At 61.0% G+C, this 230686-nt stretch carries 196 protein-coding genes, 1 tRNA gene and 11 pseudogenes (1 of these 208 cut by a window edge); 112 read left to right on the plus strand and 96 right to left on the minus strand.

The annotated features are described in order from the left end of the window. Window positions 1-199: 199 nt before the first annotated feature. From pilV to AC3WRR_RS03695, 16 genes are all read right to left on the minus strand, one after another. Window positions 200-1447: a shufflon system plasmid conjugative transfer pilus tip adhesin PilV gene (gene pilV / locus AC3WRR_RS03620; RefSeq protein WP_058698189.1), complete on the minus strand. Its 1248-nt coding sequence runs from the start codon at window positions 1445-1447 to the stop codon at window positions 200-202. 7 nt (window positions 1448-1454) lie between these two features. Next, complete coding sequence (locus AC3WRR_RS03625; protein ID WP_058698190.1) at window positions 1455-1934, minus strand: hypothetical protein; 480 nt, start codon at window positions 1932-1934, stop codon at window positions 1455-1457. A 169-nt stretch (window positions 1935-2103) separates the two neighbouring features. After that, window positions 2104-2277, minus strand: a complete 174-nt coding sequence (locus AC3WRR_RS03630) for a hypothetical protein (RefSeq protein WP_234788237.1) — start codon at window positions 2275-2277, stop codon at window positions 2104-2106. Window positions 2278-2483: 206 nt separating this feature from the next. Further along, on the minus strand, window positions 2484-2984 hold the full coding sequence (locus AC3WRR_RS03635) for a prepilin type IV pili (protein WP_058698191.1): 501 nt from the start codon (window positions 2982-2984) through the stop codon (window positions 2484-2486). Window positions 2985-3020: 36 nt separating this feature from the next. Continuing rightward, entirely contained in the window at window positions 3021-4061 is a 1041-nt protein-coding gene (locus AC3WRR_RS03640) for a type II secretion system F family protein (protein ID WP_058698192.1), read from the minus strand. Then, window positions 4058-5860, minus strand: coding sequence for a GspE/PulE family protein (locus AC3WRR_RS03645; RefSeq protein ID WP_058698193.1), 1803 nt, complete (start codon window positions 5858-5860; stop codon window positions 4058-4060). The genes AC3WRR_RS03640 and AC3WRR_RS03645 overlap by 4 nt, the downstream gene beginning before the upstream one ends. Then, window positions 5857-7119, minus strand: a complete 1263-nt coding sequence (gene pilO2 / locus AC3WRR_RS03650) for a type 4b pilus protein PilO2 (RefSeq protein WP_058698194.1) — start codon at window positions 7117-7119, stop codon at window positions 5857-5859. The genes AC3WRR_RS03645 and pilO2 overlap by 4 nt, the downstream gene beginning before the upstream one ends. A gap of 3 nt (window positions 7120-7122) precedes the next feature. Next, on the minus strand, window positions 7123-7791 hold the full coding sequence (gene pilP, locus AC3WRR_RS03655; RefSeq protein WP_081050309.1) for a type IV pilus biogenesis protein PilP: 669 nt from the start codon (window positions 7789-7791) through the stop codon (window positions 7123-7125). A gap of 15 nt (window positions 7792-7806) precedes the next feature. Further along, the gene (locus tag AC3WRR_RS03660) at window positions 7807-9468 is read right to left on the minus strand and encodes a type II secretion system protein GspD (protein WP_058698195.1); all 1662 of its coding nucleotides are present in this window, start codon (window positions 9466-9468) and stop codon (window positions 7807-7809) included. Beyond that, window positions 9465-10007 carry a toxin co-regulated pilus biosynthesis Q family protein gene (locus AC3WRR_RS03665; RefSeq protein WP_058698196.1) on the minus strand — a complete coding sequence of 181 codons (543 nt, stop codon included), beginning with the start codon at window positions 10005-10007 and terminating at the stop codon, window positions 9465-9467. Before AC3WRR_RS03665 ends, AC3WRR_RS03660 begins: the two co-directional genes overlap by 4 nt. 28 nt (window positions 10008-10035) lie before the next feature. Then, window positions 10036-10470, minus strand: a complete 435-nt coding sequence (locus AC3WRR_RS03670) for a lytic transglycosylase domain-containing protein (RefSeq protein ID WP_058698197.1) — start codon at window positions 10468-10470, stop codon at window positions 10036-10038. Then, entirely contained in the window at window positions 10470-11735 is a 1266-nt protein-coding gene (locus AC3WRR_RS03675) for a TrbG/VirB9 family P-type conjugative transfer protein (RefSeq protein ID WP_058698198.1), read from the minus strand. The genes AC3WRR_RS03670 and AC3WRR_RS03675 overlap by 1 nt, the downstream gene beginning before the upstream one ends. Next, complete coding sequence (locus tag AC3WRR_RS03680) at window positions 11732-12514, minus strand: lysozyme family protein (protein WP_058698199.1); 783 nt, start codon at window positions 12512-12514, stop codon at window positions 11732-11734. The genes AC3WRR_RS03675 and AC3WRR_RS03680 overlap by 4 nt, the downstream gene beginning before the upstream one ends. Before the next feature lie 4 nt (window positions 12515-12518). Then, complete coding sequence (locus AC3WRR_RS03685) at window positions 12519-13748, minus strand: TraB/TrbI/VirB10 family type IV secretion system protein (protein WP_058698200.1); 1230 nt, start codon at window positions 13746-13748, stop codon at window positions 12519-12521. Further along, on the minus strand, window positions 13748-14647 hold the full coding sequence (locus AC3WRR_RS03690; RefSeq protein ID WP_058698201.1) for a TrbG/VirB9 family P-type conjugative transfer protein: 900 nt from the start codon (window positions 14645-14647) through the stop codon (window positions 13748-13750). The genes AC3WRR_RS03685 and AC3WRR_RS03690 overlap by 1 nt, the downstream gene beginning before the upstream one ends. Before the next feature lie 16 nt (window positions 14648-14663). Then, the gene (locus tag AC3WRR_RS03695; protein ID WP_058698202.1) at window positions 14664-15371 is read right to left on the minus strand and encodes a VirB8/TrbF family protein; all 708 of its coding nucleotides are present in this window, start codon (window positions 15369-15371) and stop codon (window positions 14664-14666) included. A gap of 442 nt (window positions 15372-15813) precedes the next feature. Between AC3WRR_RS03695 and AC3WRR_RS03700 the strand changes: the two genes are divergently transcribed. The 13 genes from AC3WRR_RS03700 (at window position 15814) to AC3WRR_RS03760 (ending at window position 29208) form a co-directional block, all read left to right on the plus strand. Continuing rightward, window positions 15814-16866 carry a TadA family conjugal transfer-associated ATPase gene (locus AC3WRR_RS03700; protein WP_058698203.1) on the plus strand — a complete coding sequence of 351 codons (1053 nt, stop codon included), beginning with the start codon at window positions 15814-15816 and terminating at the stop codon, window positions 16864-16866. 17 nt (window positions 16867-16883) lie between these two features. Then, window positions 16884-17231 (plus strand): TrbC/VirB2 family protein, encoded by a 348-nt coding sequence (locus tag AC3WRR_RS03705; RefSeq protein WP_058698204.1) that lies wholly within the window; start codon window positions 16884-16886, stop codon window positions 17229-17231. 1 nt (window position 17232) lies between these two features. Beyond that, a complete protein-coding gene (locus AC3WRR_RS03710) occupies window positions 17233-17562 on the plus strand; it encodes a VirB3 family type IV secretion system protein (protein WP_058698205.1) in 330 nt (109 codons plus the stop codon). After that, window positions 17556-20009: a VirB4 family type IV secretion system protein gene (locus AC3WRR_RS03715; protein ID WP_058698206.1), complete on the plus strand. Its 2454-nt coding sequence runs from the start codon at window positions 17556-17558 to the stop codon at window positions 20007-20009. The genes AC3WRR_RS03710 and AC3WRR_RS03715 overlap by 7 nt, the downstream gene beginning before the upstream one ends. Before the next feature lie 11 nt (window positions 20010-20020). Beyond that, the gene (locus tag AC3WRR_RS03720; RefSeq protein WP_070940838.1) at window positions 20021-20758 is read left to right on the plus strand and encodes a TrbJ/VirB5 family protein; all 738 of its coding nucleotides are present in this window, start codon (window positions 20021-20023) and stop codon (window positions 20756-20758) included. After that, complete coding sequence (locus tag AC3WRR_RS03725) at window positions 20755-21804, plus strand: type IV secretion system protein (protein WP_058698208.1); 1050 nt, start codon at window positions 20755-20757, stop codon at window positions 21802-21804. The genes AC3WRR_RS03720 and AC3WRR_RS03725 overlap by 4 nt, the downstream gene beginning before the upstream one ends. Further along, complete coding sequence (locus AC3WRR_RS03730; RefSeq protein WP_058698256.1) at window positions 21804-23063, plus strand: TraI domain-containing protein; 1260 nt, start codon at window positions 21804-21806, stop codon at window positions 23061-23063. Before AC3WRR_RS03725 ends, AC3WRR_RS03730 begins: the two co-directional genes overlap by 1 nt. Next, window positions 23063-24919: a conjugative transfer system coupling protein TraD gene (traD, locus tag AC3WRR_RS03735; RefSeq protein ID WP_058698209.1), complete on the plus strand. Its 1857-nt coding sequence runs from the start codon at window positions 23063-23065 to the stop codon at window positions 24917-24919. Before AC3WRR_RS03730 ends, traD begins: the two co-directional genes overlap by 1 nt. 7 nt (window positions 24920-24926) lie before the next feature. Next, entirely contained in the window at window positions 24927-25433 is a 507-nt protein-coding gene (locus AC3WRR_RS03740) for a hypothetical protein (RefSeq protein ID WP_058698210.1), read from the plus strand. Further along, on the plus strand, window positions 25408-25701 hold the full coding sequence (locus tag AC3WRR_RS03745) for a hypothetical protein (protein WP_233528063.1): 294 nt from the start codon (window positions 25408-25410) through the stop codon (window positions 25699-25701). The genes AC3WRR_RS03740 and AC3WRR_RS03745 overlap by 26 nt, the downstream gene beginning before the upstream one ends. Before the next feature lie 3 nt (window positions 25702-25704). Then, window positions 25705-26322 carry an IncC plasmid conjugative DNA transfer DtrJ family protein gene (locus tag AC3WRR_RS03750; RefSeq protein ID WP_058698211.1) on the plus strand — a complete coding sequence of 206 codons (618 nt, stop codon included), beginning with the start codon at window positions 25705-25707 and terminating at the stop codon, window positions 26320-26322. Window positions 26323-26379: 57 nt separating this feature from the next. Beyond that, a complete protein-coding gene (locus AC3WRR_RS03755; RefSeq protein WP_058698212.1) occupies window positions 26380-27225 on the plus strand; it encodes a hypothetical protein in 846 nt (281 codons plus the stop codon). Window positions 27226-27480: 255 nt separating this feature from the next. Continuing rightward, window positions 27481-29208: an ATP-dependent helicase gene (locus AC3WRR_RS03760; protein WP_058698213.1), complete on the plus strand. Its 1728-nt coding sequence runs from the start codon at window positions 27481-27483 to the stop codon at window positions 29206-29208. Window positions 29209-30747: 1539 nt separating this feature from the next. Here the strand turns inward: AC3WRR_RS03760 and AC3WRR_RS03765 are convergent. Then, window positions 30748-30835, minus strand: a tRNA-Ile gene (locus AC3WRR_RS03765). Window positions 30836-31008: 173 nt separating this feature from the next. Beyond that, the gene (locus tag AC3WRR_RS03770; protein ID WP_058698215.1) at window positions 31009-32526 is read right to left on the minus strand and encodes a replication initiation protein; all 1518 of its coding nucleotides are present in this window, start codon (window positions 32524-32526) and stop codon (window positions 31009-31011) included. A 1231-nt stretch (window positions 32527-33757) separates the two neighbouring features. Between AC3WRR_RS03770 and AC3WRR_RS03775 the strand changes: the two genes are divergently transcribed. After that, window positions 33758-34963, plus strand: coding sequence for a ParA family protein (locus AC3WRR_RS03775; protein WP_171514465.1), 1206 nt, complete (start codon window positions 33758-33760; stop codon window positions 34961-34963). Beyond that, window positions 34960-35928 (plus strand): ParB/RepB/Spo0J family partition protein, encoded by a 969-nt coding sequence (locus tag AC3WRR_RS03780; protein ID WP_058698216.1) that lies wholly within the window; start codon window positions 34960-34962, stop codon window positions 35926-35928. Before AC3WRR_RS03775 ends, AC3WRR_RS03780 begins: the two co-directional genes overlap by 4 nt. A 1717-nt stretch (window positions 35929-37645) precedes the next feature. On the opposite strand, the gene AC3WRR_RS03785 is transcribed toward AC3WRR_RS03780, so the two are convergent. From AC3WRR_RS03785 to AC3WRR_RS03795, 3 genes are all read right to left on the minus strand, one after another. Next, a complete protein-coding gene (locus AC3WRR_RS03785) occupies window positions 37646-37999 on the minus strand; it encodes a tyrosine-type recombinase/integrase (protein ID WP_116318651.1) in 354 nt (117 codons plus the stop codon). Window positions 38000-38537: 538 nt separating this feature from the next. Then, the gene (locus AC3WRR_RS03790; RefSeq protein WP_058698217.1) at window positions 38538-38786 is read right to left on the minus strand and encodes a site-specific integrase; all 249 of its coding nucleotides are present in this window, start codon (window positions 38784-38786) and stop codon (window positions 38538-38540) included. A 553-nt stretch (window positions 38787-39339) separates the two neighbouring features. Continuing rightward, on the minus strand, window positions 39340-40893 hold the full coding sequence (locus AC3WRR_RS03795; protein WP_058698218.1) for a phage integrase family protein: 1554 nt from the start codon (window positions 40891-40893) through the stop codon (window positions 39340-39342). Window positions 40894-41325: 432 nt separating this feature from the next. Here AC3WRR_RS03795 and AC3WRR_RS03800 point away from each other — a divergent pair, with 432 nt between their 5' ends. From AC3WRR_RS03800 to AC3WRR_RS03815, 4 genes and pseudogenes are all read left to right on the plus strand, one after another. Then, window positions 41326-41580: an AbrB/MazE/SpoVT family DNA-binding domain-containing protein gene (locus AC3WRR_RS03800; protein WP_058698259.1), complete on the plus strand. Its 255-nt coding sequence runs from the start codon at window positions 41326-41328 to the stop codon at window positions 41578-41580. After that, a complete protein-coding gene (locus AC3WRR_RS03805; RefSeq protein ID WP_058698219.1) occupies window positions 41580-41942 on the plus strand; it encodes a type II toxin-antitoxin system PemK/MazF family toxin in 363 nt (120 codons plus the stop codon). Before AC3WRR_RS03800 ends, AC3WRR_RS03805 begins: the two co-directional genes overlap by 1 nt. 243 nt (window positions 41943-42185) lie before the next feature. Next, a pseudogene (locus tag AC3WRR_RS03810) lies at window positions 42186-42251 on the plus strand (zinc-ribbon domain-containing protein); the annotation flags it as partial. A 23-nt stretch (window positions 42252-42274) separates the two neighbouring features. Continuing rightward, on the plus strand, window positions 42275-42874 hold the full coding sequence (locus AC3WRR_RS03815) for a TniB family NTP-binding protein (RefSeq protein WP_081050312.1): 600 nt from the start codon (window positions 42275-42277) through the stop codon (window positions 42872-42874). A 417-nt stretch (window positions 42875-43291) separates the two neighbouring features. On the opposite strand, the gene AC3WRR_RS03820 is transcribed toward AC3WRR_RS03815, so the two are convergent. Further along, a complete protein-coding gene (locus AC3WRR_RS03820) occupies window positions 43292-44437 on the minus strand; it encodes a sterol desaturase/SRPBCC family protein (protein WP_058698221.1) in 1146 nt (381 codons plus the stop codon). 165 nt (window positions 44438-44602) lie between these two features. On the opposite strand from AC3WRR_RS03820, the gene bsrA reads away from it, so the two are divergent. After that, the gene (gene bsrA / locus AC3WRR_RS03825; RefSeq protein ID WP_058698222.1) at window positions 44603-45517 is read left to right on the plus strand and encodes a LysR family transcriptional regulator BsrA; all 915 of its coding nucleotides are present in this window, start codon (window positions 44603-44605) and stop codon (window positions 45515-45517) included. A gap of 586 nt (window positions 45518-46103) precedes the next feature. On the opposite strand, the gene AC3WRR_RS03830 is transcribed toward bsrA, so the two are convergent. The 3 genes from AC3WRR_RS03830 to AC3WRR_RS03840 all read right to left on the minus strand — a co-directional run bounded on the left by AC3WRR_RS03830 (window position 46104) and on the right by AC3WRR_RS03840 (window position 48987). After that, complete coding sequence (locus AC3WRR_RS03830; protein ID WP_058698223.1) at window positions 46104-47123, minus strand: LacI family DNA-binding transcriptional regulator; 1020 nt, start codon at window positions 47121-47123, stop codon at window positions 46104-46106. Window positions 47124-47247: 124 nt separating this feature from the next. Beyond that, on the minus strand, window positions 47248-47880 hold the full coding sequence (locus tag AC3WRR_RS03835) for a tripartite tricarboxylate transporter substrate-binding protein (RefSeq protein ID WP_233528039.1): 633 nt from the start codon (window positions 47878-47880) through the stop codon (window positions 47248-47250). Between the two features lie 121 nt (window positions 47881-48001). Further along, a protein-coding gene (locus AC3WRR_RS03840) for an IS5 family transposase (RefSeq protein WP_412459421.1) occupies window positions 48002-48987 on the minus strand; the annotation gives its coding sequence in 2 pieces (ribosomal slippage) (window positions 48002-48390 and window positions 48390-48987; 987 coding nt in all). Between the two features lie 215 nt (window positions 48988-49202). On the opposite strand from AC3WRR_RS03840, the pseudogene AC3WRR_RS03845 reads away from it, so the two are divergent. Next, window positions 49203-50213: pseudogene (locus tag AC3WRR_RS03845) on the plus strand (IS110 family RNA-guided transposase). A 582-nt stretch (window positions 50214-50795) separates the two neighbouring features. Here the strand turns inward: AC3WRR_RS03845 and AC3WRR_RS03850 are convergent. Next, window positions 50796-51134 carry a DUF5615 family PIN-like protein gene (locus AC3WRR_RS03850; protein WP_377747427.1) on the minus strand — a complete coding sequence of 113 codons (339 nt, stop codon included), beginning with the start codon at window positions 51132-51134 and terminating at the stop codon, window positions 50796-50798. A 259-nt stretch (window positions 51135-51393) separates the two neighbouring features. After that, window positions 51394-52041, minus strand: coding sequence for an IclR family transcriptional regulator (locus tag AC3WRR_RS03855; protein ID WP_043355366.1), 648 nt, complete (start codon window positions 52039-52041; stop codon window positions 51394-51396). A gap of 94 nt (window positions 52042-52135) precedes the next feature. Between AC3WRR_RS03855 and AC3WRR_RS03860 the strand changes: the two genes are divergently transcribed. The 9 genes from AC3WRR_RS03860 (at window position 52136) to AC3WRR_RS03900 (ending at window position 61254) form a co-directional block, all read left to right on the plus strand. Continuing rightward, on the plus strand, window positions 52136-53119 hold the full coding sequence (locus AC3WRR_RS03860) for a Bug family tripartite tricarboxylate transporter substrate binding protein (RefSeq protein WP_058698224.1): 984 nt from the start codon (window positions 52136-52138) through the stop codon (window positions 53117-53119). 24 nt (window positions 53120-53143) lie between these two features. After that, the gene (locus tag AC3WRR_RS03865) at window positions 53144-54013 is read left to right on the plus strand and encodes a VOC family protein (protein ID WP_052495072.1); all 870 of its coding nucleotides are present in this window, start codon (window positions 53144-53146) and stop codon (window positions 54011-54013) included. After that, the gene (locus AC3WRR_RS03870; RefSeq protein WP_043355360.1) at window positions 54013-55428 is read left to right on the plus strand and encodes an aldehyde dehydrogenase family protein; all 1416 of its coding nucleotides are present in this window, start codon (window positions 54013-54015) and stop codon (window positions 55426-55428) included. Before AC3WRR_RS03865 ends, AC3WRR_RS03870 begins: the two co-directional genes overlap by 1 nt. A gap of 13 nt (window positions 55429-55441) precedes the next feature. Then, entirely contained in the window at window positions 55442-56710 is a 1269-nt protein-coding gene (locus AC3WRR_RS03875; RefSeq protein ID WP_058698225.1) for a CaiB/BaiF CoA transferase family protein, read from the plus strand. Beyond that, window positions 56707-57447 (plus strand): enoyl-CoA hydratase/isomerase family protein, encoded by a 741-nt coding sequence (locus AC3WRR_RS03880; RefSeq protein WP_043355358.1) that lies wholly within the window; start codon window positions 56707-56709, stop codon window positions 57445-57447. Before AC3WRR_RS03875 ends, AC3WRR_RS03880 begins: the two co-directional genes overlap by 4 nt. A 7-nt stretch (window positions 57448-57454) precedes the next feature. After that, a complete protein-coding gene (locus AC3WRR_RS03885; protein WP_058698226.1) occupies window positions 57455-58192 on the plus strand; it encodes an enoyl-CoA hydratase/isomerase family protein in 738 nt (245 codons plus the stop codon). Window positions 58193-58221: 29 nt separating this feature from the next. Continuing rightward, the gene (locus tag AC3WRR_RS03890) at window positions 58222-59403 is read left to right on the plus strand and encodes an acyl-CoA dehydrogenase family protein (protein WP_058698227.1); all 1182 of its coding nucleotides are present in this window, start codon (window positions 58222-58224) and stop codon (window positions 59401-59403) included. Between the two features lie 11 nt (window positions 59404-59414). Continuing rightward, window positions 59415-60530, plus strand: coding sequence for an acyl-CoA dehydrogenase family protein (locus AC3WRR_RS03895; RefSeq protein ID WP_058698228.1), 1116 nt, complete (start codon window positions 59415-59417; stop codon window positions 60528-60530). A 121-nt stretch (window positions 60531-60651) separates the two neighbouring features. Beyond that, the gene (locus tag AC3WRR_RS03900) at window positions 60652-61254 is read left to right on the plus strand and encodes a helix-turn-helix transcriptional regulator (protein WP_143010733.1); all 603 of its coding nucleotides are present in this window, start codon (window positions 60652-60654) and stop codon (window positions 61252-61254) included. Window positions 61255-61263: 9 nt separating this feature from the next. On the opposite strand, the gene AC3WRR_RS03905 is transcribed toward AC3WRR_RS03900, so the two are convergent. Then, window positions 61264-61464 carry an FAD-dependent oxidoreductase gene (locus AC3WRR_RS03905; protein ID WP_369597129.1) on the minus strand — a complete coding sequence of 67 codons (201 nt, stop codon included), beginning with the start codon at window positions 61462-61464 and terminating at the stop codon, window positions 61264-61266. Between the two features lie 62 nt (window positions 61465-61526). Here AC3WRR_RS03905 and AC3WRR_RS03910 point away from each other — a divergent pair, with 62 nt between their 5' ends. After that, the gene (locus AC3WRR_RS03910) at window positions 61527-62627 is read left to right on the plus strand and encodes an IS5 family transposase (RefSeq protein ID WP_058698229.1); all 1101 of its coding nucleotides are present in this window, start codon (window positions 61527-61529) and stop codon (window positions 62625-62627) included. Between the two features lie 135 nt (window positions 62628-62762). On the opposite strand, the gene AC3WRR_RS03915 is transcribed toward AC3WRR_RS03910, so the two are convergent. The 3 genes and pseudogenes from AC3WRR_RS03915 to aceE form a co-directional block, all read right to left on the minus strand. Then, complete coding sequence (locus tag AC3WRR_RS03915; protein ID WP_199414552.1) at window positions 62763-62984, minus strand: ferredoxin; 222 nt, start codon at window positions 62982-62984, stop codon at window positions 62763-62765. Between the two features lie 20 nt (window positions 62985-63004). Continuing rightward, complete coding sequence (locus AC3WRR_RS03920) at window positions 63005-64321, minus strand: cytochrome P450 (protein WP_081050313.1); 1317 nt, start codon at window positions 64319-64321, stop codon at window positions 63005-63007. 108 nt (window positions 64322-64429) lie between these two features. Further along, window positions 64430-64792, minus strand: a pseudogene (aceE, locus tag AC3WRR_RS03925) (pyruvate dehydrogenase (acetyl-transferring), homodimeric type); the annotation flags it as partial. Window positions 64793-64943: 151 nt separating this feature from the next. Between aceE and AC3WRR_RS03930 the strand changes: the two are divergent. Further along, window positions 64944-65387, plus strand: coding sequence for a MarR family winged helix-turn-helix transcriptional regulator (locus tag AC3WRR_RS03930; RefSeq protein WP_043355349.1), 444 nt, complete (start codon window positions 64944-64946; stop codon window positions 65385-65387). 357 nt (window positions 65388-65744) lie between these two features. On the opposite strand, the gene AC3WRR_RS03935 is transcribed toward AC3WRR_RS03930, so the two are convergent. From AC3WRR_RS03935 to AC3WRR_RS03950, 4 genes are all read right to left on the minus strand, one after another. Further along, on the minus strand, window positions 65745-66764 hold the full coding sequence (locus AC3WRR_RS03935; protein WP_058698231.1) for a LacI family DNA-binding transcriptional regulator: 1020 nt from the start codon (window positions 66762-66764) through the stop codon (window positions 65745-65747). A 129-nt stretch (window positions 66765-66893) separates the two neighbouring features. Beyond that, entirely contained in the window at window positions 66894-67880 is a 987-nt protein-coding gene (locus AC3WRR_RS03940; RefSeq protein WP_043355346.1) for a Bug family tripartite tricarboxylate transporter substrate binding protein, read from the minus strand. 58 nt (window positions 67881-67938) lie between these two features. Further along, window positions 67939-69162 (minus strand): CaiB/BaiF CoA transferase family protein, encoded by a 1224-nt coding sequence (locus AC3WRR_RS03945; RefSeq protein ID WP_058698232.1) that lies wholly within the window; start codon window positions 69160-69162, stop codon window positions 67939-67941. A gap of 34 nt (window positions 69163-69196) precedes the next feature. Continuing rightward, the gene (locus AC3WRR_RS03950) at window positions 69197-70801 is read right to left on the minus strand and encodes an FAD-binding oxidoreductase (RefSeq protein ID WP_043355342.1); all 1605 of its coding nucleotides are present in this window, start codon (window positions 70799-70801) and stop codon (window positions 69197-69199) included. Between the two features lie 472 nt (window positions 70802-71273). Here AC3WRR_RS03950 and AC3WRR_RS03955 point away from each other — a divergent pair, with 472 nt between their 5' ends. From AC3WRR_RS03955 to AC3WRR_RS03980, 6 genes are all read left to right on the plus strand, one after another. Then, complete coding sequence (locus AC3WRR_RS03955) at window positions 71274-72155, plus strand: LysR substrate-binding domain-containing protein (protein WP_058698233.1); 882 nt, start codon at window positions 71274-71276, stop codon at window positions 72153-72155. Window positions 72156-72487: 332 nt separating this feature from the next. Further along, window positions 72488-73999, plus strand: a complete 1512-nt coding sequence (locus AC3WRR_RS03960) for an FAD-linked oxidase C-terminal domain-containing protein (protein ID WP_043355338.1) — start codon at window positions 72488-72490, stop codon at window positions 73997-73999. A gap of 1 nt (window position 74000) precedes the next feature. Further along, window positions 74001-75074, plus strand: a complete 1074-nt coding sequence (gene glcE, locus AC3WRR_RS03965) for a glycolate oxidase subunit GlcE (protein WP_058698234.1) — start codon at window positions 74001-74003, stop codon at window positions 75072-75074. Window positions 75075-75084: 10 nt separating this feature from the next. Beyond that, the gene (gene glcF, locus AC3WRR_RS03970) at window positions 75085-76344 is read left to right on the plus strand and encodes a glycolate oxidase subunit GlcF (protein WP_043358198.1); all 1260 of its coding nucleotides are present in this window, start codon (window positions 75085-75087) and stop codon (window positions 76342-76344) included. A 127-nt stretch (window positions 76345-76471) separates the two neighbouring features. Continuing rightward, window positions 76472-76996, plus strand: coding sequence for a gamma carbonic anhydrase family protein (locus tag AC3WRR_RS03975; RefSeq protein WP_058698235.1), 525 nt, complete (start codon window positions 76472-76474; stop codon window positions 76994-76996). 387 nt (window positions 76997-77383) lie between these two features. Continuing rightward, on the plus strand, window positions 77384-77749 hold the full coding sequence (locus tag AC3WRR_RS03980; RefSeq protein WP_224040759.1) for a MarR family transcriptional regulator: 366 nt from the start codon (window positions 77384-77386) through the stop codon (window positions 77747-77749). A 257-nt stretch (window positions 77750-78006) separates the two neighbouring features. On the opposite strand, the gene AC3WRR_RS03985 is transcribed toward AC3WRR_RS03980, so the two are convergent. The 5 genes from AC3WRR_RS03985 to AC3WRR_RS04005 all read right to left on the minus strand — a co-directional run bounded on the left by AC3WRR_RS03985 (window position 78007) and on the right by AC3WRR_RS04005 (window position 83203). Then, window positions 78007-79434 (minus strand): NAD-dependent succinate-semialdehyde dehydrogenase, encoded by a 1428-nt coding sequence (locus AC3WRR_RS03985; protein ID WP_058698237.1) that lies wholly within the window; start codon window positions 79432-79434, stop codon window positions 78007-78009. Between the two features lie 62 nt (window positions 79435-79496). Next, on the minus strand, window positions 79497-80465 hold the full coding sequence (locus AC3WRR_RS03990; RefSeq protein ID WP_043355327.1) for a Bug family tripartite tricarboxylate transporter substrate binding protein: 969 nt from the start codon (window positions 80463-80465) through the stop codon (window positions 79497-79499). A gap of 31 nt (window positions 80466-80496) precedes the next feature. Next, entirely contained in the window at window positions 80497-81693 is a 1197-nt protein-coding gene (locus tag AC3WRR_RS03995) for an NAD(P)/FAD-dependent oxidoreductase (protein ID WP_058698238.1), read from the minus strand. Beyond that, window positions 81693-81890 (minus strand): ferredoxin, encoded by a 198-nt coding sequence (locus AC3WRR_RS04000; protein ID WP_043355325.1) that lies wholly within the window; start codon window positions 81888-81890, stop codon window positions 81693-81695. Before AC3WRR_RS04000 ends, AC3WRR_RS03995 begins: the two co-directional genes overlap by 1 nt. 23 nt (window positions 81891-81913) lie before the next feature. Next, window positions 81914-83203 (minus strand): cytochrome P450, encoded by a 1290-nt coding sequence (locus AC3WRR_RS04005; protein ID WP_196765234.1) that lies wholly within the window; start codon window positions 83201-83203, stop codon window positions 81914-81916. 1035 nt (window positions 83204-84238) lie between these two features. On the opposite strand from AC3WRR_RS04005, the gene AC3WRR_RS04010 reads away from it, so the two are divergent. From AC3WRR_RS04010 to AC3WRR_RS04020, 3 genes are all read left to right on the plus strand, one after another. After that, a complete protein-coding gene (locus AC3WRR_RS04010) occupies window positions 84239-85615 on the plus strand; it encodes an MFS transporter (protein WP_070940839.1) in 1377 nt (458 codons plus the stop codon). Next, on the plus strand, window positions 85608-87233 hold the full coding sequence (locus AC3WRR_RS04015; RefSeq protein ID WP_199414553.1) for a GMC family oxidoreductase: 1626 nt from the start codon (window positions 85608-85610) through the stop codon (window positions 87231-87233). The genes AC3WRR_RS04010 and AC3WRR_RS04015 overlap by 8 nt, the downstream gene beginning before the upstream one ends. A gap of 327 nt (window positions 87234-87560) precedes the next feature. Further along, window positions 87561-87899, plus strand: a complete 339-nt coding sequence (locus AC3WRR_RS04020; protein WP_052495067.1) for an EthD domain-containing protein — start codon at window positions 87561-87563, stop codon at window positions 87897-87899. 230 nt (window positions 87900-88129) lie between these two features. Here the strand turns inward: AC3WRR_RS04020 and AC3WRR_RS04025 are convergent, their stop codons facing one another. Continuing rightward, window positions 88130-89128, minus strand: a complete 999-nt coding sequence (locus tag AC3WRR_RS04025) for an AraC family transcriptional regulator (protein WP_116318641.1) — start codon at window positions 89126-89128, stop codon at window positions 88130-88132. Window positions 89129-89252: 124 nt separating this feature from the next. Between AC3WRR_RS04025 and AC3WRR_RS04030 the strand changes: the two genes are divergently transcribed. Together AC3WRR_RS04030 and AC3WRR_RS04035 are read left to right on the plus strand one after the other, a co-directional pair. After that, window positions 89253-90209, plus strand: coding sequence for a sterol desaturase family protein (locus tag AC3WRR_RS04030; RefSeq protein WP_334223343.1), 957 nt, complete (start codon window positions 89253-89255; stop codon window positions 90207-90209). A 10-nt stretch (window positions 90210-90219) separates the two neighbouring features. Beyond that, entirely contained in the window at window positions 90220-90627 is a 408-nt protein-coding gene (locus AC3WRR_RS04035) for a DUF4345 domain-containing protein (RefSeq protein WP_058698241.1), read from the plus strand. Between the two features lie 502 nt (window positions 90628-91129). Here the strand turns inward: AC3WRR_RS04035 and tnpC are convergent. The 6 genes and pseudogenes from tnpC to AC3WRR_RS04065 all read right to left on the minus strand — a co-directional run. After that, window positions 91130-92728 (minus strand): IS66 family transposase, encoded by a 1599-nt coding sequence (tnpC, locus tag AC3WRR_RS04040; protein WP_058698262.1) that lies wholly within the window; start codon window positions 92726-92728, stop codon window positions 91130-91132. 70 nt (window positions 92729-92798) lie between these two features. Further along, window positions 92799-93137 carry an IS66 family insertion sequence element accessory protein TnpB gene (gene tnpB / locus AC3WRR_RS04045; protein ID WP_058698242.1) on the minus strand — a complete coding sequence of 113 codons (339 nt, stop codon included), beginning with the start codon at window positions 93135-93137 and terminating at the stop codon, window positions 92799-92801. A 140-nt stretch (window positions 93138-93277) separates the two neighbouring features. Then, entirely contained in the window at window positions 93278-93538 is a 261-nt protein-coding gene (gene tnpA, locus AC3WRR_RS04050; RefSeq protein ID WP_233528040.1) for an IS66-like element accessory protein TnpA, read from the minus strand. A gap of 207 nt (window positions 93539-93745) precedes the next feature. Next, window positions 93746-93944: pseudogene (locus tag AC3WRR_RS04055) on the minus strand (tyrosine-type recombinase/integrase); the annotation flags it as partial. Between the two features lie 27 nt (window positions 93945-93971). After that, window positions 93972-94772: an SDR family oxidoreductase gene (locus tag AC3WRR_RS04060; RefSeq protein ID WP_058698243.1), complete on the minus strand. Its 801-nt coding sequence runs from the start codon at window positions 94770-94772 to the stop codon at window positions 93972-93974. Between the two features lie 166 nt (window positions 94773-94938). Further along, window positions 94939-96012 (minus strand): annotated as a pseudogene (locus tag AC3WRR_RS04065) (tyrosine-type recombinase/integrase); the annotation flags it as partial. Between the two features lie 384 nt (window positions 96013-96396). On the opposite strand from AC3WRR_RS04065, the gene AC3WRR_RS04070 reads away from it, so the two are divergent. Both AC3WRR_RS04070 and AC3WRR_RS04075 read left to right on the plus strand, forming a co-directional pair. Next, window positions 96397-97023, plus strand: a complete 627-nt coding sequence (locus tag AC3WRR_RS04070; protein ID WP_058698244.1) for a hypothetical protein — start codon at window positions 96397-96399, stop codon at window positions 97021-97023. Next, window positions 96990-98099 carry a helix-turn-helix domain-containing protein gene (locus AC3WRR_RS04075; protein ID WP_327077467.1) on the plus strand — a complete coding sequence of 370 codons (1110 nt, stop codon included), beginning with the start codon at window positions 96990-96992 and terminating at the stop codon, window positions 98097-98099. Before AC3WRR_RS04070 ends, AC3WRR_RS04075 begins: the two co-directional genes overlap by 34 nt. Here the strand turns inward: AC3WRR_RS04075 and AC3WRR_RS04080 are convergent. The 4 genes from AC3WRR_RS04080 to AC3WRR_RS04095 are packed head-to-tail and all read right to left on the minus strand — an operon-like array spanning window position 98035 to window position 103599. After that, window positions 98035-98397: a hypothetical protein gene (locus AC3WRR_RS04080; RefSeq protein ID WP_058698246.1), complete on the minus strand. Its 363-nt coding sequence runs from the start codon at window positions 98395-98397 to the stop codon at window positions 98035-98037. The genes AC3WRR_RS04075 and AC3WRR_RS04080 overlap by 65 nt on opposite strands. Further along, the gene (locus AC3WRR_RS04085) at window positions 98394-100277 is read right to left on the minus strand and encodes an integrase (RefSeq protein ID WP_116318642.1); all 1884 of its coding nucleotides are present in this window, start codon (window positions 100275-100277) and stop codon (window positions 98394-98396) included. Before AC3WRR_RS04085 ends, AC3WRR_RS04080 begins: the two co-directional genes overlap by 4 nt. After that, entirely contained in the window at window positions 100274-102127 is a 1854-nt protein-coding gene (locus AC3WRR_RS04090) for a hypothetical protein (RefSeq protein ID WP_058697491.1), read from the minus strand. Before AC3WRR_RS04090 ends, AC3WRR_RS04085 begins: the two co-directional genes overlap by 4 nt. Before the next feature lie 23 nt (window positions 102128-102150). Beyond that, window positions 102151-103599 carry a site-specific integrase gene (locus tag AC3WRR_RS04095; RefSeq protein ID WP_058697492.1) on the minus strand — a complete coding sequence of 483 codons (1449 nt, stop codon included), beginning with the start codon at window positions 103597-103599 and terminating at the stop codon, window positions 102151-102153. 82 nt (window positions 103600-103681) lie between these two features. On the opposite strand from AC3WRR_RS04095, the pseudogene AC3WRR_RS04100 reads away from it, so the two are divergent. Then, window positions 103682-104695, plus strand: a pseudogene (locus tag AC3WRR_RS04100) (integrase core domain-containing protein); the annotation flags it as partial. A gap of 154 nt (window positions 104696-104849) precedes the next feature. Next, window positions 104850-105833, plus strand: coding sequence for an AAA family ATPase (locus AC3WRR_RS04105; RefSeq protein ID WP_058697493.1), 984 nt, complete (start codon window positions 104850-104852; stop codon window positions 105831-105833). Window positions 105834-106705: 872 nt separating this feature from the next. On the opposite strand, the pseudogene AC3WRR_RS04110 reads toward AC3WRR_RS04105, so the two are convergent. Further along, a pseudogene (locus AC3WRR_RS04110) lies at window positions 106706-107350 on the minus strand (LysR family transcriptional regulator); the annotation flags it as partial. A 94-nt stretch (window positions 107351-107444) separates the two neighbouring features. Here AC3WRR_RS04110 and AC3WRR_RS04115 point away from each other — a divergent pair. From AC3WRR_RS04115 to AC3WRR_RS04130, 4 genes are all read left to right on the plus strand, one after another. Then, window positions 107445-108605 carry an acyl-CoA dehydrogenase family protein gene (locus AC3WRR_RS04115; protein WP_058697494.1) on the plus strand — a complete coding sequence of 387 codons (1161 nt, stop codon included), beginning with the start codon at window positions 107445-107447 and terminating at the stop codon, window positions 108603-108605. A gap of 8 nt (window positions 108606-108613) precedes the next feature. Further along, on the plus strand, window positions 108614-110662 hold the full coding sequence (locus AC3WRR_RS04120) for a 3-hydroxyacyl-CoA dehydrogenase NAD-binding domain-containing protein (RefSeq protein ID WP_058697667.1): 2049 nt from the start codon (window positions 108614-108616) through the stop codon (window positions 110660-110662). 13 nt (window positions 110663-110675) lie between these two features. Next, the gene (gene pcaF, locus AC3WRR_RS04125) at window positions 110676-111884 is read left to right on the plus strand and encodes a 3-oxoadipyl-CoA thiolase (RefSeq protein ID WP_058697495.1); all 1209 of its coding nucleotides are present in this window, start codon (window positions 110676-110678) and stop codon (window positions 111882-111884) included. 99 nt (window positions 111885-111983) lie between these two features. Further along, complete coding sequence (locus AC3WRR_RS04130; protein WP_058697496.1) at window positions 111984-113666, plus strand: electron transfer flavoprotein-ubiquinone oxidoreductase; 1683 nt, start codon at window positions 111984-111986, stop codon at window positions 113664-113666. A gap of 88 nt (window positions 113667-113754) precedes the next feature. On the opposite strand, the pseudogene AC3WRR_RS04135 reads toward AC3WRR_RS04130, so the two are convergent. After that, window positions 113755-114569, minus strand: a pseudogene (locus AC3WRR_RS04135) (electron transfer flavoprotein subunit alpha/FixB family protein); the annotation flags it as partial. 386 nt (window positions 114570-114955) lie between these two features. Here AC3WRR_RS04135 and AC3WRR_RS04140 point away from each other — a divergent pair. Further along, window positions 114956-115459 carry a MarR family winged helix-turn-helix transcriptional regulator gene (locus AC3WRR_RS04140; RefSeq protein WP_058697497.1) on the plus strand — a complete coding sequence of 168 codons (504 nt, stop codon included), beginning with the start codon at window positions 114956-114958 and terminating at the stop codon, window positions 115457-115459. 65 nt (window positions 115460-115524) lie between these two features. Here AC3WRR_RS04140 and AC3WRR_RS04145 read toward each other — a convergent pair whose 3' ends face one another. Together AC3WRR_RS04145 and AC3WRR_RS04150 are read right to left on the minus strand one after the other, a co-directional pair. Beyond that, the gene (locus AC3WRR_RS04145) at window positions 115525-116028 is read right to left on the minus strand and encodes an Lrp/AsnC family transcriptional regulator (RefSeq protein WP_058697498.1); all 504 of its coding nucleotides are present in this window, start codon (window positions 116026-116028) and stop codon (window positions 115525-115527) included. A gap of 66 nt (window positions 116029-116094) precedes the next feature. Beyond that, window positions 116095-116394, minus strand: coding sequence for a DUF1330 domain-containing protein (locus tag AC3WRR_RS04150; RefSeq protein ID WP_058697499.1), 300 nt, complete (start codon window positions 116392-116394; stop codon window positions 116095-116097). A gap of 263 nt (window positions 116395-116657) precedes the next feature. On the opposite strand from AC3WRR_RS04150, the gene AC3WRR_RS04155 reads away from it, so the two are divergent. From AC3WRR_RS04155 to AC3WRR_RS04195, 9 genes are all read left to right on the plus strand, one after another. Beyond that, window positions 116658-117398 carry an SDR family oxidoreductase gene (locus AC3WRR_RS04155; protein WP_158577652.1) on the plus strand — a complete coding sequence of 247 codons (741 nt, stop codon included), beginning with the start codon at window positions 116658-116660 and terminating at the stop codon, window positions 117396-117398. Between the two features lie 25 nt (window positions 117399-117423). Then, a complete protein-coding gene (locus AC3WRR_RS04160; protein ID WP_058697501.1) occupies window positions 117424-120993 on the plus strand; it encodes an indolepyruvate ferredoxin oxidoreductase family protein in 3570 nt (1189 codons plus the stop codon). A gap of 149 nt (window positions 120994-121142) precedes the next feature. Beyond that, window positions 121143-122261, plus strand: a complete 1119-nt coding sequence (locus AC3WRR_RS04165; RefSeq protein WP_058697502.1) for a branched-chain amino acid ABC transporter substrate-binding protein — start codon at window positions 121143-121145, stop codon at window positions 122259-122261. 88 nt (window positions 122262-122349) lie between these two features. Continuing rightward, window positions 122350-123468 (plus strand): branched-chain amino acid ABC transporter substrate-binding protein, encoded by a 1119-nt coding sequence (locus AC3WRR_RS04170; protein ID WP_058697503.1) that lies wholly within the window; start codon window positions 122350-122352, stop codon window positions 123466-123468. 85 nt (window positions 123469-123553) lie between these two features. Then, complete coding sequence (livH, locus tag AC3WRR_RS04175; RefSeq protein WP_058697504.1) at window positions 123554-124480, plus strand: high-affinity branched-chain amino acid ABC transporter permease LivH; 927 nt, start codon at window positions 123554-123556, stop codon at window positions 124478-124480. Between the two features lie 7 nt (window positions 124481-124487). Beyond that, window positions 124488-125747 (plus strand): high-affinity branched-chain amino acid ABC transporter permease LivM, encoded by a 1260-nt coding sequence (locus tag AC3WRR_RS04180; RefSeq protein ID WP_058697505.1) that lies wholly within the window; start codon window positions 124488-124490, stop codon window positions 125745-125747. After that, a complete protein-coding gene (gene livG / locus AC3WRR_RS04185; protein ID WP_058697506.1) occupies window positions 125744-126523 on the plus strand; it encodes a high-affinity branched-chain amino acid ABC transporter ATP-binding protein LivG in 780 nt (259 codons plus the stop codon). Before AC3WRR_RS04180 ends, livG begins: the two co-directional genes overlap by 4 nt. After that, complete coding sequence (locus AC3WRR_RS04190) at window positions 126523-127224, plus strand: ABC transporter ATP-binding protein (RefSeq protein WP_058697507.1); 702 nt, start codon at window positions 126523-126525, stop codon at window positions 127222-127224. Before livG ends, AC3WRR_RS04190 begins: the two co-directional genes overlap by 1 nt. Before the next feature lie 172 nt (window positions 127225-127396). Further along, window positions 127397-128494: a branched-chain amino acid aminotransferase gene (locus tag AC3WRR_RS04195; protein ID WP_058697508.1), complete on the plus strand. Its 1098-nt coding sequence runs from the start codon at window positions 127397-127399 to the stop codon at window positions 128492-128494. Between the two features lie 59 nt (window positions 128495-128553). Here AC3WRR_RS04195 and AC3WRR_RS04200 read toward each other — a convergent pair whose 3' ends face one another. From AC3WRR_RS04200 to AC3WRR_RS04210, 3 genes are all read right to left on the minus strand, one after another. Beyond that, a complete protein-coding gene (locus AC3WRR_RS04200; protein ID WP_058697509.1) occupies window positions 128554-129477 on the minus strand; it encodes a LysR family transcriptional regulator in 924 nt (307 codons plus the stop codon). A 207-nt stretch (window positions 129478-129684) separates the two neighbouring features. Continuing rightward, window positions 129685-130095, minus strand: a complete 411-nt coding sequence (locus tag AC3WRR_RS04205) for an HIT family protein (RefSeq protein WP_058697510.1) — start codon at window positions 130093-130095, stop codon at window positions 129685-129687. Between the two features lie 78 nt (window positions 130096-130173). Further along, on the minus strand, window positions 130174-131166 hold the full coding sequence (locus AC3WRR_RS04210) for an NADPH:quinone oxidoreductase family protein (protein WP_058697511.1): 993 nt from the start codon (window positions 131164-131166) through the stop codon (window positions 130174-130176). Between the two features lie 345 nt (window positions 131167-131511). On the opposite strand from AC3WRR_RS04210, the gene AC3WRR_RS04215 reads away from it, so the two are divergent. The 11 genes from AC3WRR_RS04215 to pntB all read left to right on the plus strand — a co-directional run bounded on the left by AC3WRR_RS04215 (window position 131512) and on the right by pntB (window position 146544). After that, window positions 131512-132852, plus strand: a complete 1341-nt coding sequence (locus AC3WRR_RS04215; protein ID WP_058697512.1) for an MFS transporter — start codon at window positions 131512-131514, stop codon at window positions 132850-132852. Window positions 132853-133191: 339 nt separating this feature from the next. Then, entirely contained in the window at window positions 133192-135222 is a 2031-nt protein-coding gene (locus AC3WRR_RS04220) for an NADPH-dependent 2,4-dienoyl-CoA reductase (protein WP_058697513.1), read from the plus strand. 28 nt (window positions 135223-135250) lie between these two features. Next, window positions 135251-136900 (plus strand): AMP-binding protein, encoded by a 1650-nt coding sequence (locus AC3WRR_RS04225; protein ID WP_058697514.1) that lies wholly within the window; start codon window positions 135251-135253, stop codon window positions 136898-136900. 27 nt (window positions 136901-136927) lie between these two features. Continuing rightward, entirely contained in the window at window positions 136928-137695 is a 768-nt protein-coding gene (locus AC3WRR_RS04230; protein WP_058697515.1) for a glucose 1-dehydrogenase, read from the plus strand. Window positions 137696-137713: 18 nt separating this feature from the next. Next, a complete protein-coding gene (badI, locus tag AC3WRR_RS04235) occupies window positions 137714-138514 on the plus strand; it encodes a 2-ketocyclohexanecarboxyl-CoA hydrolase (protein ID WP_058697516.1) in 801 nt (266 codons plus the stop codon). Further along, window positions 138511-139284 carry an enoyl-CoA hydratase/isomerase family protein gene (locus AC3WRR_RS04240; RefSeq protein WP_058697517.1) on the plus strand — a complete coding sequence of 258 codons (774 nt, stop codon included), beginning with the start codon at window positions 138511-138513 and terminating at the stop codon, window positions 139282-139284. Before badI ends, AC3WRR_RS04240 begins: the two co-directional genes overlap by 4 nt. Window positions 139285-139364: 80 nt before the next feature. Then, complete coding sequence (locus AC3WRR_RS04245) at window positions 139365-140240, plus strand: DMT family transporter (RefSeq protein ID WP_058697518.1); 876 nt, start codon at window positions 139365-139367, stop codon at window positions 140238-140240. A gap of 29 nt (window positions 140241-140269) precedes the next feature. Beyond that, a complete protein-coding gene (locus tag AC3WRR_RS04250) occupies window positions 140270-141064 on the plus strand; it encodes an enoyl-CoA hydratase-related protein (protein ID WP_058697519.1) in 795 nt (264 codons plus the stop codon). Between the two features lie 147 nt (window positions 141065-141211). Continuing rightward, window positions 141212-143005: an acyl-CoA dehydrogenase gene (locus AC3WRR_RS04255; protein WP_058697520.1), complete on the plus strand. Its 1794-nt coding sequence runs from the start codon at window positions 141212-141214 to the stop codon at window positions 143003-143005. Between the two features lie 434 nt (window positions 143006-143439). Beyond that, a complete protein-coding gene (locus tag AC3WRR_RS04260; RefSeq protein ID WP_058697521.1) occupies window positions 143440-145062 on the plus strand; it encodes a Re/Si-specific NAD(P)(+) transhydrogenase subunit alpha in 1623 nt (540 codons plus the stop codon). Window positions 145063-145086: 24 nt separating this feature from the next. Beyond that, window positions 145087-146544: a Re/Si-specific NAD(P)(+) transhydrogenase subunit beta gene (gene pntB, locus AC3WRR_RS04265; protein ID WP_058697522.1), complete on the plus strand. Its 1458-nt coding sequence runs from the start codon at window positions 145087-145089 to the stop codon at window positions 146542-146544. A 118-nt stretch (window positions 146545-146662) separates the two neighbouring features. Here the strand turns inward: pntB and AC3WRR_RS04270 are convergent, their stop codons facing one another. Further along, complete coding sequence (locus AC3WRR_RS04270; RefSeq protein WP_058697523.1) at window positions 146663-147562, minus strand: helix-turn-helix domain-containing protein; 900 nt, start codon at window positions 147560-147562, stop codon at window positions 146663-146665. 687 nt (window positions 147563-148249) lie between these two features. Here AC3WRR_RS04270 and AC3WRR_RS04275 point away from each other — a divergent pair. From AC3WRR_RS04275 to AC3WRR_RS04285, 3 genes are all read left to right on the plus strand, one after another. Beyond that, window positions 148250-149488, plus strand: a complete 1239-nt coding sequence (locus tag AC3WRR_RS04275) for an aminotransferase-like domain-containing protein (protein ID WP_058697524.1) — start codon at window positions 148250-148252, stop codon at window positions 149486-149488. A gap of 236 nt (window positions 149489-149724) precedes the next feature. Beyond that, window positions 149725-150843 (plus strand): branched-chain amino acid ABC transporter substrate-binding protein, encoded by a 1119-nt coding sequence (locus tag AC3WRR_RS04280; protein WP_058697525.1) that lies wholly within the window; start codon window positions 149725-149727, stop codon window positions 150841-150843. Between the two features lie 388 nt (window positions 150844-151231). Further along, a complete protein-coding gene (locus AC3WRR_RS04285; RefSeq protein WP_143010699.1) occupies window positions 151232-152893 on the plus strand; it encodes a thiamine pyrophosphate-binding protein in 1662 nt (553 codons plus the stop codon). A gap of 297 nt (window positions 152894-153190) precedes the next feature. Here AC3WRR_RS04285 and AC3WRR_RS04290 read toward each other — a convergent pair whose 3' ends face one another. Next, window positions 153191-153610, minus strand: a complete 420-nt coding sequence (locus tag AC3WRR_RS04290; RefSeq protein WP_412459398.1) for a tripartite tricarboxylate transporter substrate-binding protein — start codon at window positions 153608-153610, stop codon at window positions 153191-153193. Here AC3WRR_RS04290 and AC3WRR_RS04295 point away from each other — a divergent pair. From AC3WRR_RS04295 to AC3WRR_RS04320, 6 genes and pseudogenes are all read left to right on the plus strand, one after another. After that, window positions 153604-153784 (plus strand): annotated as a pseudogene (locus AC3WRR_RS04295) (electron transfer flavoprotein-ubiquinone oxidoreductase); the annotation flags it as partial. The gene AC3WRR_RS04290 and the pseudogene AC3WRR_RS04295 overlap by 7 nt on opposite strands. Window positions 153785-154072: 288 nt before the next feature. Further along, window positions 154073-155272: an ABC transporter substrate-binding protein gene (locus tag AC3WRR_RS04300; RefSeq protein ID WP_058697528.1), complete on the plus strand. Its 1200-nt coding sequence runs from the start codon at window positions 154073-154075 to the stop codon at window positions 155270-155272. Between the two features lie 136 nt (window positions 155273-155408). After that, the gene (locus AC3WRR_RS04305; RefSeq protein ID WP_058697529.1) at window positions 155409-156179 is read left to right on the plus strand and encodes an ABC transporter ATP-binding protein; all 771 of its coding nucleotides are present in this window, start codon (window positions 155409-155411) and stop codon (window positions 156177-156179) included. A gap of 13 nt (window positions 156180-156192) precedes the next feature. Next, on the plus strand, window positions 156193-156918 hold the full coding sequence (locus tag AC3WRR_RS04310) for an ABC transporter ATP-binding protein (RefSeq protein ID WP_058697530.1): 726 nt from the start codon (window positions 156193-156195) through the stop codon (window positions 156916-156918). 14 nt (window positions 156919-156932) lie between these two features. Continuing rightward, the gene (locus AC3WRR_RS04315) at window positions 156933-157820 is read left to right on the plus strand and encodes a branched-chain amino acid ABC transporter permease (RefSeq protein ID WP_058697531.1); all 888 of its coding nucleotides are present in this window, start codon (window positions 156933-156935) and stop codon (window positions 157818-157820) included. After that, window positions 157820-158854, plus strand: coding sequence for a branched-chain amino acid ABC transporter permease (locus AC3WRR_RS04320; protein WP_081050223.1), 1035 nt, complete (start codon window positions 157820-157822; stop codon window positions 158852-158854). Before AC3WRR_RS04315 ends, AC3WRR_RS04320 begins: the two co-directional genes overlap by 1 nt. Window positions 158855-158936: 82 nt before the next feature. On the opposite strand, the gene AC3WRR_RS04325 is transcribed toward AC3WRR_RS04320, so the two are convergent. The 12 genes from AC3WRR_RS04325 to AC3WRR_RS04380 form a co-directional block, all read right to left on the minus strand. After that, window positions 158937-159569 (minus strand): hypothetical protein, encoded by a 633-nt coding sequence (locus AC3WRR_RS04325; RefSeq protein ID WP_143010700.1) that lies wholly within the window; start codon window positions 159567-159569, stop codon window positions 158937-158939. Next, the gene (locus AC3WRR_RS04330; protein WP_058697533.1) at window positions 159566-161110 is read right to left on the minus strand and encodes a 3-hydroxyacyl-CoA dehydrogenase; all 1545 of its coding nucleotides are present in this window, start codon (window positions 161108-161110) and stop codon (window positions 159566-159568) included. Before AC3WRR_RS04330 ends, AC3WRR_RS04325 begins: the two co-directional genes overlap by 4 nt. A gap of 111 nt (window positions 161111-161221) precedes the next feature. Beyond that, window positions 161222-162211: an NADPH:quinone oxidoreductase family protein gene (locus AC3WRR_RS04335; protein ID WP_058697534.1), complete on the minus strand. Its 990-nt coding sequence runs from the start codon at window positions 162209-162211 to the stop codon at window positions 161222-161224. 12 nt (window positions 162212-162223) lie between these two features. Continuing rightward, window positions 162224-163345: a CaiB/BaiF CoA transferase family protein gene (locus AC3WRR_RS04340; RefSeq protein WP_234788179.1), complete on the minus strand. Its 1122-nt coding sequence runs from the start codon at window positions 163343-163345 to the stop codon at window positions 162224-162226. After that, the gene (locus AC3WRR_RS04345; protein ID WP_058697535.1) at window positions 163342-164007 is read right to left on the minus strand and encodes a 3-hydroxyacyl-CoA dehydrogenase family protein; all 666 of its coding nucleotides are present in this window, start codon (window positions 164005-164007) and stop codon (window positions 163342-163344) included. Before AC3WRR_RS04345 ends, AC3WRR_RS04340 begins: the two co-directional genes overlap by 4 nt. A gap of 1 nt (window position 164008) precedes the next feature. Then, window positions 164009-164884, minus strand: coding sequence for a 3-hydroxyacyl-CoA dehydrogenase family protein (locus tag AC3WRR_RS04350; protein WP_081050224.1), 876 nt, complete (start codon window positions 164882-164884; stop codon window positions 164009-164011). Between the two features lie 9 nt (window positions 164885-164893). Continuing rightward, window positions 164894-166060 (minus strand): acyl-CoA dehydrogenase family protein, encoded by a 1167-nt coding sequence (locus AC3WRR_RS04355; RefSeq protein ID WP_058697536.1) that lies wholly within the window; start codon window positions 166058-166060, stop codon window positions 164894-164896. Window positions 166061-166262: 202 nt separating this feature from the next. Continuing rightward, window positions 166263-167018 (minus strand): SDR family NAD(P)-dependent oxidoreductase, encoded by a 756-nt coding sequence (locus AC3WRR_RS04360; protein ID WP_058697537.1) that lies wholly within the window; start codon window positions 167016-167018, stop codon window positions 166263-166265. Continuing rightward, window positions 167011-167781, minus strand: coding sequence for an enoyl-CoA hydratase/isomerase family protein (locus AC3WRR_RS04365; RefSeq protein WP_058697538.1), 771 nt, complete (start codon window positions 167779-167781; stop codon window positions 167011-167013). Before AC3WRR_RS04365 ends, AC3WRR_RS04360 begins: the two co-directional genes overlap by 8 nt. 2 nt (window positions 167782-167783) lie before the next feature. Then, window positions 167784-169466, minus strand: coding sequence for a class I adenylate-forming enzyme family protein (locus tag AC3WRR_RS04370; RefSeq protein WP_058697671.1), 1683 nt, complete (start codon window positions 169464-169466; stop codon window positions 167784-167786). 16 nt (window positions 169467-169482) lie between these two features. Next, window positions 169483-170262 (minus strand): enoyl-CoA hydratase-related protein, encoded by a 780-nt coding sequence (locus AC3WRR_RS04375; protein ID WP_058697539.1) that lies wholly within the window; start codon window positions 170260-170262, stop codon window positions 169483-169485. 12 nt (window positions 170263-170274) lie between these two features. Continuing rightward, window positions 170275-171504, minus strand: a complete 1230-nt coding sequence (locus AC3WRR_RS04380; protein WP_492296312.1) for a CaiB/BaiF CoA transferase family protein — start codon at window positions 171502-171504, stop codon at window positions 170275-170277. Window positions 171505-171772: 268 nt separating this feature from the next. On the opposite strand from AC3WRR_RS04380, the gene AC3WRR_RS04385 reads away from it, so the two are divergent. Further along, window positions 171773-173455, plus strand: coding sequence for a sigma-54 interaction domain-containing protein (locus AC3WRR_RS04385; protein ID WP_058697541.1), 1683 nt, complete (start codon window positions 171773-171775; stop codon window positions 173453-173455). Between the two features lie 42 nt (window positions 173456-173497). Here the strand turns inward: AC3WRR_RS04385 and AC3WRR_RS04390 are convergent, their stop codons facing one another. The 6 genes from AC3WRR_RS04390 to AC3WRR_RS04415 all read right to left on the minus strand — a co-directional run bounded on the left by AC3WRR_RS04390 (window position 173498) and on the right by AC3WRR_RS04415 (window position 179032). Continuing rightward, entirely contained in the window at window positions 173498-174556 is a 1059-nt protein-coding gene (locus AC3WRR_RS04390; RefSeq protein ID WP_058697542.1) for an SDR family oxidoreductase, read from the minus strand. Between the two features lie 15 nt (window positions 174557-174571). After that, window positions 174572-175288: an SDR family NAD(P)-dependent oxidoreductase gene (locus AC3WRR_RS04395; protein ID WP_058697543.1), complete on the minus strand. Its 717-nt coding sequence runs from the start codon at window positions 175286-175288 to the stop codon at window positions 174572-174574. Further along, window positions 175281-175724 carry a type II 3-dehydroquinate dehydratase gene (locus AC3WRR_RS04400; RefSeq protein ID WP_058697544.1) on the minus strand — a complete coding sequence of 148 codons (444 nt, stop codon included), beginning with the start codon at window positions 175722-175724 and terminating at the stop codon, window positions 175281-175283. The genes AC3WRR_RS04395 and AC3WRR_RS04400 overlap by 8 nt, the downstream gene beginning before the upstream one ends. Further along, on the minus strand, window positions 175724-176356 hold the full coding sequence (locus AC3WRR_RS04405) for a DUF4286 family protein (RefSeq protein WP_058697545.1): 633 nt from the start codon (window positions 176354-176356) through the stop codon (window positions 175724-175726). The genes AC3WRR_RS04400 and AC3WRR_RS04405 overlap by 1 nt, the downstream gene beginning before the upstream one ends. Then, window positions 176353-177711 carry an MFS transporter gene (locus AC3WRR_RS04410; RefSeq protein ID WP_081050225.1) on the minus strand — a complete coding sequence of 453 codons (1359 nt, stop codon included), beginning with the start codon at window positions 177709-177711 and terminating at the stop codon, window positions 176353-176355. The genes AC3WRR_RS04405 and AC3WRR_RS04410 overlap by 4 nt, the downstream gene beginning before the upstream one ends. 298 nt (window positions 177712-178009) lie before the next feature. Further along, window positions 178010-179032: an aldo/keto reductase gene (locus AC3WRR_RS04415; protein WP_058697547.1), complete on the minus strand. Its 1023-nt coding sequence runs from the start codon at window positions 179030-179032 to the stop codon at window positions 178010-178012. A gap of 337 nt (window positions 179033-179369) precedes the next feature. Between AC3WRR_RS04415 and AC3WRR_RS04420 the strand changes: the two genes are divergently transcribed. Continuing rightward, window positions 179370-179828, plus strand: a complete 459-nt coding sequence (locus tag AC3WRR_RS04420) for an Lrp/AsnC family transcriptional regulator (RefSeq protein WP_058697548.1) — start codon at window positions 179370-179372, stop codon at window positions 179826-179828. A gap of 118 nt (window positions 179829-179946) precedes the next feature. Here AC3WRR_RS04420 and AC3WRR_RS04425 read toward each other — a convergent pair whose 3' ends face one another. The 5 genes from AC3WRR_RS04425 to AC3WRR_RS04445 form a co-directional block, all read right to left on the minus strand. Further along, entirely contained in the window at window positions 179947-180621 is a 675-nt protein-coding gene (locus tag AC3WRR_RS04425; protein ID WP_081050226.1) for a TetR/AcrR family transcriptional regulator, read from the minus strand. Window positions 180622-180731: 110 nt separating this feature from the next. Beyond that, window positions 180732-182375, minus strand: coding sequence for a cation acetate symporter (locus AC3WRR_RS04430; protein WP_058697549.1), 1644 nt, complete (start codon window positions 182373-182375; stop codon window positions 180732-180734). After that, window positions 182372-182731 (minus strand): DUF485 domain-containing protein, encoded by a 360-nt coding sequence (locus tag AC3WRR_RS04435; RefSeq protein ID WP_058697550.1) that lies wholly within the window; start codon window positions 182729-182731, stop codon window positions 182372-182374. Before AC3WRR_RS04435 ends, AC3WRR_RS04430 begins: the two co-directional genes overlap by 4 nt. 36 nt (window positions 182732-182767) lie before the next feature. Beyond that, window positions 182768-183991: an FAD binding domain-containing protein gene (locus tag AC3WRR_RS04440; RefSeq protein WP_058697551.1), complete on the minus strand. Its 1224-nt coding sequence runs from the start codon at window positions 183989-183991 to the stop codon at window positions 182768-182770. Next, on the minus strand, window positions 183988-184467 hold the full coding sequence (locus tag AC3WRR_RS04445; protein WP_058697552.1) for a VOC family protein: 480 nt from the start codon (window positions 184465-184467) through the stop codon (window positions 183988-183990). Before AC3WRR_RS04445 ends, AC3WRR_RS04440 begins: the two co-directional genes overlap by 4 nt. Before the next feature lie 407 nt (window positions 184468-184874). Between AC3WRR_RS04445 and AC3WRR_RS04450 the strand changes: the two genes are divergently transcribed. The 6 genes from AC3WRR_RS04450 (at window position 184875) to AC3WRR_RS04475 (ending at window position 190890) form a co-directional block, all read left to right on the plus strand. Beyond that, window positions 184875-186095 (plus strand): ABC transporter substrate-binding protein, encoded by a 1221-nt coding sequence (locus tag AC3WRR_RS04450; RefSeq protein WP_233528042.1) that lies wholly within the window; start codon window positions 184875-184877, stop codon window positions 186093-186095. Between the two features lie 156 nt (window positions 186096-186251). Continuing rightward, entirely contained in the window at window positions 186252-187133 is an 882-nt protein-coding gene (locus tag AC3WRR_RS04455) for a branched-chain amino acid ABC transporter permease (protein ID WP_058697554.1), read from the plus strand. Continuing rightward, window positions 187130-188134, plus strand: coding sequence for a branched-chain amino acid ABC transporter permease (locus tag AC3WRR_RS04460; protein WP_058697555.1), 1005 nt, complete (start codon window positions 187130-187132; stop codon window positions 188132-188134). The genes AC3WRR_RS04455 and AC3WRR_RS04460 overlap by 4 nt, the downstream gene beginning before the upstream one ends. Further along, on the plus strand, window positions 188124-188876 hold the full coding sequence (locus AC3WRR_RS04465) for an ABC transporter ATP-binding protein (protein ID WP_058697556.1): 753 nt from the start codon (window positions 188124-188126) through the stop codon (window positions 188874-188876). The genes AC3WRR_RS04460 and AC3WRR_RS04465 overlap by 11 nt, the downstream gene beginning before the upstream one ends. A 9-nt stretch (window positions 188877-188885) precedes the next feature. Further along, complete coding sequence (locus AC3WRR_RS04470) at window positions 188886-189590, plus strand: ABC transporter ATP-binding protein (protein WP_058697557.1); 705 nt, start codon at window positions 188886-188888, stop codon at window positions 189588-189590. Window positions 189591-189618: 28 nt separating this feature from the next. After that, a complete protein-coding gene (locus AC3WRR_RS04475) occupies window positions 189619-190890 on the plus strand; it encodes an NAD(P)/FAD-dependent oxidoreductase (protein ID WP_058697558.1) in 1272 nt (423 codons plus the stop codon). A gap of 27 nt (window positions 190891-190917) precedes the next feature. Here the strand turns inward: AC3WRR_RS04475 and AC3WRR_RS04480 are convergent, their stop codons facing one another. Both AC3WRR_RS04480 and AC3WRR_RS04485 read right to left on the minus strand, forming a co-directional pair. Then, window positions 190918-191214 (minus strand): AzlD family protein, encoded by a 297-nt coding sequence (locus AC3WRR_RS04480; protein WP_256333794.1) that lies wholly within the window; start codon window positions 191212-191214, stop codon window positions 190918-190920. Further along, window positions 191211-191978: an AzlC family ABC transporter permease gene (locus tag AC3WRR_RS04485; RefSeq protein ID WP_058697559.1), complete on the minus strand. Its 768-nt coding sequence runs from the start codon at window positions 191976-191978 to the stop codon at window positions 191211-191213. The genes AC3WRR_RS04480 and AC3WRR_RS04485 overlap by 4 nt, the downstream gene beginning before the upstream one ends. Before the next feature lie 445 nt (window positions 191979-192423). Here AC3WRR_RS04485 and AC3WRR_RS04490 point away from each other — a divergent pair, with 445 nt between their 5' ends. The 6 genes from AC3WRR_RS04490 to AC3WRR_RS04515 all read left to right on the plus strand — a co-directional run bounded on the left by AC3WRR_RS04490 (window position 192424) and on the right by AC3WRR_RS04515 (window position 198706). Continuing rightward, window positions 192424-193005 carry a TetR/AcrR family transcriptional regulator gene (locus AC3WRR_RS04490; protein ID WP_058697560.1) on the plus strand — a complete coding sequence of 194 codons (582 nt, stop codon included), beginning with the start codon at window positions 192424-192426 and terminating at the stop codon, window positions 193003-193005. 27 nt (window positions 193006-193032) lie between these two features. Beyond that, the gene (locus tag AC3WRR_RS04495; protein WP_058697561.1) at window positions 193033-193956 is read left to right on the plus strand and encodes a LysR family transcriptional regulator; all 924 of its coding nucleotides are present in this window, start codon (window positions 193033-193035) and stop codon (window positions 193954-193956) included. Between the two features lie 411 nt (window positions 193957-194367). After that, window positions 194368-195162 carry a class II aldolase/adducin family protein gene (locus AC3WRR_RS04500; protein WP_256333795.1) on the plus strand — a complete coding sequence of 265 codons (795 nt, stop codon included), beginning with the start codon at window positions 194368-194370 and terminating at the stop codon, window positions 195160-195162. A gap of 154 nt (window positions 195163-195316) precedes the next feature. Next, window positions 195317-196771: an MFS transporter gene (locus AC3WRR_RS04505; RefSeq protein ID WP_070940824.1), complete on the plus strand. Its 1455-nt coding sequence runs from the start codon at window positions 195317-195319 to the stop codon at window positions 196769-196771. Window positions 196772-197156: 385 nt separating this feature from the next. Then, on the plus strand, window positions 197157-198284 hold the full coding sequence (locus AC3WRR_RS04510; protein WP_058697563.1) for an alkene reductase: 1128 nt from the start codon (window positions 197157-197159) through the stop codon (window positions 198282-198284). Between the two features lie 44 nt (window positions 198285-198328). Further along, on the plus strand, window positions 198329-198706 hold the full coding sequence (locus AC3WRR_RS04515) for a cupin domain-containing protein (RefSeq protein ID WP_058697564.1): 378 nt from the start codon (window positions 198329-198331) through the stop codon (window positions 198704-198706). A 92-nt stretch (window positions 198707-198798) separates the two neighbouring features. Here the strand turns inward: AC3WRR_RS04515 and AC3WRR_RS04520 are convergent, their stop codons facing one another. Next, window positions 198799-199872, minus strand: a complete 1074-nt coding sequence (locus tag AC3WRR_RS04520; RefSeq protein ID WP_058697565.1) for a zinc-binding dehydrogenase — start codon at window positions 199870-199872, stop codon at window positions 198799-198801. 799 nt (window positions 199873-200671) lie between these two features. Here AC3WRR_RS04520 and AC3WRR_RS04525 point away from each other — a divergent pair. Continuing rightward, window positions 200672-202120, plus strand: a complete 1449-nt coding sequence (locus tag AC3WRR_RS04525) for a catalase (RefSeq protein ID WP_058697566.1) — start codon at window positions 200672-200674, stop codon at window positions 202118-202120. 95 nt (window positions 202121-202215) lie between these two features. After that, window positions 202216-202701 (plus strand): ankyrin repeat domain-containing protein, encoded by a 486-nt coding sequence (locus tag AC3WRR_RS04530; RefSeq protein WP_199414554.1) that lies wholly within the window; start codon window positions 202216-202218, stop codon window positions 202699-202701. A 367-nt stretch (window positions 202702-203068) separates the two neighbouring features. Here AC3WRR_RS04530 and AC3WRR_RS04535 read toward each other — a convergent pair whose 3' ends face one another. The 4 genes from AC3WRR_RS04535 to AC3WRR_RS04550 form a co-directional block, all read right to left on the minus strand. After that, entirely contained in the window at window positions 203069-204055 is a 987-nt protein-coding gene (locus tag AC3WRR_RS04535) for an LLM class flavin-dependent oxidoreductase (protein ID WP_058697567.1), read from the minus strand. Between the two features lie 96 nt (window positions 204056-204151). Beyond that, on the minus strand, window positions 204152-205285 hold the full coding sequence (locus tag AC3WRR_RS04540) for an alkene reductase (RefSeq protein WP_058697568.1): 1134 nt from the start codon (window positions 205283-205285) through the stop codon (window positions 204152-204154). A 50-nt stretch (window positions 205286-205335) separates the two neighbouring features. Next, window positions 205336-206358 (minus strand): LLM class oxidoreductase, encoded by a 1023-nt coding sequence (locus tag AC3WRR_RS04545; RefSeq protein ID WP_058697569.1) that lies wholly within the window; start codon window positions 206356-206358, stop codon window positions 205336-205338. A gap of 153 nt (window positions 206359-206511) precedes the next feature. Beyond that, window positions 206512-207441, minus strand: a complete 930-nt coding sequence (locus AC3WRR_RS04550; RefSeq protein ID WP_058697570.1) for a LysR family transcriptional regulator — start codon at window positions 207439-207441, stop codon at window positions 206512-206514. A 200-nt stretch (window positions 207442-207641) separates the two neighbouring features. On the opposite strand from AC3WRR_RS04550, the gene AC3WRR_RS04555 reads away from it, so the two are divergent. The 6 genes from AC3WRR_RS04555 (at window position 207642) to AC3WRR_RS04580 (ending at window position 213413) form a co-directional block, all read left to right on the plus strand. Then, on the plus strand, window positions 207642-208619 hold the full coding sequence (locus tag AC3WRR_RS04555) for an LLM class oxidoreductase (protein WP_058697571.1): 978 nt from the start codon (window positions 207642-207644) through the stop codon (window positions 208617-208619). 12 nt (window positions 208620-208631) lie between these two features. Continuing rightward, a complete protein-coding gene (locus AC3WRR_RS04560) occupies window positions 208632-209564 on the plus strand; it encodes a nuclear transport factor 2 family protein (protein ID WP_081050243.1) in 933 nt (310 codons plus the stop codon). A 147-nt stretch (window positions 209565-209711) separates the two neighbouring features. Then, complete coding sequence (locus AC3WRR_RS04565) at window positions 209712-210656, plus strand: TIGR03571 family LLM class oxidoreductase (RefSeq protein ID WP_058697573.1); 945 nt, start codon at window positions 209712-209714, stop codon at window positions 210654-210656. 596 nt (window positions 210657-211252) lie between these two features. Next, entirely contained in the window at window positions 211253-212350 is a 1098-nt protein-coding gene (locus AC3WRR_RS04570; RefSeq protein WP_058697574.1) for an alkene reductase, read from the plus strand. 77 nt (window positions 212351-212427) lie between these two features. After that, window positions 212428-212655: a hypothetical protein gene (locus AC3WRR_RS04575; protein ID WP_143010701.1), complete on the plus strand. Its 228-nt coding sequence runs from the start codon at window positions 212428-212430 to the stop codon at window positions 212653-212655. 71 nt (window positions 212656-212726) lie between these two features. Continuing rightward, entirely contained in the window at window positions 212727-213413 is a 687-nt protein-coding gene (locus AC3WRR_RS04580; protein WP_058697575.1) for a gamma-glutamylcyclotransferase, read from the plus strand. A gap of 568 nt (window positions 213414-213981) precedes the next feature. On the opposite strand, the gene AC3WRR_RS04585 is transcribed toward AC3WRR_RS04580, so the two are convergent. Together AC3WRR_RS04585 and AC3WRR_RS04590 are read right to left on the minus strand one after the other, a co-directional pair. Further along, window positions 213982-215943: a sigma-54-dependent Fis family transcriptional regulator gene (locus tag AC3WRR_RS04585; RefSeq protein WP_058697576.1), complete on the minus strand. Its 1962-nt coding sequence runs from the start codon at window positions 215941-215943 to the stop codon at window positions 213982-213984. Window positions 215944-216029: 86 nt separating this feature from the next. Continuing rightward, on the minus strand, window positions 216030-216311 hold the full coding sequence (locus tag AC3WRR_RS04590; protein ID WP_147316203.1) for a hypothetical protein: 282 nt from the start codon (window positions 216309-216311) through the stop codon (window positions 216030-216032). Window positions 216312-216684: 373 nt separating this feature from the next. Between AC3WRR_RS04590 and AC3WRR_RS04595 the strand changes: the two genes are divergently transcribed. The 4 genes from AC3WRR_RS04595 (at window position 216685) to AC3WRR_RS04610 (ending at window position 222176) form a co-directional block, all read left to right on the plus strand. After that, complete coding sequence (locus AC3WRR_RS04595; protein WP_058697577.1) at window positions 216685-217599, plus strand: alpha/beta hydrolase; 915 nt, start codon at window positions 216685-216687, stop codon at window positions 217597-217599. After that, window positions 217600-219306: a flavin-containing monooxygenase gene (locus AC3WRR_RS04600; RefSeq protein WP_199414555.1), complete on the plus strand. Its 1707-nt coding sequence runs from the start codon at window positions 217600-217602 to the stop codon at window positions 219304-219306. It abuts the gene before it with no gap. Window positions 219307-219566: 260 nt separating this feature from the next. Next, window positions 219567-220721: an iron-containing alcohol dehydrogenase gene (locus AC3WRR_RS04605; RefSeq protein ID WP_116318645.1), complete on the plus strand. Its 1155-nt coding sequence runs from the start codon at window positions 219567-219569 to the stop codon at window positions 220719-220721. A gap of 9 nt (window positions 220722-220730) precedes the next feature. Further along, window positions 220731-222176 carry an aldehyde dehydrogenase family protein gene (locus AC3WRR_RS04610; RefSeq protein WP_058697579.1) on the plus strand — a complete coding sequence of 482 codons (1446 nt, stop codon included), beginning with the start codon at window positions 220731-220733 and terminating at the stop codon, window positions 222174-222176. Between the two features lie 97 nt (window positions 222177-222273). Here the strand turns inward: AC3WRR_RS04610 and AC3WRR_RS04615 are convergent, their stop codons facing one another. Both AC3WRR_RS04615 and glaH read right to left on the minus strand, forming a co-directional pair. Next, entirely contained in the window at window positions 222274-223509 is a 1236-nt protein-coding gene (locus tag AC3WRR_RS04615; protein WP_058697580.1) for an alpha-hydroxy acid oxidase, read from the minus strand. A gap of 85 nt (window positions 223510-223594) precedes the next feature. Further along, window positions 223595-224527, minus strand: a complete 933-nt coding sequence (glaH, locus tag AC3WRR_RS04620) for a glutarate dioxygenase GlaH (protein ID WP_058697581.1) — start codon at window positions 224525-224527, stop codon at window positions 223595-223597. A 96-nt stretch (window positions 224528-224623) separates the two neighbouring features. Here glaH and AC3WRR_RS04625 point away from each other — a divergent pair, with 96 nt between their 5' ends. Continuing rightward, entirely contained in the window at window positions 224624-225523 is a 900-nt protein-coding gene (locus AC3WRR_RS04625; protein WP_058697582.1) for a LysR family transcriptional regulator, read from the plus strand. Window positions 225524-225787: 264 nt separating this feature from the next. On the opposite strand, the gene AC3WRR_RS04630 is transcribed toward AC3WRR_RS04625, so the two are convergent. Further along, a complete protein-coding gene (locus AC3WRR_RS04630; RefSeq protein ID WP_058697583.1) occupies window positions 225788-226879 on the minus strand; it encodes an IS630 family transposase in 1092 nt (363 codons plus the stop codon). A gap of 86 nt (window positions 226880-226965) precedes the next feature. Between AC3WRR_RS04630 and AC3WRR_RS04635 the strand changes: the two are divergent. Both AC3WRR_RS04635 and AC3WRR_RS04640 read left to right on the plus strand, forming a co-directional pair. Next, window positions 226966-227294: pseudogene (locus AC3WRR_RS04635) on the plus strand (adenylate/guanylate cyclase domain-containing protein); the annotation flags it as partial. Between the two features lie 359 nt (window positions 227295-227653). Next, window positions 227654-227749 (plus strand): annotated as a pseudogene (locus AC3WRR_RS04640) (IS5/IS1182 family transposase); the annotation flags it as partial. A 16-nt stretch (window positions 227750-227765) separates the two neighbouring features. On the opposite strand, the gene AC3WRR_RS04645 reads toward AC3WRR_RS04640, so the two are convergent. Next, complete coding sequence (locus AC3WRR_RS04645) at window positions 227766-228962, minus strand: porin (protein ID WP_058697585.1); 1197 nt, start codon at window positions 228960-228962, stop codon at window positions 227766-227768. Window positions 228963-229738: 776 nt separating this feature from the next. On the opposite strand from AC3WRR_RS04645, the gene AC3WRR_RS04650 reads away from it, so the two are divergent. Both AC3WRR_RS04650 and AC3WRR_RS04655 read left to right on the plus strand, forming a co-directional pair. After that, window positions 229739-230611: an FAD binding domain-containing protein gene (locus AC3WRR_RS04650; RefSeq protein ID WP_058697586.1), complete on the plus strand. Its 873-nt coding sequence runs from the start codon at window positions 229739-229741 to the stop codon at window positions 230609-230611. 27 nt (window positions 230612-230638) lie between these two features. Then, window positions 230639-230686, plus strand: the 5' portion of a protein-coding gene (locus tag AC3WRR_RS04655; RefSeq protein WP_058697587.1) for a (2Fe-2S)-binding protein. It continues 450 nt past the right edge of the window; 48 of the gene's 498 nt are visible here — the first part of the coding sequence; the start codon lies at window positions 230639-230641; its stop codon lies beyond the right edge, outside the window.

Genomic DNA, 230686 nt, shown 5'->3' on the forward strand with positions numbered 1-230686 from the left:
GTGGAGGTGGTGGCGGCGGGGGCGGTGCCGGAGCGCCGCAAGTGGCCAGACCATTCTGGACGAGCCAGATCTTCCCGGCAGGACAGTCTGCCACTGTCATTGGTGACGCCGGAAACGTGTACAACTGTGCGGCCGCTGTTGAGAATTCGGCAGCGAGAACGCTCGCCAAAAGAATGCGCTTCATAGATCGATCTTGCTTCTAGTACATGCAGCCTGTCGTGACGGTGCCCAGCAGTTGCCCTCCAAGAGCCCCGGTATCGTTGCCGCTATACCAAGCCGCTGGCGACATGGCGCTTGCCTGCGCGTACCAGTAGGTGCCATAGTCGTTCACTGAGAAGTACGTTCCTTGAATGGGCGGCATTACGGTTCCAGTGATATTCACCATTTCCTGCCTTGGTGTGTACATCGCCCAAGCGGTGCCGCCAGGGCAGTTGTCCTTAGAGAACGTCATTCCATCCGATACGTTCTCGAATTTCCGCGTGATCGACAAGTTCCCCAACCCGTTGGTCAACGCGACATACCGGTTCCCTTTGCAGATGTAGCCGACGTTTGTACCGCTCGTGGCAAGCTGGCCATTGTTTCCGCACCACGTACCGTCGGTCACATTCGTGACGGCCGTGCCGATCGGCTGCCAAATGCCGCCGAAGCAAATCACGAGCCCCGTTCCCGTTGTGCTCGTCCGGATCGATTTGTCGACACCGCATGCGCTGCCTGGGCTTCCGGTGCTGGTCAGGTATGTCTCACCGTTGCTTGTGAGGGATGTGTTTGCCGACACCCGCCTTGCGTTGTTGACGTCATTGCCGCCCAGGTCGAGCGATGTCTGCATCTGGTTCAGCTCGGGATGCCCCGGTACCTGGACCCGGTACAGATACCCGTTATTGGCCTGCGCTCCGGTGAAGGCCAACAACGAAGCCAGCCGGCCACTCCCCGGGTTGGTGTAGTTCGCCAGCGGCACCTGCCACGCGCCGTACGCCCCATAGGCCCTGGTTGGCACCATCGTCGGGTCTCCGTTCTGCCCTGCGTATGGTACGAAGCCGCCCTGCGCACCGGCTTGCGCAGCGATCTGCACCAGCTGGCGCGTGTCTGTGATGGCACGGCCGCCCTGCGATGTGACAAGCGCCTGCAGGTTGTTTGGCGTTGGCTGCATGACCTGGAGCAACCACGTCTGCCCGAACACGTTCGTCACTGAGAAACCAGCGGGCAGATAGCCACCATTGACTAGCATCGCCGGCGTGACCGACACCGGCACACTCGCCGTGGCCTGGGCGACCAGCGTTGCGGCTTCGTCCTGCACGAACTGCAGGGCGGCCTTATCGAAAACCAGCATCTGGCTCGCCGCGGCTGCGGTCTGCACGTTCGTGACGCCGGCTTTCGCCCACGTCGCGAAGCCGGCAAGGCTCAGCATCGAGAGCATCAGCGCGATGAGATATCCGAGTATCGCTTCCATGCGTTTCTCAGGTGTTCAGCTGGACCCAGTGGACCAGCGCCCCAACGGGAATGTTCGCCGGCACGCTGTACGCCATGCCGGTTGCAAGATTGACGCCCGTGCCCTGACTTCGGACGCGGAACCACGCCAGGCTGCCTTGGGTGGTGCCGAGCAGCGACGCGCCCGCCCCTGAGGACACGCGCACATAGCCGTACACGTCCCGCCCCCCAGCTGGGTTGGCCACGGCCATGCAGCCCGCGCCGGCAGGAGTCACCATGCCCGCCGGCAGCACCGGCGTGACACTTGCTCCGACCAGGCCGGGCGTCGCGCCGGCCGTAGCTACGCAGGCTGCGCCGTAGGCCTGCGCCTGCTGTGCGGTGATGGTTGCCACCGATTCCATGCGACCGGGCACACCGGCACCGGGCGCCGCTTGCGACAACTGCGCGAGCTGCGCCACGAATCCAAGACAAAACAGGACCGTGGCGATGGGCATGATCAGGTAACCCATGACATTTCTCCTGAGGAACCAGCACGGGCCCTCGACCTCACTGGAAGGTGAGCGTAAAGGCGGCAGTCCTTGAGAAGCAGGGCCGCGCTCACGCCCTGCTTTGCGGTCCGACCGCCGCCTTCACCAAACTGAATTACCCCTTGCGAGCCACCGTTGGCAGAAGACAGCGTCATGGCATGCCCCAGGAATCGAGCAGCGTGGTGCTGCGAACCATGTCCGTCGGGAACACCCGCCGGTAATCATCGACGGAACGATCGCCGTCGTGAAGTTCGGTGGAGCCGTCGTAGCCCTGCGAGAACCCTGCGCGGGCAATCGTGCTCAGCTGTGCAATGTTGGTTGCCACTGCCCCGGCCTTGTGGCTCTGGATGCGGTTGTACCCCGCGTAGGAAACTACCAATGAGTGCCAACTGGCCCAGAACAATCGCGATGATCCGACCAAGAATCCCATCCACGTCATACCCCTAAAGTGCCATGCTCGATTACGTTGCCTTCCATCGTGGATGTGATACCGATGCAGAAGCGGTCGCTGTAGCCGCACGCTCGCCTTACTCACTGGAATGTCAGAGCGAAGGTCGCCGTGGCGCTACAGGCCGCGCCGGCGGTCGCCTGGTCGGGAAGGTTGGCCTGGTTGAACGTCGTCGAGCCGACTGTCAGCGTCACATAGTCCTTGAGACCCACGGCTGCGCTTACGCATTGCTTTGCGGTCTGTGCGTTGCCGCCGCCGAAGGTGATCACGCCCTGCGAGCCATTGTTGGCGGACGAAAGCGTCACTGCATTGCCCCACGGATCGACCAGCGTCGTACCGCGCACCATGTCCGTCGGAAACATGCCGCCAGTAACCATGGCCGCGATGTTCGCCGTCGTGAAGTTGGTATACCCGTTGTTCCCTTGCGAGAATCCGGCACGAGCGTTCGTAATCAGCTGCGTGAGGTTGGTCGCGACTACACCGGCTTTATGGGTCTGAAAGCCGTTGTAACCCGCGTAGGCAATGCCAACCAGTGCGAGCAGGCCCAAGACAATGGCGACGATGCGCCCGAGAATTCCATCCATTCGATACCCCTTTTTGAGTTTGAAATAAGCCGTTTGTTAGAACTGTCCCATCGAGGACGTGAGGATCGATGAGAGAGAGTTGGAGCCGAGCTGCAGCACCACGAAGGCCAGGAACATCAACCCGGTGAAGATCGCGGACATGACCATCCCTTTGGCGAGCAACTGCCGCTCGATGACCTCAGCGTTTTGGCGCACGGCCACCGTGATCTTTTCGGTGAAGTCATCGAAGCCCGCATATGCGCCGATTTCGTCGATTAGATCCAAGGACGGGAATCCATTGCCGGCCTGACGCATGGCCTCCGCCAGGTCCAGACCATCAGCAAGCCCAAGACGGATCGGCCGCAGCCGTGACGCCAGCCAGGGCGACGCCGAGCTGATCTGTCCCTCCAGCGCAACGGTGTCAGGTACGTTCGCCCGCAACAGTGCGACGAAGGACATCAGCCAGGTGAAGCCAGTAATCTCTCGGTACGCCGTGAACGGGAACACGTGCCGGTCACAGACTCGCCTGCCCGGCCCCGTCCATCGAGACAGCGCCCACCAACTCCAGCCGGCATATGCACCGATCCCGCCGAAAATCACTGGCGCTGGCCACCCCACCGCCAACTGCCCCATCCAGTACATCGCATAGGCCCAGTCCGTCCATCTTTGGAGCGGCAGTACATCGAGGAACTGCGGGACGATGTATCCCCCGATCAGCAGCAAGACCACGTAGAGCGTCACGAGATACACCGTTGGCGCGAAGAAGCTCGCCTGTAGCTTCTGACGAAGGCGTGTCGTCAGGTCCCGAACGTCCAGCACGAGCCGCATCGCTTCCGGCAATTGCCCCGCCCTCTCACCCGCGTCCAGCACGCTGCGCTCGAGATCGCTAAGGCTTGCGCCCATTGCCGCCATCAGTGTCTTGCCGTCGCGTACCTGGCGACCCACCTCGTTCGCCGCCTCGGCCGCGCGCTTTCTGCCGCGCCGAGCTTGCCGTTCGCGGAAATCCTCCAGAACCTGCGCGAGAGTCAGCCCATTCTCCAACTGGCTGGATGCCTGCTGATACAGGCGCCGCCGCATTCCCCAGGACAATCCGTTCACACTTGCTCCCGCATCGGAATGGCATCGACATTTCGCTCGGCGTCAACCGGATCGAGCCGGCCGGCCAGGACCAGGTCCATGGCGTGAGCGATCATCGGCTTGTCGGAGCCGGGCCGCGCCCTGTGGTTGCGCCTCGCCGCCAACACCCCGTCGTTGATGCAGTCTTGCATCAGCGCCTCGTTGGTCACTACGACCTCTGCCACTGCCTGCTGACCGACAATGCCTTCGCCATGGCAGTGTTCGCACCCTGCGCCGCGAACGCGCACGCCAAACAGATCCCCCCAAGAGCGCATCGCACGCATCATGTAGTCCGGCAGCGGTTCTGCCGCGCTTTCAATTGGCACGCAGCATTCCGAGCAAAGCAACGGGACGATCCGTTGCGCAATCAGACCGATGACCTGGTTGTGATTGCAGATCACGTCCATCGCCAGACGCACGTGGTCGAGCATGACGAGCCGCAAGAAGGTTTCGAACGGATCGGTCACGTGCAGGGTGGTCAGTACCAGGTGACCAGTGGCCGCGGCCTGCAGCGTTGCGATCGCCTCTTCAACACCACGGATTTCGCCCAGCAGTACGGCATCCGGGTCCATCCGCAGTGTCATGCGCAGCATCTCCGGAAAGCGTTCGCTTTCCGTGACAAGCTGGATCGCCCAGTCCATCGGGTACTCGGTCGGGTTCTCGATCGTGACCAGCCGCTTCTGGGGGAATAGACGGGCCTGGTGGCGGGTGCACTCGAAGAGCGTCGTCGTCTTGCCGCTGCCGGTTGGGCCCGTCACGACGATCACCCCCATGGGCCGACGAAGTAACTGCGAGATCAGTTCCACCTGTAAGGGCGTGTATCCCATCTCGCCGAGCTTGAAATCGCCCATCGGACTCTCTGGCATCCGAAGGTCCAATCGCTTCGCCGCCTCGAGCGCTTCGGACTTCTTGGCTCCCTGGTGATGTTCCCGGTATTGCAGGCGCGCCACGAGAAAGCCACCGCCGCTCTCCACCGGATAGGCCGGCCCGCGGACGATCCGCACACTGGAAAGGCCCGTGCCGGGCAGCGCGTCGCCGGCAATCTGCGCATCCTGGACGTCCAGCGGATTGTAGGTAGCGGCCTTCACGGTGGCCAAGCCCGTGTACATTGCCCGGATCAGTCGCTCCCCCTCTTCCCTGCGCATGGACAGGGCGGCGACCGTGCGCAGGTCCCCTTTGACCCGCACCTGGATCTCGGTATGGTGCTCACGGACCAGGATGTGGATATCCGAGGCGACCAGCACGGCGCAATCGGCAATCAGCCGGCGCGCCAGGCTCAACGTATGCAGGTCTGCATCCTGCAACAGGCCTGTACCGCGCTGCTGCCGCAATACCGAGAGTTCCTGCGCGGACACCTTGCGCACTTGTGGCGCCGCACCGCTGCGCCGCAGCTTCGCTTCCCAGGTAAGGAAGCGAGGCGTACCAAAGTGCCGCGCGTCCACGTAGATTTCGCAACCGTGCACCGCCAGCACCTGCTGCACTTCATCATTGGTGAGGCCGAACTCCTCGACGAGATTCTCGACATAGAGTCCGCTCTCGGACGCGCGCTGACGCAGAGCCGCCGCTTGCTCAGCCGTCAGGCGGTTCATGTTGCAGGCAACGCGGTCGAAGGTTGCCGGAATGGTCTTCGGATAGAGGATATGGGGCGCCAACACATCCGGTGGCGGCGGCAAGGTCAGCACGTCGGATTTCACCGACGGCTCGGCCCGCAAGGCAATTGCCGTGAAACGGGCAGGATCTCGGCTCGGATTGCGCCACAGGCGCGAAATGGTCCCGATCATCGTGGTTTTCCGACGTTGTGATTGGCCGCTACCGGCGGCGATGCACCGTCCCGCAGTGCGTATAGCTTCCCGGTTCCCTTCCATGCCTGAGTGGCTGCGTCGTAGCTGACTTCCGTGAGCCGCAAGCCAGGCACGGCATCAAGACCTCCGCCCGTGCCGAGCCAAGGCGGTGCGCCGAACGAGATATCTGCTGTCATGGAAAGCCAGGGATCAACCGGTGGATTGCCATTTGACGGAGGCAGCGCGGGCGGCATGGTCAACTGCAAGCCCACGCCACTGCCGTGCGCGTAGGTCCACATTGACCGCTGTGCATCCGCAACGGAATGAACAGCCGACGCCGAAGGCAGAAAGGCAGCCGGGACATTTGACGAGGCATTCGCCTGATTGCCGTCCGACGTGAGCACACCCGGCGCATTGGCGGCGATCCCGCCATCCCGCTTCCAGTTCGTTTCGATCGTCATGGTCGTCGAGGTGGCTCGCTTGCAGTGCCATCCGGCGAGCGTCCACCCAGCCTCAGCGAGCGCCTGGTTGTCCCACGCACGGCGGCATGCCTGAAGGAAGGCCGCCGGCGCGGCCTCTTCCACCCAAGGCAACACCCGTTGCTGCGCGGCCTCATTGGCACGCTGCGCGGCGGCGATTGCGCGTTGACGCATCAGCTGGGCTTCGCGCTCCGCCTTTTGCTGTTGGTCATACCAATACCACCCGCCCCCGGCGAGCGCGGCTGTCCCCGCGATCGCCGCCGCGACGTAAGCGGTCGACTTCCATGGCCCCGTCAGGACGTCCCGCATGGCCGACACGCCCTTCGACGCACGCGCCATCGCCGCCAGGTCGCGCAGCGTCCCCTCAACCTCCGTCCATTCGCCAAGCGCCCGATGCTGCGCGCGGACTGCAGTCAACTCTTCCAGAGTGCCGACTTGATCTCCACCGGTAATGACGGCATGGCCTTGTCTGACCGCCACATACCAGCAGCGGCTGCCTTGCAGGTGAAAGAGGCCCATCCATGGCTGACGATGCTGGCTCGCCACGATGGCGGCGAGCGGCTTTAGCCCAGCAGGCTTCGCGCCGGCCATGGGTTCGCAGAAGCCACTTTGGACCGCACCTTCGGCGCTTTCATGGACCACGCCCCAACGAACATTGCGGCCAAGCTCCAGAGCGCTTGCACGCAAGGCGCTATTGGTAGGCTGTGCCTCCTCGTGCAGCCAGGACAACCCAATAGCAAAGCCGCCCTTCAGCCCGGGGAATGACAGGATCTCGGCCATGGCTCAGGGCCTCAGCGTGCGCACGCGCTTGCCGTTGGCAAGCCTCACGCCGGCGTCATCGATGCTCACCACCTTCCAGCCGCCATCCAGCGTGTCACCGGCTTGAACCGGCACGGTACGCCCGTCGACATCGAGAATGGCGTTGTAGTGGCCGTCGAAGGCGCGTAGCGACACGAGGCGTGTCCCATCTGACAGCCTTGGGCTGGCCCCACCCGTCGGCATCGGACCGGTCAGCGAAATTGAAGGTGCCCCGCCTGGCTGCGGCGCCCCCGCAGGTGCGGCCGTGATCGAGTCCTCCGCGCGCTTCACTTCCGCCTTGTACTTGGCGATCTCCGCACGGGCCTTCCACAGCGCGAGCTGCGACTGCAGGGTGGCCAGCTCCGGCGCATCCGTGTTCCGAGACGGCTGGGTGGCTTCGACCGGAGCGCCTGCAGTGGTGCCTGCAGTCGCACTCGCTGCAGCGATCGCTGCGGTAGGATCCGTGACCGATTTCGCCGTCGGACTGGAAGCCGGGGGCGAGGTCACGTGGGCAGCCCCAACTGAGGCAACTGCGGCAGCAGCCGGATTGGGCGACGCGAGAGCCGCAGTGGTCGTGGCGGTCGCCGACAGACAAGCAACGGCGATGGTCAAGGCAGCCGCAGCCCAACGAAGATTCAATGCGCGTTTCTGCATAGTGTTGTCTCTGTGTTACAGGAGGCGAGCCGAGATCACGATTGCGATGACCGTGTCTCCCCTGGTGGCGCCGACACCGCCACCAAGAGCAGCCATCCATGGCTCACCGACGCCGTTGTTGGTCGTCGCTGCCTTCTGATTGCGCAGGCCTGTCAGCACCAGGGATTCGCCCGGCTTGAGGCTTACCGACTGCGCGAAGCGATTGGTCGGCATGGTGCGCAGCTGCACGCTGGTCTGATTCGCGTCGCCGCCTGCGTTGAACCGCTGCAGCGGAAGCAGGTCCGACAACGTCATATCGAAGTTCATCAGGATCCGGCCATCGACGACCTTGGGCAGGAACGCGCTGGTAAAGCCATAGGTCACGGTGCCTGTCTGGATGGAACTGGTCGAGCCGACATTCGCTGCCAACGTCGTCTGCGACTGCGGCACGTAGTCCTGCAGGGTTGCCGTCTGCAGGGCGAGCACCTTGCCGTTCTGGGTGACGCCTGAGCGCGACACCACCTGCGACACGTTGCCGAGGCTGGAGAGCGCCTGGACCACGGCCTTGCTTCCTGCCAGGGGGCCGCTCATGATCGTTGCGCCCAGGTTCATGGGCGAGGCGCTGCCGGAGATAGTCGGCGTGCTGGGCGAGCTGAAGGAGACGCCGGTGTGGCCGCTCGAGCTTTGGTAAGCGAGCGACAGGTTCAGGCCGTAGTTGTCCTCGCGCGTTACGCGGACTTCATAGACCTGCACATCGATGGCAACCTGCTTGCCATACATGGCAGCCAGGCTCTTCACGAACTGCTCGACGCGATCGCACTGTACGGGGTCGCCAGTGACCGTCAAAGTGCCCAAGTTCTTGTCAACAACGACCTCAGCACTGGCGCCGGCAACCGCCTTTGCCGTGTGCTGGAGTGTTTCCCAGGGCTTCATCTCGACCGACATGTTCGTCGACTGACCGCTCCTACCCGCGCCGGTCCCGCCAGCACCGCTGCCATTGCTGCTGGCACCGGACATGCCGCCGGAACTGCTGTCCGAGGTGGTGATCGATCCGGCCATGGATGAGGAGTCCGCAAGGCTCGGAAGCATGTAGGTACGCGTCTCGGTCCTGAAGAACGTCACGGTGCCGTCGTTATAGCGAGACCACGCGACAAAATGCGCCTCAAGCACCTCCAGAAATCCTTTGAAATTGCCTTCATAGCGCAGGGTCAACGGCAATGCCGGCGCCATGCTTGCGCCATTCGCCGATACCGAGGCTCCGCCGGCCAGCGGAGCACCCAGGTCCACCACACGCGGAGCCCCACCCATCGGGATAGGCCCACTTGGTCGTGGCCCGGATGCCGGTTGTACTTGAGCCGGGATGACTGGCAGCGCCGACGCGTCCACGGTGGCGCGCACACCGACGCTTTGCGCGATCCAGTTGGCGGCCTCGGTCAGCGAGCCGATGCTGCCTTTGAACACCACATGCTTGCTGTAAATGTCCGGTTGTGGCTTGCTTGCGCGAACCTTCTCTCCCATCAGCCATGCGCCCTCATGCACACGGAACACCGGCCGGCTGCGCGGCGCATCGGCATAGTGCGCGTTGGCCTCACTGCCGATCGCAGTTTGTACATTGCGTGTTTCGATCACGCCGCAGCCGGACATCAACGTGGCGGCCGCCACGGCAGCCGCCGTAAAGCGTTTCCTTCGCATACTCATTGCACTATTCCGTTTTGGCTGATGATCACCGTGCGGTTGCCGCGCCAGCTATCGCCGACCACGTCCGCACCATTGCTCGCGAGCTCTTCGACGACACGCTTGACGGCCGTTTCGAAGTCACTGCCGTAAGCTTTGTCGCCGGGGACGATCCAACCGTCCGGGACGTTCCATGCCACTGTCCAGCCAGCCCGGGTAGCCCAGCCTTGAAGCTGTTGTTGGAGGGGCTCCCCTTTGAGGAGTCTGAACTCATGAGCCACCGGCGCGACGGCCGCCGCAGCGGGCGAGGTGTCACCGGAGCCCAACACGGCGCTGCCTGTTACAGTGGTCCTCATGGGCGACACAGCGGCCAGCAGTGCCTCCCCGCCGGCGGCCTTGCTGGTGCGCTCGGGCTGCAACGACTGCCACCCATCGCTCGACAGTTGTTGTGCTGGATGCGCGCTGGGTGCCTTGGAAGCGTTGGCGGCCGGCGTGACGCACAGACTGGTGACCAGCGAGGCAATAGCCCCGGCGATGCGGATGGTTCGGTTGGATTGGCGCATAGCTATGCTTTCGAATGAACGGAATGGACTACCGCAATGCGGCACGTTGCAGCGCCTGCCACCGGGCATGGATCTGGTTGGCGTACCGCAACTGCTTGTCGGGCGACGCGGCGTTGTATGCGCCAACCGCCTTCCATGTCGGGCCGAAGCGCTGGATGTTCTCGCGCAGAATCCAGGCGCCGACGTAGGCATTCACGCAGCCATCGAAGAGGTGGGCCCGCGTAATGCCGTACTTGCTCAGCCGCGGCAAGTGAATCGAGTTGATTTGCAAGAGCCCAATATCCTCTGAGCCGTTCGTATTTCGGTTAGTCACCCACGGCCTCATGCCGGACTCTTGGATGGCGATGCTCCGCAGCAGCGGCGGGCTGACACCGTGGAATACGGCGGCATCGTCCAGGCAGTCGGCATAGGCAGTCCCAGCCAGCAGTGAGGTGACGATCAGCGCTCCGATCCTGCGAATCATCACAGCGCCACCTTCCCGGGTTGCTCTTTGAACCGCACTTGCGGCACGCGATCCACGTAGACCACGTTTCCGTCGGCGATCACCGTCAATCGCGCCGCAATGCCGTTGAATTTGTAGTAGCGGTCCTTTTGCTCACCGTTGCGCTGGTGGTCATCGCCGAAGACCGACACGCTGACCATCGATTTGGCGAAGCTCAGGTAGGTCGTGCCGTCCTTTTCGAAAGCCATTTCCAACCCGGCGCCGTTCTCTCGCGGGAAGACGTAGTCAATCTCCGGCACGCGCTGCACACTCACGGACTTTCCGTCCGCTATCGCCGTAAACCGGTCGACGGTGGCAAAGGACAGCACGCGCTGGGCCTCATCCCACTTCGTCCAGATCTTGCTATCGGTCTCGTCGCGCAACACCAGGTCCCTGGGCTCCTGCTCGAGCCGAATCTCGATGCGACCCTGCTTGTTGTCGCGGATTGCGACGGCACCGAAGGCCGATGCCAGGGTCGGGCCCTCCGGCAAAGGCGTTCCGGCCACCGGCACCGACGCTGCGGCTTCTGTTGGGCCGCCCGGCTCCATATGGGCTGCTGTCGCAGAAGCTTGCACCAGCCCACCCGTCCCCGCGGCCGACGCTTCACCCATCACCGAGAAGCTCTTCGGAGGCGCAACGCGCAGTGCGATGTTGCGGCGAGTGAAATCCACTTCGGCGTAAAGATCGCGGCGATCGAGGACCCGCGCGAGCGCCTGGAGCCAGTTCTCGCCACCCTGCAGCTCAATCGAGACGTCATCCGTCAGCGGAATGTCCTTCTGCGCCGTGCCGGTCCAACCGGCAGGCGCAATAGACTTGACCATTTGCGCCAATGGCAGGGACGACCGTCCCGCGCGCACCAGTGGCAAGCCCGTATAGCTGCCGATCAAAGCCAGCCTGCCCGAGATCGCCGCGCGCGGCAGATCGCCCAGCGGATTGGCCGGCTCGGACGTAAAGCCGTTGGCTCGCTTCCAACGCGCCACGACCGCCTGGCCGTTGGCCGAATAGCGCACCACATCGGGAACACCATCGACCACCCAGTACGGGCCGTTCTGCGCGGCACCGTCAGCCTGCACCACTTGGCCCGGCCGCGGTTGGATATACGTCGAGAGCCCGTCATTGAAGATCAGGGCAGGCCGATCCGCAGCCCGCGCAACGACCTGGTAATCGAAGTCCAGCGGCTCGGTGTCGGTCGCTGCGTGAGCGCTCGCCATCAACACCAGCGCGGAGAGAAGAAGCGACCTGATCATCGGAATTGGGCGACGTGGTTCATGAAACGAGCGAAGTACGGCCCGCCGCGCTCCGGATTGGCGCTGTGGTACCAGGCCACGGCCTTCATCGGGGAGCCGCTGCGCCGCAGGTTTTCGGCCAGGATGTCCTCCGCTACGCGGATATTGGTCGCCGGTGCGAGCGCTTCCCAAGGCGACGAGAAGCGCTTGCCGTGATAGCACCAGTTCACCTGCATAAGACCGACATCAAAATCGCAGCGCTGGCTGGCCAGCAGGCGGTTGACCGCCGCGTACGCTTCCTCGCGCGTGGCGAAGAACATGCCGCGCCCCGCGACGTTCAAGGTCCACGGCCAAGGGCGGCCGCGGTATGCCGATTCATTCATCGCGATGCCAGCCGTAATCTTGGGATCGACTCGTTGGCCCATCTGAGAAAACGGCTCGGTCTTCGGCGCGCAACCCCACCCGCCACGGCGCTCCGCGAGCGCTTCTTGGGCTGCTTCGGTGAGGATGGGCGGCCGCAGCCAGCCTTCGCGTGCGAGGAGGACAGCGATCGGCACGGCCTTCCCGCCGAGTTGGACGACTGGACCTTCCTCGGCCCCGGGCTCGATCAATGCGCCAACCAGCCTGGCCGACCAGCCTAGAAACGCGTCGAGGCCGCAATACAGGACCGGTTTTCCGGCGATGGTGTGCAGCCGGTCTTTTCCATCGGCATGCACTACCAAGGCGTTCGGGCTGATCACAGCCTGAATCATTGCGGCCTGTGCCGCGCCGGCGAGTACCAGCGTGGTCAGGGCGAGCATGGTCTTAGTCACGATATGCCTCCAGCACCATGTCGTGCTTGACTTGCACCATCATCTTCTGGCCCGGCTCGGTCGTGATCGTCGGACGGATGCTCTGGTTGCGGTTCAGGATGGTGGATGCGGTTTGCGCTGCAATCTGGCCGGCAGCATTGCCGTACGTCGTCAGGCCAGACGGTCCCACGGTTGTGGCTGTGTTGCTGTCATTAAAGCGTTGCTGAAGGACACCGATAACCAGGGCGCCACTGAAGATCTTCCAGAAATGGTTGTTGACGTCTCCACTGATGCCGGAGTGCCCGTTTGGGTCCGCCCCTTGCATACCCATGAGGGGCACCGTCTTCCCATTGGGCAACTGCATACGGACGAACGCGGCGAGGATGCGCTCCTGGCCGATCGTGACCTCGGCGCTGTAGGCACCTACCAGGGTGCTGCCGGCTGGGATCACCTTGCACCGCCCATTCACCGTGTCGTAGACGTCCTGCGAGACGGTCGCGCGGAATTCGCCCGGCTTGTCCGAATTGAGGCCGCCCGCGAACGTTGCCGGGATGACGAAGCCTCGGCTCAGCGTGCACTTCGGGAGCTTGCCGTCGAAGCCGGTGCGCAAGGTCGTCATGGCACCTGCTTCGCGGAGAAACTGCTTGTCCGGCGAGACGGCCAGTTCCGGCGCTTCCGGCGCCCCGTTGGCAGTGCTGGCACGGGCCACGGCGGCTTGCTGCAGCGCCCGCATCTGCGCGGGATCGGTCAGATCAGCAAGCCCGGCCGGCACCTTGGCCTGCCCGAGTTGGGACTTGCGCATGCCCTTCTTGAAGATCGAGGCCGTGAAGATATCGTCTTCTTCGTTCTTCTTCGCATCGGATGCTGCAGCTTTGGCCGGGGCGGCAAGATCCTTCGCCGTCATCACTGGCGCGCTGCCTGTGTCCGGCTTCACTGCCAGTGCGCGTTGGCGCTCCGCTTCAGCACGCGCCTTGGCCGCCTGATCACGAATCGTGGCCTCGAGCGTCTGCCCGTTGTCGCCGCTGCTGGCCCGTTGGCGCAGCTGCTCCGCCCGATCCTGCTCGGCCTTGGCATCGGACTGCTCTTCGCTGACCGACTGGAAGTAGTAGCCGAGCCCGCCCACCAGCAAGGCGGCGATCACGCCCAGCGCCATGACGATGTTGCGCGGCAGCTTTCCCTTGACGGTGCGCTCCTGCGCATCCGTCACATCGGAGACACCGGTGGACGATGTGCGATCGCGCATCAGAACAGCCCCAGGATGCGCCGGCGACCGCGCTCGACCTTGACCTCCTCGCTCCCGGAGCGCAGGGCGATGGCTTCCGCCAGCCGCTGTACGACCAGAAAGTCGCCACGGCGTATGAAGTTCACGACCACATAGTCGCTGCCGTCCTTGGCCAGCGGCACCGGCCAGTCCGCGCCCTTCGGTATCCGCAGCCACACCGCCTTGCCATCATCAAAGGCTGCCTCCGGCTTGAAGCTGGCGCTGCCCGAGATGGAATACTCGAAATTGAGCTGCTCAGGCCCTACGGCAAGGGCATCCGGATTGCGAACGCCCTCCAGATCAGCTCTCCCCTCGCCCCGCTCGCCTCTCGCATCACTACGCGCCTTGGCCTTGGCCGCAAACGTCGTGGGGATACGAAAGCGCACTTTCTGGTAGAAGATGCCGCCCAACGGCGACGATACGAGCGTGAACTCGTAGCTGCGCTTGTTGGTGTTCACTGAAAGGGTATTCACCAGACCCGCCGCTTGGGGCTTCACGTACAGATGGTTCAGGCCATCGGTTTCGTAGTCCCAACGAACGCTCTCACCCCACGCCGGCTCGCCAACGATCTGCTCGTCCTCGGGGAACTCGATCGTGGTCATCTTCAGCGGCGCGCTCAGCACACGAAAGATCTGGTCGCGGTTGTAGGTAAAGACGACGAGGCGGGAGTCACCCGGCAGCGCGATCGGCTCTACGCCGCCGTTAAAGGGGTTGGCCGGGTTCATGGCGTCGCTAATGTCGCCGATGCCGAGGCCCGCGACACTGGCGCCGACCCGGCGCACCGGCTTATCGGCGGCGTGCGCGTCCGGTATGGCAAGAGTCAGCGCCATCACAGCGGCGGCAACCAGGGAACTCAGCGGGGATGACTTGCGGATATCCATGAGCGTAGACCCGGCTTCATGCCGGCGATTTCTGGAGGCTGAAGAAAACGGGATGGACACCGAATGGATTCGTGCCAAGCACGGCGTCGCTCGTCGGCGGTTTTACCTGGTAGCGGAACGTCATCGCGTACCGCATCTTGCGCGGCTTGTAGCCGTCCTCCGTCGTGGTGGTAATGAATTCCACCGCGACGGTACTGTCGGGCAGGACGGCCACATTGGTTACCTTGACTTCGCGGACAAGGGTTGCCGACGCACCGACTTGCCGAAACGGTTCATCCTCTGCCACCCAATCCTCGAACTGCTTGCGAGAGGATCCGATCATCTGTTCGCGGACAGAACGCAGGTTGCGCGCCATCCGTGAGTCCTCGACCTGGGTTGTCAGGATCGGTTCGATGGTGAACCAGCGCGTCACGAGATCCTTGAGGGCCCATTGCAACTGAATGCCTTCCGGCTGGAACGCCTCAAGCTCTCGCACGATCGGCTTGCCGCTCGCATCCGCCGACACGCCTACAGCCTTCACGACCGAAGGCGGCGGTTCACGCGTCATGATCGCCGCCAACGCAATGCAGCCCAGGCCGAGGGTTGCGACCTTCCAATGGTTGCGCTCCACGGAGATTCTTGTGGTGCGATCGAAGATCAGCTGCTCGGGGCTTTCATTGCCATACATCCCTGGCGCAACGGCGAGGGGCTTGGCATTGTCGGAATCTTTGCGGAAGAAGCGCATGCTGCGGCAGTCCTTTGGGATGCCGCCAATTTAAGCAGTGAAGTCACCCCTTCAGGTCGCAGAAAGCCATGCGATTTTGCGCGGCTTTCCGAGAATCTCCGCGATCTCGCCAGATCACGCAGGACACTTGAGAGACCTCCGGACGCTGTAGCGACGCCTGGATCCTGCGACGGGCTTTGGGAGCCGGCTAGAGGCGTCGTTTGATGCTGCCTCTCCCGTCGCACCCTATATCCAACTGCCCCGAAGGAGGATTACCCGGAAAGCCGATGGTTTTGGTATCCCTTTCCGCGAAAACAGCATGAGCATGCTCAGACTTTCCTCTTCGCACCACACCAAGGCGTTGGCTCAGATCAGAGCCGTGCCGAAGAACCGTAGAAAGCTGGCAAAAGTCGTATATCTTTCAACGCGCCACACGATACATCGCCCGCCAACAATAGCGGGCATGGAATCCTCAGTCTCCAACCACCCCATATTGCAACTCAGCCAGCTCGAAGAAAGCGCGGTCGCGATGTTCTTTGAATCGCTCGCGCCAATACGCGCCTACATCGATGCGTCCGATGTGGCCGAGGTCATGGTCAACAGGCACGACAGCATCTGGGTGGAGCGGCGCGGCGAGATGACGCGATTGGACGTGAGGATCGAGCCCGCAAAGTTGGAAGGTGCTGTTCGCTCCCTGGCTTCCTCGGTGCAGAAGTCTGCGGTGCGGGGCACCGCACAAGGCATCATCAATGCGGGCCACAAAGGGCTTCGGATCGCCGCCGTCATGCAGCCCACAGCCATTGACGGCCATGCGCTGAGCATCCGCCGGCACCGCGAGACCAATCTCTCTCTTAGCGACTATGTGAAGGCGGGGGCCTTCTCGTCCCGGCACGCCTGCAGCAAACACACCGATCAGCCCATATTCACGGGCTCTGTCGAAGATGAAGCGCTCAAGGATGCCCTCATTGAGCTTGTCCTGCAGCGGAAGAACATCCTAGTCGCCGGCGGCACATCTTCCGGCAAGACCACATTCTTGAACGCACTGGTCGAGAACATTCCCGACGGCGAGCGTGTCCTGACCATCGAGGACACGATGGAACTCAAAACGCGGGTACCCAATACGGTCCGCCTGCTCTCCAACACCGACAAGAACGTGACCACCCAACAGCTGGTCGCGCTCGCCCTGCGATTCCGCCCCGACCGCATCCTCGTTGGCGAAGTCCGCGGCGGGGAGGCGTTCGACCTGCTGCAAGCGCTGAACACGGGTCACGACGGCGGCATGGCGTCGCTACACGCGAACAACGCCCGCTCGGCCCTCTCCCGCATGGAAAGCCTGGCGATGCTTGGCATCCCGCCAGGCTCTCGTTGGGAACTGGATGACATGCGCAAGCTCATCGCTGAGTGCTTTAACTACGTGGTGCATATGCGCCGCACCGGCGAAATGCGGCACGTCTCGGAAATCATCGAGATCAAGGGCTTCCGCAACAACGACTACGACATCGAACGCGTTTTCTAAACCAAGGAGTCTCTCCAATGTCTTCCCCGTTTGTTCAATGTGCCGCCAAGACGGCGCGCAAGTACGCCCCGTCGATGCTGGTCCTGGTCGGCATGCTGAGCGTGGCCACATCCGCCGTCGCGGCCGACTACGGGTTCCTCGGCAACCTCGGCGAATTCATCTGCGGCATCGCCACGTTCATCAACACGAAGTACCTCTTTGTCGCCGGTCTGATCCTGATCGTCCTGGGCGCTATCGGTATCGCCAACTCCGAGTCGACCATCATGAAGTTCGTCTCGGTGATCTGTATCGGTATCGGTCTTGCCGCTGCAGCCCCGGCGATCATGAAGACGCTCGGCGTTGCTGCCCAGTGCTCCGGATTCTGATATGCGCGAACACCACGTCAGCATTGGGCTATCCCGCCCTCGCCAAATCGGCGGGGCCGTGCGCGGACTGGCCATCGCCAACGGCACGGTGGTCGCTCTGCTGGTGTACGTGACGTTCCGCAGCGGCTGGAAGATCCCCGTCGCGGTGGTGCTGATGGGCATGGCGTTTCATGCGCTCTTGCGCTGGCTCACGACCCGGGATCCATGGTGGAACCAAATTCTGAACGTCTATAACCATTACGGCGATCTGTACGAGTCCACCCCGTGGCACGGCAAGCTGCATACCCTCTTTCGCCGTCCCTACGGCTTTGACAGCGACCTGCCATGCTGAAGTTAAAGCGCCGTCCCCTCTATGAGTTGGTGCCGTGGCTGACATCGATTACGCCGGAACTCGTCCTCAACAAGGATGGGTCGCTACTCGCTTCCTACGCGTTTCAGGGTGTGGACGCCGACAGCCCCGACAGCAATGACATCACGTCTGCGCGCAATCAGCTGGACCAGGCATGCCGTACGTTCGACAACCGGATTACCGCGTGGTGGAAGATCAGCCATCGGCGCGCTCGCGACTACGTTGAAGGAGAGTTCGCCTCGCAGGCCGACGAGCGTCTGGACGCCCTTAACCGGGCGCACATGACGACCGGCAAGTACTTCCACAATGCCCACTCGCTGGCACTCGCTTACACGCCGGAGAGCGGCATCGCGAAGTTCTTCGACAAGGCCGGTTTCCACATGACGGTCGGTGGCAAGTCCATCTACGCGGCGATCTTCGAGGCGACGAAGGACACGCTCTTCGCGCGCAGCGCCTTTGCCTTTGATCTGGAGAAGATCTCGACCGATGCGCGTCGCTTCGAGTCGATGCTCGACGCCTTCACCGGCGGCGTGCCGCGTCTGCGCACGCGCCGCCTTGTCATGCAGGAAAGCTACGCCGCCCTGCACCAGGCTGCCAATCCGAGCGTTCCGCCGAGGCGCATTCGCTACCCGGTGACGCTGCTCGACACCCACCTGACCGAATCCGAAGTGACCGTCGGCGCCGAGCGCCTGTTGTTCGAGTCCGCCCATGGCAAGCGGTACGCGGCAATCGTCGCCGTTAAGGAATGGATGAGCTTTCAGGAAGCGGCACTGGACAGCCTGATGCAGCTCGACGCCGAGCTCGATGTCTGCATCATGTATCGATTCCTCGACACGGCTCGCGCTGCGGCCTACATCGAAAAGGTGAGGCGCTTCTACAAGATGGCAGCGCTCAACATCCGCTCCATCCTGAAGCAGTACTTCGCCAAGGAAGAGGCCGAGAACGACGAGGGCCGCGAGGAACTGGCCAAGGAAGCTGGCAAAGCGCTCCAGCGGCTAACGGCCAAGAACACGCAGCACGGCTTTGCCAACATCTCCATCATCGTCTACGGTGATTCCGAGGCGGCCGTCGAGGACTCGGTCAGCGAGGTGGTTGGGGCGCTCACCAACGCTGGCTTCGGGGCAATCCGCGAGAAAGCCAATCTGATGGCCGCCTGGAACTCTACCCTGCCCGGCCGCTGGGACAAGCAGCGCCGACTGCAGTTCGTCGAGACGCCCGCGGTTTCCGACCTCGCCCCGGTCCGATCGGTCATGCCCGGCCCCTCGCGCAACGACTGGCTCTCGGACAAGGCAGGCAAGGAAGTGCCACCGCTGACCTGCCTGCCCACCCGCCATCGCACCGCGCAGCGTGTCGACCTGCACCAGCCCGGTGGAAATGCCCACCTGATCGTCATTGGCCCAATCGGTGCGGGTAAGTCCGTGTTCCTGAACTTCCTGGTTTCCCAGGCTGGCAGGCACGAAGCTCGCCGCATCCGATTCGACAAGGACAGATCCACTCGCATCACGGCGCTCCTGAGTGGCGGGAAGTTCATCGACATCACCGGCAAGTTCGAAGCGGCGACTCGGGTCAATCCGCTGTCGTTGTTGGCCGATCCTATGAACTTCACCTACGTCTCCGAGTGGGTGACGCTGGCCATTGAGGACGACTCCTTCACGCTTTCACCCCAGCAACGCCAGGATATCTTCGAGGCAGTGAAAATCCTTGCCGGATATGGGCGAGAGAGCTGGACCCTGGGCCGGCTCGCAACGCTGCTGCACGACAGCTTGCGGGAACGTCTGCAAATCTGGCTGCAAGGCGGACAGTACGGGCATTTCTTCGACCATGCCGAAGACGCGTTCGAGATCAGCGACAACCTGTCCATCGAGATGGGGGATCTGTTCCTGAACTATCCGCGGGCGGGCGCGCTGTTCATGGACTATGCGTTTTATCGCATCAGCCAGAGCCTCGGCACGCGATACACGATCATCGAGGTGGAAGAGCTGGGCTTCTTCTTCACCAACAAACGGTTCTACGAGCGGTTCGAAATGTGGATCGTGACCATCCGCAAGCTCAATGCGGCGCTCTGGGGTGCGACGCAATCGCTCAAACAACTGGCCCGGGTTGCCGACTTCGAGATCCTGAAAGAGAACGTCGGCAACTTCATCTACCTACCGAACAGCCAGGCGAACACCAGCAAGGACCTTTACAAGGAGAAGTTCGGCCTGACCGATGACCAGATCCAGATGGTCAACGATGCAGTACCGAATCGCGACTATCTGTGGATCACGCGCTCCCAGACCCGGATGCTGCAAAGCCCGTTCTCCGACGAGATGGTGGCGATGTTGCGCTCGGATGGTGTCGCGCAATCGATTCTTGATCGTCATTACGCGTCGGGTGCACCCGACTGGCAGCAAAGCTACGTGCGCGAAATGCTCGCGCGATCCGTCTAAGGAAAGTTCCAGTGAACAAGTGGTTCATCAAGGCCGCGGTCGCGGCATCCCTTCTTGTTTCGTCGGTGGCCCACGCCAGCGGGCTTCCCGTTATCGATGTGGCCAATCTGGTCCAGACGACGCGGACCGCCCTGCAATCGCTGAAAACGGAGATCTACGAGAACACAAACATTGCCTATCAATACCGGATGATGGCCAACCAGCTGCTGCAGGCCACCGGCATGGACCCCGTGCACCTGGCTGAACAGCTGGACGCCATCAAGGACGACATCGGCAAATACGACGTCTACGGCGTGACGCTGAAGGATCTCTATGGCACGGTTTCCGAGAATGCCGACTACCTGAGCAAGGTTCAGAGCATGGTGGCCGCATCCGGCAAATCCAGCGGTCAGTGGCTTGAAGATCAGCGCACGCTTCTCACCAACGGCGACAAGACCGCGAAGAACCTGTTCAACCTGGGCAACAGCGTCGTCAAGAACGTGCAGACCCAGGCGAAGCGACGCCAGAAGATCCAGAAGGAAATGAAGCTGACTGGAACGGCACAAGCTGCTGCCGAAGCGACGAATGAGATGCTGGATGTCCTCGCAAACCAGAACTCCGATCTGCTGCAGATCATGAGCGCCAAGACGCAGTCAGACGCCGACAAGGATCAAAAGGCACTGGCCGTCGAGGCCGAGTCGGTAGACGTCGCGCGCCGGCTGCAGGCAGAACGCGAACAGCAACGTCAGCGCATCCTGAACCTGAAATGAGCCACGCCTCGCTGATCCGACACAGCCTCTGTGCGATGCTCACCGCGCTCGTCTTCAGCTTCCTCACCCTCTTTTCCTGCGTTGCCGTCGCGCAGGAAGCGATCAGCAGTGGGGATAGCGCCACGGCTGCAAGTGCTGGCGCACCTGGTGAGGTCGGTCAAGGCATCAAGAAGGCGCTGGACAAGATGAACGGCCTGCGAAGCGGGCTCATCCAGGCTGCAGTTTGGCTCAGCGAGCGGACGCGACCTGACGCCAACAAGATCGCATTCGGACTCGGGGTAATCACCCTCGTCTTCGCCGGCCTACGATTCGCGGCAACGAGCGACGCAGTATCCGCGTGGACGGATCTCTTTGAGACCTTTCTGGTAGTTGGCATCTTCGCGTCTCTCTACGCCAGCTACACCAGCTTTGCGCCCGGGCTGTTTGTTTGGTTCAACGATCTCGCCCAAGCTATCAACGGGGGGGTAGACATCTACAACGTCCCAATCTCGTTGGCAAGGACCGGAGGTAGCTTCTACGACTCCGTGCTGAGGACACTACTCGCGGGGTTCGCCAACCCACTCAAACTGATTGATGCCGTCGTCTCAGCGATTCTGTTCGGCTTGGCATTCATTGCGGTGCTGATTGCGGCCTTGATCTACTCGTGGTTCATTCTGGTGGGTCACCTGCAGGTAGCCGTAGGCATCGTGGTGGGCCCACTAGCCGTCGCATTTGGCATGGCGGACGTCTCCCGAAAATACTTCACAGCGTGGCTGGACTACATGGTTACAGGATCGATGTATATGGTGGTCGCCGCCATCATCTCTCAGCTGGTGAGCGCCACACTGCTCAGCATCGTCTCAGACGTTGGCAACATCGGCACGGACACGCTTCTTGCTGCAAGCTACGCACTCAGTATTGCCATCCTATTGGGCTTTGTCGCGCTGGAGATTCCGAAGATCGCCGGATCTCTCTTCGGAACTGGTGGCGGGGTGAGTGGCACCGGTGGCATGAAGATGTTTGGGCGCGGAGCCTGGAACCTCGGCAGGAAGTTGGCAGGGAAATGATGACCCCTCACATTCACCTTTCCGCTTCCGATCTCCTTTCCTCCCAGGCAGACCGCGTCGCGCTCATCCGACAGTACGCCAACGAAGCGGATGGCGCGGACTTCAACAGCAAGTGGCTTGATGTGCTGGAGCGTTGTGCGACGTGGTTCTCCAGCATGCCGCTGCGCCACAACGAGCACGCCGAGGCCGGTGGTGCGTTCCGGGCAACGGTTGAGGCGGCCTACTTCGCCATGCGCCTGTCTGGCGCACAAAAGTTCGCGGCCAATCAGACGTCCGAACGGCGCAGGCAGTTGGAACCGCAATACCTGTATGCGCTGTTTCTCGCCGCCTGCTGCTCCCGCCTTGATGAGTCATGCCGACACTTCAAATTCTTTCGGGATAGGGATGGGGCGGAGTGGATCCCCGCCGTGCATGGAGCTTTCGGTCCGTGGCTAAGCGATGACACGTATCGCGTCACCCGTCGCGATGCGGTGCTCCCACTGGAGCGCATGCGCACCGCGTTGCTGGCGCGCGAGATTCTTGGTGCGGACCGGCTCGCACAGTTCGACGGCCAGGTCCTCGCTGATCTTTTTGGCGCCATCAACCCCGAGCCTCGACCGACCGGACTCGAGACCTTGCTTCAAAAGGTTGTCCGGCAGGCCATCGACACAGTGACACAGTTCGAGATCAAAGCCCGCCGCGCCGCCTTTGCGCCCGACAGGACGCCTGCACCGAGTGTCGAAGCGCTAGCCGCCGCGGTAGATTCGACCCAGATCAAGGCACCCGCCCCACCAGCACCGGCGCAAGCCGATTCGACACCCGGCCCGGAGAACGCGAGCACCGTGGTGGTGTCGCAGATGGAGAAGGAAGCAGGCCCTGGAACTGGCGAAGCCCAGTCTCAAGCCGAGACAGCCGAAGGCACGCAACGCGAGGTAGCGCGAAGCATCGTACAACTCGACGGCACCAAGTCGCTGCGCCCCGATCAGGCTGCCGACCCCTTCAAGGAAGCCTTGGAGGGTGCGTCCAACCTGATGCGCGAGTTCTTCAGGGCGCTAGCACAGGACGTGTCAGCGGGAAAGGTGAAAGTATCGTGGGTCGATAACAAGCTGGCAATTAGCAAGCGCATGCTCGGCAATTACGGCATCGCGTCCGAGACGCTCATCGACAACCTTCGCAAGTTCCAGCTGCTCTACAAGATCGTCGGCCAAGACATCCTTCTGGTTGACAAGGTGGCGAACCTCATTGCGTCCCCTCCGCAATCCCCAGAGAGCAGCGAGTGATGCACCACTACATCAATCACTTTCGGCCCATTTATGAATTCCGGGCCGCGATCGGGTGGCTTCTTGCCGCAGCTTTGATGTTGCTAAGCGATATGCCGAGCGCCGGGTATTTTTCCCTGTTCTGCGTTGGCATGCTGCTGTTCCGGTCTACACAGGTTTGGCGCGCGCTGAAGTTTCGGCTGGCCATCTCCACCAAGTGGCTTGCGGTCCTTCCGATCGAGGCGCTCCTCGCGCTGAGCGCTCGCATACGAAAGACCGACGATGCCATGTATCTTGGCACTGGCTTTGAGTGGACACAGAAGCATTGCCAGATCGCGCACGACATCCTTCGCATGCCGTCAAGCGATATTCCCGGCTTGCCGCGGTGGCTGCCGCAGCCTATAGTGGAGCGCGTCGAGAAACTGCTCGCGCCTGCGGGCAGCATTGCCGACCATTCGCCCCAGGGCAAATCATGGATACACGGCATGGAGCCGAAGAAGATCCAGGTGCCCTTTCACTACAAGGCGATGCCCGGCCATACATCGGTAAGCGGGACGACCGGCTCAGGCAAGACCCGGACCTACGAGGTCATTTCGACCCAGGTCATCCACAATCCCAACGACGTTTTAATCGTCATCGACCCGAAAAATGACGGCGAGTGGGTCGCACGTGTCAAGCGCGAGTGTGAGCGCACTGGGCGCAAATTTCTCTACTGGAAGCAGGCCGCTCCCTCGCAGTCCATCCGCCTGAACCCGTTAGAAAATTGGTCTCAACCCTCGGAAATCCCAACTCGCATCGCCCAGCTGATGGAGGAAGGACCCTTCCGCCAGTTCGCATTCTTGTTCATCGACCGCGCGGTAAAGGGCGAACTCTACGTCGGCGACAAGCCGAACCTGCGGTCAATCCTTCAATACGCCCAGAACGGCATTAACAATCTTCTGGATCGGGCCCTGCAGCGCTTCTTCCCTGAAGCCGGCAAGCCGGATTGGGAAGAGGAGGTGATGGGCTACATGCAACAGGCCGGCCAGCGCCCAGGCGGCACGCGCTTGGACGGGATGGCCCGGCTCTACATCGAGCGCTTCTCCGACAAGGGGAATGGCCACGAGGCTATCGATGGCCTCATCGCCACGTTCCAGCACGATCGGGACCACTACGGCCGCATCATCGCCTCTGCCCTGCCGTTGCTCCAGATGCTGGCCACCGGCGAGACGGGCCTCATGCTGGCGCCAAAGGCAGACGACTTCGACGATGACCGTGAGATCTGGGACATCGATAAGGTCATCAAGCAGAAGGCGGTGCTCTATGTCGGTGCGGATTCGCTCTCCAACTCTATGGTGGCCCAGGCTGTCATGTCGATGCTGCTAGCCGACATCGCTTCCGTCGCCGGTTCCATTTACAACTTCTACAAGAAGCCTCCAGAGATCGTCCTGATCGTCGACGAGGCAGCCGAGGCGATCAACGAGCAGATGCTGCAGATCCTGAACAAGGGCCGTGGCGCAGGCTTCAAGGCATTCGTCGCCTACCAGACACGCTCGGACTTCACCGCCAAACTGGGAAACGTGGCGAAGATGCAGCAGGTTTTAGGCAATCTGAACAACCAGCTCGTCTTACGATTGGAAGATATCGACACGGCCGAGTGGTTCTGCGAGAAGGCTGGCACCACGGCCATCCGGAATGTCGTGGTGTCGAGCAGCACAAGCACTGGCACCGAGGCGCATGTCGGGGAGTTCAGCGGTTCCGTGTCACGTTCGACCCAGCTTGAGAAAGCGCCATTGATTCCGCATGAGTTGATCATGCAGTTGCCCAACCTGCAGTACTTCCTGCGTATCTCCGGTGGCTCCGTCTACCAGGGTCGAATTCCAATTATCCAAGGTTAAAAGGTCAATGCGCACCAGCCTGTTCCGACAAATCGCCAAGGAATACAAACTCTCCGCGAAGCTCTCGCCCGTTTTCATCGTCTCGCCAGACCTGGACGACGTATGCACGCGGGTAGTCGAATACATCGGCGTGAACTTCCGCGTGCGTGAAGACCCGTTGGTCAAGGAGATGCTAACAGACGCTATCGCCGCCTGGCGCGCCGCTCGAAAGCATGGTGACGCCAACGCGGCCTTCATGAAAGGTCTGTTCGGCCGTGCCCACGATCTCTACGCCAAGCGCTACGCCGCATTCAAGGGCGAGAAGTACAACGTTTGGTATCCCTATCACGAGTCGATCCCCTCTTTCGAGCAACGCCAGCCCATCGGCTACGTCTGCCAGGTGGTAGACGAACCAGTTCCCGGGAATGTGACGCAGCGATGCGCAGCATTCCAGTTGGCCGCACGCGTGCTGACCGGGTACAGCTTTACCCGCTACTTCGAGAACTACGATGTCGCTCGAGACTTTGCATACTAAGGCGAGGCAATCGCTCGCTTCGCTGCGCAAGACCCAGCCGCGGATCGCCGCACGGCTCTTTCGCGTCGACGAGGCACTCGCGTTCGAAATGCAGGCGTGGATTTCCGCAGGGAATGCGGATACCCCGATACCAAGCGCATTCCTGCTCGGCAACGCGGCCCCGTGCTTCGCGCTGATTGGCATTGCGGCGCGTAAGCCGGCATTGTTCTGGGGCGCGCTCGCTGCGATCCCTGCGCTGCCTGTTCTGCTCGCTCTGCACTGGATCTGAGCCATGGCCAACAGTCGATTCGTCTCCCATGTTCGGATGTGGATGCTAGCCGCGCCGCTGATGATATGTGCCATCGCTCCGTTCATACAGGACGATGCCGTATTCGAAGTGAGTGAAGCGGAACAGGGTTCGGTTGAACATGTGCTCGGACAGCCCAAGGCGGACAAGGCAACGATGTTGGCTAACGACCGCTTTGATCGATGGTTTGTCCGGTCTGGTGCGTTGCGCGCATCGTTCTCCGGCTCGGATGCGAACACGGCGCTACCCGATGCCGGCGCATCCGAATTTGGGCGTGGTTGGATGCGGCACTTCTGGTTGACCATCTATCGAGCGGTCTATCGGTCGGCGGTTGCGCATTACTGGCTGTTTGGCGGCATGGTGCTGCTTGCTGCGCTGCTCAACGACGGCGCCGTGTCGAGAAGGATCCGAGCCGCCGGCGCTGGGTTCGCGAACCCGGTGACGTTCCATGTCGCCGCACATGGCTTGCTGCTGTGCTTCGGCTTCGGTGCATCCGCCCTGCTGCTTCCGATTTCCCTGCTGGCCTACTGGTGGACCTTAGGCGTCTGCCTGGTCGGCTTGCTCAGCTGGCGCCTTGCGGCGTCATTTCATGTCGGCAAGTAGTCGACACCATCTTTCTGAATGCCAAAGGCCAAGTGGCTGGCCATCCAAGGAGAAATTATGACCACTACCGATCTAATCCCTGCCGAGCTGCCCGCTACGGTCAGCGAACTGCTTGATCAGCCACTGGCCGCTGTTGCGGTCGACGTTGCCGGCACCGCGGATCGGCCCGATGACGTCGAGTCGGAGCTGCTTGAGATGGAGGCGTCTGCCGACGCCCTGCGGAAGGAAGGCATCATTTCAACGGCTGACCTGGAGAAGAAGAAGGCAGAGGTCGAGCGCACCCGCAAGCTGTTCCGCGAACTCTCGCCGGCAGACCGCCAAGCCATCGTTCGCCGGCGTCGCGAACTGGGTCGTCAAATTCTCGAGCGCGAGCTCGCTGGCGCGGCTGTCGTGGCCGTCGGACTGAAGTTGAATCACACCCGACTGCGGCCGCTGTTCGAGCAATGGTGGCCGTACATGAACCGCATGTCGCTCAACCTGCAGCGCTTCGGTCAGTCGACCTTCTCGCGCAGCGAATTATCGACCATCGAAACGTTCCTGGAGCGTGAGTTGGCAAAGCTCGAGGACTATGTCGACGAGCAGCTGCGCGTCGCAACCGCCTACCGCCAGCAACGCGAGCAGGAGATGCGGGCCAAGGACGACATCGTTTTCGAACCGACGATTACGCGGCCGTCCGTCGAGCTGGAGGTCCAGGCCTACTCTCGCTTTGCCGTCCGAGCGCTTCAGGTCCTCATCAAGTTCGACCAAACCATGGACCAGTTCGATTTCATGGTCTGGAACGGGATCCGCGACATGACGGACGTCAATGACGAGGTCACGAGGTTCCTGCGAAAGTTCCAGCCGCTCGGCCTCCGCTGCTATACGACACACCTGAAGCTGATGACCACCGTTCGCGGCGTCTGACTGTCCGCCTGCACGGTCCCGCTCAGTCACACCAAGTCCCACCAAGCCCTAGTTTCTACCCTCCGTTTAGAAGTAAGAGGATTGGCACTCTGTGGGACGCAGTGCCACTTGGTGATGGCTAGTGGGACCACGTGAGACATGATCTCACTTTCGAACGTATCAACAGACGTCGACATCTGCCCCGAGGTACCACTTCGGGGTACTTGCTGTTTTGAACCGGCACCAAGTGCCACTTACTGCCACACTGCGATCGCCATGTCGCTCGAAAAGGTATTGGAAGGACTGAACCCCGCCCAGCGCGAGGTGGTCGACCTGCGTCAGCACTGCGTCGCCGTGGCCGTGCCAGGCGCCGGAAAGACGGCGACGATTGCGGCGAAGGCAGCCGTGCTGCTCGCCAACCCAGACGTGACGGTGGGCGCGGTAACGTTCAGCAAGGACGCTGCGGTCGAATTGCGTGACCGTATCCTGGCGCTAGCCGGGGCCGATGCCAAGAAGCGACTGCTCGCGGGCACCTTCCATTCGCTGGCCTATAAGCAACTCGGGAAGGGAACCGGCAAGCTCACCGATATCGTCCACGACGGCGTTCGATTCGCTATCGTCGGGCAGATCCTGCAGGAAGGGGGATTTGATGGGAAGGTCGAGGATGCGATCGCTGCGATTGAGCGCGCCAAGATGCAACTGGCCGACCCGCCTTCAGGAACTGTGGAGGCTCAATTGTATGAGGCCTATCAGAGCGCCCTGGCCCGGAACGGCAAGATCGACTTTCAGGACATGCTGCGGTTGGCTGTAGCTGGGATGCAAAGCGGAACCATTGCGCCCTACCGTATGACGTACCTGCTGGTCGATGAGTACCAGGATTGCGACAGCTTGCAATCACGCTGGACGGCGCTGCACGCGGAGGCCGGTTCGATAGTGACGGTGGTCGGGGACGATGATCAATCGATCTACGGATTTCGAAGTGCGCTCGGATTTCGGGGCATGGAGGTATTCATCAAAGAGTTCGACGCACGGTCCGTCATCCTCGGGAAGAACTACCGCTCACACACTGAGATCCTGGACATCGCGGATCGTGTCATTCGAAACAACAAGGACCGTATCCTGAAGGAGCTGGTAGCCCATCGCGGGCCTGGCGGCGCTATCGAGTTCAAGCGATTTGAGGACGAGTACAAGGAAGCCGTTTCAGCCGTTGAGGCGCTGACACCGGTTTTGCGGGCTGGCAAAACGGCGGCCGTGCTGGCGCGGACGAACCGCATTCTCGATCCATTGGAGGCCGTCTGCCGCTCGCACGGTATCAAGTACTACCGGGCAACCGGCCGCTCTATCCTCGATCGCCCGGAGGCAGCGTTGATGGGGGACCTGCTGGAACTGATTCAGAAGTCCAAGAGCTCTGGCATCGATGCCCTGCTAGGTTTCGCCGGAATCAGCTCGCATGAGCTGCAGCTGCTACACACGCAGACTACGGCGAAGCCGGAGGGATCGATTCCGCGAAAAAAGGACCTGGTGCAGGCCGGGATCGCAGAACCAACAGTCGACAAGTATCGCGATTTCCTGAAGAAGCTGGCGGAATGGCAAGCGCTCTGTGAACGCGAGTTCCTTTCCCTCGTTCTCGATGGCGTGCGCGAATGGATGCTCAAGTTTGTGGCGGACGAGCCGGGCAAGCGCGCTATCAATACCGCATATGACGTCCTGACGCGGCTGAACGGTCCATTCTCGGAACGCGTGCTGTTTCTGCGCCAAAAGAATAACGAGCCGGCCGACGACGCCTTGGTGCTGACGACCATGCATGCCTCCAAGGGGCGCGAATGGTCGGCTGTTGTTGTGATCCGGGCCGAGGAAACCATCGTTCCGGACGAAGCCAGTCCGGAGAGTGAGGAGCGGCGACTTTTCTACGTTGCCCTCACGCGCGCCCGCGACTGGCTGCAGATTTCTACGGCAAAGAAGAACCCCACGTCCCGGTTCGTTGTTGAAGCCGGGCTAACTTGATTTATTAAGCAACCGATCGTTCGTGGCGTCTGATGGTTGCGAGCTCCCTGCCATCGCGCGTGCCATAGCCGTCCGGCACTTCATTTTTGTGCGTAGCGGTGGCACTCGGATTTCAAGGAGGGGTTGTTGAGCCCGTAGGCATCCTCATAAGCGAAAAAAGCCTGGAGTCCGCATGCTCCAGGCTTTTAATCGGCATTGACAAAAGGCGTAGCGGGCTTCAAAACCCTCTTGACTCGTCCAACAACAAGACAGTCTGAGTTTATGAAGCCCACCCTTCGTTGTCAATGCTCCCCACAAGTTTGCGCATTGATCGAAGAAGATGAGATATCGCTTCGACGGGCTTCCTATTGCCCGAAGAACAACAACGTGTGGCGGTGCGCCGCACTCTCCGGCCCCTGTCGAAAGCCACGGTTCGCAAGCCAAGCCAGCCAGGTGCGATGCCGGCCGGCTGCCGGAGCGGATTCTCAGAGCGATCGCGTTGGTCTACGAGTCCGATGGGCTCCGCGCTTTGCACATCACCAATCGCCAAGTCTTGGCAACGCTCATCCGCTTCGCCCTGAACCAGAAGGATCCCACCTCGCTCGCCTTCATAAAGAAGGCAACGATTGCGCAGCACCTCGCGATTAGCGAGGCCACTGTCTATCGGGCGCTTGGCGCACTTGAAGACGCCGGGCTTATTGAGCGTGAAAGGCAGCAACGCACGAGGACGCAACTCGAGGTTGTCGGGCGCATCGGGTTCACCGCAAAGTTGCTACAGTGCATCGGGATCGCTAGCCGGGAGCTTGGGCACCCAGAACCTCGAACGGGCTCCGATGAGTCGCGGTCCAGCTCCGCATGTCTCGCACCGGTGAGTGGCGTAAACAACCCCAACCAGTCTTCTACGAAGAAACATTCGGGGCCGAGAGAGTTTGTGCAAATTGATGATCGGGCCGTGCCCATTGATCTAGCGCCTCTCGTGCGTGACCAAGAGCTGACGACGTCCGCCCTCTTCCTTTTGATGCGGCTCGCGAGGGAGGCCGGCCACCGACTGTCGGACGTTGTTTCGGCAGCGGGTCACTTTCTTGGTCCACTCCGGGGACGAGAGCTGTTCGCCTACCTCAAGTCTCTCCTCGGAAGGCCCATAGACTATAGGCATGTCGTCCAAACTCGGAAGGCCCAAGAAGACGAGAGGCGCGCAACCGCCGCGCAGGCGGCACAAGACCGGCTGGAGGTTGCCCAACTCATTGAGCGATACCGTGGGCGACGGGTGTCTGCACCCGACGGTCGGATCTATGAGGTCGACTCGGCGTCGATTGTGATCACCGAGGCCAACGGTCGCCGTAATTCATTAGGGCATGAGCAAGCGCGTGCCTGGCTGATCGAGATGGACAGAGCTGCGACTGGGCTCTCGCGTGCCCTAGCCCAGCCGTCGTCAGCGAAACGGTCATCGTCGGCCATGGCACAGGCCGCTATTGAGCAAGTTCGCGGCATCCTCGGTGGCAGACCTCCTTCCAACATGTTCAGTCGGCCTGCTTAATGAGGGCATCGGCGTTGCGCATTTGGTGGGCCGGGTGGGATTTGAACCCACGGTGTCCTCTCGGAGGCGGATTATGAGTCCGCTGCCTGCAACCAGCACGGCGTCCGGCCCTGAGTATTGCGCACCTGCACTTCCAGGTGCGGCGATTGTATGCGTGCAGCCGAGGTTGGTGGGGGCCGGCCCGCAATAGAGCGGACGCCGCCGTGGCCTAATTTGTCACGCGATACCGCTTGATGCCGGTGAGCGCGGTCCACGCTGCGCGGCGTTAGGCCGGCTTTCCGTCACTAAAGAACGTTGTCCTGACTATTCGCACGGCTGCGGGCAGCCTTCCTCAGCTCACCGGCCACAAATGAACAGAATGAAGTGGCAATATTTGGTCGCTCCATAATGTTCTTTGCGTTTATGTCCGCAGGTTTGAGACCTTGACGCTCGATCGTTCGCGTCCCAATCGTCTTCGTCGTGACGAACTTACGGACTAGGTCTTCACGGGTCGTCATCTCGGCGCTCTCAAAATAGTCTCGAGCCGCGCGGACTTCCTCCAGCCTGCGACGCTCTGCGGCGGCGTCTGCCGCTGCAACGCTCGCCGCGACCGCGGTCTGCGCAGCAGACTTCGATTCGACTTCCTCCTTAGCCTTGTCTGCGAGCTTGGCTTGAACTCTCTCAACTTCCTTGTCTGCTTCGGAAACGCGATAGTCGTTTGCGATTGCATCCAACAAATAGCCTGATGCTCGCTTGACCTTGTCACCGGAACGGATACGCCATCGAACGTATTCGATAGCCTGCTGAATCCTCTCATCCGTCCAGACGCTGCGGTTATCCGCGATTCGCTCGAACTGAGAGTCAGTCAGTGCAAACTCCTTCTCCAATGCCTGGAAGAGCGCCACCGAATTAAGCATGGCCGCTTTGGACGCCAGGGCGGCATCCTTTCGCTTCATCTGGAAACGAATCTGGTCTTTCTTCCTAGACCGGGGTGTCCCCGCACGGGTCTCATAGGACAGTTCAATGTCGGAAAGCTCGTTGATTTGGCTTACTGCTTTGTCAAGGTAGTCACGCTTGAAGTACTTGAACTCCGCGTTATTGGCCCATGACTTGCCCGGTAGATTCCGCACAACATCGAGGGGCAACCAGTCCGTCCGCTCGTCCGATACGTTGGGCAGGATGTGGTCATAGATGGCGCGAGCGTAGATGAGCGTGAACTTCGACGTGACCAGAAGGCTCGTCCAATACGAATTCTCCGGGTCTTTGATGAGCCGTTGAAGCTCTACAGGGACACGGAATCGAATCCGTCCGTCCCTCACACTGACCCGACCGATCAATTCGAGCCAGTCGCCCTCTTCGTCTGAGACCCGCACGGTATCGACATCAGGATTGCGGGCATCGCTGTCAGTCTCGTCGCCGTCATGTGCCGCACCGGGGCTTTCAAGGAGACGGCCGCTCGCGTCCACCGACACAACGGGTGCGCTGGTCACTTCGAGCATCGACGACTTCACGCTGCGAATAACGCTCGAAAAGTGTTTCCTGTTCTTGCTGTCATAGCGCATCAGCCATTTGAAAAAGCTTAGCGAGACTTCGTAGCCTTCCTTGACCTCGGGTTCCTGCGCCACGATAAAGTACGCAGCGTCGACAAACCGGCGAGCGGACATCCCCAGTCCGACAATGCGAGCGAAGACCTTGTTTTTGTGGTAGCCAATATCCTTGTCGGTGGCGACCTCATGTATGGCTGTCTGTGCGGGCGCCATCTCGACGAATAAGTCGAGCGCGTACTGTAGTGGTGTCACCCGCTTTGCTACGCTGCTTGCCATGCCGGGATTCCTGAGAGGGCAGCTTGTTTACGTTATGAATTGCACGAGACTTTAGTCAGGTGATGGTGAGATGTCAATGTGGACTCATCTCACCTGGAATAGGTGCCTCGTGTCGGCCGAGGTACATGATCTCTCACCTTGGTACACAATCTCTCACCTCACGATCGTCGGCTGGTTGAAATTGCTTTTATAAAACAAGCGTATACGAGAGATGTCCACAGGAGTGAATCAAAATCTCTCACCTGAACTACCTATCTGGTCTCTTTTCTCACCTTCGGCTCCGCGATCTCTCCCTTTAGACGTATACAACTACCACCTGAGGGAACAAAGTTTCTCACCTTGCGGTAGGCGTATCCCTCACTTTTGGCTGATAAGTTTTTGATTTTTATGAGGATCACCCTGCTCTGTTTGTAGGTTTGTTGGTTTTTCTTTGTTTACAACACAAACAAACAAACAAACAGACGCCAGTCAAAATTCGGTCGCCATGGGTGGGAGCTGCAGGTGACTGAGTCCCACGCGAGATCCATTGAAGGTGAGAGATTTTGTGCCGCAGCTGTTCGGGCGCTGAAGTCAAGGTGTTATCCGAAGGTGAGAGATTTTGTAACCTGCGATCGCACTTGAGTTTTTGAACAGCGATGAAGCCTTCAAAAGGTGAGAGATTTTGTACCTAGGCTCGTTTTGAGAGTTCGCTGGTGGTCTGCTTGTGGCCACCTCAGCGCGCGTAGGCTTCTTGATTGGCTTGGCAGAGCACAAAATCTCTCACTTTTACAGCCCCCTGGTTCTAGGAAGTGGCTTCTAACTCTGCGGACCAGTCGATCGGGTGAGAGATTTTGTTCGGAGTTCTGTTGATGCTGTGCGTAGGCGTCGCGTGGCTTACAAAAACTCTCACCTTAGGTTTCATCTTGAGCTTTGAAGTGTGGATCGAACAGCACATCGCTGGCGATGGATGCGGGATTGGGTGAGAGATTTTGTACCAAAGAACACGGCTAAGGTGAGAGGTGAGAGGACTTGGCTCTCACCTTTTATGGCTCCTTGGCGACTTCCAAAAGTTCTTTGAGTCGTTTGCGCCACCTCTTCCCATATCTTCCGAAAACGTTGTAAATCAAAGGCTTGTAGCTTAGTTTCGTAAACTTTAGTGATTTCGCTGTGTCGCGGATTACACAAAATATGCGGACGCGTTTGCTCAATTGCTGTATTCTGCGCTTGTCCAAATTTCGGAAAAAGAGCTGCGATGGCGAATATCAGTCAACCGATGCCCATAGACCCGACGGTCACCCTAGCTGAGATTAGCGATTTTGCAGATGTGGTGACCGACTACGCAGTCGAGTTACGTGACCAGATTCTTGCGCCGCGGCCACGTAAGACGGCACCGATGTTTAGTACTTCAGAAATTGCAGAGCTGTGTGGTTTGAGCCGTCAGCAGGTCTTGCACATGGCGAAGAATAGCGACGGTGTGCTGCCTGAAGGGCAGACCGTTGGTCGCGGCCGAACGTTTACTTTGGCTGAGGCAAGAAATTGGGTCCAACAAGTATCGGACATCTACCAGACCCCGCTGGTTGCTGGACCTAGCGATTTCGAAGGCAAGATTATTATCACTTCGCAATTGAAGGGTGGGTCCGCAAAAACGACTACGACTATGTGCTTAGCGCAAGGCCTTAGCTTGCGTGGCCGTAAGGTGCTGGTCGTCGATTTGGACCCCCAGGCGTCCCTTTCTGAGTTGTGCGGCTTGTACGCGGAGAAGGAGGTATTCGCCGATGACTCAATTCTGCCTTTCATTTACAACCAGGATGTCGAAGGTGGCTTGGAAGCGAAGTTGCAATCGACATACTGGGATGGCCTGGACGTTATTCCGGCTCACACGGAACTAGTGGGTGCGGAGTACCACCTCCCTGCTATGCAGATGAAGGTGCCAGGATTCAAATTCTGGCAGGTACTCCGTGATGGTCTCCAGCCACTGCGAAAGAAGTATGACTACATTATTCTGGATACTTCGCCGTCGCTGTCCTACCTCAACTTGAACGCATTGATGGCGGCCGATGCCATGGTCATGCCCATGGTGCCGGAAAACCTGGACTTCTTTAGCTCCTTGTCGTTCTGGCGACTCTTTTCGGATGTCGCAAAGTCATTCATGAGATTCGAAGCCGATAAGAAGTACGACTTCGTGTCAGTGCTCTTGACGCGAGTTAACTATGGGCCCACATCGGCAGCTCCTGTGGTGCGAACTTGGGCTCAAGGTGCATATCGGCATTGGCTCGCCCCTTTTGAAGTGCCTGCCAGCTCAGTGATGAGCTCCGGCGCACTGGCATTTACCACGGTGTTTGACATCAGCAGCTCACACAGCCAAGCCAAGTCGCTTCAGCGTGTTCGGCAGCCGCTGGTGGATTACTGCCGTTGGGTTGACGACATGTTTGTGAAACAGTGGAGGCCTGCACAATGAGCAACATTCGCGAACAAATGCTCGCCAAGACGGCGAACATCCGCTCAACGGCGGACCGTAAGCCGGATGCCACTCGTCGAGCAAATCGGACTGAGACAGCGCCAGGTATGGCGGGCGCATTGGCTGCCGCGCAATTGAGGGTTCAAGAGTTAGAGGCGACGGGGTTGCCTTCGGAACTGCCGGTTGCGGATATTGTTCCCAACCCCTGGCAGCCGCGGCGCACCTTCAATGAACTCAAGCTGACAGAGCTTGCTGAATCGATTCGCGAGGTTGGGTTACTGCAGCCTATCGTAGTACGTCGCGTTGAGCCAGGTTTCCAACTTGTGGCCGGTGAGCGCCGGTGGCGTGCACATAAGATGTTGGGGCTCGAGAACATCAAGGCTGTCGTCGTCGACTGCAGCGACGCGGACATGATTGTGTTGGCCTTGGTCGAAAACATCGGCCGAGACGACCTTTCCGACTACGAGATCGCCTTGTCTATTCAACGTTCGGAAAAGGAGTTCCCGAACCGTACACGACTTGCGGAGGCGGTAGGCTTGTCCAGGCGAGGGCTTTACAAGTTCATGGCTTTCTATGATTTGCCCGATTTCGTGAAGCATGACTTGGACCTGCAGCCAAGTCTTCTTGGGAGTAACGCCGCAGATGCACTGGCGTCTTGCCTGAAGAAACACGGAGAGGCGGGTGTGTCGGCAACTAGAGAACTATGGACCGATGTCGTCGGGGGCCATCTTGATCAGGGCAAGCTCGCCGCGGCCGTAACCGCATTGGCTACTAAAAAAGTGTCGGGCTCAGCGGCTCGCGAGCGCTCCATCGAAAAGTTCTTTGCTGGTCAGAACCACGCGGGCAGCATCACAAAGGATATAAAGAACTTTACAGTAAAAATCAAAACCGGAGTTCTATCCGACTCCCAGGAGACGCGGATTCGCCAGTTCATCAGCGAACTATTCAGTGGCACTCCAAATTGATGCGCAGTTTAGTCACATCAGAAGCCCGCCAATGGCGGGTTTTTTTACGGCTTAAGTGTGCCTAAAAGGCCGACTCAGAGCGAGGGTGCCTACGGCCGCCAGAACTGTGCTTCTAGGCATAATCGGCGGTGGCGCGAGGTGTGCCTATTAGGCACAACTTGTATCGCGTGACTTCAGTTGCTGAGATATTTCGTCACTTCGTCTGTGCCGCGTGCGCGCTCTGCCTGGACGTGGATGAAGTCGTCTGTTGGGAGCGTATATGAGGAGGCGCTGCAGGACGTCAATGGGCATCAGCTTTGCGGCTGGCTGCGTGGGAAAGGTGACAGACGAATGGAACCTACAAGCGCGCCGCGCCACACGCTTGCCGGGCAAGTCGGTACTCTGGTCGTCAACCCCGTTTGAACCTAACAAGTACTGTCCGGCGAAAAGCCGTTACCGGCCAGTGTGTTTGTCGTCTCAGTCGGGCTGAAATGCTTACCCGTGGGCCCATGGCGTGTCCGAAATCCCTACAGGGGATAGAAGCGCGAACGAACTCAATGATGAGTTGAAGTCGTAACCCGGCCGTCCCAACGCAACAGAATGGCGTCCACTACCGTGTTAGAGGAAAGGTATCTCTTTAAGTTACCCAATTCCCAGAGGACGGTGGGTCCGCCTGAGGTTGTGGCACGCGCAACCGTGGACGCGTCCCAGTCTGCTGACGGCGCCGCTAGAGCCGGGCCCACTCGCCCTCGACCGCAGCCTACCGTCGGTGTGTCTAATAGGCGCACTCCTGGCGCCGTTCGCTGAGCGCGCCTATTAGGCACAGTGAGGGCCCACCTTCCCATTGTTCGAATGACAAGGTCATCTGGAGGCCGAGACGAGCTCCGCTCCCGCAGCCTAACAATGGTGTATAGGCTAGTCATCCTGTGGTTATGCCCGTTGTGACGGCGCCAAGAACGTGTGCCTATTAGGCACACTCCGGAACCTCCGTCCTCTTGTGCGCAAGCCGCACTGTGCGTAGCTATGCTTAGCGGCACACGACGTCGCAACCGGACAGACGGTGATTTTGCGTTTGTAAAAGTCTCGAAACACTACAATTTGGTGACCTTACAAGAAGCTACCCGCCGCGACCCACAATCTTGGTGTTCTTGCCGCAGTGAGAAAGGGCCACGAAGGCCGGATATAGAAGCATGAGGATGCTCCTCACTGCCATCGCAGATCTCGACGCCGGAACAGACAACCGCGCGGTCGGCGGGCTTGTCGGCTGAGGGCGGCCTCGCTGCAACTTTGGCCACGGTGCAGGGCCAAGACGCCGGACAGGCTACGCGCCCAATGCTAAAGGAGCTCACACGCCTCGCCAGTCATCGCATTCGACTCTGGTGCGAAAACTCGGCCGTTGCCGGTTTGGCGCCATGCGCGCTAGGTCGGATGGGCCGGTGCCAAGTATCCCGTCGCTTATGAAGCCGTGGGCCTCTGCTGAATCCCACCTGTCGGATGACGGACATTTGTCTTAGTGGGGAGGAAGTGTGCTGCAGCTGGGGCACGTTCCCAATGAGATCATTCTGGTGAACCGCGGCGCAGTAGCCGGCTGGTACCCCGCTGGCCTCTAGCTTGATTACCGGCTCGTGTAACAACTAGAGCGTTTTGGTCAGCCCGACCCTACGCGGGTTGGCTCGTCCCTGTTGACGCTATGGCAGCGATCATCCTGTTCGCTTGGGATTGCACTCTTCCCTTGTTGTCACGTATGGCTCTCAAAAAGCTTGGCGATTTCATGTAAGGTGCGCTTTCTCTCCGAGGGCACATACAGCGAAGTCGTTTGCAATGAGGCATGGTCCAGCAGCCTTTGAAGGACATCTGTCGGGACATCATTGGCTACCGCATGGGTGGCGAGGAAGGTGTTCCGCAATGGATGGGGCGTAGCAGCTGCCGCTCCACCTGATGAAGAAGTAACGTCGTATCCCCTGCGATGCGCTGCAACGCCCGTTGACAGCATTCGGTAGAGCCCATCCGGGGAAAACCATGGCCCCGTCAGTGCTGGTATCTCCGCGCTTAGCTTAATGTGGATTGACTGTGCTGCGGGCGTAGAAGGCATTCACCACAGGGGAGAGCAGGGAGAGCTCCTGGTCTCCCGGATTCTCAAAATAACGTACGCCATCAACCCAACCCGCTCGCAATGCGTCAATGACGCGCGTGGGCAGGCGCACCGTGCGCCATTTGCTTCGCTTGCCGAGGAGTGCCCTGCCATAGCCAAGGATACCGTCTCGCCTCGCGAGGGCTTCCCACGACTCTCCAGACAACGCCTTGTCGACTGCAAAGGGGATCTCGCGCCGTGCTGCAACTGGCTCTTTCGCTGTCAGCCAGGGGTTGCCGCCCCAAATAGCGCACGCCGGCCAACCAGAAACAAATCCGCGCGCACCGCATAGCGCTGGGATTCCCCCTTTAGCGGTCCGGCGAACGGGCGTCAGCACGCTGCAGTTAGCGAAGTCTTGGGGCCGATCCAGAGCGCATCCGGCTGCGCTAGGAAATTCTTGTAGCGATCGCAATCGTCGGCGCCCACGTAACCCCATTGATATATTCTCGCCCCGCTGGAAATGAGAATGGCTGGATCCGTCGGCGACGACCTGTGAGGTTCACGACCGCTCGCGATGCTTTGTAAGTTGCGCTTCCTCTCCCCAGCGGACAGGCAGCGAACTCGTCTGCAGCGATGCCTGGCCAAGCAGCCTTTGGACGACGTCGGGCGGGATATCGTTGGCCACTGCCTGAATGGCGAAGGTGGGTCGCAGCGCATTGGGTGCGGCCCTGCGCAGCAAACGGCGCTCGGCCTCGTCAAGCGGCAGGGTACTGTCTACCGCGAGGCGAAGCAGCGTCGTTGTCAGCATCCGATAGAGTCCGTCCGGCAAGAACCCCTGGCCATGCCGCTGGCATCGGCAGCCTTCCAAGTGCCAAGTAATCGGCCGAACGCATGGCATGCCAACGCAGGTGGTGGAACCGGGCAGGGGATGCACGCGCGGCTATTCCCCTATAGCAGCTTTGATGTAGTGCCAGATTCGTACTAGCTGACGGTCGAACCGATCGCCGCACACGCAGCCCCGCCGCACGTTCGGAGGATGGGCCGCAGCACCCCTCCTGCCAGTGAAAAGCTGCCGGGGGGGCATGGCGGACTAGGATGCAGCAAGCGACCGGTTGGCGCCTCCCTACATTAGGCCGGTCAGGCCGGCAATGCCGCGTAACCCATACAAAGTGTACACTCACTTTCCAAAATTCGGATAATGATAAGCCAAGTGACAAGGCAGGCCGAGGTCTACGAGCACTCCAGTCGGGATTGTCGGCCAGTAGACTTCTGTGAGCTGCTTGTGTTGTATGGACCCGCGGTGGGGGGAGGGATTTCGCCTCCGGCGCTTCGGTTGGCCTTGGCATCCAGGCGCTAGCAGCTCAGGCCCGGCTGGCGCGCGTGCGAAGCTGGCCGGGCGTGAACCCTTCCGATGGGACCCCGCGCTGCTCGCTGAAGCGCCGCCACAGACTACGCAGCAATTGATCCAGGCCGGTGGCCGAGTACCCGCCCGCCACGCCCGCAAGCCGCTTGTTGCGCCCGCGCGCGGTGGCAGGCTGTATCGTGGGCGCCAACAGGGCTGCCTGCGCCGGCGGCATCATGCTTGGCCAGCCACGATCGACCCAATGCGCCTGCAAGGCCTGTCGGACGGCCGTGTCAAGGGCCACCAGCTGCTGCCGCGCACCCGGGCGTCGCAGGAAGGTGCCCTCGGCACTCGACTGCAGACTGGCGCAGCGCAGTGCGGCCAGCTCGCTCAGTGGCAAGCCTGCGTCGCGCATCAGATGTATGGCAGCCAGCGCAGCCCGATGCCTCGGGCCCTGGCGCGCCTCCCCCAGCCAGACCAGGAACGCCTCCGCGTCGGGTTGGACGGACGGCGCGCGCAGCGCCGTGGGCGCAGCGGCGGCGGCTTGCCTTGGGATGAGCGGGGTGCCCGCCAGATGCCCGGCCTTGACCATTGCGCGTAGCAGCGCCCGAACCACCCGTAACGCGGCCGCCACCGAACTGGTCCCCAGTGGGCCTTCGAACGGCCGCCAGTGCATCCTGTCGCGCGCCCCGCTCGGGCCGCACCAGAACGCCGCCGGCTGAGGGTCCGCTAAAAATTCCGCATACGCCTCCAGATCGCAGGCCTCCAACGCCTGAAGCCCCTTCTTGCGCGCTGCATTCCACAACAGCAGCCTCTCGGCCTCGCGCCGGTAGCTGTTGCGGGTATGTGGCGCACGATCCTGTAGCCAGCCGCGTACGAACGCCAGATCGGCGGCAAGCCCCGGCCCTGTCGCGGTATTTGAGGCTGGCACCAGCATGTGCTCGAGTGGCACGGGATATGGCATACCGGGGGCCAAGGCCAAGGGCACCAGCGCGTCGCGGTGGGCGTGGGCGGCAGGCGGCAGCACATAGGCCTTGACCGCCGCGGCGCCCATGGCCGAGCGCTGGCGCACCAGCCAGTGCGTGATGACCTCGGCCGACTGCGCGCCAATGCGTGGCACGGCACGCCACCAGCTGCTGCCGCGCCGATTTGCCAAGGACGTCAGGTCCTCGATCCGCCGGATCTCGGCGGCCATCAGTCGGCGTGCCAGGCTCGGCTTGAACCAGAGCGACACCTCGTGCTGGGGCTGGGGGTAGCCTTGTCCAAGCTGCTCAAGCGCCGACACGGCGTCTACCCGCCGCGACATGCCCACCCCTGAACGCGCGCGCAGCGCCTCGAACATGCCGGCAATCTCGGGCCGGCCATGCTGCAAGGCGAACTGCACCAGCCGGTCGCGCAAGGCCAGGATCCGCTGGATCGCCTGGGCCTCGCTCAGGTGCTCGTCCTCATCCGGGTCCAGCAAGTAGCGGTTGGCGATGTCCACCGGCCGCATGCCCTGCGCATAGGCACGGACCACGGCAAACTCGGTGCGGGTGAGCTTGGTGACGGCGTTGAGGCTGGGATCCAGAACCATGGAGGCAGCGGTAAGTGCTTGAACTATAACAATATTCAGCAGGAGCCATCCGGAGCCGGGCCGAAATGCTGACTAAAGCGCAATGTAAATTATTTTTGTGCCGGCGGCTAGGCCTCACCCAGGACTGTACGCCACGCCCATGACCGTGCCGTGCGAATGTCCCGAGGGCAGGGCGGCCACCGCTCCGGGCCAGATCGCTTACGCCTCTGCCGTCAAAACGATGTGGTCGCCTGCGGACGCGACGCCGCGCCAGATCCCGGCCTCGGGCGCTACGACAGAAGGGGAACTAGCGCCGGTTTCTGACAGCATCAATCGCCCGTCGTACGCCGCCGGGCAAGCTGTGGGTGCGGTTCGAGGTAGAACGTCTATACGCGTTGAAACTTCTAGTGGTTTTGTTTAGACTTGTATCAACGTTCTTGGAAGGCTTTGATCATGCGAAAAAGTGCAACTCTGACGATCCAAAAGTGGGGGAACAGCTTGGCCGTCCGGATTCCGACCGCAGTGGCCCGCTCGGCCCATTTCGCTGAGGGTCAGGAAGTCGAGGTCTCGGTCGAAGAGATTGGTGTCACGGTACGGCCCGTTGGACGTCGTGCCCTCACGCTCGCGGAGAAGTTGGCTCTGTTTGATCCTATCAAGCATGGGGGTGAAGCCATGGCCACGCAGCGTGTCGGCGCGGAGGCTATCTGATGGCGGGCAAGGTATGGGCACCTGAGCGACGCGACATCATTTGGATCGACTGCAATCCGCAAGCCGGCCGTGAGATGAAGGATATGCATCCGATGCTTGTGCTTTCTCCGCGGCCGTTCAATGAGCGGACCAGTATCGTGATTGGCTTGCCGATGACCACGGCGGCCTACAACGACACCAATCCGTTTGCGATCAGGTTTCAGGGACCGAAGGGGAAGGACAGCTACGTTCTGGCCCATCAGCCCAAGTCATTTGACTGGCGAGCCCGCAACGCAAAGGCCCACCCCTGGAAGCAGGCGCCTTTGGAGGTCTTTGCTGCCGCCTGCGAGCAATTGAATCAGATCATTGCGATCGCAGAGTGACCTCAAAGGGATTTGCCGACTGCCACGGTGTGAGTGTGGATGGTCACGTGACCTCCGCGCCCGGACTGGGGGCAACAGAAGATCCATGATTTTCCCGACCACCGAACAAATTCAAGCCTGATAATACGCGCGGTGCCGCCCCAAGCTTGGCAGAAGTCATCGGTTGCCACAGCGCCGCCTTGCCAACTGCCCGGATTGCGCCTGTAATGGCTGCGTGGCAGGCACAGGCAGTCGGGAGGCGAGATGCGCTGCACGAATTGCCAGTTCGAAAACCCCGCGGGAGCCAGGTTCTGCGAGGAGTGTGGGCAACGGCTTGCGCAGATCTGCCCGCAATGCGGCAGCGCATCCAGCCCCACCGCGAGCGTGCGGCGCGTTGTTGGCGGACACGGCGGCGCTATTCCTCATTGCTCTTCGAGCTGGGCGCTCCCTTCAACGCCGCGGCAAGGCTATCAGCACTCGAGAAACTGAGTCGCGAACTGCTTCGAAAAGTTTCGGCGCGCATGCTGATCGTTGACGAGGTTCATCACTTGTTGGCAGGCTATCGGGAGCAGCGTGCATCCCTGAATCTGCTGAAGTTCCTCGCCAATGACTTGAAAATCGCGGTTGTCCTCGTTGGCACTCAAGACGCCGTCTTGGCGCTCCAAACGGATCCTCAGATGGTCAGTCGATTCGCCCGTTTCGAGGTGCCGAGATGGCAGGAGACGGAGGCATTTCGTTCTCTTCTCGCAGCCTTCGAGATGATTTTGCCGCTTCGACGTCCGTCGAATCTCGCACGGCGAGAGATCGTACATGCCATTCTGACTGCAAGTGGAGGGCTAACCGGGGAAGTGTCGCGTGTCTTGACTGTTTCCGCAGAACTCGCGATCCGGGATGGGAAGGAGGCCATCGACCTGGGTCACATAGAGAATGCAGCGCGAACCCTGCTCTCCTGAGGGTGTCAGGCCTTGGCCCGTTGCTCCGCGTCCATTCGATGACGAAGCGTTTGGCGGTTGGCTCGGTCGCCTGGCCGCAAGGTATCAGATCAGTGTTGACCAGTTGTGGCAGATTGGCGACCTTGGTGCGTTTCCGGCGTTGACCAATTCTGGCTGGCTGCTATTTCCCCCGATGGACGAGCAGGCACTGTGCCGCCTTGCGATGCTGACTCATATTGGTATGCCAAGGCTCGAGGCACTTCAAACACCTATGGCGTGGGTGTCAGACCGAGATCAGCTCCCATACTGCTTCGACTGCCTGGTTCTGAATCCCGTCGACGCAGCTGTGGCAGCCTCAACTCAAACCAACTGGCCTCCTCGAAAGCCGGGGCGATTCAGGCCGACACGCGCGGTGGAGCCTGCATGCCCCCATGCCCTTCATGTCGCCTGTTTGGAAGCACAATCCATTTCTGCCGCGGGAAGAACGCTCTCGGAGACGCTGCGCAGCTTGTGAAGCAAGGCAACAGAGTCGCGCTCGATTCGCTTACGCAAAACCAGCCGATCAGCCATGCGGGCCACCACACTGGAAAACCGATACTCCAGCGTCCGCACGAAGCGCGTGCCAGTGGCTGTGCCGATGCACTCATACGTGACGAACATCTCAAGACCCCGGTTGCCACGGGCCCGGGTTCGCCAGAGCCGATCCGGAAGACTTTCCACGACTTCCCACTGCAACTTGCCTGCACGGCCGCCGACGTACGCAAAGTGGCTCCCAACCGGCAGCGACCCTCCCTGCCCGGTGACCGCTACGTGGTAAGGATGCCACTCATGCCAACGAAGCGGAGTACTCACGTAGGCCAGTACCTGGCTTGGCGTCCGGGCGATATCAATGGAATGCTGCATCTTGACGGTGGGGACCAGGCTCTCGCTTGCTTCTTCGGGCTCCCAATGAAGGGTTCCATAGATCCAGTCCCACAGTGGAAACACTACGGCGAAGTTCTTGGTCTGCATCAGGTCACGGCGGTGATGCAATTCATGCAACCGCCGCATGTGGCGAATCCACGGCAGGCGACAGATCGGATTCTGCGGCGGGAGGTGCTCGCAGGCATGAAAGATCTCGTAGCTGAGATAACCGCCCAGTAGCGTGGCGGCAAACAGCGCAGCGACGTTCGCATTGACCAGGCCGATGATCGACCAAGCGAGCAGCGCGCCAATGCTGTAGACAACGATCAGCCATGCCGGGAACAGAATCACCCGCCAGTCCTTGGCGAACTCGTAGCGCATCTGGTCATCTGCGAAAAAACTATGATGGTCGCCCGTGTGGCGCTGGTAGAACGCCTTCGCGAATCGCTTCTTGTTGTGCCCGAGACCCTTATGGGTGCGGTACTCGCCCCTGCTGTAGAAAATTAAGGTCGCCGGCACAGTTAGCCACTCCACCGCGCTGACGTGGTCCAACTTGTTCAGCAAGAAGAGGATCAAGGTCACGCCGAAAACAAGAACGAAGCCAGCATGCAGCCAGGGGTTGTAGTAAGGCGAAATGTTCGCCCGGTATTTCTTCCGGAAGGTTTGGGTATCAAAAGACATGATCGGCTCTCAAAGACTGTTGCGCTGTCGGGCTCGCGATACGTGGCCAGTTCCGCCAAGCCCCCGCGGACCTTTCTGACGTCTGGCGCCAGTAGGTCGCTTGGTGTTGTAGTCTATTGGTGCGATCATTTTCATTCCAATGGATATTGATGATGAGAATTATTGATGAATCAGAATTTGCAGCAGATTGATCTCAATCTCCTCTTCGTGTTCGACATGCTGATGCAGGAGCGCAACCTGTCACGCGCGGCCGAGCGACTGCACAAGAGCCAGCCGGCGGTGAGCAATGCTCTCAGTCGTCTGCGCGAGCAACTGGGGCAACCTCTTTTCCGCCGTACCGCTAAGGGACTCGAGCCCACTGCCGGGGCGATGACGCTGCACGTGCCGGTACGGCAAGCCCTGCGCTTGCTGCAGGCAGGGCTTGCCGTTCAAGAGAGTTTTCAGCCGGACACGGAGCGAACCTTCCGACTGTCGATGAATGACTATGGGCAGCTACGGCTGTTACCGAGCCTGATGACCCGGCTGATGGCGCTGGCGCCGCAGGTGAAGCTGCAGGTACTGTCGGACGAAGGTGCCCTGATCCCGCAGCGGCTGGCCAGCGGAGATCTGGACTTGGCGATTGATTACCTGTACTTCGACGACGCCGATTTGCTCTACCAACCGATTCACGAAGAGCGCCTCGCAGTTATCGGCCGACCGGGCCACCCTGCATTCAAGGAAGGCCTCGACAAGACGGCGTATCTGGCCGCACAGCACGTCTCGCTCCTGCCGCGGGCCGGCCGCGGCAGTCCGCTCGAGATCGTCCTGGGCTCGGCCAAAGTGCAGCGCCATGTGCAGTTGCAAGTTCCGCACTACCTGACCATTCCAGCCATCGTCGCCAGCACCGATTTGCTGGGTACCGTGCCCTGGCACTTGGCCAGGCATTTCGTGCACAACTATGGCTTGCAGCTCGCGGATCTTCCTTTCGAAACGCCTGCGGTGCAGGTCAGCTTGATATGGCACCGTCAACAACAACACATGTCTGGTCTGCAATGGCTGAAGGAGCAAATTGCGCAAGTTGCACAGACCGAATCGAGCTGATGTGGCGGGCCTCATTGGGCTGCCTGCGCGATGGATCTTTGAATCCATAGTGGCGCTGCCGGCGCTGTGTCGGGAAATCGGGCGGCGCGTTCGAGCCCTGCAGCCGCACCAATAAAATCAAGGGTTTACAGGGGTTTTCCTGTAAACCCTTGTGCATTTTGCGGTCTATGTAACCGCCATGTAACCCGATTGGATCGCCGCGATCCATCTGGAACCATGTCCTGCCTGCGCCTACAGTTGCTTCGTGCCCCATTTGCCCGTGTGGCACATAGGTCTCGCGCGATAAAATCCTACCCACTGCATCAAAGGGGAACGGGATCGTGTCACAAGCAACAACGCCACAAGAACGCGTCGCTGCCGCAAGGCAGCTTTATGCCGTTTTGAAAGGGCATCTCGATCGTCCAACTTGCACCGGCAGGATGTGCGGAATTCCCTCGTGAGGCGATGGGCCTCGATGGAAAAGCGGACGTCATCGACCGTCAGACCAAGGCTCGCGAAATCATGCGGCTATGGGAAGTCTTGGGACGATCAGGACAGTAATGCATGATGGCAAGGTGTTGCACTTTTGATTTGAGGCCGCCATCTATTATCGAGGTGGCGCAGTACTTTCGCGAATTACTAGGTCAGGCTCGAACTCGGTCTGGATGTTTTTGGCTCCTCCTTCGATCTGCTCAATCAAGTTGCGCGAAGTAAGCTCGCCAATCAGAACGGGATTCGAGTGCACTGTCGTTAGCGCGGGTGTTACCAGTTCCGCCATCTGCCAGTCGCCGAAGCCTGTGACAGAGATGTCGCTCGGAACCGAAAGTCCCAATGTGCGGCACTCCGCGATCGCCGCCACAGCAATGAAGTCATTGATGCATATCAGGGCGGTCGGCTGTTCCCGATGCAACAGCAAGTCCTTGCGCTGCAGGCAGACGCGCACCGCTTGTCGCACAGCAGATGCATCGTAAGGGGTCGGAAAAATGCGGTTATCGGGTAAGGAAATGTCGTTCTCGCTGAGGACGTCTCGGATCCCCAGAAGCCGTTGAGACGATAGAAACTGAGTTTCGAGAGGACCTGGGAGCACTGCAAACTGCCGGTGTCCTTGTTTGACTAAGTAGGTGGTTAGCCTGCGCATAGCCAAGCGGTTGTCATACCCCACCGTCGGATGCATTCCTTCGCGGTCCACGGCCCACATTAGTACATACGGAATAGCGTGCTTGTGTATCAGCGAGAAGACTTCGGGATGATGTTGTGAACCGATTATTGCGATCCCGTCGACTCTACGCTCCAATAGGGCGCGCGCACAGCGCAATTCGGTCTCACTGTCGTCCCGATGGCAAGTCAACAGAACGGTATATCCAAGCCGGTCGAGCTGGGCCTCCAAGGTATCTACTGCTTTGGCGTAAAGTTCATTCATCAGTGTCGGCGCAATTATGCCGACCGATCGCGTGCGCCCCTGACGTAGTTCGCGAGCCGCCGAGAAGGGAACGTAGTTGAGGCTTGCAATAGCGTTCTGCACGCGCTCCAGCGTGTCAGGTCGCAGCCTATCCGGCGATGTCAGTGCACGGGAGACTGTTGCCGAGGAAACGCCGGCGAGGAGGGCGACTTGCTTGACATTCACCATATCGGGTCAGATGTTATCTTCAGCCGGAATGTCGGCCGTCTGCCATCCATTGTAACGATTGGTAGTCGAAAGCAGTTTCCGTCGTCGGGGGGTTCCCGACGACGGATCGACATCCCTGGTGAGGCTAGTCGAGCCGGACCTTTGCTGAATCTGCCACTCGCTTCCACTTCGAAACTTCGGCGCGAAGAAACGCATTGAACGCCTCAGGCGTGCCGCCTGCGATCTGCGCTCCTTGAGCCATCAGCTTGTCGCGGAACTCCGGATCCTGAAGGGCTTTGTTGAACTCGCTGTTCATCTTAGCAATGATGGCCTGTGATGTCCCGCTCGGGACCATGAACCCGCCCCAGGAAACGGCTTCGTAGCCGTTTATCCCGAGCGCTTCATCTACCGTGGGCACATCGGGCAGTGACGGTAATCGAGTCTTGCTCGTGACCGCGAGCGCCCTGAGCTTTCCACTCTTGACTTGCGGCATTCCCGCGAGCGAGGTGGGAAGGGCAACATTGATCTGCTGACCGAGCACGTCTGTGAGCGAAGGCGCGTCTCCCTTATAGGGAACGTGGTTCATCTTGACGCCAGCCATGGTACTAAGGAGTTCCCCGGCCAGATGGCTGCCCGAACCATTGCCGGCGGATCCAAAGGTGATCTGCCCTGGCCTAGCCTTTGCCATCGAGACTAATTGGCGCAGGTCCTTTATTGGCGAATTTGCTGCTGTGACGATAATGAGCGGCACCGTTGTCACTAAGGAATTGCTGATCAATGAGGTTTGCGCTTGATGTTGCACAAGCCAAGGACTTCAGCTTTCGCAATCCGGGAGAGATGGGCCGATTCAAGCCGTCTTTCTCGCGTTTCGCACCTTTCCTGGTCGCGCTTTTGCGCGCTCAGGACGGATTGCTCCCCTCTGAGGACAACAACAGCCTCCTGGCGAACACCAGATTCGCCAAACCAAACAGGCTGAACAACTGCGCCGTGTTCTTGAACAGGCCCTTGTAGCGAACCTTGCGATGATCAAACAGATTCTTGATAACGTGGAACGGATGCTCAACCCGCGACCGAATCTGTGCCTTGACCCGCTCGACGGCGATCAGCAAGTCCTTGACGGCTCCGTCACACATCGCCTTGATCTTGCCGCGCTTGACGGCCACCTGCCACTTCACGGTCTTGCCTTGCATCTCCTCGCGCTTGTCCACGCCCGTGTAGCCCGCGTCGCCAAACGCATGCTCCTCGTGGCCATGCAGCAAGGCATGGGCCTGCGACACGTCCGACTCTTGGCCGCAGTGCCCACCACGCTATGCACCAGCCCAGAGGCCGCATCCACGCCGACATGGGCTTTCATCCCAAAGTGCCAAGCATTGCCTTTCTTGGCCTGGTGCATCTCCGGGTCGCGGCTCTTCTTTTTGTTCTTGGTCGACGGTGGCGCCTCGATGATGGTGGCATCCACAATCGTGCCTTCCTTCATCATCAGTCCCCGCTCGCACAGCATGATGCCGATCTCGTCGAACAGCTTTCGCGTCAGTTCATGCTCGACGAGCAGGCGGCGAAACTTCAGCAGCGTGGTCGCGTCTGGCACCGCCTCGACTGCCAGGTCGATCCCGGCAAACGCCCGCATCGCCATGCTGTCGTACAGCGCGTCTTCCAGTGCCTCGTCCGACAGCCCGTACCACTGCTGGAGGAAGTAAATGCGCAGCATCCGCTCAAGGCCGATCGGCGGCCGGCCACGTTTGCCCTTGGGGTAGTACGGCTCGACCGCCGCAATCAGGCGCGCCCACGGCACCACGCTCTCCATCTCCGACAGGAAGCGCTGGCGGCGCGTCACACGCTTCTTGCCGTGACTTTCCGCTTCCGCAAAACTGATCTGTCGCTTCATCACAGGACCTGAATCATGGACACGCTCATGACAACGCGCTCACCCAATGCCTCGATGACTCGCGCACTGATTTAATCAGACGGTATGGACGCCTCCCCCCGGCAACGGGGCGCCGCTTACCTGCAAGAGTAACTGTAAGGGTCCTCGCTGCCATGGCATCCCTATGCCAAAGTGGAGGTGTCGATTGCAAACGACCCTGATCGGGACGATCCAAAATGAAGCTTACCGTCATCGGCATGGATATTGCCAAGCATGTCTTCCAACTTCATGCGGTGAATGCCAACACTGGTGAAATCGAGCGCATCAAGTTGAAGCGGAGCCAGGTCACCGACTTCCTTGCTCAGCGGGAGCGTTCACTCATTGCCATCGAAGCTTGCGGCAGCGCCCACCATTGGGCACGAGAACTGCAGAAGCTCGGCCACGAAGTGAAGCTCATCTCTGTGCGATCGGTTCGTCCCTTTGTGTTGCGTAATAAAACCGACGCTGCCGATGCCAGAGCTATCTGGACAGCAGTCCAGCAGCCCGAGGCGCGGTTTGTTGCGATCAAGAGCGAGCAGCAACAGACCATTCTGGCGCTGCACCGCATCCGGGCTCAACTGATGAAGTTCCGGATCATGCAGACGAACGCATTGCGCGGCTTACTCTATGAGTTTGGTGAAGTCCTTCCGGAAGGATATCGGGAATTTGCCGAAAAAATTTCTGGTGCGCTTGCCAAGATCGCGAATCGCTTGCCAGCCATACTGATCGACAGCCTACGAGAGCAATGGGCACGCGTGCAGGCAACCGACAAGGAAATCGCTGTGCTGGAACGTCGGCTCAAGGTTGCGCTTTGCGACAATCAGGAATGCCAGAAGATCGCTGAAATTCCTGGCGTGGGGCTGCTAACCGCCACGGCTGCGGTGGCTGCGATCGGCGATGCCAAAACGTTTCGCTCCGGGCGTGAGTTCGCTGCCTGGTTAGGCTTGGTACCGAAACAAACGGGCACCGGTGGTCACGTGCGCCAGCTTGGCATTAGCAAGCGAGGTGACACCTACCTGCGCACCCTACTCATACACGGCGCCAGATCGGTGATCATCAAAGGCGCATGAACCGCCTGGCTCGACGGATTGCTTCAGCGACGTCCTTTCAATGTAGTGGTGGCTGCCGTAGCCAACAAACTCGCCCGGACCATCTGGGCGGTGCTAGCAAGGGATACGAGATACACGGCACCCGCCATGGCTGCATAGCCAGGTGCGTGGCCCGCCTGAACTGACTTCTTCTCAAGGAGCGCAAGCATTGATCGCATGATGGCTAACAGGTTGGACCGGGGCGAGGAAAACCCGATAGGGAATGTGAGCAGCAACGCTCGATGATCAGATGAGGACCTCGCCAGCGAATTCCATATGGGCCAGCAGGCTGAGCGGCCTGCACAAAAGGGCCGGACATAGGCGTGCTGCCTTCACCTGTCGACCACCATGTCAATCGGCTTGCAATCCGGGAGGCGTCCACATAAGGCGATTCCCTAGTGACGGATCGCGCCGCAGCAACTATGACAGTTGTGCATCGCCAGAACACCGGGTTGTCGCGCCATCATCAGTACGAGCACGCTGACAACCAAGGTGGCCGCATTGATCTGGAGTATCGGATGCGGGCTCAAAGTACTGGCTACTGAGCGGCCCCAGATCTCAATGCCTTTACGTTGACCGCCAGCCAAAGCGGCAGTGTCGCAGACACCACGCATCAGAACAGCTTCGAAGATTGATCCTGCCCGGCAACTTTCATGTCGCAGAATCGTCTGCGTAGCTAGGTACGCCTCCGCTACTCCCAAATTAGGGCGTCATCTCCTGGATGCAGCTTGATGCGGGTTTCAACGTGCCTTCCTTCGGCGCGAGTATGCCTGCGGACGGTCCATTCTCGATCGTCTGTTGCGAAGATATTGGCGCCAACATGGGCGTTGCCGTACGGGGCGTTAGTATGCGCAAGTGATCTGCTAATGCGATTTCCAGCGTCCCATTGCCAGTTGCAGCTAGTAGAACGACCACGCCTGGGTTACGGTGAAATGGGAAGCGCTGATCATCCAAGAAATCAGAATCGTGCGTCAGTATGATGCGTCGCGTTTCACAAGCCGTCGCGAAACTGGCCTCGTCGGCGTGTCCAATGAGCGCCATGCTAGGGTAAGCCGCCTACTTTTCCGATGAGCGTAAGGCGTCCGGGCCAGCCCTTGCGCCCGCAGCGCTCGTGCCGCCGTGATGCCGTGATGCCGTGATGCCGGCGGCGGGTGCCCCGACGACTACGATGTGCTCACGGGAAATCATCAGAGATCCTCGTGAACCTCGATTGCAAGCGCCGGACAGATCCCAGCGGCCAAGCGGGCAGATTCGTGTTGATCAGTCGACGGTTCCGCACCCGGGGCGATGAGCGAACTCCCTACGCTGGCCCCATCCCAACAAGCCTTGAGACCATCGCTGCGGCATTCTGAAGTGTTGGAATGATTTCATTCTCGATCCTTTCGGGTGTCGCCTCGGCTGGCGATGTGGAAATCCCGATAGCCAGCTGGCGGTTGCCAACCCGAGCAAGCGGGACTGCAACTGAGATCTGATTGCTCTCTGGATACTCGACCATCGCCCATTCACCGACCCCGAGGGTCAACGCCTGTGTGAGCGCGCTACTTGGAGGCAGGATGCTTCCAACCCGGAGATTCATCACCACGAGGCGACGGCGTTCCGCGAGTGCCATCGCCCTTCCAATAATGATCACCCCGTCGGGGTTCGCTTCACCCAGGTTGGATGTTCCTGCGTACGTGTCAGCCAGTTGCTGGAGCATCTGCTGAACCGAGTCTGTCACTCCCAAACTTTCCAAAGCAGCAAAGCCGATTTCGAAGACTCGGGTAGTCAAGCGCCATTGGTTGCCCTCGCGCGCGACATATCCCTCCTCCTCCAAAGTCAATAGAAAGCGCAGAACGGTCGGGTGCGGCAGGTCTACGGCACGCGACAACTCCGCCAACGTAGGTCGCCCGTTCTCTCGGAAAGCGCGCAGCACCGCTAGACAGCGTTGGATCGATCTATTATTCTTCATTCGTACACCCTGTGTACCGCTAGTTCACCTAGTGAACATCATAAGCCAGGTGCCCTTGAGATGCAACCTGCTTCTTGAGGTCAGGAGACAACGAATGAAACGATGGATATTGGGCTTGAGCGCCGCTGTGGTGGGGTGCTGGGCAGCGACCGGTCAATCTGTTGCGAACGCCAGCGAGTCCTGGCCGAGTCGCCCGATCAAGTGGGTCGTGCCGTATCCGCCGGGCGGCACCACTGACATGCTGGCACGTATCGTCGGTGCCAAGCTCTCTGAACGACTCGGGCAGCCCGTGGTGATCGAGAACAAGCCAGGCGCTGGGGGCGATGTTGGCACGGCCTATGTTGCGAAACAGCCCGCTGATGGATACACCATCGTTATGGGCAATATTGGTCCTATTGCCATCAACCCCACGCTTACTCCCGACGCTCGCTTTTCTCCCACGCGAGATCTCGCGCCGGTGACGCTCCTGGCGGAGGTTCCCAACCTGCTGGTGGTCAACCCGCAACTGCCGGTCAAATCGGTGAAGGAACTCGTTCAGTACGCGAAGCAACAGCCCAATCCCTTGTCGTACGCAACGCCTGGCAACGGAACATCTTTGCACTTGGCGGGTGAACTGTTCGCTTCGACAGCGGGCCTGCGCATGGTTCATGTGCCATACCGCGGTAGCGGCCCCGGCCTGAACGACACGATGGCAGGCCATGTACCGATCATGTTTGACAACATGCCTTCGGCATTGAATCTCGTAAAAGGCGGAAAGGTTCGCGCACTCGCCATCACGAGTGCTGTCCGTTCCCCGTTGCTGCCGGACGTCCCAACGATGACTGAAGCTGGTCTGAGCAACTATCAGATCACTGGTTGGTTCGGCGTCTTGGTACCTGCCGCAACGCCGAAGCCGATCGTCACCCGTTTGGATGCCGAAATTCAAGCTGTACTCAAGATGCCTGACGTCCGCAGCAAGATTGGCGACATCGGCGGAATCATCTCTGGCGCAGGACGAGATGAGTTCGGCCGATTCATCCAGCAGGAGTCGGCGAAATGGCAAAAGCTCATTCGTACCGCGCACATCACCGTGCAGTAGGTCAGTTACTTTAAGGAAGAAGCAATGTTGAACTCGGTTGACAGAATCCTCGTTGCGGTGCGCGACCTCGATCAAGCAGAGCAGAACTACAGGGAAGTACTTGGGGCGCAGTATCTTGATGAGCTTGCAAGCGACCATCTGAATGCCCGTGGCCGTAGCCTGGTAATCGGCGAAAGCACGGTCGAACTTTGGACCCCGCGGGGAGCAGGGGTCGTAAGTGATCATCTTGATAGCTTCGGGGAAGGCCTCTTCTTTGGAGGGGTCTCGACAGCTAGCCTGGCTGAATGCCAGAGGTTCCTTGCCGAGCAAGGTATCCGATTTGCTGAAGCCGACGGCCGTCTCTATTTGAACGCGGGCGGCCTCTATGGCATGCCACTCGTTGTCAGCGAAGCGGCAGCGCGGGTTCGAGCGAATGGTCCTGTGTCGTTTCTGTACGAGCTCACCATGGTTCTCAGCACCGACTGGCGAGAAGTCGCGGATTGCTACGCGCGAAAACTGGGCCTGCAGCGCGACAAGGCAGTAGACATCACGTTCGCGCGATTTGGCTATGAAGGCACGCTGCTGATGTTCGCGCCGGATCGTCTCGATCGCATCGAATTGGCTGAAGCGCATGATCCCGCCTTTGCCATGGGCAGGTTTTCGGGCAAGCGAGGTGACGCACTTTACATGTGCTACATCGAAACGCATGATTTGGCGGACGTAATCAGGCGACTCGAATCGCGCAACGCAAAGTGGACCCGAAGGACCGACACGGGCAAGCCCGAGCAGGACGGCCTCTGGATCCATCCGAGCGCGCTGAATGGCGTCCTACTTGGTGTATCCCGAACCTCGTTGGCGTGGGGATGGTCCGGTAGCCCCGAGAAAGTCGAAGAGATTTCAGAGGTGCAGTCGTGATGCCGGAGATCTTCGATCAGCAATACATCGGGGGATCGTGGCGCCGTGCTTCTGGCACACAGCTCATCGACGTAGAGGACCCGAATACTGGCCTGGTATCGGCCCAAATTCTTCCAGGTACCGAGGAGGACGTCGGTCTCGCCTTGGGTGCCGCGCAGAACGCATTGGCCAGCTGGTCCGCAACATCCGTGTCGGACAAATGCGCAATTCTTAATCGCCTAAAAGACCAACTCACAAATCGGCAGGAGTCGTTGGCCGATGCTATCGCGGCTGAGGTTGGCACGCCCTTGAAGATCTCACGCATCGTTCAAGTCGACTCGCCCATTCGGAACATTGGGAACTTCGTAAAGCTGGCGGAAGGATTTCCATGGCAATCGCGAACGGGCCCATCTGTCATCGTCCGGGAGCCATTCGGCGTCGTGGCATGTATCACGCCATGGAATTTCCCGCTTCATCAGATCATTCTGAAGGTGGTGCCCGCGCTTCTGGCCGGGAACACAGTCGTGCTCAAACCAAGTGAATTGACGCCCCGAACAACGCGCCTTATCTGCGATGCCATCAATGACGCAGGCTTTCCTTCGGGCGTGGTGAACGTTGTGAACGGCTTGGGTGCGGTAGTGGGCGCAGCGTTGGCGCGAGCTGACGGCGTGGACATGGTTAGCTTCACAGGATCCACGGAAGCGGGTCGTGCAGTGTCTTGCTTGGCCGCGTCGACCATTAAGAAGGTGACGCTGGAATTGGGCGGCAAGTCGCCTTCCTTGGTATTGCCGGGTGCGGACCTGACTGTGGCCGTCAAGGGAACGCTCGCTTCCTGCTTCCTCAACAACGGTCAGACTTGCAGCGCGCTGACCAGGTTGATTGTTCACTCGCGTGATGTGTCGGCCGTCGAAGCCCTGGTGAAGCAAGAACTCGCCAAGTTCTCTGTCGGATCCAGCCTCGTCGAAGGCCATCGGATCGGCCCGCTCATTTCTGGCAAGCAGCGTGACCGCGTGCAGGAACTAGCGGAAAAAGGGGTAGCGGAGGGCGCCACGCTCATCGCGTCAGGCCAGGATGTTCCGCCTGCAGGATTCTTCGTCAGCCCGAAGGTGTTTCTCACAGATCAACATAACTATCTGGCCAAGGAAGAGGTGTTTGGCCCCGTGCTCTGCGTGATTCCCTACGACGAAATCGACGACGGCATCCGCATCGCCAACGCAACGGTGTATGGCCTGGCGGCGGCCGTTTGGGGCGATCCTGACCTCGCACTCGACGCCGCTAAGAAGATTCGTGCAGGACAGGTCGATATTAACGGCGCCCGATTCAACCCCGTAGCGCCCTTCGGCGGCTTCAAACAAAGCGGTGTTGGCCGGGAGGCGGGTCACGTCGGTTTGGATGAGTTCCTCGAGTACAAATCTATCCAAATGAACGAGGGATGACGGAATGTCTCTTATGCAGAAACAAGCTCTAGGGAACATTCGCGTATTGGATATGACGCGAGTGCTCGCAGGGCCATGGTGTACCCAGATGCTGGGCGACATGGGAGCCGATGTCATCAAGATTGAGCACCCATCGCGAGGGGATGATACGCGGCAGTGGGGGCCGCCGTATGCGATGACGAGTGAAGCGGAAGTGCTTGAGGATTCCACCTACTTCGCTTCCGCAAATCGGAACAAACGATCGGTTGGCGTGGACATCGCCAACCCAGACGGTGCGGATCTGATCCGTAAGCTCGTTCTTGAGTGCGACATCTTTGTAGAGAACTTTAAGGTTGGTGATCTGGCTCGTCGAGGGCTTGACTACGACAGTCTGAAAAAGATCAATCCGCGCCTGATCTATTGCTCTATCACCGGGTACGGCCAATCCGGGCCGTACGCTGACCGCCCCGGCTACGACTTCGTTTTCCAGGGGGAAAGCGGGCTGATGAGCATAACGGGCGAGCGTGATGACGAGCCTGGTGGTGGGCCACAGAAGGTCGGGATCGCCATTGCTGATCTGACGACGGGACTGTATGCGACGGTCGCGATCCTCGCCGCGTTGAACCACAGGAATGTCACGGGAGAAGGTCAGCACATCGATTTGGCACTGCTCGATTGTCTGGTTGGCTTGTCGTCGAATCAGGGATTGTCGTGCCTGATCAATGGCGCCGAACCGCACCGGTGGGGGAACGCGCATCCGTCTCTCGTACCGTATCAAGTCTTTGATACGGCAGACGGTAAGGTGGTAGTTGCTGTGGGGAACGATTCCCAGTGGCAACGCTTTTGCCAAGCGATCGACGCCAAAGAACTGGCCCGGGATTCGACGTTCTATTCCGCATCCGGACGCATTCGGAATCGAGAGGCGCTAATTGCGCAGGTGTCGTCGGTTCTTGCGGCGCGCCAAACCGAGCATTGGCTTGCCGCGTTCTCCGCAGCGGATATCCCGCACGGTCGTATCAATACCTACAAGGAAGCCTTTGCTCACCCACAGGTCATCCACCGTCAGATGACGATCGACGTGCCGGTTGACAAAGGTATCGGCTCGGTACGGGGCATCGCCAATCCCATCAAATTCAGTAAAACGCCGGTGCACTACGTTCGGGCGCCCGCGAAACTCGGTCAGCACACAGAAGACGTGCTTTCCGACTTGCTAGAACTTTCCGCGGACCACATCGCCGGTCTCGAAGAACGTGGGGTGATTAGTTGCCAAACGTCAAAAAAGACACTTCAGGAGCAATCATGAGCATCCAAGCTAATAATGTCGGAAACGTCCTGGAGATTTGCATTGCGCGTCCAGAAAAGCGCAATGCGATCAGCGCCGCGATGTACCAGGAACTGACCCGTCTTCTGGATGAGGCCAACGCGGACAAGGAATGTGCCGCAGTCATCGTGCATGGTGCGGGCGGACACTTCACTGTCGGTGCCGATATCAATGATTTCCAGACCCGGCGGGGTAATGAAGATTCCCCTGCTGTCACGCTTCTCCGGAAGATGGCCGCGATCGATGTGCCGCTAATCGCAGCAGTCGAGGGACTGGCGATTGGAATCGGCGCCACGATGCTGCAACACGTCGATTTTGCCTACGCATCCCAAGATGCGCGCTTCCGCATGCCGTTCGTATCGCTGGGTCTGTGCCCCGAGGGCGCATCCAGCTACCTGCTCGAATCGCTGGTAGGTGTCCGGAAGGCACGTGAGTGGTTGATGCTTGGAAAGTTCTTTGATGCAGAAGAAGCTTTCGATGCCGGGCTTCTGACGTCGCTGACGCAGGACGGGGAAGCCCTTGCACGGGCGCGCGAAACGGCTGCCGAACTGGCAAAGCTTCCCAAGGCTTCGGTACGCGCGACAAAGCGGATGTTGAACCACGAGAATCGTGCCGCTGTGGGTTCTGCGCTCGACCTGGAAGTGAAGATGTTCGCCGAACTCTTGAATACCGAAGCCACTCAGGAAATCTTCAAATCCTTCCTGAACAAGAAGCGTTAAGAACGCCATGGCCGAGTTGATAAAAATCGAATCAGAAAATTTCGTCCGGGTCATTACGATGAATCGGCCGGATAAGAGAAACGCGCTGAACTCGGAAATGTGCGACGCGTTGCACGACGCGTGGCAAGACTTCGCGGGCTCAGAGGATCGCGTTGCCCTGCTACGTGCAGAGGGGTCGGTGTTTACGGCAGGCCTCGACACGGACGATCCACCGGATTCCTTTTGGCATGCCATTCCCAATGTCGCATTTGACATTGGAAAGCCGGTTATTGCAGCGGTTAATGGCCCCGTGATAGCGGCGGGCGTATCGATGCTTGCATTCTGCGATCTTTGTGTAGCGACTTCGGCAACGACCTTCGTCTATCCCGAAGGTCGCCTAGGCATGGCAGCCGGCTTGATTAGCTCGCTGGTCGGTCGGATTCCCCACAAGATCGCGATGGAGCTCATGTTGACCGGGCGCCCGGTATCCGCCCAACGGGCCTATGAAGTCGGATTCGTAAACGAACTCTGTGAACCAGGAAGCGAAACAGAGGCAGCTCTAGTGACAGCGCGTCAGATTGCGAGCGCAGCGCCGCTGGTACTGCGTTTCCTCAAACAGGCGGCGAGACACTCGATTCCGGTAGGACTGGTTGAGGCAGGCTATAGCGCCCAGTACCAAGCTCAGATGCTGGCCAGGAGTGAAGACGCCCGGGAAGGGGCGTTGGCGGCCAAGGAGCGTCGCGCTCCCGTTTTCGTGGGCCGCTAGGACTAACTAACACAGTAGGGGACTGAGAAATGGATCTGAATTTCACAGAAGAAGAGCAGGAATTTAGAAAAGAGGTACATGCGTGGATCGACGCCCATTTGCCGAAGGAGATCTCGCACAAGGTGCACAACGGACTGCAGCTATCCCGCACCGATATGCAGCGTTGGCACCAAATTCTGGGGAAAAAGGGTTGGCTGACGTATAAGTGGCCAGTCGAGTTCGGCGGCACGGGCTGGACACCAGTGCAGCGGCACATATTCGAGGAAGAGTGCGCGTTGGCAGGAGCACCGCGACTCGTGCCCTATGGGCCTGTCATGGTGGCACCAGTCATCATGGCATTTGGTAACGCTGAGCAACAGGCGCGCTTCTTGCCCGGCATTGCGACGGGCGATGTTTGGTGGAGCCAGGGTTACAGCGAGCCGGGATCGGGTTCCGACCTGGCTTCGCTCAAGACACGAGCGGAGCGAAAGGGAGACAAGTACATAGTCAATGGTCAAAAGATCTGGACCACGTTGGCTCAGTACGGGGAGTGGATTTTCTGTCTCGTCCGGACCAATACAGAAGGGAAGCCGCAGGCAGGGATCAGTTTCCTGCTCATTGACATGCGTTCGCCTGGCGTCACGGTTCGGCCCATTAAGCTGCTGGACGGCGAGTGCGAGGTCAATGAGGTCTGGTTCGACAATGTTGAGGTCCCCGTTGAGAACCTGATTGGCGAAGAAAATAAGGGCTGGACCTATGCCAAACACCTTCTCAGTCACGAACGCTCGAACATTGCAGAAGTCGGGCGTGCCAAGCGTGAGCTCCGACGCCTGAAGCGAATCGCGGCTGCAGAAGGCATGATGGACGACCCTCGTTTCAAAGACGAGGTTTCGAAGCTCGAGGTAGATATTATCGCGCTCGAAATGCTGGTTCTTCGCGTTATCTCGGCAGAAAAATCCGGGAAGAATCCATTGGATATCGCAGGCCTACTGAAAATCCGAGGCAGTGAGATTCAACAGCGCTACAGTGAATTGATGATGCTGGCTGCAGGTCCCTATAGCCTCCCATTTATTCAAGACGCTATGTTGACGGAGTGGGATGGCGAGTTCCCAGGTGGAGAGCGACGGAACGCTCCGCTTGCCGCGACATATTTTAATCTGCGGAAAACCACTATCTACGGTGGCTCCAATGAAGTGCAGCGTAACATTGTTTCGCAAGTGGTCCTCGGATAAAGGAGTAGAGCATGGATTTCGAATTCACTGACGACCAGGACCAACTGCGAGATGCAGTAAGAAAGTGGGTAAAGCGTAGCTATACGTTTGAGCACCGTCGCAGTTCCGAGAGCAGCGGCGGATTTTCCGCGGACGCGTATTCGGAGCTTGCGGAGCTTGGGCTGACTGGACTTTACGTCCCAGAAGAGTATGGCGGCGTCGGTATGGGGCCGGTCGACGTTATGGTGGTTATGGAGGAACTGGGGCGGGGCATCGTACTCGAACCGCTGGCGCAAGTTCTACTTGCGGGTGCAGTGCTGTCGAACTACGCCGAAGCAAGCGTACGCGCGGCGTGGCTGCCTACGATTGCTTCTGGAGAAAGTCTGGTCGTACTGGCCCAGCAGGAGCGCGCGAATCGTTATCGCATCGATACGTGCGAGACGCGAGCAGTCGAGACGGCGGAAGGTTGGGAGCTTACTGGGAGTAAGAGCCTCGTGCCGGTTGGCGATCATGCTGCTGCGTACATTGTACCCGCCATGATTGCTGACACTCTCGGAGCGTTCCTTGTGGAGCGCTCCGCCCCAGGTGTATTGGTACACCCTTATCAAACTGTCGACGGCTCGCGCGCCGCGGAGCTGACGTTGTCGAAGGCGCCGGGCACGCTAGTCACCCGCGAAGGCCAGGATTGCCTGTCGTATGCCGTGGATCTTGGCATTGCAATGACGTGTGCAGAGGCCGTGGGCGTGATGGACGTAACCCTGGAGGCTCTGGTGGAGTACATGAAGACGCGCAAGCAGTTCGGCGTCGCTATCGCGAGCTTCCAAGCGTTGCGTCACCGCGTCGCAGATATGAAGATGAGTCTAGAGCTCGCGAGGTCTATGAGCTACTACGCCTCGCTCAACGTCAACGCGCCGGCGAACCAGAGACGTCGCGCCATGGCACAAGCGAAATATCAGTTGGGCGGGTCGATGCGATTCGTCGGCCAGCAGGCCGTGCAATTGCACGGTGGGATTGGAATGACGGATGAGTATATCGTCAGCCACTATTTTAGACGCCTTACCCAAATGGAATCGGTGTTCGGAGATACGCTGCATCATCTGGCGCAGATGTCGGACTCCATGCATCCCGAGCTTGACAAGGCTGCCTAAGGCGCCGCGAAGAGTAAGTGCTCGATGAATTGCGATGGCGGGTGACCCTCATCGTTTCCGGCAGCGCGGTGGTACATCCTCGCGCTGCTCATAGTATCGGACCGGGATAGTAGCGTAATTGATGCAGACGCAACTTCAGTCACGAAGCCAAGTCGGGATCCATGATATTTTTCTTCCAATTCCAATGAAAGTGACTTCGTTGAGTGGCGAGCAGATAATCAGCCGACAAGGCTATTCACGCGTAATTAAAGAGGGGAAGTTCGTGAAGCTCCCCGCTTTTTCTCCTGCGAGTCTGTTCTTGGGCGGCTCTATTTTTAAGAGCTCGCATTGCAGCTTCGATCTGGATGTAACTAGTTATTCTGTGGTGCGTGATCAACCAATGCACGATCTGTGGGATTCCAGGCCGCTTTGGGAGGCAATTTCATTGTCGGTGTTTATGAATCCAAAGGAAGCTTGGAATATTGCAGATATAGCGGATAGTTTGCAGACAACATCCTCGAGAGTCAGGCGGACCCTCTTCAGCCAGGGCAATTGCTTCACGGAAATATGTAACACGCAGCGGCTTATGCGTTCGCTGTTCGAATTGGCAGGACTGGAAAGATCTATACCGGATATTTCGAACAGAATTGGGTGGAGCCAATCCTATGACTTTGAGTCATCTTTCTATAATAGATTTAAAGTTTCGGCAGATGTTATTTGCGGAATGAAATTTTATGCCCGCTAGGCGATCTATTTAGAGGAGCTCTACTGAACGTTTGCCAGCCATCAACCGCTTCGAAAGAGATGGGCGGCCGTTGGGCAGGCCGCCCTCTTTTGCGATGGAAGTACCATCCGCCCCAGCCTCGCGCGCGCAGGCTGCTCGTGCCGCCGTGATGCCGGCGGCCGTTGCCCCGATGACTACGATTTGCTTAGCAGGCCGCTGAAATACCTCCAACGGAAGTCAGCGCGAGGACTGGCTGAAGCGTTGGTTTGAGGACCCCATCCAACCCCACATTCATGCGCGGCGCAGACACCTTCACCGAGAGTTTGTTCACGATGCGGAGGCTGGAGGATTTCGTGCCGAAGTCCCATCCGCTGCGCTCGATCCGCACCATGGCCAATCAGGCGCTGGTGAAGATGGACCGGTTGTTCGCGCAGATGTACGAGGCCGATATCAAGGGCGGCCGGCCAAGCATCGCGCCGGAGAAGTTGCTGCGGGCCATGCTGCTGCAGGTGCTGTACAGCATTCGCTCCGAGCGCCAACTCATGGAGCAGACGCAGTACAACCTGCTGTTTCGCTGGTTCATCGGGCTGTCGATGGACGACCCAGTTTGGGTGCCCACGGTCTTCACCAAGAACCGCGAACGGCTGATCAAACATGATGCAGTGATCCAGTTCTTCAACGAGGTGTTGGCCATCGCGCAGAAGAAGAACTGGCTGTCGGGTGAGCACTTCAGCGTAGACGGCACGTTGGTTCAGGCGTGGGCAGGCCACAAGAGTTTCGTGCGCAAGGATGGCGGCGACCAAGACGATAACGACGGCGGCAACTTCAAGGGGCGCAAGCGCAGCAACGAGACGCACGAGTCCAAGACCGATCCCGATGCCAAGCTGTACCGCAAGGGCAAGACAGCCAGCGAGCTGCGCTACATGGGTCATACCCTGAGCGACAACCGCCACGGCCTGGTGGTGAGCGCCATGGTGACCAATGCGGACGGACACGCCGAGCGCGAGGCCGCAAAGGTAATGCTCAACGATGCCAGGCAGGTGGTTGAGGACCTGAACGTGGAAGTAACCGTCGGCGCGGACAAGGGATACGACGCGCAGGAGTTCATTCAGGCCTGCCTGGAAATGAAGGTGACGCCCCACGTGGCGCAGAACACCTCGGGGCGGCGCTCGGCCGTTCCTGATGCCATTGCCAGCAGCGCCGGTTATGCGGTCTCGCAACAGAAGCGCAAGCTGATCGAACAGGGCTTTGGCTGGGTCAAGACCGTGGGGCGCATGCGTCAGGTGATGGTGCGCGGCCTGAAGAAGGTCGACCAGATGTTTGTGCTGAGCATGGCCGCCTACAACCTCGTGCGCATGCGCTCGCTGGGACAAATCCGTCCGCAGTTGCAGTAATCGCGGTAATGAGGCCGGAAATGGGCGTCAAAACGCAGGAAAAGTCGATGCAGGGAGGTCCGACTTCCGGATTGTGAGAAATAGCGAACCTACCAGCCTTGAGGCGAAGTACTCATCGCTTGCGCGATGAGTACTTCAGCAGCCTGTTAGGGGAATCATCAGAGAGCCTCGTGAATCTCGATTGCCAACGCCGGACAGATCCCAGCAGCCAAGCGTGCAGATTTTGTATTGATCGGCCGACGGATCGGCATTCAAAAGAATGACGATTCCGTCATCCTTTTGGTCGAACAGATCCGGCGCATTGACGACGCATTGGCCGGAACCGCAGCATTTTTCGGGATAGATTGTGATTTTCATCGTGATTCGCCGTAGTGGATTTACCAGCTAACGGGCAGTGCCCTAACACCATACATGAGCGAATCGCTCTTGAACGCGAGGCTCTCGATGGGCACGGCCAGCCGAAGATTCGGCAGGCGCTTCAGTAGGGCGGTGAACATGATCTGCATTTCGACTCTGGCGAGAACTTGTCCCATGCACTGATGCGGGCCGTATCCGAATGCGATCTGTGTCCGGGCATCACGGCGGAGGTCAAAGACGTGGGGATCTTTGAACTGCTCCTGGTCGCGATTTGCGGAAATACTAAGCACGACAACGGGATCACCGGCTCGGATCAATTGCCCATTCACGACAACGTCCTCCAGTGCGACACGTCGCGTCCCGGACTGTATGACATCCAGGAAGCGTAGCATCTCCTCCACCGCGTTTGGAACGAGGCTTGGATTCTGGCGAAGCTCTTCCCAGATGTCCGGCCTCTGAAGTAGGAAGAGCACCCCCATCGACGTCGTATTTGCCGTCGTCTCGTGCCCGGCAATCAGCAGAAGCCTTCCAAGCGAGACCACGTCTGTTTCAGTGATATCGCCCTTCCGTACATGATTAACGATAAGGCGACTGAGGATGTCCTCCCCGGGGCTTTCGGATCTCTTCGCCACCAGTTCACGCAGGTATTCGCACAACGCTTGATTCGCGGCGCTAGCCTCTTCCCTCGTCGCGGTGCTCGACGTCATGATCATCGCCTGTTCTTGGAAGAAGTCGTGATCGTCGTATGGAACACCAAGCAACTCTGAGATAGCCAATGCTGGTGTCGCCAATGTAAAGGCGCTAACCAGGTCAGAAGGCTGCGGCCCCATCGCAAAATCTTCCAAGAGCTTGTCCACGATGGCCTGAAGTCGCGGCCGCAGATTCTCGATCTTTCGGATCGTGAATTCGCCGGTCAGCATCCGCCGTTGCTCTGAATGCTTGGGTTCATCCAGGGTAATGAAGGTCCGGTTACTACTCCGAACAACCTTTACTGCGGCGCTGGAAGAGGGAAATCCCGGATGTGAGACGTCGGAGCTAAAGCGAGAGTCCGACAAGACAGCGCGAACATCGTCATAACGCGTGACAAGCCAAGCGATCTTTCCGTCCCAAAGCTTACCTTGTGCCAATTCGCCCTTCTGTTGCATCTGGAAGAACACCGGCGGCGGCGCCAAGGGATCTACGCGCTTAGGGGGGAAATCTGGGATTCCGCCGCTGTCGCCCTCAGCGTGAAAAGGACACGCTGATTTCGGCTCGTTCGCAGCCGCATCAAAAGGACAGCGCCCTTCTACCGCGGAAGATGGGTTGGAGGAAGGGGTGGGAGCAGGCGACTCCGTCATGGAAATATCTCCGAGGGCGATTGGTGGCTAATGTTAGGTAGCCTACCTATGTGGCGCAAAGGGGGTTTACCCTCAACAACAGAATCGAAGGTCGACCCGTAGACATCAGAAGAAAGCGGAGAACCCATATGTGGCGATATGCCCGCCGACGTTGGAGTGCTTGCCCGCCCGCAACACCATCGCCATGGCATTCCAGCGCGCCATGGCGGCCAGTCGGCGCTCGATCGAGGTGTCGCCTGGGTACGGCTGCTCGCCCGATTCGGCAATCGTATTGACGTAGGGCGTCGTGATTGCGCCATGGAAATCCCCGTGTCGGGCCGCGTCCGATTCATGCAGGCGGCCGATCAGGTAGTGGGCGCGTTCGCGGCCTTCCACTTCGGTCACGGCGGCCAGGGCCTCAATCCATTCCTGGGTTTCCTGCGGGTCCACATCCAGCGGCAATACGTGTAGCGGCAACACCGGGGCATTCATCTCTGTCTCCATGGGATTGACGGGGCTTCGGTTCGCATCAGGCCCGGTCGGATAGGCGTGGCCATTGCGCTTCAAATGAATTGCAGTTGCAATCGTCTGGGCATTGTGAGCGCTCTGCGGCATAATTGCAACTGCAACTATTGGAGATACCATGTCGACTGAGAAGCCGGATTTGTGGTTTTCGTTTGTACGGTCGCACCGGGCCTTGATACGTGAGGTGGATCGGCGTCTTGCCGAGGCTGGACTGCCAGTCTACGCGTGGTACGACGTGCTGTGGGGGATTGAAAGCGGGCCGGAGGAAAGCCGCCGGATGCATGAGCTGGCCGATGTGCTTGCCATCGAGCGGTACAACCTGACTCGCCTGATTGACCGGCTGGAGCGTGAAGAACTGGTGACCCGTATCCGGTCAGAGGAAGACGGCCGCGCCGCGTTCGTGTCCGTCACACGGCAAGGTAAGGCCTTGCGCAAGAAGATGTGGGGCATCTACGAGGCGGCGGTCAAAGAACTGTTTCTGGCCGAGTTCCGGCCGGAAGACATCGGGCGATTTTCTCGTGCGCTGGATGCGGCGGCAGCCAAAGCGGGGTGGCCGAAATAGGTTCGAACTCCCTTTTCGTGCGGTGACGCTTCTGGCTCGCGCCGGAGGGGACGAATGTGTCCGCTTTTTGGGACACGTTCGACTTAGTTGGCAACGGCGGTACCCTGACGCCTCAATCAAAGGTCAGTGGCATGACCGGCGCTTACCGACCCACCCTAAGCGGACATCAGGATGGAGCAGAGACTGATATCCATTAGGCGCCCCGCATGACTGAAGAATTCCCTCAGAACGTTGTCTGCAGCGCTTCATTTAATAGCTGGACAACGTATGCTTCGACCGCTTTGTGCCCGGTGAGGGCCTAGCTAGAGCGACGGCTGAGTTCCGTCCGTAGCGACAAAACGTAGTTTGGCTCACCAACTATCGGGGCGGCGCCGTACTTTCGCGAACTACAAGGTCAGGCTCGAACTCGGTCTGATTGCGTTTGGACCCGCCTTCAATCTGATCAACCAGGTTACGAGAAGTAAGTTCGCCAATCAGAACGGGATTCGAGTGTACGGTCGTGAGTGCGGGCGTCATCAGTTCCGCCATCTGCCAGTCGCCGAAGCCTGAAACTGAGATGTCGCTCGGAACCGATAGTCCCAATGTGCGGCACTCCGCGATCGCTGCCACAGCAACGAAGTCATTGATGCATATCAGGGCAGTCGGCTGTTCCTGATGCGGCAGCGAGTCATTACGCTCGAGACAGGTCCGAACCGCTTGCCGGACGGCAGATGCTTCGTACGGTGTCGGGAGAATGCGGTCGTCGGGTATCGAAATGCCGTTCTCACTGAGGACGTCTTGGATGCCCAGAAGTCGTTGAGAGGAGAGAAATTGAGTCTCTAGTGGCCCTGGGAGGACGGCAAACTTTCGATGTCCCTGTTTGACCAAATAGCTCGTCAACCTGCGCATCGCCAAGCGATTGTCATATCCCACCGTGGGATGCATACCCTCACGATCGACGGCCCACATTAGGACATACGGAATGGCATGCTTGTGGATTAGCGAGAAGACGTCAGGGTGATGCTGTGACCCGATAATGGCGATTCCGTCGACTCTGCGCTCCAAAAGCGCGCGCGCGCAGCGTAGTTCTGTCTCACTGTCGTCCCGGTGGCACGTCAATAAAACGGTGTATCCGAGCCGATCGAGCTGCGCCTCTAAGGTATCGACCGCTTTCGCGTAAAGCTCGTTCATCAGTGTCGGCGCAATGATGCCGACCGATCGCGTGCGCCCTTGACGCAGGTCCCGAGCCGAGGAAGACGGGACGTAGTTGAGGCTTGCGATGGCGTTCTGCACGCGCTCCAGCGTGTCAGGTCGCAGCCGATCCGGCGATGTCAGTGCACGGGAGACTGTTGCCGAGGAAACGCCGGCGAGGAGGGCGACTTGCTTGACATTCACCATATCGGATCAGCGGTTATCTTCAGCCTGGGATATCGGCCGACTGCCGTCATTGTAACGACCTTGGTAGTCCACAGGCAGTTTCCGTCGTCGGGGGGTATCCCGACGACGGACCGGCATTCCCGGTGAGGGCTAGTCGAGCCGGACCTTTGCTGAATCAGCCACGCGCTTCCATTTCGTAACTTCGGTGCGCAGAAACGCATCGAATGCTTCCGGGGTGCCGCCTGCGATCTGCGCGCCTTGAGCCATCAGCTTGTCGCGGACCTCCGGATCCTGAAGGGCTTTGTTGAACTGGCTGTTCATCTTAGCAACGATGGCTGGTGAGGTCCCGGTCGGCACCATAAATCCACCCCAAGAAACGGCTTCGTATCCGCTTATCCCGAGCGCTTCATCTACCGTCGGCACATCGGGCAGTGCCGGCAATCGAGTCTTGCTCGTGACCGCAAGAGCCCTGAGTTTTCCACTCTTGACATGTGGCATTCCAGCAAGCGCGGTGGGAAGGGCAACATTGATCTGCTGACCGAGCACGTCTGTGAGCGAAGGCGCGTCTCCCTTATAGGGAACGTGGTTCATCTTGACGCCAGCCATGGTACTAAGGAGTTCCCCGGCCAGATGGCTGCCCGAACCGTTGCCTGCAGATCCAAAGGTAATCTGTCCTGGCTTGGCCTTTGCTAATGAGACCAGTTGGCGCAGGTCCTTCACCGGCGAATTTGCTGCCGTGACGATAATGAGCGGCACCTTTGTCACCAAGACAACTGGCGTAAAGTCTTTCAGCGTGTCATAAGGAAGTCTCCCGTATACGGCCGGGTTGATGGCATTCGGCCCAAGGTTGGCCATCAGCACGGTGTAGCCGTCAGGCTGCGCCTTCGCAACGGCTTCATTAGCGATGATGCCGTTTGCGCCAGGCCGGTTCTCCACAACAACAGACTCTCCCCATGCCTGGCTAAGCTTAGCGCTTAGGAGCCTGGCGGTCACGTCTGAGGCGCCGCCAGGGGGATAGGGAAGAACGACCCGAATCGGCTGGACCGGCCATTCCTTAGCGTGGGCGGCGGCCAGACCGATGGTCAGTGTCACTCCGCAAACGGCTAATGCCCCCGCAATTCGTAGCAATCGATGCATGTCTGTCTCCTTTGAACGTGATCTTTATGGTGATCACTGTGGTCGGGCGGATTACACGTCAGATCGTCCCATCGCGGCGCATTGCCTCAATTTGCTCCACAGACTTCCCGAGCTCATTTTTCAGGATGGTTTCAGTGTGTTCGCCCAGCGCTGGGGGCGCGCGAAGGTAGTCGATACTGCTGCGAGAGAACTTGATAGGGTTCGCAACCTGGGGCGCGCTTGCACCGCTGCTGTGGGGCAAAGAGAAAACCATTTCACGCGCCCGGATATGGGGATCCTCCAGTGCTTCTGGAATGCTCTGGATCGGGCCACAAGGTACGCCGACCGATTCCAGCAGTTTGAGCCACGTGTCTCTCTCTTCTTCTTCAAAGCGAGCCGAGAGCACCTCCACAAGACTTTCACGGTTCTTTAGACGATCCGCATTGCGTCGATAGCGGTCATCATCCGGAAGATTGATTAAACCCAGCGCTTCGCACATGGCTCGGAACTGCCGGTCATTACCGACTGCTACGATCAGAGAGCCATCGCTTGCAGGGAATGACTGATAGGGTGCGAGATTGGGGTGCGCGTTGCCCCAACGACGCGGGTGGCTCCCGCCCACCAAATAGTTCGAGGCCTGGTTTGCCAGCCACGCCACCTGCGTATCCAGCAGGCTCATATCGACGTACTGCCCGCGGCCACTGCCGACTCGCTCAAATAGCGCGCTGACAATTGCAACGCTTGCATACATGCCAGTCATCAAGTCCGATATGGGCACCCCGCATTTTTGCGGGCCGCCACCGGGGACGCCGTCGCGCTCGCCTGTGATGCTCATCAGCCCGCCCATGGCTTGCACCACGAAATCGTATCCAGCCCGCTTGCGGTATGGGCCCGTCTGCCCGAAGCCGGTGATGGAGCAGTAGACGAGCCGAGGATTGATCTCACTCAGGGTCTTGAAGTCCAACCCGTAACGTTGCATATCGCCGAACTTGTAGTTCTCAACGAAGACGTCGCAATCTTTGACTAGCTCGTGCAGCAAATCCTGACCGACCTTGCTGCTGACATCCAGAGTGATCGAACGCTTCCCGCGATTGGCGCAAAGGAAGTACGCCGACTCTTCCGTCGTCGTGCCATCCTCACGAGTAAGGAAAGGCGGGCCCCAAGCTCGCGTGTCATCGCCGGTGCCGGGACGCTCAACCTTCATCACGTCAGCGCCCAGGTCGGACAATAGTTGCGTGCTCCAGGGTCCAGCAAGGATCCGGCTCAAGTCTAGGACCTTGATACCTGCAAGGGGGCCTGCCATATCTCCTACTCCTCTTTTTTGAGTTTCTAACTAATTAGCTCGGGTCGAACAGCACGCCAGGGTTCAAGACCTGGTGCGGATCAAAGGCCTGCTTGGCGGCCTTTAGCGCGGTGCAGAACAGCTCCGGCCGTTCCTTGTCGTACCAAGGGCGATGGTCCCGACCAAGCGCATGGTGGTGGGTCACCGTACCGCCTGCGTCCACCATGGCTTGCTCTCCAATGCGTTTGATCGCTTGGAACTGCTCGGGCAATCGAGCCTTATCGCCATAGGCAAACCACGTGAAATATGGCGCAGGGCCATCAGGGTAGAGGTGGGTAAAGCGGCAAGTCACCGAACCCGGGCGGCCGGTAACTTCGCGAATGGCCCGATGCGTTTCTGCCTTGACGTGCGCGTGAAGAGCGGCGAACTTGTCCCACGTGCACGCGGTTTCCATGGTCTCGCGCATGACGCCGCGAGCAATGGCGTACTCGCGCAGGTATGGGCCGCGCAGGAACTTGTTTCGCCAGCTCGATGTCGCAGCGTCCGCACCACCTTGGTTTCCGCTGACCGGATCATCGTCCCATTCGCCGCCGCACTCCGCGCAAATTTCCAGTGCTCGCTTCAGGCGTGCCTCGACCGGGTGGTCGGCGGACTCGAATCCCAGCACGAGAATGTCATAGCTGCCGTCGCTCGAACCCGTGTACAAGGCTTCTTCGCGTTCCACAAGGCGGGCATTGGCAGGGTTCAGTCCAGATTGAGACAGTACCCGTGTGGCCTCGACAGCGCGCGCATAGTCACGGAAACGTACGGTCACCTGCTTGCGGAAGACCGGCCGGCGGTGAAGCTTGACCCACGCCTCGGTAATGATGCCCAGTGCGCCTTCGGAGCCGAGGAAAAGTCGATCCGGATTGGGTCCCGAACCCGATACCGGGAAACGTCGGGATTCAATGGCACCCTGGGGCGTTACCACTCGCATGCTCTCGACGTGGTCGTCGATCTGAGTGAACGCGGTCGCAAAGTGGCCTGCTGCTCGCGTTGCGATCCAACCCCCCAGTGACGAGAACTCCCACGCTTGCAGGAAGAATCGCATGGTCAGGCCGGTGGGCTTGAGCTGTCGTTCCAGCTCCGGGCCAAGGACGCCCGCTTGAATGCGCGCGGCCTGCGATGTTTGGTCTACCTCCAGCACTTTGTTGAAGTGCTTCATGTCGATGGACACCACGCCACGGTAACGATCGTGCTCGGGCGGATTCACGCCGGCCACGACGCTGGTGCCGCCGCCGTACGGAACTGCAGCAACGTTCTGGCGCCCGCACCAGTCGAACAGGTCCACGATGTCCTGCTCAGTGCGCGGGTAGGCGATGACGTCCGGCGGGTTGGAAAATTCCCGGCGCATTGCGCGCGCAACATCCATGGTGCCCGCGCCGTAGGTGTGATACAGGCGGTCGTAATGATCGCTTGTGCAGATTTCGCGAAGCGACGCGGGCAGCTGTACGCGAGGTTTGCGCAGCGAAATTTCTTCGGGCGTCGGAAAAGGTGTCGCTTCGAAGTGCTCGACACCCAGCAAGCGTGTCCACGCTGCCTCGAACTCCCGGATTTCGTCCGGCGTGACGGTGTCACCCTCATAGCCCCACCCGTAAAACTTACGACGACGTTCCTGCATTGTTGCCTCCTGTGTGATGTGGTAATCGATTACATACGTTACGGTAACCTGCGTCAGAGACTGTAAATAACCAATGCCAGTACGGTGATGAGGCGAAAACAGCACTGCGTGCAATCGATTACATAAGTTTAGATTGGTGCGGCATAATGTCAAGCAGTTAACGCAGTCGCGGCCATGGGTTGGAGCAGGAGTCGACGAAGAGGTCGGATCGCTAAGAGACCTTCCCGCGGCGAGGTCACTGTGGGTTGGAGAGCGACTTACTTGGTGGTCTTCCCTTGCAGGGCGTCAGGTACGTCCTTGCCTGAGGACCCAGTGAGTCGATCCTGAGCAAGCAATCTGGGGGCGCTTGCTCGTTGCAGCGTTGGCATGGTGCTCGAGCGACAGAGCAGCAAGAAGTGTGGCCGCTCCCTAGGCCTCAAGCGATGACATGCGGCATATCCGCCCTGGGTAGCCCACCAAACGGAGAGAAGATATGGCCCTGCAACACATCCCGCCCATTCAATGTCTTGTCACCTTCGAGACGGTTGCAAGGCTTCGGAGCGCCACACGTGCCGCCGACGAGTTGTGTGTAACAACCAGCGCCGTGAGTCATCGAATCCGCCAGCTTGAATCTCACCTCGGTGTTGAACTCTTCGGGCGGAGTGACTTCACGCTTTCTGCACATGGTGCAGCGTACCTGGCGAATGTCCGAAGCGGCCTCGCTGCGCTACAGCAGATGCCGGTCAAAAATGGAAAAGCCTCTTCCACGCGACTGCGGGTCGCGGTGACCCCAACTTTCTCCAGGCAGTTCCTGATGCCCAAACTGGAACTGTTCCGCAACAAGTATCCGGACATCGACCTTATCTTGCAGGTCTCCATCCCATTCCTGGACGTCACAGCCGAGCCATCCGATTTGGAAATCCGGTACGGCGCGGGCGGATATGCGGACGTCGATCATCGCGTCGTTCTCTCGGAGGAGGTGGCGCCGGCTTGCAGCCCTACCTATCTCAACGAGTTCGGCCCCTTCGAAGGCTTCGAAATGGCGGGTGAAATCGACCAGGCGCGTCTGATACGTAGCCCGCTTGAGCCTTGGACGACATGGTTCTCCGCATGTGGATTGACGAGAACGGAGCCGCATGTGGGCGCTCAATTCAACGATCTAGGGCTTCTCTATGACGCAGCCGCGTGCGGGTTCGGCGTGGCACTAGTGAGGACCCGTATGGCGCAGTCATGGCTAGAGGGGGGGCGACTCATCCGCATATCGGATCGATCCGTGCCTTCACAGATGGCGCACTACTTATGCTGGGAACCTGGGGCCCTGGAGAGATGGGAGTGCGCCGCCTTTATGGAGTGGCTCACCGACTCGCTAAGTTGAGCGGCCCAAACACGGCAATCAAGTTTTCTGCAACTCAACCGCAAATAACTCTCAACCTGCTATATCGCGTGATTGTCTACAGTCAAGTCATGGCGTCTCGTCGACGCCTTTGACAGAAGTGTATTAGAACCTCCCCACACAATGCATCGCATTCATCGCTCAACGTTTGAGCCTCAGCGCCCGGAAGCAACGCTCCGCCTTGGAGCTGCAGCATCCGTCCAGGCTGATTGCGCGGTTCGCCGGCTCGCTACGGTCGCGCCGTCGCTCCGCACTGATTATCCAATAGACCGGCACAGCACGACGCAGCTTCATCGCACCAGGAGGGCAAAGTCATGAATGCGACGCGTGACGGCTGGTTGGCACATCCTACTGACGCTGAGCGGAGGGAAGCCCGGCGTGCGGAAGTGGTTTCCGCGCTAGAAGGCGTGCTGCCTAGGGACCTTATCCTGTCGCAGCGCGAGGACACCCAGCCATTTGAATGCGATGGCCTTACGGCCTATCGGGCGCAGCCGCTCGTCGTGGTGCTTCCCGAAACAGAAGAGCAGGTTGTTGCCATTCTGCGAACGTGCAAGACGCTCGGTGCGCCCGTCGTGGCTCGGGGCGCAGGCACGGGATTGTCAGGCGGTGCGCTCCCACATGAGATGGGCGTGCTCCTTTCGCTCGCTCGTTTTAACCGGATCGTCAGGGTAGATCCTGTGAGTTGTACCGCAGTGGTCCAATGCGGTGTACGCAACGCCGCAATCAGTGAGGCAGCCGCTACGTATGGGCTGTACTACGCCCCCGATCCGTCCAGCCAGATTGCCTGCACGATCGGTGGAAACGTGGCCGAGAATTCCGGAGGCGTCCATTGCCTCAAGTACGGACTCACGTTGCAGAACGTAATGAAAGTACGGGGATACACCATTCAGGGCGAGGCGATAGAGTTTGGATCGGAAGCCCTTGATGTCCCTGGGCTCGATTTGCTCGGCGTCGTTGTAGGCAGTGAAGGGATGCTCGCAGTGACATTGGAAGTCACCGTCAAGTTAATTCCTAAGCCAGAACTTGCGCGATGCATCGTTGCAAGCTTCGACACCGTCGAAGCCGCTGGTGACGCCGTAGCCAACGTCATCGCGGCCGGCATCATCCCAGCCGGCCTGGAACTGATGGACAAGCCGATGACCGCCGCCGTAGAGGACTTCGTGCATGCTGGCTATGACCTGGACGCGGCCGCAATCCTATTGTGCGAGAGTGATGGGACGGCGTTGGAGGTCGAGGACGAGATTGTGAAGATGAATGCCGTCCTCACCGCCAGCGGGGCCACTCGTCTTGAAGCAAGTCAGGACGAGGCGCAGCGTCTTCGTTTCTGGAGCGGGCGAAAGAATGCATTTCCCGCGACGGGGCGCATGAGCCCGGATTACCTGTGCATGGATTCCACGATTCCTCGCAAGAGTCTCGCTGCGATCCTTCGAGCAATCAGCGAGATGGAGGTGCGCTATGGGCTTCGCTGCGTGAACGTGTTCCACGCCGGCGACGGGAATCTACATCCGCTGATCCTTTTCGACGCCAACAATCCCGAAGAACTGCACCAGGCGGAGCAATTCGGCGCAGAGATTCTGGAAACAAGCGTCACGCTTGGCGGGACGGTGACCGGAGAGCACGGTGTGGGCGTGGAGAAGCTGAACTCAATGTGCGTTCAGTTCTCAGGCGCAGAGCGAGAACAAATGTTTGCGCTGAAACGTGCATTCGATCCGCAATCGCTCTTGAATCCTGGGAAGGTAATTCCGACGCTGCATCGATGTGCCGAATATGGTCGCATGACTGTTCGGCGTGGGATGCTGCCGCATCCAGAAATCCCGAGGTTCTAGAATGACGACGATCCCCACGGAAGTGTCTCATCTGATTGAGACAGTCCTGCATGCAAGAAAAACGAAGACCTCTCTCAACATCGTTGGCGGCGGTACGAAATGCTTCTACGGTGAAGAGCCGTCGGGTGAACCGTGTGATGTCCGGCGCCTCAGCGGAATTTGCAGCTATGAACCGTCTGAGCTGGTTGTCACCGCTCGTGCAGGCACACCGCTAGAAGAACTTGAGGCCGTGCTGGCCGAGCACAATCAGTACCTTGCCTTTGAGCCGCCACGCTTTGCTAAAGGAAGTACTGTCGGAGGAGCGGTCGCGGCAGGTCTGAGCGGGCCAGCACGCGTCGGGGTAGGGTCCATTCGGGACTTCGTTCTCGGCGCGACCATGATTAACGGCAAAGGCGAGCTTCTGACATTCGGCGGGCAAGTGATGAAGAACGTTGCCGGTTATGACGTTTCGCGTCTCCTGGCCGGCTCAATGGGAATACTCGGTGTTATCTGTGAGGTCTCGCTGAAGGTTCTGCCCATTCATTCATCGAGGATCACCCTGGTCATCGAACGCGACGAAGCAGGGGCGTTGTCTCTCTTAAACGGGCTGACTCGGCAAGCATTGCCAGTCAATGCGAGTGCCTGGCACGACGGAAAGCTGTTCCTCCGACTGAGTGGTGCAGCCTCTGCTGTCACGGAAGCCAGAAAGCGTTTGGGCGGGACTGAGCTGGAACCAGACGAAGCGTTGTCCTGGTGGGATGCCGTCCGCGACCACCGCCACGACTTCTTTTCACAGAGCGACGCGCCTCTCTGGCGTGTTTCCGTTCCGGCAGTCTCCCAACCCTTCTTGGCCGCGAATCAGCTTATTGAATGGGGTGGTGCATTGAGATGGCTATACACCGACGATCCCATCGAGGACGTTCGGGAAATGGCGTCATCGCTTGGTGGTCACGCCACGCTGTTCAGGGATCCGCATCATAGGAGCGGCGTGTTCACGCCACCGAGCGATGCGCTCTTCGAGATTCATCGCAATCTCAAGCAAGCGTTTGATCCCGATGGCATCTTCAATGTTGGTCGGCTCTACCCCGGCCTGTAAGGGGCTCCATATGCAGACAAAACTAAGTCATGAGTTTGCCAACACTCCAGAAGGGGCGGAGGCCGAAGAGATTCTGCGCAAGTGCGTGCATTGCGGCTTTTGTACGGCAACGTGTCCGACTTACCTGCTTCTGGGCGATGAACGTAACGGACCCCGGGGACGCATCTACTTGATGAAGCAGTTGCTTGAGGGGGAAGAGGTCACAGCAAGCACCCAACAGAATCTAGACCGCTGCTTGACGTGCCGGAACTGTGAAAGCACCTGTCCCAGCGGTGTCGAGTACGGCAAGCTAGTTCACATTGGGCGGAAGCTAGTCGATGAGCGAATTCCTCGTCCGCCAAAAGACCGCGCGGTGCGTTGGCTGCTGCGTGAGGGGCTAACTTCGCCATTGTTCTTGCCGGCCATGAAGATTGGCCGAATGGTTCGGCCGCTACTTCCTTCCAAGCTCGCCAACAAGCTTACGCCGAGCAGACCTGCGGGTCAGCGCCCAACGCGCCGCCACGCCAGGAAAGTGCTCATGCTCGAAGGTTGTGTGCAGCCGGCGATGATGCCGAACATCAATTCTGCGACCGCGCGGGTACTCGATGCAGCCGACTTTCAGGTTGTAAGTGTTCCTCGAGCCGGTTGCTGTGGCGCGATCCGGCTGCACACCGGAGATCACAAGGGCGGCCTCGATGATATGCGCAGAAACATCGACGCCTGGTGGCCGGCGATTTCCAGCGGTGAAGTCGAGGCAATTGTCATGAACGCGTCCGGCTGCGGCGCGACCGTGAAGGACTACGCCGACTTGCTAAAGCATGACGCGGAGTACGCCGAGAAGGCAGCTCGGGTTAGCGAGTTGACCCGCGACCTGAGCGAATTGCTTCCTGAACTTCTGCCAAGACTGCGCGGCAAAGTCAAAGCGTGCGACAAGCCGGCCTTGGCGTTCCATCCGCCGTGCACGCTGCAACACGGCCAGAAGCTGCGGGGAGTGGTGGAGGAGCATCTGGGACAGTTGGGCTTTTCCGTTCATCGTGCCAGCGTGGAGAGTCACCTTTGTTGCGGCTCAGCCGGCACCTACTCCGTTCTGCAGCCCGAAATTTCACTCCAGCTCAGAGACCGCAAGATCGAGCATCTGAGCGAGAAGCAACCTGACTGCATCGTGTCCGCGAACATCGGTTGCATCCAGCATTTGCAAAGTGGAACGCCCACGCCAGTAAAGCACTGGATCGAGGTACTGGATGATGCAATCGAGCCGGCAGTCCAACCAGAGGAACAAGTATTTATCTAGCGGCAGGGCAAGAAACGGCGTCGAAGTCGGCACGGGCTGCGAGAGCGGCCCATGCAGTAGTGTTTCGCCTCCTGCAAGTAACGCGGTCGGCGAAAAGTTAGTCACATCAAGATAAGAGGAGCATTTTGTGGCGATCTATCGAATTGGAGAGAAAGAACCGACAATTCATCCGAGCTCGTATGTATCCGAGCATGCGGTAATCATCGGCGACGTGGAAATCGCCGAAGACGTGTCCATCTGGCCCGGCGCTGTGATCCGCGGCGACAATGAAAAGATCACGATTAGGCGAGGCGTGAACGTCCAGGAGGGGGCTGTGTTGCACACCGATCCTGGCTTTCCCGTCGAGGTAGGCGAGATGGTCTCCATTGGACACCAGGCGATGCTTCACGGTTGCAAGGTCGGAGCACGTAGTCTGGTCGGCATTCAGGCTGTGATCCTGAATGGATCCGAACTCGGACAACAATGCCTCGTGGGGGCCGGATCCTTGATCGGCGAGCGCAAGAACTTCCCGGCAGGAAGCTTGGTCATGGGCACACCTGCAAAGCAGGTACGTGAACTAACGGAGGAAGTCAAAGCTGCGATCGAGAAGAACGCTGACGACTACATTAACAAGGCGAAGACGTACAAGAAGGACCTGGTCAAGCTGAGTTAGCAAGCTCCGCGCGTCGGCGGATCAAGCGTCGACGCCTTGAGACGAGAGCGCCAGCCAGCGCCTCGTCTCGTCATCCCTCTCCATCAAGATTGGTGCTCCGGCCATCGCGAACGAACGCGACAAGGCCCGGCCTTGAGTTGCTACCCGGCCACAGGCACAGAACCCCTTCACGCGCCGCCGCTGTCTGCGTGGTCGCTACCCTCACCAGTCGGACCATATCGACTCGGTGCCTCCAGGTACTTCGCGCGATCATTCTTCACTGAATCGTTATATCATCTGCTCAGTGATTGCCCCCTTTTTGTAGACATGACAGAACCTACGGTTGAAATGCTTGCGGACGAACTTAGACCCCGCTTGATGCGGATCGTTGTAGCGCTGCGGCGGGAAATGAGAGCGGCGCACGTGCCCCCCGCGCAGAGCGCTGTTCTTAGTGCATTGCTCGTAAGAGGGCCGATGCGAGTTAGCGATCTGGCCAGGAATGAAGGCGTCAGATTGCCTACGATGACGCAGATTGTCGGGCGGATGGTCGACGCCGAGTTAATCGCGCGCTCCGCACCCGTCGGCTCGTACAACAACATGATTCAGATTACTGATGAAGGCCGGGCTGTGGCCGGCAAATTGGCCGCACAGCGGACGGCGGCACTGGGCAAGCGCATGGAGGGATTGACGCCCGAGGAGTTGCAGACGGTGATCGCGATGTTCCCCATCATCGATAAGATGTTCAAAAGAGAACCGTGGCTGGACCACGAGTAATACCAACGAAATCTTCCTGGAAGACGACACGATTCGAGAAGGCTTATCGCTAGCCGGCCGCGCTTGCGCTGCAACTGCGGAGCCATGCAGGGAGTTGTCAGAGTCGCCGAGAGCAACCGCATCGCCCAATATGGGCCGCACTGCCGCGACCTATACGCTAATAAAAAAGGCGCCTAACACTCACTTAGGCGCCAAAACCTGACTGGGAACGTAGCTTCGGGGGAAAGGGCGACGTATCGCCCTTTGCGGCCCCCGATCTACACTTGAGTTACAAATTTCGTGACGAGATAGCCGTCGAACGTCTCGGTCCCACCCTCACTCCCGATACCGCTATCTTTAATGCCTCCAAACGGTGTTTCGGCGAGAGCGCTTCCAAAGTGGTTGATGTTGACCATGCCGGCCTCAAGGCGGGTAGAGACAGCATGCGCTGTCTTCGCTGACTCGGTAAACACGTAAGACGACAGGCCGTAAGTCAGTTTGTTCGCCCGTGCCAGCACCTCATCCAGATCGTCGAATGCTACAACCGGGGCGACAGGGCCGAATGGCTCGCAAGTCATGAGCATGGAGTCGTCTGAAATGTCTATAACGACGCTGGGCGCGAAGAAATGTCCTGTGTCGCTGCACCTGGTCCCTCCCACGACAACCTTTCCGCCGCGCGCTTTGGAGTCGGCAATCAACCCTTCCATTGCAGCAACACGGCGTTGGTTTGCGAGCGGTCCCATCTGTGTCGAGCTGTCTATACCGTTGCCGACCCGCACTGCGCCAATGACGTCCGTAAAACGCCTGAGGAACCTATCGTAAGCCCCGCGCTGGACGAAGAAGCGGGAGGGCGAGACGCATACCTGACCAGCGTTTCGCAGCTTGTAGTTTGCAAGCATCTCGGCGGCGGTATCGACATCCGCATCGTCGAAGACGATTGCAGGGGAGTGACCACCAAGCTCCATAGTGATTCGCTTCATATGGAATCCTGCGAGAGCTGCTAGTTGTTTGCCAACAGCAGTGGACCCCGTAAAGGAGATCTTCTGGACCAGCGGAGATGCAATGAGGTGTGCTGACACCTCCGCCGGGACGCCAAATACAATGTTTAAGCAACCAGGAGGAAGGCCCGCATCATGGAACAGTTGAGCGATCGCCAGCACGGCACTCGGCGTCTCTTCTGGTCCCTTCAGAATGATCGTACAGCCTGCGCCAAGCGCGGCAGAGATTTTCCGGATCGCCTGATTGAAGGGAAAATTCCAAGGGGTGAAGGCTGCGCAGACTCCGACCGGCTGACGTAGCACGAGCTGGCGGACGTTAGGGTTGCGGCTGGGGATCACGCGGCCGTAGATCCGCCGAGCCTCTTCTGCATGCCAGTCCGCATGCTCTGCACAAACCGTTACTTCGCCCACGGCTTCGTGCAGAGGCTTCCCCTGGTCAATGGTCATGTTGCGGCCGATTTCCGGCGCCCTTTGACGGGCGAGCTCCGCAACTTTACGCAAGATTGCACTGCGTTCCAAAGGCGATGAGTCGCGCCACGTCAGGAAAGCTCGATGAGCCGCCTCGACGGCGGTGTCGAGGTCCTCGCGGGTGGCGAGCGGCAGTCGCCCAACGACCTCCTCCGTCGCAGGGTTGACTACGTCCTGGTGTCGCCGGCCTTCAATGCCGAGAAATTCGCCATTGATGTAAAGGGATAATTCTGGATACACAGCGTGTACTCCAATGACTAAGAGGTTAGCTACGAAATTCTGTGCTTGTGACGGAGGTCGATCTATTCGAGCTTAAAATCACCGACCTTAATTACTGCATCAATGCTCTTCTTGCGCTGCTTAAGGTAGCCCTCGAAATCCTCCGGGGACTGCGTAATGACTTCCATTCCAGTGCCTTGCATCCGCGTGCGAAGCTCGCCGTTCTTCAAAATCGTAGCGACATCGCTCTGCATTTTTTTGATTGCGTTCTGGGGCATCTTGGCAGGCGCATACAGGGCGATGGTTCCCGTAAGCTGGACGTCAATCCCCGCTTCCTTGAATGTAGGGACGTTTGGCAGCATAGGCGAGCGTTCTGGCGTCGACACGGCAAAGGCCTTCACTTTTCCAGCCTTAACGAGTTGCGCGATCGGTGCCATATCGATCATGAGCATATCGATCTCGCCTGAAACGATAGCGGGGACACTTTGCCCAGCACTCTTGTAGCCGACTGGGGTCATCTTTACCCCGGTCTTTTGCGCGAACTCCTCCATACCGACACGCATGCCCAAGTTGGCCCATCCGTACGTGAACTTCCCGTTGGCCGCACGAGCTGCCTTAATGAGGTCAGCGAGGTTGTTGTATGGCGCGGAAGCCGGGGTCACCACAACGAGTGGGGTTGCGGCTAGCCCGCTCACAAGGGTGAGTTCCTTGGTGGGATCGACAGCAACAGTGGGGCGCAAGTTTGCGTCGATGATCAACGTGGACGGGGGCATGACCAGAAGGATCGAACCGTCCGGTTCAGCTCGCGCGACAGCCTTGCTGGCGATCGCCCCGTTTGCGCCTGGCCGATTTTCGACGATTACGGGCCGATTCCAGATTTTTGCCAGCTCTTCGCCAACTGCGCGTGCAACTACGTCGGTGCCACCGCCCGGTCCGTAGCCAACAAAGAGCCGGACCGGCAACGGGCCAGATTGCTGGGCGTACAGGATGGAGGGCAGGGCCAGGGAGCAGAGTAGGACTGCTCTGCGGATAGCCGAAGCGGGTTTTGTCATGTTGTCTCCTCTTTTATTATGAAATACAGCCTTAACCTGCTACCGCAGCTGGAGCGTGGCTCTTCGTCCACTCCTCCTTCAACGGCTTGATGTGCTCACGCGCTTTTCTACTGGCGTTCCAACTAAGAACGCCCATCAAAACGTCTCCCTGGTAGTAGCGAAAGATGCAGGAGTCGTCTTTCAGTTGATCCCCTTCGACAACTTCAACGGTGTATTGAGGGCCGATGCGTCCGTAGCTGTGGATTTGGACCTGGTACTGATCCGACCAGAAGAACGGCAGCGGAGCGTATTCAACGCGAGAGCCGAGCATGTTCTTTGCCGCGGCCATCGCCTGTTCGCTTGCATTCGTCCGGTGTTCAATACGCATGTGCTCGCCGTAGCCTTTGTGAAACCACTCTGCAGCATCGCCGGCGGCATATACGTTCGGGGCTGCTTCACAGTATTCATTGCAGACTACGCCGCTGCGGATGTTTAATCCGCTGCACCACTGCACGCTGGGAACTGCGCCGATAGCCACAACAATTACGTCGCAAGCAATCACAACCCCAGTGTCCAAGCGGACTTCGGTAATGGTGCGGTCACGCCATTTCACCTCCCTGAGTTCGCAGTCGTTGTGGAAAACCACGCCGTTGGCTTCATGGAGTTTTTCGATCCGCTTCCCAACGATATCCCCGACTCGCGCCCCGAGAGGAACTTTCGACTTGTCGATGACGGTCACCTCACAGCCGCTGGTCTTTGCAATCGCCGCTAACTCTGTGCCGATGAAGCCCGCGCCGACTACTAGTACCCGCTTTCCGGCAGTCAGATGTTCCCGAATCGCCAGCGCGTCGTTTAAGTTGCGCAGGCTGTAGCAGTTCGCCGCCTGGCTGAGGTTGGGAATCACTCGAGCGTCCGCGCCCGTGGCGATCAGCAAGCGATCATATTGAAGTGTGGAGCCGTTGCTGAGTTGCAGTGAACTGGCGTCCGTATCGAGGCCGGTGGCCGATGTCCCGTCCAGGTAGTGCAGGTTCAGCGCCTTCATGCCGTCTTCGGACACAAGGTTGAGCGCCTCTACCGGACATTCTCCTGCCATCAGCCGCTTTGAAAGAGGAGGGCGGTCATAGGGCATGCCGCCTTCCTTTCCAATCAGCGTGAGCCGCCCTCCCCAGCCCTGTGCGCGCAGCGCTCGTGCTGCCGTGATGCCGGCGGCCGAGGCGCCGGCAACGACGATGTGCTCGGGGGAGTTCATCACTGATCCTCGTGAATCTCGATGGCGAGCGCTGGGCAGATGCCAGCCGCCAGGCGTGCTGATTCGAATTGGTCAGCCGACGGCTCTGCGTTCAAGAGAATGACGATGCCATTGTCCTTTTGGTCGAACAGATCCGGCGCGTTGACGACACATTGACCAGAACCGCAGCACTTTTCGGGGTAGATTGTGATTTTCATGATGCTTCTCATTTAAGTCGGGATTACCAGCGAACAGGGAGTTCCTTGACGCCATACATGAGTGAATCGCCCTTGAACTCAAGGCTTTCCACGGGAACAGCAAGCTCGAGGTTCGGAAACCGCTCCAGCAAGGCGGTGAACATGATCTGCATTTCGAGCCGTGCGAGGGGTTGACCGATGCACTGATGCGGGCCGTATCCGAACGAGACCTGCGTCCTTGAATCTCGGCGAAGGTCGAACACATTCGGATCTTCAAATTTCGAGCTGTCGCGATTGGCCGAGACACTCAGCACTACAACGGGGTCGCCCGCCTGGATCATTTGTCCGTTCACGACAATGTCCTCGGTCGCGACACGACGCTTTCCTGAATGTGTGACATCCAGATAGCGCAGAATTTCTTCCACCGCATTTGGAACGAGGCTTGTGTCTTGTCGAAGCTCATTCCAGATATCCGGTCGTTGCAGGAGGAAAAGCACTCCCATTGCGGTCGTATTCGCCGTGGTCTCGTGGCCGGCAATCAGCAAGAGCCTTGCAAGGGAAACAACGTCCGTTTCGGTGATATCGCCCTTTCGTACGTGATTGACGATGAGGCGGCTGAGGATATCTTCCCCGGGGTTCTCCGATCTCTTCGCCACCAGGCCCTTCAGGTACACCTCGCACAACTCATGATTTGCGGCGATGGCCTCCTCAAGCGTCGCACTACTCGACGTCAGGACCATCGCCAGTTCCTGAAAGAAGTCATGGTCTTCGTACGGAACGCCAAGCAACTCTGAGATCGCCAATGCCGGCGTAGCCAACGTAAAGGCGCTAACCAGGTCGGAGGGTTGAGGCTTTGTTGCGAAGTCGTCCAGCAGCTTGTCTACGATCGCCTGAATCCGCGGGCGAAGGGCCTCGATTTTGCGGATCGAGAATTCACCTGTCAGCATGCGCCGATGCTCTGCATGCTTGGGTGCATCCATGGTGATGAAGGTCCGGTTACTACCCCGGGCAACTTTCATTGCAGCACTGACAGTGGGATAGCCGGGATTCGTAATGTCAGAACTAAAGCGAGGGTCAGACAGGACCGAGCGGACGTCGTCATAGCGCGTAATCAGCCAGGCGATCTTTCCGTCCCAGAGCCTAGCTTGCCCCAAGCCGCTTCCTTGCTGCATCTGGAAGTACACCGGCGGCGGCGACAAAGGATCGACCCGTTCGGGCGGAAAGTCGGGGATGCCGCTGTCCCCGCCAGCGTGCATCGGACACGTGGACTGCGCAGGTGAGGCCGCGTGAAACGGGCAGCCAGTCGACTGCGTGGGGGTTTGGGGGGCGGTCATGAATATGTCTCCGATGGGAAATTGTGAGTACATATTAGGTAGCCTACCTACTATGTGCAAAAGGGGTTTACCCTAATCGGTGCAGAGGATTGACCTCGCGTCACAAATCTCGAGCGGGACCAGGGGTGGGAGAGGAGGGCGTGGCTAGACTGGGGGAGCCCAGTTGGCCTGAAGGCGGGCGACCGCCGATTTCAGTGGTCAAGATATGCCGCCGGTGACCCACTGGGTATGCGCGAGGACTGTTTGCCTTCTGGTTGTTATAGCTCGTCCCAGGGTAGATATGCGGTCCGGCCGGGCTGGCTGACGACAGAGGTCGGTACCGAGTGAGGCGCGGCCGGAGGCCCGCTTGGGACCTGCTGGAGGCCACCTTTGACGCCGGGACCTTCCGTGAGGTCGGGATCGCAGGGCTTCGGTTCTTACCTATGCATAGGCGTGAAAAAACACCCGCATGGACGTGGGGTTAGAAGTGTGCGATCGCCACCACTCGCTGACCAAGGGGGCAGCCTCACGACGCGTTGTTAAAGAGGCGCGGGGGGACAGTGAAGCCGGTGCAAGAAGGCAAGCGAGAAAGCCGAAGCGACCTCGCTTTGGCAGCCTACAAATCAAATAAATAGGCTCCAGCTCTCCCCTAACTCGGCACTGAGGTACTCGAACATCGACATGAATCGAAAGCGCTCCCATTGATTGAACGCCTCGCGTACCGCTGCCATCAGTGACATAGCTACCTCCGGGGTGATCGACTTTAGTTAGGGGGGCCACCGCAAGAAAAAAGCAGGTCTTTCAACACTCGTTCGCATCGGCGCATAGCCCATTCCACGATGCAATCGATTACATGGAGCATAGGTCGCCACGATGGTCTGTCAAGATAAAGTGTAAAAGTGCCATTTGCGGCTCAAAATCAGCCACCTGACTTCGTTGATGGGAGGGTAAACGCCTATTTGATTGTAATGGGTAGGCTACCTAATATTTACGACAAATAAGAGTAAGCGCGCTTCGGTTTTTCAAACATTGCTTATAGAAGTGGAGACAAAATCAATGCAACATCATCCCCGAAGAGGTTCGACCCCCACCCCCCAGCGGGTCCGGGATGTTCTCAAGCCGATCTCCGGTGCCGCCGTGGGAAACATGCTGGAGTGGTTTGACTACTCGTTGTATGGCTATCTATCCGCCACCCTGGCGAAGGTGTTCTTCCCAAGCAGCGACCCGATCGTTAGCCTGATAGCGGCTTTCGCGGCATTCTCCGTCGCATTCGTTACCCGACCACTCGGCGCTCTGTTTTTTGGATCGCTGGGAGACCGGCTTGGACGGCGCGATACGCTCGCGATTGTCGTTGGTTTGATCAGCGTTTCGACGGTGTTGGTCGGTGTCCTACCGGGATACGAGGCGATTGGCATCGCCGCTCCTTTGCTGCTGGTAGCCCTACGCATGATTCAGGGATTTTCCGCGGGAGGCGAAGCAGGTGGAGCACTCGCATTCCTTGCCGAGTACGCCCCGACACGCCGGCGTGGCGTTGTGATCGGGTTCTTTGGTATGTCGGCTGGAATTGGTGCGTTGAGCGGATCCGGTCTTGTTCTGGCGATCACCAGCATTTTTGGTCAGACGGCAGTTGAGGCATGGGCCTGGCGATTGCCCTTCCTGATCGCTGGCCCGATTGGGTTGGGTGCGTTCTGGCTGCGGCTGCGCATCGAGGAAACACCGGCATTCCGGTTGCACTTGGAACGCGAGGGCGCGGCACAAGCACCATTGCGGGAGGCCCTTCGTGACGACTGGCGAAGCATTGTCAAATGTCTTGGCGTAGCGATCTCACACGGCATCCCTTACTACTTGATCCTGGCGTATCTCCCGTCATATCTCGTGTCAACTGGTCGGTTGAGTAGCGGGCAAGCTCTAGCGGCGTCCGGCCTGGCCTTTCTGGGTTCAGTGATTGTGATCCCATTCGCTGCAGCGCTATCCGACCGCGTGGGTCGACGACCCGTCGCCTTTACGGCGGCATTGGCATACCTCGTCGTTGCGCTTCCTTTGTTCCGGATCGTCGTGGGCTCGACACCAGAGGTGGTAATTGCCACGATGGCTAGCGTCGGTGTACTGATAGGGATGTATGGCAGCGCGCCGTTCTGCATGATGACGGAGCTGTTTCCGACACGCACACGCTACAGCGCCATGTCGATAGGCTACAACATGGCCATGGTGCTATTTGGCGGCACCGCTCCTTTAATCAGCGCTTCTCTGACGAAGCTGACCGGAAACCCTTCATCACCCGCCTATTTCATGATGGGAGGCGCGGTGTTGTCTATTTTTGCCATCTTGGCGTCTCCTGAAACGTCACGAGTACCGATTGACGAGCTCGGACAGTCGGACGAGCACATTCGCCGCGTGCGCATGGCGCTCAAGGCATCGGCTCGCGTTGAGTGATCTCCTGATTATGAAAACCGCTACATACGACTACATTGTTATCGGCGCCGGCTCGGCAGGGTGTGTTCTCGCTTCTCGGCTGAGTGAAGATCCCAGCGTCAAGGTACTGCTGATAGAGGCGGGCGCTCCCGCGTCATCCATCTTTGTTCAGATGCCGGCAGGGATCCGGGTTCTCTATAAGAGTCAAAAATTCAACTGGCGCTATTGGACGGAGCCCCAGACACAGCTGGACAATCGGAATATTTATATACCCCGGGGCAAGGTGGTGGGCGGTTCATCCTCGATCAATTCCATGATTGCTATCCGGGGGAACCGATCCGATTACGACAACTGGGCATCTCAGGGCCTGTCGGGCTGGGACTATGAATCCCTTCGTCCTTATTTTCGAAAGATTGAGGATGCATCACTGGTAACGAAGGCGAGGAATGACGATCGCGGGTACGCGGGTCCGATTCGCCTGTCATACGGCACGCAGCAAAACGCCATATCGACTTCGTTCATAGAGAGCGCAGTATCTGCCGGTATGCCCGAGAACAACGGATTCAATGGCGCGTCGCAGGTAGGCGCAGGATTCTACGAGCTTACGATTGCCGAGGGAAAGCGATCCGGCGCTTATCGTTACCTGGATCGAGCAGGTAACCGATCCAATCTGACATTAATGGCGAACTGTAAAGTCCGCAGGATTCTCCTTGCTGGAAAGCGAGCGCAAGGCGTAGTGATTGAGGATGGATGGGAGGAGGTGGAGCTTCGCGCGGACCGGGAAGTGATTCTGACAGCAGGAGCCATTGCCTCACCGCAACTCCTGATGCTGTCGGGGATCGGACCGGCCAAACATCTGCAGTCGATTGGTATCGCTCCCGTGGTCGATCTGCAAGGCGTCGGTGAGAACCTTCAGGACCATCTTGATTGCGCGATTCGCTTAGAAGCGTCGCAGCCCAATACGCTTACGCCCTATATCGGCCTGGTAAGAGGCGGAATGGCAGGAGCTCGCTATCTTCTTTCAGGAGGCGGGCCGGCTTCCTCTCAAGGCGTTGAGGCAGGAGCATTCTACAGCTCCGGCGGAAATCCGGATCTGCCTGAGTGGCAGGCCCATCTGATCATTGCGATGCGTAATCCACCGCCGAACGAAAAAGTTCCCCACGGATTTGCAGTCCGCGTATGCCAGCTGCGTCCAAAAAGTAGAGGCGTGCTGCGACTGCGTTCCTCAGATCCGTCCGCTTCTCCCCGAATCGACCCTCGCTTCCTCTCAGACGAGTCTGACCTGGAGAGTTTGGTGCGCGGCGTGGAACGCACGTGCGAGATTGTCGACCAGCCGGCGCTCCGGAAGTACATCAAACGAAGGCTCGACATCGATGCTTTCTCCACCGGTGCAGCCCGTAAGGCATGGATACGCTCGCATGCGGAAACCATCTATCACCCGGTTGGCACGTGTCGCATGGGAGTCGACGACAACGCTGTTGTTGATGAGGAGTTGAAAGTTCGCGGGGTTGAGAATTTGAGAGTAATTGATGGATCTGTGATGCCCACGATCATCAGTGGGAACACGAACCTTCCCATTATGGCCATGGCAGAGAAGGCCGCAGACTTGATACGAAATTCACGCACATCCGCTCGTTGAAGTTTTCGGAGAACTCTGTTCACTGGCGATTGGAGCTTGCTCCGTCGCCTTCTTCCCGGTTGTCCCCTTACACGGGGACGAAAGGTTGCAGCATAGATTTCCCAGCATCGAACGGGAACGTCTACGGGCTTGCGTCGTTTGATGGAAGCGTTGGGCCACACCCTTTCTCTCAAGCGCCGAAACCGCCGGAATGCCAAAGCGCGGGTTCCAGCAAAGAGGACCACGTGAACAAGGGACTCGCCAGTCAACACATACCCATCACGGGCGCGTCACAGGGCATCGGCCGCTGGACATTCCCTGTACTTCAATAACCTTAAGGAGATAAGAATGGTCAAGTTCACCTATTTGGTACTCACGAACGCGGTTCCGGGGCGTGAAGAAGAGTTCAATCGCTGGTATACCGAGCAGCACCTTCCAGACGTGTTGCGTGTACCGGGCGTGGTGAGTGCACAGCGCTTCAGTCGCACGGAGCAGCAGCGAAAAGCGGGGCCTCATCCGTGGCAGTACCTGGCACTCTATAACTGCGAAGCCGCTGACCCGCAGGTCGTCACAGATGGGATCCAGGCTCGCGTCAACACAGCGGAGATGCAAATGAGTGACACGGTAGGCGATGTCAAATATGGTTGCTATTTCGAGCCAATCACCGAGGTGATTCGCAGTAAGTAGACGGCATGGAAGTACCTGCTTTCCCGTCGTCTCAAAGATGAGTCGGGTAGAAGCTCAACAGCTTCTCCGCCACGTGAGGCGACGGGCCAGGGCGGGTCGCTTACTCCGCCGTAGCGGCGATGGAAGGCCATGCAACCCGGTGCGAGAGCTTGGGACTTGGGCCCAGGAGGCCAGCCTAAAACCTTCAGCGCTGCAATCACATGGGCGACTGCGTTGTTGCCCGTAGCGGATCACGCATCCATTTCGCGGCGCCAGGCTTGCGGGCTCTGCGATGTCCATCTCCGGAATGCGCGAGTAAATGCACTGTGCTCCGAGTACCCAAGTATCCAGGCCACCTCAGCGAGCGAAAGCCGTGGATCTTTTAGGTAATTCTCTGCAATCCGGCGTCTCGTGTCGTCACGTAGCTCGCGAAATTTCAGACCCAGTTTGTCGAGTCGCCGCTGCAACGTGCGGGGGGTCATGTGCATGGAGGAAGCCACTGTTTCAAGGCTCACTTCGCCTTGACGCGCGAGCCCGGCTACCGCTTGCCTGATGGCATGTTCCATGTCATCCATCTTCGGCATGGCACCCAACACAGCCTGTACCTGAAGCTCCATGATTCGCAGTAGCGCTTCATCAGGTTGACGCAGAGGCGCCTGCAAAAGGTCGGCGGGGAAGCGCAGACTCGTCTCCGGTTGGTCGAACTTCACCGGGCAGCCGAAGTATGCAAGATAAGGGGTGGTGTCTTGAGGTGTTGCGTTAACAAAGCACACCTCCTCCAGCCTCACATCACCATCTGTCATGGCTCGCGTGAAACGGGTCATCGCAGCCAAGGCCGTTTCGTCAACGAGCGGCCCCGTTGGTTCCGTCGAACGGGGCCACGTCATCACGACGGACTTACCTTCGGTTCTTAGCTCCGCCGGCGTTACGTTTGCAACCACACGGTCGTACTGTTGCCAGCGTTGCAAGACAGCCCCGACGTCAGGGCAAGCCCCAAGTGCGTATCCAAGCACGCCGAGATGCGCAGGCGCAATGCGCTGGCCAACGTGCAATCCGAGGAGCGGATCATTGCAAACCTCGGCGGCACGCTCAAGCAAACGCCGCCAGTGATCGAGCGCGTAGAGTCGCACTTCCTGGCAATTAGGGCTGGATTCCCCCAGCACATGCACGGCATCCAGCCCTTGGTCCTGCAAGTAGTCGAAAAGCAGGTTCACGTAGGTGCTGGCGTAGTAAGCGGTGGGCGCGGACATGGGATGACAATGAACAATGTCGCGAAGTGTCAAGAAAGTGTCGAGGACTGTCAATGCGGAGGGTCACCAGTTTGATCAAACTGTCGGCAAGCCAAGCGAACAGGAGTCTAAATTGCCGTCCGATATGATGAACTGGCTGCATTCCATATTTGGGAAGTCCGTGGATTGGAAGCAGGCGTTCATGCTCAGCATGGTTCCTCTCTTCATCATTGCATTCAGTCTCGAGACCCTGATCAATCGAAGGCGTAGAGCCGAATCGACACTGAACTGGAAGGAGGTGTGGGCGAACATCGCATTGGGCACCACTTACCAGATCATGGAGCCCCTGGGAGTGGCTCTTGTGACAGGATCCATCTATGCGTGGGTATATTCAAAACGTTTGTTTGATATCCCGGTGGACGGTTGGACCATTCTCCCAATCATTCTGTCGGTCGAGTTCTGCTACTACTGGTTTCATCGCGCCAGCCATCGAATCCGCTGGTTTTGGGCGGCGCACGTCGTTCATCATACCGGCGAGAGCATGAACTTCACTACGGCGGCACGACAATCGATGCTCAATGTGGTCGCTGGGAGTTTCATCTTTTTCCTTCCTCCCGTGCTCCTCGGTGTGCCGCCGGCCGCAGTCGCACTCATCCTGGCCGTGAATCTGTCCTATCAGTATTTCATTCATACCGAACTGATCCGCCGCCTTCCTGGCTGGATTGAGTACATCTTCAATACACCGTCCCATCACCGTGCCCATCATGGCCGAAACGACCAATATATCGACAAGAACTACGGTGGCATGTTGATCATTTTCGATCGCATGTTTGGCACTTTCGAAGAAGAACGGGAGACGGTGCAATACGGCATCACCCAACAGATTAAGTCCTACAATATCCTGGTGCTGAATCTCCACGAGTTTGTCGACATGTGGCGTGACGTGATGTCACCGGGGCCCGTGTGGCAGCGACTGCAACACCTGTGGCGGCCGCCGGAATGGGTGCGCCGTGGTCATGAACCCATCCACACATGGACGGTGGACAGGAACGAGCCGACCGGCAGTGAGTCGACACCCACTCCGTCAACATCCGCTACCTGAGAGCCAACTCATGCATCGCCTCTCTCAAATATACCTGGCCGTTTCGGCACTGGCTTTCCTGCTAATTGGCTTGCATACGTTTCACGACCCCGTTACGGCAATGGCGGGCCTCGATATGCAACCCCATTCGGTGAATGCCTTCAATGAGATCCGTGCCAACTACGGTGGCATGCATCTCGGTATCAGTCTGTTGCTGGCCCTGGGTCTACTCTCGAAGGCGTGGCGAAAGCCCGCGATGTGGATCAACGTCGTGTTCACCAGCGGCCTGGTGCTCGGGCGGCTGGTCAGCATTTCCGCTGACGGTTGGCCAAATGATCTCGTTCGAATGTTGCTTGGAATCGAAGCAGCAGCGGCATTGACCGGCCTAGCGCTGTTGTGCTTCCTCAACAAACATGATGCGCGCTCTTCCATGAGATGAGCGCTCACTTTGAGCGCCCGCGACGCGTGGACATGAGGTCATCGTTCACCCAGTCCTATCAAGTTAAACTCGCACCGATCAACCTCCACCTGTCCTGATACCGGTCTTGCGGACAACGCGCGAGATATCCGCATTGACGGGCTTCACCGCTTTCTAAGCATCCTTTCATCGCGACGGGTCCGACGCAGCGAAGAGAACGCTAGCTCTCCCGAGAGCAGTCAAGGTGTTGGGGCCTGGCCCCAGTAGAGACTACGGAGGTCGCGTCCAGGACCGTAGTGTTCGGTCTCTTCTGGAGTCTTTCGATGCCGTGTCTGCACAGCGCTTTTTTGACGGCTGCCCGGCGGTCCTTACACGCGTGGGCTGGTCGAGGCAAATCGAGACGAATCGCAATGACAAGCGGGCGCCGGCATCCGGGCGCTGGAGTACCTGCTGTAAAAGCGACTCTATGACCCCAGTCCTATTGGGTCAGATCCGCACTTGTCGCGTGATTGAGCAGACGCGCTCAGCGTGCGGGACGCCAGTTGTGGGGAAGCAGCTCGTCGATGCGGCTGTTCAGATGGGTGGGCAGGCGGGTCAGCACATCGGTGATGTAGGCCCATGGATCGTGCCCTTGCAGCCTGGCTGATTGCACCAGGCTCATCACGACCGCGGCGCGCTGACCGGCCAGTTCGCTGCCAGCGAACAACCACGAGCGCCTTCCTAGGGCCCAGGGGCGGATCAGATTTTCTAGGCTGTTGTTGTCCACACTGACCTCTCCATCGAGGAGGTGGTGCGTCAGCGTCGGCCAGTTCTTGAGGCTGTAGTCGAGCGCCTTGGCTGTGATGCTGCCCTCAGGCACACGTGACCGCTCCAGTTGCAGCCAGGCATGCAGTTGCTCCCACAGCGGCTTGGCGTCGCTGTGCCTCCTGGCCTGACGTTGCTCGCTGCTCAGCGTGGCGAGCTCGCGCTCAAGACGGTAGATCTGCGCGATGCGACGCAGCGCCTCTGGGGCGACCGTGCTGTTGCCCTGGTTCCGCAGCAGTTCGTCGTACCGACGTCGGGCATGAGCAAGACATCCCGCCGCTACGCGACCGGGGCTGGCTTGCAACACGCTGTCATAGGCAGCGTATTCGTCGCGCACCAAGGTACCTTGCCAACATCGCTCGTTGCGGTCTTCGCTAGCACCTCCCAGGAAGGCAATCGGGTACTGCGCGCCTCGGCCAATACAGAAGTCGTAGATCACGCCAGGCAGTGGATCGAAGGCGCCGCGCGAGTAGGCCCAGACGTACGCTCGCTTGGTCTTGCCGGCTCCCGGGTCGAGCAATGCCACCGGCGTCTCGTCGGCGTGCAGCCCCCTTGCTGCAAGTACGAAGCGCTTGTGCGCTTCATAGAGCGGTTCAAGCGCCGCACCAGCACGCCCGGACCAGGCAGCCAGTGTTGAGCGCGGCGTGTGTACGCCCGAACGGGCGTTGATCGTCTCCTGCCGGTAGTAAGGCCGATGGTCGACGAAGCGGCTGATCAGCGTGTGCGCCACCAGCCCGGCTGCAGGCAGCCCACCGTCGATGATCTGGGGTTCGACGGGTTCCTGCACCAGGCGTTGGCAGCAGCGGCAGGCCCACTTGCCATAGATGTGGCGGTGCACGAAGAACTCCGCCGGCACGATATCCAGCTTCTCGCTGACGTCCTCACCCACGCGTACCATGGTCCGTCCACAGCCCGGTGTTGGGCAGTGAGTATCCTCGGGTTCGTGGTGATGCTCGACTCGGCGCAGGTGGGCCGGCAGTGGCTGGCGACGGGGCTTGCGCGTGGACCTGGTGTTGTCTTCAACAGAGGGCTCGCCCTTGGCCTGCTGTAACTGCGCTTGCAGACTGGCCTCGTCCTCGGCCAGGGACTCCTCGAACAGCCGGCGCTGCTCAGCGCTCATCGCCTCGGTCTTGGCCCCGAACTTCCAGGCCTTGAGTCGCGCCAGCTCGAAGGTGATCTTCTCGATCTTGACGTCCTTGAGCTTGATCTCGCGTTCCTGCTGCTGAATGTGTGCGAGCATCTGCTGCGCCAATGCCAGCACGTCCTCGGGCGCGAGGTCCTGAAGGCCTTGATCTTGTAGTTGGCGCAGGTTCAGCATGGAGCCATCGTGCCAGCCACCGGGCACTACCACCATCCGGATTTATGCTGTCAACGCGCCGTGATCATCCTCATATCCGCGTAATGGCGCGCAGGTCCTCCAGGCGCTGCCAAGGCAGGCCGAGGACCAGGGCGTCGAACTGCGCCTGCGTCAGTTGTGCGCCGGTGGCGCCGGCCTGTACCGCAGGCCAGACAAATCGTCCCTGGTTGAGGCGGCGAGCGGCGCACCACACGCCAAAGCCGTCATGTATCAATAGCTTGACGCGGGTGTGGCGGGCGTTCGCAAACAGGTAGGCGTGATGAGACTGGGCTGCGCCGAAGACCTGTACCACGCGCGCCAGCAGCCGCTCGGTGCCGGCACGCATGTCGATGGGCTCGACGGCCAACCACAGCGCGTCGATGCGGATCATCGCAGCCAGTCCCGAAGCAGTTGGGCACATTGCTGTGCCGCTGACAGAGGCCAGTGCACAACCAGCGTGCCGCCTGGGCGCTGGATCTCGATGCGGATGGCGTCGGGAGCTACCGGAGCTGGCGTCTCGCATGGGACCGCCTAGGCCGGCTGCATGGTTGGTGTCAAAGGCTGAACATGCAGTGGAATAAACGCACGGCCCTCGCGCTGCGTTGCCCGCATCTGGCGTTCACGTTCCTCTCTGACCCATCTGTGCACCATGTTCGGGTGCAGCCCATGGCTGAGCGCCACGCCGGCTACCGATGCCCCAGGCTGGCGAGCTTGCTCCAGTACCGTCGCCTTGAACTCGGCGCTGTACTCTCTGCGGCGCGGCCGCTCGATAGTTGTCGACACTCGATCCATCGTCCCCACGATCCTCCATCGTGGGGACGATGCAGGATCCCGTGGATCGATTCAAGGCGGAAGAACTGGACGCTTACCCCTCATGTTCCGTAAGCAGCTCTTATAAAATGCAATTAATCGCCTTGATGCGACCAAAAACTTGAACGGAAGCTTGTATCAATGGGATGGCGCCGAAATTTCACGATGGTGAAGGTTCGGCGCAGGCTGCTATTTCTTGCTGCCCCAGCCGATCCGATGCCGCTCCTGAGTAGCTTCATGCCGCGCATCCTCTTCGCTGTGCAAGTAGCCGCTCGTCGTCGGCTGTGCCCAAAGTTGTCGCGCGCAGCCAGTGCGCTGAGGCGCTGGCCAGCACCGCGGCTTGCGGTTCCCATCCCGGCGCGCGCCCCCGCACGCGCTGCGCGGCCATGCGCCCCTACGCGATAGGCTGGCAACCTCAGACTACCATCGGCGTGGTAGCGCCATCGATCGACAGGATGGAGCCCGAAATATAGCTGGCCCGTGGCGAGGCGAGGAACAGCACAGCGTCCGCCACCTCTTCCGGCGTGGCCAGGCGGCCCAGGCCGGTGCGCGCGTTGGCGCGCGCCAGCGCCTGCTCCACTGTCATGCCGCCGATGCGCGCATCCACTTCCATGCCCTGCTGCAAGCGCTCGGTATGCGTAGCCGACGGATTGACCGCGTTGACGCGCACACCCTGCTTGCCGTAGGCATTGGCCAGTCCGGCGCTGGCCAGCATCAATGCAGCGTTAGCTGCGCCACCCGCCAGGTGGGCGGGGTTGGCCATCTTGCCACCCATGCCCACGATGTTGACGATGGCGCCGCGCCCTTGCTGCGCCATGCGCTTGACCACCGGGTCAATCACATTGATGTAGCTGAAGTACTTGGCGGTCATGGCTTCCTGCCACAGTTGTGGGGTCAGCTCGTCCGGCGGCCGGCGCTTGGCCGCGCCGGCCGAGGTCACCAGAATGTCGATGCCGCCAAGTCCTGCCACCGCTTCTTCCACCGCGCGTGCGGCCTCGGCGATATGGGTCAGATCGGCGGATACCGCGACCACGTCCTTGGCAAATTCGCCCTGGCCTTCGGCCAGCTTGGCGCAGGCCTTCGCCAAGTTTTCTGCGCTGCGCGAAACGATGGCCACGCGCGCGCCCTCACGCAGAAAGCCGACCGCGCAAGCGAGGCCGATGCCGCGGCTGCCGCCGGTGATGAGCACCCGTTGATTGCGGAGTTCGAGATCCATGATGGTGTGCCTTGGCTGGTGGGGAGTGCGGGCGTCGTTCGACAAATGGCGCATCCCCATGTGTGGCGGGCCGGTTGCAACGCCGGTGAGATGATAGGGGGTGATCATAGCGCGCCTGTTGGTGCCCACTATAGTTTCATGATGGTGAAATAATTTCCACGGGCGTCTACCTCTTGCTGCCCCAGCCGATCCGATGCCGCTCCTGCGTGGCTTGATGGCGAGCATCCTCCTCGCTGTGCAGATAGCCGCTCGTCGTCGACAGCGAGCTGTGCCCGAAGTTGTCGCGCACAAAGCGCAGGTCGACCTGTTGGTCGGTCATGTGCGAGCCGGCGGTGTGGCGCAGCCAGTGCGCCGAGGCACTGGCCAGCACCGCGGCTTGCGCCTCCCATTCCGGCCCGCGCGCACGCAGGCGCGCCGCGGCCATGCCGAACACCTCTTTCAGGATCAGGTGCAGCGCGCCGCGTGACAGCGGTTTCTCGCTGCCCGCTTTTCCAATCACCGGCAGCACCAGCGGACGCGTCTCCCCGAACTGCGGGGTAGGCGGCAATTCGTGGGCGCGGCGGTAGCGCGCCAACTCGGCAATCAACTCGTCGGTCGCCGGCACCAGCCGGGTCTTGTTGCCCTTGCCGGTGACCTCCAGCCACCAGCGCTCGATGCCCTGGGCATCGCGCCGGCAGAAGAACGCGCCCATGGGGGTGGCCGTCAGCTCGGCGGCGCGCAAGCCGCCCAGATAAAGCACCGTCAGCACCCAGCGGCAACGGGCCGCGTGCAGGCGTTCCCGCGCCGTCTCGGCCGGCATTGCTGCGACCGTGTTTTTGACCACCTCCCACAGGTCGTGGCTCAGATAGCGGGTGATGCGCGCCTGGGCGGGGGCGCGGCGGCGGCGGGCGAGGGCGAGCGGGTTGCCGGCCAGGTAGCCCGCCTCGGTCAGCCAGGCGAACAAGGCGTTCAGGATCACCAGCGCCTGGCGCACGCTGCCGGGCGACAGCGGCCCCGCAAACGGGCGCCAGTCCGGATGATTGCGCGCGAGCTTCTTGGTCCCGGTCAGCACCCAGCGCGCGGCCGGTTGCGGATCGGCGAGGAAGCGCTCGTAGGCAAGCAGGTCTTCATGGGTCAGCGAGGACAAGGGCTTGCCCAACTGAAGCACGGCCCACAGGATCAGCCGCTCCACCTCGCGGCGATACGTGGTGAGCGTCGCGGTGCTGTCTGCGTAGCGGGCAAGCCAGGCGGTCACCGCGGCATTTCCTCAGCGTCGCAGCACGACAAACGTTTCAACCATCGATCGAAATGCAGCACACTTCGCCGGTGCATGAGTCCGAGAAACTCCCGCGCGAGACTGCGGACCTCGCCCACCACGGGTTCGATCTTGCACAGCGCCTTCACGAACCGCTCGTGGTCCGCACTCTTTGGCTCCTCGATGGCGAGGTTCCTCCATCGTAGAACGGAGCAAGTCTGTCACTCCGGAATCCAGCTGGAACCCGCGTCGAATATAGAAATCCGGCCGGTGAATTGACACTATTGCTTGCACTCCCCACGAAGCAAAATCGTCAATTCGCATTAGTCCGGATTAATTTCGTCAATTGGCGTCCTAGACTTCGAATCCCGCTCGTAAGGCATTGATCTCATGGAAGATTCTCTGCATATAGCGGAGCCGGTTGCGCTCGTCCGCCCGCGCGGTGCGCACCGCTTCGAAGCATTCAGTCCAAAGCTGAAGCGGCGGCTGACTTTCTACCGACGCTGTGCGCTCGATCAATGGGTCTTGATCGAATCCGATCCGGCAATCGGCCACTTTTGTGAGCGCCCCGGATTCATTCAGTTTCGAGAGAGGCGGCACTTAGCAGACTTCCTGGTCTCGTACTCCGATCGTCAAGAGTTGATCCTCCTGCCGGATCCAGTGATCGATGAAGAAGCGAAGGAGGGCCTCGAGTTGAACGCTGATACGGTCAATGTCCGGTTGGTCGACGCGGCCGAACACGCCGCTTCACGCGTCTGGATAGAAAACTGGCTGCGTATGCTGCCGAGTATCATAGCCACGCAAGGTCTCGTGTCGGTGTCCTTGCTTGATGCGGTCGAGCGCTTTGTCGCCAGTCGAAAGACGCTTTCAGCCATCGAGCGAGAGTTCTCGAAAGGTGACCCCGTGCTCGTGCGGGCCGCCATCTTCAATCTGCTGCATACCGGTCGCGTGCATGCTGAGGAACTGCGAACCGACGCATTGTCGTGGATGACGAAGTTTGCAGTCAGGGAGTCCTGATGATGCCGCGCCGAAAGCCTGAGTTCCAATCCCTCGATTTGAACGCGTGGCCTAGCATAGCGTGGACGGAGCTTGACGCCGAAGTGCGAGAGGTCACGAAGGTAAGAGTGCAGGCCATCGAGCGTTATGCGAGCGGCGAAAGTGTCAAGGAAATTGAGAAGGCAACCGGCGTGGACCGTCGACAGCTCTATCGGTGGCTCGAGCGAGGCTTGGCGCTGCATCCTGACGGACGCATCTTTGGATTCCGCGCCTTGCTGAGGTACGTGCGGGTCAATGAGTACGTCCGCATAAGTCCCGTCAATGGTCGGCCCAGCGAAGATGGACGGGGTAAAGCAGGCGCGTTCGCGCTCTTCTTAGAAAGCTATCCGGCGCTGGCAGGATGGCTGCTCCTAAAAATAAAACAGCGCCGCGTGTTGCTCAAACAGGTGCATACCAATGGACGACTTCATACGCGCTTGGTCGGCCTGCATGCCCTGCACGGGGAGTTTCTGTTGCAATGCCGGTCCCTCGGCCTGACGGCGGTGGATTACCCCTTCAATACGGAAGGCGGTGCCATTCGGTCGCTATCCGCGCGCCTTAAAGACGAGTTGTCGCGCAGTTTCCGCACCGCGGCACGGGCGGCAGGCGCCACGCACCTGAAGGGGCTTCCGCACTACGATCAGGCGGAAAGTCGGCCGGCCATGCGCCCCTACCAGGTCGTAGAATTCGACGGTCACCGACTCGATATCCGTCTCAAGGTGGTCGTACGCGATGCATTGGGCTTTGAGCATGAATTCGAGATCGAACGCGTTTGGTTACTTGCGATCATCGACGTCTGCACGCGTGCGGTGCTGGGCTTTCACCTTGGGCTTGGCCTACGCGCAAGAGAAAAAAGATGGACATCAGGCCGAGCCTTGAAATTACTGGAATCGGCAGACCGCGAGACGTCCATTAGATTGGGAGAAAAAGTGGACACAACGTCCGTCGCGTGTCCATCTTCCTCCACAAGTTTGCTATATCGTATTTCGAGATCTAGCGCGACTGCAAGGGCAGGACACTACCGCCACGCAGCGCGGCCAGCTCCTTGCGCAGGCTGAATACCTGGCGCAGCAGGGCGAGTTCGCGAGCCAGCGACTCGTCAAGCTGTGCCTGCAGATCCTTCGCGTTGCCCTTCGCTCGGTTCAGACGTTCGGTCAGTTCGAGCTTTGGCCGCTCGGTTACGGCGTTGGCCGCATCGATTGCTGCGATCAGCTCGGCAAACTGAGGACGCGACTTCTTGATGCTGCCTTTCTTGCGGCCCGCCTCGATCGCCACGGTATCGTTGTTGATACGCGCACCCTTGCGCTTCTTCAGCCGCTCAAGGGCGGCGTAGTAGTCGGTCATGGCATCGCTCATGCGGCCTCCGGTTTCATCAGTTTCTCTTGCGCGTCAAGAAGTCGTTGCAGCGTCTGTGCCTCGATGCGGCATTCGACGCTCGCCTCATCGACAGCGCGCAGCTTCTCGACTGTGGTGCGCTGTGCCTTGATCACGCGCTGAAGCTTCGACGGCACGATCACGAGGTTACGGCAGTTCGATTCAAGGCAATCCAGACGCATCCAATCGAGCGGCGTCGACTTGCACGGCTCGACGCTGGCGCACCCGCCAAGCACCGTCTCACGGTACGCCAGTTCGCCCTTCCCGAACATCCTCACCGTCTGCTCGCGTGAGTAGACCGACACAGGCGACGCCTGCACGGCACGGCTCTGTGTCCATGCTGCGTGCCCCCCGAACAGCCGCTCGTCAGAGAACAGCACCTGCTCAGCGTACGCAAGGTACTCGGACAGGCCCTGTGCCTCGGCCCATTCTTTCGCGAAGTGAGCCTTGTCGGTGTCAATGAAGCCCTGCGCAAACGCCGAGCCGCGAGCGTAGTACATGCTCATTTCCTGCGTGATGTGCTGCAACTGACGTTTGAGCGTCGGTAGCGTGACGAGGCCGCTGCGTTGCGCATACAGCGCGAGCGAGCGGCGAAGCTGATGACGCGTGAACGGCCACTGCTGCCCGACCGCGTACTTCGGTTCGTCTTCCCATGCGCGGTGCATGTCGACACGCTTCAGTTCAGCGATGTCCTCGGCCGTGATCGTCGGGAAGACGCGCTCACGAAAAGCTTCGACTTCGATATATATGGTAGTGGGCGCCCGGTTTGCCACGTACTTGAGATGCAGACCCATCCGACAGAACAGCAGGTGGGAACCGTCCTTCGATTCGGCGTAGCCTGGTGCGCCGTGCGCACGATGCGCTTCGCCCGACAGCCGTTGCGCGAGCCTGACGGCGCGAGCACCGAGCGGGCTCGTCACCCAGCATGCGCGTTTGGGACGCCCGCCGGACAGCTTGGTCGTCACGCCCTCGATGGCGTAGTGCATCACACCATCCAGCCGGGTCTCCCTCAGACAGTCGTACGGCAGGTTCTCTGCTTCCATCGCGCGCATGCCGGTGAACGACAGGATGACCAGCTGGCATAACGCGCTGATCGAGGCCACAAGCGACATCACGACGTAAGGGGAGTCCGTGCACCCGAAGTGGACAGCAGCCGTCTTCAGTGAGGCACAGACGTCAGGGCGTTCGCCAGCGTATGCGCGCGCGAGGTAGTCCGATAGCGCGTTCGCGACGCTCTCGGCGATCCCGAGATCATGCTCGCAGGTCGACAGGAAGTGCTGGTAAATCCGCGTCGGGATGACCGCGTATTGGGAGTTTCCGGCGTGTTGCGCGGAGCGTTCGAGCAGGGGCTTATGCAGTTGGGCCAATGGCACGCGCAGCCCTGTGGCCTCGGCGCCCACTCGGTAAAGTTTCGCCAGAATCGAATGAAGGCGTTGGGCCTTCATGTCCATCCCGGCTTGTGCCGCATAGTCCAGAACAACGGCGACGCTGGATAGCCCCTCATAAAGAGTAAGCTGGCGTTCGGCGGCAAAGTAAGCAAAGTCCTTCAGGTAAACTGAGCAACCTTGAAGAGTACTGGACGCAGGTACCGTCTCGCTCGCTTCGTGCATCAGAAAGTACATGACCTGCTTCCACTGACGTGTAGTCGCGTCTGAAAGGGTGCGGCCTGCGTCGTTAAGCGGATGACCCCTAAAGTGGATACTGGTGCGGCGCGATCCAATCGTATATGCACGGATGTCCCAGGCGTCGTCACCAAACAGCGAAGCAGCTTTCCCGGCCTTGTCGGGTGTCACGACCGCATCGTCTTCGATCCGATACCAGTCTGGGCGCTCGGCGAGCGCCGCGATCAGCGTATTGTTCATGCCACTCCCAATTCGTAAAGCTGATCAAGCTTGGTCGACCAGAAAGCGTCCAGGTTTCCATCAATATCAACGTCGTGCTCGATCTGACCGACCAGCGCGGCGTCGCGCTTCCGTATTTCATTCAGGAGGAAGTCGACCCTTCGCAGCACCGCGCCGAACGAGCTCTCGTACTGCTCGAACGAGTCAGCACGCCCGCTTACGAGCCTGACGCAGTGACGGCAGCTCAGCAGCTTGCGGATGTCGGCGGCGTCAGCGTGCACGCGGTACTGATCGCAAAAGATACACCCTTCGGTCGAGCGGCAGTCAGGCAGTACGGTGACCGAAGCCGCGATCGGCGCGGGCTTGTGGAACTCGATGCAGACGCCCACCGCGCTCTTGATGGAGCCCGCCGGGTCGTTGCCAGCCTTCAGCACCGTCTTCTCGACTGAAGCGAGGAATGCACCCATCTCAGCCTTGTGCGCGGTGTCCGTGCCGTTCGAGTACGAGCGCAGCGCCGTGGCCAAGGAGTGGCCCATCAGCCTGGCTGCAACGACAGGACCGTGATTGCTCACCGCCCAATCCTGCTTCGCCGCACGCCACTGACGAGCGCTGATGCGCGGCAGCACAATCCCGAGCGTCTCGAGCCGACTATAAAGCCGATCAAGGAACTGGGCTGAGAGAGCCGTTAGCCGCCGTAGCTGCGCATGATGCCCGAGTACGACGAACAACGCGTCACAGTCTTCGTCCTGCACAAGATACCTGCGCAATGCCAGATACGCCTTGAGCTTTGGCATGAAGGCCAGCGAGACGGTGAACGCAACTTCCCTTCCACCTGCACGGTACTTAACCTCGCGAAACTTCTGACGTACAACAGATGCATCCTGCAGGGTCGCGGCGAGCTCCGGGCTCCATTTCATTGCCAGCAGCTGCGCGAGGCTGACGCCCGTTTCAGCCAGAAACAGCGTGGCGAAGCAAAAGGCCGCCAACGAAGCGTGCGAGCGACGGATCGGTGACTGTGCGTCTTCGTTGGCCGCCACGAGATGTTTGGCAGTTAACCACGCGATGCCCCACGAACGATGGCGAGGATTGTTAGCTCCAGCCTCGGCCAAGCGCCTCGTGATCTCTTCCCGGGTGCGCAGCTGTCCCGTCTCCAGATTCCAGCCAAGCAAGCCGTACGAGTCGTGCCCTTTTCTGCGGCCATGTGTGTGCGGAACGAGGCAAAGATTCTCACCTCGCGCCGTGGTCACGCGCAACGGATAAGGCTTGAAGTCGAGCACCAGCGTGCTGATGCTGCTGAAGAGCGCGTCAGCCCACGCGAGCAAGGCGGCTTGTGCCTCGGCGTCGGGCACAACTGTCGTTCCATTAGCATACCATTGCTGGCGCAGCACCCTCGCATCGGCGCAGAAGTCGTCGTTTCTGAAGAACTCACGAAGCATCGACAACAGATTAGGCTGAATGCCCGCGACGGTATTGTGGTTCAGCTTGCCTAGTGAGACCTGTTCACGCTTTTCGCGAAAGAAGCGATGAACTGCCTCCGCCGTAGCATTCTCGTCACAGAGAACCTGATGCAATCCCAGCCTGTCGGCCCAGTTGGCGAAGTCAAGCACGCCGCGCAGAGCACCGTAGATAGTCTCCGGACGCAAGGCGCCAAGGGTCAAACGCTCGGAAAGCTGCGTCACCAGCAGGCGTACAACCTTAGTGCGTTCGCTGCTAAAGCTTCTGGGATCGAACGTGTGCCGCGCGTGCCGCGTGTTCGACGTGTCACGCGTCAGGTAGCAGATCTGCCCGATATCGGAACGGGTGCGAATTCCTTCCCACTTTAGCAGCGCGCGCTCGGGATGCAGCAGCGTCGTGCCCACCGCGAGTGGCATGCGAACTTCCTCGTACACCCGGCTCATACTGCCACCCCGGTGTCTAGGGCGCGCGTGACCAGCGTCGACAGGTGTGTGCCCCAGCTGTCCTGCACAGCGTCGAACAGCTTGCGGTTCTCGCGGTAGCTGAGGTAGCCCTCGGTGGTGGACAGTCGTGCGTGCCACATCAGCTGCCGCAACTGATCGAGCGCCCGTGTGTACCTGGTCTCATTCGCGGTCATCGCGTCGACCATGTTCAGCCCAAAGGTTGCACGCAGGTCGTGGAAGCTAAACTCGTACCTGAGGTTGCCGAGCCGCTCGCGCATCATGGGCAATAGTTCGTCCTTGATGAACTGGCGCACGGCCTGTCCAGTCTTGACGTGACGGCGCACCTTTGGGCCAGTGCTGACCGGGCCGCGCGATGCGAGATCATCGTAGAGCGGCGCACCGCGATGGCTCAGAAAGAGCGGCTGGTCGTGGTCATCTCCGCCGTCTGCCAGTTGGCGACGCTTGCGCGCACGATCGCTGTGCACGTAGATGTACAGCCGCTCGTAGAAACCCCGGGGCAGGTGCAACACGCCCTTGACACCGCCCTTCGTGTCGATGCCCGTACCCGGCCCGCAGGCGAGACGGATGTCGTCGCCGTGAAACTCGCCTGGCTTGCGCATTACGTGTTTCGCGCGCACGGTCAATACCGTCTGGATGCGAGCGCCCGTCAACAAAGCGAACAGATGAACGAGCGTCATCTCGATGTTGCCGAGAGCGGCTAACGATTCAAGCAACACCGACTGCTCGGAAGAGGAGAGCGGGCGCAGGCGCCCGCCGTCCTGAATGCGATCGTCCCACGGGTCTTCCGCGCGGCGACAGCGGATCGACAGGTCAGTGGTCTTGACCTCGATCACGCCGCTGAATCCCTTCTGGTCCTTGACCTCAATGAAGCGATCAGATTCAACCCACGGCGCGTTCGCGGGCCTGAAGCCGGCTTCGGTTATGAGCCAGCGATAGAAGCGGGCTATAGCACCCATACGACGCTTCGCGACACCCGCAGACAGTTCGCCCGCCTGCACGGCCAGCCTGATCGATGCGCTATAGCGGTAGGTCGGCCGTTGTCGCTTGTTTGCGGGGAACGTTAGCCAGTCGATATCCTCGTCGTCCAGGTAACGACGGAACGCCACCAGATCGTCAGCGATGCTGGCGAACGTCAGCATATTGGGCGAGGACTTCGACTCCAGCATATCGATGAGCCAGATGTTCGCTTCAGCCCACGGCGCGCCGTCAGCAAGTCGGACAACGGGAAAGAGAGGGAAGGTGCTTGGGATCCACTGCGGTCGTGCGTCGCGCCGCTTGCCGGTGGCGGGGTCTGCGAGCGGGACCGTGTGATAGACGGTGCCACCCTCGGGTGTGGTGATGCTAACCGGCGTCGCGCCGGGAGTGTCGCGGTCAACGACCTCGGTAAGCGGTAGTTGCCGGATGGTGGTTCTTCTTGCGATCATCGCCCAGATCCTCTTATGTGTTTGGAGGTGTCTGCTTTAACACAGCCTGCGAGTATCAGCAGATCGTTCTTGGCTTGCGCATATTGGCCGCGAGTATAGCCGCTACGACGTCATCAAGACCATCGAGTCGGCCTTGGAGCCGCATCGACTGCGCGACTTCACGATTCCTGGCTTGGCCTACGGTCCGCACGACGGCTTTCCCTCACAGCGCCTCCCAGAGCTGGCGTATACAACCTGGGAATGGATGAAGCTGGACAACGCGAAGGCGAATCTCGCCAAGGAGACGCTCGACGCGTTGTGTGAGTTCGTTGGCTGTTGCGCAGACACAGGACCGAAGTACAGTCCCGATGATCGCCCCTACATCGAACGCTTCTTCGGGACTATTGCGAGCAGGCTGTCTTCCAGATTGCCTGGCTACACGGGTTCGCATCCCCGTGATTTGCGGCGCGCGCTGGCCGATCCGAAGGGAAAGCTACGCTTGTATGTGTCGTTTGACGAGTTAGAGGAGTTGGTCGAATACGCTATTGCGAGCTACAACGGCACGCCGCATGCCGGCCTGAACAATGTCACGCCGCTTGAAGCGATGGAGTATTTCATTCGCGGCAAGGAACAGTTGGTGACATGGCTGCCCGAGCATCGTCGCCGTACCCTTTGTCTAATGCAATCGGCCAAGCGTTGCACCGTACGAGCATATCTCCAGCAGGGCGTTCGACCGCACATCAACTTGTATGGTGTGCGCTACACAAGCAACGTCCTTGCGTGCAGCACGGATTTGATCGGCAAGAGCTTGCTTATTTACCTGAATGCCGATGATCTTCGCTGTGTCCGCGCGTTCCAACCAGACGGCGCTGAGTTTGGGGTCTTGGAGGCGCAAGGGGCTTGGGGCGTGATACGGCATAACCTGAAACTACGCCAGCAAATCAATCAGGAGAAGAAAGACAAGAAGCGGTCGCGTGGGCCCGTTGATGCGGATCCCATCGGAGACTACGTCGACGGAAAGATGGCGCAGGCAAAGAAGTCACGGAAGGCGGCATCCGAACTGGCGGAAGCAAAGCGGATTCTGTCATCCGCGCCGACGGCGCGAACTGCGATGGGGCGGGGAGCATCCGCCGCGCAGACCGCAACGAACGCCGCGTCAGAGCAGAAAGTAGACAAGGCTTCCGAGCAGAAAAAAACACCGACTCGACCGAAGAAGCTGTCTATCGGTACCGGCCAAGTCTTTTAACCCTGTCCTCCGCGAGGGAGTCATCATGTCGCTTCAGATACCGCGTCCGATCGATCCATCGCTGCACCCCTTGGTCACCGGCAACTATCGTATCGCCACGCCGGCCATCGAAGAGCTCTACGAACTGGTCACTCGATGTCTGCGCTACAGAATTATGGGCGCCCTGATCTACGGCCCGTCGCGCATCGGTAAGACACGGGCGATCGAGTACGTGCGATTGCTGTTGGCACGCGAACACCCACGGATGACCAGCTACCACGCACGATGCGAACACAAGCCGAGGCATGCCGAGGGACCATTCTTCGCCAACCTGCTTGAAGCGGTTGGCGACCCGGATCCTAACGCTGGCGCCAACCCGGCCAAACGTATGCGCCTCGCACTGAGGATTCGTGAGGCCGCCGCTCGGGCAGGAAGTGGGACGGTTCTGCTTTTCTGTGATGAGGCGCAGCGCTACAACGACAATGAATACGAATGGCTGCGTGATGTTCACGATGCGCTGGATCGACAGCAGATCAAGTTGTTCACCTTCCTCGTCGGGCAACAGGAATTGCTCGCTCAGAAAACGGCCATGCAGTTGGCTGGGAAAACTCAGATTGTCGCGCGGCTGATGGTCGAGGAATTGGCCTTCTACGGCATACGAAATGCGAAGGACGTGGCAACGTGTTTGAGCGGCTATGACGAGACGGCTTATCCCGAGCGTAGCGAATGGAGCTTTACCCGATTTTACGTTCCGCAAGCCTTTGATGCTGGCTATCGACTGGTCAGCGATGCCGACGCGCTGTGGGACGCGTTCGAGACGGCGCACCACAAGGCCAGCTTGCCTGGGGCTCTCGAGATCCCAATGGAGTCGTTTGTCCGTGCCGTAGAGATCCTGCTAAAGGATAGCGAGCTCAGGGATTGCCCGGGCTACTGTCCCGAGCCAGCGCTATGGGCGCACGCGGTACGGCATTCCGGTTACGTCCAGTCACGCCATGCAATCGGTCGTGTGCTCGTCTCCGCTGCCTTGTGAGGGCATTCTAAGGTGGCCCGCTTCCCTATCCTCACGCTCGACGAGGCGAAGCTCACTCCGGCGCTGGGCTACGTGTTCGACAAGAAGTGGATCGATCCACGGGAATCGCTCGTCTCGATCCTCTGGAAACTCAAAGTGGCGAATGCCTTGTCAGGCGTCGCTGTGATGCGGTTGGTAAGGTTGGACATCGATCCCTACGAGAGCCTTCCGCCGCAGAGAGGATTCATCGATGTCGTTCGGCTGAACGAAGCGCTGGGCTTGCCAACCAAATCGCTGCACATGGCACTCATCGAGCAAACCAATCAGCGACGCTATAGCGAAGTGTTTCGCTACTGCCATTTCTGTATGGTGCGTGGGTACCACTCCCTCTTGCACCAACTAGAGACAGCGAGTCGATGTCCTGCGCATCGTTGCCCTGTGGAGTCGGCATGTAGGCAGTGCGGACATCAAGCGCCGTATTGCCTGAATGTGCAGCTTCTCGAGGCACCACACCGTTGCGCGCATTGTCATGCATTCTATGGCAACGGGGCCTGGCGACCCGACCGACCACGGCCCATGAGGCCGGACCAACGCAAAGCGTTCGCGCGCTCGTACTTTGAGCAAGGCCTGGGATGCAGGAGCCATGGGTAGAGGGACCTTTACCTCTTTCGGCTCTCCGATGTCGGCTCGCCAGATGGAGCCGGCGTAGCATTCCGGGTCCGTGCAGGCATTTGCACGCCTTCGATTGACACTTCGCGACCCTCAGCCGGTGACAATATTAGTTCGCTGGGCGTAAGTCCTTGATTCTTTTGATGGTACGCCCGGTTGCCGCGCCGTTGCCGCGCGAATTGACGACATTCCTTCGGAAACGGTGACACTCTTCCTTTGTTCTACGGATGCAGGGTCAGTTCGCGCCGTTCCTCGCCCAAGTATGCCGAGACCCTCAGATTGCGTCCAGCCACGGCCGACGTGATCAGAGGGACACCGCCAAGTTCCTCCAGCCGCGACGGCATGGCGTGCCCGCAGGCGTACTCGACCGACGCACAGGTGACGCAGCGCACCTGCGCTAGCTCGATTGCCACCATCTGTTGCGGGGGGTCGGACATCACCCGAATCGCCACGTCCACTTCCTCGCGCAAGAGGTCGTCGACACGGTTGTCGAACAGCAGATCGAGAGCGATGTCGGGATATAGGCGCTTGAACTCGATCAGCCAGCCGGACATCACTATGTGCCCAAAGCCGGTTGGCAGGCTGAGCCGGACCGAGCCGTACAGGCCTTTGCCGAACATGGCCACCGACTCCTTGGCCGCCAACACTTCATTGCGAATGACACACCCATGGTGGTAGAGGCGTTGGCCGACCTCCGTGAGCTCGACCCGCCGTGTCGTGCGCCGCATCAGCTGCATGCCGACCGATTTTTCAAGCTGGGTCAGGTGATAGCTGATATTGGCCCGGCTCATCTTCATGTTCCGCGCGGCCAGGCTGAGATTCCCCGCTTCCACGATGTCGACGAAGAGTGTGAGTGCGCTGCCGTTGATCTGTCAAAAAATATTGAACAGAGTGTTCACTCTCTTTCTAATTGTCAAATTCATTCGATCATTAAACAATCCCTCCCATTCAAAGGAGATTCCCATGGCGCTTGATCAGGAAACTTTCCAACTGCTCAAGGACAGCGTCCAACGCTTCGTCCGGGAGCGGCTGGTGCCCGCCGAAAACCATTTGGAGGAGCACGACGAAGTGCCGGCCGACATCGTGGCCGACATGAAGGAGCTCGGCCTGTTCGGTATCTCGATTCCCGAGGAGTACGGCGGTATCGGGCTGTCGATGGCCCAGGAGTGCGAGGTGGCCTACGAACTCGGCCAGACGGCGCTCGCGTTCCGCTCGGTGGCGGGCACGAACATCGGCATCGGCTCGCAGGGCATCCTGATGGATGGCACGTCCGAACAGAAGGCCGAATACCTGCCGCGCATCGCCAGTGGCGAGTTGATCATCTCGTTCGCGTTGACCGAACCCGACGCCGGATCGGACGCGGCGTCGCTGAAGACGAAGGCCGTGGCCGACGGCAGCGATTACCTCATCAGCGGCACCAAGCGCTTCATCACCAATGCGCCGCGCGCCGGCGCCTTCACGCTGATGGCGCGCACCGGCGGCGCGGGGGCGGGCGGCATCTCGGCCTTCATCGTCCCGGCCGGTCTGCCGGGCCTGACGCTCGGCAAGCCCGACAAGAAGATGGGGCAGAAAGGCACGCGGACCTGCGATGTCAACCTCGACAGCGTGCGCGTTCCCGCCGCCAACATCATCGGTGGCGAGGCGGGCAAGGGTTTCAAGACGGCGATGAAGGTGCTCGACCGCGGCCGCCTGCATATCTCGGCCCTGGCGTGCGGCATGGCGCAGCGCATTCTGCAAGAGAGCGTGGCCTATGCGCAGCAGCGCAAGCAGTTCGGCCAGCGCATTGGCGACTTCCAACTGGTGCAGGCCATGCTGGCCGACAGCCAGGCCGAGCTGCTGGCAGGCTGGGCGCTGGTGCAGGGGACTGCGCGCCGCTATGACGCCAAGCCATCCGGCGTCAGCGATCCGGAGGTGAGTATGCAAGCCTCCTGCACCAAGCTGTTCACGACCGAGATGGTGGGTCGCGTGGCCGATCGCGGCGTGCAGATCCACGGCGGCTCGGGCTACATCAACGAGTTCCCAGTCGAGCGCTTCTACCGCGACGTGCGCCTGCTGCGCCTGTATGAGGGCACCACGCAGATCCAGCAGCTCGTCGTCGGCAAGCATCTGATGAAGGCCGCGTGAGGTTGACCATGCTTGACATCCGCAACGGCATCGCCGTCATCACGCTGGTCCACCCGCCCGTCAACAGCCTGGGCCACGCGCTGCGCGAACGCATCGTGCAGCAACTCGATGCCGCGTTGGCTGATTCCGCAGTGCGCGGCATCGTGCTGACCGGCAATGAGAAGACATTCTCCGCCGGTGCGGACGCCACCGAGTTCGGCACGCCGCGCCAGCTGCAGGACCCCATTTTGCGCACGGTCATCACCCGCATCGAGGCGAGCAGCAAGCCCGTCGTGGCGGCCATCACCGGTGTCGCCCTGGGCGGTGGCCTTGAACTCGCTCTGGGCTGCCATGGGCGCGTCGCGCAGGAAAAGGCCCGGATCGGTCTGCCGGAGATCACCCTGGGCCTGATTCCCGGCTCGGGTGCAACCCAGCGGCTGCCCCGGCTGGTGGGCATTGCTGCCGCCCATGCGCTGATGTCCGGCGGGCAGCCCCAGAGCGCCCGCCAACTCGCCAAGTCGGGCCTGTTCGACGACGTCGTGGCTGGGGACACGGTTGGCGCAGCCGCCGCTCTCGCGACGATGCTCGCTGAAAAGGGGCTTCCTTACCCACGGGCGCTGGATGGCGAGGTCGACGCCACCGAAGTCCAGGCAACGGTGGCCGCGCAACGCGCAAAGCTCACGGCCCGCCAAAAGCTGCAGCCAGCATACGGCGCGCTGCTCGACGCGCTGGCCGCATCCGCGCTGCCGTTCGACGAAGGCATGCAGAAGGAGCGCGAGCTGTTTCTGGCCCTCGTGCCCACGACGGTGGCCCAAGCGCTGCGCTACCAGTTCAAGGTTGAACGGGAAGCTACGAAGCTGCCGCCGGCGCTCCAGGCACCCGCGCGCGAGGTGCGCTCCATCGCTGTGATCGGGGCCGGAACGATGGGCTCAGGCATTGCCATCTCGGCGCTCGATGCCGGCTTGTCCGTACTGCTGCTGGAGCAGGATGAGGCCGCGCTCGAAAGCGGGAGGCAGCACATTGGCGATCACTACCGTGAGCGCGTGGCGGCGGGCAAGCTCTCCGCCGAGGCCGCGTCGTCCAATGAGGCACGCCTGCAGACCAGCCTCGAATGGGAACGCCTGCAGCAGGCCGATCTGGTGATCGAGGCTGTCTTCGAAGACATGGCCGTCAAGCAGGAGGTATTCCGCAAGTTCGATACCCATGCGCGGGCGGGCGCGGTGCTGGCGACGAACACGTCCTACCTCGATATCGATCCGATTGCCGCGGCGACTTCACGCCCGCAGGACGTGCTGGGGCTGCATTTCTTCAGTCCGGCCAACGTGATGAAGTTGCTGGAGGTGGTTCGCGGCGCAAAGACCGCCCCCGATGTGCTGGCCACCGGCATGGCGCTTGGCGCGACCCTCAAGAAGATGCCGGTGCTGACCGGCAACGCATTCGGGTTCATCGGCAACCGCATCTACAATGCCTATCGCCGCCAGTGCGAGTTCATGCTCGAAGACGGCGCGTGGCCTGAGGACGTGGACAATGCGCTCACTGGGCTGGGTTTTGCGATGGGGCCATTCGCGGTCGCCGATCTTTCCGGCCTTGACATCGCTTGGCGCATGCGCAAGGCGCAGGCGGCGACGCGCGATCCGCGCGAGCGCTACGTGGCCATTCTCGACCGGCTATGCGAGGCCGGGCGCCTGGGGCGCAAGACTGGCGCGGGCTACTACGCCTACGTGGACGGCAAGCAGGTGAAAACCACCGATGCGGCTGTGCGCGACGTGATCCTGCAGGCGAGCGCGCAGCGCGGCATCAACCGGCGCACGCTTGCACCCGAAGGGATCCAGCGCCGCGCCTTGCTCGCCATGGTCAACGAGGCCGCCTTGCTGTTTGCCGAAGGCGTGGCAAGCCGCCCCAGCGACATCGACGTGGTGCTGGTGCAGGGCTATGGCTTTCCGCGCTGGGAGGGCGGCCCGGTGTTCTGGGCTCGCCAGCAGGAGCGAGCCCGGCTTGAAGCCGACCTCAAGCACTTGGCAGAAGAGGCCGGTCACGGCTTCTCGTTGGGCGATCTCGATCCGCTGCTTTCAACCTGATTCAAAAATCATCATGAACACTTCCCAAGCCTTCATCTGCGACGCCGTGCGCACCCCCTTCGGCCGCTACGGCGGCGCTCTTGCTGGCGTGCGCACCGACGACCTCGGTGCTGTGCCCATCAAGGCGTTGATGGAACGCAACCCGAATGTGGACTGGACCGCCGTGGCCGACGTGCTCTACGGCTGCGCCAACCAGGCCGGCGAGGACAACCGCAACGTGGCACGCATGTCGTCGCTGCTGGCCGGCCTGCCCATCGACGTGCCCGGCGCCACCATCAACCGCCTGTGCGGCTCGGGCCTGGATGCCGTGGGCTCGGCCGCGCGCGCCATCAAGGCCGGCGAGGCCCGATTGATGATCGCCGGCGGCGTGGAAAGCATGAGCCGCGCGCCCTTCGTCATGCCCAAGGCCGAGAGCGCCTTCAGTCGCAGCAACGCGGTGTACGACACCACCATCGGCTGGCGCTTCGTCAACAAGCTGATGAAGGCGAAGTTTGGCGTGGACTCCATGCCTGAGACCGCCGAGAACGTGGCCGATGACTTCAAGATCGAGCGCGAGGCGCAGGACCGAATGGCCCTGGCCAGCCAGCAGAACGCTGCCGCTGCCATTGCCGCTGGCTACCTGGCCCAGGAGATCGTGCCCGTGTCCATTGCCCAGAAGAAGGGCGACCCCATCGCCGTGAGCCAGGACGAGCACCCCCGCGCCACCACGCTGGAGGCGCTGGCCATACTCAAGGGCGTGGTGCGCCCCGATGGCACGGTCACGGCCGGCAACGCCAGCGGCGTGAACGACGGCGCCTGCGCGCTTCTGCTGGCGAATGAGGAAGCCGCCAAGCAATACGGCCTGGTGCCCCGCGCCCGCGTGGTCGGCATGGCCACGGCCGGCGTGGCGCCGCGCATCATGGGCTTCGGCCCCGCGCCGGCCGTGCGCAAGGTGCTGCAGCTCACCGGCCTGACGCTCGACCAGATGGACGTGATCGAGCTCAACGAAGCCTTTGCCGCCCAGGGCCTGGCCGTGCTGCGCGACCTCGACATCGCCGACGACGACAAGCGCGTCAACCAGTGGGGCGGCGCCATTGCGCTGGGCCATCCGCTGGGCGCCTCGGGCGCACGCCTGGCCACCACCGCCGTGAACCAACTGCACACGCTGGGGGGCCACTATGCGCTGTGCACCATGTGCATTGGCGTGGGCCAGGGCATTGCCGTGATTCTCGAAAAAATCTGACGCCCCAAGCTGACCGATCGCCGCACCGTCCTGTGCTGCGTGTCGCTTTTCCGAGTTCCGAACAGCAGCACAAGAACAATCGCTGGAGACTACCCACCAATGAGCCCTGAAGACATTCTGAGCACCTACGGCCCGCGTGAAGCGATGGAATACGACGTGGTCATCGTCGGCGCGGGCCCGGCAGGCCTATCGGCCGCGATCCGCCTGAAGCAGCTGGCCGCCGACAAGGGCGGCGAAATCAACGTGTGCGTGCTGGAAAAAGGCTCCGAACCGGGCGCGCACATTCTCAGTGGCGCCGTGATGGACCCCAAGGCCATCACCGAGCTTTTTCCGGCCTGGAAGGAACAGGGTGCGCCGCTGAACCAGCCTGTCACCGGCGACGACGTGCTATTCCTCTCCGAGACCGGCCACAAGCGCACGCCTGACGCCCTGGTGCCGCGCAACTTCCACAATGATGGCAACTATGTCGTCAATCTGGGGGCCGTCACGCAATGGCTGGGCCAGCAGGCCGAGGGCCTGGGCGTGGAGATCTTCCCCGGCTTCGCGGCCGCCGAGGTACTCTACAACGAAGACGGCTCCGTCAAGGGGGTGGCCACCGGCAATATGGGCATCGGCAAGGACGGCGAGCCGACCGAGAACTTCCAACTCGGCATGGAGCTGCATGCCAAGTACACGGTTTTCGCCGAGGGCGCGCGAGGCCATCTGGGCAAGCAGATCATTGCCCGCTTCAAGCTCGACGAGGGCAAGGACCCGCAAAGCTACGCCATTGGCATCAAGGAGCTGTGGGAGATCCCAGCCGACAAAGCCAAGCCCGGGTTGGTGGTGCACACCGCCGGCTGGCCGATGGGCAACGACACCTATGGCGGCGGCTTCCTCTACCACCTCGAAGGCAACAAGGTCACGCTGGGCTTCGTGACCGGGCTGGACTACAAGAACCCCTGGCTCTCGCCGTTTGAGGAGATGCAGCGCTGGAAGAGGCACTCGGCGATCAAGGCGCACATCGAGGGCGGCAAGCGCGTGGGCTACGGCGCGCGCGCCATCACTGCCGGCGGGTTGCTGAGCCTGCCCAAGACCGTGTTCCCGGGCGGCGCGCTGGTCGGCTGTGACGCGGGCTTTCTGAACGCAGCGCGCATCAAGGGCAGCCACGCGGCCATCAAGACCGGTATGCTGTGCGCCGAGGCGGCCTTCGAGGCTGTGACGGTGGGCCGCGCCGGTGACGAACTGGCAGCCTACCCGGCGGCCTTCGAGCAGAGTTGGCTGCGCACCGAGTTGCACCAGTCGCGCAACTTCAAGCAGTGGTTCAAGAAGGGCAGCACCATCGGCGCGCTGATGACCGGCATCGAGCAGTGGTTCCTGCCCAAGGTCGGCGTGAGTACCCCGCCCTGGACCATCCACCGCACGCAGGCCGACCACCTGTACCTCAAGCCGGCGGCCGATTGCCCCAAGATTAGCTATCCCAAGCCCGACGGGGTGCTGACCTTCGACCGGCTCTCCAGCGTGTTTATCAGCAACACCAACCACGCCGAGGACCAGCCCGCGCACCTGACGCTCAAGGATGCCGGCGTGCCGGTCAGCGTCAACCTGGCCAAGTTCGGCGGCCCCGAAAGCCGCTACTGTCCGGCCGGCGTGTACGAGTTCGTCAACAAGGACGGAGCCGACCAGTTGGTGATCAACGCGCAGAACTGCGTGCACTGCAAGACCTGCGACATCAAGGATCCGACCCAGAACATCGTCTGGGTCTCACCCGAGGGCGGTGGCGGGCCGAACTACGCGGGGATGTAGCTCCCGCCCGAGTACTGGCCGAGGGAGTCTCGGCTCGGATGCAAGGACTACTGCCGCCTGTCGCGCAGGCCAGGCGGCCCATCGTACGCTACCCCAACTGCTTGACGAGCTCTGGAACGGCCTCGAAGAGATCCGCTTCCAGGCTGTAGTCGGCCACCGAGAAGGTCGGCGCCTCGGGGTCCTTGTTGATCGCCACGATCACCTTGGAGTCCTTCATGCCCGCCAAGTGCTGGATCGTACCCGAGATGCCGGCAGCGATGTAGAGCTGCGGCGCAACGATCTTGCCCGTCTGGCCCACCTGCAGGTCGTTCGGGGCGTAGCCCGCGTCCACGGCCGCGCGGCTCGCGCCGATGGCCGCGCCCAGCTTGTCGGCCAGCGGGGTCATGACTTCCGTGAACTTTTCGGCGCTGCCGAGGGCCCGGCCACCCGAGACGATGATCTTGGCGGCGGTGAGTTCGGGGCGGTCGCTCTTGGTCACTTCGCGGCCCACGAAGCTGCTCTTGCCGCTGTCGGCGGCCGCTGCGACGGTTTCGACGGCGGCGCTGCCGCCCGTGGGGACCGCGGCGTCAAAGCCCGTGGTGCGCACCGTGATGACTTTCACGGCGTCGCTGCTCCGCACGGTGGCGATGGCGTTGCCTGCGTAGATGGGGCGCTCGAAGGTGTCGGCGCTGTCGACCTTGGTGATGTCGCTGATCTGCGCCACGTCTGCTTGGCGGCGACGCGGGGGGCCACGTTCTTGCCGCAGGCGGTGGCGGGGAACAGGACATGGCTGTAGCCGCTGGCGATGGCGAGCACCTGGGCGGCCAGGTTTTCGGCCAGGCCGTCCTTGAGGCTGGCGCCGTCGGCGTGGATCACCTTGGCAACGCCGGCGATCTGGGCTGCCGCCGCGGCGGCATGAGCAGCGCTGAATGGCTGGGCGAGCACCTGGCGGGGCTTAGGGCGTGGCCTTCAAATGCGTCAAAAATTATGTCAATATCCTCGCGTAATGCCGCTAAGATGAGCGAGGGGCTGTCGATGCTCGCAGGGCATAGGCGAGACGCGCCTCGATGAATCGCGGCACGGTGGCCATCCGTCGTCCGCGTGCGGCGATCTGTTACCTGATGGCTGAGGCCTGAACTTTCATGCTCCGAGTGGGGGCCGCCGCTTTTGGGAAGTGTCGGCAGTTCCAGATCGAGCATCTGACTCGGATTCCAGGTGTTCAGGATCTAGAAACTGAGGTTTCCACGCAGACGGATAAAGCTGACGTTGGCCCTACCTGTCAGAGTCTTTGAAACTGTCTGAATACATACATGCCCATATCCGATAACGACAACTACGATCAATCGGTCTCCGCGGTTCACAACCGATTGTTTTTTCGCCTGTTCCAGGCTGGCAATACCTTGGATCGCCAGTCCGTCAAGGAGCTTGGCATCACGACAGTTCAGTGGGCTACGCTGGGGGCTCTGTCGCGCCCGCAGGTGAAGGACGGAATGTCGTTTTCCGATCTCGCGGACTATCTGGTCGTGAGCCGTCAAAGTCTGGATGGGGTTCTCAAGCGTCTCGAGCGTGAGGGGCACGTGGAGCGCGTCGTCGATCCCGCCGACAGGCGTGCCAAAAAAGTGGTGTTGCTGCCCTCGGGGCGAGCGTTCTGGAGCGATATCCAGCCAAGAATCTACGAGTTCTATCGCCAGGCGGTTGCAAGCTTTCGCTTCGACGACAAGATCGCCCTGCTGCACCACATCAACCTGCTCAATGATGGCATGTCGAAGGTTGACCTTGGGGCTGGCGCCAAACCTGGAGAGATGGAAGGCTAGAGCCAGGGCGAGGTTCGAAGGCAAGCCTTCGTGAGTTGCGTTGAACGTCGCGGGCTGGTAGGAAATCATGGCTGCCGGCCCCCCTCGCCTGAAGGGGCTCCGTGCCAATGCAACGGTAGTTCAAGCGTTTGCTTGACCACCGTGCAGGGAATTTCGGTCTGGACGCGCCGAACTCCGTTGGCAGGGGTCAGGTGTTGGGCCAGGAATCGTCGATAGTCTTCGAGATCGCTGGCGACGACCCGCAACAGCGCATCGCAGTCGCCGAACATCAGATAGCACTCCAGCACCTGGGGCAGTTCCGACATCGCAGCGGCGAACTGCTGGGTGGTGTCCCCGTCTTGCGCTCGCAGCGAGATCCGTGCGAAGAAGGTGTGAGGCAAGCCCACTTCGGATGGAGCCAGCACGGCAGTGTAGCGGCGGATCACTCCTGTGTCCTCCAGCATGCGCAGCCGGCGCAGGCAGGGAGAAGGAGACAGCCCCACTTCCAAGGCCAAATCGTTGTTCGAGATCCGCCCATCACGCTGCAAGGCAGCGAGGATGCGCCGATCTATGGTGTCAAGGACCGGCATGGACGCAGGAATCCTTCTTCGCGTGGTACGGGCGTGGACGTGAACCTGAGGATCGTCAAGCCGATGTCACGGCGCTTCGCCAAAGCCCTCCACGATCACCAGCGAACCTTTCGAGGCGCCTTGGCGAATCGGTACCAGCGCCTGGTATTCGGGTGACTCGTACCAGGCGCGGGCTTGCGCCACGGATGGGAACTCCAGCACGACGAGGCGGTCGGCCGGAAGTGTGCCTTCGCGCAGTTCCTTGGCGCCATTGCGGATGAGGTACTTGCCGCCATGGGCCGCGATCGTTGCGGGAGCGCCTGCTGCATAGGGGGCATAGCTTGACGGGTCTTCCACGTCAATGAATGCGAGCACATAGGCTTTCATCCGGGTCTCCGAAGTGTGTTTTGGAGTGCATCACTCTAGGAGGCGCGGGCCCGGTTGTCCTTCAGATGGGGACATACCGGACTTTTCTGAAATCAATATCTGGCGCGATGCAGCGCGGGGTGCCCGAGAACACCGAGGGGCGTCGCAGTCGTCGCGTTCAGTTATAAGGGGCGCTCATATCTGATAGAAGCACCCCCGACTCGCACTGGCCCATGCGCCTTCCTACCATTTGCCGCAATGCAATTGAACTAGGGGCACATGCCATGGAGACAAGAACAGCACTCGTATGCGGTGGGACAGGAGGGCTTGGCGGCGGCGTCGCGCAGGCTTTGCGGGATCAAGGTGTGCGCGTGGTCGCCACCAGCTCGCGAGCGAATCCCGCCGCCGGTGTGGTCGATGGCGTAGCCCATCTCGACTTCACGGACAGACGCTCGATTGCGGGATGTGTTCAGGCACTGGAGCGAGCTGGGATCCGCCCGGACATTCTGGTGCTGAATGGGCCAGGCCCGGCCAAGGGGCGTACTGCCGAGGTACCTGAGAGCGCGTGGTTTGAGGCATTTGAAACGCTCTGGGCCGCACCCTTGACGTTGGTTCGCACGCTGCTGCCATCGATGGAGGAGCGCGGCTGGGGGCGCGTCGTCTGGGTGACGTCGGTCGCATGCATGCACTACGTCCCTGAGATGGCGATCTCCACCTCTTTGCGGGCCGGGTTACACGGCCTCGTCCAAACGCTGAGCGCCGAGTACGCGGGAAGCGGCGTGACGGTGAACGCGATTGCACCGGGTTACCACGAGACCGACCGGATGCGTCAACTCGGCGTGCCGCAATCGATCCTGGGCCAGATACCGGTGGGGCGGTTGGGGACGACAGCGGAGTTTGGTGCCGGCGCGGCCTTTCTCGCATCGGAGTCTGCCGGGTACGTGACAGGCCAGGTTCTCCTGTGCGACGGGGGATGGGGCCATGGGCACGGCGGGCCTCGCCCGGCGACCGGAGCAGGGCATTGACGCCGTTTAGGACAGAGGAAATCACATGAACAGTCCACTTCCCGAGGCGATCCGCAAGTCTCTCGAAAAAGTCACGCTCGACGACAAATACAGCCTGGATCGCGGCCGGGCATTCATGAGCGGCGTACAGGCGCTGGTTCGCCTGCCGATGTTGCAGCGCCAGCGCGACCTTGCCGCTGGCTTGAATACCAGCGGCTTCATCAGCGGCTACCGCGGCAGCCCGCTGGGCGGCTACGACCAGGCACTCTGGGCCGCGAAGAAGCACCTGCAGGCGAACCACGTGGTCTTCCAGCCGGGGCTGAACGAGGAACTGGCCGCCACCGCGCTGTGGGGGTCGCAGCAACTGGATCTGTATCCCCAGACCAAGAAGTACGACGGGGTCTTCGGTCTCTGGTATGGCAAGGGGCCGGGGGTGGATCGCTGCTCGGACGTCTTCAAGCATGCCAACATGGCCGGAACCGCGAAGCACGGCGGCGTGATCGCCATCGCGGGCGACGACCACGCATCCAAGAGCAGCACGGCGGCGCACCAGAGCGACCACATCTTCAAGGCCTGCGGGATGCCGGTCTTCTTTCCCTCGAGCGTGCAGGAGATCCTTGATCTCGGCCTGCACGCCTTTGCCATGAGCCGCTTCTCCGGCGTGTGGATGGGCATGAAGACGATTCAGGAAGTGGTCGAGTCCACGACCTCGGTCAGCGTCGATCCGGATCGGGTGCAGATCGCTCTGCCGGAGGATTTCGCCATGCCCCCCGGCGGCGTTCACATCCGCTGGCCGGATCCGCCGCTGGAGCAGGAAGCCCGGCTGATGGACTACAAATGGTATGCCGCGCTCGCGTACATGCGCGCCAACCGCCTCAATCGCAATGTGATCGAGGGCCCTCAGGATCGCTTCGGCATCATCGCCAGCGGCAAGGCGTACAACGATACCCGGCAGGCCCTGGTCGATCTGGGCCTGGACGACGATACCTGCCGCCGCCTGGGCATTCGCCTGCACAAGGTCAACGTCGTCTGGCCGCTGGAGGCGACCGCCACCCGCGAGTTCGCGATGGGCTTGCAGGAGGTGCTGGTGGTGGAGGAAAAGCGCCAGGTCATCGAGTACCAGATCAAGGAGGCGCTCTACAACTGGCGTCCCGACGTGCGGCCGAATGTGCTCGGCAAGTTCGACGAGCAGGAAGGTGACCACACCGGCGGCGAGTGGTCCATGCCCAACCCCAGCGAGAACTGGCTGCTGCGTGCCAAGGCCGACCTCACGCCGGCCATCATCGCGAAGGCGATCGCCAAGCGCTTGCGCAAGATCGGCATGGCGCCGGAAGGCAGCGACATCGCCGCGCGCATGGATGCGCGACTGGCCGTGATCGATCAGCGCGAGCGAGCCATGGCGGAGATGAAGATCGACACCGGGGATCGCATGCCGTGGTTCTGCAGCGGCTGCCCGCACAACACCAGCACCCGCGTGCCGGAAGGCTCGCGCGCGCTGGCGGGCATCGGCTGCCATTACATGTCGCAGTGGATGGACCGCAGCACCAGCACCTTCAGCCAGATGGGCGGCGAGGGCGTGGCTTGGGTGGGGCAGGCCCCGTTCACGACCGACAAGCACGTGTTCGCCAACGTGGGTGACGGCACCTACTTCCACAGCGGCCTGCTGGCCATTCGCCAATCGATCGCGGCCGGGGTGAACATCACCTACAAGGTGCTCTACAACGATGCGGTGGCCATGACCGGCGGCCAGCAGGTGGGCGAGCGCCCCGAAGGCCACAGCGTGCTGCAGATCCAGAAGAGCCTGGTCGCGGAAGGCGTGAAGAAGCTGGTCATCGTCACCGATGAGCCGCAGAAATACGACGGCGTGACGCTGGAGGCGGGGGTCACCGTGCATCACCGCGATGACCTCGACAAGATCCAGCGCGAGCTGCGCGAGATCGCGGGCTGCACGGCGATCATCTACGACCAGACCTGTGCCACCGAAAAGCGCCGCCGCCGCAAGCGCGGCAAGCTCGCCACGCCGGCCAAGACCGTGGTCATCAACGAGTTGGTCTGCGAGGGTTGCGGCGACTGCTCGGTGCAGTCCAACTGCCTGTCGGTCGAGCCCCTGGAAACCGAGTTCGGCCGCAAGCGCCGCATCAACCAGAACTCCTGCAACAAGGACTACAGCTGCGTCAAGGGCTTCTGCCCGAGCTTCGTCACCATCGAGGGTGGCGAGCTCAAGAAGCCCAAGAAAGAGAAGAAGGGGGACCTCGCCGCGCTGCCCCGCATTCCCGAGCCCGTGCTGCCGGTCGCCGAGGAGGCCTGGGGCATTCTCGTCGCAGGCGTTGGCGGAACCGGCGTGATCACCATCGGGCAAGTGCTGGGCATGGCCGCGCACCTTGAGGGCAAGGGCATTGTCACGCAGGACGCGGCGGGCCTGGCGCAGAAGGGCGGATCGACCTGGAGCCATGTCCAGATTGCCAACCGGCCGGAAGCCATCCACACAACCAAGATCGATACGGCCAACGCGGACCTCCTGATCGCGTGCGACGCCATCGTCGGTGCGAACAAGTACGCAACGGGGCTGATCCGCGAAGGGCGCACGTTCGTTGCGCTGAACACGCATGGCACACCGACCGCTGCCTTCACGCAGAACCCCGACTGGCAGTTCCCCGGCGGCAACTGCGAAGCGGTGCTGGCCGCCGCGGCGGGTGCGCAGATGGTGTCCAGCTTCGACGCGGAGCAGGCTGCGGTGCAGTTGCTGGGCGATTCGATCTACACCAATCCGCTGATGCTGGGCTATGCGTGGCAGATGGGCAAGGTGCCGCTCTCGCACGCTGCCTTGATGCGTGCCATGGAACTCAATGGGGTGCAGATCGAGAACAACAAGGCGGCCTTCGAGTGGGGACGCCGGTGCGCCCATGACCTCAAGGCGGTGCAGGCCTTGTACCAGGCCGCGGCCGTGATCGAGATCGTGCGCAAGCCGTCGCTCGACCAGGTCATCCGCAAGCGCGTCGAGTTCCTGACGGCGTATCAGAACGCAGCCTATGCGGCCGACTACCAGTCCTTCGTTGAGAAGGTTCGCTCGTCTGAAACACGCCTAAAGAGCACTCGCCTGACCGAGGCGGTGGCGCGCTACCTGTTCAAGCTGATGGCCTACAAGGACGAGTACGAAGTGGCGCGGCTGCACACCGATGCGGCATTCACGCAGAAGCTGGCCGACATGTTTGAAGGCGACTTCAAGGTAGTGCACCACCTCGCGCCCCCGACGTTTGCCAAACGCAACGACAAGGGTGAACTGGTCAAGCAACCCTTCGGCCCCTGGATGCGCCGCGCTTTCGGAATCCTCGCCAAGATGAAGAGCCTGCGCGGCACGGCGCTCGATCCCTTTGGCCGGACCGAGGAACGCAGGACGGAGCGCGCCCTGATCCAGGACTATCGCGCCAGCGTCGAGGAGCTGCTTCCCATGCTGTCGCCGGAGAAGCTCTCCCTCGCCGTGGAAATCGCCCGCATTCCCGAAGAGATCCGGGGGTATGGCCACGTGAAGGAGCGCCATCTTGCGGCGGCACGCGAGAAGTGGGCGGCCCTTCGCCACCAGTGGCGCAACGGGACCGTGGCGAAGGAGGTCGCCTGATTCACCAGCCTTCGGCATGACGCGGTGCCCGAAACACCGGGCATTGCGTCATCGCCGGTTTCTCCGGTCAGGCCACGCAGGCCAGACCGACCTGCGTAGTTCTTTCCTCGAAATTCAGATCGATTCCGGACAACACCGGCATAGCAACCATGAAAACAACTCGCTCATTCCTTGCGATTCCGGCTGCGGCCGTGCTTGCATGCTTTGGCCCGTCCGCGCACGCGGAAACGGTGAAGATCGCTTTGGCTGGCCCCGTGAGCGGCCCCGTCGCGCAGTACGGAGACATGGCAAAGGCCGGTGTGTTGACGGCGGTCGAGCAGATCAATGCTGCAGGCGGCACCGGCGGGCGCAAGCTTGAGGTCGTCATGATGGACGATGCCTGCGAACCCAAGCAGGCCGTGGCGGTCGCCAACAAGATCGTCAGCCAGGGGATCCGGTTCGTGATCGGCCACCTCTGTTCGGGATCGACGATTCCCGCCTCGGAGATCTACGAGAACGAGGGCGTGGTGATGGTGACGCCTTCCGCGACCGCGCCGCAGCTGACCGAGGGCAAGAAGCGCAAGTTCATCTTCCGCACCATCGGTCGCGACGACCAGCAGGGCCCTGCGGCGGCCCGGTACGTCATTGCCCAGAAAGGCATCAAGGCGGTGGCCGTCCTGCACGACAAGCAATCCTACGGCCAGGGCATTGCCGCCACTGTGAAAAAGAACCTCGATGCGGCCAAGGTTCCCGTCGCATTGTTTGAAGGCATCAACGCGGGCGATACCGACTACTCGGCCATCATCACCAAGCTCAAGTCGCAGAAGATCGACTTTGTCTATTACGGCGGCTACCACCCGGAAATGGGACTGCTGCTGCGTCAGGCGCGCGAGCAAGGCATCAAGGCCGTCTTCATGGGGCCGGAAGGCGTTGGCAACAAGGACGTGACCGCGATTGCCGGTGCGGCTTCCGAGGGGATGCTGGTCACGCTGCCTGCGGATTTTTCGACCGACCCCGCCAATGCGGCCGTGGTGAAAGCCTTTGCAGACAAGAAGCGTGACATCAATGGTCCGTTCCAGCTGCCGTCCTATGCCGGCGTCAAGGTGCTTGCGGATGCCATTGCCGGCGCCAAGAGCACCGACCCCGCCAAAGTGGCTGCGTTCATGCACCAGAACAGTTTCCAGACGCCCATTGGCAAGGTCGAGTACGACGCCCAGGGTGACTTGAAGTCTTTCCGGTTCACCGTCTTCACCTGGCACAAGGACGCCACCAAGACGCCCGCCAACTGATTTTCCGCTGGGTCCGTCACGCTCCGGGAGGGCGGGGCGGGCCTCGGTGCTTTGCCCATCCCTACCTATTTCAACAATGGAGACTGCCATGAAATCCACGATTCGTCCTCATCGGCTTGCTGCGGCTGCCGTCCTCGCCGTCCTGGGGCTGTCCGCGCAAGCCCAGACCGTCAAGATCGCCATTGCTGGCGCCATGACGGGTTCGGTGGCCCAGTACGGCGACATGATGAAGGCAGGCGCCCTGACCGCCATCGAGCAGGTCAATGCCGCAGGTGGGGTGAATGGGAAGAAATTGGAGCCCGTCATCATGGACGACGCCTGTGAGCCCAAGCAGGCCGTGGCAGTCGCCAACAAGATCGTCAGCCAGGGCATCAAGTACGTCATCGGCCATGTGTGCTCCGGATCGACCATTCCCGCTTCGGAGATCTACGAGAACGAAGGCGTGCTCATGGTGACGCCGACGGCCACGGCGCCGCAGCTGACCGAGAGCAAGAAGCGCAAGCTCATCTTCCGAACGATCGGCCGGGACGATCAGCAGGGGCCCGTGGCCGCAGGCTACATCATCAATACGGTCAAGCCGAAAAAGGTGGCGGTGCTGCACGACAAGCAGTCCTACGGCCAAGGCATTGCCGCCACGGTCAAGAAGGAGCTGGATGCCGCCAAGGTGCCGGTGGTGTTCTACGAGGGCATCAATGCCGGCGAGCCCGACTATTCCGCCGTCATCACGAAGCTGAAGTCCCAGGGCATCGACTTCGTCTACTTCGGCGGCTACCACCCGGAGATCGGGCTCCTCATGCGCCAGTCGCGGGAGCAGGGCGTGAAAGCGGTCTTCATGGGGCCGGAGGCTGTGAGCAGCAAGGAGGTGACGGCCATCGCGGGCGCGGCTTCCGAGGGCATGCTGCTCACGCTGCCTGTTGATTTCTCTGCAGACCCCGCGAACGCCGGGCTCGTGAAGGCCTTTGCCGAGAAAAAGCGTGACGCGGGCGGCGCGTTCCAGATGCCGGCCTACGCTGCGGTCAAGATCATCGCCGATGCGATGTCCGGCTCCAAGAGCACGGACCCGGAAAAGGTCGCTGCCTTCATGCACCAGAACACTTTCCAGACCCCGATCGGCACGGTCCAGTACGACGCCCAGGGAGACCTCAAGTCGTTCAAGTTCGTGGTCTACACCTGGCACAAGGATGCCACCAAGACCGCTGCCAACTGATGCAGCACGTGGCTAGGCCGGCGTCCGGTTCAAGGATCGGATGCTGCCGGCCTGCTTTGAACGCTCTTGTTGCGAGGCATCCTGGATGAGCGACTTCCTTCCCCAATTCACCCAGCAACTGGTCAATGGCCTGACGCTGGGCTCTATCTATGCGCTGATCGCCATCGGCTACACCATGGTGTACGGGATCATCGGCATGATCAACTTCGCCCACGGCGAGATCTACATGATCGGTGCGTATCTCGGTCTGGTCACGCTCACCGCCATCGGGACGCAGGCGGGCTATCCGCTGCCGCTGGTGCTCGGCGCAGCGCTGCTGGTGTCGGTGGTGGTCACCGGCACGTACGGCTTTGTCGTCGAGCGCGTGGCTTACCGCCCCTTGCGGGGCGGGCCGAGGCTGGTGCCGCTGATCTCGGCGATTGGCATGTCCATCTTCCTGCAGAACTACATGCAGATCGCGCAAGGCGCGCGGGACGTTTCCGTGCCTGTGCTGGTGTCTGGCGCACTGGAGCTGGACATGGGCGGGGACTTCACCGTCACCGTGCCCTACGCACGCTTGCTCATCGTGGGCGTGACCGTGGCGCTGATGATCCTGCTGACGCTGTTCATCGCGCGTTCGCGCACGGGGCGCGCCTGCCGTGCCTGCGCCGAGGATATGCGCATGGCCAATCTGCTGGGCATCGACACCAACAAGGTGATCTCTTTCACCTTCGTGCTCGGGGCCATTCTCGCCGCCGTGGGCGGGGTGCTGATCGGGCTGACCATCGGCAAGCTCAACCCCTTCATCGGTTTCATCGCTGGCATCAAGGCCTTCACGGCCGCGGTGCTGGGCGGTATCGGCAGCATTCCCGGTGCCATGCTGGGCGGCATTGTGCTGGGGTTGGCGGAAACGTTCGCGACCGGCTACATGCCTGCGGAATACAAGGACGTGGTGGCATTCAGCCTGCTCGTTCTCGTATTGCTGTTCCGGCCGACCGGCCTGCTGGGCAAGCCGGATGTGGAGAAAGTGTGAGGACGACATGACACAAGCCATTGCAATGAAAGCGTCGCCGTTCCCCGCCGTCCTCAAGGACGCGGCGATCGCGGCCCTGTTGACCGCGGTGTTGACCATCCCGGCGCTTGGGCTCCAACTCAAGCTCGACGGGTACAAGATGGTCCTGGAGCCGCACTGGCGTCCCGTGTGGATTGCCGTGATCGTGGTGTTCCTGTTCCAGTTGTGCAAGCCGATGCTGGCAGGCGCGCGCGGCGTCGTGCGGCTGCCAGCCATTCCGATGCCGGGGCCGCATCAGCAGCGCGTGGCGATCTGGTTCTTGCTGCTGGCGGGGTTCGCGTGGTCGTTCTTCGGCTCGCGCGGGGCGCTCGACATCGCCACGCTGGCGCTGATCTACGTGATCTTGGGCCTGGGCCTGAACATCGTGGTGGGCTTCGCCGGGCTGCTCGATCTGGGCTACGTGGGCTTCTACGCCGTCGGCGGATACACCTATGCGTTGCTCAACCAGTATTTCGGATTGAGTTTCTGGGAGTGCCTCCCGATCGCGGCGGCGATGTCGGCCACATTCGGCTTCCTGCTCGGATTTCCGGTGCTGCGCCTGCGCGGCGACTATCTGGCCATCGTCACCTTGGGCTTTGGCGAGATCATCCGGCTGTTGCTGAATAATCTCACCAGCGTGACAGGCGGTCCCGATGGCATCTCGGGCATCCCCAAGCCGACGGCCTTCGGGTTCGAGATTGCGCGCGCCGCTAAGACGGCAGGCGCGCAGACCTTCCATGAACTGCTGGGCCTGACCTACAGAGGGGACCACATGGTGCTCTTCCTGTACTTGCTGGCGCTGTTGCTGGTGGGCTTCACGCTCTTCGTCACCAGCCGGTTGATCCGCATGCCGATGGGCCGGGCCTGGGAGGCGCTGCGCGAGGATGAGATCGCCTGCCGCTCGCTGGGCCTGAGCCCGACCCGCGTGAAGCTGTCGGCCTTCACGCTGGGCGCTTCCTTCGCGGGCATCGGCGGCGCCTTCTTCGCGGCACGCCAAGGGCTGGTCAATCCCGAGTCCTTCACCTTCATCGAGTCGGCGTTGATCCTCGCGGTCGTTGTGCTCGGCGGCATGGGCTCGCAGCTCGGCGTGGCGCTGGCGGCCATTCTGCTGACGGTGCTGCCGGAACTCACGCGCGAGTTTGCGGAGTACCGCATGCTGATCTTTGGCCTGGTGATGATCCTGATGATGATCTGGCGCCCCCAAGGGCTGCTGCCCACCAGCCGCCCCCATCTGGAGTTGCCGCGATGACTGCCATTGCATCTTCCGAATTGCTCACAGTCTCCGGCTTGCAGATGCGCTTTGGTGGCCTGATGGCGGTCAACGGCATCGACTTCCAGGTCCGCCGCAACGAGGTCTTCGCCATCATCGGGCCGAACGGTGCGGGCAAGACCACGGTGTTCAACTGCGTCGGCGGGTTCTACAAGCCGACCGGCGGGGACGTGATCCTGGATGGCCACCGCATCGCAGGGCTGCCCAGCCACCTCGTGGCACGCAAGGGCCTGGTGCGCACCTTCCAGAACATCCGCCTGTTCAAGCGTCTGACGGTCGTGGAAAACCTGATGGTCGCGCAGCATCTGCAGGTCAAGACGGGGCTGCTGCATGGGTTGCTGGCGACGCCCGCATACCGCCGCGCCGAGCGGGAGGCGCTGGTGCGTGCCGCGCAATGGCTGGATCGGATGGAGTTGACCGAGGTCGCCAATCGCGAGGCCGGGACGCTCTCCTACGGCCACCAGCGCCGCCTGGAAATCGCCCGCTGCATGATCACCAAACCCCGGCTGCTGTTGCTGGACGAGCCCGCGGCGGGCCTGAACCCGCAGGAAAAGCTCGAGCTCCAGCACCTGATCAAGCGGCTGCGCCACGAGTTCGGGATCTCCGTGCTGCTGATCGAACACGACATGGGGCTGGTCATGGGCGTCTCCGACCGCATTCTCGTGATGGAGCACGGGCGGCCAATCGTCACAGCCAGGCCCGAAGAGGTGCGGAACGACCCGCGCGTGATCAAGGCCTACCTGGGGGAGGAGTGATGCTAAAGCTGGAGAAAATCCACACCCACTATGGCGCCATCGAGGCACTTTCCGGGGTATCGATCGAGGTCAAGAAGGGGGAGATCGTCACCCTGATCGGCAGCAATGGCGCGGGCAAGACGACGCTGATGATGACGGTGTGCGGTTCCCCGCGCGCCAGCAGCGGGCGCGTGCTGTTCGAGGGGCGGGACATTACCAACCGCAACACCCACGACATCATGCGCATGGGCATGGCGATCTCGCCGGAGGGCAGGCGGGTGTTTCCCAGTCTGACCGTGGTGGACAACCTGAAGATGGGCGGCTTCTTCGCCGATCGCCATGAAATCGAGGCCGGGATCGAGCATGTGTTCAAGCTCTTTCCGCGGCTGCGCGAGCGTTCGGCTCAGCGCGCCGGAACGATGTCAGGCGGCGAGCAGCAGATGCTGGCGATCGGCCGCGCCCTGATGAGCCGTCCACGTCTGCTGCTGCTGGACGAACCCACGTTGGGTCTGGCGCCGCTGGTCATTGCGCAGATCTTCGACATCATCCGCACGATCCGGGAAGAAGGGGTCACGGTCTTTCTGGTCGAGCAGAACGCCAACAAGGCACTGCAAGTGGCCGATCGGGGCTACGTGCTGGAAACCGGGCGCGTCGTTCTCGCTGACACCGGCAGGAATCTGCTCACCAATGACCGCATTAAGCAAGCCTATCTGGGTGGATAGGGGCGGCACCCTGGGTGGCAATGCTTTGGCACGGGATTCTCTGAAAGGCCGAATGGGCGTCCTCCAATGCCAATGGCCGCGGCCTCGGCTTGCCACTTCGCCATCCAGTGCCACGAAGAGTTGGTCAGGATTTTCTGACCGTTGAGTTTGGGGTTTACACAAGGAGTAAAAAATGGGCAACGATGCCGATTTGAAGGTTTCGATCGAGAGAAGTCTGTCGCCGACTGCGCCAGAGGTGCGCGCGAAGCTGCTGGAGAATCCGGCGTTCGGGCGCCAGTTCAGCGATCACATGGCGACCGCTCGGTACTCGGCGGAACGCGGCTGGCACGACGCCAAGATTGAGCCGCGCGGTGGCTTCAACTTCGATCCGGCGTCGCTGGTCTTTCACTACGCTCAGGAAATCTTCGAGGGCATGAAGGCCTATCGCCAGCCAGACGGTAGCGTGGCGCTGTTCCGCCCCGACGCCAATGCCCGCCGCTTTCGCAATTCCGCGAACCGGCTGGCGATGGCGCCGCTGCCGGAATCCCTGTTCCTGGAGTCCGTGCGGGAACTGGTGCGTATCGACCGCGACTGGATCCCGGCGGCGGATGGCGCGGCACTCTATCTGCGGCCTTTCATGATCGCCACCGAGGTGTTGGTGGGCATGAAGCCTTCGGCCGAGTATCTGTATTGCGCCATCGCGTCGCCTGTGGGCTCCTACTTCAAGGCGGGCTCATCTGCCGTGACGGTATGGGTTTCCGAGGACTTCACCCGTGCCGGGCCCGGCGGAACCGGCGATGCCAAATGCGGCGGCAACTATGCCGCGAGCCTGGCCGCGCAGGCGGAAGCGGCCCGCCAGGGCTGCGACCAGGTGGTGTTCCTCGATGCCGTCGATCGGTGCTGGGTGGAGGAGCTGGGCGCGATGAATATCTTCTTTGTCTTCAACGACGGATCGATCCAGACTCCGCCCCTGACCGGCACGATCCTGCCCGGCATCACGCGCGAGTCCTTGATGGTGCTGGCGGGCGACATGGGAATGACCGTGCGTGAAGAGCCCTATGCCATTGACCAGTGGCAGGCAGATGCCCAAAGCGGCCGCCTGACCGAAGCGTTTGCCTGCGGCACGGCTGCCGTGGTGACGCCGATCGGCACCGTGAAAGGACGCCAGCACAACTTCACGGTTGGCGACGGTGATGTGGGGCCGGTGGCGAGCCGCTTGAAATCGGCCCTGCTCGATATCCAGCAGGGGCGTGCTCCCGACACGCATGGCTGGATGGAACGGATCGGCTGAAGCACTCCGCCCGCAGGTCTGCCAAACCCGCGGGCTTCTTCCTGTCTTCATCCTTGCGGCTAGCCCTTGGAAAAGAGCTCCATGATCGAATCGCGCAGCCATTGGATTCCTGCATCGCTGCGGCTTCTCTCATGCCAGTGAACGCGGATGTCGAAGGTGGGCAGTTGGAGCGGTGTAGGGGTCACGTGGAATCTGTCGAGGTGTTGAATGATGGACAGGCCGCCTTCGGGCAGCGTCAGCAAGTAGTCGCTCTTGGTCAGCAGGCTTTCGGCTGCCAGGTAGTGCGGCACACTCAATCCGATACGGCGGAACACCCCTTTGGAGCGGAGCACGCCCTCCACCAGGGCATGCCCGCTGCTCGCCGCATCGATGACCAGGTGCTCTGCCTCGGCGAACTTGGCCAGATCAAGCTTGCGCTGCGCCATGTGGTGCTCGCGGCGCATGATGGTGAAGAACCGGTCCTTGCGCACGGTGCGGGCATGCACTCTGCCCTTGATCATGGGTAGTGAACCCATGGCGATGTCGACAGCTCCCGAGGCCAGTCCGTTCTCGACTTCCTCCCACCGAAGCGACTGAATGGCAAGGCGAACACCCGGTGCCTTGCGATTGAGGTGCCCGTGGAGTTCCGGGAGAAACACCAGTTGGCCGATGTCGGACATATGGAGCTTGAAGACCCGCGTCGATCTTGCGGGGTCGAAACCCGTCGGCTGGACGAGCGCCTGTCTCAGGCCTTCAAGAAGCGGCTGGATCCTTTTGTACAGGGCGAGGGCTGTATCGGTCGGGGCCACCCCATAGCGAGACCGCACGAAAAGCGGGTCTCCCACCACGTCGCGCCAGCGCCGCACCATGAGTGAAACGGCGGACTGGCTCATGTCCAGCCGCAGGGCGACCTGGCTCAGATTTCGGGACTCGCAGATGAGGCAGAAAGCATGCAACTCACCCAGCGACCAGTTGTAGGGGCTCGATGGATCCGCTACGGCCATGTTGTCCTCGCTGGCTTTGGTCTTGCCCGGCTCAACCGGCAGCGGCCAAGAATGCCTTGCCGAAACCTGGCCGAGGCATCAACAAAGGTGGTTTCCGATGACGGCATAGGCGATCAATTCAAAAATCATCCTCGGTGCGGCATGGCTCACGGTGTTCGACTTGCCTTGCGTCGGAACATCCGCGATGGGGTTTGCGGCTGCTTGGCGCTATACAAAGCCAGTCAGCCGGGAGGCCAATGACTGCAGTTCTGTCAACGACGGCTCCTTGCGTGGCCATCCCAATGTCACGCCATCACCGTGCTGGCGCGGCAGCACGTGCAGATGCACATGCGGAACCGTCTGCCAACCTGCTGGCTTGTTCGTCTGCAGCACGGTGATGCCGTCCGGATGGAAGGCAGCTTCGACGGCGCGGGCGATGCGTGTTGCCGTCCGGAACAGCGCGCCAGCTGTCTCGTCGTCGAGATCGAGAATTGTCTCGACCTGCGCCTTGGTGGCCACAATCACATGGCCGGGGTTGACCTGGCCTGCGTCCATGAAAGCGATCGTTAAATCGTCTTCATAGACGATGGCAGCGGGAATCTCGCGCTGAATGATGCGGGTAAAAATCGTGGCACCCATATATGTTCCTGCATGAATGTTGTGCCAGACGGCTGTCGGCGAGGGCCGTGTGTCCGGCTTGCTTTGAGGGGAACCGTCCTATCGGATGGTGAGGACGAGCTTCCCGATCACCCCTCTTGACGCGAGCCGGGCCGCTGCGTCAGCGAAGGATTCGAGAGGGAACGTTTGCATGACGCGCGGGCGCACGAACCCCTGCTGGTAGAGTTGGTTGAGCTTCGCCTGGGCCTCTGCGACGAGCTCGGGCGAGTGCATCGGATAGTCCGTCCACTGCATGCCGGCGACGGAGATGTTCTTGAGCAGCAGGTAGGAGCCCTTGATCACCGGAATCTTGCCGGCGGCAAATCCGATGATCACGGCCCGGCCGCGCCGAGCGAGCTGTCGAATGCACGCATCGAACACGTCGCCACCCACGGGGTCCAGAAATACGTCGGCACCTTTGCCGTCTGTAGCGCGATGCACTTGTGCGCGAACGGACTCGGGAAGGTTGGGGACGGACAGGTCGATCACCTCGTCGGCTCCGGATTGGCGCACCGCTTCCGCCTGGGCTTCCGAAGTCACGCCTGCGAGGACTTTGGCACCAAGCCCCTTGGCGATCTGCACGGCGGCCAGGCCGACGCCTCCGGCGGCGCCACTGATCAGTACGGTCTCGCCTTTGCGGAAGCCGCCGCGATCAGTGAGCGCAAAGAACGCCGTCTGGTACACGAGGCCCATCGCAGCCGCATCGACGAAGGGCATTTCGGTCGGAATCTTGTGCGCGCTCGCCTGCGGAACGGACAGACGACTTGCAAAGCAGCCGTTTTCCACCTGCGCCACGACGTGGTCCCCGCTCTTGAGTGAGCTCACGTTCGCACCGACCGCCTCCACGATCCCCGCCGCATCCTTCCCAGGGATGAAGGGCGGCTCAGGCAGGACTTGGTATTTCCCGCTCATCACCAGGAGATCGGGGAAGTTGATCGACGCGGCCTTGACGCTGATCAGGACGTCGTCGGGGCCGACAACTGGGTCGGTCACCTCTTCGACGCGATGGATGCGAGGGTCTTCGCTGAATTGACGGATGACTACGGCTTTCATGCTGATCGGACGAGGTAGGGGTGGCGGGTGCGCGCTTCAAACCCAACGGTTGTAGCTACCCCGTTCCGCTGACAATGGGGCGCGCGTCTACGTCATTATGTATGCATCATTGCATATCTCATAACAATATTTCCAAAAAACTAGTGTAAACCCCTGTTTTGTCGCTGCATATACATCAAGATATTGATGTATATGATAAGTTCTGCGAAGATGCCGCCGTCGTGAAAACGATGGGCCGCGTGCAGGTCTGTTCAGGCCGCTTGTGTCTCGCATGAGAGTGCCTGCGCAGTGGGTCCCTGGCCGTGGTTCCGATGCATTCATACCGAAATGAAGGAGACGAGACCGATGCGAGAGATCAACGTTCACGAACTAGCCGACAAGGCCAAGTTCAACCGCTTCCACGCCAAGGTGCTGGCCTGGTGCTTTCTGGTCATCATCCTTGACGGCTACGACTTGGCGGTCGCTGGAGCGGCGCTTCCAGCCATCATGAAAGAGATGGGCGTGCAGGCTGCGACCGCCGGATTTATGGCCAGCTCGGCGCTGTTTGGGATGATGTTCGGCGCCATCTTCCTGGGCGCATTGGCCGACAAGATCGGGCGTCGCTGGACGATCTCGCTGTGCGTCTTTCTCTTCAGCGTGTTCACTGCGGCAGCGGGCTTGACCAAGGACCCTGTCACGTTCAGCATTGCGCGCTTCATCGCCGGGCTGGGCATTGGCGGTGTGATGCCGAACATCACCGCACAGATGACGGAGTACGCCCCGAAGCGGATCCGCAGCTTCCTGACGACCGTCATGTTCTCCGGCTACGCCATCGGCGGAATCCTGGCCGCAGTGCTGGGCAAGCAGTTCATCGCGCAGTTCGGCTGGCAGATTGTCTTTTTCGCTGCCGGCGCTCCGGTGCTGTTGATTCCCTTCATCCTGAAGTCGATGCCGGAATCGCTGTCGTTTCTGGTGTCCCGGCGCGACAGCGGGCAGCTGCGTCAGCTTGTCCAGTCCATCGACCCGGCGTTCAAGGTCGGCACGAACGACACGTTCCGCCCGCCTCAGGCGGCTCATTCGGAATCGGGCGTGACGGTGGCGCAGCTGTTTCAGGATGGCCGGGGGCTGAGCACGGTGATGTTCTGGGTGGCCTTCTTCACCGGCTTGTTCATGATCTACGCGCTCAGTACCTGGCTGACGAAGCTGATGGCCATGTCGGGCTACAGCCTGGGTTCCGCGTTGAGTTTCGTCATCGCACTCAATGTGGGGGCGGTGATTGGCTCGATCGGCGGCGGCTGGCTCGCGGACCGGTTCCACATCAAGTGGGTGGTCGTCTGCATGTACGCGCTTGGGGGCGTTTTCCTGTACATGATGACGCTCAAGACCTCGACCGAGGTGCTCTATTTCATCATCGCTGCCGTCGGTGCCTGCTCCACGGGCGCGCAAATCGTCGTCTATGCCTACAGCGGCCAGTACTACCCGTCGGACATCCGCTCGACCGGGATCGGCATGGCGTCGGGCATCGGGCGCCTTGGCGCGATCGCGGCTCCCTTGCTGATCGGGCTGATCGTGTCGCTGCAACTTCCGCTTGAGCAGAACTTCCTGGTCATTGGTGCCGCAGGCGTCCTGGGAGCCGCTGCGCTCGCATGCATCAACCATGGCCGATCGGCGTCAGAACTGACCCTCAAAACGGGTACCGCCGTGTGAGTGCGCCAACGGCTGGGCCTTGGCGGCCCAGCCGTTGGCTGCGCTATTGCGCTTCGAGTCCCGCCTTGCCCTGAGCCGGATCCCGAACGGCACAGCCGGGGGGGCAAGGGATCCCTTGCGAACCCCGCATGTCCCGGATGCCGCGCAGCGCCGGCGCTGCCGCTGGAGATCTCACTCGCACACCTATTTGTGTAGTGATATTGATCTTTTGTGATGACTAATGACCGCAAAAGTAGGTATAAACCCCAGATCATTGAAATAATATACATCATGATCTTGACGTAAATGGGCGAACCCGAGATCATTGAGACCACCCTAGGCCCACCACGAGAGACAAGCATGCCCGCTTATCCACACCTCCTCAGCCCCCTGCGCGTCGCTGGGGTAGATCTGCCGAACCGCATGGTGATGGGCGCGATGCATACGCGCCTGGAAACGCTGGATCGTCCCCACGAAAGACTGGCTGCCTTCTACGCAGCCCGCGCCGCGGGTGAGATCGGCCTCATCCTCACCGGTGGCTACTCTCCCGTGCCCGAAGGGGTGATGGACGAAGGCGGTTTGGTGCTGGACAAGCCCGAGCAGCTGGACGAGCACCGCGTCATCACATCGGCGGTGAACGAGGCCGGTGGCCACATCGTCCTGCAGATTCTTCACGCGGGCCGCTATGCCAAGGTGCCCACCTGCGTCGCACCTTCGGCCGGCAAGGCGCGGATCAACGTTCATCCACCGCGTCCGCTGACGACCGCGGAGGTCTGGACAACCGTCGAGAGCTTTGCTCACACATCGGCGCTGGCGGAGCAGGCCGGATATGCAGGCATCGAGATCATGGGTTCCGAGGGCTACCTGATCAATGAGTTCACGGCAGCGTTGACCAACCAGCGCGACGACGAGTTCGGCGGGGACTTCGAGCGTCGGATCCGCTTCCCGCTCGAAATCGTCAAGGCCGTGCGGGCGCGGGTCTCCCCGCAGTTCATGGTCATCTATCGCATCTCGTCCATCGACCTGATGGACGGGGGCATGACCGGCGAGGAAGTTGCCGAATTTGCCCGCCGTGTCGAGGCTGCGGGCGCGGACATGATCAACACCGGCATTGGCTGGCATGAGTCGTCCGTGCCGACGATGGCGGCCCCGGTGCCGCGTGCTGCCTGGATCGACGCGATCCGCAACGTCAAGCGCGCGGTTGGCATTCCGGTCATGGCGTCCAACCGCATCAACGCGCCCGATGTGGCCGAGGAGATCATTGCCTCCGGCGCGGCGGATCTGGTTTCGATGGCCCGCCCGTTGCTGGCCGACCCTGAGTTCGCCCGCAAGACGCGCGAAGACCGTGCCGACGAAATCAACACCTGCATTGCCTGCAACCAGGCCTGTCTGGATCGCATCTTCACTGACCGCGTGGCGACTTGCCTGGTCAACCCCAGAGCGGGGCGCGAGATCGAGTTCGACAACAGCAAGACCGCCACTCCCAAGCATTTCGCCGTTGTCGGCGGTGGGCCCGCGGGCATGGCGTTCGCGATCAACGCCGCCCAGCGCGGACATCGGGTCACGCTGTTCGAGGCGGGCGACCAGTTGGGCGGCCAACTGAACATGGCCCGCAAGGTGCCCGGCAAGAACGAGTTCAACGAGATGTTGCGGTACTTCCGGGTCACGCTGGAACGCTTGCAGGTGGCCGTGCATCTGCAAACGCGTGTCGAGGCCGGAGATCTGGCCGGGCGTGTGCGCTCGGGAGAGTTCGACGAGGTGGTGATTGCGACCGGCGTGGTGCCGAGGGAGCCCGATATCCGCGGGCTCGATCACTCGAAGGTGGTCAGCTACCTGGATGTGCTGGCCAACGGCGCGCCGGTGGGCAACAAGGTAGCCATCATCGGCGCGGGCGGCATTGGCTTTGACGTGGCCGAGTACCTGGTCGGCAATGCCGAGGAGTCGCTCAAGCCACAGGTGTTCATGGATGCCTGGGGGGTGGATACGGGTATCCGCAGCGCGGGAGGCCTCAAGGCGCCTGCGCAGCACGCGACTGAGCGCGTCATCCACATGTTCCAGCGCAAGCCCGAATCACTGGGCAAGAACCTGGGCAAGTCCACGGGCTGGATTCTCAAGGCCAAGCTGCGCAAGGCCGATGTGGCCATGACTGCCGGTGCGAGCTACCGGGCGGTCGACGATCAGGGCCTGCACTACAGCGTGAATGGCGAGGCTCGCGTCTTGGACGCGGACACCGTCATTCTCTGCGCGGGACAGCTGTCGAACCGGGCGCTGTTCGATGGCTTGGCCAAGCGGGGTGTCAAGGCCCACGTGATCGGCGGAGCGGATGTCGCGGCTGAGTTGGACGCATTGCGCGCCATCGACCAGGCAACGCGCTTGGCGGTTTCGTTCTGATCTTCACCAGTCCCACCCGGAGAAAAGCATGACGAACAAGTTCAAGCAAGACCTCGATAAGAATCCCGGCAACTACCGGCCGCTGACCCCGCTGGGGTTTCTCGACCGTGCGGCGGATGTCTATCCAGACCGCATCGCCGTCATCCACGGCGAGCGGCGCTATACCTGGGCCGCGTATGCCGAGCGCTGCCGCAGCCTGGCGCGTGCCCTGATCGGTGCGGGCATTGAGCGCGGCGACACGGTCGCCATCCTCGCGGCCAATATCCCGGAGATGCTGGAGGCGCAATTTGGCGTGCCGATGGCGGGCGCGGTCGTCAACTCCATCAATATCCGCCTGGATGCGGCAGCGATCGCCTTCATCCTGCAGCACTCGGAGACCCGTTTGCTGTTGGTGGATCAGCAGTTTGCAGATGTGGCGCGTGCGGCGGTGAAGCTTTCCGGCATGCAGATGGATGTCGTGGACATCCGTGGCAGCGACGTCCCCGATGCCGAGCCGGTCGGCGTGATCGACTACGAGAGCTTCTTGGCTAATGCGCCGGCTGATGCGCAGCTGCGGTACCCCGAGGACGAGTGGGATGCCGTCGCGTTGAACTACACCTCGGGAACCACGGGCAATCCGAAGGGGGTGGTCTACCACCACCGCGCGGCCTATCTCAATGCCCTGGGCACCGCCATCTATGCGCGGCTGAACATCGGAACGCCGGTCTATCTGTGGACCTTGCCCTTGTTCCATTGCAACGGCTGGTGCTATGCCTGGGCCATGGCAGCCGTGGGCGGCACGAACGTGTGCTTGCGCAAGGTTGTCGCCGAAGACATCTACGAAGCCATCGGCCGACATGGCGTGACGCATTTCTGTGGTGCGCCGGCGGTGCTGAGTTCGCTGGTGGCTGGCAAGCCGCAGAACTGGAGCAATCCAAGCTCACCCATTCTGGTTGCTTGCGCCGGTGCCTCGCCGCCGGTGTCAGTGATCGCGCAAACCGAGGCGCTGGGTTTCGAGGTGCTGCATGTATATGGCATGACCGAACAGCACGGCGTCAACACGGTGTGCGTGACCCAGGATTCCTGGGCCGCCATGGCGCCGGAGGAGAGGTCGCGCCACATGGGCCGCCAGGGCGTGCGCACGGCCGTGGCGGGAGACATGATCGTGGCCAATCCCCATACCCTCCAGCCGGTGTCGCGGGACGGCAAGACGATTGGCGAGGTGTTGTTCCGCGGGAACCTGGGCATGAAGGGCTACCTCAAGAATCCCGAGGCCACACGCGAGGCCTTCCAGGGCGGCTGGATGCACAGCGGTGACCTGGCCGTGGTGCACGAGGACGGCTACATCGAGATCAAGGACCGCTCCAAGGACATCATCATCTCCGGTGGCGAGAACGTCTCGTCCATCGAGGTCGAAGAAGTGCTGTTCACGCATCCGGCGGTGTTCCAGGTCGCAGTGGTCGCTGTGCCTGATGCGAAGTGGGGTGAAGTGCCCTGTGCTGTGCTGGAACTGCATCCGCAGTACGTAGGCACGCTGACGCAGGAGGAGGTCATCCAGTTCTGCCGCTCCAGGCTTCCGGGCTTCAAGACACCCAAGCACGTGATCTTCGAGCCGATCGTGCGCACCGCGACCGGCAAGCTCCAGAAATTCAAGCTGCGCGACCATGTCGCTCAGGTCATCGCCAACCGCAACTACTGACTCGTTTTACTACAGGAGAGCATTCCTATGCGTGGACTCAAAGACAAAGTCGCCATCATCACTGGCGCAGCCGGCGGCATCGGGCGCAGCCTGGTGCAACGCTTCCTGGAAGAGGGCGCGCGCGTTGCCGCCCTGGATCTGAACCAGGCCGGCCTCGATGAACTCAAGGGCCAGTTCCAGCAGTACGCGGGTCAACTGGCCACGGTTCAGCTGGACATCACGGATCACGATGCGGTTGCCAAGGCCGTGCAGAGGATCCATGCCGACCTCAAGCAGATCGACATCCTGGTCAACAACGCTGGCTGGGACGTGGCCATGCAGTTCGTCGAGACCACTCCCGATCTGTGGGACAAGCTGATCGCGATCAACCTCAAGGGGCCGCTGAGCCTGCAGCACGCCGTGGTTCCTCTCATGGTGGAGGCTGGTGGCGGCAAGATCGTCAACATCGCCTCCGATGCGGGCCGCGTCGGCTCGTCGGGAGAATCGGTCTACGCTGCTTGCAAGGGCGGCATCATCGCCTTCAGCAAGACGCTGGCACGCGAGACCGCGCGCAACAACGTGCGCGTCAACGTGGTGTGTCCCGGTCCGACCGACACCGCGCTGCTGCAGTCCTTCACGGGTGGCGGTGAGTTCGGCCAGAAGATCTACGACGGCCTGAAGCGTGCCATCCCCCTCAAACGCCTCGGCCAGCCCGAGGACATTCCCGGCGCCGTGGCGTTCCTCTCGAGTGACGATGCCAACTTCATCACCGGCCAGGTCATGTCGGTGTCCGGTGGCCTGACCATGCACGGCTAACCCCATCAGGAGACGAACATGAGCGACTACACCGACATTCTCTACGAAGAAAAGGGCGGCGTTGCCCGCATCACGATCAACCGCCCCGAGAAGTACAACGCCTTCCGTGGCAAGACCTGCGATGAGCTGATCGACGCGCTGCACCGCGCCGGCTGGAACAAGGCTGTTGGCGTCATCGTGCTGACCGGCGTGGGCGACAAGGCGTTCTGCACCGGCGGCGACCAGTCCGCGCATGACGGTGGTTACGACGGCCGTGGTCTGGTCGGCCTGCCGGTCGAGGAGCTGCAGGGCTTGATCCGCGAGGTGCCAAAGCCCGTGATCGCCCGCGTCAACGGCTATGCGATCGGCGGCGGCAACGTGCTGGTGACCTGCTGTGATCTGGCGATTGCTTCCGAGACGGCGCAGTTCGGCCAGGTCGGCCCCAAGGTCGGCTCGGTGGATCCCGGCTTCGGCACGGCGTTCCTGGCCCGCGTGGTCGGTGAGAAGAAGGCCCGTGAGATCTGGTACCTGTGCCGTCGCTACAAGGCGCAGGATGCGCTGGCCATGGGCCTGGTCAATGCCGTGGTGCCCGCCGACCAGCTCGATGCCGAAGTGCAGAAGTGGTGCGATGAAATCCTGGCGCTGAGCCCCACGGCTATCGCCATCGCCAAGCGCTCCTTCAATGCCGACTCGGATTCGATCCGCGGTATCGGCGGCCTGGGCATGCAGGCGCTGGCGCTGTACTACGGCACCGAGGAGTCGCACGAGGGCGTCAAGGCCTTCATGGAAAAGCGCAAGCCCCGCTTCCGTCCCCAGCCTGACGAAGGCAGCCAGGCATGAGTGCCGAACTGACCTACCGTGAGGATGTCGCGGTACTGACGCTGAACCGTCCGAAGGCATTGAATGCCTTGAACGCCGAAATGGTGGGCGAGATCGCGGAGCGCCTTGACGAGGTTGCTGTGTCGAAGGCTCGGGCGCTGCTCATCGTTGGCGCAGGCGGTGGCAAGGCCTTTTGCGCCGGCGCCGACGTGGGCGAACTGCAGGGCAAGAATGCCGACCAGCAGCGCAAAACCGCACGGCGTGGTCAGTTGGTGTTTGCCAAGCTGGACAGGCTGCGCATCCCCTCGGTCGCCGTTATTACCGGGGTGGCGTTCGGGGGCGGGCTCGAACTGGCGATGGCCTGCACCTTTCGCATCGCGACGCCCACGTCGCGCCTCGGGCTCCCCGAAATCAAGCTGGGCCTGATTCCCGGCTACGGAGGCACGCAGCGTCTGCCCCGCTTGGTTGGCGTTGGGCGAGCCGTCGAGCTGATTGCCAGCGGCCGTGCGATCGATGCCCAGGAAGCTGAACGCATCGGTCTCATCCATCGCATCGTCGAAGCCGAAGACCCGGTCGATGCGGGAGCCGCTTACCTGAAAAGCCTCGGAGAGCCGTTTCCGGCATCGCTGGGCCATGCACTCGAGGCCATCCGGCATTCGCAGTCCATGCGCCTGGAGGATGGGCTGCAGGAGGAGGCAGAGTGCTTCTCGGCGGCGACCCAGACCTGGGATGCCGATGAAGGCGTCACCGCCTTCCTGGGCAAGCGCAAGCCTCAGTTCGCCGGACATTGAGCGCGTCGCCTTCAGACCAGGAGTCCCTTATTTCCAGCGACCTTCATCTCCCGGAGCCGGTGCATGCGGCGGCGAGTCCGATGCTGGTGCGCTCGATGCCCTTTGTGTTTGTGGTCATCTGGGCCACGGGCTTTGTGGTTGCCCGATACGGCATGCCGCATGCACCGCCGATGAAATTCCTGGCGGCGCGCTATGCCTTGTCGGTCGGCTGCTTTGGCGTCTGGGCGCTTGCCGCGCGGGCGACCTGGCCGCAGGGCGCGCGGGGTTGGCTGCACCTGAGCGTCACCGGGATGCTGATGCACGCCATCTACCTTGGCGGCGTCTGGAGCGCGGTGAAGCTGGGGATGGGCGCGGGTCTGACTGCACTGCTCGTCGGGTTGCAGCCGGTTCTGACAGCGATCTGGCTCTCCCGCCGAGGCGGCCGAGTGACAGGGGCGCAATGGGTTGGCCTTTTTCTCGGACTGCTGGGCTTGCTGCTGGTGGTGTGGGCGAAGCTGGGCTTCGGAGAGGTCGGCCCTGCCAGCTTGGGTGGTGCGCTGCTGGCCCTGCTGGGCATCACGGCGGGAACGCTTTACCAAAAGCGGTTCGTGACGCCCTGCGATGTCCGCACTGCCAGCTTCATCCAACTGCTGGCGGCGTTTGCGGTCACCACGCCCCTGGCGTTGCTGGAAACGGAGCCGATGCAGTGGGTCGATGCCGCAGGAGGACTGAATTCCGAATTGGCAGGGGCCATGGCCTGGTCGGTGCTGGGGCTGACGTTGGGGGGCAGTTCTCTGCTGTACCTGCTGATCCAGCGTGGCGCCGCAACCTCCGTCACCAGTCTTTTCTACCTCGTGCCTCCGACCACAGCGGTGATGGCGTGGATGCTTTTTGGTGAGCCGATCACGGGCCTGACGGTCGCCGGTACGGTGGCCACTGCAATCGGCGTGGGAATCGTCGTGCGTAAGCAGAACTAAGTTCGATCACTTCCCGAAGGAGAAGGACCATGACATTCAAGAACATTCTGTTCACGGTCGAAAGCGGTGTGGCTCGCATCGTCCTGAACCGGCCGGAAAAACTCAACAGCCTCGACGCGGCGACCATGGTTGAGATCCATGAGGCCATGTCCCGCATTGAAGCCGATCGCCAGTTGCGGGTTCTGGTGCTCGGCGGGGCGGGGCGCGCCTTCTGCGCGGGACAGGATCTCGCCGATCCCGCCATGCAGGCCGTCGATGGCAAGTTGCCGGACATCGGCAATCTCGTGGAGCGGTATTTCAAGCCGCTGGTGATGCGCTTGCAGAACCTGCATGTCCCCACGGTCGCGGCGGTTCAAGGGTTGGCTGCCGGAGGCGGTGCCTCCATTGCCCTGGCCTGCGATCTGGTGGTCGCAGCGCAATCCGCGTATTTCCTGCAGGCCTTCTCCAGGATCGGGCTGACGCCGGATACCGGGAGTACGTGGTTCCTCACGCGATCCGTTGGCACTGTGCGTGCGCTCGGTCTGGCAATGCTCGCCGAGAAGCTGCCGGCCACCAAGGCGGCCGAATGGGGACTCATCTGGCAGGTGGTCGACGACTCGGAATTCGCAAGCGCCATCGACGCTCTGGCAGCACGGATCGCCCGGATGCCGACGAAGGCGCTGGTACGCACTCGGCAACTGATGCATGCGGCCACCGGCCATACCTTGGAGCAGCAACTGTTCATGGAGGCCAGCTTCATTCGCGAAATGGGATGGAGTGCCGACTATCGCGAAGGCTTGCAGGCATTTACAGAAAAGCGGGCTCCGAACTTCACCGGCGAGTGACCGGCATGTTGTCGCAGCCAGTCCCTGCCAATGTCTCAGGCGCTGGCTCTGCCGGAACCAGGCACCCAACCCAGTTGGGGAGACGAACAAGAAATTTTTCCACCTGTTTGCATTGATGGACGCAAACGCTTCGCCATAGGAGGCCCTATGAGTCACTACACACCACCCATGCAGGACATGCAGTTCGTGCTGAATGAACTGGCGGACCTGCACGAAATTGCGGCGCTGCCCGGCTATGGCGAGGCCACTCCAGATGTCGCTCGAGCCGTGCTGGAAGAGGCTGGGGTTTTTGCCTCCGAGGTCATCGCGCCTCTGAATCATTCGGGCGACGTCGAAGGTGTTCGCCTGGAAGACGGCCTCCCGCGCATGCCTGCCGGATGGGCGCAGGCCTATGCGCGCTTTGTCGAAGCTGGCTGGCCGGCACTGGCCGCCCCCGAAGAACTGGGCGGACAGAACCTTCCCGGTGTGCTGGCCGCTGCGGTCGAAGAAATGTGGAACAGCGGGAGCGTGGCGTTCGGCCTGCTGAGCCTGCTGTCACGGGGGGCGGTGAACGTATTGCGGCACGCGGGCTCGCCCGAACTGCAGCAGCGGTACTTGCCGCGCATGATCAGCGGCGAATGGACCGGCACGATGGTGCTAACCGAGCCCCAGGCAGGCTCCGACCTGTCCGCTGTGCGTACCCGCGCTACCCGCGCAGCCGATGGCGCTTATCGGCTGCACGGCACCAAGATCTTCATCACCTATGGGGACCATGATCTCGTCCCTAACGTGGTGCATCTGGTGCTTGCCAGGGTCGAAGGCGCCCCGGCCGGAACCAAGGGGATCTCGCTGTTCGCGGTGCCCAAGGTCCTGGTCAACGACGATGGTTCGCTGGGCGAGCACAACGACGTCCGGGCGGTGTCGATCGAGCGCAAGCTTGGCCTGCACGCCACGCCCACTTGCGTCATGGCCTTTGGCGATGGGGCGGGAGCGGTGGCCCATCTGGTCGGCGAGGAGAACCGCGGGCTGGAATACATGTTCATCATGATGAACTCGGCGCGTTTCGCCGTGGGTCTGGAGGGCATCGGCTTGGCCGAACGCGCGTACCAGAAAGCCAGGGATTATGCACGGGAGCGGGTTCAAGGTGTGGAGCAGGGCGGCGAGACTGGCGCCAAGGTTCCGATCATCCGCCACCCTGATGTGCGCCGCATGCTGTTGAGCATGAAATCCCGGATCGAGGCCATGCGCGCGCTGGCGGCGGTGATGGCGGGAAGCATGGACCAGGCGGCGCTCAATCCGGATGCGGAAGTCCGGGATGCCCACCAGGCTTTCGTCGAACTGATGATGCCTATCGCCAAGGGATGGTTCACGGAAACCGGGCTGGATGTTGCCTCCATGGGCATCCAGGTTCACGGCGGCGTGGGCTTTATTGAGGAAACCGGGGCGGCCCAGTATCTGCGCGACGCTCGCATCACGACGATCTATGAAGGTACCACGGGCATCCAGGCGATGGATCTGGTTGGACGCAAGATCGGTCGCGATGGCGGACACGCGATCGGCGCGGTGATCGTGCGCATGCGGCAGGTGCAGGCCGACCTGGCATCCCACGCGCATGCCGAACTGCGCGCTATCGGGGCTCAGCTGAACAAGGGCATCGGCGATCTCGAGGCGGCAGTCGAATCGCTCGTGAAGTCGTGGGCAGGCGGCCCCAAGCCTGCTCTGGCGGGATCTGGGCCGTTCCTGGAGCTCTTGGGTATCGTGGCGGGTGGGTGGCAGATGGGTCGCGCCGCATTGGCTGCGAACCGGCTCCTTGAATCGGATCCAGGTTCGGAATTTTTGAGCAGCAAGATACTGAGTTGCCGCTTCTACGTTGACCACGTTCTTTCCAAGTCGGCGGGGCTGCGTCATACCATCGTTTCTGGCGCTGGCGCCACGCTGGCGTTCCCTGAAGCGGCGTTTTGAAGAGGCGACGACTTGCAATGCCATTGCGCGAACACAGTTAGTGTTTTGTGCTGTAAATGCGCGAGCGTTGTGATCGCGTGGTCGAGTGGCCTGACTCTACGGGAAGCCTTGGCAAGGCTTCCGGCGAGGAAGGTCGTATGCGAAAACCACGCTGCCTATTTTTCACGCTGCTGTAGGTGTTAGTTCCGAATACTCGTCCGTGCACCGTGGCGATTTGGGTCGGCGGATCTTCATGAAAGAGAAGGTATTACGGGGTAGTGTCTTCAAACGTTCCTTCGAGGGCTGGTGCGGCGCCATATCTCAGTCGGCTCCTGGCTTCTTTGGGGCCGCTTGCCGTTGCAAGCGGTCACTCGGCGAGGTTTCGCTCGGATCCCCAGCCCAACGGGCATAGGGCCATACCAGAAGGATTACCAAATATCAGGAGAGGATCTTTCATGCAGACAGACCCAAGCTTGGCAGCGCAGCGCAGTGACACCCAGCGCATCGGCGTCCCCCGCGAAACTTTCCCCGGCGAAAAACGTGTAGCCACCGTGCCCGACGTGGTGGAAAAACTCATCAAGCTGGGCTTTTCGGTCGCCATCGAATCGGGCGCGGGCGAGGCCGCCAACTTCAGCGACGAAGCCTATCGCGCCGCCGGGGCCGAAGTGCTGCCGGATGCCGCGGCGCTGTGGGCCGCCTCGGACATTGTCTTCAAGGTGCGCCCGCCCTGCCCCGAGGAAGTGGGCCTGATGCGCCAAGGCGGCACACTGATCGACTTCATCTGGCCGGCGCAGAACCCCGAGCTGATGCAGCAGCTCGCCGCCAGGAAGGCCACGGTCCTCGCCATCGACTGCCTGCCGCGCACACTTTCGCGCGCCCAGAAGATGGATGCGCTGACCTCTACGGCTGGCGTCTCCGGTTACCGCGCCGTCATCGAGGCGGCCCATGCCTTCGGCCGCTACTTCAATGGCCAGATCACGGCGGCGGGCAAAGTACCGCCTGCCAAGGTGTTCATCGCCGGTGCCGGCGTGGCGGGCCTCGCCGCCATCGGCACGGCGGCCAATCTGGGCGCCATCGTGCGGGCCAACGACACGCGTGCCGAGGTGGCCGACCAGGTCAAGTCGCTGGGCGGCGAGTTCGTCAAGGTGGACTACGAGGAAGACGGCTCCGGCGGCGGCGGCTACGCCAAGGTCATGAGCGAAGGCTTCCAGGCCGCGCAGCGCCAGATGTACGCCCAGCAGGCCCAGGACGCGGACATCATCATCACCACCGCGCTGATCCCCGGCAAGCCCGCACCCAAGCTCATCACCGCCGAGATGGTGCAGAGCATGAACCCCGGCAGCGTGATCGTGGATATGGCCGCCGAGCAGGGCGGCAACTGCGAACTCACGGTGCCCGGCGAGGCCGTGGTGCGCCATGGCGTGACCATCATCGGCTACACGGACCTCGCGTCGCGCTTGGCCAAGCAATCGTCCACGCTGTACGCCACCAACCTGCTGCGCCTGACCGAGGAACTGTGCAAGGCCAAGGACGGCGTGGCCGTGGTCAACATGGAGGACGACGCGATCCGCGGCCTGACCCTCATCAAGGATGGCGCTATCACCTGGCCGGCCCCGCCGCTCAAGGCTGCGCCCGTGCCGGCGCCCAAGGCGGCGGCGGTCCCCGTCGCCGAGAAGAAGAACGGCCACGGCCATGGCGCCGGCGCGCCCATGTCCGCCAAGGCGCTGACCCTCATCTTCTGCGTGGCGGCCGTGCTGTTCTGGTGTATCGGCGCCTATGCGCCCGCGGCCTTCCTGAGCCACTTCACGGTGTTCGCGCTGGCCTGCTTCATCGGCTACATGGTGGTGTGGAACGTCACGCCCGCGCTGCACACGCCGTTGATGAGCGTGACCAACGCCATCTCCAGCATCATCGCCATCGGCGCGCTGGTGCAGATCGCGCCGCCCGACGGCGTGGGCGGCGGGCGGCCGGACGAGCTGATCCGCTGGCTGGCCTTTGCTGCGCTGGTGCTCACGGCCGTCAACATGTTCGGCGGCTTTGCCGTCACGCGCCGCATGCTGGCCATGTTTCGCAAATAACCAGAACGACGAGGAGAACGGAACATGTCCCACAGCTTGTCGACGGTGGCCTACCTGGGCGCCGCCATACTTTTCATCCTGAGCCTGGGCGGGCTCTCGAACCCCGAAACCTCGCGCCGCGGCAACCTGCTGGGCATGGTCGGCATGGCGCTGGCCGTGCTGGCCACGGTGTTCGGCCCGCGTGTGAGCTCGGGCGGCATTGCCTGGATCGTCATCGCGCTGGTCATCGGCGGCGGCATCGGCTTCTACGCCGCGAAGATCGTAAAGATGACCCAGATGCCCGAACTGGTCGCGCTCATGCACAGCCTGGTGGGCCTGGCGGCCTGCCTGGTGGGTTTTGCCAGCTATGTCGATACCTCGGTGCAGTTCAGCGGCGCCGAGAAGGCCATCCATGAGGTGGAGATCTACGTCGGCATCCTGATCGGCGCCGTCACCTTCTCGGGCTCGCTGATCGCCTTCGGCAAGCTCAACGGCAAGATCGGCGGCAAGCCACTGCTGCTGCCCGCGCGCCACTGGCTCAACCTCGTTGCGCTGCTGGTGGTGATCTGGTTCGGCAAGCAGTTCCTGGGCACCCACGAAAGCGGCGCCGGCATGACGGCCCTGGTCGTGATGACCGTGATCGCGTTGCTATTCGGTGTGCACATGGTGATGGCCATCGGCGGCGCTGACATGCCGGTGGTGGTGTCCATGCTCAACAGCTACTCGGGCTGGGCCGCGGCCGCCACCGGTTTCATGCTGAACAACGACCTGCTGATCGTCACAGGCGCGCTGGTGGGCTCGTCGGGCGCGAGCCTGAGCTACATCATGTGCAACGCGATGAACCGCAACTTCATCAGCGTGATCGCCGGCGGCTTCGGCTCCGGCGCGGGCAAGTCGGCCAAGAAGGGCGAAGCCGCCTCGCCACAAGGCGAGGTCACGCCCATTAGCGCCGCCGAAACCGCCGAGATGCTGCGCGAGGCAAAGAGCGTGGTCATCGTGCCGGGCTACGGCATGGCCGTCGCGCAGGCCCAGCACACGGTCAACGAGATCACCAAGGCGCTGCGCGAGAAGGGCGTGGATGTGCGCTTCGCCATCCACCCGGTGGCCGGCCGCATGCCGGGCCACATGAACGTGCTGCTGGCCGAGGCCAAGGTGCCCTACGACATCGTGATGGAGATGGACGAGATCAACGAGGACTTCCCGGACACCGACGTGGCGATGGTCATCGGCGCCAACGACATCGTGAACCCGGCGGCGCAGGACGATCCGACCAGCCCGATCGCGGGCATGCCGGTGCTGGAGGTCTGGAAGGCCAAGCACTCGATCGTCATGAAACGCTCCATGGCTTCGGGATACGCCGGCGTGGATAACCCGCTGTTCTACAAGGAGAACAACCGAATGCTGTTCGGCGACGCCAAGAAGATGCTGGACGAAGGGCTGGCCGCGCTCAAAGGAGGCCGAATGCAGAAGTCGGCTCCTTGGATTGATCCATCGGCTGGATAGGCTCGTATTTGATCCGAATGGAGACCTCGTCCTTGAGCTGTTCGATGACGGCGCGTTGGGGCGGGTGAATTCCCGCGGACGCCATAGACTTCCTCCCGCCCGGGCGCCAACTCGGAATTCAATCCCCCAGGCCCCTGAGTCTCACCTCCTGGACGCGTCGCCACGCACCGGGGGTCATGCCTGCTTCCCCTTTGAAGGCTCTCGTGAAATGGCTCTGCGAAGCGTAGCCACAGGCCAGGGCGATTTGCGCGAGCTCCAACTTGCCGTCGTGAAGAAGAGACTTTGCCCGATCGACACGCCGCTTTGCGACATAAGCGTGGGGGGGCAATCCCACGCTTGCACGGAACATCTTTGCAAAGTGAAAGGTGCTGAGCTTGGCTCGGCAAGCCAACTCTTCGAGCTTGAGGGCAGAGCTCAGATTCGCTTCGATGTACTCGATAATGTTTCTCTGGACAGCGGGAGCCAAGCGGCCTTTTATGACCTCTGTTGTTGCTCGGTTGGTGTGGTGGCGCAGCAGGCGATGAAGAAGCAAATGGCAGGCTGATTCGAGCGCCATTCGATCGGCGAGATCGGACCAGTCGAGGGGAAGGACGGCTCCTCTCACGATCATTGCGAGCGCCGGGTCATCAACGAACGTGAGATCCTGCAGATCGATCCGGCGCGGGGTGATGTCGAATGCTGCATGGGCCTGGTAGGCGAGAACAGCCGGATCGATGTAGAGATGGAACATTCGAATCGGTCCCCCGACGTGCCACCGGCTTGCATGTCCCGCAGGCATCAAACAAAACTTGTCGGGACCTCCTCCAAGCAGTTGCCTGTCCGCACGGACGATCTTGTCTCCACCGTCAAGATACACGCTCAGCGTATGGTGATCCGGCTGGTCGTAGTTCGCCCAACCTTCAGCGTCCCGCCACTCCCATTCCGCAAAGGCAAGGCCGCACGCGGCCGTTCCCTTGCGCCAAAGACGAGCGCTGGTCTGAGAAAGGACCTCGCTCACATGGATCGCGGAAGTCTCCATTTTTTTCACCCCTAGTTTACTCGGGCATCGCACGGTTGAGCCCATCCATCGGGAGTCTGTAAAGGCATTTTGATACATCGGTGCGTTGGCTGCTCTGTCATTTACGGACTCAAGGGCGGTTTGTTGGGACGCAGGGAGGCTCACGGTCAGCCAGTCACATGCAAAAGATGTGCCGCTTCGGCCTTGCCGTTGTCGTGCATTGGCGCCCGATCTTGGCGTTGAGAAACAGTATCGTACGGGATCCCTGTCGGGCAGTCATTTCGTCGGTCGGGACTCTCAGATCTGATCTGACAGGCAACGTCGCCCGGCCCATGGTGATGCCGTATCGCAAAACAATCGGGCAGGCCATTTTGTGTGCCCTGTCAAGGCTGACATCAAGTGGCCTGAGCGATTTGGATGGGTTGTCCGGCGCCCGAAATATTCCCAAGGTGGTGCAACGGCTCCGCAAATCAGAGCAATACGGATGGTGTTAGCCAGCGGTACTGTTGTCGGTACTGTCACCCATGTGTATTCGACGCGGACAGTTCCGCTTGGATCATGCGTTTTCGAAGACAGAGAGACCCCGCTTGAAGAGGTGGCAGGATGGTTGTTGGCACCGGCCGCCCCCCGACGGTTGGGGTGAGTGTGAGTTCGTATTCGCCACGGACCCTGTCGAAGCGTCCATGGCGCCCGAGAAAGGCTTCCAGGATGACTAAACTGGCGCACCAATCCCTCGTGGTCGCTGTCAAGGGACCCCGCTACGCCGCGTGGCTGGCGACAAGGAACGACCTGACGGCTCGCTTTGTCGCCGCCGGGCGTATTCCGGGTTTGATCAATCTTGCCGGGGGATTGCCCGAGCCGACAGTTTTTCCGACTGAGGAGTTGGCCACTTACGCTCGGGAGGTGATCTTGAAGCATCCGCAGGATTGCCTCGGGTATGCTCCCACCGATGGTCTTCCGGAGCTGCGCGATGCGATTGCCACGCGCTACAGCTCGCCTGTGCTGCGGTTGCGGCGTGAAAACGTCCTGCTTACCGCCAGCGGCACCCAGAGTCTGGATCTCATTGGGAAGGTGCTGATCGAGCAGGGGGACGTCATTGCTGCCCAGTTCCCCAGCTATGTCGGCGCTATGGACGCCTGGAGGCCACGGGCACCTCGGTATCGCAATCTTGTGCTGGAAGACGACGCGTTCGACCCCCTGTCCTCCTTCGAGGGTGCGCAGTTCGTCTACTCGGTGCCGAACTTCTCCAACCCTACAGGCAGGTTGGTTGGCGTCTCGGTCCGCAATGCGATGGTCGATGCCGCCCACCGGACGGGAGTGTGGCTAGTCGAGGACGATCCCTACTGCGCCCTCCAATACGAGGGAGTGCCTTTGCCTCGGATGATCGAACTCTCGGCTGAGCGCTTGGGGAAGGGAGGGTACGAAGGTCCCATCATCCATCTGGGCAGCGTCTCGAAGGAGTTGGCGCCGGGGCTTCGTGTTGGCTGGATCATCGCAGCCCCCCAGATGATCCAGATGCTGTCCGCGGCAAAGCAAGGTGCGGATCTCTGCTCGAGCGGCCTCAATCAGCGGATTGCCCTGGCCGCCATTGACAGCGGTCTGATGGAGCGGCTGAGCCCTCGGATGGTCGAATTGTATCGGGAGCGGCGCGACGCACTCTGCGCTGCCATGGCGGAACACCTTGCCGAATGGTTTGTGTGGGAGGTGCCTGTTGGTGGAATGTTCGTGTGGGCCACCGCGCGGGATCCTTCGATGGACACTGATCGCCTTGTGTCCGTCGGCACCGAAGTCGGTGTCCTTGCAGGGCCGGGTAGCGCATTTGATCCTTGGGTGAAAAGCCGCAACGCGCTTCGACTGAACTTCACCGCCAATTCTCCTGAGCGGCTCGCCGAAGGGGTGCGCCGTCTGGCCCAGGCAGTTCGAAAACTGAAGTCTGCGGGCGTGTGACCTCAAGCCCGGACAGTGTCCGCAACAAGAGCCACTAGGAGAACATCAATGGCTCAAGTAGTCAGCATCCACACCCCTGGTGGTCGCGCGCTAGAACGCCGCCACACGGCCGGCTGCCTCGTGCTGATGCTCTGACCTGAGCGCGTGCCTTCGCTTCAGGGTACACCTTGGAAGCGGCGCAATGAAAGCCGCACACCAGTCGAGCACCCTTGACTTTTTCAACCCAGGAGACATCCATGAAATCCACAAAGAACCTTCGCTCGATCGGGACGGCAGTTGTGTTGACCTTCCTTGGCCTGTCGGCACAGGCCCAGACGGTCAAAATTGCCATTGCCGGCCCCATGAACGGTCCCATGGCCCAGAACGGCGACATGATCAAAGCCGGAGCCCTGACCGCTATCGAACTGATCAATGCCGCTGGCGGAGCCGGTGGGAACAAGCTCGAACCTGTCATCATGGACGATGCCTGCGAACCGAAGCAGGCCGTAGCAGTGGCGAACAAGATCGTGAGCCAGGGCATCAAGTTCGTCATCGGACATGTCTGCTCCGGCTCGACTATCCCGACTTCCGAGATCTACGAGAACGAAGGCGTTGTGATGGTGACTCCGACTGCCACTGCGCCGCAAATCACCGAGGGCAAGAAGCGCAAGCTCATCTTCCGCACCATCGGCCGTGACGACCAGCAGGCGCCTGTCGCCGCCCAGTACATCATCGCCAAGGTCAAGCCCAAGAAGGTGGCCGTGCTGCACGACAAGCAGTCCTATGGTCAGGGCATTGCTGCTGCGGTGAAAAAAGAGCTGGATGCTGCCAAGGTACCGGTGGTTCTGTTCGAGGGCCTCAATGCAGGTGATACCGACTACTCGGCCATCATCACCAAGCTCAAGTCGCAGGGTGTGGACTTCGTCTACTTCGGCGGCTACCACCCCGAAATGGGGCTGCTGCTGCGCCAGGCGCGGGAGCAGAGCGTGAAGGCAACCTTCATGGGACCGGAGGGCGTGGGCAACAAGGATGTGACATCGATTGGCGGAGCGGCCTCCGAGGGTATGCTGGTGACGCTGCCGGCCAATTTCTCGGCCGATCCGGCCAATGCTGCGCTTGTCAAGGCCTTTGCCGACAAGAAGCGTGACGTCAATGGTCCGTTCCAGATGTCCGCATACGCGGGCGTGAAGATCATCGCCGATGCGATCAGTGAAACCAAGAGCACCGATCCCGCCAAGGTTGCGGCCTTCATGCACCAGAAGACCTTCCAGACCCCGATCGGCAAGGTCGAATACGATGCCCAGGGCGACCTGAAGTCGTTCCAGTTCGTGGTCTTCACCTGGCATAAGGATGCCACGAAGACAGCTGTCAACTGAGCCAGCGCCTTTGCCGAAACGCCCCGCTACTCATTCGGCGAGCGGGGCGTTTGGTATCGAGCATGCGGGATGGGGGCTTGATCAAGAGCCTCATGGATCGGGCGCACGCGCTCGCACCGGAAGCGCGAGCATCGATCAGCTCGGGCCGTGTGCTGATGACCTGAAGCGGCAGCGACACGCATGGCGACTTCATGTCCGCGACATGGACAGGTTGTGTTCACGGAATACACTGCCTCGCACGCCATAGGCTGGGATGCAAAGAGTGTCCAACAGATTCACCGTGGTCATCGCGTGGCACACGCAAGTTGCTGTACCAAGCATTCGATACTGAAACCCACGGCCTTCTGGCCCAGGCAGCAGTGTGTGGCAATCGTTGGAGGTAGATAAATTGACTCAGAAACTCGTGCCCGTGTATGAGGCATTGGCTCAGGACATCAAGACGATGGGCGTGGAGGTCGCGTTCGGCTTGATTAGCGACGATACGGCACTCTTCGTCGCAACCCTGGACTCCATAGGCATTCAGTTCCATGGCAGCCGACATGAGAACACCGCGATCGCCATGGCCGACGGTTATGCGGCTGCCACCGGCAAGCTGGGCGTCGCGGTGCTGGGACGGGGCCCCGCCGCCGCGAACTCCATGCACGCGGCCACCTATGCGCAACGCAGCCGTTCGGGGGTGTTGATGATCTTCGGTGACGCGGCGCTTCGGCCGCCCGCTCACAGCTGTGGCCCCGACCTGAAGGCCTTCGACGCCGTGGGCGCGCTGCGTTCAGCCGGACTCGAGCCCTTCGTCGCGAGGGACGCCCATAGCGCCCGCCAGGTGCTCGCGCAGGCGGTCAGTGCCGCCCATGCCGGCGCGGCGGCACTGCTGCTGCCAACCGACGTACAGCGGGCCAGCGTCGACCTCTCGGCCACCACCCCGACGCTCGCGCCGCCCCCGACCATAATCAGGCGTCCTCCGCGCAAGACGGCGCTCGCGGCCGCGTCCACACTGCTGGCCGCGAGCAAGCGCCCCCTGATCATCGCTGGCTGGGGGGCCTACGAGGCCGGAGCGCGAGAAGACCTGATCGCCCTGGCCGAACACCTGGGGGCGGCACTCAGCACGACGCTCAAGGCCAAGGATCTATTCCAAGGCCACCCGATGGACTGCGGGCTGGTGGGCTCCTATTCCCATGCCGGCGGACGCCGGCTGATCGAGCAGGCGGACTGCATTCTTGCGTTCGGCGCCGGTCTGAACGGCCGGACCACCTCCATGGGAACGGCTATACCGACCGAGGTGCCCGTGATTCACGTCGACAGCACCCGCGCCAACATCGGACGCTGGCTGGATGCCGACGTGGCCATGGTGGCCGATGCAAAGCTCGCGGCCCAGGCGCTGCTTGAGTCGGTTCCCGCTCGCCGCCCGGAGATCAAGGAATTCCACGGCGAGTCCTACCGGAGCTGGCTCGACAGCTTCACGCTGGACAAGGACTTCACGCCGCAGCACACCCCCCGAACCGTCGATGCACGCGCGGCCGCGCTCGCGCTGGACAACATCCTGCCGCGCAACCGTAACGTCGTGTACGACGCCGGCAATTTCCTGCAGGCGTTGCCCTACTTGAGCGTTCCCGATCCACGCAGCATCCGCCAGGCCACAGACTTCGCCTCGATCGGCCTGGGCATCGGCGCGGCACTGGGTTACGCGCGCGGCGAACCCGATGCCACCACTGTACTAGTGATCGGTGACGGTGGCCTGCTGATGACGCTCGGTGAGCTGGAGACCGTGGTTCGGGAAGATATTCCGCTCGTCGTGATCCTGATGAACGACTGTGCCTATGGCGCGGAAGTCCACTTCCTCAAGCTGCAGAACATGCCGACCGCAAAGACGGTTTTCCTGGATATCGACTTTGCGCCGATTGCCGAGGCCTTGGGCTTCCAGACGGCCACCATTCGCAGCATGCAGGACCTGGAACAGGCAGCGCCGATGCTCAGGAACCCCGAGGGGCCTGTGCTCCTCGACGTCAAGATCAACGGGGCGATTCCCGTGGGTTGGCTCTTCGATGACAAATAGGTCGGCGCCACGCCGCCGGACCTTCTTCCTGTGGCGGCAGGTCTGCGCGTTCGTTTTCCGCGTCGGGCGGGCTGCAGCCTCCGACGGTGCCCCTGCGCGCCGGGAACCCATCGGCCGCCGGCAAGTGGGCGGCGCATCACAAAGAAGCTCAGATGTAGATACTAGCTGAGCAGAGCGATTCACTGAGCGATACAGCCTTTTCCGGCCGTCAGGCGATGCAACTGCGATGTAGTGCCGAGCATCTTCATGCTCGAGTTAGTCAACGGAACATAGCAACCGCTTGCCAGGAGTAGACCGTCACGCCCTTGACGACGGACTCTTCCATGGTCGGCACGTCGGGCAGGATAGGCGAGCGCGCAGCTTGCCTGCCTTGATGTGCGGGACCGCTGTATTGAGATTCATGAAGGTGGCGTCGACCTGTCCGCCAGGCAGGTCGTTCTTCGCCGGGGCGCCGCCCATGTACGTATGTGGATCCCGGTTGTGCCGGTTTTCTGCCAGAACAGATCCTTTCTGCCAGAACAGATCCGCGGTGAGATGGTCGCTTGTCCCGTTTCCGGCAGATGCGGACGTCTTCGTCTCAGGGATTGGCCTTCTCGTAGGAAACGATGTTGTCCTGAATGGTCTTGAAGCGGGAGTTTGCTGGCACCGAAAGGACGTTGGGCGCCTGCACGGCAACGGTGAGGTAGGCGAAGTCCTTGAAAGGATCGTACGGCGCACTCGTCGGTTGCGACGCCGGCTTTCTGAATGCGGCGCGCCTCAAGGGCAGTCACGCCGCCATCAAGAGCGGCATGCTGTGCGCCGAGGCGGCTTCCGACGCGATCGCCGCCGGCTGCCAGTACGATGAACTCACAGGCTTCTCAGAGAGCTTCGAGGGAACCTGGCTGCACGGATCTATCAAAATTTCAAGAACTGCTTCAAGGAGAGTTCGCTGCTGTGCGCTTGCAGAAGGTTTGCATGCCGGACTTGTAGCCGATGGCCTGCCTTGGGACTGTCTTCGGTAAATACATGTTCGCAGGCACGAGTGTACTCAGCGGGGGGCGAATACACCTCCAAGGGCATATTTATGGCTAAAACGGACGTAATTGGACCTGGCACCGAAGTTGCAGATAGCGGGTATGGACGGTGAATGTGTTCGAGGAAAACGCTGTCCGTCATGATAACGAACGATTGGAGACATCCATGAATGCACCCGCACTGCGCTTCGGCGCACTCGCCGCACTGACGGCGATTTGCCAGTTGGCTTCCGCCGCGGAGCCATTCCGCATCGGCGCCTTGGTAGATATGTCCGGGGTCTATTCCGGCATCGGCGGTCCTGGCGGTATCGCAGCCGTCAAGATGGCGGTTCAGGACTTCGGCGGTAAGGTTCTGGACCGGCCCATCGAGGTGTTGGGTGCCGACTACCAGAACAAGGTCGATATTGCTTCCACCCGTGCCCGGGAGTGGTATGACCGGAACAACGTCGAAATGATCATCGAGTCCACCGACTCGGCCTCGGCGCTGGCGCTGCAGAAACTTGGCGAGAGCAAAAAGAAGATCACGATCTTCGCGGGTTCCGCCACTACGGAACTGACGGGCAAGCAGTGCTCGCCTTACGGTATTCACTACGTGTACAACACCTACGCGCTGGCAAACGGCACGGCACGCGCAATCCTGGAAGAAGGCAAGAAGGACTGGTTCTTCATCACCGCCGACTATGCATTCGGCCATTCGCTCGAGTCGAATGCCATCAATGTGGTGGAGCAGCTGGGCGGGAAGGTTGCCGGCAAGGTCCGCCATCCGCTTGCGGCATCGGACTTCGCATCGTTCCTGCTGCAGGCACAGGCGTCAAATGCGCAGGTGATTGCATTGGCCAACGCGGGACGCGATACACAGAATGCGGTTCGCCAGGCTTCGGAGTTCGGACTCGGGACTGGCAAGCAGGTGGTGGCGCCGCTGCTGATTTTCGATAGCGACCTGAAAGGCATGGGCCTGAAGGCGGCGCAGGGACTGCAGTTCACCACGGCATTCTACTGGGACTACAACGACGAGACCCGCGCTTTTGGCAAGAAGTTCTTCGCACAGACCAAGATGATGCCGACCATGGTTCAGGCCGGTATGTACTCCGCGGTGACGCACTACCTGAAGGCGGTACAGGCGGCAGGTAGCGCGGACCCCGACAAGGTCATGGCGAAGATGCGCGCGACGCCGGTCAATGACTTCTTTGCCAAGGACGGCCGCATTCTGGCAAACGGGCTGATGGCGCATGACATGTACCTGGCTGAAGCCAAGAAGCCGTCTGAGTCCAAGGGCGAATGGGACCTGCTGAAGATCCGCAAGATCATCCCCAAGGACAAGGCCTTCGAGCCACTGGAAAAGAGCGCCTGTCCGCTCAAGGGCTGACGCACTAGGGAACTTGAGGTGGCCAGGCAGCTGGCCACGCTTCTACGCACTCTCCGGGCGTCTTTCCACGGCCGCTGCGTCGCCCCGGCCGCGCGGAAGACGCTTCCTTTTTCTCCAGATTGGCTTTGCTCCTGTTATGCCGGATTTCATTCTGCAGACGCAGCGGTTGTCCAAGTCATTCAGAGGCTTTACTGCCGTCAGTGAAGTCGACCTGAATGTACGCCGCGGCTCGATCCACGCCTTGATCGGGCCGAACGGCGCGGGCAAGACCACCTGCTTCAACCTGCTGACCAAGTTCCTGGAGCCGACCGCCGGCACCATTCTGTTCAACGGCATCGACATCACGCGCGAAAAGCCAGCGCAGATTGCGCGGCGGGGCGTGATCCGCTCGTTTCAGATTTCCGCGGTGTTCCCGCACCTGACCGTACGCGAGAACGTACGCATCGGCCTGCAGCGTCAACTGGGTACTGCCTACCAGTTCTGGCGCAGCAAGCGTTCGCTCGACGTGCTAAATGCCCGCGCGATGGATTTGCTCGAACAAGTCGGGCTGACCGAGTTCGCCGAGACCATCACTGTCAACCTGCCTTACGGCCGCAAGCGTGCGCTCGAGATCGCGACCACCCTCGCGATGGAGCCGGAACTGATGCTGCTCGATGAGCCGACGCAGGGCATGGGCCATGAGGACGTGGATCGCGTGACCCAGCTGATCAAGCAGGTTTCTGCCGGCCGCACGATCCTGATGGTCGAGCACAACATGAATGTCGTGTCGTCGATTGCCGACAAGATCACCGTACTGCAACGCGGTGCGATTCTGGCCGAGGGCCCTTACGCCGAAGTCTCGAAGGATTCGCGCGTCATGGAAGCCTACATGGGTACGGCCGACGCCGAGCTGCAAGGCGCGCATTGAGGGGGAAAAAGTAATGGCAAACGACAACACCCCGGCCCTCGAGATCAGGGACCTGCATGCCTGGTACGGCGAGTCGCACATCCTGCATGGTGTGGACCTGACCGTCAATCGTGGCGAAGTGGTCACGCTGCTTGGGCGCAATGGTGCCGGGCGCACGACAACGCTGCGCGCGATCATGGGACTCACCGGTACGCGCAAGGGATCGATCAAGGTCAACGGCCACGAAACCATCGGCCTGCCGACACACAAGATCGCGCACTACGGCATTGGCTACTGTCCCGAAGAGCGGGCGATCTTCTCAAGCCTGTCCTGCGAAGAGAACCTGCTGCTGCCGCCGGAACTCAAGAGCGCCAATGCGGGAAAAGGCATGAGCAAGGCCGAGATCTACGACATGTTCCCGAACCTGATGGAGCGCAAGCAGAGCCAGGGCACGCGCCTCTCCGGCGGTGAACAGCAGATGCTTGCCGTGGGCCGGATCTTGCGTACCGGGGCGAACCTGCTCCTGCTTGACGAGATCTCGGAAGGGCTGGCGCCTGTGATTGTGCAGGCCCTGGCGCGCATGATCTTGATGCTCAAGAAGAAGGGCTACACGGTGGTAATGGTGGAGCAGAATTTCCGATTCGCCGCGCCGCTGGCCGACCGCTTCTACCTGATGGAGCACGGCGCGATCGTCGAGCGCTTTGCCGCCGACGAGCTGCAGGACAAGATGCCGGTGCTCAATGAGCTGCTCGGCGTGTAACGAGGGGAAGTGCAATGAACCTTGATTTTGGAATTCCCCTGCCGGCTTTGATGTCGCAGTTGCTGCTCGGCCTGGCGAATGGCGCGTTCTACGCAATGCTAAGCTTGGGGTTGGCGGTGATCTTTGGATTGCTCAACGTGATCAACTTCGCGCACGGTGCGCTGTTCATGCTGGGCGCTCTGCTGGCGTGGGCCGGCATGGAGTACGTCGGGCTGAGCTACTGGGCAATGCTGCTGCTGTCGCCCCTGGTCATCGGCTTGTTGGGCGTGCTGATCGAAAAGACGATGCTGCGCTGGATCTACAAGCTAGACCATATTTACGGTCTGCTGCTCACGCTGGGTATTACGCTGGTGATCGAAGGCGTGTTCCGGTCAATCTACGGCGTCTCGGGCCAGCCTTACTCCGCGCCCGAGCTGCTGCAGGGCGCTACCGACGTTGGCTTTATGCACCTGCCGAACTATCGCGCCTGGGTCGTGGTGGCTTCCATCACGGTCTGCCTGGGCACGTGGTTCGTGATCGAGAAGACCAAGCTGGGCGCCTACCTGCGTGCGGGCACCGAGAACCCCAAGGTCGTCGAGGCGTTCGGCGTCAATGTGCCGCTGATGGTCACCCTGACCTACGGCTTCGGCGTGGCACTGGCTGCGTTCGCCGGGGTGCTGGCCGCGCCGGTGATCCAGGTGTCGCCGCTGATGGGACAGAACCTGATCATCGTGGTGTTTGCAGTTGTAGTGATCGGTGGAATGGGCTCGATCCTCGGCGCCATCGTCACCGGTCTGGGCCTGGGCGTGATCGAGGGGCTGACCAAGGTGGTCTACCCGGAAGCGTCGTCAACGGTGGTCTTTGTTGTAATGGTGATTGTCCTGCTGCTTCGTCCGGCGGGGCTGTTTGGCAAGGAAAAGTGATGACCGAATTCTCTCTCCCTTCAACGGTGACCTCGGCGGCCGGTGGGGACGCGTTGGTGCGAAGCCGGGCGCCGGCATACATCTCCATCGTGCTGGTTGCACTGCTGTTGCTGGCGCCCCATCTTGGCTTCTATCCGGTCTTCGTGATGAAGATCCTGTGCTTTGCGCTGTTTGCCGCGGCATTCAACCTGCTGCTCGGCTACACCGGCTTGCTGTCGTTCGGCCATGCCGCCTTGTTCGGCGGCGCGGGCTACATAGCCGGGTATGCGATCAAGAACTGGCATGTCACGACGGAGGTCAGCCTGCTGATCGGCGTGGCAACCGCCGTAGCGATTGGATTTCTGATGGGCGTGCTGGCAATCCGCCGCCAGGGCATCTACTTCGCCATGATCACGCTCGCGCTGGCACAGATGTTCTTTTTCATTTGCCTGCAGACACCGCAAACGGGCGGCGAGGACGGCTTGCAAGGCGTTCCGCGCGGCGCGTTGTTCGGGGTGATCGACCTGTCATCGGATGTCAGCTTCTACTATGTCGTTGTCGCCGTCTTTGTCGCAGCGATGGTGCTGATTGCCCGCATAGTCAGTTCCCCGTTTGGCCAGCTCCTCCAGGCGGTCAAGGAGAACGAGAGTCGCGCCATCTCGCTGGGCTACAGTACAGACCGCTTCAAGCTGATGGCCTTCGTGCTGTCGGCCGCGCTGGCGGGACTGGCGGGAGCGATGAAAGCGCTGGTGCTTGGCTTTGCGACGCTGGCCGACGTCCATTGGACCATGTCGGGGGCAGTCATCCTGATGACGCTGGTGGGCGGGATGGGGACGTTGAGCGGGCCAGTCGCCGGTGCGCTCGTCATTGTGATCCTGGAGAACAAGCTGGGCGAGATAGGTGCCGGACTTGCCAATGTCACCGGGATCGACTGGTTCGCATCCCTTGGCGAGTCAGTGACGCTCGTGACCGGTGTCATTTTCATTCTGTGCGTTCTGTTGTTCCGGAAAGGACTGGTTGGGGCGGTCCTTGGCCGGCTTCCGTCCGGACGATGATTGCTAGAAAGACGGCCGGCAGCACGCGGTCGGCCGGCTAAGTCATCGCTACGGGGCGCCGCGGGCAGGTTGTTCGCCCTTGCTAGCGGCCATTCAGCAGACGATGCAGCAGTGAAGCGTTCACCCCGAATCGATCGAAGATCGCATCTTCGAAGCGAGCGCGATCCGGGAAGCCATAGGATCCGACCCTTGCAGCTTCCCGGTCGGCGCCGGCGAGGTCAAACAGCGCGCGCATCAGGCGCTGCGTCGCCACCAGATCGACAAAGCTCTCGCCTTCACTCAACAAGGTTCGGGACAATTGACCCGCCTGATCGATGCGGAGCTCTCGCGACGCCGATGCGAGCCGCCACGGCTTTTGCGGTGCCTGGAACACCGCCATAGCCAGGCTACTCGCAATTGGCTTGTGCGATCGCTCTTCTACCCGTATCCGCTGACCGGACCACGGCAGCTGCCGGAACGCTACGCGGGCGCGCTCTGCCAGCACAAGGTGTGGCGACTCGAGCGGGCGGATCGCGTGCCATCCACCGTCGTGGGTTGCACGCATCTGACCCGGCACGTTGAGCTCACAATCACCTTCGATGACCTCTGCAATCACGGGGAACGGGAAACGCAGCCCGCGCAGATGGACACGCGCATACGCTGGCGATTGGAGAATGAGCGAAAGGGGAGCGACCTCTGGCTGCACTGCGGTCTTTGATGGTCGGGGGGCGATCAAGCCTCGTCCGTCAGCAGCGACAGGCCCAGGCCGGCGCGGCGCCACAGCCACGGGCTCGGGCGGTAGCGCATGTCGCCGGTCAGGGCTTCCATGTTGCGCAGCGTCTCCAGCACCAGTTGCGGGCCGACGGCGTCGCCCAGGGCCAGCGGGCCCTTCGGGTAGCCCAGGCCCAGGTTCACGGCCAGGTCGATGTCCGCGGGCGAGGCAATGCGCTGCTGCGCGATATCGCTGGCGATGTTGATGATGCAGCAGAGCACGCGCTGGGCCACGAAGCCGGCCGAGTCGCGGATCACCGTGACCGGCACGCCGTCGCTCGCGAACAGGCCGTGCGCGGCGTCGCGCGCGGCGGCGCCAGTGGCCGGCGTGGTCATCAGCGTGCGGCGCTTGGTGGCCTCGAACGGCAGGAGGGTGTCGATGGCCACCGTGCGCGAGGCGTCCAGGCCCTGCTGGAGCGCGGTGGTGGTCGCGTCCAGGCCCAGCGGCGTGACGACGATCAGTGCCTCGGCGGAAGGCTGGTCGCCACTTTCAGGCGTGATACCGAGCGCGCCGAGCAGCTTCGTCACCATGGCATGGCCGCGTTCGCTGGCGCGGCTGACCCACACGCTGGCCGGACGGGCCGACGGGACCGCGGCCGCGGCCGTGGCCGGGACCTGCTTCTGGCCATCCACGTAGCGGTAGAAGCCGGCGCCGGCCTTTCGGCCGACCAGCCCGCCAACCGAGCGGATCGCCGTGATCGGCGACGGGCGGTAGCGCGGCTCCTGGTAGAACTGGTTGTAGATCGATTCCATCACCGGGTGCGACACGTCCAGCCCGGTCAGGTCCATCAGCTCGAACGGCCCCATGCGGAAGCCGGCCTGCTCGCGCATGATGTTGTCGATGTCGGCGAACTCCGCCACGCCTTCCTGCGCGACCTTGATGCCTTCGATATTCATGCCGCGGCCGGCATGGTTGACGATAAAGCCCGGCATGTCCTTGCAGCGCACCGGCGTATGGCCCATGCGGCGCGACAGCGCCATCAGCGCATCGCCCACGGCCGGGTTGCCGGACAGGCCGTCGATGACCTCGACCACCTTCATCAGCGGCACCGGGTTGAAGAAGTGGTAGCCGACCACGCGGCCCGGTTCCTTTGCGCCCACGGCGATCGCGGTGATCGACAGCGACGAGGTGTTCGAGGCGATGACCACGTCAGGACGCAGCACGGCTTCCAGCTTCGCCACGAGATCTCGCTTCACTTCGAGCTTCTCGACGATGGCTTCCACCACCATGTCGCAGCCGGCCAGGTCTTCCAGCGCGCCGCACGGCTTCACGCGGCCCAGCGTGGCCTGGGCGTCAGCCGCCGAGATCTTGCCCTTTTCGGCCAGCTTGCCGAGCGTATCCTGCAGGTACTTGCGTGCCGCTTCCACCGCTTGCGGGTTGGCGTCGTACAGGTTGACGGTCAGGCCTGCCTGCGCGGCGATCTGGGCGATGCCGCGGCCCATGGCGCCGGTGCCGACGATGCCCAGTGTCTGGATAGCGGTGATCGAAGGAGAGGTTGTGTTCATGATGTCCGGATCGCAGGAGATGGTGGGCGACGCCGCAAAGCACTGCAGCCGTGAGGAGGAACCCACGGCTGCAGACGGGCATGGCATTCGCCCAGGGTTGTTCGGTAAGCCTCAGTTCAGCGTCAGCACGTACTTGCCGGACACCTGCCCGGAGGCGAGCTGCGCCAGCGCTTCACCGGCACGGGAAAGGGGCAGGGCACCGGCGATCTTCGGCCTGAGCGCACCTTGCTGATACAGCTTGAAGATCTCTTGCTGTACGGCCAGCACCTTTTCCGGCTGGCGATCGCGATAGTCGCTCCACTGCAGGCCACTGACGCCAATGTTCTTGAGCAGCAGATAGTTGGCCTTGATCTCGGGGATGCGGCCGGCCGCGAAGCCAATGACCACCGCGCGGCCGCACCATGCGATCGCACGCAGTGCGGCATCGAAGACATCGCCGCCCAGGGTGTCAAGCACCACATCGGCGCCATGGCCCGAGGTGGCATTGCGCACCTGCTCGCGCAGCGATTCGCGCAGGTCAGGGGCGGAAAGATCGATCACTGCGTCGGCTCCCAGTTCCCGTGCCGCCTGCGCGTGCTCGGCACCGCTGACGCCGGCCAGCGCGATGCCGCCGAGACCCTTGACGATCTGGATGGCCGCCGAGCCGACGCCGCCGGCAGCCCCGGTGACAAGCACAGTCTCGCCGGCACGGAATCCGCCACGTTCCACCAGGGCGAAGTAGGCGGTCTGATATGCCAGCCCCATCGCGGCAGCGTCTTCGAACGGCATGGCATCGGGGATGCGGAAGCATGAATCGGCAGGCACGCTGACGAGCTCGGCGAACGCGCCATATTCCAGTTGCGCCACCACGCGATCGCCAGGTTGGACATGGGTGACATTGGCACCGACGGCGCGTACCACGCCGGCGGCATCCTTGCCCGGTGCGAACGGGCGTTGCGGCAGGATCTGATACTTGCCCTGCACCACCAGCACGTCGGGATAGTTGACCGCGGCGGCTCGGACTTCGACGAGCACGTCGCCGTCGCCAACCTGCGGGTCGGGAAGGTCGCCGATGGTGACGGCGTCTGGTGCATTGAATTCCTGGATGACGATGGCTTTCATGTCGGCTGGACCTCAGCGATTCAGAAGTTGGTTGTGTGCTCCCAGGGCCGGGGACGCGGCGGAGCGATCCTGGCTGCGAAAGGCGGCATCGATGGGCACCGGCAATGCCGGCATGCTCCCGTTCGCCGCAGTGGTAGCGGTGCGGTCAAACAGGCCGCGTTCCCGGAAATGCGGATCGTGCCGGGCTTCTTCCAGACTGACCACACGGCTGGTGCAGACGTCTTGCCCGGCGAAGCGGTCTTCCCAATAGGCAACCGGGTGCCGGGAAATGGCCGCCGCAACGGCACCGATGGCCTGGTCCGGTGACATCCGCGCCAGCGCGTCCGCATCCAGCCCGACCAGTGCGACGAAGTTGTCCCAGAACTTGTCTTCCAGTGGCGCGGCCGCCAGGAAGGCACCATCGGCGGTACGGTAGATCTGGTAGCGCGGCGTGCCTCCCGTGACCAGCTCCGACGCCGGTGCGGGCCACGATCCCAGCGCGCCGTTGCCAAGCCCCCAGTACTGGAACGTAAAGAGGTTGTCGGCCATGGCCACATCCAGGTGAACGCCCCTGCCGGTCTGGTCGCGCTGACGCAAGGCGAGCAGGATATTGATCATGGCCGGATAGGTGCCGCCAGCAATGTCGGCAATGAGGGCAGGCGGCAGGACCGGCGCACCATCGTTGCCGGCAGTCAGCGACAGCGTGCCGGATGCCGCCACATAGTTCAGGTCATGCGCGGCTTCTGATGCGCGCGGGCCGTACTGTCCGAAGCCGGTGATCGAGCAGTAGACCAGCCGTGGGTTGATTTCCGAAAGCGCTGCATAGCCGAGGCCCAGACGATCCATGACGCCGGGACGGAACTGCTCGATCAGGACATCGGCATCGCGGATCAACGGCGTCAACTGGCTCAGCGTCTCAGGCGCCTTCAGGTCGATCGCGACAGATTGCTTGCCGCGGTTGAGCAGCACGAAATTCGCGCTGTCGTCATCGACCTTCGGCTCATACGCGCGCATTTCGTCGCCACGGCCGGGGCGCTCGAACTTGATGACTTCGGCTCCCGCCTCGGCCAGCAGCAGCGAGCACAGCGGTCCGGGCAGGAGGGTGCTGAAATCCAGCACCTTCACACCGGTCAGGGGTTGGCTCATGGCAATCATCGCTTTACCCGCTCTTCGCGTTCCTCGCGCTCCGCTGCGACGCGCGCGCGCCGCGCCGGGGCATAAGGCTCCTGCCCGAGAGCTTCATGCAAGGCTTGAGTGACACGGAAATGGTGCGCCAGGCCAGTCCGTTCCAGCAGCGAGATCGGACCCTCCGGGTAGCCGAGGCCCAGGCACAAGGTCTTGTCCAGGTCATCGGCGCTGGCCAGTTTCTCGTCCAGGCGGCGCAGCGCCGCATTGAAGTACGGGCGGATCAGCCGGTCGACGATGCGACCCGGAAAGTCATGACATACCGCGACAACCAGCCCCGCAGCCTGGAACACCACCTTGGCGGCTTCGATCGCGCCAGGGGTCGTGCCCGGTTGCCTGACGAGTTCCACCAGCGGGCTCGGGTCGGCGTCGCCGAGACGAAAGCGGGCGAATCCAACCACATTGGAGCCTTCGACGCCGCGGCTCTCGCCTGTGTGGATGCCCAGGCATTCGGTGCCCAGCTCGATGGCGACAAAGGTGCGCGCTTCGTGTCCTTTGCCTACGCTGTAGGCGCGACCGGCTTGCGAACCGAGGTAGACCAGCCCGTCGCCTTGCGCCGCTGCCTGTTCGAGGAAGGGATGGGATTCGGGAAAGGAACGGCTCTCGCCAGCTTGTATGATTTCGTAGCGCATATCAGGCTCCAAACATCTTGGTGTCGCCGTAGGTATGGAAGCCTTTGCCGGTCTTCTTGCCCAGGCGCCTGGCGGCGATCATGCGGCGCACCAGCGGCGGGCAGGCGGCGCGCGGCTCGTGGGTCAGGCCATGCATGGCTTCGCACAGCAGCTTCTGGGTGTCCATGCCGACCAGGTCCAGCAGCTCGAGCGGGCCCATCGGATAGCCCAGCGCAGTCTTGATGGCGGTGTCGATGTCGGCCGGCTCGGCGACGCCTTGTTCCACCAGCCGGATCGCATCGTTATTGAACGGGATCAGGAAGTAGTTGAGGATGAAGCCCGGCGTATCCTGTGTGGCCACCGGCTTCTGTCCCATTGCCTCGGCAAAGGCCCACGCTTTCTGGAAGGTCTCATCCGAAGTGGCCAGGCCTGGCGACATCTCGATCAGCTTCATCAGCTGCGCAGGCAGGCAGAAATGCATGCCGACGAAGCGGTCCGGCCGGCCGGAACCGCCGGCGATTTCGGTGATAGAGATCGTGGACGTATTGGATGCGAAGAGGGTAGCCGGCGGGCAGACCTCATTGAGCTGGCCGAACAACTGATGCTTGACTGCAAGATCCTCGAAGATGGCTTCAATGATGATGTCGCATTTGGCCAGGTCGCTCAGTGAGGTAGTGCCCTCCCAGCGGGACAACGCCTCAGCGGCGGCGCCGGCCGGCAGCTTGCCGCGCTCCTCGGATTTCTTCAGGAACGCTTCGGTCTGGCCGCGGGCGCGGTCCAGCGCATCCTGCCGGGCATCGAATACGATGGTCTTGAAGCCCGCGCGGGCCGCAACGATGGCGATGCCCGCGCCCATGGTGCCGGCGCCCGCGACGCCGACGGTTTGAATGGTTGTCACGTTCGTCTCCTATTTCTTCAGGAAGCTGCGCCCGATCAGCTGCCGGTGCACCTGGTTGGTTCCTTCCCAGATCTGGGTAATCTTGGCGTCGCGCATCAGCCGCTCGACCCGGTAGTCGTTGCAGTAGCCATAGCCGCCGAACAGTTGCACGGCATCGGTCGTGATGCGCATGGCCGCGTCGGTGGCGCGTTGCTTGAGCATCGAGGCTTCGATGCCGAAATCCTGGTCGCCGGCATCGACCATCTCGGCCACGCGCCAGAGCCACGATTCACACAAGGCCAGCTCCGTGGCCAGGTCTGCCAGCATGAACTGGATGCCCTGGAACTCGAGGATCCGCTTGCCGGACTGGCGCCGCTCGTTGATGTAGTCGACCGCATCCTCGAACGCCGCGCGCGCAATGCCCAGGGCATGCGCGGCAACGCTGGGGCGCGAGCGGTTCAGCGAGCCGAACAGGATCTGCAGGCCCTCGCCGGGAGCGCCGATAAGGTTGGCGCGTGGCACGCGGCAGCCGTCGAAGGCCAGGCTGGCCGTGCTGGACGCACGGGTGCCCATCTTGTGCTCGGTGCCGAGCACGCGCAGACCCTCCGTGCCCTTTTCCAGAATCAGCACGGAGATGGCGGCCTTCGGATCGCTGATCTCGGACCATTTGCCGAACACCAGATACAGGTCGGCCACGTCGCCGTTGGTAATGAAGGTCTTGCCGCCATTGATGACGATGTCGTCACCGTCGGGGGTAAAGGTGGTGCGCATGCCAGTGGCATCCGATCCCGCAGAGGGCTCGGTGATTGCCAGCGACGCCAGGCCGCCTTCGGCAATGCGCGGCAGCAGACGACTCTTCTGTTCTTCGCTCCCGTACTGGATCAGCGGCTTAATGGCGTGGAAGTTCGTGGCCCAGACAATACCGGTGGAGGCACAAGCCTTCGAAATCTCCCGCACGCAAGCGAGATAGCTCAGGAAGGACAGTTGCGCGCCGCCATAGTTGTCAGGGATGAACATGGCGTTCAGGCCCAGTTCATTGATGGCTTTCACGTTCTCCCAGGGAAACACCCCGGTGCGGTCGTACTCGGCCGCCCGTGGCGCGATCTGGGTGTTGCAAAGCTCCTTGACGCTGTCGAGGAGCATGCGTTCCTCGGACGATAGCGGCAGCCGCGCGTCCATCCGGTCCAGCATGTTCATGTCTTCCTCCGTTGGTGGGCTGTGAACCGCCCGGATCAGTCCACTGAATCACTGAAATTGGTCGGCGCCTGCCATGTCATGCGGGCGCATCGCGTCGTTGCAAATGCTCGCAATAGCCGTGCTATTGCTGCGCTTTGCGCCTGCGCTGCATCCCGCCTGACATGTCCTTCGCCTCCCATTTCAATGATTCAGTGGACTAGTGCTACAGCGCCATGCCCTGGCCGCCATCGACATAGAGCGTCTCGCCGGTCAGGAAGCGGCCGGGCAGCCGGAACAGCATGGCGGCAAGCCGTCCGATATCGTCGGACTGCCCGGGGCCTCCGACGGGAATGCGCTTCTTGAGGAATGCCTGGAGCGCACCTTCGTTCAACTCGTCGCGGTTCAGATCGGTCTCGATATAGCCAGGCGCGATATTGACGACCTGTATGCCATCGCGCGCCCATTCGACGGCCAGGCAGCGCGAGATCGCGCCGACGGCAGCCTTGGATGCGCAATAGGCGGCATTGCCGCGCACGCCGAGCTTGTCGTAGAACGAGCCAATGTTGACGATCAGCGCCGAGCCGGCCTCGCGCAGGTAGGGGTAGGCCACCTGGCTGGCGAGCAGGACCGACGAGGCGTTGGTTTGCATCACGCGCTCGAAGTCGGCGATCGGGAACGATGCGGACGGCCCCTGCAGGTGGATGCCCGCGTTGTTGACCAGGCCGACGATCGGCTTGCCGAACAGAGTGGGCACCTCGGCGAATGCCGCGTCGACAGAAGCGGCATCGGTGATATCGCAGTGTATTGCCGCCAGCCGCTTCTGTGCATCGGCATCGAGCGAGCCGGCGTCAGGAAGTTCGCCCGAACGCGAAAGGCAGGCAACGTGCAGGCCGGCGCGTGCCAGCTCCACGGAAATGGAGGCACCGATGCCGCGGCTCCCGCCGGTCACGATGACGGCGCCCTGGGTGAGATCAGGCATCCTTGAACTCCGGTGTGCGTTTCTCGATAAAGGCGCGCATGCCTTCGACGGAGTCATCCGTCTGGTAGGCCAGCGTGGACAGGTCGGCCTCGATCTCGAGTCCGGCGTCGAGCGTGGTCTCCATGCCGCGTACCACTGCCTCTCTTGCGAACTGAGAGGCGCAACGGCTATAGCCGATGAACTCGGACATGAAAGCCTTGCCAAGTTCGGCCGGGTCGCCGGCGGCCACCACACGGTTCACCAATCCGATGCGCTCGGCTTCGATCGCGTCGACTGTTCGTCCGGACATCACCATCTCCAGCGCACGGCCTTCGCCAACGAGGCGTGGCAAACGTTGCGTGCCACCGTAGCCAGGGATCAGACCGAGCTTGATCTCCGGCAGACCCATTCGGCCATGTACCGTCGCGATACGGAAGGTACAGGCCATGGCCAGCTCCAGCCCGCCGCCAAAGGCATAGCCATGCAATACGGCGACCGACGGAATCGGCAGGCTGGCCAGCTTGTCGAAGATACGTTGACCCAGCTGTGCGCCCTGGCGTTGTGCCATCAGGCTGCGGTCCATCAGTTCCTTGATGTCGGCGCCGGCGCAGAACGCCTTCGGCCCGGCCCCAGTCACAATGAGCGCGCGAGCGCCGGAGGCTGCCACCTGATCGAGCGTGTACGACAGTGCTTCGATCATCGTGAACTGCAAGGCGTTGCGGGCTTCGGGCCGGTTGAGCGTGAGGATCGCGTACGGGCCGTCAAACTTGATATCGATGGACATGGTCATGCTCCTGCTGTAGCGCTGGCCTTGTAGCGCACCGCCTGCGGCTTGAGTTCGCCACGCATGGTCATCTCGACCAGATCGCGTTTCAGGATCTTGCCGCTGGGTGTCAGCGGGAACTGGTCCAGGCCCAGGAAGTACTCCGGCATGTCGTACTTCGACAGGCCGCAGCTCGCCAGGTGGGCGAGCATGTCAGCCGGTTCCAGCGTTTGACCCGCGCGGAGCACAACCGACAGGCAGACCTTCTCGCCGAGTCGTTCGTCCTGCACGGGATAGGCCGCTGCGCGCTCCACCAGGGGATGCCGCATGGCCAGTTCCTCGATACGGGCGGGGTGGATATTGTGGCCGCCGCGGATGATCAGGTCCTTCTTGCGCCCGACGATCACGATGCAGCCGTTCTCGTCGATGATCCCGAGGTCGCCGCTCATGAACCAGCCATGGATGTTGAACGACGTTTCCGTGGCGACCTGGTTGCTGAAGTAGCCCAGCATCAGCAAGCCGCCGCGCCCGCCGATCTCACCGATCTCGCCCACTTCGGCCTCGACGTCCCAGTTGTCCTGCTTCCACAGGCGGACCTCATATCCGCGGCACGCGCGCCCGCATGTCGACACAATGGTGTCCGCGGTATCGGACGGGATGGTGTAGTTGTGCGAACCGTTCTCGGTCATGCCGTAGACGTTCTGCGGCGTCACGCCGAGCGTCAGGAACTTCTGCGCCACATCACGCGGGATTGCCGCGCCCGCCATGTAGAAGGTGCGGACTTCGCCGAGGGACGTCAGCTTGCGGTCGCGCACGGCCTGCAGAATGTCCATGGCGTGGGTCGGCACCCCCATCACATACGTGGCGCCGGTTTCCAGGATCCAATCGAGAGCATGCTTGCCGGCACGCAGGTTGGTCATGACCAGCTCCGCGCCTGCCACCAGCACTTGTTCCAGGGCCACGGTGGCAATGTGGTGGCTCATCGGGCTCAGCGTCAGAACCGTGGTATCGGCCGAGTGACCCCAGTCGTTGACCAGTGCGCGTCCGTTGGCCAGCAGCGTGTTGTCGCTGTGCATCACACCCTTGGGGAGGCCTGTGGTGCCAGACGTGAAGGCCAGATACACGATCTTGTCCGGGTTCAGGTCCGGCGTCGACAGTGCGGAGGGCGGCAGCTGATCCGGGAATGGATGGGCGTCGGCGGGCAGGGTGAAGTCGCCATTGGCCTGGCCGGGCATGGCAAACATGGCGGCGAGCGTCGGAATGTCGGCGGCGCGGCCGAAGATCGAGTTGTGGTCCGAATCGGCGCCGTAGCCGGGCATTGCGAACAGGGCCCGGCACTGGATGCGGTTCAGCAGCGTGCAGATCTCGTCGACGGTGTAGTTCTGGTGCAGTGACGGGCAACAGACGTAGCCATTGCGCGAGCAGGCCAGGAACACGATGGTTGCCTGTACCACGTTGGGCAGCCAGATGCCGACCCGGTCACCAGGTTTCAGGCCCTGCCTGTGCAGCGCCTCGGCTACGCTATCGACCCAGTCGACCACTTCGCGCCAGGTCAACCGGACATCCGCGTCGCGCAGGGCGGCCGACGTGGGGCGTTCCCGCGAATGGCGACGGGCGAGCGTGTAAAGGGTCTCCTGCTGCCAGATCCCCGACAGGTAGTAGTCCCGTGCATTCTGCGGATTGTGCAGCGTCAGGATGTTTTGCATGATCTTCACCCGGGCATCAATGGCCAAATTTGGAAGCATCCGGCTTGCGGCGTTCGGCAAACGCCGCCGCCAGTTCGTCGTGTTCGCTGGTGTCGAGATAACCGCGCAGCAGCAGGTCATGCGCCATGCGGGACAGCCCGCTGACACCGCCATGACGCGCGTTGAACGCGCTCTTCAGCGAGGCGAGCGCAAACGCGCCGCGCTCGGCCACCTCCAGCGCATATTCGCGCGTGGCTTCGGCCAGTTGCTCATCCGGGACGACGCGATTGATCAGCCCGATTTCCATGGCTTCGCGTGCCGTCATCTTGGGATTGCGATACCAGATGTCCTTGGCGCGCTTCTTTCCCACCAGGTCTTCCAGATACCAGGTGCCATAGCCCGCATCGAAGCTGCCGACCATCGGACCGACCTGGCGAAAGATGGCCGACTCCTTGGCAATGGTCAGGTCGCAGACCACCTGCAGCACGTTGCCGCCGCCGACGGCAAAGCCGTTCACCGAGGCGATGACCGGCTTCTGCAGGCGGTCGATGCTTTCGTACATCTCCAGCGTCGGCAGCACGCCCGCGTAGAGCGTGGTGTCCTGCATGCCGTCCTTGCGCCCGCCAGTGCAGAAGAACTTGTCGCCCGCGCCGGTGATCACGATGACGCGGGTGCGGGTTTCGCGGCGGATCGCGTTGATGCAGTCACGGATCTCGTGGCACATGGTCTCGGTGAACATGTTGCCGTCGTGGGGACGGTTCAGCGTGATCGTGCCGATGGGGCCGTCTTCCTTGTAGAGAATTTCGGTATAGGACATCGTGTCTCCTGTTTAGACGATTTCTGAGTCGATGAGGCCCGCGATGCATGTCGCGGACATGGAAAGTTCTTCCCTGAGAATGCGTTCGGTGTGCTCGCCCAGCGCCGGCGGCGGGTTGCGGAGCACGGCACTGGCGCCGTCGAAGCGGATGCCCAGGCCAACCTGCGGCACCAGGCCGGTAATGCCCTGGGTGGCGAAGAACATGCCGCTCTCGCGCAGCGGGATGTCGTCGGCCAGTTGGTCAATGCTGTTGATGGGGCCGGACGGGATGCGGTGTTGCGCAAACAGCGCAAGCCAGTGCTGGCGTGGTTGCGTCGCAAGGAGTTCGGCAATGGCCTGCACGATCGCCTGGCGCGCCTCGCGCCGGCGGGCGTTGGTCTCGAATCCCGGTTGCCGCGCGTAGTCCGGACGCCCGACCGCCGTCCAGAAGCGCTGCCAGATGGCGTCGTTGCCGAGTCCCAGCGTGATGGGGGAATCCGCGGTATCGAAGACCTGATAGATCGCGATCACGGAATCAGTCCCGCCCGAGCGGTTCGGCGCCTCGCCGGAACCCAGATAGGGCACGATCCGCGGCGCCATGAACCGCGCCATCGTCGCCACCATCGACACATCGATCTGCTTTCCGGCCCCCGTGCGTTCCCGTTCGAACAGCGCGGCCAGCGTGGCCATGGCAATGTCCTGGCCGGACAGCAGATCGGCGGCAGGGGTGCCGACCTTCTGGGGCGGGCGATCCGCCTCGCCGGTCAGGTGCATGACTCCTGAGTAGCCCTCTGCGATGAGGTCGTAGCATGGCAGGTCGGCGCGTTCGCCCTCGAGCCCGAACCCGGTCACGGACACATGGATCAGCCTGCCGTTGATGGCCTTGAGCGTCGTGTAATCGAGGCCGAGCTTTTCCTGCACACGCTGGGCGGTGTTGAGGACGACGACGTCGGCATGGCGCACCAGTTCATGCGCCACCCGCTGGCCCTCCGGGCGTGTGAGGTCGATGGTCATGCTCTGCTTGTTGCGGTTCATGCTCAGGAACCACAGGGACTCACCGTCCAGGAACGGCGGCCCCCAGCTGCGTGTATCGTCGCCGCCATGGCGCTTTTCCACCTTGACGACCTCGGCCCCCAGGTCGGCGAGCAGGAGCGTGCCATAAGGGCCAGCCACCGAGGTGGTGAAGTCGAGCATGCGAATACCCCGCAGGCAGGAAAGGCCTGCGCCGGGTGTCTGGAACGGGAGTGTCTTCAGTGTGTCCATTTCAGGTCGGATCTACGCAAGTGACCGACATACTGCAAAGCGTGTGCCAACACATGGCGCGAAATTTGCGGCTACGCGAGTGATTGCCTGGGGGCTTAGGCACTGCCTGCGTTAGCGGCCTTGCGGGCGGATCGGAAGGCCGACGAACCGGGGGGAAACTGCTTAGAATGAGACTGTCTTTGCAGTGTCCTTGCCTGCCATCGAGAAGGCAATTGTGTAGTCGCCGAATACACAGCGTTCCGTAAAACAGACGAACCGTGGTGGAGACATGAAACGAGAATCAGAGGGCGTCCTCGTACTCGATGCCGAGGGCAACACAACATTCGCCAGCGGACTCGGCAGGGATTCGCTGGTCGCCAAGTCGCTGGGCCGGCTCTGGCAGAACCGCGACCGCGTGCCGCTCAGGCGGATGTCGGCCATGGCCGACCTGGAGCGCCCACTGACGGTCGCGGCGATCCCGACGCGCGATTCAGTGTGCTTCCTGATCTTTGCCGTGCAGGAAGGCGATGAGCTGAGCGAGTTCCTGGCAAGCGTGGATGCGGCGCCGGACATCCTCAGGCATTTCATTACCGATCCCTACAAGGCGATGGTCGTGGTGGATACGTCGGCGCGCATCACTTACATGAGCCCGGTCCATGAGCGCTTTTTCGGCCTCAAGCATGGCGAGGCGATCGGGCGGGATGTGACATCGGTGATCGAGAACACGAAGCTGCAGGAGGTGGTAGCGACCGGCAAGGGGCAGGTGGCCCAGTTGCAGGAGATGAACGGCGTGACGCGCGTGGTGTCGCGGCTGCCGATCTTCGATCGCAACAAGCGCGTCGTGGCAGCCATCGGGCAGGTGATGTTCAAGGGGCCCGAGGCCATGCGCGAACTCACCGTGGAGCTTGCCAAGGTCAAGCAGGAACTCGATTTCTATCGCCGGGAGTTGTCCGGGATCCGCAACCGGAGCTACGGCCTGGATCAGATCGTGGGCAGCAGCGATGCCGTGCGACGGCTGAAGGAGGACATCCTGCGCGTGGCGCCATTGGATGTGCCGGTATTGCTGGCGGGCGAGAGCGGGACCGGCAAGGAGATGGTGGCGCACGCGATCCATATGCTAAGCCCGCGCAGCGACAAGCCGTTAGTGCTGGTGAACTCGGCGGCGATGCCGCCCAACCTGGTCGAGAGCGAACTGTTTGGCTATGAGCCCGGCGCTTTCACCGGCGCGGACCGAAAAGGCCGCAAGGGCAAGTTCGAGGCCGCCGATACCGGCACGCTGTTTCTCGATGAAATCGGCGACATGCCGATCGACATGCAGGTCAAGCTGCTTCGCGTGCTGCAGGATGGCCAGTTCGAGCGTGTCGGGGGCGATCGCGCCCGGCATTCGGATTTCCGCCTGATATCGGCCAGCAATCGGGACTTCAAGGCGATGATCGCCAACTCGAGCTTCCGGCTGGACCTGTTCTATCGGATCAGCGCGGTGACGCTGCGGCTGCCGGCATTGCGCGACCGTCTGGAGGACATTCCGGAGCTGGCCGATACCTTCCTGGAGGCGTTTGCGATCCGGCACGGCGCGCCGAAGAAGTCGATTGCCGAATCCGCGATCCGCTTCCTCCAGTCGCGCGCCTGGCCGGGAAATATCCGGCAACTGCAACATGCGATCGAGCGCGCGGCAATCTTCTGCGACGGACCGGTCTTGTCGGTCGCAGAGTTCGGCAGTATGGAAGGCGCTGAGCAGACGCTGGCGTGGCGCCAGAGCGGAGCCCCGGCGGGCGCCGCGGAAAAGTCGCGGCAGCCCGATATCCGTGAAGCGAAGGAACGGCTGGAATCGGCGTTGATTTTGGAAGCCATGCGCCGTACCGGTGGTAACAAGAAGCGCGTCGCCGAAGAACTTGGGATCTCGCGTTCGTACCTCTACAAGCGCCTGAGCATGATGGAGGAAGAAAAGAGCGAGGTGCCGGCGCCGCGCTAGGCGGTTGCGCGGGCCGGCGGTGCAAGCGTCGCTAGTGCCCGCCTACGGAATGATCCGGTTTGCGCGCAGTTCGTCGAACTGGCGCAGGAACATTTGCTCCGAATCCACGGCTTCGCTGAAGCCATGCTGGCGAGCCTTGGTGGTGGACGAAATGACGTCGAACTCCGGGGTGAAGACGAAGTTTCCGTACTTCCAGCCCACCAGTTGCTCGTACGGGATCGGCCGCAGGTCGTGCTCCCTGACCAGTCGCTCCCAGAGCGGTCCCTTGTCGGCCATCATGTGGACCAGATCGATCTTCTGGGCCGCAGCGGTTTCCATGTCGAAGTAGCGCGCGATGGCGGGCCACAAGTCCTGCCACCGGAAAATGTCGCCGTTGGTGATGTTGAACGGCTCGTTGGCAGCGGCCGGATCGGTTGCCATCCACTTGCAGGCGCGTGCCAGCAAGCCGCTGTCGGTCACGTTGTACAGCGCGCGCGCGTTGGCCTCGGAGCCCGGATGGCGCAACGGCAGCCCCAGTGCCTTGGAGATAGTGGCGTACACGGCGAGGACCATGACGAGATTCATCGGGTTGCCGATGGCAAAGCCGCAGATGCCGTGGGGGCGCGCGGCAGACCACGTCCACGCCTTGCCTTTCTGGCGCTGGGCGATGAATGCCTGCTGGTCATAGTAGAAGTTGGGCGGCATGTGACCCGGGTCGGTTTCCTTTGCGGGCGTCTTGAACGGTCCGAGATGATTGCCATACCACTTGGTGCCGTGCATCAGGTTGACGTGCTGGAGCCGGTCCGCCACCGGCTCGATGGCATCCATCAGGTTCGCGAGCAATGCCATGTTCGGCGCCACCATTTCGGCCCAGCCGGCCTTCTCGATGTAGGCAGAGAAGAAGATATGGGTGACCTCCCGCAGCCCGCCGAGCTTGGCCTTCGTATCGCCGGCGTCAAGCAGGTCGGCCGGGATGTGGCGGTACTCGCCGGTGATATCTGGCTCGCGACGCGAAACGGCGATCACATCCCATTCCGGGTCGGCGGCAAGCAGCCGCAGCAGGTTCCGTCCTACCACGCCGGTGGCGCCGGCAATCAGTGCGGTCTTCCTTGGTTGTGTCATGGTGTCTTTTGCTGGTTATCGAATGGCCCGGCCGCCGTCGACGCTCAGGGACGCTCCGGTGATGAAGGCGGCTTCCGCGCTGCACAGGAAGGCCGCCGCCGCTGCCTGGTCTTCCGCGGTCGAGATTCGCTTCAGGGGATGCAACGCCAGCCGCTCCTGGGCCCGATCCGCGGTGTTGCCATGAATGTTGCGGAACATCGGGGTATCGACGGTGCCGGGGCAGATCGCGTTGACGCGAATGCCGTCGTTGGCCAGTTCCAGTGCCAGGGCGCGGGTCAGGGAATCCACGCCGCCCTTGCTGGCGGCGTAAGCGCTGTGACGCAGGCTGCCGCGCAGCGCGTCGATGGAGGCCACATTGAGGATGCACGGCGAGTCGCTGCGCTTCAGCAGCGTCAGCATGGTCCGGCAGCCAAGGAAGGCGCCGGTCAGGTTGACGCCGATGACTTCGTTCCAGTCCGCCAGGCTGGTGTCCTCCAATGGCGCCTCGCGCAGGATGCCGGCATTGTTCACCAGCACGTCGAGTTGCCCGACTTCGGTACCGATACGATCTGCCAGCCTTTGCCAGTCCGCTTCGGAGCGGACATCACCGCTTACGGCGCGCTCGCGATCCTGCGGCATGCGGTCAAATCGGTATACGGTCCAGCCGTCCCGTTCGAAGCGTTCGGCAATGGCAAGGCCAATGCCAACGGCCGCCCCGGTAACCAGCGCCGTTCTTGGTTTCGCTTCAGGCATGTTTGTTCCTCTTGTGAATGACCTTCTGGATGGCAACCAGCGCAAGCCGGTAGGAGTCGACACCAAGCCCTGTCACCATGCCTGCGCTCTCGGAAGCGGTAACAGAATGCATGCCGCGGGCGTCGATATTGCTCATATGCACTTCGATGTAGGGCAGCGGCACCGCTTTCAGGCAATCGCGCAAGGCATGACCCGCATAGAGAAAGCCCGCGGGATTCATGACAAGACCGTCTACTTGCTCGCGTGTGGCGCGATAAATGGCGCTGATGGCTTCACCTTCGACGTTGGTGTAGAGGATGTCGAGTTGCATGCCGAGCCCCACGGCGTCCGCGCGCAGGATGTCGTCCAGTTCGGCGGCGGTGGTGGTGCCATAGATTTCCGGCTGGCGAAAACCCAGATACTCCATGTTGGCACCCTGGATCAGCAGAATTCGCATTACAAGTCCTCCTGGTTCAGTGAGCACAGCAGACGATAGGTGCCGACGTAGGCGTCCGGGAACTGCCGGCGCAGCGTGTTCGCCACGCGATTTGCCACTTCGGGCCGCAGGTATTCCAACACCAGGCAGGCGTTGATCTTCACGTCACCGCCGCGCAGTGCTTCTTCTGCGGAGATCTCCTTCGTGTCGGGCTCCGCCGAGATCCACATCTCGGAATGCGTGTGCGCCGCGTCGACCTCCAGCATGCCAACGGCGTCGCGCAGCCGCGGGTAGGCATCGGCTGCATTCAGCGCAACGGTCAGCACCACGCTGCCGCGACTCGCCCCGCGGAGATCGCGCCGCTCGCAGACCGTGCGGGACATGTTGGTGAAGCCGTCCTGCATCATGGAGATGGTGCGCGCGGTGGGGTGGGCGAGCCGTTCGCGATATGCCGCCGACCTCAGCACCTCGGGATGGACCACCTCGTAGGTGGTCAGGAACTGCCGCGAAGCGCAGATGGCTTCGAACCGGCGACCCGTCAGGAAGCCGGCGATGCCAAGCCGCTCCGGCAGGTGTTCCTCCTGATACCAGGATTCGTAGGCTGCTGCGCGCGACGCATTGCAGTCATTCCAGATAGCCAGGATCCCGCTCATGCGCGTGCTCCGGCTTGCGCTTCGGCCGACCTGAGTTGCCGGGGCAGCCCCAATGCCATGCACGCGGCGATCACGAACGTTCCTGCCAGGAACACCAGGCCAACGGTGTCGGTGTGGAAGGTCTGGCGGAACACGCCGAGGATGTATGGGCCGAAGAAGCCGCCGATATTGCCGACGGAATTCACGAGCGCCAGAGCAACGGCCGCCCGTGCGCCGGCAAAGTGCTGTGACGGAAAGCTGTAGAACAGGGGCACGGCTGCCTGCATGCAGGCAGCCATGCATAGCCCGGCGAACGCCAGGATAGCGCTCTGCGCGAATGCGGACATGGTCAATCCGATCGCCGCCAGCATCAGGATGGCGCTGAGCACGCCGGCGCGATTCTTTTCGCGCGGCGGAATGCGCGACAGCGTGAAGAGCGCCATGGCGCAGAACACCCAGGGCACCGCCGAGAGCAGTCCGGCCTGGACCGCGCTGACCGAGAAGCGCAGCTTGATGATCTGCGGCAGCCAGTAGGTGACGGCGTAGAAGCCGATGAGCATGGACGTGTACTGGAAGCAGTAGTACCACGCCGCGCGGGTCTTCATGACCGAGGCGATGGCGCTCAGGCCGTGACTGTCATCGGCCCCGCTGTTCCGGTCGCTGCGGATCGCCGCGATGAGCGTCTGCTTCTCGCGGGCCGTCAGCCATCGCGCCTTCTCAGGGGTGCTGGCCATGGCGAAACAGGTGATGATGCCCACCACCACGGCCAGGGCGCCCTCGATGATCAGGACCCACTGCCAGCCGGAAACGCCAAGGATCCCGTCCATGGTCAATAGGGCGGCGGTCATGGCGCTGCCCAGCGCCAGTGAAATGGGAATGCCGATCTGGAATACCGCAAATGCCCTGGTCAGATAGCGGATCGGCACGAACAGACTGAGATAGAAGAGAATGCCGGGGTAAAAGCCGGCTTCGCCGACCCCAAGCAACAGGCGGAAGATATAGAGCGACGTGGCACCGGTGACCAGGGATGTGCCCATGCAGATCAGGCCCCACGTGACCATGATCCGGGCGATCCAAAGCTTGGCGCCGTAACGTTGCAGAGCAATGTTCGATGGGATCTCGAACAGCACATAACCGATAAAGAAGAGTCCCGAGGCCAGACCGAACATTGCCGGCGTCAGGCCGAGCGCGGCTTGCATGTCGGGGCCGGCAACGGAGAGGTTGGTGCGGTCGACATAGGACACGAAGATCCCGATCAATGCCAGAGGCATGATCTTTCGGATGACTTTCGATACGATGCGCTGCTGTTCTGCGATGCTCTCATCAACCGCATCGGGACTAAGTGCCCCGGGAATGGACTGAAGCGATGTCGTCATGTCTCCTCCATTGTTGGAGTGGATGTTGGATAGTTAGGACGGAAGAAGCTCACCGGAAATCCCTCCGCCGGGGAAGCCTCGCAACATCGATGCCATGTCCGCGACGACGCAACTGAAGGGCAAACAGGCGTGCCTTCTGGGGTCGGAGCGTTGTCAGGATGACAATTGTGTCCACGTACATGTTTGCCGCGAGGACATCGGTCCTGGCGCGCGGCGCGCGCCACTCAAAAAAGGCTGGAAAGAACGGCCGGCATCAGGCCGGCCGGTCGCGGCGGCGTCGGGCTGTCAGTGCCAGGTCCTAAACGTGTCCCAGCACCGGATGCGGTTCATATCCTTCCTCGAGGTGCCGAACTTCTTCGGGTGTGAGCCTCACTTCCAGCGCGGCCACCGCCTGGTCCAGTTGGGCCGCCTTGCTGATGCCGATGACGGGAGCCGTCACGCCCTTGTGCAGTAGCCAGGCATAGGCCAGTTCCGCGTTGCTGATGCCCTTCTGGCCGGCCATCCGGGTGAGGTTGTCGACGACATTGAAATCCGATTCCCGAAAATAGAATTTCTTGGCCAGATGATCGGTCTTTGCGCGCTCGGTGTCTCCGAACCCCTCACGCTTGCGGTTGCCCGCGAGGAAGCCGCGGGCGAGCGGGCTCCACGGCAGCAGGGCTACACCGGAGTCCTTGCACAAGGGATTCATTTCGCGCTCTTCTTCCCGGTACAAGAGGTTGTAGTGGTTCTGCATGCTGACGAACCGGGTCCAGCCATTTTCCTTCGCCACCTGCTGGGCCTTCGCAAATTGCCACGCCCACATGCTGCTGGCGCCGAGATAGCGGACCTTGCCGGCCTTGACCACATCATGCAAGGCCTCCATCGTTTCCTCGATCGGCGTCTGCGTGTCGTAACGGTGGATCTGGTACAGGTCTATGTAGTCGGTACCCAGGCGCTGCAACGAAGCGTCGACCGCATGGAAAATGCGTTTACGGCTCAAGCCATCCCTGTTCGGCCGGCGCACGAACGAGGCCATCTTGACGCCCTCGTAGGCAATATCGACCGGCTCGTAGACCTTGGTAGCGACCACGGCTTCTTCGCGTCGGCTCCCCGGAAACATCTCTTTGAGGAACTTGCCGGTCAGGACCTCCGACATGCCGCCCGAATAGGTGTCGCCGGTGTCGAAGAAATTGATGCCAAGGTCGACCGCGCGTTTGACCAGCGGCCGGGATGCGTCTTCATCCATGACCCAGGGACGCCACTCAGGGCTCCCGAATGTCAGCATGCCGAGGCAGATTCGCGAAACCTTCAGGCCGGTCGTGCCGAGGCGGACGTATTCCATGCGTATGTCTCCAGGTTGTATGCATGACGCTCCGAGGATCGGAGCGGAAGGCATTGCTTCCGCACCGTCTGTCGGGTCGAGCGATTGGCTGAGCACTATGCATGCCAGCCTGGGATCGTCCTCTCTACGTTCAGGCGGCGTGTGCAGAGGCGCTTTTGTGGCGTTGGCATGTACGCGCAGAGGACAATGACTGTCCGCGGTTGTGCACGCGGAAGACAGTTGGGCGCCTTAGCCTGCGAGACCAGTCATTCACGGCGACTAAGTGCAACGAATCGATGTGCTAGCATGGCGTGCCACACGAACACTCAAGCAGGCCCATCCTGCCCGCCGTGAGAACATGAAGCTCGACAACATCGATCGCCGGATTCTGAACGCCTTGCAGGAGGATGGACGTTTGCAGAACGTGGATCTGGCCAAGCGGGTGGGGCTGTCTCCTTCGCCCTGTTTGCGGCGCGTCAGATTGCTGGAGGAGGCGGGAGTTATCGAGCGCTACGTTGCGGTTGTGAACCCGGCGAAGGTGGGCGTGGGCCTGACGGTCTTCGTGCGAGTTTGGCTCAAGGGGCAGGACGAGGAGACGGTCAACAGCTTCGTGGCAGCCATCAAGGACATGCCCGAGGTGACGGAGTGTCACCTGATGGCGGGCGACTGCGACTTTCTCTTGCGCGTCGTGAGCCAGGATCTGGACGCGTACCGGCAGTTTCAGATGACCCATCTTGCCCGGTTGAAGGCCGTCCAGAACGTCAAGAGCGAAATCCCGATGCAGCGGATCAAGCAGACGTCCACGATCCTCCTTTGAAGCTGCATTGCGTGGCGCGATGCAGATCTCGCCGTATCAAAGCCGTCGAGGCTGCATGTGACCGCCGAGGTGGCCACATGCTCGAGTCAGCCCGCGGCAGGGAAGTTCCAGCGTTGCGCTAAATCGTGGCGCCTTGGATTTTGCGCAAGGTAGCCGGGGCACCGCACAAGAATATGTCGACCTTTTGTCGGATGACCGCTTCCATGTCGTCCGGCACACTGAGTCCATACACCCACTTGCGCACGCCCAGATAGAAGATTGCCGCGTGCAGGCTCCAGACCATCTCGATCGCGGCATCGTTTTCCGCGGCATTGCGCGGCGCGGCAATGCCGAACGCTTCGCGTATCTCAGCCAGGACCGGCAGGAAGACCTTGCTGCGCAGCATGTCCATGTACCTGTCGTTGATGCCCTCGTGGGTCAGGCCGGAAAAGATGAACAGCCGGATCCATTCTTCGCGCAGGATCACTGACGAGTAGTCGATATAGAAGGCATAGAGCCGCTCGATCAGTGGGAGCGAACAGTCGGCGATCTGCTGTTCCCATTCGGGACGCCACTGGAAGACCTCGTTGTACACGCGCTCGATGAGGGCCTCCTTGTTCTCGAAGTACCGATAGAGCAGCGGCTGGGTGATCCCGATCTGCCTGGCGAGATCGCGCGTACTGCCTCCGAAGCCGCTCCGGGTAAAGTGTTCGATCGCCTTTTCGACAATCTGCTGTTGCCGTTCCGCGGGCAGGAGCCGACGGGCAACTTTGTCGGAGGCGCTATCCCAATCCGCTACTTTGCTTGTTTCCATGATGTATGGCCCGACTTTGCCGCGGATCGCGCCCGTGGGAACCCGACCATGCCGCGGATGCTCCGGTTAAGGGCCCCTCTCCCAGGTGGGAGAGGGTAGAAGTCATGCCCTTACGCCTCGGCCGTCCCCTTGGTCCCCATCCCCAATTCACAAGCCACGCGCTGATTCTGATACGCCGCACGCTCCCACGCGCCTCTTGCCGAACGGTCCGTCACCGAGAAGGCGTAGATGCCGGCGAACGCGACCAGCATGGAGAACAGTGCCGGATACTCGTACGGGTAGATTGCCGAGGCATGGCCCAGTACCTGCACCCAGACCGTTGGGCTCAGGATCGTGAGAACCACAGCCGTGACGAGTCCCAGCGTCCCGCCGATTACGGCGCCACGCGTAGTCAGTCCCCGCCAGTAGATCGACAGCAGCAGCACCGGGAAGTTGGAGCTGGCGGCAATCGAGAACGTCAGGCTGACGATGAAGGCGATGGTCTGCTTCTCGAACAGGATGCCGAGCAGGATCGACAGCACACCCAGCACCAGCGTAGTGGTACGCGAGACCCGCATCTCATCCTTCTCAGATGCCTTGCCTTGGCGAATGACCGTTGCATAGAGGTCATGCGAGATGGCGGAAGAGCCAGCCAGGGCGAGCCCGGCAACGACGGCAAGGATAGTCGAGAACGCCACGGCGCAGATGAAGCCGAGGAACACGTTGCCGCCGACCGCATGGGCCAGGTGCACGGCCACCATGTTGACGCCACCGATCACGGCACCTGTGCCATTGTGGTACAGCGGATCGCCGGCGACCAGTGCGATCGTGCCGAAGCCGATCACGATGATCATGGCGTAGCCAGTGCCGACGATGCCGGTGGCATAGAGCACGCTCTTGCGCGCGGCCTTGACATTGCTGACGGTGAAGAAGCGCATCAGGATGTGCGGCAGGCCTGCGGTGCCGAAGATCAGCGCCAGGCCGAGCGACACGGCCGACACCGGGTCGGACACCAGACCGCCTGGACGCATGATGGCGTCATGCTTGCCATGCGTGGTGACGGCATGCTCGAACAGGCTGTTCAGGTTGAAGCCAAAGCGGCTCATCACCATGAAGGCCATGAAGGCGCAACCGGCAAGCAGCAGGACGGCCTTGATGATCTGGATCCAGGTGGTGGCCAGCATGCCGCCAAAGAACACGTACACGACCATCAGCACGCCGACCAGCACCACGGCCGAGGTGTAGCTGAAACCAAACAGCAACTCCACCAGCTTGCCCGCGCCCACCATCTGCGACACCAGATAGAGCAGGACGATCACGATCGAGCTCGACGCCGAGAACGCCCGGATGGGTCGCTGCTTGAGCCGGTACGAGAGCACATCGGCGAGCGTATAGCGGCCCAGGTTGCGCAACGGCTCCGCGATCAGGAACAGGATGATCGGCCAGCTTGCCAGGAAGCCGATCGAATAGATCAGGCCGTCATAGCCGCTGGTGAAGACGAGCGCCGAAATGCCGAGGAGCGATGCGGCGGACATATAGTCGCCGGCAATGGCCCAGCCGTTCTGCATGGCGGTGATCTTGCCGCCCGCGGCGTAGTGGTCGGCGACGCTGTTATTGCGCTTTGCCGCCCACCGCGTCACGACAAGCGTCGCGGCTACGAACACCAGGAACATGGCAATGGCGATCAGGTTCAGGCCCTGGCCAACCGGCGGGGTGGCTGCCAGCACGGGAGTGGCAGCCGTGAGGGCAGCGGCTGCAGTCAGTACGCGTTTCATGACGGCTCTCCCTGGCGGATCTCGTCGATCATCTTGTCGTAGACGGTGTTGCTGCGGTACACGTAGACTGCCACCATCGCGAACGTGAAGGCAAACATGCCAAAGCCGATGGGAATGCCCACCGTCATCGGCTGTCCCGGCGTCAGCGGCACGGCAAGCAAGTCCGGGCGGAAGGCCAGCGTGAGAATGAAACCGAAGTAGACCAGCAGCATGACAGCGGTGAGCGTCCAGGAGAAGGCGCGACGCGCGCGGTGCAAGCGCTCGAAGCGCGGTTGCCTCAGCATCGGGTGCGGGTCCACCGAGCCGTCGATGCGGGCTAGTCCTGGCGCCGAAGGAAAGGGGGCGGTGTGGGTCATGACATTGTCTCCATATGCCTGTTGTCTGGATCTGCGTCAGAACTGACGGGATACTGCTGTCTCGCGCATGACCGCCTCCGGTGTGCGATAACGTTCGGCCATTTCGCGGTCCTGATCGCTCTTGAGCTGGGCCTGCATGTAGGCGCCGAGGTGGCGCGCGTGCTCGACAATCGCATGTCCGAACTGGACGCGCTCGGTACTGTACGCGTCGAGGGCCGTCTCGACGGTCGAATGTTCGCTGAGGGCGCGCACGATTGCCATCGCATCTCCCGCAGCCTTGGTGACGCCCATGCCGCAGTGAGGGCGGGCGACAAAAGCGGCGTCACCGAGCAAGGCAATCCTGCCGAAAGCCATGCGCGGCACCGTCAGATCGAAGATCGGCTGGAACAGTGGTTGGGCTGTCTTGGTGACGACCTCGGCAAACTGCGGGGCGAGCAAGGATGTCGCCGCATCTTCCATGTCGGCGATCACGTCGGGGCGAATCAGGCCCGGCGGGATGCCGTTGGGCCAGCGCTTGCCGCTGGCGTCAGTCAGCAGATCGGGCAATTCGTCGTCCTCGCGCGTCGCGCGATACCAGACGAAGTTGTAGCGACGCTGCCCAGGTTCGGTGCTGTTGGCTTCACCCGCCACCGGATACCCGAGGATTTGCTCGCGCGGAGGCAGGCAGAAGGCGAACTTGTCAAAGATCGCCGCGTGAGTGTCGGGCGAAAGCTGTGACTCGTCGACCAGGCCGCGCCACGCAATGTATCCGGCGTATTCCAGGCCGGCCGAAGGCAAGAGCTGTTCGCGCACGCTGGAACGGAAGCCGTCGGCGGCGATAACCAGATCGGCCCGGTGGGTCGAACCGTCCTGCAGCGTCACCGTAGCGTGGTCCCGGTACGTATCGACGGACGTCACGAACGCGCCCGTCCGATAGGTGCCCGTGAAAGCCTTGCCGAGCACGTCATACATCTTGCCCCAGGCGGTCAGCGTCTGAGGCATGTCCCGATCGGCAAGCGACACACCCTCCCGGGAGAGCGTGATTCGGGTATTGACGTGCACGCCAATGCTTTCATCGACCACCACGCCCGCCGATGCCAGCGCGTCGAACAATTCCGGGTGCGTGACGATGCCGGCGCCGCGCCCAGTCAGCGCTTCGGGCGTGCGCTCGAAGATCTCTACATTCCAGCCATTGCGGCTGAGCATGTTGGCCGCAAACAGCCCGCCCAGCGATCCACCTACGACAATCGCCTTCGGCTTGTTGTGCAATACGGTATTCATGCCAGTGCTCCAGTCTTTGCTTGTGCACTGTCGGGCAGTGCCAGTCCTGCCACTTCGGCAGCGGGGTAGTTGAGTTCGATCGTGACGCCGGAAGGATCCTCGAGGAAAACCTGATGCAGGCCGAGGCTTGGTACCGTGCGATCACGCCAGGAGATGCCTTCAGCACGCAGGGTCGCCCACATCTGCTCGACGCCCGTGGCCAGGAAGGCGATGTGGTCCAGCGTGCCGGTGCCAGACGCGGGCAGGGATTTGTCGCCCAGATAGGCGGACAGGCCGGAAGGGTTGTCCGGATCCACGCCAATGATGTGAACCGTCCCGTAGTCGCTCTCGTCGTCACCCATATAGAGCCATGCGCCGGGAAAGTCGAAGGGTGGTCGATAGCCGCGCCGGAACCCCAGGACGCGTTCGTAGAACGCGCAGGACCGCTCCAGGTCCGTGGTGCGTATCGAATAGTGTGCTAGTTTGGCCAGTGCCATCGAAGCCTCCTGTAAATTATCAACCGATCAGTGATCGATGGATAAATAGTAGGGCGGAAGCTGTTGGAGGCCAAGAACCTCTAGGGTGGGACATACCCTAACTTCCTGATTATTTTCGGCCGATAAATGACCTGGGGTGCACCTTTAGACGCCGAAGCGTGGAAGCCGGCGAGTTCGTCAGTCTGATTGCTGCTGCGCAAACTGAAAAGCGATCCGTTGGCAGGGTAGACGGGAGGTCACAATCACAGCGGCAGCCTTGCCCAAGGCGTCCTCAGACCAGGTGTACTTCTCCGGGTTTTCCCTTCGTATTTATCATTTGACAAGCAATTTGACGTATATCAAAGTTATCGATAGCTAAACAAAGAACCGGGCTGCATCGAATAGCTGCGGCCTAACAGGAGACCTTCATGGGACATGCAGTCATGGGTGCGCAGCGCACCGCTCGTCGCTTCTGTATTGGGGTGTTCGCTGGCTTGCTCGCCGTGGGTGCGCAAGCACAGACGATCAAGATTGGGCTTCCTGTACCGCTTACCGGTCCCTACGGCGCGGAGGCAAAGGACCAGGTGCGAAATGCCGAGCTGGCCGTCAAGGAATTCAATGATGCCGGCGGTCTGAACGGCCGCAAGGCCGAGTTGCTGGTGCGTGACGACAAGCTCAATCCCGGTGAGGCAGCCACGCGGACCCTGGAATTGCTCGAGAAGGACGGTGCGCAGTTCATCGTAGGTGGTCTTTCTGCCGCGACGCAGCTATCCATCAACAACGTTACCAAGCAGCGCAAGGTCATCTATATCTCGATCAGTCAGTCCGACGTCATTAATGAGGCGACCGATGCGAGCCCTTACACGTTTCATGAGGCAATGAATCCCCACATGACGACGCAGGCCGTGGGCCGCTATGTCTTCAAGAAGGGGATGCGTATTGCCTTCCTGACCGCTGACTACGCCTATGGCCACGAGATGACGCGCGGCTTCACGCGAGTGGCCAAAGACCTTGGCGCCGAGGTGGTTGGCGAAGTGCGGCATCCGCTTGGGCAACAGGACTACTCCACCTTTCTGCCACGGCTGATGGCACTCAAGCCGGATGTGCTGATATTCAACAACTTCGGCCGCGATAACCAGATCTCCATCAAGCAGGCCTCGGACTACGGCATGAAGAAGTCCATAAAGTTCGTCACCCCCGTGATGACTTACACCTCTCGCGTCGCAGGCGGGGCTAACACATATGAAGGTGTCATTGGCGGGACGCAGTACTTCTGGGAGATGGAAGCGACAACGTCATCCGCGAAAGCCTTCAATGCGGCTTTCCGGGCCAAGAACGAGGGACGCTACCCGTCTGACTATGGCGCGATGGCATACTCGGCCGTCAAGTCATTGCTCCTGGCGGTCAAGTCCGCCGGTAGCAGCGAGACGGAAAAGGTCGCGACGGCGCTGCGCAACCTGAAATATGACACCTACAAGGGGCAGCAGTACTACAGACCCTGTGACCAGCAATCCGTTCAGTCGGTACTTGTGATCCAGTCGAACTCCAAGGAAGCGGCCAATCCCGACGACGTGTTCAAGGTTTTGCACGTCGAACCAGCCAGCGAGAAGCTGTTGCGTCCGTGCACCGAACTCGGCTTCAAGGGCTGAGCTATCGGCAGGTCGGTATGGGGCGATCCGTTACAACGCTGGTCGTCCCTACGGAGCATGATGTCACTGATCGTGGCTAGCGCCTTGCACCTGCAGCGTCGCCAGAGGAAGTTTTAGGGCTGTCGTAGCGGGCGCACGGCGAGAGGCGGGAAAGCGATGGAAATCTCATTAGATCTACTGGCACTGCAGCTCTTTACAGGGCTGGCGCTAGGTGCAATTTACGTGCTGCTGGCGGTCGGCCTGTCCCTTATCTTCGGGATGCTGACAGTTGTCAATTTTGCGCACGGCGCCTTCTACATGATAGGCGCCTATGTTGGGCTGCTGGCTGTCGAAAAGACAGGAAGCTTCTGGGCTGCGCTCGTAGTTGCTCCGTTGACCGTTGCGGCCATTGGCATGCTATGCGAGCGATGGCTGATTCGCCCCTTGTATGGTCGCGGTATCGACTACCCGCTTCTGCTCACCTTCGGCTTGTCATACATCATGGTCGAGGCCATACGTATCTGGTTCGGAAAGGCCGGGCTGCCGTTCGACACCCCGGAAGTCCTGCAAGGGGCTACTAATCTTGGCTTTGCCGATTTTCCTACCTACCGATTGTTTGTGATCGGCGTCGTTTCGCTTCTGCTGCTCGCCTTGTGGTTGCTGATCGAGCGGACGCCATTCGGCCTGATTGTCCGGGCAGGAGCCCGTGACCCGGTCATTGTTCGCGTACTTGGCATCGACGTCTCACGTGTCTGGCTGATCGTGTTCGGGATGGGTACTGGCATTGCGGCGCTGGCTGGCGTCCTGTCGGCGCCGTTGCAAGGCGTATCGCCGGAAATGGGGACGTCCGTTCTCACTGTAGCTTTCGTTGTTACCGTTGTGGGCGGGATGGGGTCCTTGATGGGTGCCGTCGTGGCGGGCTTGCTTGTCGGCGTTGTGGAGAGCATGGCCGTACTCTTCTTCCCTGAGGCAGCGAAGGTGTCCATGTTCGTGATCATGGCCGCAGTGCTTCTCATCCGGCCGCAAGGACTCTTCGGCCGAACAGGATTGATGACATGAAGAACTTCCATGTTCATGGCGCCATTCGCCTAAGGAATGAAGCTACCGGACTTGCAAGCCAGATGTGCAGGGTTGTCGCGATGCACCGCGTCCTGGCGACTGTCGTCTTCTTCGCGGCATTTCCATGGCTGGTGCCCTACCACTCATTGGCCATCAACGTTCTGATCTATGGACTGTTTGCAGTCGGCTTCAACCTGCTGTTCGGATACACCGGTCTCCTTTCGTTTGGCCATGCCGCATTCCTCGGGGTCGGTGCATATTCGGCGGGCATTCTTATCGCACAGTACCAATTGGCATGGTGGGCGGCGATTCCCGCGGCCATGGTCGCTGGCTGCATGGTAGCCCTCGTGATGGGACTCCTGGCCATTCGGACCAGGGGCATCTACTTTGCGATGGTGACGCTGGCGCTGTCCCAATGTGTTTACTTCCTGGTTTATCAGATGCCAAGCTCCGGGGGGGAGAACGGATTGCGAGGCGTGAACATTGCCGAGCTGGATCTCTTTGGATTCCGTCTGGACCTGCTCGATCCGTTGCAGAAGTACTACTTCATCTTCGCGCTCGTCTCGGTCTCTCTTTGGGTGCTCTCTCGCATCCTCGCATCTCCTCTGGGTGGCGTTATCGAAGCCGTCCGCGAGAACGAAGCTCGCGCCCGTGCCTGTGGTTTCGATATTGAACGCACGAAGCTGTTGGCATTCGTCCTTTCCGCCGCCTTCTGCGCCCTTGCCGGAGCGCTCAACGCTATCCATCTCGGAAGTGTTCCCATTGAAACACTCCATTACTCGACGTCCGGGATGGTTGTAATGTTGTGCCTGCTCGGAGGCATGGGCACTTATTTCGGTCCGTTCGTCGGCGCGGCGCTGTTCCTGCTTATTCAGGATTTTGCTTCAGGCTGGACTGAGCACTGGCAGCTGATTGTCGGGGCGGTCTTCGTGGTCTTCGTGCTCTTCTTCCCAAAGGGCGTCTGGGGCACGTTTCTGGAGAAGGTGCACCATGAGCGCTGACGCCATTATTGAAACCAGAGGGGTCAGCAAGCGCTTCGGTGACTTCAAGGCGCTCACTGATGTGAGCGTGAGCATTCGCCCCGGAATGCTGACGTCTATCATCGGCCCTAACGGCGCTGGAAAGAGTACCTACTTCAACCTGCTGTCCGGTGCGTTCGCGCCTAGTGAAGGTCGGATTCTGTTCATGGGCAGGGATATCACCGGCATGCGGCAACACGAGTTCGCGCATATCGGGATCGCCAAGTCGTTTCAGATCACCAGCCTTTTTCCGAACTTCACCGTGCTCGAAAACGTACGGATTGCTTTGCAAGCGCACGTTTCGCGCTACGGTATGTGGCGCCGACGCTCAGCCTTGTCGGGGCTGACGGAGCAAGCCAGCGTCCTGCTGGAGACAGTGGGACTTTCTGGCCGCGCAAAGAGCTTCGCCAGGGAACTCGCGCATGGGCAGCAACGGTGCCTCGAGATCGCCGTCGCTCTTGCTGCTCAACCGAAGTTGCTACTGATGGATGAGCCGACCGCGGGAATGAGCCCGGAGGAAACAAAGGTGATGATGGGACTTATCCGCCGACTCGTGGAACAGCGGACGGTCGTGCTTGTCGAGCACAAGATGAAGCTTGTCATGGGGATCAGCGAGCGTGTCGTAGTCCTGCATCACGGTGAACTGATCGCGGAAGGTACGCCGGATGATATCCGGGCCAATGATTTGGTGAAGCGCGTGTACCTTGGACAAGGCAACCATTGAGGGCACATCATGCTGGAAGTTGCGAATCTCAACGCCTGGTACGGGTCGAGTCACGTATTGCAAGGTGTCGACCTCAAGGTTGGTGAGGGCGAGCTGGTCTGTCTTATCGGCCGCAATGGGGCAGGTAAGACCACTACCGTGAAGTCCATCGCTGGTCTCATGTCCAAGGTCACCGGGTCGGTAAAGTTTGAAGGCGTTGAACTCCTGGGGCAGCCTGCGCATAAGAGATACTTGCGGCAACTCGCCTACGTCCCGGAGGAGCGTCGCATCGTACCTGGTCTCACTGTTCGGGAAAACATTCGACTCGGACTGCTCGCGTCGCCGCACCGTACACGAGAGTCGGATGTCATTGATGAAATTGCCGAGACTTTTCCTCGACTGAAGGAGCGGCTCGACCAGCAGGCAGTGACAATGTCTGGCGGTGAGCAGCAAATGCTTGCCATTGCGCGGGCAGTGGCATCGAAGCCGAAGATGGTGCTGCTCGACGAGCCGTCCGAAGGGATCATGCCAGTTCTCGTGGATGAAATGTTCGAGTATTTCGCGGCATTGAAGCGCGCCGGAGTCACGATTCTCCTCATCGAACAGAACGTGGGCCTGGCCTTGAGAATTGCCGACCGCGCCTATATTCTGGATCAGGGCGAGGTAGTCTACAGCGGTACGGCGCAAGCAATGCTGGGCGACGAGGAAATCCAGGAGCGGTATTGCTCGGTCTGATCAGACGAGTGACGGAGGGCCAGAAGCCATGAAGACTGATGACACCGAACGGCGTGCGAGAGTTGTCCTTACCGGCGCGACGGACAGCAAGAAGGCCTTCGAGTTGAGGGACTTCCTGAACCGTAGTGTTGTCGCGTTCGACTGGAGGCCTTTGCAGTCGGATGAGGACGCCAGGACGATACCCGGCATCCGTGGATTGGACGATACACGTTTGCCCGTTTGTGAGTTTCCGGACGGAACGCGCTTGTTTGATCCGAGCGTCAAGGAGGTCGCCGCGCGACTGGGATGGGTGCAGGTACCGCGGCTGCGAGAATACGACGTTTCCATCTACGGTGCGGGCCCAGCCGGATTGAGTGCGGCCGTTTACGCTGCAAGCGAGGGGCTCAAGACCGTTCTTATCGAACGTCACGCGGTAGGTGGACAGGCGGGCTGCTCATCGCTGATCGAGAACTACATGGGTTTTCCGCAAGGCATCAGTGGTGCCGAGCTGGCGGAACGCGCCCGCCAGCAAGCCGTTCGATTTGGTGCCGAGATTCTCCAGATGCGCGAGGGTGTCAATGCTACGTTCGAGAATGGTCAAATCATCGTCGACATGGCCGATGGCTCGAAGCTCAGGGCAAAGACCAACATCTGCGCGACGGGCATCGAATGGCGAAGGTTGAACCTGCCGAACGAGAGCCGCTTTTTGCACGCGGGGTTGTTCTACGGGGCGGGCGCAAGCGAAGCACCCATATGCAAAGGTGAAACGGTTTATGTGGTAGGCGGAGGTAACTCCGCCGGTCAGGCGGCCATGCACCTGTCCGAGTACGCCGACGAGGTTGTGATGCTTGTGCGAGGCCCGTCGCTGGCCGCAACGCTCTCGGACTATCTCGTGAAGAAGATCGAGCGATCGAGTGTCGTGCGTGTCGTCAGCAACTGCGAAGTGGTTGCTGTCGACGGGGACCATCGCTTGCGAGAGGTAACGGTTCGCGATCGCGTGAACGGCGGGACGGAAACACTTGCCGCCACGCGCATCTTCGTGTGTATCGGCGGGGCACCACATACCGAATGGGCTCGCAATACCGACATCGTGCGGGACGCCGCCGGGTATCTGGTCACGGGGCCTGATTTGTTGCGGGATGGACGTGCCCCCGAGTCGTGGCCGCTGCAAAGAGCGCCGTTTTATCTCGAGACGAGCGTGCCAGGCTCGTTTGCAGCAGGCGACGTTCGGCACAACTCGATCAAGCGGGTTGCGTCGGCTGTGGGCGAGGGCGCCATGGCGGTGTCGTTCGTTCATCAGCACCTGGCCCATCAGGGGTGAGGCGCCGTTACTTGCGTCGTGCGTCAATTAGCCGAGCAAATATCGCAGTGTCCCCGCAGAAGCGATGCCGATCACGACGGTAGGAAGGATCGAGAGCCGCGTGGCGGCCGCTAAAGTCAGTGCGAGGGCTGCGAGGTCGGCGGGGCGATCCGATACAAAATATGGCGCAATGACTGAAATCAGTACGCATCCCGGTGCGACTTCCAGCGTGGCGGCAGCGCGCGGACTCAGTTTCCTGTTGTGCAGCAGGAGGTACCCTCCGATACGCGTCAGATAAGTGACCGAGGCCATAGCGAAGATCGTGGCAAGTGTAAGGAATGTCACTGCTTCGCCTCCTTGCGATCAGCCATCCAGTATGCGGCGGTGACGCCGGACAAGGCACCGGCCAACACATACCAGGCGCCAGGCACCAGAAGATGTGTAATCGCCGCGACGGCCAGGCTGACAAGCCATGGCCTGGCTGTGCGAAGGTCTTTCCACATGCCACGCATCAGCACCAGAAACACGGCAGGGAAAGCCATGTGGAAGCCGTAGGCCTCAACATCACCAAGTATCGGTCCAACTGCCGCGCCGATGGCAGTGCACCCGACCCATGTCAGATAGAACGGGGCTGCGACGCCCCAGTAATACGGCAGGCTCAACACGGGCAACACGGGCGTTCGCTGGCGTTGGGCGCGTTGTTTTGCATCTGCCAGCCCGAACGCCCAGCTTTCGTCGCACATCACGAACAGCGCAGCTAGTGCCTTGCGCCGAGGCAGGTGGTGAAGCAATGGTGCGAGCACTGCGCCCATCAGGAGATGGCGGCTATTGACCAGCAAGGTGATCGCAACAATCAGAAGAACGCTGGGCGGGGACGCCCACAAGGCGATTGCGGCAAATTCCGAGCCGCCGGCAAAGTTCAGGCCGGTCATCAGGGAGACTTCCGCAGGGTTCAGGCCGTGGCGAGCCGCCTGTGCGCCGAGTACGAGGCCAAAGGGAACAAAGCCAACCAGCATGGGCACGCTGTCCCTAGCTCCCCGCTTCAACTCCGCAAGTTGCTGAACCTGTGCCGGGCGTCTTCCAACGTTCTGGCCCTCTACTGCTTCCATCTCACTACAGTCCTTCGTTGGCCGGATTTGTCAGGCCACAATTCAAAGAAAGCATTGTATGCGCTTTTGGTAGCAATTTGCTTGTTTTGTTGTGGTAAATTGATTGGTTGCTTGGTGTCTGATGCCAGAAATGTCAGAAACGTTGGCAGTCAATGCCAGGTAGGTTTCTTGGTGCCGCGTGATACATTCGCCGGGGACTTGATAGGTTTCGCGGGGCCTCGTCAGAAGTGGAACGTGAGATCTTCTTCGCAATCGGAGGGCCAATGGTTCGCCCCTGCCTTTGCCTTACAATTTATCGCCTGATTGGTAGAATGGAGGCGTAACACGCCATTGTCTGGTGCCAGGGGGATGCATGGAGCGAGGGGAAACAGGGGCGAGGGGGGAAGCGCCCGAGAAGACCGGTAGACGGCTTCCACCAGAGGAGCGGGAAGAGCAGATTGTCCGCATGGCCATCGAGCACTTCACGCGCAATGGCTTCTCCGGCAGCACGCGTGAACTGGCCAAGCAGATCGGTGTGACCCAGCCGCTGCTGTACCGCTACTTCGAAAACAAGGAAGCGCTGATCGACCGCGTCTACAACGAGGTATTCCAGTGGCGCCGGGAGTGGGAGCGGCAGATTGCCGATCGGTCCGTGCCGCTCGTCGAGCGCCTGCCTGCCTTTTATGTCGACTACGCGTCGGTGATCTTGCGCGAGGAGTGGATCCGGATCTTTATTTTCGCCGGCCTGACGCGGGAAGGGATCAACAACAAGTATCTCAGCAAATTGCGCAACCGAGTCTTCCTCCCGGTGCTGGCCGAGGTGCGGGCCGAGTTCGGCATCGGCGAGCCGCGCAATGCGGCGGAGCTGGAGGCGGAAATCGAGATGATCTGGAGTCTGCATGCGTCGATCTTCTATCTCGGGTTGCGCAGGTGGGTGTATGGTCTGAAGGTACCGGTGGATATTGATGCGGCCGTGCGGCAGCAGGTTGATATGTTCCTTAACGGCGCGCCGGCAGCCATGCGCAAGCTGCGGCAGGCGCGCACCTGAGCAGGCGCAAGCTCGGAGACGCATGGCATGGATAAGCTGCTGGCACTGAAGATGTTTGTCGAGGCCGTGGATGCCAAGGGATTTTCGGCAGCGGCCAGGCGGCTGAACCTGGCCACCTCGTCGGTCACGCGCACCATCGATGGACTTGAGGAGGAGCTCGGCGCCGTGCTCCTGAACCGTTCGACGCGGCAGGTAACAGTCTCCGAAGCCGGTGCAGCCTACTACCAGCGGGCGCGCAAGATCCTTGAAGCCGTGGCTGAGGCGGATTCACTGATTGCTGACCGGGGCGATACGCCGGTCGGTCAGTTGCGCGTATCTTTGCCCGTCGCATTTGGACGTCGCTGCATTGCCCCGTTCCTCGGCGGCCTGATGGCCAAGTATCCCCAGCTGGAACTTGAGGTGACAATGACCGACGAGATCGTCGATCTGATCGGCGAGCGCATCGACGTGTCGATCCGGCTCGGCAGCGCGGCATCGTACGACGATGTCGTGGCGCGCCAGGTTGGCGTATTCCGGCGAAGGGTCGTTGCCAGCCCGGCATACCTGCTTGAGCGTGAAATCCCGGCATCGCCGATCGAACTGGCAAACCATTCGTGTCTGCGCTTCAACTACGGGGCCCATCCTCAAGTCTGGACATTCCATCGCGAGGGCGAGGAGGTTCAGGTGCCTGTCTCAGGGCGATTCCGCAGCAACAATGCCGAGGTGCTGCGCGAGCTGGCGCTCGCCGACGGCGGCGTCGGCCTTTTGCCGGATTGGATGGTCGATGAGGACGTGCAGGCTGGCAAGCTGACGTCATTGTTCGATGACTGGACGGTCAATCCCAATCGTGCCAGCTCGGCAATTACAGCGCTGTATCTGCCTAACCAGCGCGGCTCCCGCCGTATTGCGGCCTTCCTCGACTTTCTGGGCGAGATACCTGGCCCGACTCACAGGGACAGGGCCGCGGCTTAATTGCCCGTTGTGTACCTCGCATTGCGGGTTACATTCAAGCTGATTCTCCAGGCTTGCGATCCTGATGCCTCCTCCTCCAGGAGGATGTCCCCCAGAGGCGTGGCCAAGTCCGCGCTGTGCTTTACGACAACATTCCTGCAACTCGAGATTTCCTACACGGCGTATCCGATTCGCTTCTGATAAGTGAATGAGGCCGAGGGTGCTGCGGGCGTATGCCGTGTCGTCGCGACGAACATGTCGAAGACAAAGTGTCTCTCGCGCGGGCATTTCGCTGCGCGCTGCCAACGGCTGTTCCAGTTGGTCTTATGCAAACGCTTAATTGCGCCGTGGCATCGGGGTCCGTTGTTCTGCTGCTGGCATAGGCCTTGCTGATTGGCTCGGGCCCGATAGGCCAACAACAACAGACAGGAGATACCCATGCGTTCGAACTACAGCGATGCCGAGTGGAAGACGCGCTGCGAACTCGCAGCGCTCTATCGAATCCTAGCCCATCACAGAATGACGGATCACATCTATACGCACATCAGCGCGCGGGTGCCCGGCACGGATGAACATCATTTCCTGATCAATCCGTATGGCCTGATGTTCCATGAAATCACGGCTTCCAGTCTGGTCAAGATCGATATGCATGGCCGGATCCTGGAGAGCGGAAGCAAGGGACCGCAGCGGGTGAATACCGCGGGCTTCATGATTCATTCCGCAGTCCACATGGCCCGCCATGATATTTCCTGTGTCGTGCATACCCATACCGCCGCAGGTATCGCAGTATCCGCACAGGAACAGGGGTTGTTGCCCATTAGTCAGCACGCGCTCAAGTTCTACGAGCGAATCTCTTACCATGAGTATGAAGGAATCGCGTCAGACGAAGCGGAGCGGGCCAGGCTGGTAGCTGACCTTGGAAACAACAAGGCAATGGTCCTGCGCAACCATGGACTGCTGGCGGCGGGAACCACGGTCGCGGAGGCGTTTATTGTCATCTACTATCTGGAGCGTGCATGTCAGGCGCAAGTGGCGGCACTTGCCGGCGGCTCCAGGCTGACATATCCGCCTGTCGCGGTGAGGCAGCACACCGCGCAGCAGTTTGCAGAACTCGATATTGCCGACAACCTCGCCATCGATACCGGTGGCCTGCAAAGCTACCATCAGGTCGGCTTTGACGCAGCGATCAGATTGATCAAGGACGACGCTCCGAGATACGACAGCTGACGCCTGGCGTCGCGCAGCGCCGGGCCTCTCCGGCTTCCGAAAGTCTGTACGAAAGGTGTATCGCCCCGAATTGCGAAAGCGAGCAAGGCAGGCGGTCAACCGCGCACGCCTGCTCGCCTGGTACAACGCATAACTATATAAGGATGGAAGAGACATGACCCCAGTCGATCAGCGCTGTATGCGCAAGATCCTCATCCGGTTCCTCCCCTTGTTGCTGATCTGCTATGTGGTTGCGCACCTGGATCGCGTCAATGTCGGCTACGCGGCATTGACGATGAACCACGATATCGGCTTGACGACGGCGGCCTTCGGGCTGGGTGCGGGCCTGTTCTTCATTACGTACTTTGCTTTCGAGATTCCGTCCAACCTGGCCCTGGAGCGGTTCGGCGCGAGACGCTGGATTGCCCGCATCATGCTCACCTGGGGACTGCTGTCCGGTGCCACGGCATTCGTGCAGGGCGAGACGGGCTTCTACGTGGTCCGCCTGCTGCTTGGTGCGGCGGAAGCCGGGTTTTTCCCAGGCATCCTCATTTTTCTGACGCTATGGGTGCCGGGCAAATGGCGGGCAACCTTCGTCGGCAGCTTTATGGTGGCGATTCCGCTGGCAAGCGTGGTCGGTGCGCCGGTCTCCGCCTTTCTGATCAACAGCCCTGGACTCTGGGGGCTGAAAAGCTGGCAGACGATGTTCCTGATCGAAGCCGTGCCCGCGATCTTCCTCGCCTTCGTTGTGCTAAGGGTGTTGCGTGACACGCCGGACCAAGCTGAATGGCTGGATCCCGAAGAGAAGCGGTGGTTGCAGCAGGCACTGGCCGCAGAACGGCAGCAGGCGAGTGGAGGGCAGAAGGAGACGCTGGTCGATATCCTGAAGAATCCACGGGTCTGGTTGCTCGCCTTTGTCTACTTCGGCATCACGGGATTTTCTTATGGCATGGCCTTCTTCCTGCCCCTGATCTTGAAAGATGCAAATCTGTCCGTGATGCAGACCGGCGTGGCTACGGCGTTGCCGTTTGCCGTCGGAGCCATTGGCATGGTGGTCTGGGGCAGGCGCTCCGATCGGTTGGGGGAACGCCGGCAGCATGTCCTCATCCCGTTGATGATTGCCGTGGTGGGTCTTGCTGCGTCCACGATGGCGCCGTCTCCCTGGCTCAAGATCGTCCTCATCAGCGTTTCGGCCTTCGGGGTCATGGCGGCACTGCCGGTGTTCTGGACGTTGCCGCCACTGCTGTTCGGCGCCTCGATCGGGGCGGGAGGCATTGCGATGATCAATTCGCTTGGCAACATCTCCGGCTTCGCGCACTCGCTGCTTATGGGAGTCATCAGGGATAAGACGGGAAGCTACACATATGGCCTGATTCTCATCTCGGTGGTCGGTGCCTGTGGCTTCATCGTGTTGATGGTATTGACCCGGAAGCTGTCTGGCCGACCGGGGAACAGTCTCTCCCTGACACCACAGCGACAACCGACAGGTTGCGGGAGTCATACGGACTTCGTAACCACAGGAAGCCGCGCTAGCGCAGCCTATGGCGGGCCCGCCTCCTCCTTCGGCAGGGGCCGTTCGTCGACGCATGTAAAGGAAAGAGGGGAAGCGGATTCACATGCTGCTTCATGATCCATCGGGGCGCGCTCCGCGGCGCTACGCGTAAGGAAGCAGCGGCCACCAGCCCATCTTGCGCGCGCTGCCCATTCTCCAGGCGTGCCGCGGACAGGGTTTTCTGAGCCTGGCGGCACGTCTTTGCGGGAGAACAGGGTGGGGCATGTGTGCCGCCCGGGCTGACTTGAGCCAGACGTTGCGCCGCGCGCAACGCAGACTTGCGCTACGAACCCATTCTCAGCGAAGGGCGGCTTGCCTACGCTTCAAGGCACCGGAGCCCTGTCGGGCCAATTGCTCGCAGGACATCGAAGCTCCGCGCGTATCGTTCGCCGCCTCACCATCACCGGGAGCTCGCGGCGCAACAGGATCGAAAGCACTTCTCCACGCATCAGGAAGTCCATCCATGACTACTCATCTCTTCCGTCCGATCTCGGTCGGTCCGCTGTCCCTGCCGCATCGCGTGGCGATGGCGCCACTTACCCGTTCGCGTGCGGGCCAGCCCGGCAACATACCGACCGACATGAACACGACGTACTACCGGCAGCGTGCATCGGCGGCGTTGATCATCTCGGAAGCGACCCAGATTTCGCCGCAAGGTCAGGGCTACGCCTGGACACCCGGTATCCATACCGAGGCGCAGATCGATGGCTGGCGGGCCGTGGCCGATGCCGTTCACGCTGAAGGGGGCAGGATGTTCCTGCAGCTGTGGCACGTGGGCCGGGTTTCGCACCCCATGTTCCAGCCCGGCAACGCGTTGCCGGTCGCCCCCAGCGCCTTGCCTGTTCCTGGCAAGACCTTCGTAACCGATGCGGACGGCAATGGCATCTGGGCCGAAATACCGGTGCCGCAAGCCCTGACGGCGGCGGGGATTGCAGACATCGTGGCGGACTACCGCCAGGCTGCACGCAATGCCATATCTGCGGGGATGGACGGCGTGGAAATCCATGCAGGCAACGGCTACTTGCTCGACCAGTTCATCAATTCCGCCAGTAACCATCGGCAGGACAACTATGGCGGCAGCATCGAGAACCGCGCGCGCTTCCTGCTCGAGGTGGTTGACGCGGTCAGTGCGGAGATTGGTGCCGAGCGCGTGGCCGTACGCCTGACGCCAATGGGTCGCTTCATGGGCATGGGCGATGCGACGCCGGAGGACACCTTCGGCTACATCGTCGGGCGCCTCAACGACTGGCCGCTCGCCTACCTGCACCTCGTGGAGCCCGCCATCGTCGGCACTGTGCGGGATGAGCAGGTTGATCCTCGCTGGGACGCCATCATCCGACAGTTGCGCAAGACCTATCAGGGGGTGTTGATGCTGGCGGGCGGCTATGACGGTGAGAGCGCCGAACGAGCCGTCGCGGATGGCCGTGCCGACATCATTGCGTTCGGTCGTCCGTTCATCGGCAACCCCGACCTGCCTGAACGGCTGCGTGGCGACCATCCGCTGAATACGCCCGACCCTGCCGCTTTCTTCGGTGGCGGCGCGGAGGGCTACGTGGATTATCCCGAACTGGACCAAAGTCAGGCGGCGTGAATACCCCTGCCTTTCCGGTACACGACCCAATAAATAGCTGACATATGAACATGCCAATCAAATCAGTGGACACCAACAGAGTGCCCTGGGAGTTCCTTGAAATTCCTGAGTTAGGCGCAAAGCTGCCGGTCAAGACCTGCCATGTCGACGATGAAACCGGCGTCTCCATTTCCAAGATCTGCTACAAGGCAGGCTTCATTAATCGGTCTCACTGGCACAATTGCTCTCATGGTATCTACGTTCTGGACGGGATCCTGAAGACGCATGCCGGAGAGTTCGGCCCGGGGAGCTTTGTGTGGTTCCAGGAGGGCACCACCATGTTCCATGGAGCGACCGAGGACAATGACGTGACGTTCCTGTTCATTACCAACAAGGCTTTCGATATCCACTACGAACATATCGAAGGCGCCAGAGCCGGGTAGTTCAGCATAGTAGTGCTTCTCGCCAATGAGAAACCCGCCAGCCGGCGGGTTTCTCATTCTTGCGTGGCACTTGCTGGAAGGGGCCTTGCCCGTCAGGGCTTCAGTGCTAGTTTCACGACTCCATCGCGCTGATGACCGAATAGTTCGTATGCCGCAACGACGTCATCGAGCGAGTAGGTGTGCGTGACGAGATGATCGAGCTTGATACGCTGACTCGATACCACATTCAGCAGCCGCCGCATGCGTTCCTTGCCGCCTGGGCAGGTGGAAGTCACAATGCGTTTGTTCGCAAGGCCGGCCCCGAACCCGTCGAGCGGGATGGGGATGCTCTTGGAATAGATGCCGACGCTTGAGATCGTTCCGCCCGGGCGTGTCACGTTGACGCAGGTAGCGATCGTCTCATCCCTGCCCAGGCATTCGAGCGCGACATCCGCGCCCACGCCTTGCGTAAGCTTCATCACTTCCTCGACGACATCGCACTTCGTTGGATTGAGCAGGACATCTGCACCCATTGTCTTGGCCTTCTGCAGGCGGTCCTCGACCGGATCGACTGCGATGATCAGGCCGGCGCCCATCAGCCGCGCACCGCTTGTCGCGCACAGTCCGATAGGCCCTTGCGCCACCACGACCACAACGTCGCCGATCTTGACACCGGCAGATTCGGCAGCGGAAAAGCCGGTACTGACGATATCCGGCACCAGTAGCACGTCCTCGTCGGTGAGGTTGTCGGGGATCACGGTCAGGTTGGCTTGCGCGTCCGGTACAACAAAGTATTCCGCCTGGCAGCCATCGAGGTAGTTGCCGATCTTCCAGCCCCCCGCGACTTTCCAGCCGCTGGCGGAATTGCTGCCGCACTGGGAATGGAACCCCATCAGGCATGACGAGCACTGGCCACACGGGGTGACCGCCGCGCACAGCACGCGCTGGCCCTCATGATAGCCCTTCACTTGCGAGCCGAGTTTCTCGATGATTCCGATCGGCTCGTGCCCCAGCGTCAGGCCCTTCTCGACGGGATACTCGCCTTTCAGGATATGGATGTCGGTACCACAAATGGTTGTAGTGGTAATGCGGATCAGCGCATCGGTCGGACCGACGTCGGGAATGGGTTTGTCCTCCAGTGCGATACGGCCAGGCTCTACGAACACAGTTGCTTTCATGGTTGCCATGCGGGTCTCCTGTTGGCGGGGCATTCTGATCGCACTACGGGCCAGGGCAGCCCGTCGTACGATCGGCGTCTCCAGCGGCAATCAGCATGCCTCTGAGTCAATGACGCTTGATAGTTATCGATCGACCACTTATCGAGCGAGCGCCAACCATCCTGGTTCCTGGTTCGTTCTTGCCAGCAATGGTTTCAGGTGGGGAATGATCATGGTGCTGTCCGGGCAGGTCCCGTTCAGCGGCTCTCGCCAATGCAAGATGGTGATCGATGGATAAATTGTAGAATGCGCTTTCGAGGCAGGGTAGCTCTGTGGGCTAGTGGTTTACCCCTTTGGGTCGGCGTAATCATGGCGTTGGTACCTACAGTACTTCGACGATCTTAGGGGGCTGCACCGTGCCACCGATCATGCGGATGCACTCCAGGATTGAAAACTGGAGCCGTGCAATACATGTCGTCGGCTACTACAGTTTGTCCACAACGAATACACCGAGATCGTGACAACACGGAGAGCTCAAAAGCTATGCGCGGACGCTCCTCGTCCGTATCGCATCTTTTATCTCGTGCCATCAACATTGATACCGCGCTCGATGGAGTTGGACTATTCTAGTCACGGCCGCTCATACATTGCTATCAGCGCTTCGGGCGGTATCACTGTACCGTTAGCGTCTAACGTACTGATTTTCAGGCGGAGGAGTTCTTGTGGCTGCGGTTCGACTAAATAGGGAGCACTCTGCCCGCATTCAGCACGCCCACAAACATCCGGCGCGAGCCAATGAGGTCGCGCCATGCACCAAAGGAACCCCAACATGAAGAAGCTCACGACCGCATTTGGCGCTCCTGTCGCCGACAATCAAAATATCCAGACTGCCGGTGCGCGCGGACCTGCACTGCTACAGGATGTCTGGCTCTTGGAGAAACTGGCGCACTTCGACCGCGAGGTCATCCCCGAGCGCCGCATGCACGCAAAAGGCTCCGGCGCCTACGGCACATTCACGGTTACGAAAGACATCGCCAAGTACACGCGTGCCGACCTGTTCTCGGAAATCGGCAAGAAGACGGAAGTGTTTGTGCGCTTCTCGTCAGTGGCCGGCGAGCGTGGTGCGGCCGATGCCGAGCGGGACATCCGCGGCTTTGCGATCAAGTTCTACACGGAAGAAGGCAACTGGGACCTGGTGGGCAACAACACGCCAGTGTTCTTCCTCCGCGATCCGCTCAAGTTCCCCGATCTGAACCACGCCGTGAAGCGCGACCCGCGTACCGGCTTGCGAAGCGCCGAGAACAACTGGGACTTCTGGACCAGCCTGCCCGAAGCGCTGCACCAGATCACCATTGTCATGAGCGACCGCGGCATCCCGCGCAGTTGGCGTCATATGCACGTCTTCGGCAGCCACACGTACAGCTTCATTAGTCAGGACATGCAGCGCTACTGGGTAAAGTTTCACTTCGTGACCCAGCAGGGCATCCAGAACCTGACCGACGCCGAGGCTGCCGAAGTCACGGGGCAGGATCGCGAGTATCACCAGCGTGACCTGTACGAAGCCATCGACCGTGGCGATTTCCCGCGCTGGAAGCTCTGCGTGCAGATCATGCCCGAGGCCGATGCCAGCAAGGTGCCGTACAACCCATTCGACTTGACCAAGATCTGGCCGAAGAAGGACTATCCGCTGATCGAAGTTGGCATGCTGGAGCTCAATCGCAATCCGGACAACCACTTCGCCGAAGTCGAGCAAGCATCGTTTGCACCGTCGACAATTGTTCCTGGCATCGGCTTCTCTCCGGACAAGATGCTGCAGGGCCGTCTGTTCTCGTATGGCGACGCCGCGCGCTATCGTCTGGGTGTCAACCACCATCTGATCCCGGTGAATTCGCCGAAGGCCGCGAAGTATGTCAACAGCTATCACCGGGATGGCCGGATGCGCACGGACAACAACCAGGGTGGCACCATCGCGTATGAGCCAAATACGAAGGGCGAGTGGGCTGACCAGCCCGACTTCCTCGAGCCGCCGCTGACGCTGGAAGGCGCGGCCGACCACTGGAACCATCGCGCGGACGACGACTACTTCTCTCAGCCGGGGGCGCTGTTCCGCCTGATGTCGCCAGCGCAGCAGCAGTCACTGTTCGACAACACGTCTCGTTCGATCAAGGGTGTATCGAAGCACATTCAGCAACGCCACATCGACCACTGCACGGCCGCCGACCCGGCCTACGGTGCCGGCGTAGCTGCGGCGATTGAACGTATCGAAAGCCAAAGGTAAGAACGGCCCTGCGTCTGACCTGTACAGCTCTCTCCCGCCTTGCGGGGGAGAGAACAAGGATAATGACCCAAGCTATATCAGACTGGAAACGGAACATGACGCCTGAGGAAGAGGCTCGCGTGGTCGCCGCGCTGGCCGAGGTTTTCAACCTGGTGCGCCAAGGGGATGCGGGTTCGCTTGCTGCCCTGATTGCGCGCGGCTTGTCGCCGGACCTGCGCAACGAGAAGGGCGACAGCCTTGTGATGCTGGCCGCCTACCACGGACAGGTGGACACCCTGCGCACTTTGCTTGATGCCGGAGCCTCGCCTGACATGTGTAACGCGGCTGGCCAGACACCAATTGCCGGAGCGGCCTACAAGGGCTTCAAGGACGTAATTGAAGTACTGCTGGCGTATGGCGCCGACGTCGAAGGCGCGTCGCCAGACGGCCGCACTGCGCTAATGGTCGCCGCGATGTTCGACAGGACTGAAATCGTAGATCTACTAGTCTCAAGCGGCGCCAACCTCGGCGCGCGCGACAATTGGGGCATGACCGCCGCCGATGCAGCCGCCTTCATGGGAGGCCGGCACCGCGGTCATTGATACGCTGGCCGCGTCGCCTCTTAGCGATGCCGCTGAACGTGAGCCAATTTACCCCAATACCGACGCTAAAGTGGTATTGACGATTCGAGAGTTCGAGCAGTCTCTGATTCAGGAGATCGGAAAATTTACCGTCATGCCACCCACCGAGGTCTACAGGGGGACAATGGCGGGTAGCCACGCTACAGGTTCCCTTTACAAGTCACCCTCTGACGCCTTGTGTGCATTGTGCAGTCTCTGCGAAGGAAGTGCGGGACGATCCAATCCGATGGGTTTGCGCTGTTCCCTCTCCGCTACTGGCATCCGCTCTTTGCAGCTTGGCAAGTTGCAAAGCGTCAGGTCCTACGCGGCTGAGGAGGTCGCCCATGGACTAGCGGCTGAGGAGGTCGCCCATGGACTCCGCGGCATACTGGTGCGAGCGCATCCGCGCCTGCGGGTCGTAGATGCGGCAGTCGATCATCAGCTCGTCGGCACCGGTCTGGTCAACGATCTTCTCAATCCACGCGCCGACGGTCGGCTTGTCGCCGGCCACGGTGCAGGCCATGACCTGGTCCAGGACTTCGCGCTCGTGATCGGGCAAGCGCCGCACGTAGTCCTCCACGGGCTTGGGCAACAGGCCAAGGCGCCCCATGTGCAGGTTCAGCATCCATTGTTGGTGCGAACTCGCCAGGTACTCCGCTTCCTCGTTTGTCTCAGCCGCGAATATATTCACGCCGACCATGACGTACGGCGTGGCGAGTTGCTGCGAGGGCCGGAAGTTGTTGCGGTAGTGGGTGATCGCCTGGTGCAGGTAACGCGGCGCGAAGTGCGAAGCAAATGCATAGGGCAGGCCGAGCTTTGCCGCAAGATCGGCACCGTACATGCTGGAGCCGAGAATCCAGAGCGGTACGTCATGCCGTTCCGGAACCGCGCGCACCGGCTGCTTGCCGTTGTCGGCCAGATAGTCCATCAACTCGACGACATCCTGCGCAAAGTCGCGTTCCCTGGCGCCGCGTCGCAACGCCTGAACCGTCGGGCCGCCGCTGCCTGGCGCGCGTCCGAGGCCAAGATCGATTCGACCTGGATATAGCGCTTCCAGGGTGCCGAACTGCTCGGCGACAACCAGCGGTGCATGGTTGGGCAGCATGACGCCACCGGACCCGACACGGATGGACGACGTGGCCGAGGCGATATCGCTGATGATCAGCGAGGTGGCGGCCGAGCCAATGCCTGGCATATTGTGATGCTCCGCGACCCAGTAGCGACGGAAGCCATGCTGCTCGACATGCCGGGCCAGCTGGCGCGACTCATCCACGGCCTCGGCAAGACTCTTGTCTTGTCCGATCATTACCAGATCCAGGACGGACAGGGCGGTCATAGGAACTCCATTGAGAGGTTGCAAGGGGCAGGGCAGCGGCCCACGCCCCTGGTTTTGGTGAGCAAGTCTGAGGCGGCGCTATGCCTTGTCCGCCTGTCATGCCTGGCGGTGGCTGGCCTGTCTTTCATGGGTCGGCTCGTTTGCCGGTGCTCTGGCCGGATCGTAAGCCGGGTAGTCGATGTACCCACGGGCGCCGCCACCATAGAAGGCCTCACGCCCGGCTTCCGCCAATGGCCAATCGTTGCGCAAGCGCTCCACCAGGTCCGGATTCGAGATAAACGGCCGGCCGAACACAATCACATCGGCCTGCCCTGCGTCCAGGGCCTCTCGGGCGCTTTCCGAATTGAAACCGCCTGCCAGCATTAGCGTGCCCTGGTAGGCCTTGCGGAAAGCCTGCTGGAATGCGGGCGATTCGAGGTGACTCGCGTGCATGTAAGCCAGGCTGCGGCGGGACAATGCCTCGGCCAAAGCGAGCCAGGTCGCTTCCTCTTCTTCGAACGCATGCAGGTCGTTAAGCCGGGCCTGCGGCGACACGCGCACGCCCACGCGCGCATTGCCAATCTCACCGGCGACCGCATCGACGGTCTCCAGCAGGAGGCGCAGCCGGTTGTCGATGGACGCGCCCCCATATTGGTCGGTGCGGGTGTTCAGGCCGGCATTGATGAACTGCTCGAACAGGAACCCGTTACCCGCATGGATTTCGACGCCGTCAAAGCCAGCGGCCATGGCGTTGCGTGCGGCGTTGCGAAAGTCCTCGATCACGCCGCGGATGCCGGCCAGGTCCAGGGCCGCCGGCGCGCTGACCTGCACCTGGGCCGGCTGACCGTTGGTGTCGTAGGCGAGTACCTGGGTATCGGCTGCCGTTACCGCCACCGAAGAGACCGGTGCATTGCCGTCCGCTTGTAGCGAAACATGCGAGACCCGCCCGACATGCCAGAGCTGGATGAAGATCCGGCCGCCGGCGCGATGCACTGCGTCGGTGGTGCGCTGCCATCCTGCGATTTGCTGGGGCGTGTGGATCCCTGGCGTGTACAGGTAGCCGCGGCCCTGAGCCGAGACCTGGGCGCTTTCGGTGATGATCAGGCCGGCGCTGGCACGCTGGGCGTAATACGTGGCCATATCCGTCGGCGGGACGGTGTCGACTGCCCGGGCGCGTGTCATCGGCGCCATGACGACGCGATTTGGCAACTGCAGGCCGGCAAGGTCATAAGGATCGAAGAGGGATGTCATGGCAAGGGCTCCGGGTAGCAGGTGCGAGTATTGGCGTGCGTGCTGCCGGTTCACGGATGCGAAGGGAAGTGTGGCAACACGTACTCCGCCAGTTCGTCCAGGATCTCGCCATAGGGCTGGCGGCTGACCTTCGGATTGAGGGCAACGTGGGAAATGCCGGCTGCCTGAGCCAGTTCCAGATAGTCACGCAGCCCGTTGCGTCCGGCGCGGAAACCGCCAGGGAAGCGCTGGAACGGCACATCCGGGTCTTCGGCCAGGTCGAGGTAGCCTCCCAGCCCCAAAGGCTTGAAGGCTTGCTCACCCGCCGCAGCGTGCACGTGCTTGCGCCACTCTTCGCCGAGCTGTGCCAGCCCGTACGGAGCGGGCGCTCCTCCCAGGAATCCGTCCAGGTTATGCGCCAGCCATTCCATGCTTTGCTGTGCCTGGCCCACGGCGATGGCGGGAACTCGCCCGAACGGCGCCTTGGGAACCAGGTCGAGGGCGCCAGGCGATCCTCCGAAGCGTGCAGACTGAAAGCTCGGAAAGCTTTCTTCAGACAGCGTCCGGAAGACGCCATAGGCGTCGCGATAGCGCTCGCCGCGGCTCTCGTAGTCGATGCCGAACATCGGGTAATCGCTATAGCGGTCGCCTGAGGACAGCCCGAGCACCAGCCTGCCACCACTGAGTTGGTCCAGCGACGTCGCCTGCTTGGCCAGGTTCATCGGCTCGCGCGTTGGAAGCACGATGCCAGTGGTACCCAGGGCAATTCGTTCGGTCGCAGCAGCCAGGTACGAGATGTAGACCATTGGCTCGAAAATCTGTGCCACATCGCCGTAATTCGGATCGAAGAAGGGTACGTCGCGCATCCAAAGTGCGCCGAAACCCAGCTGCTCGGCGCGCTGGGCCATCTGCACGTGGCCGCGCATGGTCGGCGCGGGCCGTCCCGGATGGGTTTCGAGCGGGAGGATCAGCCCGATGGTCAGGGCACCTGGCTGGAACAGGCGCTGGAAGCCCGGATGCTGTTGCAGGGCCGGGTGCGGGCTCGGCAGCTCGGCAGGCAACGCCTTTGGGGTGGCAGAGGCTGGGACAGTCATGGCAGAGGACCACTGGGGATTGGGATGTCGTAAGTCTCATTGAATCCCGTGTGGAGATAAACCGCTTTGCGAGACCGGCACTCGGTCCTCATGGGCCCCAATCCCACCCCCCAACACTCTCCTGCAGCCCGCTGTTCAGCAAAGTGGCGCGAGTCAGGTATTGGCCTGTGTACCAGGCTCCCATGGCACACCAGCTTCCCACCGTGCCACCAGCAGGTCGATGAACGCCCGGATGCGCGGCGACAGGTGGCGCTTGCTGGGATAAACGACCCGGATGGGGTCAGGCGTTGTGCGATACGCGCCAAGCACTTCCACCAGCGTGCCCGCGCGAACGTCGGCGCCCGTGAGATAGGACGGCAGGCAGACCAGGCCGAAGCCAGCCAGCGCCGCTTCGCGCATCGCCTCCGAACTGTCGATGCTCAGGCGTCCCGGGCCATCAAACAGATAGTGGCCTTCAGGCGTGTCAAAGCGCCACGGACGTGGCCGCTCCGCGCTCTGGAAGACAATGGTGTCGTGACCGGCCAGGTCCTGCGGAACTTGTGGCACCCCACGCCGGGCTAGATACTCCGGTGAGGCGCACGTGAGGAACTGCTGCTCGGCAATCGTGCGAGTGAGGATCTGCGAGTCATCCTTCGGGATGCCGATACGGATGGCAATGTCGAAGCCTTCTTCGATGAGGTCCACGAAGCGGTCGGTGAACGAGATATCCGCACGCAGCTCGGGCCACTGCTTCAGGTAGGCATCAAGGACCGGCAGGATGTGGCGCTGTCCGAAGGACAAGGGTGCCGTCAGCTTGAGGGTGCCGGTTGGCCTGCCGCGGCGCAGTGCCATGGTGGCATCCACCTCCTCGAGGTCTTCCAGGATCTGGCGCCAGCGTTCATATACCACCAGGCCCTCGTCAGTCAGGCTCAGCTTGCGCGTGGTGCGGTTGAGCAGGCGCACGCCCAGTCGCCCCTCCAGGCGCACGATGCTCTTGCCAATGGCTGAACGGGTGAGGCTGAGCGAATCGGCGGCGGCGGTAAAGCTGCCAGCCTTTACTGCCGCCACGAACGCGGCGATGTCGCCGAATCGGTTGGGCTCCATGGTGTTGTGTCCTCACACCCACAGCGGGGCATCAGCGTTCCCTGACACGGGAATCCAAATCCCCAATCATCGCCTTATCCTTGCTACCTGTCCACAAGGCAGAGCAATGCGGGCTAATGCGGCGGGCCGAGTTGCTACCAAGGCATTGGGTCAACGCAGACCTCGGAGCGTGCCGCTCGCCGTTTAGCGGAGTCATCACTATGAATAACCCTTCAATCGGTCCAGTGCCTGCGGAATTGCAGGCCCACCCCGGATACCGCCGGGTCTTCCAGCCTGGCCGGCTGACGTTTGGCTTCATCATGCCCCTGGAGGGCTATCCATCGTCGCCGTTCCCCACTCTGCAAGACCATCAGCGCCTGGCCACGATGGCTGACGAGGCGGGATTTTCTGCGCTATGGATGCGCGATGTTCCCTTCTACGACCCCAACTTCGGGGATACCGGGCAGATGCTGGACCCGATGGTGTATCTGGGCTTTCTCGCTGCTCACACCAAAAAGATCGCGCTGGGCACAGCCGGCATCATCCTGACGCTGCGCGACCCGCTCATCGTCGCCAAACAAGCCGCATCCGCTGATCAGCTGCTGCAAGGCCGCTTGCTGCTGGGGCTTTCAACTGGTGACCGCGCCATCGAATATCCGGCGTTCGGGGCGGACTACGAGAGCCGCGGGGACCGCTTCCGCGAAGCCTTCGGTCTGATCAAGACGGTTACGGAGCAGTCCTTTCCGCGCGCGGCCACTAGCTACTACGGCACCTTCCGCGGCGAGATCGATCTGATTCCGAAGCCGGTGGGTGGGCGCATGCCCATGCTGGTGATCGGCCGGGCCCGCCAGGATCTCGGCTGGATCGCCAGGCACAGCGATGGCTGGATCTGGCACCTGAGCGACCTCGACCGGATGCCGCAGCTATTGGAAAGCTGGCGGGCCAGCCATGAGGAGGGGTGGCTGCGGCCATACGGCTATGCCGCGTTCTTCGACCTGTCCGAGAACCCCAACGCCCCGTTGCAGTACGTCGGCAACGGCATCCGCGCCGGCCGCAACGCTTTGATCGCCCTGTGGCGAAGGCAGCAGGCTCAGGGCGTCAGCCACGTCGCGCTTAACCTCAAGCCCTTGCGCCGGCCCGCGGCAGAGGTGCTGGAGGAACTGGCGGAATTTGTCCTGCCCCACTTCCGGGCCGACTGAATGGAGAAATCAATGTCGTCCACTGTTACACGTCATCAACTTCTGGATCTGCTTGCTGCCTTCTGCGATACGTGGGCCGGAAGACCGTCGATGCCTGCGGAAGATCTGCTGGCCGATGCAGTCGAGCTGTTCAGCAGCCACCGTGGCCATTTCCGGGGAGCCCATGATGTCCTTGGGGCGCTGGCCAGCGACTTCCCAGGCCTGGAGGCCGTGCATATCGCCGCGACCAATCGTGTTCCTCGGGCATATGGGAGCGAGAGCATGGTCAGCGCCTATTTTCATGGCGAGGCGCGGCAATCTGCCGGCAACGCTGAAGCGGTAGCGTTCGGCGGCGTGGTGATCCTGTCTTTCGAGAGCCAGGGAAGCCGTGCGCGCATACGCGAAATCAGGATCCAGCTCCATTGGGTCCATGGCGAGTCGGCCAGGCTGACGGGCTGGCAGCTGCCGCCGACCGACAGGGCATGGCAGCCCGGCGATCCGCCTGCCGTCGTCGTCAGCGAGCTGGATGCACCGTGGCATCGAATCCCGGTGTCGGAATTGGCCACCAGCAACGAGGAGGCGGCCGCCGAGGCTTGGTTCCGCTATGCCTGGGCCCTGGATCAAGCCGATTTCGTGTTGTTCGGTCAATGCTTCAGCGAGGATGCCGAGGCTGAACTGACGCCCATGGGACATCTGAAAGGGCGCCGCGAGTTGATGGCAACGCTCAAGGCGTTCCGCCTGCCGTGGCCGTGGATGCAGCATTATGGTGAGCCGCTGCAGGTCGAGATCCAGTCCGACGGGAGCAGCGCGGCGCTCCTGTTGGGACGCGTTATGCCCGGGCGGACGACAACGCCGGAGAACAAACCGCTCTACGGCGCGCACTATCGCATACAGCTGATCAAGGACGATGGCGAGACATGGCGGATTGGCCAGATGGCATACGTGCCGGGCTGGTTCAGCGTCTGATTTGGACACGTGCAACGGCGGGAGCGCCTCGCGTACAGATATTGTCCAGGTGCGCGAATCACACCTATGCTTCACCGAGTCTCCGGTTGTCGAGCGTAGCGCCAAAATCGGGGGCACCGAAAGCCACGTCACGATCGGGAACGAGCCATGGACCTACTCAATCACGCTTATGAGCGCACCCTTGCCGCCGGGCAATTGACCGTAGGCTTGATGACCCCGCTCGGGCGCAAGCCCGGTGAGATGGCCGACATCGAGTCTGAGCTGCGCCTGGCCGCACGCGCCGACGCCCTCCAGTTCGCTGCGCTTTGGGCCCGCGACGTACCTCTGATGATCCCGCAAGGATCCACCATGGAAGCCGCGGCGCTGGATGACCCGTTCGTGTGGTTGTCATTCCTTGCCGGGGTAACCCGTTCGATTGCACTCGGTACGGCCGCAGCGGTGCTTCCACTGCGACACCCGATCCACCTGGCGAAGTCCGCCCTGTCGCTGGACCGGCTGTCGCAGGGCCGCTTTATCCTGGGCTTAGGCTCCGGTGACAGGGAGGCCGAATTTGCGGCGTTTGGCCTCGACCCTGAACAAAGGGCAGAAGCGTTCCGGACGCGATGGGCGATCGTCAGGGCGGCGCTGTCGCCTTCGCAGGCCGATCGTGCCGCCTTGCTGAGCGCCACCGATGGCTACGATCTTGCTGTGCCGCCGGCTGCTCGCGTGCCGATGATGGCGGTGGGTTCAGCCCGGCAAACCTTGCAATGGATCGCAGCCCATGCAGACGCATGGGCCACGTACCACAGAGAGGAAGTTCGCCAGCAGGGGCGCATTGGCCTCTGGCAATCCGCGCTACGAGAACGGTCCCCTGGTATGCCAAAGCCGTTCGTTCAGTCCATACACCTGGACCTGGTCGACGACCCTTCGACCGAGGCAGTACCTATCGAACTGGGCCTGCGAACTGGCCGCTGGGCATTGATCGATTATCTGAAGCGACTGGAGGCCAATGGTGTCGCCCACGCCATGCTGCATCTCGCCCCCGGTCCGCGGCCTCTTTTGGGCGTTGTGGAAGAACTTGGTATGGCTGTTCTTCCGGCTTTGCGCCAGTGAATTGTTTCTGCCGGTCCGACTTTACCAGGCCTTCTTCACACCAGGCGATCCTCATCACTCGATTGCCGATGAGGATTCCCCAGTCGGTCATGTGCGTGCCTTTCGTCAGGCAGCCTTGCGGTTTCGCTCTTCGCTTCAGCGTATCGGCAACGATTCACAGCGGCGCCTCGATCAGGTCTAAACACCCCACCAAGTTCAAACACGAATGCTTGGACGCGCCTGCCAAGTGGAACCTGGTGCGCGCTAAACGGTGTGGAAGGGTCATAGTTCCGGAACGCAAACCAGCTGCCGATTAGGGATCCATTGTCCCGTATTCCGGGACACCATCCCTCTATATCACCAACATCAGATCCCTGACACTGCAGTCATTCAACAGCGGGGTTGGTGGGCAGCATTGAATAGCTGACTACCGCACCATCAACCGACGCACCGAGATGTCGTCCGGCCCAGGCAAGGCGGCATAAGGAGCGGAAGCCAGCCGAGTATGGCTACCCGTTGCACCACGCTCGCCTTTATCGAGGCGTTTCGTTTTCAGGCAGCGAACAGGGTATTCCTTTCGCGCCGAACACCCCGTGTCTTTTCAGGAGAAAGCGCACATGCCAAACCTATTTGATTCCTACCAACTCGGCGCGATCCCGCTCGCCAACCGTGTCGTGATGGCGCCGCTGACCCGCTCCAGAGCGGATGCAAACGATGTCCCTTCCGCATTGATGGAGCAGTACTACGTTCAGCGCGCCGGTGCAGGGCTGTTGATCTCCGAAGCGATCAATGTGACCCGCAACTCCCAGTCCTTCGAGGGATCGCCTGGCCTGTACAGCCCGGAGCAGACCGAAGCGTGGCGGCGCATCGTGGAAAGCCTGCATCTGGCGGGCGGGCGCATCGTAGCGCAACTTTGGCACACCGGTCGAGCGAGCTCTTTCGCGATCCTGAACGGGAATGCGCCGGTTTCTCCCTCGGCTGTCAACGATGACCTGCACCAGCTTCATGTCTGGGGAAAACTGCAGAACGGCGTATACACCAGGATCCATGCCACCCCATCGCGCGCAATGAGTACGCAGGAGGTGAAGGCCGCCATTCAGGAATATCGGTATGCTGCCGCCAATGCGCGCACTGCCGGCTTCGATGGTGTCGAAGTCCATGCGGCCAACGGCTATCTGCCACATCAGTTCTTGTCCGCAACGACCAACCAACGGGACGACGAATACGGAGGCTCCGTCGAAAATCGTGCCCGCTTCTTGCGCGAGATTATCGAGCAGGTTTCGCGAGTGATGCCGATAGATCGGATCGGGGTGAGAATCTCCCCATTCGCGGCATACAACAATGTGCGTGACCTCGATCCAGTGGGCACGTACCAATATGTCGCAGCCATGCTTCAGGATCTTGGCGTGGCTTACGTTCACATCGCGGATACCAATGGCTGGTTCGACCGTCCAGACTTGCCCAATATCCTCGAGATCGTGCGGCCAGCGTACTCCGGCTCGCTGATTGTCAACGGCGGTATCAGTCCGGAAAAGGCAAAGCAACTGGTGAGCGAAGGCACGACAGACCTGGTTGCATTCGGCCGTGCGTTCATCGCCAACCCGGACCTGGTGTCGCGACTGAAGCACGACATTCCGCTTGCACAATCCAGCCCGGAAGACTGGTATGGCGGTTCCGCCAAAGGCTACACCGACTACCCGGCGCATGCTGCCTGATGCAATGATCCTCCGTTCAACAGGAAAGGAGGAACACCTCATCGACCTGGTACCGGGAGCAATCGAGATTAATGATCATGAATTTTAGCAACCTGAAGAAATTTTCAAAGACCGCTGTTCTCGCTGTAGTTGGCGCACTCGCAATTGCCAATTTTAGTGTTGTGGTTTTAGAGCGCATTGAAGTGGCCGCCGTCGGCAGTCTGCCATCCATGAATTCAACGACAATGATTGCCGGAATGGACCGAACAGGGCCTTCGGAGCCGCCAAAGAGAACAGGCGAACACGAGCGCAATCGAGTGGCGTAACGGTTAATACTTGCCTCCTTCGTCTGCATTGAATGGCGTGATTCAGTGCAGACTTGGGCAGGAATCCAATCATGCTGACAAGAGAGCTGATTAGCACAGGTGCTTACCTGGAATCGTTTCAGGATCTGCCGGAGCAATTCCGCTGGTCCCGGGAGCGCATCGAAACCTCAATGCGCGAAACCCTGGCGCGACGTCCGCAACCTGAGGAACCGGTCTGGGTGTTCGCATACGGCTCGCTGATCTGGAATCCACTATTCCACTTTGCCGAGAAGCAACGGGCGACGCTGCATGGCTGGCACCGTAGCTTCTGCATTCGCCTCGTCACGGCACGCGGAACCAGCACGCACCCTGGTCGCATGCTGGGGCTCGAGCTGGCCGGAGAGTCGGTTGGTGTGGCGTTCAGGCTGAGAGAGGATGAATTGGTTCACGAACTCATGATGGTGTGGGTGCGAGAAATGGTGGGCGGTGTTTATCAGCCGACGTGGGGGGAGGTCAAGCTGGCCGATGGCAAGACCGTGAGCGCTATCACGTTTGTCGCCGATACGGCGCACGCCTTGTACGAGGATGATTCGTCGATCGCGACAACCGCTCCGATGATTGCGACCGCAAATGGGCATCTTGGAAGCAATCGCGACTATTTGCTGCAGCTCGACGAATCCCTAGTTGAGCACGACATTTCCGACGACTACGTTAAAAGTCTTGCCGAGGCGGTTCGTGTACACCGGACTTCGGGCGGTTCCTCTTCACCGAAAAGCTAACCAGGGCATGGTCACCGGCATTGGCTTGGCAAGCCAGAGGACATCCGTGCGATAGTCTGCCGATTAAGCCAGTTTGTCATACGCACGCATTACGGAAGTGCGTATGTGGACGCCTCCCGGGTTGCAAGCGGCTTGACATGGTGGTCAGCGGATCCGAACGTGAGGCTGGTGTTTCAGATCGAGCCCTGTGCAATCCATGGTGGTGATGCACCAGCGCCTTGATTGCCGGCATTCATGATCAAGTTCCGTGCCGTCGTCGCTTGAGACGGTGCTTGCAGGTATTCCCGGGGAAATTGGGTCTAATTGCTGTGTTGAAGCAGGCTTGCACCCTGTCCGGGCGAGATGCGCCGGACAAATCCGACCGATCGATGAGACCCCGCTGTCCTTCGAATGTCTTCCGTGACAGGCGAGCCTGCGTGAGAGAGCCGAACAGCTTTAAGGGAAAGGGGTGCACGCCGCAATCACGCGAAGATGTGCCGCGCGAGTTGGCTTGGCGAGGGGAAAGGAAGATGCGTCTCAACGGTCTGCAAGCCTGACCTTGGGGTGATATGGACGCATGCAGTACGAATTAATCGTCCTGGCCCGACGTGTACTGACCCGGATCGATATTGAGCTCGGCGAATTTTCGGTAGAGCGTGGAACGTGCGATGCCGAGCGCCTTGGCAGCGTAGTTGGCCTTCCGGTACTTGCGCAGCATCCCGATGATCAGTTGACGCTCATAATCCTGCATGGAAGACAGGTTGTCCGTTGGTGGCGGTTTCGGGCCGGCTTCTAGCCTCTCGGTTTGCTGAGGTGGTTGCGTGACTTCAGGCGGCAGGCAGGAAATATCGATGGGCCCTTCAGAACACAGCAGCGCCGCCTCGATGACATTGCGCACCTCGCGGGCGTTGCCTGGCCAAGTGTAGCGTTCGAGTGCCGCGCGGGCTTCTGGCGTGATGTCGACGGCAGCGATCCTGTGCTTCTCGCGCATGGCGCCGACAAACTGTTCGATCAAAGGGGGGATATCGCAAGGGCGCGCCCTCAGTGGCTTGACGGTCTTCTGCACGATCTTCAGGCGAAAGTAGAGGTCCTGGCGGAATTGTCCCTCGGCGACCAACTGCTCCAGATTCCGGTGGGTAGCCGCGATGATCCGACACTGTGCGCGCTGCGATTCGCACGAACCGACCCGTTGGTACGAGCCATCTTCCAATACCCGAAGCAGGCCGGCCTGCATTGCCAGCGGCAGTTCGCCGACCTCATCAAGAAACAGGGTGCCACCCCTCGCTGATTCGAAGTATCCGGCGCGGCCGCGTGGATCGGCGCCGGAAAACGCGCCTCTCACGTAGCCAAAAAACGTACTTTCCATCAACTCCGCGCTGATGGCGCCGCAATTGACTGGCAGATAGGGCTCATTGGAGCGGTGACTGCACGCGTGCAGATGTCTCGCCAGCAATTCCTTGCCGGTGCCGGTTTCGCCAATGATCAGCACATTGACGTCCGTCGTTGCCACGCGCTGGAGTTCGTCCAGCATGCGCCGGGTTTCCGGGTCGCGGGTCAGGAACTGGCCGAACCGCCTGACGGGATCCGCATCGCTTTGCGGAAAGGGCGCGCGTTCGGAAGTAGGCAAGCGGATTTGCGGCTCGCTGGCCAGCAGGATAATCGCGCCAATTCTCTCGCCGGATTCAGGCGAAGAAACGTCGATCGTTTGCCTGACCGGCGTGACCTGCAGCGATCCCGCCCCCCAGGCTGCGACGATCTTGCTGCAGCGATCGGTTGGCGAGTGAGCAACCACGCGTCCGACGTGATCCAGCGCTAACATTTCGTCGTGAGGGTAGCGGCGCGCCGTTTCGCCGAACGCTGAGATCAGCCGGCTACGCTCCAGTTCCCTGTACATGACCATGCGCGCTTGAATCGAGTTGGCCATCGACACAGTCAATGCCAATGCCTGGTCGCGGAAGGCGGATTCTTCAATAGTGAAGTCAACGACACCAAGGACGGTGCGCCCGTCAATGTCGAATATCGGCGCCGCGGCGCACGACCACGAATGCCAGCCTTCGCAAAAATGTTCCGTGGCAAAGACATGGACTGGCTGCCCCGTGGCAAGCGCGGTGCCCATTCCGTTCGTGCCTGCGGAAGCCTCGTTCCATTTGGAGCCCTCCACAATGCCCGAGCGAGTGGCAGCCTGTTCGCGGATCCTGGGAGCGCCCGTGATATGCAGGACACATCCCGTGGCTTCAGTAAGGATGATCAGGCCGGGAATCTCATCGAGAAAATGCCCTACATCCTGGATGACTGGCACAGAGGCGTTCAGCAGGCGCTGGCCCGACTGGAGACGCTGCCGGAACTCTTCCTCGTTGAGTCGCTGGGCTACCGTTAACGCAACGTCGACGCCGAGCGTGGTGCAGCGTTGCCATTCGTTGAGCAGAAACTGCTGGTAGGGCGGCCGCCGGTCGCTGATATCGATCAGCCCTGCATTGAAGCGTTCCCACAGGCTTCGCACGCCACGGGCATCTTTGTCGAAGCCGAAGTAGGGGCTTTGGTTTGAAGTCACCGCTTGTCTCCTTCTGGCTGCACAGTCTGAAGTGCGAGACCAGTTACCGGGCCTTTCCAGGCAGCCTTTTCTTTATCTTTAGATCATTACACAACTCCGTTTGGGAAGAAAGGGGGACGATTCGCCAGGCTTTGTCGCAGCCGGGTGAAGCTGCGGGCAAACTCGTGTGCACCACCACATCGTCCAGCGAGTACTTGTGCGTGACGAGGCAAGGAAGCCAGATGCGCTGGCTGAAAACGACATTGCGCATTCGGCACATGCGCTCCTAGCCGCCCGGGCACGACGACCGGGCCAGCGCCTTGCTTCGGCTCCATGACGTCGCGCACCACATTGCGTTTCGTCGGATCCAGCACGAAATCGGCACCCATCGACTTCTCGTTTCCAGGCGGGCGTCCACACGATCCACTGCGATGAGGCCTGCAACCTGCGGTCGTGCGCCAGCCATGCCGCTAGCAAGTCCACTCGCTCCAAAGCCGGCGTGTCCTGTCCCAAGACTCGCGAGACATTTTTGTCCGACCGGCCTCGGACAGATGCGGCACGTCCACTTGAAATCAGCGCATTTTCACAGGGAAAACCCTTGCTTTCTGTGCCAAAACCGGGTGGCACAGAACTTGATCTATGAGGTTTGCCCGTGATGTCGCATCTACAGGTAACACCAATGCATCTGGGGGCGGCGGTTCGCGACGCGCCGACCCGATGCAAAGGGAACTGACTACTACTCACAAGACTGAAAGGAGACGTATGGCTAGCGTTGAATCTGAAGCGCTCAAGACCTTGTATGCAGGTTGGGTCAAGACAATGAGCGAGAAGCCCGACATGTCGCTGGAAGAAGTGCGACAACTGTTCTCCCATTGGGGCGATGTCACCGCCGAACCTGGTGGTGTCGACTACATCGAAGTCAATGCCGCAGGCGTGCCGGCAATGTGGGCCATTCCCAAAGGGTGCGATCCGGACCGCGCACTGCTCTGCTCGCACGGAGGTGGCTATGTCGTCGGATCGATGTACACGCACAGGAAGATGTTCGCCCACATTGCCAAGGCCGTAGGCTGCCGGGCGCTGATTGTCGACTATGGCCGGGCTCCGGAGAATCCGCACCCGGGTCCGGTCAATGACATGACGACAGCTTATGAATGGCTCCTGAAGGATCAGGGCCTGAAGCCCCGGCATATTGCATTGGTGGGGGATTCGGCAGGCGGCGCACTTGCGTTGACAACCATTGCGTCAGCACGTGCGCGCGATCTTCCGCTGCCGGCGGCCACCATGCCGATTTCGCCGTGGGCGGGCTGGGATATCTCCGGGAAAACCTACGAGACCAACGCACATCGGGATGCCTTTGTGTCGAAGGACACCACGGAGTTTCTGGGGCCGCTGTTCATCGGTCCGGAGGGAGACCGCTACGACCCGTTGGCGAACCCGCTCTACACCGACTACAGCGGATATCCCCCGATCTACCTGACGGTGGGTAATGCGGAGACGCTGCTCGATGACAGCATTCGCATCGTCGAGAAGGCAAAGCAGGCCGGTGTCGAGGTGAAGTTCGATTGCTACGACGATATGCAGCACGTCTTCCAGTTCCTGGCCGGCGTGGCGCCCGAAGCGGATGACGTCATCCAGAGGATGGCGCAGTGGGTGCGCCCCCGCATCGGATTGGCATGAATGGATAACGCCAACCACGAACTTTCGACAATCGCCTTATACGAAGATTTCATCATGAACAGCGCTATTTCCTCAGCAACGACTCCTTCCGCCAGTCATGCAGCGGGCGACCACTATGACGTCCTGATCGTGGGCGCAGGCTTCTCGGGCGTCTACCAGCTCTACAACCTTCGCAAGCGCGGCTTCAAGGTGCGCCTGCTTGAAGCCGCGCCGGACATCGGTGGGATCTGGTACTGGAACTGCTACCCGGGCGCCCGGGTGGACACTCAGGTCCCGATCTACGAATTTTCCGATGAGACCCTGTGGAAGGACTGGACCTGGAAGGAACTCTTCCCGGGTTGGGAAGAGCTGCGCGAGTACTTCCACTATGTCGATTCCAAATGGCATGTGCGCAAGGACATGCAATTCAACGCGCGCGTGGCATCTGCAAACTTTGATGAGGCAAAGAAGCAGTGGACGCTGGAGACGACCGGCGGCGAGCAGTTCCAGGGCCGCTATGTGATCCTGTGCACGGGCTTTGCCGCGAAGCCGTATATTCCGAAGATCGATGGTCTGGAGTCCTTTTCCGGTCCGAAGCCGCATACCGGCGTCTGGCCGCAGGAGGGGCTGGACTTCAAGGGCAAGCGCGTGGGTGTCATCGGTACCGGTGCTAGTGCGGTGCAGGTTATTCAGGAGGCGGCCAAGACAGCATCCCACCTGACCGTCTTCCAGCGCACCATGAACATGGCATTGCCGATGGGGCCTCGCCAAACCAATTCCGAGATGCAAGCGAGGATGAAGGAAGCCTATCCCGAACGATATGCCTTGCGTCGACGGACATTCGCCGGATTCGATATGGACTTCCTGCCTGTAGGCGCCATGGAAGTGTCGCCGGAGGAGCGTCAGGCAACCTATGAGGCGGTCTGGGCGAAAGCGGGATTCCACCCATGGTTGGCGACGTTCAACGACGTGCTGTCAAACAAGGAGGCCAACGACACGGCGTACGCCTTCTGGCGGGACAAGACGCGTGCGCGCATCAACGACCCGGAAATCGCCAGTAAGATGGCTCCCGACACCGCACCCTATCCATTTGGCACCAAGCGGCCGTGCCTGGAAAACGGCTACTACGAGGTCTTCAACCAGACTAACGTCACACTGGTGGACATTCGCGAGAACCCCATCCACCACGTCACACCGACGGCGGTGGTCATGAACGACGGGGCGGAGCACGAGCTCGATATTCTTGTCCTCGGCACCGGCTTCGATGCGGTCACCGGCGGCATCCTGAGCATCGATATTCGCGGCACCGATGGTTCGACGCTCAATGATCGCTGGAAAGACGGCATTCGCGCTAACCTGGGCCTGGCAACCGCTGGTTTCCCGAACCTGCTTTTCGTGTATGGCCCCCATGCTCCCACAGGCTTCCTGAACGGGCCGACCGCTGCCGAAATACAGGGCGATGTGGTCATTCAGTGTCTCGAGCACCTGCGGGACAACGGATACCAGCGCATCGAGTCGACGACGGAAGCCGACGAATCCTGGGCCGAGCACGTGAATGACGTGGCATCCAAGTCGCTGTTCGTCCAGACCGACTCGTGGTACATGGGCGCCAACATTCCTGGCAAGAAGCGCGAGATGCTCAACTACCCGGGTGGCCTGCCTTTGTATCTGGAGAAGTGCGAAGAGAACGCCCGGAACGGCTATGAAGGCTTTGTGCTGTCGAGCTGAGCCGGCCAGGTAAGTCGGCAAGTCTGCCTGGCGTGAGCAGCGCCAGGTCAATCCGCTTTGCCCCGCGGGCGGTGCTGTCTGGTCTTGATCAGACGGCACCGCATTCACGTGGCACATCACCCTGCGGTCGCATCTCACCATGCATTGCGCCAGTCGGAATGCCGCCTTCGCATGCGGCGCTTGACGCAGAACATGGCGGGCGCATGTTGGCTTACCGAAGCCGTTGAGGGTCCACTGAGATGCCGAGGAGAAACCCAAACATGAGTCAATTTGATTTCCACACCACCCCAAAGATTACGTGTCAGCGCGGCGCAATCCGTCATCTTGGCACATTGGCCCGCGAACACGGAATGCGGCACGCCTTCCTGGTCACGGACGGCGGACTACATAAGGCCGGTCTGACGACATCGGCTATCGAGGCACTACGAGACGCGTCAGTGGAGGTCACGGTATACGCTGATGTGCTGGCCGATCCGCCAGAGGCCACCATCATTAATGCCGCCGACAGCGCGAGGCAGGCCGGCGCCGATGGCGTGATCGGCTTCGGTGGGGGCAGTTCGCTCGATACGGCCAAGCTGGTGGCCTTGCTCGCCCGTACCCCTCAGGCGATGGACGAGATCTACGGTGTGGGTCTGGCGCGCGGGCCCCGGCTGCCGCTGATCCAGATCCCGACCACGGCGGGCACTGGTTCCGAAGTTACGCCGATTTCCGTGGTGACTACACCCACGCATGAGAAGAAGCCGATTGTCGCAGGGCTGCTCCTGCCGGATCTCGCGCTGCTCGATTGCGAATTGACCGTCGGCTTGCCACCGGCGGTGACGGCCATGACCGGCGTGGATGCCATGGTTCATGCCATCGAGACCCTCACCACGCATCTGAAGAAGAACCCGTTGTCGGATGCGCTGGCGATAGAGGCGTTGAAGATGCTCTACCGCAATCTTCCGCTGGCGATCCACGACGGCAAGAACCTCGATGTTCGGGAACAAATGTTGCTCGGCTCCCTTTTTGCCGGCATGGCCTTCGCCAATTCCTCCGTCGGTGCCGTCCATGCACTAGCTTATCCGCTCGGGGTTCACTACCACGTGCCGCACGGGCTCTCCAACTCGCTAATGCTGCCCCATGTGCTGCGATTCAATCTCGAATCGGCAAGCGCCATCTACGCGCGGATGGGACGCGCATTGCTGCCGGAACTCGAATCGACCACCGACACCTACGCTGCGAGAAACTTTGTCGACGCCATCTGCAAACTGGTCTCCGACATGCCGTATGCGCACAGCCTGCGCGAGGTGAAGGTAAGGGGGGAGGACATCCCGATGCTGGCCCGGGACGTGATGAATATTCGGCGCCTACTGGTCCACAATCCCCGCGAGATCGAATACGACCAGGCGCTGGCCCTGTACGAGGCAGCCTACTGAATCACTGATATGACGACATCCATTCACAGAAACTACATCGGCGGCGAGTGGGTCGAAGGCCCGAGAACCGGCCAGAACATCAACCCCTCTGATACCGACGACGTAATTGGTGCCTACACCCGCGCCGACGCCAAGCAAGCCGAGCAAGCCATTGACGCCGCCTTTGACGTCCGAGGCGTTTGGGAAAGGTGGACGGCAGAGCAAAGAGCCGATGCGCTCGATCGAGTTGGCACGGAGCTCCTGGCTCGGTGCGAAGCGTTGGGGGAACTATTGTCGCGCGAGGAGGGAAAGACCCGTGGCGAAGGCGTTGCCGAAGCAGTGCGTGCTGGTCGCATCTTCAAGTTCTTTGCAGGCGAAGCGTTGCGCGTCAGCGGAGAAAAACTGCCGGTCATTCGCCCGTGTGTCGACGTCGAAGTGACGCGCGAACCCGAGGGCGTTGTGGGGATCATTACACCCTGGAACTTCCCGCTTGCTATTCCGGCCTGGAAAATTGCTCCCGCGCTGGCCTACGGCAACACCGTCGTATTCAAGCCCGCCGATCTGGTGCCCGGAAGCGCCTGGGCGTTGGCGGAAATTATCGTCCGCGCAGGAAAACTGCCCGCGGGCGTTTTCAATCTGGTCATGGGACCTGGTTCCAGTGTTGGTCAGGCCATCGCAGCTTCGCGAAAGGTCAGGGCCGTCAGCTTCACGGGCTCGGTCGATACGGGCCGGCACCTCGGAGTCACGTGTGTTCAGCGTGGCGCAAAGGTGCAAATGGAAATGGGCGGCAAGAACCCGCTGGTGATTCTCGATGATGCCAACCTGGACGTTGCGGTCTCCGTCGCCATTCAGGGGTCGTTCTACTCGACCGGGCAGCGCTGCACAGGGTCCAGCCGCCTCGTGGTGCAGGAGGGTATCCACGATGCCTTCGTGGCGGCGATGACAAGGCGCATGTCCGAACTTCGCATCGGCCATGCGTTGAAAGACGGGACCGATATCGGGCCGGTGGCGTCGCAGGATCAGCTTGAACAGGACTGCCAATACATCGACCTGGGAGTTTCGGAGGGCGGGCGCCTGGTTTCTGGTGGCGAACGTCTTGAGCGCGACACCCCAGGCTTCTATCTTTCTCCGGCACTGATCACGGAGACACGCAATGATATGCGTGTCAATCGCGAGGAAATCTTTGGCCCTGTTGCGACGGTGATTCGAGTCAAAGACTATGAGGAAGCTTTGGCCGTGGCCAATGACACCGACTTTGGGCTGTCGTCCGGCATCTGCACAAACTCCCTGAAGTATGCGACTGACTTCAAACGGCGCTCGGTCGCAGGAATGGTGATGGTCAACGTTCCGACTGCCGGGGTCGACTACCACTCGCCTTTCGGGGGTCGCAAAGGATCCAGCTACGGGGCACGCGAGCAGGGTACTTATGCGCGCGAGTTCTACACTGCGGTCAAGACGGCCTACACGCTGTCGTGATGGTGGCGCGGGGCGGTCGGCGGTTCAAGCCGGCCGCCTCACTACGCATCGAGTAGCGTACGAAGGGCCACGCGGTCTGCGCGACCCCATGTTAGGCTCAGGCAAGCACGTCGCGATGAACCTGCGCAATCGTTGGCGTGCCGAGCATAGCCATGTTCCTATCGACTTCCTCCCTGAGCAGGCTGATAGCATGTCTTACACCATGTATGCCACCGACAACCGCTGCATACATGAATGGTCGACCCAGGAAGACGAAGCGAGCGCCCAGCGCCAGCGCCTTGAGGACATCGCCACCTCGCCGGATGCCACTGTCCATCATCACGACCGTCTGGTCTCCGACCGCATCGCAGATATGCGGCAGTACGTGCAGGGGTTCGACTGCGCCATCCAGTTGGCGTCCACCGTGGTTCGAGACGATGATGCCATCCGCACCAAGCGAAACGGCGTGCCTGGCATCGTCAGCATGAAGAATGCCTTTGATGACCAGGTTTCCGGTCCAGCGCTGGCGGATCCGCGCAATGTCCGCCCAGGACAGGTGGTCCCGGCCAGTCGTGTCACGTATTGCCGAAGCCGAGAGCATGGGCGCGCCGCGGGTCGCGAAGGAGTTCTCGAAATGGGGCATGCCATGAGCGATGAGGGTTCGCAAGAAGGTTCCAGCGAGCCAGCGGGGGTGGGCCAGTCCGTCCATTGCGAGTCGGAGGGAGGGGCGCAACGGCAACGAGAACCCCGTCCGTACGTTGTTCTCGCGGTTCGCCCATACCGGGATGTCGACGGTAATGACGAGCGTCGAGAAGCCTGCTGCGCCGACTCTGTCTATCAACGCGTCGATGCGCGAGGTATCACCGGGAAGATAGGCCTGAAACCATGTGCCGGGGGCAGCGGCATGGACGGCTTCCATCGGAATCAGGGACGAGCCACTCATGATCGCCGGAATGTTCTCCTCCTGCGCCGCCTGCGCCAGCGCGATGTCGCCCCGATATGCCGAGATGGCGCTGATGCCCACCGGTGCAATGCCGAATGGAGATGCGTAGGTCTTGCCAAATATGGCGGTGTCTTGCGATCGATGGGATACGTCGATCAAGACCTTGGGGAGAAATCTAAGCTGCTCGAATGCGTTTCGATTGGCATTGAGGGATATGCCGTCCTCGGCGGCGCCGGAAATGTAGCCGAACAACGGCCGTGGCAGATGGCTGCGCGCGGCGGCTTCGAAGTCGGCCAGGGAAAGGATCTTCTGCAGCTTGGGAGGGAGATGTTTCTTCGCCGCATAGGCGGCGAGATGGCGCTGCGTGGCAGGCAGCCCCTCCGGAATTCTTGTGCCTTCGTGGAGTTTCATTTGTCTTCCTGCATTCTGCTCGTTCGAGTGGCGCGGCATCCGCATCGACACGATCGCAATACGGGATTAACAGCGCCAGCCCATCTCATGATGCGAGGGTGCCGCGTTGTCGCATCAGTTCACGGAACAGCGACTCATTCTTCTTGAAAGGCGCCCGACCGTGGAGGTAGAAATAGTTGTTCAGCACGACGAGGTCGCCGACCGGAAGGGAGACTTCCTTCGTGCCGGCGGACGCCTCCATGGAGGCCGACAACGCATGGAGAAAGGCCGCTTCGTCGCGGTCGGCGGGCTGGACGAACTGATCAATGAACGACATCGACAGTCCGAACTGGCTCTGGAAGAAAATGGGGCGCTCGACTCTATCGGAGACATTCTTGGAGCCTGGCGCCTTGTACTGGAAGGGCCTGGTCCCAAGTTTGTGATTGACGAATTGCTCGATCTCGTCCCAATCATCAAGATGCAAGAAACGCGATTCCCCACCGATGGCATTTTCTTCGGAAAATTTCATCATCAGCAGCCAGTCTGTCGCCTCACTGACAAACGTCCCGTCAGTGTGCATCGTGAACAGGCGATAGGCCTGGCGCAGGTAGGAGTCGCTGTCGTCCGTGTGTTTCACGATGAAGCGGGCGTAGTATGTCCCGGACATTGCATCGTGATTGCTGGGGCCGAGGATATGGCACACGGCCGTACCGAGCCGGACGAAGTCTGCAGAGTCATCCGAAAGGCCCTGGAGACCCATCGTGAATCCACCGTGGCGGCGGTTCTTGACCAAGTCAATCAAGGTTTGCGCGAAGCCGTTGCCAAGGCGCTGGACCAGCAGGTTGGCGAGGTGGTAGCGCATGAACGGGACGTACTCGAGATTCTGGACATCGACATGTCGGGCGTCGTCAAGAAAGCCGGAAAGTGCGGCCTCGTCGGCCGTGACATGCATGAGGCGATGGTGATCGGCGTGGGGCAACAGATGGAAGAGGGGTTGCTCGGGGGTGGAGAGAATCGCGTCTGCGAGCGGTGCGTTCATTGGGGTCTCCTTCTAAGTTCGGGACTCCATTTCAGCCTGCTTCCTGGTCGGCATCCAGCGGCCCGAACATAATCTTTATTCGGAGATGGAGATCAAATGATCGATGCCCGGCAATTGCGATACTTCACTGCCGTGGTCGAGGAGCTGCACTTCGCCAAGGCGGCAGATCGCCTCGATGTGGCGCAATCCGCCCTGAGTGCGCAGATTCAGCGGTTGGAGCAGGACATGGGAGTTCGCCTGCTGAATCGGAACAAACGGCAACCGGTGACGCTCACGGATGCGGGGCGTCTGTTCCATGCGGAAGCCGTGGGGGCGTTGCGACATCTGGAACGAGCCGATCAGGTCGGCCGGCTGGCGGCACGAGGCCTTGCGGGCATTGTCCGAATCGCATATGTAGCTTCTGGCGTGAGCAGCGGTGTGCTGACGCGATTAATGCGCCATTTCCGCGTTTCCCATGGAAATGTGCGCGTTGAGGTCGTGGCCATGGATACGCCACGGCAGTTTGAAGCGCTGGATAGCGGCGAGATTGATGTCGGCATTGTGCGGCTGCGGCGCCAGTATCCGGCGGGCTTGACGGCAACGCTCATACAGAGTGAACGTGTGGTCGTTGCCATGGCGGAGAGCCATCCGCTGGCGAGGAAGCCAAGATTGGTTGCCAGTGACCTGAAAGATCAGTCCTTTGTTTCGCCGCAGTTCGACGAGGAGGAGGGCTTCGGAGAGGTACTGTCGGCGTTGGGATCCGCCGGAGGATTTTCGGCGATTCTCGACTATCGCGTTCAGGATTTCATCTCTGCGATTAGCCTGGCTTCGGCTGGGTACGGCGTGGCTGTCGTACCCGAGTCCATGCGGAATTTTCTACAGCCGGAGGTTTGTTACAGAGCCATCCAGGACTTTGAGTATGCTGTTGATTTGGCAATCGCTAGCCGGAAGCGAGAGCTTTCCCCTGCAGTTCGCGCCTTTGTTGAGGAGTCATTGTCTTGTGAAACTCGGCCATAGCGTTGCCGTATTCAAGTGACGGGCTTTTTCGGCTTGTCTCTCGCAGGGCGGGGCGGTTCTTTGAGCAGGTCAGCGGGCCGCAGCAGATCGGGCACCCAAGCACTGATTGAAACCGGAATCAATTGGGCGTCTAGTGGCCTATAAGGCGGGCCGAAGTGGTGGAGAGTGATATGTGCTTCACAAAATGTCGGTTCGAGAATCCAATTGCGGCAAAATTCAAGAGTGCCGCGCCAAGCTGACATGCGTCTGTCCACGCTGTGGCAACTAGTGTCCTGTCCCACTAATACGTGAGCAAAGTCGGTGCAACTTTTCGAGAATCGAGTCGGCAGTGGCAGTCCAGCGAAACGGCTGGCAGTCCGCGTTGTAAGCGGTCACGAAATGATCGATGCGTTGGACCAACTGCTTGACGCTAGTGAACGAGCCGCGGCGGATAGCCTTATCGGTAATGAGGGAGAAGAAACGTTCGACCTGATTGAGCCAGGAACTGTAGGTCGGGATGAAATGCATGTGCCAACGCGGACGCGCTGCCAGCCAGGTCTTGATCTTCGGGTGGCTGTGCGTAGCGTAGTTATCGGCGATGCAGTGAATGTCCAGCTCGGCGGGCACGGCCTGGTCGATCTCTCGGAGGAACGACAGGAACTCCTGATGGCGATGGCGCGGTTTGCATCGCGCCAGCACGGCTCCATTCAGGATGTTCAGCGCCGCAAACAGCGTGGTGGTGCCATGACGTTTGTAGTCGTGCGTGACGCCCTCGACGTAGCCGAATCCCATGGGCAGCATCGGCTGCGTGCGCTCCAGTGCCTGGCACTGGCTTTTCTCATCCACGCACAGCACCAGCGCGTTGTCACGTGGGCTCAGGTACAAGCCCACCACGTCGCGCAGCTTCTCGACAAAGAACGGGTCGGTAGACAGCTTGAAGCCTTCGGTACGATGAGGTTGCAGCCCGAAGAGTTGGAAGTAGCGCTGCACGCTGCTCTTGGAGATGCCGGTCTCGGCCGCGACAGCACGCACGCTCCAGTGTGTCGAGCCAGTGGCCGGCTTCGTATGCAGGGTGGTCTGAATCAATTGCGCCACCCGTTCGTCGTCGACCGTGCGAGGGGCCCCCGGGCGAACGTCGTCATACAGACAGGCGATTCGGCGTGCAATGAAGCGCGCACGCCATTTGCCGACCGTGGCGTTGCCCATCTTCAGCCGCTCGGCGATCGCGCTATTGAGCTCACCGTCGGCGCTGCAGAGGATGATGCGCGCCCGATTGCTCAACGCAGCAGGCAACGACCGGCTGCGCGCGAACGCCTGCAACTGCGCGCGTTCGTCTTCGCTCAACACCAATTCGGCCTTCGGTCTGCCCGTAATCATCTCGATATCTCCGTTCCCAGAATGCCGAAACGGTATGCAAGACTAATGCCAGTTATTTACGGGACAGGACACTAGAGTCGAGCCCAATAACCAAGTATTGCAGTGAGTGTGGCGCGCCTCCAAGTGCAACTCCACTTGCGGAGTTTGCCCCGGTTCATTACACGCCACCCCACCTGGCCGAGCGCACCTTGCCCGAACAGGCAACGCTGGAAGCGAGGGGGAGCGCGCGGGCGAATGCAAAACGATCACGGCACTATTTGCCGACATGGCCGGATCGACGGCGTTGATCCACGACTTGGATCCCGAAGAAGCACGCCATCTCATTGACCGTGGTGGCCTCATGATGGAGACCGTGCATCACTACGAAGGCTACGTCGCCAAGTCCCTGGGCGACGGGATCCTCGCACTGTTCGGGACTCTGGTCCCGAGGAGAACGCGCTGGTGGGCGTGCCCGAAAGTTACCAGATCGAGGAGACGCTCCCCAGCTTGCATATTCCGACAAAGAAGGGGTGCTTGCCGCCCGCATCGACCGGCTTTCCATCGCGGAGAGGGCACTGTTGCAGACGCTTGCGGTGATCGGCAAGCGGTTCCCTCTGAGCCTGATCCGGCAGGTTGTCGGGCAGCCGGAAGATGAACTCGCCCTCCTGCCTGGAGGGCGAGTTCATCTACGACCTGCCCCCCTTTCCCGAGATAGAGTATTCGTTCAAGCACGGCCTGGCGCAGGAGGTCGCTGGCAGTTCCCTGCTTACGGAACATCGCATTGCGCTACATGCACTGGTCAGGGACTATGAGCGGCGTCCCGGCGTATTCGAGGCCATGGTCTATATTGCAATGGGCGGACTTCTACTGCGCAGAGCCGCCCATCCTTGAACTTTCAAACTGGCTCTCAGAAGGTGTGACGGACTCCCACGGCAGCACCGAACATGTTGTCCTTCCCTGTGGCAAGCGCGTAGCTGTTGCCGAGCGCGAGGCTGTTTGCGAACACTGTCGCGGCCGAGTCAAGCATTAGCCCGGCATGTTTCGAGAATGCGCTGGTGAGATAGAGGTCAGTCCGTTTGGAAAGCGAGTAGCTGGAAAGAAAGCCTACTTGCCAAGGATTCGGTGAAGACGTGCTGTCCAGGAGTCTCTTCAGATTCTGGTAGTTGTATGAGAGCGCAATGCTCAATGCGGGTGTGACTTGAAAGGTTCCACCGATCCAGTATAGATCGTCGCGCTGAAGCGTGTCCCCATTGGGTGCCTTGTTTTGTCCCCAGCGATAACCCCCCATGAGTTTCGCCGCGCCAAAGCTATAGCTGACGGCAGTAGCTGCTTTCTTGAAGGAACCGCTGCTAATGGAGCCGCCAGTGATACCCATCGACGGATTGAGCTGATCGTAGCTGATCGCCAGGCCAAGCGGCCCGGCGAAATAGTTCAGCCCGGCGCCATACGCCGTATCACGCCGAAAGTGCCCAGGCGCTTCGCCATTGCCGCCTAGTGCGACACCGGGCGCTACGACTTGTGGCAAGGCAACGCCCGAACCAAAGGACCAATGCGCAACCGCCGTAACCGGACCGAATGTGCCGGAATACTTGAGCAAATTGTCTTCCCGGAAGTTTGGGCCGGTGAGTGCAACAACCGGATCATACTGCGTAGCAAATGCCATTGGTGAGAAGTTTGCCAGCGCATCAAAGGCAGAGGTGTACTGCCGGCCAAAAGATAGCTGGCCATAGCGTTGGTCCTGCAGTCCGACGTATGCCTGCCGTCCGAAAAGCCGTCCACTTTGTTCACCGACTCCAGTATCGATGGCAAAGCCACTTTCGAGCACGAAGACTGAGTTCAAGCTACCAGACAGTGCTTCAACACCTCGCAGGCCCCATCGCGACCCGGCGACGCCGCCAGAGTTCATGCGGTAGACATTATCCCCGGTGCCGGAAGTGAATTGATTGGATGCCGACGGTACGCTGCCGACGTGGTTGGCAAACTCGACGTTGATATCTGCCACGCCATACAGCGTGACAGTAGATTGCGCGTTGGCGTTGAATGTGGCGCCCAGGGCCAGCAGGGCTGACACCGTGGCGGCAGAATGCTTTGCGCAACGACTCATACTTCGTCTCCTGTGTTGGCGTGCGACAGAGCGACGCCAGTTCTTTGATGTGTTCGGTTCGGTCGCGATGACCTTGTCGAAGGGGCGTAAATATTTCTGTTGCACAGCCGCCCAGAGCCAGGCTTTGGGGTGCGAGCCATGCCGCAAGCAATGCGCAGCTGGTGTGTTCGGCGCTGCGATTGCGGTGATGCATGATCAAGTTCTGTGCCAAGGAGGATTAGGTGCAATTTTCGAGGGTAATCCCGTAATTAATGCTGTCGAACTCAGCTCTGAAGTGAGCCTAAGCAAATCCCAGAAGACAGCCGGCGGACATAAGTGTCCGGTTGGGAGACAGAAATGTCCCACGCTTCGAATTATGGAAGAGGGATGTCTCTGCTAGGGAAGCGCAGCAAGAGCGAGGGGGCTGTCAGGAAGGCGGAAACCGATTTACTTCACGCCCCAGCATGGACCTAGCTGCATCAAATATTGTCTTTCTTTCTTCTCGTAATTTATCACTTGACAATGTGTGCGCTTCGACCAAGAATTATCGAACGATAAAGACAAAAGGAGACAACATGTTGCCCATCCGCCCTTTGCATCCGTGGAACGGCATTCCGTCCTCGATGCCGCTCGCTTCCACCTCTAATTTCGTCAGGCGTCCCTAGGTCGCCCCTTCAGTTGGCTCATGCGTCGCAGCAGCAACGGTGACCGTCTGTCATCGGCGCGAGAGCAGGAACCTCATGTATTCGTCGGGCCACATCTGCAACTGGCCTCTAGTCGACGACCTGGAAATACATATGAAACCCACATCCTTTGAATACCGCCGGCCCGGCACGCTGGATGACGCCCTGCGGCTGCTGGCACAGTCCGGCCCGGACGCCAAGGTAATTGCTGGCGGGCAAAGCCTTGTGCCGATGATGAACTTTCGGATGGCCCGGCCCGATGTGCTGATTGACATCAATGGCGTGAGCGAACTGGATTATCACCGTCGCGACGGCGATATCCTCCGTATCGGCGCGTTAATGCGGCACGCCGATCTGAAGGATTCAGCGCTAGTCCAGGAATGCTGTCCTTTGATGAGCGAAGCCTATCACTACGTCGCGCACGGAACCGTTCGGAACCGCGGCACCCTTTGTGGAAATCTGTGCCACGCCGATCCGGCTTCGGAGATGCCGGCAGTCATGCTCTCTGTAGGGGCCACTATGGTGGTTCGAGGCATTGGCGGCGAACGCCGCATTGCGGCCGAGGACTTTTTCCAGGGCATCTATGCCACGGCACTTGAACCGAATGAAATATTGGTCGAGGTGCAAATCCCGGTGCCGGCGAGCCGCCGCGGTTACGCGTTTGAGGAAGTGTCGGCGCGCCAGGGCGACTTCGCCATGACTTTAGTCGCCGCGCTGCTCGATATTCGCGGTGGACGTATCGAGGAAGCGTCGGTCGCCTACGCGGGTGTGTCAGACCGGGCGCGGCGTCTGCCTGCGGTCGAGCAAGCTCTGACAGGCCAGTCGCCGTCAACGGAGTTGTTCGACCGCGTCGCTGCGCTTGCTAGTGAAGGGTTCGACCTTATCGAAGACATCCATGCGGACAGGCAGTACCGCCACGACCTGATTCGTACGCTGACCGCCCGAGCGCTCGCCAGGGCGGCGGAGCGCGCCCAAGGGCATGCCTGACTGCAACGCACCACTGGAGTTGAAGCCATGACAGTCCACAAGATCGATGTTGCCGTCAACGTTAACGGCAAAACT

The organism is Cupriavidus sp. FW305-3-2-15-C-LB2 (assembly GCF_058787575.1).

Excerpts from the sequence above, each read along its gene's own strand:
- pilV (WP_058698189.1), bottom strand. The coding sequence starts at position 1,447 with ATGGAAGCGATACTCGGATATCTCATCGCGCTGATGCTCTCGATGCTG.
- AC3WRR_RS03625 (WP_058698190.1), bottom strand. The coding sequence starts at position 1,934 with ATGGGTTACCTGATCATGCCCATCGCCACGGTCCTGTTTTGTCTTGGA.
- AC3WRR_RS03635 (WP_058698191.1), bottom strand. The coding sequence starts at position 2,984 with ATGGATGGAATTCTCGGGCGCATCGTCGCCATTGTCTTGGGCCTGCTC.
- AC3WRR_RS03645 (WP_058698193.1), bottom strand. The coding sequence starts at position 5,860 with ATGATCGGGACCATTTCGCGCCTGTGGCGCAATCCGAGCCGAGATCCT.
- pilO2 (WP_058698194.1), bottom strand. The coding sequence starts at position 7,119 with ATGGCCGAGATCCTGTCATTCCCCGGGCTGAAGGGCGGCTTTGCTATT.
- pilP (WP_081050309.1), bottom strand. The coding sequence starts at position 7,791 with ATGCAGAAACGCGCATTGAATCTTCGTTGGGCTGCGGCTGCCTTGACC.
- AC3WRR_RS03660 (WP_058698195.1), bottom strand. The coding sequence starts at position 9,468 with ATGAGTATGCGAAGGAAACGCTTTACGGCGGCTGCCGTGGCGGCCGCC.
- AC3WRR_RS03665 (WP_058698196.1), bottom strand. The coding sequence starts at position 10,007 with ATGCGCCAATCCAACCGAACCATCCGCATCGCCGGGGCTATTGCCTCG.
- AC3WRR_RS03670 (WP_058698197.1), bottom strand. The coding sequence starts at position 10,470 with ATGATTCGCAGGATCGGAGCGCTGATCGTCACCTCACTGCTGGCTGGG.
- AC3WRR_RS03675 (WP_058698198.1), bottom strand. The coding sequence starts at position 11,735 with ATGATCAGGTCGCTTCTTCTCTCCGCGCTGGTGTTGATGGCGAGCGCT.
- AC3WRR_RS03680 (WP_058698199.1), bottom strand. The coding sequence starts at position 12,514 with ATGCTCGCCCTGACCACGCTGGTACTCGCCGGCGCGGCACAGGCCGCA.
- AC3WRR_RS03685 (WP_058698200.1), bottom strand. The coding sequence starts at position 13,748 with ATGCGCGATCGCACATCGTCCACCGGTGTCTCCGATGTGACGGATGCG.
- AC3WRR_RS03690 (WP_058698201.1), bottom strand. The coding sequence starts at position 14,647 with ATGGATATCCGCAAGTCATCCCCGCTGAGTTCCCTGGTTGCCGCCGCT.
- AC3WRR_RS03695 (WP_058698202.1), bottom strand. The coding sequence starts at position 15,371 with ATGCGCTTCTTCCGCAAAGATTCCGACAATGCCAAGCCCCTCGCCGTT.
- AC3WRR_RS03700 (WP_058698203.1), top strand. The coding sequence starts at position 15,814 with ATGGAATCCTCAGTCTCCAACCACCCCATATTGCAACTCAGCCAGCTC.
- AC3WRR_RS03705 (WP_058698204.1), top strand. The coding sequence starts at position 16,884 with ATGTCTTCCCCGTTTGTTCAATGTGCCGCCAAGACGGCGCGCAAGTAC.
- AC3WRR_RS03710 (WP_058698205.1), top strand. The coding sequence starts at position 17,233 with ATGCGCGAACACCACGTCAGCATTGGGCTATCCCGCCCTCGCCAAATC.
- AC3WRR_RS03715 (WP_058698206.1), top strand. The coding sequence starts at position 17,556 with ATGCTGAAGTTAAAGCGCCGTCCCCTCTATGAGTTGGTGCCGTGGCTG.
- AC3WRR_RS03725 (WP_058698208.1), top strand. The coding sequence starts at position 20,755 with ATGAGCCACGCCTCGCTGATCCGACACAGCCTCTGTGCGATGCTCACC.
- AC3WRR_RS03730 (WP_058698256.1), top strand. The coding sequence starts at position 21,804 with ATGACCCCTCACATTCACCTTTCCGCTTCCGATCTCCTTTCCTCCCAG.
- traD (WP_058698209.1), top strand. The coding sequence starts at position 23,063 with ATGCACCACTACATCAATCACTTTCGGCCCATTTATGAATTCCGGGCC.
- AC3WRR_RS03740 (WP_058698210.1), top strand. The coding sequence starts at position 24,927 with ATGCGCACCAGCCTGTTCCGACAAATCGCCAAGGAATACAAACTCTCC.
- AC3WRR_RS03745 (WP_233528063.1), top strand. The coding sequence starts at position 25,408 with ATGTCGCTCGAGACTTTGCATACTAAGGCGAGGCAATCGCTCGCTTCG.
- AC3WRR_RS03750 (WP_058698211.1), top strand. The coding sequence starts at position 25,705 with ATGGCCAACAGTCGATTCGTCTCCCATGTTCGGATGTGGATGCTAGCC.
- AC3WRR_RS03755 (WP_058698212.1), top strand. The coding sequence starts at position 26,380 with ATGACCACTACCGATCTAATCCCTGCCGAGCTGCCCGCTACGGTCAGC.
- AC3WRR_RS03760 (WP_058698213.1), top strand. The coding sequence starts at position 27,481 with ATGTCGCTCGAAAAGGTATTGGAAGGACTGAACCCCGCCCAGCGCGAG.
- AC3WRR_RS03770 (WP_058698215.1), bottom strand. The coding sequence starts at position 32,526 with ATGGCAAGCAGCGTAGCAAAGCGGGTGACACCACTACAGTACGCGCTC.
- AC3WRR_RS03775 (WP_171514465.1), top strand. The coding sequence starts at position 33,758 with ATGGCGAATATCAGTCAACCGATGCCCATAGACCCGACGGTCACCCTA.
- AC3WRR_RS03780 (WP_058698216.1), top strand. The coding sequence starts at position 34,960 with ATGAGCAACATTCGCGAACAAATGCTCGCCAAGACGGCGAACATCCGC.
- AC3WRR_RS03785 (WP_116318651.1), bottom strand. The coding sequence starts at position 37,999 with ATGCCTTCTACGCCCGCAGCACAGTCAATCCACATTAAGCTAAGCGCG.
- AC3WRR_RS03790 (WP_058698217.1), bottom strand. The coding sequence starts at position 38,786 with ATGCTGACAACGACGCTGCTTCGCCTCGCGGTAGACAGTACCCTGCCG.
- AC3WRR_RS03795 (WP_058698218.1), bottom strand. The coding sequence starts at position 40,893 with ATGGTTCTGGATCCCAGCCTCAACGCCGTCACCAAGCTCACCCGCACC.
- AC3WRR_RS03800 (WP_058698259.1), top strand. The coding sequence starts at position 41,326 with ATGCGAAAAAGTGCAACTCTGACGATCCAAAAGTGGGGGAACAGCTTG.
- AC3WRR_RS03805 (WP_058698219.1), top strand. The coding sequence starts at position 41,580 with ATGGCGGGCAAGGTATGGGCACCTGAGCGACGCGACATCATTTGGATC.
- AC3WRR_RS03815 (WP_081050312.1), top strand. The coding sequence starts at position 42,275 with ATGCGGCAGCGCATCCAGCCCCACCGCGAGCGTGCGGCGCGTTGTTGG.
- AC3WRR_RS03820 (WP_058698221.1), bottom strand. The coding sequence starts at position 44,437 with ATGTCTTTTGATACCCAAACCTTCCGGAAGAAATACCGGGCGAACATT.
- bsrA (WP_058698222.1), top strand. The coding sequence starts at position 44,603 with ATGAATCAGAATTTGCAGCAGATTGATCTCAATCTCCTCTTCGTGTTC.
- AC3WRR_RS03830 (WP_058698223.1), bottom strand. The coding sequence starts at position 47,123 with ATGGTGAATGTCAAGCAAGTCGCCCTCCTCGCCGGCGTTTCCTCGGCA.
- AC3WRR_RS03850 (WP_377747427.1), bottom strand. The coding sequence starts at position 51,134 with ATGGCGCTCATTGGACACGCCGACGAGGCCAGTTTCGCGACGGCTTGT.
- AC3WRR_RS03855 (WP_043355366.1), bottom strand. The coding sequence starts at position 52,041 with ATGAAGAATAATAGATCGATCCAACGCTGTCTAGCGGTGCTGCGCGCT.
- AC3WRR_RS03860 (WP_058698224.1), top strand. The coding sequence starts at position 52,136 with ATGAAACGATGGATATTGGGCTTGAGCGCCGCTGTGGTGGGGTGCTGG.
- AC3WRR_RS03865 (WP_052495072.1), top strand. The coding sequence starts at position 53,144 with ATGTTGAACTCGGTTGACAGAATCCTCGTTGCGGTGCGCGACCTCGAT.
- AC3WRR_RS03870 (WP_043355360.1), top strand. The coding sequence starts at position 54,013 with ATGCCGGAGATCTTCGATCAGCAATACATCGGGGGATCGTGGCGCCGT.
- AC3WRR_RS03875 (WP_058698225.1), top strand. The coding sequence starts at position 55,442 with ATGCAGAAACAAGCTCTAGGGAACATTCGCGTATTGGATATGACGCGA.
- AC3WRR_RS03880 (WP_043355358.1), top strand. The coding sequence starts at position 56,707 with ATGAGCATCCAAGCTAATAATGTCGGAAACGTCCTGGAGATTTGCATT.
- AC3WRR_RS03885 (WP_058698226.1), top strand. The coding sequence starts at position 57,455 with ATGGCCGAGTTGATAAAAATCGAATCAGAAAATTTCGTCCGGGTCATT.
- AC3WRR_RS03890 (WP_058698227.1), top strand. The coding sequence starts at position 58,222 with ATGGATCTGAATTTCACAGAAGAAGAGCAGGAATTTAGAAAAGAGGTA.
- AC3WRR_RS03895 (WP_058698228.1), top strand. The coding sequence starts at position 59,415 with ATGGATTTCGAATTCACTGACGACCAGGACCAACTGCGAGATGCAGTA.
- AC3WRR_RS03900 (WP_143010733.1), top strand. The coding sequence starts at position 60,652 with ATGCAGACGCAACTTCAGTCACGAAGCCAAGTCGGGATCCATGATATT.
- AC3WRR_RS03910 (WP_058698229.1), top strand. The coding sequence starts at position 61,527 with ATGCGCGGCGCAGACACCTTCACCGAGAGTTTGTTCACGATGCGGAGG.
- AC3WRR_RS03915 (WP_199414552.1), bottom strand. The coding sequence starts at position 62,984 with ATGAAAATCACAATCTATCCCGAAAAATGCTGCGGTTCCGGCCAATGC.
- AC3WRR_RS03920 (WP_081050313.1), bottom strand. The coding sequence starts at position 64,321 with ATGACGGAGTCGCCTGCTCCCACCCCTTCCTCCAACCCATCTTCCGCG.
- AC3WRR_RS03930 (WP_043355349.1), top strand. The coding sequence starts at position 64,944 with ATGTCGACTGAGAAGCCGGATTTGTGGTTTTCGTTTGTACGGTCGCAC.
- AC3WRR_RS03935 (WP_058698231.1), bottom strand. The coding sequence starts at position 66,764 with ATGGTGAATGTCAAGCAAGTCGCCCTCCTCGCCGGCGTTTCCTCGGCA.
- AC3WRR_RS03940 (WP_043355346.1), bottom strand. The coding sequence starts at position 67,880 with ATGCATCGATTGCTACGAATTGCGGGGGCATTAGCCGTTTGCGGAGTG.
- AC3WRR_RS03945 (WP_058698232.1), bottom strand. The coding sequence starts at position 69,162 with ATGGCAGGCCCCCTTGCAGGTATCAAGGTCCTAGACTTGAGCCGGATC.
- AC3WRR_RS03950 (WP_043355342.1), bottom strand. The coding sequence starts at position 70,801 with ATGCAGGAACGTCGTCGTAAGTTTTACGGGTGGGGCTATGAGGGTGAC.
- AC3WRR_RS03955 (WP_058698233.1), top strand. The coding sequence starts at position 71,274 with ATGGCCCTGCAACACATCCCGCCCATTCAATGTCTTGTCACCTTCGAG.
- AC3WRR_RS03960 (WP_043355338.1), top strand. The coding sequence starts at position 72,488 with ATGAATGCGACGCGTGACGGCTGGTTGGCACATCCTACTGACGCTGAG.
- glcE (WP_058698234.1), top strand. The coding sequence starts at position 74,001 with ATGACGACGATCCCCACGGAAGTGTCTCATCTGATTGAGACAGTCCTG.
- glcF (WP_043358198.1), top strand. The coding sequence starts at position 75,085 with ATGCAGACAAAACTAAGTCATGAGTTTGCCAACACTCCAGAAGGGGCG.
- AC3WRR_RS03980 (WP_224040759.1), top strand. The coding sequence starts at position 77,384 with ATGAGAGCGGCGCACGTGCCCCCCGCGCAGAGCGCTGTTCTTAGTGCA.
- AC3WRR_RS03990 (WP_043355327.1), bottom strand. The coding sequence starts at position 80,465 with ATGACAAAACCCGCTTCGGCTATCCGCAGAGCAGTCCTACTCTGCTCC.
- AC3WRR_RS03995 (WP_058698238.1), bottom strand. The coding sequence starts at position 81,693 with ATGAACTCCCCCGAGCACATCGTCGTTGCCGGCGCCTCGGCCGCCGGC.
- AC3WRR_RS04000 (WP_043355325.1), bottom strand. The coding sequence starts at position 81,890 with ATGAAAATCACAATCTACCCCGAAAAGTGCTGCGGTTCTGGTCAATGT.
- AC3WRR_RS04005 (WP_196765234.1), bottom strand. The coding sequence starts at position 83,203 with ATGACCGCCCCCCAAACCCCCACGCAGTCGACTGGCTGCCCGTTTCAC.
- AC3WRR_RS04010 (WP_070940839.1), top strand. The coding sequence starts at position 84,239 with ATGCAACATCATCCCCGAAGAGGTTCGACCCCCACCCCCCAGCGGGTC.
- AC3WRR_RS04020 (WP_052495067.1), top strand. The coding sequence starts at position 87,561 with ATGGTCAAGTTCACCTATTTGGTACTCACGAACGCGGTTCCGGGGCGT.
- AC3WRR_RS04025 (WP_116318641.1), bottom strand. The coding sequence starts at position 89,128 with ATGTCCGCGCCCACCGCTTACTACGCCAGCACCTACGTGAACCTGCTT.
- AC3WRR_RS04030 (WP_334223343.1), top strand. The coding sequence starts at position 89,253 with ATGATGAACTGGCTGCATTCCATATTTGGGAAGTCCGTGGATTGGAAG.
- AC3WRR_RS04035 (WP_058698241.1), top strand. The coding sequence starts at position 90,220 with ATGCATCGCCTCTCTCAAATATACCTGGCCGTTTCGGCACTGGCTTTC.
- tnpC (WP_058698262.1), bottom strand. The coding sequence starts at position 92,728 with ATGCTGAACCTGCGCCAACTACAAGATCAAGGCCTTCAGGACCTCGCG.
- tnpB (WP_058698242.1), bottom strand. The coding sequence starts at position 93,137 with ATGATCCGCATCGACGCGCTGTGGTTGGCCGTCGAGCCCATCGACATG.
- tnpA (WP_233528040.1), bottom strand. The coding sequence starts at position 93,538 with ATGGATCGAGTGTCGACAACTATCGAGCGGCCGCGCCGCAGAGAGTAC.
- AC3WRR_RS04060 (WP_058698243.1), bottom strand. The coding sequence starts at position 94,772 with ATGGATCTCGAACTCCGCAATCAACGGGTGCTCATCACCGGCGGCAGC.
- AC3WRR_RS04070 (WP_058698244.1), top strand. The coding sequence starts at position 96,397 with ATGGAAGATTCTCTGCATATAGCGGAGCCGGTTGCGCTCGTCCGCCCG.
- AC3WRR_RS04080 (WP_058698246.1), bottom strand. The coding sequence starts at position 98,397 with ATGAGCGATGCCATGACCGACTACTACGCCGCCCTTGAGCGGCTGAAG.
- AC3WRR_RS04085 (WP_116318642.1), bottom strand. The coding sequence starts at position 100,277 with ATGAACAATACGCTGATCGCGGCGCTCGCCGAGCGCCCAGACTGGTAT.
- AC3WRR_RS04090 (WP_058697491.1), bottom strand. The coding sequence starts at position 102,127 with ATGCCACTCGCGGTGGGCACGACGCTGCTGCATCCCGAGCGCGCGCTG.
- AC3WRR_RS04095 (WP_058697492.1), bottom strand. The coding sequence starts at position 103,599 with ATGATCGCAAGAAGAACCACCATCCGGCAACTACCGCTTACCGAGGTC.
- AC3WRR_RS04105 (WP_058697493.1), top strand. The coding sequence starts at position 104,850 with ATGTCGCTTCAGATACCGCGTCCGATCGATCCATCGCTGCACCCCTTG.
- AC3WRR_RS04115 (WP_058697494.1), top strand. The coding sequence starts at position 107,445 with ATGGCGCTTGATCAGGAAACTTTCCAACTGCTCAAGGACAGCGTCCAA.
- AC3WRR_RS04120 (WP_058697667.1), top strand. The coding sequence starts at position 108,614 with ATGCTTGACATCCGCAACGGCATCGCCGTCATCACGCTGGTCCACCCG.
- pcaF (WP_058697495.1), top strand. The coding sequence starts at position 110,676 with ATGAACACTTCCCAAGCCTTCATCTGCGACGCCGTGCGCACCCCCTTC.
- AC3WRR_RS04130 (WP_058697496.1), top strand. The coding sequence starts at position 111,984 with ATGAGCCCTGAAGACATTCTGAGCACCTACGGCCCGCGTGAAGCGATG.
- AC3WRR_RS04140 (WP_058697497.1), top strand. The coding sequence starts at position 114,956 with ATGCCCATATCCGATAACGACAACTACGATCAATCGGTCTCCGCGGTT.
- AC3WRR_RS04145 (WP_058697498.1), bottom strand. The coding sequence starts at position 116,028 with ATGCCGGTCCTTGACACCATAGATCGGCGCATCCTCGCTGCCTTGCAG.
- AC3WRR_RS04150 (WP_058697499.1), bottom strand. The coding sequence starts at position 116,394 with ATGAAAGCCTATGTGCTCGCATTCATTGACGTGGAAGACCCGTCAAGC.
- AC3WRR_RS04155 (WP_158577652.1), top strand. The coding sequence starts at position 116,658 with ATGGAGACAAGAACAGCACTCGTATGCGGTGGGACAGGAGGGCTTGGC.
- AC3WRR_RS04160 (WP_058697501.1), top strand. The coding sequence starts at position 117,424 with ATGAACAGTCCACTTCCCGAGGCGATCCGCAAGTCTCTCGAAAAAGTC.
- AC3WRR_RS04165 (WP_058697502.1), top strand. The coding sequence starts at position 121,143 with ATGAAAACAACTCGCTCATTCCTTGCGATTCCGGCTGCGGCCGTGCTT.
- AC3WRR_RS04170 (WP_058697503.1), top strand. The coding sequence starts at position 122,350 with ATGAAATCCACGATTCGTCCTCATCGGCTTGCTGCGGCTGCCGTCCTC.
- livH (WP_058697504.1), top strand. The coding sequence starts at position 123,554 with ATGAGCGACTTCCTTCCCCAATTCACCCAGCAACTGGTCAATGGCCTG.
- AC3WRR_RS04180 (WP_058697505.1), top strand. The coding sequence starts at position 124,488 with ATGACACAAGCCATTGCAATGAAAGCGTCGCCGTTCCCCGCCGTCCTC.
- livG (WP_058697506.1), top strand. The coding sequence starts at position 125,744 with ATGACTGCCATTGCATCTTCCGAATTGCTCACAGTCTCCGGCTTGCAG.
- AC3WRR_RS04190 (WP_058697507.1), top strand. The coding sequence starts at position 126,523 with ATGCTAAAGCTGGAGAAAATCCACACCCACTATGGCGCCATCGAGGCA.
- AC3WRR_RS04195 (WP_058697508.1), top strand. The coding sequence starts at position 127,397 with ATGGGCAACGATGCCGATTTGAAGGTTTCGATCGAGAGAAGTCTGTCG.
- AC3WRR_RS04200 (WP_058697509.1), bottom strand. The coding sequence starts at position 129,477 with ATGGCCGTAGCGGATCCATCGAGCCCCTACAACTGGTCGCTGGGTGAG.
- AC3WRR_RS04205 (WP_058697510.1), bottom strand. The coding sequence starts at position 130,095 with ATGGGTGCCACGATTTTTACCCGCATCATTCAGCGCGAGATTCCCGCT.
- AC3WRR_RS04210 (WP_058697511.1), bottom strand. The coding sequence starts at position 131,166 with ATGAAAGCCGTAGTCATCCGTCAATTCAGCGAAGACCCTCGCATCCAT.
- AC3WRR_RS04215 (WP_058697512.1), top strand. The coding sequence starts at position 131,512 with ATGCGAGAGATCAACGTTCACGAACTAGCCGACAAGGCCAAGTTCAAC.
- AC3WRR_RS04220 (WP_058697513.1), top strand. The coding sequence starts at position 133,192 with ATGCCCGCTTATCCACACCTCCTCAGCCCCCTGCGCGTCGCTGGGGTA.
- AC3WRR_RS04225 (WP_058697514.1), top strand. The coding sequence starts at position 135,251 with ATGACGAACAAGTTCAAGCAAGACCTCGATAAGAATCCCGGCAACTAC.
- AC3WRR_RS04230 (WP_058697515.1), top strand. The coding sequence starts at position 136,928 with ATGCGTGGACTCAAAGACAAAGTCGCCATCATCACTGGCGCAGCCGGC.
- badI (WP_058697516.1), top strand. The coding sequence starts at position 137,714 with ATGAGCGACTACACCGACATTCTCTACGAAGAAAAGGGCGGCGTTGCC.
- AC3WRR_RS04240 (WP_058697517.1), top strand. The coding sequence starts at position 138,511 with ATGAGTGCCGAACTGACCTACCGTGAGGATGTCGCGGTACTGACGCTG.
- AC3WRR_RS04245 (WP_058697518.1), top strand. The coding sequence starts at position 139,365 with ATGCTGGTGCGCTCGATGCCCTTTGTGTTTGTGGTCATCTGGGCCACG.
- AC3WRR_RS04250 (WP_058697519.1), top strand. The coding sequence starts at position 140,270 with ATGACATTCAAGAACATTCTGTTCACGGTCGAAAGCGGTGTGGCTCGC.
- AC3WRR_RS04255 (WP_058697520.1), top strand. The coding sequence starts at position 141,212 with ATGAGTCACTACACACCACCCATGCAGGACATGCAGTTCGTGCTGAAT.
- AC3WRR_RS04260 (WP_058697521.1), top strand. The coding sequence starts at position 143,440 with ATGCAGACAGACCCAAGCTTGGCAGCGCAGCGCAGTGACACCCAGCGC.
- pntB (WP_058697522.1), top strand. The coding sequence starts at position 145,087 with ATGTCCCACAGCTTGTCGACGGTGGCCTACCTGGGCGCCGCCATACTT.
- AC3WRR_RS04270 (WP_058697523.1), bottom strand. The coding sequence starts at position 147,562 with ATGGAGACTTCCGCGATCCATGTGAGCGAGGTCCTTTCTCAGACCAGC.
- AC3WRR_RS04275 (WP_058697524.1), top strand. The coding sequence starts at position 148,250 with ATGACTAAACTGGCGCACCAATCCCTCGTGGTCGCTGTCAAGGGACCC.
- AC3WRR_RS04280 (WP_058697525.1), top strand. The coding sequence starts at position 149,725 with ATGAAATCCACAAAGAACCTTCGCTCGATCGGGACGGCAGTTGTGTTG.
- AC3WRR_RS04300 (WP_058697528.1), top strand. The coding sequence starts at position 154,073 with ATGAATGCACCCGCACTGCGCTTCGGCGCACTCGCCGCACTGACGGCG.
- AC3WRR_RS04305 (WP_058697529.1), top strand. The coding sequence starts at position 155,409 with ATGCCGGATTTCATTCTGCAGACGCAGCGGTTGTCCAAGTCATTCAGA.
- AC3WRR_RS04310 (WP_058697530.1), top strand. The coding sequence starts at position 156,193 with ATGGCAAACGACAACACCCCGGCCCTCGAGATCAGGGACCTGCATGCC.
- AC3WRR_RS04315 (WP_058697531.1), top strand. The coding sequence starts at position 156,933 with ATGAACCTTGATTTTGGAATTCCCCTGCCGGCTTTGATGTCGCAGTTG.
- AC3WRR_RS04320 (WP_081050223.1), top strand. The coding sequence starts at position 157,820 with ATGACCGAATTCTCTCTCCCTTCAACGGTGACCTCGGCGGCCGGTGGG.
- AC3WRR_RS04330 (WP_058697533.1), bottom strand. The coding sequence starts at position 161,110 with ATGAACACAACCTCTCCTTCGATCACCGCTATCCAGACACTGGGCATC.
- AC3WRR_RS04335 (WP_058697534.1), bottom strand. The coding sequence starts at position 162,211 with ATGAAAGCCATCGTCATCCAGGAATTCAATGCACCAGACGCCGTCACC.
- AC3WRR_RS04340 (WP_234788179.1), bottom strand. The coding sequence starts at position 163,345 with ATGATTGCCATGAGCCAACCCCTGACCGGTGTGAAGGTGCTGGATTTC.
- AC3WRR_RS04345 (WP_058697535.1), bottom strand. The coding sequence starts at position 164,007 with ATGCGCTACGAAATCATACAAGCTGGCGAGAGCCGTTCCTTTCCCGAA.
- AC3WRR_RS04355 (WP_058697536.1), bottom strand. The coding sequence starts at position 166,060 with ATGAACATGCTGGACCGGATGGACGCGCGGCTGCCGCTATCGTCCGAG.
- AC3WRR_RS04360 (WP_058697537.1), bottom strand. The coding sequence starts at position 167,018 with ATGCCTGATCTCACCCAGGGCGCCGTCATCGTGACCGGCGGGAGCCGC.
- AC3WRR_RS04365 (WP_058697538.1), bottom strand. The coding sequence starts at position 167,781 with ATGTCCATCGATATCAAGTTTGACGGCCCGTACGCGATCCTCACGCTC.
- AC3WRR_RS04370 (WP_058697671.1), bottom strand. The coding sequence starts at position 169,466 with ATGCAAAACATCCTGACGCTGCACAATCCGCAGAATGCACGGGACTAC.
- AC3WRR_RS04375 (WP_058697539.1), bottom strand. The coding sequence starts at position 170,262 with ATGTCCTATACCGAAATTCTCTACAAGGAAGACGGCCCCATCGGCACG.
- AC3WRR_RS04380 (WP_492296312.1), bottom strand. The coding sequence starts at position 171,504 with ATGGACACACTGAAGACACTCCCGTTCCAGACACCCGGCGCAGGCCTT.
- AC3WRR_RS04385 (WP_058697541.1), top strand. The coding sequence starts at position 171,773 with ATGAAACGAGAATCAGAGGGCGTCCTCGTACTCGATGCCGAGGGCAAC.
- AC3WRR_RS04390 (WP_058697542.1), bottom strand. The coding sequence starts at position 174,556 with ATGACACAACCAAGGAAGACCGCACTGATTGCCGGCGCCACCGGCGTG.
- AC3WRR_RS04395 (WP_058697543.1), bottom strand. The coding sequence starts at position 175,288 with ATGCCTGAAGCGAAACCAAGAACGGCGCTGGTTACCGGGGCGGCCGTT.
- AC3WRR_RS04400 (WP_058697544.1), bottom strand. The coding sequence starts at position 175,724 with ATGCGAATTCTGCTGATCCAGGGTGCCAACATGGAGTATCTGGGTTTT.
- AC3WRR_RS04405 (WP_058697545.1), bottom strand. The coding sequence starts at position 176,356 with ATGAGCGGGATCCTGGCTATCTGGAATGACTGCAATGCGTCGCGCGCA.
- AC3WRR_RS04410 (WP_081050225.1), bottom strand. The coding sequence starts at position 177,711 with ATGACGACATCGCTTCAGTCCATTCCCGGGGCACTTAGTCCCGATGCG.
- AC3WRR_RS04415 (WP_058697547.1), bottom strand. The coding sequence starts at position 179,032 with ATGGAATACGTCCGCCTCGGCACGACCGGCCTGAAGGTTTCGCGAATC.
- AC3WRR_RS04420 (WP_058697548.1), top strand. The coding sequence starts at position 179,370 with ATGAAGCTCGACAACATCGATCGCCGGATTCTGAACGCCTTGCAGGAG.
- AC3WRR_RS04425 (WP_081050226.1), bottom strand. The coding sequence starts at position 180,621 with ATGGAAACAAGCAAAGTAGCGGATTGGGATAGCGCCTCCGACAAAGTT.
- AC3WRR_RS04430 (WP_058697549.1), bottom strand. The coding sequence starts at position 182,375 with ATGAAACGCGTACTGACTGCAGCCGCTGCCCTCACGGCTGCCACTCCC.
- AC3WRR_RS04435 (WP_058697550.1), bottom strand. The coding sequence starts at position 182,731 with ATGACCCACACCGCCCCCTTTCCTTCGGCGCCAGGACTAGCCCGCATC.
- AC3WRR_RS04440 (WP_058697551.1), bottom strand. The coding sequence starts at position 183,991 with ATGAATACCGTATTGCACAACAAGCCGAAGGCGATTGTCGTAGGTGGA.
- AC3WRR_RS04445 (WP_058697552.1), bottom strand. The coding sequence starts at position 184,467 with ATGGCACTGGCCAAACTAGCACACTATTCGATACGCACCACGGACCTG.
- AC3WRR_RS04450 (WP_233528042.1), top strand. The coding sequence starts at position 184,875 with ATGGGACATGCAGTCATGGGTGCGCAGCGCACCGCTCGTCGCTTCTGT.
- AC3WRR_RS04455 (WP_058697554.1), top strand. The coding sequence starts at position 186,252 with ATGGAAATCTCATTAGATCTACTGGCACTGCAGCTCTTTACAGGGCTG.
- AC3WRR_RS04460 (WP_058697555.1), top strand. The coding sequence starts at position 187,130 with ATGAAGAACTTCCATGTTCATGGCGCCATTCGCCTAAGGAATGAAGCT.
- AC3WRR_RS04465 (WP_058697556.1), top strand. The coding sequence starts at position 188,124 with ATGAGCGCTGACGCCATTATTGAAACCAGAGGGGTCAGCAAGCGCTTC.
- AC3WRR_RS04470 (WP_058697557.1), top strand. The coding sequence starts at position 188,886 with ATGCTGGAAGTTGCGAATCTCAACGCCTGGTACGGGTCGAGTCACGTA.
- AC3WRR_RS04475 (WP_058697558.1), top strand. The coding sequence starts at position 189,619 with ATGAAGACTGATGACACCGAACGGCGTGCGAGAGTTGTCCTTACCGGC.
- AC3WRR_RS04485 (WP_058697559.1), bottom strand. The coding sequence starts at position 191,978 with ATGGAAGCAGTAGAGGGCCAGAACGTTGGAAGACGCCCGGCACAGGTT.
- AC3WRR_RS04490 (WP_058697560.1), top strand. The coding sequence starts at position 192,424 with ATGGCCATCGAGCACTTCACGCGCAATGGCTTCTCCGGCAGCACGCGT.
- AC3WRR_RS04495 (WP_058697561.1), top strand. The coding sequence starts at position 193,033 with ATGGATAAGCTGCTGGCACTGAAGATGTTTGTCGAGGCCGTGGATGCC.
- AC3WRR_RS04505 (WP_070940824.1), top strand. The coding sequence starts at position 195,317 with ATGACCCCAGTCGATCAGCGCTGTATGCGCAAGATCCTCATCCGGTTC.
- AC3WRR_RS04510 (WP_058697563.1), top strand. The coding sequence starts at position 197,157 with ATGACTACTCATCTCTTCCGTCCGATCTCGGTCGGTCCGCTGTCCCTG.
- AC3WRR_RS04515 (WP_058697564.1), top strand. The coding sequence starts at position 198,329 with ATGAACATGCCAATCAAATCAGTGGACACCAACAGAGTGCCCTGGGAG.
- AC3WRR_RS04520 (WP_058697565.1), bottom strand. The coding sequence starts at position 199,872 with ATGGCAACCATGAAAGCAACTGTGTTCGTAGAGCCTGGCCGTATCGCA.
- AC3WRR_RS04525 (WP_058697566.1), top strand. The coding sequence starts at position 200,672 with ATGAAGAAGCTCACGACCGCATTTGGCGCTCCTGTCGCCGACAATCAA.
- AC3WRR_RS04530 (WP_199414554.1), top strand. The coding sequence starts at position 202,216 with ATGACGCCTGAGGAAGAGGCTCGCGTGGTCGCCGCGCTGGCCGAGGTT.
- AC3WRR_RS04535 (WP_058697567.1), bottom strand. The coding sequence starts at position 204,055 with ATGACCGCCCTGTCCGTCCTGGATCTGGTAATGATCGGACAAGACAAG.
- AC3WRR_RS04540 (WP_058697568.1), bottom strand. The coding sequence starts at position 205,285 with ATGACATCCCTCTTCGATCCTTATGACCTTGCCGGCCTGCAGTTGCCA.
- AC3WRR_RS04545 (WP_058697569.1), bottom strand. The coding sequence starts at position 206,358 with ATGACTGTCCCAGCCTCTGCCACCCCAAAGGCGTTGCCTGCCGAGCTG.
- AC3WRR_RS04550 (WP_058697570.1), bottom strand. The coding sequence starts at position 207,441 with ATGGAGCCCAACCGATTCGGCGACATCGCCGCGTTCGTGGCGGCAGTA.
- AC3WRR_RS04555 (WP_058697571.1), top strand. The coding sequence starts at position 207,642 with ATGAATAACCCTTCAATCGGTCCAGTGCCTGCGGAATTGCAGGCCCAC.
- AC3WRR_RS04560 (WP_081050243.1), top strand. The coding sequence starts at position 208,632 with ATGTCGTCCACTGTTACACGTCATCAACTTCTGGATCTGCTTGCTGCC.
- AC3WRR_RS04565 (WP_058697573.1), top strand. The coding sequence starts at position 209,712 with ATGGACCTACTCAATCACGCTTATGAGCGCACCCTTGCCGCCGGGCAA.
- AC3WRR_RS04570 (WP_058697574.1), top strand. The coding sequence starts at position 211,253 with ATGCCAAACCTATTTGATTCCTACCAACTCGGCGCGATCCCGCTCGCC.
- AC3WRR_RS04575 (WP_143010701.1), top strand. The coding sequence starts at position 212,428 with ATGAATTTTAGCAACCTGAAGAAATTTTCAAAGACCGCTGTTCTCGCT.
- AC3WRR_RS04580 (WP_058697575.1), top strand. The coding sequence starts at position 212,727 with ATGCTGACAAGAGAGCTGATTAGCACAGGTGCTTACCTGGAATCGTTT.
- AC3WRR_RS04590 (WP_147316203.1), bottom strand. The coding sequence starts at position 216,311 with ATGGGTGCCGATTTCGTGCTGGATCCGACGAAACGCAATGTGGTGCGC.
- AC3WRR_RS04595 (WP_058697577.1), top strand. The coding sequence starts at position 216,685 with ATGGCTAGCGTTGAATCTGAAGCGCTCAAGACCTTGTATGCAGGTTGG.
- AC3WRR_RS04600 (WP_199414555.1), top strand. The coding sequence starts at position 217,600 with ATGGATAACGCCAACCACGAACTTTCGACAATCGCCTTATACGAAGAT.
- AC3WRR_RS04605 (WP_116318645.1), top strand. The coding sequence starts at position 219,567 with ATGAGTCAATTTGATTTCCACACCACCCCAAAGATTACGTGTCAGCGC.
- AC3WRR_RS04610 (WP_058697579.1), top strand. The coding sequence starts at position 220,731 with ATGACGACATCCATTCACAGAAACTACATCGGCGGCGAGTGGGTCGAA.
- AC3WRR_RS04615 (WP_058697580.1), bottom strand. The coding sequence starts at position 223,509 with ATGAAACTCCACGAAGGCACAAGAATTCCGGAGGGGCTGCCTGCCACG.
- glaH (WP_058697581.1), bottom strand. The coding sequence starts at position 224,527 with ATGAACGCACCGCTCGCAGACGCGATTCTCTCCACCCCCGAGCAACCC.
- AC3WRR_RS04625 (WP_058697582.1), top strand. The coding sequence starts at position 224,624 with ATGATCGATGCCCGGCAATTGCGATACTTCACTGCCGTGGTCGAGGAG.
- AC3WRR_RS04630 (WP_058697583.1), bottom strand. The coding sequence starts at position 226,879 with ATGATTACGGGCAGACCGAAGGCCGAATTGGTGTTGAGCGAAGACGAA.
- AC3WRR_RS04645 (WP_058697585.1), bottom strand. The coding sequence starts at position 228,962 with ATGAGTCGTTGCGCAAAGCATTCTGCCGCCACGGTGTCAGCCCTGCTG.
- AC3WRR_RS04650 (WP_058697586.1), top strand. The coding sequence starts at position 229,739 with ATGAAACCCACATCCTTTGAATACCGCCGGCCCGGCACGCTGGATGAC.